Annotated in this window: 146 protein-coding genes and 8 pseudogenes; 68 read left to right on the plus strand and 86 right to left on the minus strand. The window is 71.9% G+C overall.

Annotated elements, in window-relative coordinates; genetic code table 11:
* From IE153_RS31945 to IE153_RS31955, 3 genes are all read left to right on the plus strand, one after another.
* Window positions 1–553 (plus strand): DNA-directed RNA polymerase subunit alpha C-terminal domain-containing protein (locus IE153_RS31945; protein ID WP_308432220.1); only part of this gene is annotated, 553 nt, incomplete at its 5' end.
* Between the two features lie 209 nt (window positions 554–762).
* Window positions 763–1,614 (plus strand): YihY/virulence factor BrkB family protein, encoded by an 852-nt coding sequence (locus IE153_RS31950; protein ID WP_189593229.1) that lies wholly within the window; start codon window positions 763–765, stop codon window positions 1,612–1,614.
* 629 nt (window positions 1,615–2,243) lie between these two features.
* Entirely contained in the window at window positions 2,244–3,929 is a 1,686-nt protein-coding gene (locus tag IE153_RS31955; protein ID WP_189593230.1) for a ribonuclease J, read from the plus strand.
* 297 nt (window positions 3,930–4,226) lie between these two features.
* Here IE153_RS31955 and trhA read toward each other — a convergent pair whose 3' ends face one another.
* Window positions 4,227–5,054, minus strand: a complete 828-nt coding sequence (gene trhA / locus IE153_RS31960) for a PAQR family membrane homeostasis protein TrhA (protein ID WP_189593231.1) — start codon at window positions 5,052–5,054, stop codon at window positions 4,227–4,229.
* A gap of 194 nt (window positions 5,055–5,248) precedes the next feature.
* On the minus strand, window positions 5,249–5,431 hold the full coding sequence (locus tag IE153_RS42010; RefSeq protein WP_229829275.1) for a hypothetical protein: 183 nt from the start codon (window positions 5,429–5,431) through the stop codon (window positions 5,249–5,251).
* Here IE153_RS42010 and IE153_RS31965 point away from each other — a divergent pair.
* Window positions 5,415–5,825, plus strand: coding sequence for a hypothetical protein (locus IE153_RS31965; RefSeq protein WP_229829276.1), 411 nt, complete (start codon window positions 5,415–5,417; stop codon window positions 5,823–5,825). The genes IE153_RS42010 and IE153_RS31965 overlap by 17 nt on opposite strands.
* Before the next feature lie 279 nt (window positions 5,826–6,104).
* Here IE153_RS31965 and IE153_RS31970 read toward each other — a convergent pair whose 3' ends face one another.
* Together IE153_RS31970 and IE153_RS31975 are read right to left on the minus strand one after the other, a co-directional pair.
* Complete coding sequence (locus tag IE153_RS31970) at window positions 6,105–6,308, minus strand: cold-shock protein (protein ID WP_031104458.1); 204 nt, start codon at window positions 6,306–6,308, stop codon at window positions 6,105–6,107.
* Window positions 6,309–6,552: 244 nt separating this feature from the next.
* Window positions 6,553–6,891, minus strand: coding sequence for a MerR family transcriptional regulator (locus tag IE153_RS31975; protein WP_189593232.1), 339 nt, complete (start codon window positions 6,889–6,891; stop codon window positions 6,553–6,555).
* A gap of 1,115 nt (window positions 6,892–8,006) precedes the next feature.
* Between IE153_RS31975 and IE153_RS31980 the strand changes: the two are divergent.
* Both IE153_RS31980 and IE153_RS31985 read left to right on the plus strand, forming a co-directional pair.
* A pseudogene (locus IE153_RS31980) lies at window positions 8,007–8,453 on the plus strand (ATP-binding protein); the annotation flags it as partial.
* Window positions 8,454–8,572: 119 nt separating this feature from the next.
* A pseudogene (locus IE153_RS31985) lies at window positions 8,573–8,932 on the plus strand (hypothetical protein).
* 101 nt (window positions 8,933–9,033) lie between these two features.
* Here IE153_RS31985 and IE153_RS31990 read toward each other — a convergent pair.
* The 5 genes and pseudogenes from IE153_RS31990 to IE153_RS42020 all read right to left on the minus strand — a co-directional run.
* Entirely contained in the window at window positions 9,034–9,342 is a 309-nt protein-coding gene (locus IE153_RS31990; RefSeq protein ID WP_189593233.1) for an SCO5918 family protein, read from the minus strand.
* A 50-nt stretch (window positions 9,343–9,392) separates the two neighbouring features.
* Window positions 9,393–9,797, minus strand: coding sequence for a CBS domain-containing protein (locus tag IE153_RS31995; RefSeq protein WP_189593234.1), 405 nt, complete (start codon window positions 9,795–9,797; stop codon window positions 9,393–9,395).
* A gap of 46 nt (window positions 9,798–9,843) precedes the next feature.
* On the minus strand, window positions 9,844–11,337 hold the full coding sequence (locus tag IE153_RS32000) for a DEAD/DEAH box helicase (RefSeq protein ID WP_189593235.1): 1,494 nt from the start codon (window positions 11,335–11,337) through the stop codon (window positions 9,844–9,846).
* A gap of 337 nt (window positions 11,338–11,674) precedes the next feature.
* Window positions 11,675–11,878 carry a cold-shock protein gene (locus IE153_RS32005; RefSeq protein WP_023586116.1) on the minus strand — a complete coding sequence of 68 codons (204 nt, stop codon included), beginning with the start codon at window positions 11,876–11,878 and terminating at the stop codon, window positions 11,675–11,677.
* Window positions 11,879–12,533: 655 nt separating this feature from the next.
* Window positions 12,534–12,887 (minus strand): annotated as a pseudogene (locus IE153_RS42020) (ATP-binding protein); the annotation flags it as partial.
* Window positions 12,888–13,223: 336 nt separating this feature from the next.
* Between IE153_RS42020 and IE153_RS42940 the strand changes: the two are divergent.
* Together IE153_RS42940 and IE153_RS32010 are read left to right on the plus strand one after the other, a co-directional pair.
* Window positions 13,224–13,517, plus strand: a pseudogene (locus tag IE153_RS42940) (ATP-binding protein); the annotation flags it as partial.
* A 35-nt stretch (window positions 13,518–13,552) separates the two neighbouring features.
* Window positions 13,553–14,560: an aldehyde dehydrogenase family protein gene (locus IE153_RS32010; RefSeq protein ID WP_438817964.1), complete on the plus strand. Its 1,008-nt coding sequence runs from the start codon at window positions 13,553–13,555 to the stop codon at window positions 14,558–14,560.
* Window positions 14,561–14,562: 2 nt separating this feature from the next.
* Here the strand turns inward: IE153_RS32010 and IE153_RS32015 are convergent, their stop codons facing one another.
* Window positions 14,563–14,718 (minus strand): hypothetical protein, encoded by a 156-nt coding sequence (locus IE153_RS32015; protein WP_010059700.1) that lies wholly within the window; start codon window positions 14,716–14,718, stop codon window positions 14,563–14,565.
* Window positions 14,719–15,037: 319 nt separating this feature from the next.
* Here IE153_RS32015 and IE153_RS42030 point away from each other — a divergent pair, with 319 nt between their 5' ends.
* The gene (locus IE153_RS42030; protein WP_229829283.1) at window positions 15,038–15,289 is read left to right on the plus strand and encodes a hypothetical protein; all 252 of its coding nucleotides are present in this window, start codon (window positions 15,038–15,040) and stop codon (window positions 15,287–15,289) included.
* Between the two features lie 216 nt (window positions 15,290–15,505).
* On the opposite strand, the gene IE153_RS32025 is transcribed toward IE153_RS42030, so the two are convergent.
* From IE153_RS32025 to IE153_RS32045, 5 genes are all read right to left on the minus strand, one after another.
* Window positions 15,506–17,443: an SWIM zinc finger family protein gene (locus tag IE153_RS32025; protein WP_438817965.1), complete on the minus strand. Its 1,938-nt coding sequence runs from the start codon at window positions 17,441–17,443 to the stop codon at window positions 15,506–15,508.
* A 917-nt stretch (window positions 17,444–18,360) separates the two neighbouring features.
* A complete protein-coding gene (locus tag IE153_RS32030) occupies window positions 18,361–21,219 on the minus strand; it encodes an SCO1167/SCO6262 family helicase (RefSeq protein WP_189593236.1) in 2,859 nt (952 codons plus the stop codon).
* A 124-nt stretch (window positions 21,220–21,343) separates the two neighbouring features.
* Window positions 21,344–21,925: a sugar kinase gene (locus IE153_RS32035; protein ID WP_189593237.1), complete on the minus strand. Its 582-nt coding sequence runs from the start codon at window positions 21,923–21,925 to the stop codon at window positions 21,344–21,346.
* Window positions 21,922–23,070: an ROK family glucokinase gene (locus tag IE153_RS32040; protein WP_097221728.1), complete on the minus strand. Its 1,149-nt coding sequence runs from the start codon at window positions 23,068–23,070 to the stop codon at window positions 21,922–21,924. Before IE153_RS32040 ends, IE153_RS32035 begins: the two co-directional genes overlap by 4 nt.
* 123 nt (window positions 23,071–23,193) lie before the next feature.
* Window positions 23,194–23,931: a GntR family transcriptional regulator gene (locus IE153_RS32045; protein ID WP_185011041.1), complete on the minus strand. Its 738-nt coding sequence runs from the start codon at window positions 23,929–23,931 to the stop codon at window positions 23,194–23,196.
* Window positions 23,932–24,059: 128 nt separating this feature from the next.
* Here IE153_RS32045 and IE153_RS32050 point away from each other — a divergent pair, with 128 nt between their 5' ends.
* Window positions 24,060–25,082, plus strand: a complete 1,023-nt coding sequence (locus IE153_RS32050; RefSeq protein ID WP_189593238.1) for a Gfo/Idh/MocA family protein — start codon at window positions 24,060–24,062, stop codon at window positions 25,080–25,082.
* Window positions 25,083–25,098: 16 nt separating this feature from the next.
* Here the strand turns inward: IE153_RS32050 and IE153_RS32055 are convergent, their stop codons facing one another.
* Window positions 25,099–25,776, minus strand: coding sequence for a response regulator transcription factor (locus tag IE153_RS32055; protein WP_189593239.1), 678 nt, complete (start codon window positions 25,774–25,776; stop codon window positions 25,099–25,101).
* A gap of 106 nt (window positions 25,777–25,882) precedes the next feature.
* Window positions 25,883–27,154 carry a sensor histidine kinase gene (locus IE153_RS32060; RefSeq protein WP_435811952.1) on the minus strand — a complete coding sequence of 424 codons (1,272 nt, stop codon included), beginning with the start codon at window positions 27,152–27,154 and terminating at the stop codon, window positions 25,883–25,885.
* 176 nt (window positions 27,155–27,330) lie between these two features.
* Here IE153_RS32060 and IE153_RS32065 point away from each other — a divergent pair, with 176 nt between their 5' ends.
* Window positions 27,331–27,531 (plus strand): hypothetical protein, encoded by a 201-nt coding sequence (locus IE153_RS32065; protein WP_031106532.1) that lies wholly within the window; start codon window positions 27,331–27,333, stop codon window positions 27,529–27,531.
* A gap of 38 nt (window positions 27,532–27,569) precedes the next feature.
* On the opposite strand, the gene IE153_RS32070 is transcribed toward IE153_RS32065, so the two are convergent.
* The 3 genes from IE153_RS32070 to IE153_RS32080 all read right to left on the minus strand — a co-directional run bounded on the left by IE153_RS32070 (window position 27,570) and on the right by IE153_RS32080 (window position 29,613).
* Window positions 27,570–27,965 carry a guanyl-specific ribonuclease gene (locus tag IE153_RS32070; protein ID WP_189593344.1) on the minus strand — a complete coding sequence of 132 codons (396 nt, stop codon included), beginning with the start codon at window positions 27,963–27,965 and terminating at the stop codon, window positions 27,570–27,572.
* Between the two features lie 107 nt (window positions 27,966–28,072).
* Entirely contained in the window at window positions 28,073–28,699 is a 627-nt protein-coding gene (locus tag IE153_RS32075; RefSeq protein ID WP_189593240.1) for a dihydrofolate reductase family protein, read from the minus strand.
* A gap of 89 nt (window positions 28,700–28,788) precedes the next feature.
* Entirely contained in the window at window positions 28,789–29,613 is an 825-nt protein-coding gene (locus tag IE153_RS32080) for an AIM24 family protein (RefSeq protein WP_189593241.1), read from the minus strand.
* Window positions 29,614–29,810: 197 nt separating this feature from the next.
* On the opposite strand from IE153_RS32080, the gene IE153_RS32085 reads away from it, so the two are divergent.
* Window positions 29,811–30,554 carry an SDR family oxidoreductase gene (locus tag IE153_RS32085; RefSeq protein ID WP_189593242.1) on the plus strand — a complete coding sequence of 248 codons (744 nt, stop codon included), beginning with the start codon at window positions 29,811–29,813 and terminating at the stop codon, window positions 30,552–30,554.
* A gap of 144 nt (window positions 30,555–30,698) precedes the next feature.
* Here the strand turns inward: IE153_RS32085 and alc are convergent, their stop codons facing one another.
* A complete protein-coding gene (gene alc, locus IE153_RS32090; RefSeq protein ID WP_189593243.1) occupies window positions 30,699–31,814 on the minus strand; it encodes an allantoicase in 1,116 nt (371 codons plus the stop codon).
* Window positions 31,815–31,851: 37 nt separating this feature from the next.
* Window positions 31,852–33,192, minus strand: coding sequence for an allantoinase AllB (allB, locus tag IE153_RS32095; RefSeq protein WP_189593244.1), 1,341 nt, complete (start codon window positions 33,190–33,192; stop codon window positions 31,852–31,854).
* 236 nt (window positions 33,193–33,428) lie between these two features.
* Between allB and IE153_RS32100 the strand changes: the two genes are divergently transcribed.
* Window positions 33,429–34,226, plus strand: coding sequence for an IclR family transcriptional regulator (locus tag IE153_RS32100; protein ID WP_030839524.1), 798 nt, complete (start codon window positions 33,429–33,431; stop codon window positions 34,224–34,226).
* Window positions 34,227–34,280: 54 nt separating this feature from the next.
* Here the strand turns inward: IE153_RS32100 and IE153_RS32105 are convergent, their stop codons facing one another.
* A complete protein-coding gene (locus IE153_RS32105) occupies window positions 34,281–34,610 on the minus strand; it encodes a DUF5955 family protein (protein WP_189593245.1) in 330 nt (109 codons plus the stop codon).
* A 243-nt stretch (window positions 34,611–34,853) separates the two neighbouring features.
* On the opposite strand from IE153_RS32105, the gene IE153_RS32110 reads away from it, so the two are divergent.
* Window positions 34,854–35,468 carry a nucleotidyltransferase family protein gene (locus tag IE153_RS32110; protein WP_189593246.1) on the plus strand — a complete coding sequence of 205 codons (615 nt, stop codon included), beginning with the start codon at window positions 34,854–34,856 and terminating at the stop codon, window positions 35,466–35,468.
* A 208-nt stretch (window positions 35,469–35,676) separates the two neighbouring features.
* Window positions 35,677–37,302: a malate synthase A gene (gene aceB, locus IE153_RS32115; RefSeq protein WP_189593247.1), complete on the plus strand. Its 1,626-nt coding sequence runs from the start codon at window positions 35,677–35,679 to the stop codon at window positions 37,300–37,302.
* 16 nt (window positions 37,303–37,318) lie between these two features.
* On the opposite strand, the gene IE153_RS32120 is transcribed toward aceB, so the two are convergent.
* The 12 genes from IE153_RS32120 to IE153_RS32175 form a co-directional block, all read right to left on the minus strand.
* Window positions 37,319–37,639 carry an Rdx family protein gene (locus tag IE153_RS32120; RefSeq protein WP_185010506.1) on the minus strand — a complete coding sequence of 107 codons (321 nt, stop codon included), beginning with the start codon at window positions 37,637–37,639 and terminating at the stop codon, window positions 37,319–37,321.
* Window positions 37,636–38,550, minus strand: a complete 915-nt coding sequence (locus tag IE153_RS32125; RefSeq protein WP_189593248.1) for a HipA family kinase — start codon at window positions 38,548–38,550, stop codon at window positions 37,636–37,638. Before IE153_RS32125 ends, IE153_RS32120 begins: the two co-directional genes overlap by 4 nt.
* A 73-nt stretch (window positions 38,551–38,623) precedes the next feature.
* Complete coding sequence (locus tag IE153_RS32130) at window positions 38,624–39,016, minus strand: nuclear transport factor 2 family protein (RefSeq protein WP_189593249.1); 393 nt, start codon at window positions 39,014–39,016, stop codon at window positions 38,624–38,626.
* Window positions 39,013–39,891, minus strand: a complete 879-nt coding sequence (locus tag IE153_RS32135) for an alpha/beta hydrolase (protein ID WP_189593250.1) — start codon at window positions 39,889–39,891, stop codon at window positions 39,013–39,015. Before IE153_RS32135 ends, IE153_RS32130 begins: the two co-directional genes overlap by 4 nt.
* The gene (locus IE153_RS32140; RefSeq protein WP_189593251.1) at window positions 39,888–41,099 is read right to left on the minus strand and encodes a beta-ketoacyl-[acyl-carrier-protein] synthase family protein; all 1,212 of its coding nucleotides are present in this window, start codon (window positions 41,097–41,099) and stop codon (window positions 39,888–39,890) included. The genes IE153_RS32135 and IE153_RS32140 overlap by 4 nt, the downstream gene beginning before the upstream one ends.
* The gene (locus tag IE153_RS32145) at window positions 41,096–42,157 is read right to left on the minus strand and encodes a ketoacyl-ACP synthase III family protein (protein ID WP_189593252.1); all 1,062 of its coding nucleotides are present in this window, start codon (window positions 42,155–42,157) and stop codon (window positions 41,096–41,098) included. Before IE153_RS32145 ends, IE153_RS32140 begins: the two co-directional genes overlap by 4 nt.
* 39 nt (window positions 42,158–42,196) lie before the next feature.
* Window positions 42,197–42,628, minus strand: coding sequence for a nuclear transport factor 2 family protein (locus tag IE153_RS32150; protein WP_189593253.1), 432 nt, complete (start codon window positions 42,626–42,628; stop codon window positions 42,197–42,199).
* A 12-nt stretch (window positions 42,629–42,640) separates the two neighbouring features.
* Window positions 42,641–44,071: an MFS transporter gene (locus IE153_RS32155; RefSeq protein ID WP_189593254.1), complete on the minus strand. Its 1,431-nt coding sequence runs from the start codon at window positions 44,069–44,071 to the stop codon at window positions 42,641–42,643.
* Window positions 44,072–44,120: 49 nt separating this feature from the next.
* Window positions 44,121–45,494, minus strand: a complete 1,374-nt coding sequence (locus tag IE153_RS32160; RefSeq protein ID WP_189593255.1) for an aldehyde dehydrogenase family protein — start codon at window positions 45,492–45,494, stop codon at window positions 44,121–44,123.
* Between the two features lie 2 nt (window positions 45,495–45,496).
* The gene (locus tag IE153_RS32165) at window positions 45,497–46,612 is read right to left on the minus strand and encodes an AMP-binding protein (RefSeq protein ID WP_189593256.1); all 1,116 of its coding nucleotides are present in this window, start codon (window positions 46,610–46,612) and stop codon (window positions 45,497–45,499) included.
* Window positions 46,613–46,663: 51 nt separating this feature from the next.
* The gene (locus IE153_RS32170) at window positions 46,664–47,728 is read right to left on the minus strand and encodes a 3-oxoacyl-[acyl-carrier-protein] synthase III C-terminal domain-containing protein (RefSeq protein WP_189593257.1); all 1,065 of its coding nucleotides are present in this window, start codon (window positions 47,726–47,728) and stop codon (window positions 46,664–46,666) included.
* 45 nt (window positions 47,729–47,773) lie between these two features.
* Window positions 47,774–48,262: an ester cyclase gene (locus IE153_RS32175; protein ID WP_189593258.1), complete on the minus strand. Its 489-nt coding sequence runs from the start codon at window positions 48,260–48,262 to the stop codon at window positions 47,774–47,776.
* Window positions 48,263–48,727: 465 nt separating this feature from the next.
* On the opposite strand from IE153_RS32175, the gene IE153_RS32180 reads away from it, so the two are divergent.
* The 4 genes from IE153_RS32180 (at window position 48,728) to IE153_RS32195 (ending at window position 51,131) form a co-directional block, all read left to right on the plus strand.
* Window positions 48,728–49,303 carry a TetR/AcrR family transcriptional regulator gene (locus IE153_RS32180; protein WP_189593259.1) on the plus strand — a complete coding sequence of 192 codons (576 nt, stop codon included), beginning with the start codon at window positions 48,728–48,730 and terminating at the stop codon, window positions 49,301–49,303.
* A 189-nt stretch (window positions 49,304–49,492) separates the two neighbouring features.
* Complete coding sequence (gene fabG / locus IE153_RS32185; RefSeq protein WP_189593260.1) at window positions 49,493–50,239, plus strand: 3-oxoacyl-ACP reductase FabG; 747 nt, start codon at window positions 49,493–49,495, stop codon at window positions 50,237–50,239.
* The gene (locus IE153_RS32190) at window positions 50,236–50,937 is read left to right on the plus strand and encodes a 4'-phosphopantetheinyl transferase family protein (RefSeq protein ID WP_189593261.1); all 702 of its coding nucleotides are present in this window, start codon (window positions 50,236–50,238) and stop codon (window positions 50,935–50,937) included. The genes fabG and IE153_RS32190 overlap by 4 nt, the downstream gene beginning before the upstream one ends.
* An 11-nt stretch (window positions 50,938–50,948) precedes the next feature.
* A complete protein-coding gene (locus IE153_RS32195; RefSeq protein WP_189593262.1) occupies window positions 50,949–51,131 on the plus strand; it encodes a hypothetical protein in 183 nt (60 codons plus the stop codon).
* A gap of 148 nt (window positions 51,132–51,279) precedes the next feature.
* On the opposite strand, the gene IE153_RS32200 is transcribed toward IE153_RS32195, so the two are convergent.
* From IE153_RS32200 to IE153_RS32225, 6 genes are all read right to left on the minus strand, one after another.
* Window positions 51,280–51,876, minus strand: a complete 597-nt coding sequence (locus tag IE153_RS32200) for an RNA polymerase sigma factor (RefSeq protein WP_189593263.1) — start codon at window positions 51,874–51,876, stop codon at window positions 51,280–51,282.
* Between the two features lie 100 nt (window positions 51,877–51,976).
* Entirely contained in the window at window positions 51,977–53,119 is a 1,143-nt protein-coding gene (locus IE153_RS32205; protein ID WP_189593264.1) for a beta-ketoacyl synthase N-terminal-like domain-containing protein, read from the minus strand.
* A complete protein-coding gene (locus IE153_RS32210) occupies window positions 53,116–54,339 on the minus strand; it encodes a beta-ketoacyl-[acyl-carrier-protein] synthase family protein (protein WP_189593265.1) in 1,224 nt (407 codons plus the stop codon). Before IE153_RS32210 ends, IE153_RS32205 begins: the two co-directional genes overlap by 4 nt.
* Window positions 54,332–54,607, minus strand: coding sequence for an acyl carrier protein (locus IE153_RS32215; RefSeq protein WP_189593266.1), 276 nt, complete (start codon window positions 54,605–54,607; stop codon window positions 54,332–54,334). Before IE153_RS32215 ends, IE153_RS32210 begins: the two co-directional genes overlap by 8 nt.
* 83 nt (window positions 54,608–54,690) lie before the next feature.
* Complete coding sequence (locus IE153_RS32220) at window positions 54,691–55,971, minus strand: NAD(P)/FAD-dependent oxidoreductase (RefSeq protein WP_189593267.1); 1,281 nt, start codon at window positions 55,969–55,971, stop codon at window positions 54,691–54,693.
* Window positions 55,968–56,837, minus strand: a complete 870-nt coding sequence (locus tag IE153_RS32225) for an alpha/beta fold hydrolase (protein ID WP_189593268.1) — start codon at window positions 56,835–56,837, stop codon at window positions 55,968–55,970. The genes IE153_RS32220 and IE153_RS32225 overlap by 4 nt, the downstream gene beginning before the upstream one ends.
* Window positions 56,838–57,215: 378 nt before the next feature.
* On the opposite strand from IE153_RS32225, the gene IE153_RS32230 reads away from it, so the two are divergent.
* The 5 genes and pseudogenes from IE153_RS32230 (at window position 57,216) to IE153_RS32250 (ending at window position 61,369) form a co-directional block, all read left to right on the plus strand.
* Window positions 57,216–58,016 carry an AfsR/SARP family transcriptional regulator gene (locus IE153_RS32230; protein ID WP_189593269.1) on the plus strand — a complete coding sequence of 267 codons (801 nt, stop codon included), beginning with the start codon at window positions 57,216–57,218 and terminating at the stop codon, window positions 58,014–58,016.
* Between the two features lie 214 nt (window positions 58,017–58,230).
* Window positions 58,231–58,389, plus strand: a pseudogene (locus tag IE153_RS32235) (iron-siderophore ABC transporter substrate-binding protein); the annotation flags it as partial.
* Window positions 58,390–58,396: 7 nt separating this feature from the next.
* Window positions 58,397–59,296: pseudogene (locus tag IE153_RS32240) on the plus strand (iron chelate uptake ABC transporter family permease subunit); the annotation flags it as partial.
* A 154-nt stretch (window positions 59,297–59,450) separates the two neighbouring features.
* Window positions 59,451–60,950 carry an APC family permease gene (locus IE153_RS32245; protein ID WP_189593345.1) on the plus strand — a complete coding sequence of 500 codons (1,500 nt, stop codon included), beginning with the start codon at window positions 59,451–59,453 and terminating at the stop codon, window positions 60,948–60,950.
* Window positions 60,951–60,952: 2 nt separating this feature from the next.
* On the plus strand, window positions 60,953–61,369 hold the full coding sequence (locus IE153_RS32250; protein ID WP_189593270.1) for a universal stress protein: 417 nt from the start codon (window positions 60,953–60,955) through the stop codon (window positions 61,367–61,369).
* Here IE153_RS32250 and IE153_RS32255 read toward each other — a convergent pair.
* Both IE153_RS32255 and IE153_RS32260 read right to left on the minus strand, forming a co-directional pair.
* Window positions 61,364–61,735 (minus strand): (2Fe-2S) ferredoxin domain-containing protein, encoded by a 372-nt coding sequence (locus IE153_RS32255; RefSeq protein WP_189593271.1) that lies wholly within the window; start codon window positions 61,733–61,735, stop codon window positions 61,364–61,366. The genes IE153_RS32250 and IE153_RS32255 overlap by 6 nt on opposite strands.
* A 63-nt stretch (window positions 61,736–61,798) precedes the next feature.
* Window positions 61,799–63,349, minus strand: a complete 1,551-nt coding sequence (locus IE153_RS32260) for an IucA/IucC family protein (protein ID WP_229829278.1) — start codon at window positions 63,347–63,349, stop codon at window positions 61,799–61,801.
* Between the two features lie 113 nt (window positions 63,350–63,462).
* Between IE153_RS32260 and IE153_RS32265 the strand changes: the two genes are divergently transcribed.
* The 3 genes from IE153_RS32265 to IE153_RS32275 are packed head-to-tail and all read left to right on the plus strand — an operon-like array spanning window position 63,463 to window position 67,067.
* Complete coding sequence (locus IE153_RS32265; protein WP_189593272.1) at window positions 63,463–64,956, plus strand: IucA/IucC family protein; 1,494 nt, start codon at window positions 63,463–63,465, stop codon at window positions 64,954–64,956.
* Window positions 64,957–65,001: 45 nt separating this feature from the next.
* Entirely contained in the window at window positions 65,002–66,276 is a 1,275-nt protein-coding gene (locus IE153_RS32270; RefSeq protein WP_189593273.1) for a VWA domain-containing protein, read from the plus strand.
* Window positions 66,276–67,067 (plus strand): hypothetical protein, encoded by a 792-nt coding sequence (locus tag IE153_RS32275; protein WP_189593274.1) that lies wholly within the window; start codon window positions 66,276–66,278, stop codon window positions 67,065–67,067. The genes IE153_RS32270 and IE153_RS32275 overlap by 1 nt, the downstream gene beginning before the upstream one ends.
* 69 nt (window positions 67,068–67,136) lie before the next feature.
* Here IE153_RS32275 and IE153_RS32280 read toward each other — a convergent pair whose 3' ends face one another.
* Window positions 67,137–67,763, minus strand: a complete 627-nt coding sequence (locus tag IE153_RS32280; RefSeq protein ID WP_189593275.1) for a winged helix-turn-helix transcriptional regulator — start codon at window positions 67,761–67,763, stop codon at window positions 67,137–67,139.
* Between the two features lie 85 nt (window positions 67,764–67,848).
* Here IE153_RS32280 and IE153_RS32285 point away from each other — a divergent pair, with 85 nt between their 5' ends.
* The 5 genes from IE153_RS32285 to IE153_RS32305 all read left to right on the plus strand — a co-directional run bounded on the left by IE153_RS32285 (window position 67,849) and on the right by IE153_RS32305 (window position 71,811).
* Entirely contained in the window at window positions 67,849–69,057 is a 1,209-nt protein-coding gene (locus IE153_RS32285; protein ID WP_142157981.1) for a pyridoxal phosphate-dependent aminotransferase, read from the plus strand.
* 141 nt (window positions 69,058–69,198) lie between these two features.
* Window positions 69,199–69,762, plus strand: coding sequence for a DUF2243 domain-containing protein (locus IE153_RS32290; RefSeq protein WP_189593276.1), 564 nt, complete (start codon window positions 69,199–69,201; stop codon window positions 69,760–69,762).
* Window positions 69,762–70,613, plus strand: a complete 852-nt coding sequence (locus tag IE153_RS32295) for a cytochrome c oxidase assembly protein (RefSeq protein ID WP_189593277.1) — start codon at window positions 69,762–69,764, stop codon at window positions 70,611–70,613. The genes IE153_RS32290 and IE153_RS32295 overlap by 1 nt, the downstream gene beginning before the upstream one ends.
* Before the next feature lie 60 nt (window positions 70,614–70,673).
* Window positions 70,674–71,309, plus strand: coding sequence for a hypothetical protein (locus IE153_RS32300; protein WP_189593278.1), 636 nt, complete (start codon window positions 70,674–70,676; stop codon window positions 71,307–71,309).
* Window positions 71,310–71,388: 79 nt separating this feature from the next.
* On the plus strand, window positions 71,389–71,811 hold the full coding sequence (locus IE153_RS32305; protein ID WP_189593279.1) for an acyl-CoA thioesterase: 423 nt from the start codon (window positions 71,389–71,391) through the stop codon (window positions 71,809–71,811).
* Here IE153_RS32305 and IE153_RS32310 read toward each other — a convergent pair.
* From IE153_RS32310 to IE153_RS32345, 8 genes are all read right to left on the minus strand, one after another.
* Window positions 71,808–71,978 (minus strand): hypothetical protein, encoded by a 171-nt coding sequence (locus tag IE153_RS32310; protein ID WP_189593280.1) that lies wholly within the window; start codon window positions 71,976–71,978, stop codon window positions 71,808–71,810. The genes IE153_RS32305 and IE153_RS32310 overlap by 4 nt on opposite strands.
* 83 nt (window positions 71,979–72,061) lie before the next feature.
* Entirely contained in the window at window positions 72,062–73,450 is a 1,389-nt protein-coding gene (locus tag IE153_RS32315) for a nucleobase:cation symporter-2 family protein (protein ID WP_189593281.1), read from the minus strand.
* A gap of 262 nt (window positions 73,451–73,712) precedes the next feature.
* Window positions 73,713–75,092 carry an 8-oxoguanine deaminase gene (locus tag IE153_RS32320; RefSeq protein ID WP_189593282.1) on the minus strand — a complete coding sequence of 460 codons (1,380 nt, stop codon included), beginning with the start codon at window positions 75,090–75,092 and terminating at the stop codon, window positions 73,713–73,715.
* Window positions 75,093–75,200: 108 nt separating this feature from the next.
* Window positions 75,201–76,124 carry a factor-independent urate hydroxylase gene (gene pucL, locus IE153_RS32325; protein ID WP_189593283.1) on the minus strand — a complete coding sequence of 308 codons (924 nt, stop codon included), beginning with the start codon at window positions 76,122–76,124 and terminating at the stop codon, window positions 75,201–75,203.
* A 6-nt stretch (window positions 76,125–76,130) separates the two neighbouring features.
* Window positions 76,131–76,529, minus strand: a complete 399-nt coding sequence (gene uraH, locus IE153_RS32330; RefSeq protein WP_189593284.1) for a hydroxyisourate hydrolase — start codon at window positions 76,527–76,529, stop codon at window positions 76,131–76,133.
* 15 nt (window positions 76,530–76,544) lie between these two features.
* Window positions 76,545–77,054 (minus strand): 2-oxo-4-hydroxy-4-carboxy-5-ureidoimidazoline decarboxylase, encoded by a 510-nt coding sequence (gene uraD, locus IE153_RS32335; RefSeq protein WP_189593285.1) that lies wholly within the window; start codon window positions 77,052–77,054, stop codon window positions 76,545–76,547.
* 132 nt (window positions 77,055–77,186) lie between these two features.
* Complete coding sequence (locus IE153_RS32340) at window positions 77,187–77,555, minus strand: helix-turn-helix domain-containing protein (RefSeq protein ID WP_189593286.1); 369 nt, start codon at window positions 77,553–77,555, stop codon at window positions 77,187–77,189.
* Complete coding sequence (locus IE153_RS32345; protein ID WP_097221692.1) at window positions 77,552–77,803, minus strand: thiamine-binding protein; 252 nt, start codon at window positions 77,801–77,803, stop codon at window positions 77,552–77,554. Before IE153_RS32345 ends, IE153_RS32340 begins: the two co-directional genes overlap by 4 nt.
* 163 nt (window positions 77,804–77,966) lie before the next feature.
* Here IE153_RS32345 and IE153_RS32350 point away from each other — a divergent pair, with 163 nt between their 5' ends.
* The 5 genes from IE153_RS32350 (at window position 77,967) to IE153_RS32370 (ending at window position 82,698) form a co-directional block, all read left to right on the plus strand.
* Complete coding sequence (locus IE153_RS32350) at window positions 77,967–78,788, plus strand: TIM barrel protein (RefSeq protein WP_189593287.1); 822 nt, start codon at window positions 77,967–77,969, stop codon at window positions 78,786–78,788.
* A gap of 26 nt (window positions 78,789–78,814) precedes the next feature.
* Window positions 78,815–79,708, plus strand: coding sequence for a 2-hydroxy-3-oxopropionate reductase (locus IE153_RS32355; RefSeq protein ID WP_189593288.1), 894 nt, complete (start codon window positions 78,815–78,817; stop codon window positions 79,706–79,708).
* 208 nt (window positions 79,709–79,916) lie between these two features.
* Complete coding sequence (locus IE153_RS32360; protein ID WP_189593289.1) at window positions 79,917–81,374, plus strand: catalase; 1,458 nt, start codon at window positions 79,917–79,919, stop codon at window positions 81,372–81,374.
* A 309-nt stretch (window positions 81,375–81,683) separates the two neighbouring features.
* A complete protein-coding gene (locus IE153_RS32365) occupies window positions 81,684–81,920 on the plus strand; it encodes a hypothetical protein (protein WP_167526512.1) in 237 nt (78 codons plus the stop codon).
* Window positions 81,921–82,077: 157 nt separating this feature from the next.
* Window positions 82,078–82,698, plus strand: a complete 621-nt coding sequence (locus IE153_RS32370; RefSeq protein WP_189593290.1) for a TIGR04222 domain-containing membrane protein — start codon at window positions 82,078–82,080, stop codon at window positions 82,696–82,698.
* Between the two features lie 91 nt (window positions 82,699–82,789).
* Here IE153_RS32370 and gcl read toward each other — a convergent pair whose 3' ends face one another.
* The gene (gene gcl / locus IE153_RS32375; RefSeq protein ID WP_189593291.1) at window positions 82,790–84,574 is read right to left on the minus strand and encodes a glyoxylate carboligase; all 1,785 of its coding nucleotides are present in this window, start codon (window positions 84,572–84,574) and stop codon (window positions 82,790–82,792) included.
* 209 nt (window positions 84,575–84,783) lie between these two features.
* On the opposite strand from gcl, the gene IE153_RS32380 reads away from it, so the two are divergent.
* Together IE153_RS32380 and IE153_RS32385 are read left to right on the plus strand one after the other, a co-directional pair.
* A complete protein-coding gene (locus IE153_RS32380) occupies window positions 84,784–85,770 on the plus strand; it encodes a hypothetical protein (protein WP_189593292.1) in 987 nt (328 codons plus the stop codon).
* A gap of 45 nt (window positions 85,771–85,815) precedes the next feature.
* Window positions 85,816–86,322, plus strand: coding sequence for a GNAT family N-acetyltransferase (locus IE153_RS32385; protein ID WP_189593293.1), 507 nt, complete (start codon window positions 85,816–85,818; stop codon window positions 86,320–86,322).
* 18 nt (window positions 86,323–86,340) lie between these two features.
* Here the strand turns inward: IE153_RS32385 and IE153_RS32390 are convergent, their stop codons facing one another.
* Together IE153_RS32390 and IE153_RS32395 are read right to left on the minus strand one after the other, a co-directional pair.
* Window positions 86,341–87,927, minus strand: a complete 1,587-nt coding sequence (locus tag IE153_RS32390) for an AMP-binding protein (RefSeq protein ID WP_189593294.1) — start codon at window positions 87,925–87,927, stop codon at window positions 86,341–86,343.
* Window positions 87,924–89,603, minus strand: coding sequence for an AMP-binding protein (locus IE153_RS32395; protein ID WP_189593295.1), 1,680 nt, complete (start codon window positions 89,601–89,603; stop codon window positions 87,924–87,926). Before IE153_RS32395 ends, IE153_RS32390 begins: the two co-directional genes overlap by 4 nt.
* Before the next feature lie 125 nt (window positions 89,604–89,728).
* Between IE153_RS32395 and IE153_RS32400 the strand changes: the two genes are divergently transcribed.
* The 4 genes from IE153_RS32400 to IE153_RS32415 all read left to right on the plus strand — a co-directional run bounded on the left by IE153_RS32400 (window position 89,729) and on the right by IE153_RS32415 (window position 95,434).
* Complete coding sequence (locus tag IE153_RS32400; protein WP_189593296.1) at window positions 89,729–90,550, plus strand: helix-turn-helix transcriptional regulator; 822 nt, start codon at window positions 89,729–89,731, stop codon at window positions 90,548–90,550.
* A gap of 202 nt (window positions 90,551–90,752) precedes the next feature.
* Window positions 90,753–93,605, plus strand: coding sequence for a helix-turn-helix transcriptional regulator (locus IE153_RS32405; RefSeq protein ID WP_189593297.1), 2,853 nt, complete (start codon window positions 90,753–90,755; stop codon window positions 93,603–93,605).
* A 203-nt stretch (window positions 93,606–93,808) separates the two neighbouring features.
* A complete protein-coding gene (locus IE153_RS32410) occupies window positions 93,809–94,600 on the plus strand; it encodes a S1 family peptidase (RefSeq protein ID WP_189593298.1) in 792 nt (263 codons plus the stop codon).
* Window positions 94,601–95,029: 429 nt separating this feature from the next.
* A complete protein-coding gene (locus tag IE153_RS32415; RefSeq protein ID WP_189593347.1) occupies window positions 95,030–95,434 on the plus strand; it encodes a type II toxin-antitoxin system PemK/MazF family toxin in 405 nt (134 codons plus the stop codon).
* Between the two features lie 117 nt (window positions 95,435–95,551).
* On the opposite strand, the gene IE153_RS32420 is transcribed toward IE153_RS32415, so the two are convergent.
* On the minus strand, window positions 95,552–96,667 hold the full coding sequence (locus tag IE153_RS32420) for a winged helix DNA-binding domain-containing protein (RefSeq protein ID WP_189593299.1): 1,116 nt from the start codon (window positions 96,665–96,667) through the stop codon (window positions 95,552–95,554).
* A gap of 355 nt (window positions 96,668–97,022) precedes the next feature.
* On the opposite strand from IE153_RS32420, the gene IE153_RS32425 reads away from it, so the two are divergent.
* Window positions 97,023–97,592, plus strand: a complete 570-nt coding sequence (locus IE153_RS32425) for a cysteine hydrolase family protein (protein WP_189593300.1) — start codon at window positions 97,023–97,025, stop codon at window positions 97,590–97,592.
* Window positions 97,593–97,649: 57 nt separating this feature from the next.
* Window positions 97,650–98,531, plus strand: a pseudogene (locus tag IE153_RS32430) (bifunctional helix-turn-helix transcriptional regulator/GNAT family N-acetyltransferase).
* 18 nt (window positions 98,532–98,549) lie between these two features.
* Here IE153_RS32430 and IE153_RS32435 read toward each other — a convergent pair.
* Window positions 98,550–99,968, minus strand: coding sequence for a DUF1996 domain-containing protein (locus IE153_RS32435; RefSeq protein ID WP_189593301.1), 1,419 nt, complete (start codon window positions 99,966–99,968; stop codon window positions 98,550–98,552).
* 135 nt (window positions 99,969–100,103) lie between these two features.
* Window positions 100,104–100,835, minus strand: coding sequence for a flavodoxin family protein (locus tag IE153_RS32440; protein WP_189593302.1), 732 nt, complete (start codon window positions 100,833–100,835; stop codon window positions 100,104–100,106).
* Between the two features lie 124 nt (window positions 100,836–100,959).
* Between IE153_RS32440 and IE153_RS32445 the strand changes: the two genes are divergently transcribed.
* Entirely contained in the window at window positions 100,960–101,961 is a 1,002-nt protein-coding gene (locus IE153_RS32445) for an NAD-dependent epimerase/dehydratase family protein (protein ID WP_189593303.1), read from the plus strand.
* Window positions 101,962–102,425: 464 nt separating this feature from the next.
* On the opposite strand, the gene IE153_RS32450 is transcribed toward IE153_RS32445, so the two are convergent.
* Together IE153_RS32450 and IE153_RS32455 are read right to left on the minus strand one after the other, a co-directional pair.
* The gene (locus IE153_RS32450) at window positions 102,426–103,538 is read right to left on the minus strand and encodes a sensor histidine kinase (RefSeq protein ID WP_189593304.1); all 1,113 of its coding nucleotides are present in this window, start codon (window positions 103,536–103,538) and stop codon (window positions 102,426–102,428) included.
* 2 nt (window positions 103,539–103,540) lie between these two features.
* A complete protein-coding gene (locus tag IE153_RS32455) occupies window positions 103,541–104,287 on the minus strand; it encodes a response regulator transcription factor (protein WP_189593305.1) in 747 nt (248 codons plus the stop codon).
* A gap of 122 nt (window positions 104,288–104,409) precedes the next feature.
* Between IE153_RS32455 and IE153_RS32460 the strand changes: the two genes are divergently transcribed.
* Genes IE153_RS32460 through IE153_RS32470 form a run of 3 tightly spaced genes read left to right on the plus strand, consistent with a single transcriptional unit; the run spans window position 104,410 to window position 106,504 of the window.
* The gene (locus tag IE153_RS32460; protein ID WP_189593306.1) at window positions 104,410–105,105 is read left to right on the plus strand and encodes a glycosyltransferase family 2 protein; all 696 of its coding nucleotides are present in this window, start codon (window positions 104,410–104,412) and stop codon (window positions 105,103–105,105) included.
* Window positions 105,102–105,755: a TIGR04282 family arsenosugar biosynthesis glycosyltransferase gene (locus IE153_RS32465; protein ID WP_189593307.1), complete on the plus strand. Its 654-nt coding sequence runs from the start codon at window positions 105,102–105,104 to the stop codon at window positions 105,753–105,755. Before IE153_RS32460 ends, IE153_RS32465 begins: the two co-directional genes overlap by 4 nt.
* Window positions 105,752–106,504: a class I SAM-dependent methyltransferase gene (locus tag IE153_RS32470; RefSeq protein ID WP_189593308.1), complete on the plus strand. Its 753-nt coding sequence runs from the start codon at window positions 105,752–105,754 to the stop codon at window positions 106,502–106,504. The genes IE153_RS32465 and IE153_RS32470 overlap by 4 nt, the downstream gene beginning before the upstream one ends.
* A 313-nt stretch (window positions 106,505–106,817) precedes the next feature.
* On the opposite strand, the gene IE153_RS32475 is transcribed toward IE153_RS32470, so the two are convergent.
* Complete coding sequence (locus IE153_RS32475; protein WP_189593309.1) at window positions 106,818–108,059, minus strand: molybdopterin-dependent oxidoreductase; 1,242 nt, start codon at window positions 108,057–108,059, stop codon at window positions 106,818–106,820.
* Window positions 108,060–108,175: 116 nt separating this feature from the next.
* Between IE153_RS32475 and IE153_RS32480 the strand changes: the two genes are divergently transcribed.
* A complete protein-coding gene (locus IE153_RS32480; protein ID WP_229829285.1) occupies window positions 108,176–109,549 on the plus strand; it encodes a hypothetical protein in 1,374 nt (457 codons plus the stop codon).
* A 35-nt stretch (window positions 109,550–109,584) separates the two neighbouring features.
* On the opposite strand, the gene IE153_RS32485 is transcribed toward IE153_RS32480, so the two are convergent.
* Entirely contained in the window at window positions 109,585–110,079 is a 495-nt protein-coding gene (locus IE153_RS32485) for an ATP-binding protein (RefSeq protein WP_189593310.1), read from the minus strand.
* Window positions 110,080–110,246: 167 nt separating this feature from the next.
* A complete protein-coding gene (locus IE153_RS32490; RefSeq protein ID WP_438817967.1) occupies window positions 110,247–110,612 on the minus strand; it encodes a hypothetical protein in 366 nt (121 codons plus the stop codon).
* A 320-nt stretch (window positions 110,613–110,932) separates the two neighbouring features.
* Here IE153_RS32490 and IE153_RS32495 point away from each other — a divergent pair.
* A pseudogene (locus IE153_RS32495) lies at window positions 110,933–111,835 on the plus strand (DUF5937 family protein); the annotation flags it as partial.
* Between the two features lie 8 nt (window positions 111,836–111,843).
* On the opposite strand, the gene IE153_RS32500 reads toward IE153_RS32495, so the two are convergent.
* From IE153_RS32500 to IE153_RS32530, 7 genes are all read right to left on the minus strand, one after another.
* Window positions 111,844–112,476 (minus strand): potassium-transporting ATPase subunit C, encoded by a 633-nt coding sequence (locus IE153_RS32500; protein WP_189593311.1) that lies wholly within the window; start codon window positions 112,474–112,476, stop codon window positions 111,844–111,846.
* Between the two features lie 24 nt (window positions 112,477–112,500).
* Window positions 112,501–114,606 carry a potassium-transporting ATPase subunit KdpB gene (kdpB, locus tag IE153_RS32505; protein ID WP_189593312.1) on the minus strand — a complete coding sequence of 702 codons (2,106 nt, stop codon included), beginning with the start codon at window positions 114,604–114,606 and terminating at the stop codon, window positions 112,501–112,503.
* A complete protein-coding gene (gene kdpA, locus IE153_RS32510; protein ID WP_189593313.1) occupies window positions 114,603–116,282 on the minus strand; it encodes a potassium-transporting ATPase subunit KdpA in 1,680 nt (559 codons plus the stop codon). The genes kdpB and kdpA overlap by 4 nt, the downstream gene beginning before the upstream one ends.
* A gap of 1 nt (window position 116,283) precedes the next feature.
* Window positions 116,284–116,373, minus strand: coding sequence for a K(+)-transporting ATPase subunit F (kdpF, locus tag IE153_RS32515; protein WP_009326374.1), 90 nt, complete (start codon window positions 116,371–116,373; stop codon window positions 116,284–116,286).
* Window positions 116,374–116,621: 248 nt separating this feature from the next.
* Window positions 116,622–121,127 carry a caspase family protein gene (locus tag IE153_RS32520; RefSeq protein WP_189593314.1) on the minus strand — a complete coding sequence of 1,502 codons (4,506 nt, stop codon included), beginning with the start codon at window positions 121,125–121,127 and terminating at the stop codon, window positions 116,622–116,624.
* A gap of 60 nt (window positions 121,128–121,187) precedes the next feature.
* Complete coding sequence (locus IE153_RS32525) at window positions 121,188–122,069, minus strand: hypothetical protein (protein ID WP_189593315.1); 882 nt, start codon at window positions 122,067–122,069, stop codon at window positions 121,188–121,190.
* A gap of 120 nt (window positions 122,070–122,189) precedes the next feature.
* Entirely contained in the window at window positions 122,190–123,155 is a 966-nt protein-coding gene (locus tag IE153_RS32530) for a helix-turn-helix transcriptional regulator (protein ID WP_189593316.1), read from the minus strand.
* Window positions 123,156–123,247: 92 nt separating this feature from the next.
* Between IE153_RS32530 and IE153_RS32535 the strand changes: the two genes are divergently transcribed.
* Together IE153_RS32535 and IE153_RS32540 are read left to right on the plus strand one after the other, a co-directional pair.
* Window positions 123,248–123,613, plus strand: a complete 366-nt coding sequence (locus IE153_RS32535) for a VOC family protein (protein WP_189593317.1) — start codon at window positions 123,248–123,250, stop codon at window positions 123,611–123,613.
* A gap of 72 nt (window positions 123,614–123,685) precedes the next feature.
* Complete coding sequence (locus IE153_RS32540; protein ID WP_189593318.1) at window positions 123,686–124,690, plus strand: IS481 family transposase; 1,005 nt, start codon at window positions 123,686–123,688, stop codon at window positions 124,688–124,690.
* On the opposite strand, the gene IE153_RS32545 is transcribed toward IE153_RS32540, so the two are convergent.
* Entirely contained in the window at window positions 124,687–126,042 is a 1,356-nt protein-coding gene (locus IE153_RS32545) for an HEXXH motif domain-containing protein (protein ID WP_189593319.1), read from the minus strand. The genes IE153_RS32540 and IE153_RS32545 overlap by 4 nt on opposite strands.
* A gap of 355 nt (window positions 126,043–126,397) precedes the next feature.
* On the opposite strand from IE153_RS32545, the gene IE153_RS32550 reads away from it, so the two are divergent.
* From IE153_RS32550 to IE153_RS32560, 3 genes are all read left to right on the plus strand, one after another.
* A complete protein-coding gene (locus tag IE153_RS32550) occupies window positions 126,398–126,604 on the plus strand; it encodes an FxSxx-COOH-like cyclophane-containing RiPP peptide (RefSeq protein WP_107057712.1) in 207 nt (68 codons plus the stop codon).
* A gap of 68 nt (window positions 126,605–126,672) precedes the next feature.
* Window positions 126,673–130,347, plus strand: a complete 3,675-nt coding sequence (gene fxsT / locus IE153_RS32555; RefSeq protein WP_189593320.1) for an FxSxx-COOH system tetratricopeptide repeat protein — start codon at window positions 126,673–126,675, stop codon at window positions 130,345–130,347.
* Window positions 130,348–130,400: 53 nt separating this feature from the next.
* The gene (locus IE153_RS32560) at window positions 130,401–131,375 is read left to right on the plus strand and encodes a hypothetical protein (protein WP_189593321.1); all 975 of its coding nucleotides are present in this window, start codon (window positions 130,401–130,403) and stop codon (window positions 131,373–131,375) included.
* Here the strand turns inward: IE153_RS32560 and IE153_RS32565 are convergent.
* From IE153_RS32565 to IE153_RS32575, 3 genes are all read right to left on the minus strand, one after another.
* The gene (locus tag IE153_RS32565; protein WP_229829280.1) at window positions 131,347–133,647 is read right to left on the minus strand and encodes a hypothetical protein; all 2,301 of its coding nucleotides are present in this window, start codon (window positions 133,645–133,647) and stop codon (window positions 131,347–131,349) included. The two genes, IE153_RS32560 and IE153_RS32565, sit on opposite strands and share 29 nt — an antisense overlap.
* A complete protein-coding gene (locus IE153_RS32570; protein ID WP_189593322.1) occupies window positions 133,637–134,659 on the minus strand; it encodes a P-loop NTPase family protein in 1,023 nt (340 codons plus the stop codon). Before IE153_RS32570 ends, IE153_RS32565 begins: the two co-directional genes overlap by 11 nt.
* Window positions 134,660–134,948: 289 nt before the next feature.
* Window positions 134,949–136,052, minus strand: a complete 1,104-nt coding sequence (locus tag IE153_RS32575) for a hypothetical protein (protein ID WP_189593323.1) — start codon at window positions 136,050–136,052, stop codon at window positions 134,949–134,951.
* 658 nt (window positions 136,053–136,710) lie between these two features.
* On the opposite strand from IE153_RS32575, the gene IE153_RS32580 reads away from it, so the two are divergent.
* The 4 genes from IE153_RS32580 (at window position 136,711) to argG (ending at window position 143,213) form a co-directional block, all read left to right on the plus strand.
* Window positions 136,711–138,522 (plus strand): methylmalonyl-CoA mutase family protein, encoded by a 1,812-nt coding sequence (locus IE153_RS32580; RefSeq protein WP_189593324.1) that lies wholly within the window; start codon window positions 136,711–136,713, stop codon window positions 138,520–138,522.
* Window positions 138,522–140,696 carry a methylmalonyl-CoA mutase gene (gene scpA, locus IE153_RS32585; RefSeq protein ID WP_189593325.1) on the plus strand — a complete coding sequence of 725 codons (2,175 nt, stop codon included), beginning with the start codon at window positions 138,522–138,524 and terminating at the stop codon, window positions 140,694–140,696. The genes IE153_RS32580 and scpA overlap by 1 nt, the downstream gene beginning before the upstream one ends.
* Window positions 140,693–141,685, plus strand: coding sequence for a methylmalonyl Co-A mutase-associated GTPase MeaB (meaB, locus tag IE153_RS32590; protein ID WP_189593326.1), 993 nt, complete (start codon window positions 140,693–140,695; stop codon window positions 141,683–141,685). The genes scpA and meaB overlap by 4 nt, the downstream gene beginning before the upstream one ends.
* Window positions 141,686–141,758: 73 nt before the next feature.
* Window positions 141,759–143,213: an argininosuccinate synthase gene (argG, locus tag IE153_RS32595; RefSeq protein WP_189593327.1), complete on the plus strand. Its 1,455-nt coding sequence runs from the start codon at window positions 141,759–141,761 to the stop codon at window positions 143,211–143,213.
* A gap of 98 nt (window positions 143,214–143,311) precedes the next feature.
* Here the strand turns inward: argG and IE153_RS32600 are convergent, their stop codons facing one another.
* The 3 genes from IE153_RS32600 to IE153_RS32610 all read right to left on the minus strand — a co-directional run bounded on the left by IE153_RS32600 (window position 143,312) and on the right by IE153_RS32610 (window position 147,157).
* Entirely contained in the window at window positions 143,312–144,001 is a 690-nt protein-coding gene (locus IE153_RS32600) for a neutral zinc metallopeptidase (protein WP_189593328.1), read from the minus strand.
* Between the two features lie 159 nt (window positions 144,002–144,160).
* Window positions 144,161–145,594, minus strand: coding sequence for a Re/Si-specific NAD(P)(+) transhydrogenase subunit beta (gene pntB, locus IE153_RS32605; protein ID WP_189593329.1), 1,434 nt, complete (start codon window positions 145,592–145,594; stop codon window positions 144,161–144,163).
* Window positions 145,595–145,600: 6 nt separating this feature from the next.
* Window positions 145,601–147,157, minus strand: coding sequence for a Re/Si-specific NAD(P)(+) transhydrogenase subunit alpha (locus tag IE153_RS32610; protein WP_189593330.1), 1,557 nt, complete (start codon window positions 147,155–147,157; stop codon window positions 145,601–145,603).
* 300 nt (window positions 147,158–147,457) lie between these two features.
* Between IE153_RS32610 and IE153_RS32615 the strand changes: the two genes are divergently transcribed.
* The gene (locus tag IE153_RS32615; RefSeq protein WP_189593352.1) at window positions 147,458–148,987 is read left to right on the plus strand and encodes an MFS transporter; all 1,530 of its coding nucleotides are present in this window, start codon (window positions 147,458–147,460) and stop codon (window positions 148,985–148,987) included.
* A gap of 8 nt (window positions 148,988–148,995) precedes the next feature.
* On the opposite strand, the gene IE153_RS32620 is transcribed toward IE153_RS32615, so the two are convergent.
* Entirely contained in the window at window positions 148,996–149,451 is a 456-nt protein-coding gene (locus IE153_RS32620; protein ID WP_189593331.1) for a VOC family protein, read from the minus strand.
* Window positions 149,452–149,516: 65 nt separating this feature from the next.
* Window positions 149,517–150,359, minus strand: a complete 843-nt coding sequence (locus IE153_RS42475) for a helix-turn-helix domain-containing protein (protein ID WP_189593332.1) — start codon at window positions 150,357–150,359, stop codon at window positions 149,517–149,519.
* 151 nt (window positions 150,360–150,510) lie between these two features.
* Here IE153_RS42475 and IE153_RS32630 point away from each other — a divergent pair, with 151 nt between their 5' ends.
* The 3 genes from IE153_RS32630 (at window position 150,511) to IE153_RS32640 (ending at window position 153,365) form a co-directional block, all read left to right on the plus strand.
* Window positions 150,511–151,953, plus strand: coding sequence for a family 43 glycosylhydrolase (locus IE153_RS32630; RefSeq protein WP_229829281.1), 1,443 nt, complete (start codon window positions 150,511–150,513; stop codon window positions 151,951–151,953).
* Window positions 151,954–152,014: 61 nt separating this feature from the next.
* The gene (locus IE153_RS32635) at window positions 152,015–152,941 is read left to right on the plus strand and encodes a polysaccharide pyruvyl transferase family protein (protein ID WP_189593333.1); all 927 of its coding nucleotides are present in this window, start codon (window positions 152,015–152,017) and stop codon (window positions 152,939–152,941) included.
* 103 nt (window positions 152,942–153,044) lie between these two features.
* The gene (locus IE153_RS32640; protein WP_097221656.1) at window positions 153,045–153,365 is read left to right on the plus strand and encodes a DUF3040 domain-containing protein; all 321 of its coding nucleotides are present in this window, start codon (window positions 153,045–153,047) and stop codon (window positions 153,363–153,365) included.
* 9 nt (window positions 153,366–153,374) lie between these two features.
* Here the strand turns inward: IE153_RS32640 and IE153_RS32645 are convergent, their stop codons facing one another.
* Complete coding sequence (locus IE153_RS32645; RefSeq protein WP_189593334.1) at window positions 153,375–153,959, minus strand: HAD family hydrolase; 585 nt, start codon at window positions 153,957–153,959, stop codon at window positions 153,375–153,377.
* Window positions 153,956–154,957 (minus strand): glycosyltransferase, encoded by a 1,002-nt coding sequence (locus IE153_RS32650; RefSeq protein ID WP_189593335.1) that lies wholly within the window; start codon window positions 154,955–154,957, stop codon window positions 153,956–153,958. The genes IE153_RS32645 and IE153_RS32650 overlap by 4 nt, the downstream gene beginning before the upstream one ends.
* A 144-nt stretch (window positions 154,958–155,101) precedes the next feature.
* On the opposite strand from IE153_RS32650, the gene IE153_RS32655 reads away from it, so the two are divergent.
* Window positions 155,102–155,890: a polysaccharide deacetylase family protein gene (locus IE153_RS32655; RefSeq protein ID WP_438817962.1), complete on the plus strand. Its 789-nt coding sequence runs from the start codon at window positions 155,102–155,104 to the stop codon at window positions 155,888–155,890.
* Between the two features lie 28 nt (window positions 155,891–155,918).
* On the plus strand, window positions 155,919–156,359 hold the full coding sequence (locus IE153_RS32660; RefSeq protein WP_189593336.1) for an SRPBCC family protein: 441 nt from the start codon (window positions 155,919–155,921) through the stop codon (window positions 156,357–156,359).
* 33 nt (window positions 156,360–156,392) lie between these two features.
* Here IE153_RS32660 and IE153_RS32665 read toward each other — a convergent pair whose 3' ends face one another.
* The 5 genes from IE153_RS32665 to IE153_RS32685 all read right to left on the minus strand — a co-directional run bounded on the left by IE153_RS32665 (window position 156,393) and on the right by IE153_RS32685 (window position 163,027).
* Window positions 156,393–157,544: an XdhC family protein gene (locus IE153_RS32665; RefSeq protein ID WP_189593337.1), complete on the minus strand. Its 1,152-nt coding sequence runs from the start codon at window positions 157,542–157,544 to the stop codon at window positions 156,393–156,395.
* Between the two features lie 37 nt (window positions 157,545–157,581).
* Window positions 157,582–159,039 (minus strand): NCS2 family permease, encoded by a 1,458-nt coding sequence (locus IE153_RS32670; RefSeq protein WP_189593338.1) that lies wholly within the window; start codon window positions 159,037–159,039, stop codon window positions 157,582–157,584.
* Between the two features lie 111 nt (window positions 159,040–159,150).
* Window positions 159,151–161,550: a xanthine dehydrogenase family protein molybdopterin-binding subunit gene (locus IE153_RS32675; protein WP_189593339.1), complete on the minus strand. Its 2,400-nt coding sequence runs from the start codon at window positions 161,548–161,550 to the stop codon at window positions 159,151–159,153.
* A 2-nt stretch (window positions 161,551–161,552) separates the two neighbouring features.
* Window positions 161,553–162,137, minus strand: coding sequence for a (2Fe-2S)-binding protein (locus tag IE153_RS32680; RefSeq protein WP_189593340.1), 585 nt, complete (start codon window positions 162,135–162,137; stop codon window positions 161,553–161,555).
* A complete protein-coding gene (locus IE153_RS32685) occupies window positions 162,137–163,027 on the minus strand; it encodes an FAD binding domain-containing protein (protein ID WP_031108592.1) in 891 nt (296 codons plus the stop codon). Before IE153_RS32685 ends, IE153_RS32680 begins: the two co-directional genes overlap by 1 nt.
* A gap of 378 nt (window positions 163,028–163,405) precedes the next feature.
* Here IE153_RS32685 and IE153_RS32690 point away from each other — a divergent pair, with 378 nt between their 5' ends.
* On the plus strand, window positions 163,406–165,079 hold the full coding sequence (locus IE153_RS32690) for a PucR family transcriptional regulator (protein ID WP_189593341.1): 1,674 nt from the start codon (window positions 163,406–163,408) through the stop codon (window positions 165,077–165,079).
* Between the two features lie 165 nt (window positions 165,080–165,244).
* The gene (locus IE153_RS32695) at window positions 165,245–166,012 is read left to right on the plus strand and encodes a hypothetical protein (RefSeq protein ID WP_221513064.1); all 768 of its coding nucleotides are present in this window, start codon (window positions 165,245–165,247) and stop codon (window positions 166,010–166,012) included.
* The last annotated feature ends 177 nt before the right edge of the window (window positions 166,013–166,189 follow it).

A 166,189-nucleotide genomic window follows, 5' to 3' on the forward strand; every position in this document is an offset into this window, starting at 1 on the left:
CGGTCAGGAGATCGGGCGCATCCCGGTCGACTCGATCTACTCGCCGGTTCTCAAGGTCACCTACAAGGTCGAGGCCACGCGTGTCGAGCAGCGGACCGACTTCGACAAGCTGATCGTCGACGTCGAGACCAAGCAGGCCATGCGCCCGCGTGACGCCATGGCGTCCGCCGGCAAGACCCTGGTCGAGCTGTTCGGTCTCGCCCGCGAGCTGAACATCGACGCCGAGGGCATCGACATGGGCCCGTCCCCCACGGACGCCGCCCTGGCCGCCGATCTGGCGCTGCCGATCGAGGAGCTGGAGCTCACCGTCCGGTCGTACAACTGCCTCAAGCGTGAAGGCGTCCACTCCGTCGGCGAGCTCCTCGCGCGCTCCGAGGCCGACCTCATGGACATCCGCAACTTCGGCGCGAAGTCCATCGACGAGGTCAAGGCGAAACTGGCCGGCCTGGGCCTGGGCCTCAAGGACAGCCCGCCCGGATTCAACCCGACCGCCGCCGCACTCGGTGCGGACGACGACTCGGACGGGGGTTTCGTGGAGACCGAACAATACTGAACGCTGCGCCGCGCCGGTCATAGAGACACCTCGCGCACAGGGACAGGAGAATCTCCACGCTCCGTTTGACCGCGCGGTGCCAAGGGACCGTGGCCCCGTGACCGTCCCGCCTTCCCAAGCACGTCGGGTAACCCGGCACGCGTGCCGGGTCCTGCCGCCCCCCAGTGCTGGATGGTGGCCCCAGGACGAAGAGTGAGAGCATCCGCGTCATGGATGATGCAGACGGTCACACGGCTCGGTGGTGGGTGGCGTCGCGCCGGACGCCGGTGGCCGTCTGGAACGACGACGTCACGGACTGGGCCGCTGCGCTGACCTACTATGCGGTTCTGGCCCTGTTCCCGTTGCTGCTGGTGATCCTCTCGATCCTGGGTCTGACCATGCCCACGGCCAAGCCGGAGGTCATCGACCGCATGACGCAGGCGGCCCCGGCCGAGTCCCGCGCTCTGCTGCGCAGCACCCTGCGGCAGATGGTCGCCCAGCCGACGACGGCATGGACGCTGATCTTCGTCGGAGGGGCGGGAGCCCTGTGGTCGGGATGCAGCTATCTGAGCGTCTTCCGCCGGGCGTTGTATTCCATGCATCGGATCAGCGCGGACCGGCCGGTCTGGCGTACCGCTCCGCGCATCATCGCCACAGCACTCGTCCTGAGCTCCCTGCTTCTGACGTCGACCCTGGCGTTGTTGCTCACCGGCGGCATGGCCCGGCGTCTGGGTCAGGCTCTGAGTCTGGGCACCGGGCCCCAGGCAACCTGGGACACGCTGCGGTGGCCGGTCGTGGCCGCCGTAGCCGTCACCTTGGTGCTCGTCCTGTACCGGTCAGGACCGGCGTCCTCCCGCCCTGTCCGGAGGATGGCGCCCGGCGGCACACTGGCGGTGGCGCTCCTGCTGACCGTCTCACTCGGATTCGCCGTCTACACCTCACTGGTCAGCACTTATGACCGTCTGTACGGTTCACTGGCAGGCGTCGTGGTGTTCCTGGTCTGGCTGTGGCTCTCCAACCTGTCCCTCCTGATCGGCGCTCAGTTCAACGCAGAGCTGACGAAGCCCGCGCACCGGGAATGAGCCGGTCTTCTCGCACCTGCGGCTGACCGCCCGTACCCTGAGGCCGGTTCGCTGCGGCCACGTGGGCAGGGGCGGCCTCTGGCCTCGCGCGGCGCGCCGTCCGCCGCCTGGACCGGCAGTGCACCGCAGGAGGCGAGTACCCCTCGCAGGCGGGGAAACCATCGCAGACCTGCCTGCGCTCCTGGACGCCATTGAAAGGGGTGGCCTTCAGAGCACCTGACCAGCCCTGAGGACCTCGCTGCTGCGCCGTTGCCGAAGAGGCAACCTCCGACGGGCGTTCAGACTGCGAGGCGCACGGGACGCCGTCCCGGGTGTGGGCTTGGTGCCGCGGGCAACCCGGACCGCCACGGGCGCGCTCGCGGCACTGGCCGGCGCGGACGCGCTGCGACTGGCGTACGGCGCACTGGTGGGCCGGACCACCGGGGACGGCTGACCGGGCCCGCGGAGGACCGGAGTACAACGGTGCCCACGCCAGCCGCTGCACTCCGTCTGCGAGTGCGTGCCCGGGCCGTCCGTCGGCGTGATCCGATCGTCCCGGGGCATCCACTGCGGACGCCCCGCTCCGTCGGGAAGAAGAGATCACACAGGCAATGGATCATGCCGTCCCACTCTCCGGGTACCGTCGAGGTATGAGTCATCCGCACCCCGAGCTGAAAGCCGCCCCGCCCCTTCCCGAGGGAGGGCTGCGGGTCGTCGCCCTGGGCGGCCTGGGGGAGATCGGCCGCAACATGACCGTATTCGAGTACGCCGGCAAGCTGCTCATCGTCGACTGCGGCGTGCTGTTCCCCGAGGAGACCCAGCCCGGCGTGGACGTGATCCTGCCGGACTTCACCTCGATCCGGGACCGGCTGGACGACATCGTGGCCGTGGTGCTCACCCACGGCCACGAGGACCACATCGGCGGCGTGCCCTATCTGCTGCGGGAGCGGAGGGACATCCCCCTCGTCGGCTCCAAGCTCACCCTCGCCTTCATCGAGGCCAAGCTCAAGGAACACGGCATCCGGCCGCGCACGGTGCGGGTGCGGGAGGGCGACCGGCGCGGCTTCGGCCCCTTCGACTGCGAGTTCGTGGCGGTCAACCACTCCATTCCGGACAGCCTCGCGGTCGCGATCCGCACCGGCGCCGGGATGGTGCTGCACACCGGCGACTTCAAGATGGACCAGTTCCCTCTCGACGACCGCATCACCGACCTGCGCGCCTTCGCCCGCCTCGGCGAGGAGGGTGTGGACCTGTTCCTCACCGACTCCACGAACGCCGAGGTCCCCGGCTTCACCACCTCCGAGCGTGAGCTGAACCCGGCGATCGAGCAGGTGATGCGCACCGCGCCGCGCCGGGTCATCGTCTCCAGCTTCGCCAGCCATGTGCACCGCATCCAGCAGGTCCTGGACGCCGCCCACGAGCACGGACGCAAGGTCGCCTTCGTCGGCCGGTCGATGGTCCGCAACATGGGCATCGCCCGTGACCTGGGCTATCTGAAGGTCCCCTCCGGTCTGGTCGTGAGCACCAAGGAGCTGGAGAAGCTCCCCGACCACAAAGTCACCCTGGTGTGCACCGGCTCCCAGGGCGAACCGATGGCCGCGCTGTCACGGATGGCCAACCGCGACCACATGATCCGCATCGGCAAGGGCGACACCGTCCTGCTCGCCAGCTCCCTCATCCCCGGCAACGAGAACGCCATCTACCGGGTGATCAACGGACTCACCCGGTGGGGCGCCCACGTGGTCCACAAGGGCAACGCCAAGGTGCACGTCTCCGGGCACGCCAGCGCCGGCGAACTCGTCTACTGCTACAACATCGTCAAACCCCGCAATGTCATGCCCGTGCATGGCGAATGGCGCCACCTGCGGGCCAACGGCGACCTCGCCATCCGTACCGGCGTCGCCCCCGACCGGGTCGTCATCGCCGAGGACGGCGTCGTCGTCGACCTCGTCGACGGACGCGCGTCCATCACCGGCAAGGTCCCCGCCGGCAACGTCTACGTGGACGGCATGGAAGTCGGCGGCGCCACCGAAGCGTCCCTCAAGGACCGCCTCACCCTCGCCGCCGAAGGCGTGGTCACGGTGGTGGCGATCGTCGACGCGGACACCGGCGCCCTCGCCGAGGCCCCCGACTTCCTGGCCCGTGGCTTCGTCCACGACGACGCCACCTTCGAGCCGGTCGTCCCCGTCATCGAGAAGACCCTGGCCACCGCGGCCGAGGAAGGCGTCGGGGACGCCCGCCAGCTCGAACAACTCCTCGCCCGCGCCGTGGCGAACTGGGCGTTCCGCACCCACCGCCGCAAGCCCCTCGTCATCCCCGTCATCATCGACGCCTGAACCACGGCCCGGCAGCACGGCGCCCGGTTCCGGTCGCGGCCCGCGGGCATCGAGGTCGGGCACGGGAGTCAGCAGCCACCCCAGGAGACCGGGGTGGCTGCTGACTCCACATCGTCTTCCTCCCCGCTCCCCCCTTACCTCCTACGGAGCATCACCCCCTGGAGAGCAGCCGACTTGCAGGCCGGACGGCGGACGGCTTTCATGCGCGGGGCGATTGCGTCGGCGACCGCCCGGCCGTCGCGGTCCAGCACGCGGCGACGTGGGCGATGAGCGGCGGACCGGAACACTGTCGCGGGGTCAGTAGGTGGCGAGGGAGATGGCGGTGTAGTGCGCGGTGAAGGCCAGCACGGTCAGCGCGTGGAAGACCTCGTGGAAGCCGAACCAGCGGGGTGCGGGGTCGGGCCGCTGGAGGGCGTAGACGACCGCGCCCGCGCTGTAGAGGAGACCGCCGGCCACGATGAGGACGACTACGGCTGCTCCGCCGGTGTGCAGGAAGTCGGGCAGGTAGCTGACCGGTGCCCACCCCAGGGCCAGGTAGCACGGGGTGTACAGCCAGCGCGGGGCTCCGACCCACAGGACCCGGAACGCGATGCCGGCCAGCGCTCCCGTCCAGACGATCCACAGCAGCACGGACCGCTGATCCGGCGGGAGGAGGAGCACTGCCAGGGGGGTGCAGGTGCCGGCGATGATCAGGAAGATGTTGGCGTGGTCGAGGCGTCGCAGAAGAGCCTCGCCGAGCGATCCCCAGGTGCCGCGGTGGTAGATGGCACTGGTCGCGAACAGCAGCCAGGCGGTGGCCGCATACACGGCGCAGGCCACGACCGCCTGCGGAGTAGGGGCCAGGCAGATGAGCACGATGCCTGCGATCAGTGCGGCGGGGACCATTCCGGCATGGAGCCAGCCACGCAACCTCGGCTTGATCGGCTCGGCCAGGTCAGACACCCGCTCCACCAGAGCAGCAACCGAGTGAGCTCCCTCCCCCGCATGGCCCTGTGATGGGTCGGGCAGCCCGTCTGCACGGCGCTCTCCACGCGCTGACGCGACGTGACCACATTCGACTTCAGCGGCGTCGCGGGACACAGCTTCTCGTCCTCCCCCGGGCTCCTGGGTGTCGCTGGCAATCATGCGGTCATGCTAGGAAACCTCGCCCGGACACATGACGGGAGGTCGGTCCACAGCGACGTCGCCGGGCCCGGGGTGGTTCGCCGCCGTGTGAACTCCAGTCCCCTTGACACTGCCGCCGATTGGGCTTGCCGAAGCCGAGTAGGACGGCTGGTCATGGGAACGATCAGGGCTTCCGAACGGGCATCTCCGCTCGCCTACGCGCATCGCCGATGCTTCCTGAGGTCCGCCCCCACGTATCCACTGCCCTCGCAGACCAGTTGGATCACCAACTGGACCTGGATCCGCATCTCGAAGCCGACCAGCTCGACGTGGAGCGCGTCGCCGGGATTGCGGTGGTCGCAGCCGCCCACTCCGATGGCTATGCGGCCACCGGCCATCTCCTCGGGCTGCTGGCCGCGCTGCCTGCCCCCCACCAAGGCAGGAGAACGCTTCTGGTCGGACCTGTGGAGGTCGTCGGGCACCGCGTACCTGCTGCCCGTCAACATCAAGGCTCCGGTGCTGCGTTCCCTGGCAGGAGAAGGAACCGCCCTGGCCCGGCAGATCCTCTCGGCCGTCGATGAGATGACCGCGCCCCAGCGCGTCGCGGCCGGGGAGGTGATCGGTCAAGCCCTCGTCGAGTCCGACCATCTGCCCGACCTCACGACACAGGTCATCGGAGAACTGTGGCTCCAAGATCTCGAGCTCACCGCCTGGCGCGTCCTGCACGCAGACCGCAGGTCGGACCGCCCGGCTGGACGGAAAGCCTTCCTGGACGCCTGGACGAGCGTCTGAGCGTCGACTCCGGTTCGAGCTGCACGGCAGCCGGGCAGGACATGCGGCTCCCGTGCCCGACGACGCTTGCAGCGACTGAGGTGGGGAGGTTCCGGGCCGAAGTCGCACCGGTCTGGGGCCCTTACACAGATCATGGGCCGCGCAGCCATTGCTGCGCGGCCCATGATCCTGCCGGCCCGGCACGAGAGCAGGCGCCTTCGTCCGGGTGGGTGGCAGGGCCCGCAGGGGCGGCGGCCACCTGGACGCGGCGTGCGCGACCTCTCGGGCAGGTCTGCGAGGTCAGGCCACGTTGATGTTCTCGGCCTGCGGACCCTTCTGGCCCTGGGTGACGTCGAACGTCACGGCCTGGCCCTCCTGGAGCTCACGAAAGCCGGTGGAGTTGATCGCGGAGTAGTGCGCGAAGACATCCGGGCCGCCGCCGTCCTGCGCGATGAAACCGAAGCCCTTCTCCGCGTTGAACCACTTCACAGTTCCCGTAGCCATGTCTCATGCCTTCCAGTCGATGAACGCCTCCCACTCCTTGTGGCAGACGGAGGTGATCGCCCTGGTCCCTGCGGCACAGCACAGCAAAACGCCCACACCATAGGCGTGGGCAAGAGGGAAATCCGAACCACGACAGCTGACGCAGACGCTACACGCCCACACACCGCGTCACCACAGGAAATGATCAGGCCACACACCGAGACCGTGCGCGCGGTGCCCGCCGAGGCTGACGGACACGCTCATCTCACGCTGCTGCCGTCGGGTTCGCTGATTCGGCGGCGCGGCGATATTCGGCGTTGATGCGCTGGGCTTCCTCGAGCTGGTCTTCGAGGATGACGATCCGGCAGGCGGCCTCGATGGGGGTCCCGTGGTCGACGAGTTCCCGGGCGCGGGCGGCGATGCGCAGTTGATAGCGGGAGTAGCGGCGGTGGCCGCCTGCGGAGCGGAGTGGGGTGATGAGGCGGGCTTCGCCGATGGCGCGGAGGAAGCCCTGTGTGGTGCCGAGCATCTCGGCGGCCCGGCCCATGGTGTAGGCGGGGTAATCGTCGTCGTCGAGACGGCCGAACGTGTCGTCTGCTGTCATCGCACCTCTCTGTGGAACGCGTGGAGGGGCCCTGACGCCGTACTGGCACCAGGGCCCCGAAGGAACTACTACACCATCTGCCGGCCCTGATACTGCACCGGCCCTCTGTTTCCGCAGACCCGACCGAGATGTCGGGGGCGCGTGGATCGCTGTTGCCTGACCGGAGACCACCTCACTATCGATGTCCTGCGGTACCCGGGTCCAAGACTTCCACCCGGGCGATCCTGATGGCGCTCAGCTCCTCCGTTCTTCCCTCTTGAGCAACTACTCACTAACGGAAACTGCGAACTACTGGTACCCCAAACTGCTGGTGGCCTCGAAAAACAGCGCCACCCTTCGGCAGCCAGCCCCGTCGCCCGTCCTGCGTCTGCTACGGCTTGGAACCCCACTGCCGAACCTCCCGGTGCGCGCGCCCGCAGCCGACGCCTTCACCGAGGTACTGCTCACTGACTTCACTGCTGTGTACTGCGAACCTTCTTACTGGTACTGCCACTGCGGTACTGCTCATGGCGACCCCTGATCACTGCGGGCCACCCGGCCCGGCCGTCAGTCCCGTCGCCATCCTGCAACCTGCTCTGGCTTCGGAACTCCACCACCGCACCGTCCTGCCAACTGCAACTGCGTACTACTGCTCGGCAGTTCATCTCTGCCGGGCCTTGCTCGATCTCGGCTACGAGAGAAACCATAGCCACACCGCCGACGAATGTCTACTCCGGCTGGCATAGATTTCCGCGTGCTCGAAGATGAGGTAGTCCGTCCCGACCAGTCTGACTCGACCAGTCCATGGATGGTTCAGGCAGCTTCGGGGCTCAGTCCGGCGCGCAGGGACCCTAGCCGCGTAGCACGTCGGGCTGATCGTGACGTCGCCGACTGCGCTGCGGCTACCGTCGGCGGGCACCGGCCAACACTGCGTCTCGTGGGCCACTCCACCGGCCGGGACGGAGATTCCAGCCGTGACGCCCCCGCAGGTCGGCCGCTGACGAGCGTGGCAGGAGGCCCCGCGCCGCCCTCGACGATCCCGGGGTGATCGAACAGCTCGTGGCGAACCGGCACGGCCCCTGACTCGAGCAGACCGCGGGCTGCTGAGACACGGGCTCACGGCAGCAGGTGCCGCCATGCATCGACTGCGCTCCTCCGTCCCCTTCAGGCAAGCACTGTGGCTCTGCGGGGTTGGCGGGTGGAGGGGTGGGGCACAGGGGCTGGGTAGGCACGGGCAGAGGCATGGACTGTTCAGAAACCAGGGTGACCCTGATGATCACGGTGACTGCCAGCGCCGCAGCCGTGCGTTCCACAACTGCCATTGCCGACGCACGCGACACGACACGACACGAGCCTTCCTCGAAGGTTTGCAGCAGCCGGCCGTTGCCCCCGACGTGGCGGACACCGTGGTCCTGCTCGTGTCCGAGCTCGTCACCCATGCCCTGCGCCACGGTGGGGGCCGCTGCACACTGGAACTGACTGCGCACCCCAACACCATCGAGGTTGCCGTTCACGATCCCAACCGGCATGTGCCGCGCATGCGCACCCCAGACCTGAACGGCGGCACCGGGGGCTTCGGCTGGCCCATGGTCACCCGCCTCGCCCACGCCACGGCGGTCACCCGCCGGGCCTCCGGCGGCAACCGTGAGCGCCTTCCTTGCTCGGTAGCGTCACCGCTCAAGCAGCCGGATGGCCGGCGAATATGGCCCGCCTCGCGCCGCCTGACGAATTGCTGGTTGACGTGCCGCCCTGGTGGAGTCTGGCCAGAGCAACCAGATGCGCGGCCATCGGTGGCGCTGTCATCACCGGTCGGTTGGCTGCCGAAGCGGTGTGGAGGTAGAGGGTGTCGGATGTGCTGAGGGAATCCGCCCGCTCGGGCGCGTTCGCCGCCGTCTTCGACGCCCCCGCGAAGGATGACGAGCAGCCGACGCATCTGCACTTCCATGTCGCCCGGATCCTCCAGGACACGGTGGGAACCCCGGAGACGGGCGGGATGTACCGGGTTGCGATCGAGGACGCCAGCGCCTGGACCGTGGGCGCCTTCAGCTGTTCCGACCACTGAGCGACGGCGACGGGAACCCGCTGCACGCAGTGTGGGCCCGACCGGTGTACCGGTCGGGCCCACACTGCTGGTCAGGTGTCGGCTCGTGTCTGTTTACCGGGTCAGACCGCGAGAGGGGTGCCGAGCATCGCGGAGGCGTGCTGCATCGGGCTGAGAATGCCCAGGGGCGCTGCCTCGGGGACGGCGCGGCAGGTGAAGCCGAGCTGAGCCATGGCCCGCAGGACTTCGGCGGCGCTGAAGTCACGACGGTCCTGGCGGGTGATGACCTGGCCGACCTGCTTGACGGGGTAGTGGCGGCGGCCGATGATCACCGATTCGCCGGTGACCGGTTCGGGTTTGATGCCCTTCATCGATTCCAGCACGCCGCTCTTGGTGAGCTCGAAGGGGAAGCGGGCGATGACGCAGCGCATGTGGCCTCACAGAGAGAAGGAAAGAACGGTCCGGCCAGGAGCGAGGTGTTTCAGCGGGAAAGGGCGAGGATGCCCCGGGCGCTGCCTTGCTCGTCGACCATAGGCAGGACACCGAGCCGACGGGTGCGCATCGCGTGCTCGGCTTCGGCCATCGTGGTCACGGGTGAGGCGAACGAGCCGTGGTCGCCGAGGATGTCGCGCAGGCGGACACGGTCCGTGTAGTCGGAGCTGTCTCGGACGGCGGCGAGTTCGGTCCGGGTGACCAGGCCGGTGCACTGGCCGTCCTGGTCACAGACGACGAGTCGGACCGTGCGGGCCGCGGCCATGACGGCCAGCGCCACCTCGACGCTCATGTCGTCACAGACCTGCGGTCCGGCCGCGTCCATGACCTCCACCGCCGGCCTGTGCACGGAGTCGGCGTCCGCCGGGCGGGGCTGTGTCTGAACCAGCGTCACAAGGTGCCTCCTGCAGAGATGGGTACGCTTCCTGATCACGAGAGTTCTAGGCCGCCGCGCCGAAGCCGGGCTGGCGTACGGGGGTGCGCCTGGTCGCCGAGGCGGGGCGGCGTCGGCCTCGGGAGATGGTGCTGCGCTTGGGGCGTTCGACCACCGGTGCGGTGATGACGACCGGGATGCCGGACGGGACCTGGGCGCCGGTGATCCGGCTCAGGGCCTCGTCGCCCGAGCGGATCTGGGTGGTCTGCGGCCGGATTCCGGCGTCCGACATGAGGCGGACCATGCCTCGGCGCTGGTTCGGCGTGACCAGGGTGACGACGCTGCCGGACTCGCCGGCGCGGGCGGTACGGCCGCCGCGGTGGAGGTAGTCCTTGTGGTCGGTCGGCGGATCGACGTTGACGACCAGGTCGAGGTTGTCGACGTGGATGCCGCGCGCCGCGACGTTGGTCGCCACCAGCACAGTGACGTGCCCCGTCTTGAACTGCTCCAGCGTGCGGGTGCGCTGCGGCTGCGACTTGCCACCGTGCAGCGCGGCGGCCCGTACCCCGCTGTTGAGCAGGTCCTGGGTCAGCCGGTCGACGGCGTGCTTGGTGTCCAGGAACATGATCACGCGGCCGTCGCGGGCGGCGATCTCGGTCGTGGCGGCGTGCTTGTCGGCGCCGTGGACGTGCAGGACGTGGTGCTCCATCGTCGTGACCGCACCTGCCGACGGGTCGACCGAATGCACGACGGGGTCGGTCAGATAGCGGCGCACCAGCAGGTCGACGTTACGGTCCAACGTGGCGGAGAACAGCATCCGCTGCCCCTCCGGACGCACTTGGTCGAGCAGCGCGGTGACCTGCGGCATGAAACCCATGTCGGCCATCTGGTCGGCCTCGTCCAGCACCGTGATGCCCACGTGGTTCAGCCTGCAGTCGCCACGGTCGATGAGGTCCTTGAGCCGCCCCGGGGTCGCGACGACGACCTCGGCTCCGCCGCGCAGCGCACTGGTCTGCCTGCCGATCGACATGCCGCCCACCACCGTGGCCAGCCGCAGCCGCACGGAGCGGGCGTACGGGGTCAGCGCGTCGGTCACCTGCTGCGCCAGCTCACGCGTGGGTACGAGGATCAGCCCCAGGGGCTGACGGGGCTCGGCACGCTGTCCAGCGGTGCGGGCGAGCAGGGCGAGGCCGAACGCGAGGGTCTTGCCGGAACCGGTGCGCCCGCGACCCAGCACGTCACGGCCCGCCAGGGAGTTCGGCAGCGTCGCTCCCTGGATCGGGAACGGTACGGTCACACCCTGCCGTCCGAGTTCGGCCAGGAGCTGCTCGGGCATGTCGAGATCGGCGAAGCCCTCGACGGCGGGCAGCGCGGGGGTGATCGTCCTGGGCAGCGCGAACTCACCCTGCGCTGCGGCGGGCCGACGGCCGTAACCGCCGGAGCGGACGGGGGCGCCGGTACGGCGCGGCGCCTGCGAGCCGTAGCCGCTGCCACCCCTTCCGGCGTCGGCACGGCCGTCACGGGTGCGGGCGGGGCGGTCATTCGTGTACGCGCGGTTCATGCGGAACCTTCCTCGATGTGGCACATATCAAGGAATTCCCATGAACGGCACGGAGAATTACAAGTATGGACCGGTGGCAAAAGAAAGCAGATCTGGCCGGCGAAAACATCCGTGGGCACAGGTGCTGAAATGGGTGGCGCGATCGGGGCCTTGCGATCCGGGGCCGGCTGCGGTGCAGCGCTTCAGGATGCGCCTGCGTCCTGAGGGAGGAACCGCTCACGGTGGTACTGCGGATTCCTCCGGGTCGTCCCGCGGGTGAAACCTCTGCGGGATACGCGTGCAGCTGGGGCCCGCACCCCGAAGGATGCGGGCCCCAGCTCCAGTCTGTGCGTGAGCGTCAGGCCGGAACGATGTTCTCGGCCGTCGGGCCCTTCTGGCCCTGCGCGATATCGAAGGTCACCTTCTGGCCCTCGAGCAGCTCACGGAAGCCCTGCGCGGCAATGTTCGAGTAGTGGGCGAACACGTCGGCGCCGCCACCGTCCTGCTCGATGAAGCCGAAGCCCTTTTCCGCGTTGAACCACTTCACGGTACCAGCAGCCATGTCATATCTCCTTTGGGGCAGTGCATCGGCATCCGCACCACGCGGACGCCGTGTCGCCGCAATGATTACCCCGCCCGGAAATGACCGGAAATACAAAAGCGCTCCGACCGGCAGAAGCCTGGTGGGGGCACTTGAAGCTTTGGGAACCACAACTGCAACTGAGAACGACAGTAGCACGCCGGAACGACCCTTGTGCGTTGGATAATTCCACGCCGCTCCTCGCGGCAAAAACTCCCGCCGCACGGCCCCCCAAAATCTGATCCCTCGGGAACAGATATTAATTCACCCGGAGTTCAACGTCTCAGGAAGAGTTGCCGACCGGCACGCGGCGCGACGGCTGGGGAAAAGCCGCTGCCGCCCAGGAAACGCAGCTGCGAGACTGTGGGACGACCATGCCGCAGCGGCTGCCGTTCCCAGTCCCGGATGAGCGAGCCCACCTCTTCAGTGCGGGTGAGGCGCCTGGTCATGAGGGTGATGGCCGCCCGGGTGATCAGGCTCTCGGAGTGCTTGACGAACCGTTCGCACTCCCGCGTATGCCGACGGGACATCTTCGTGTACTACTCCGACCGAGTGGCCGGGCAGTCCGACGGTGCGACGTGTGCTGGTGACCGTCGGCTGAAGCGCCCGCATCACATGAGACAACCGGGCCGACAGGTCAGGGAACTTCTTCCAACAGTTGTTCGGTCCAGATGGTTTTGCCCGCAACGTGTAGCGGCTCCCCCAGCGAGGGGTCAGCTGCGCCACCAGGACCAGACCGCGGCCGCCTTCATCCGTCCACCGGGCCCGTCGCAGATGCGGCTGCGTCTGGCTGGGATCGGAGACCTCGCAGATCAGACGTTGATCCCGAATCAGCCGCAGGCCCCACTGGGGCACCGCCGTAGCGGATGGCGTTGGTGACCAGCTCGCTGACGATCAGCTCTGTGGTGAACACCAGATGTTCCAGCTCCCAGGCGGCAGTGGCATCTTCGGGAAGTCGGCGCACCTGGGTCACCAGAAGTGCCAGATCGTCGTCCAAGGGCCTGCAGACGTTTTTCCAGAATGCGGCTACCAATTTTCGTGACGTCGGCGGGATGCCCCAAACGCGGAAGCCGGGTAGAAACGCGGTGGTCGGGAACGGCGCGGGTCAGGCGGTCAGGGCCTGGTCGACGGTGGGATGGCAGCCGGTGACCTTGTCCAGGCCGACGATCTCAAGGAGCCGTAGCACCGATTCCTGGGCGCCGGCGATACTCAGCCATCCCGGTTCTCACGGGACATGTGAGGCAGAGTGCCGGGTACGCGCAGGACGCGTGAAGGGGGAACGAGGGTGGACCCGGCAGAATCAGTCCCCAAGGGTGAGGGCACCGTGGTGCCGGACGCCCCTCAGATACAGGACACCGTCGCGCTGGACGGTGACGGGCACGTGATCGCTGAGGCACGCCACCGGGCGGTGGACTTCCTCACCCGTGTCCAGGCGGAGCACGGCCTGCCGGTGTCCGCTCGCGCAATGGACCTGACCCAACTGGTGGTCAGCGAGCTCGTCACCAACGCCCGCAGGTACGCCCCTGGCCCCGTGCTGATGGAACGGCGCGTCACCGGCGCCGGCGTGGAAGTGGTCGTGCGGGACAGCGATCCCGTCCTGCCAGTGGCGACGGCCACCGATGCGAGGGCGCCGGCCGCAAGAAGGCGGGTACACCGCTGCTCGACAAGCCGGCCACCAGCGAACTGGGCGGGGTCTCCCCCACGATCGTGCTGCCGGGCGGCTGGTCCGAGGCGGACCTGCGCTACCAGGCCGAGCACATCGCCACCCAGAAGCTGCACCACAACGGCTACAACTGCGTAGCGAGCCAGGCGGTCGTCGTCAATGCCGACTGGGTGCAGAAGGACCGCTTCCTGGCCCACCTGCGAACCGCGCTGGCCGACGCACCCGCCCGCTCCCCGCGCTACCCCGGCAGCGACGACCGGGGCCGCCCACGCCCTCGACACGTACGGCGACGACGCCGAACGGCTCGGAGCAGGCCGCGTGCTGATCACAGGTCTCGCCCCGGCGGAACCCGGACCAGCTCTGACCACGGAGCACTTCGCCCCCGTCCTCGCCGTGTTGAAACTCCCCCGGTGACCCGCGCCAGTTCCGCGCCGAGGCGGTCCGCACCACGAACAAGGAGCCGAACTCCGCTACGGCACCATTGCGTTGAACGCCTGGGCCGATGTCGGCTAGCTCACCGCAACCGTCTCCTGGGATGCTTTCCCGGGGCACACCCCCGACGCGTGCAGAGCGGCATCGGCGTCGTGCACAACACGCTCCTCCTGGACGGGCCCGAGCGCACCGTGGTCCGGAGCCCGTTCCACCCTGCGCCCCAGGCGCTCCTGCACGGGGTTCAGCTTGATCGGGTGGGCACTCTGGGCACCGATGCAGCACGCCCGTCGCTTCCTGTATTGAAGCGGCAGCATCCGCCTCACCCCGCAGCCAGGCTCTGCGCTCGACGACCGGCGGGCAGGGCCCGGCTCAGGGCAAACTCATCGCCAAGGAGACAGGGCGGAGTCGGCGCATGGCTCCGCCCACGGGGTTCCCAACTGTCTCTCTGGCCGGGCTCTCACCTCGTCCCGGCCTCGAGTGGTCCAGAAGCTCCTCACGGTGTGGACTTTCCGATGCGGAGGGAGTCATGGACACGTCGCTCGTCGCAGAGAGTTGGTGAGGCGCCCTGACTTTAGAAGAAGTGCTTGCGTCCACCGACCGCGCGACCGGTCGCACCCAGGATCCACAGGATGGCGCCAACCAGAATGAGGATGCCACCGATCGTCGTCAGCAGACCCATGCCGACAAGCAGGCCGATGATCAGCAGAATAAGCCCAAGAATGATCATTTTAAACCCCATCGTCAATTCCGGCTCAGGCGCGTGTGCGTATGAGCTTCACAAGGGCCTGAGTTCGTCCCTTGGTGGGTAGATCCCGACCAGCTCCGAATGCCAGGACCTCGGTGCAATAGCCCTTGTGCCCGGCGACACGGTGTTCACGCCCTCCTTGGAAACTTCGTTCAGTACGCCGTCTCAGCGACCGTCCTTTGCTCCGGAAGGCCATTCCACCCCGGCCGGTTGGACGTTGGTGACGGAGACCCCGGGCAGCAGCGCCTACAGGCAGGTCCTCAGGTCCAAGGGCTTCTTCACCCTCGCCAGCCGGCCCTGGGTGACGGGACTGTGGCCGCAGGCCGGTTCGGTGGCTCGCTTCGAGCCTTCCTCTGCTCGTGACACCCGCCAGCCCTTATGCGCAGGAACTCGTCTTCATCGGCCCCAGGTGGACGCGGAGCTGCTGCGCGCCGACCTGAACGGCTGCCTCATGCAGGAAGGCGTAGCTCTGCCCGCTTCCGATCTTCCCTGCCTGGCGCACCTACGGCTCCTGCGAGAGTTGCGCATGAGCACGACCCCCTCACCACGGTGACGGGGCACTCAAACTCCGGGTCCAGTCGGTGGTCGCAGCCACGGCGGAGCTTCAATGGTCACTGACACGAAACTTTTCTGGCGCCAGCCCCGCCCTGCCTCCCGCGGGGTTCCGTCGTCTCACGGATCCGCGCAGAGATCCCCGGCTCCCGGATTTCACCGGGGAACTCTCACACCGCCTTCACGCATATGCTCCGAGGTGCGCCCGGGGGCTCCGTCAGAGGTCGCCCGGCAGTCCGAGGCCGGTGAGGGCGCCGACCGGGTCCAGGTCGGGGGTGCCTCTGGGCCACCAGTCGTCGTGGCCCGGCTCGGACTCGTACGCGTACCAGAGGCCGTCGCGGCCGAGGCGGAGCTGGACGTGGCCCTGGGGGTGGGTGAGGTGGTTGCGCCGGGGCCGGAAGGCGGGCAGGTCGGCGGCGAGCAGGAGGGGGCGGGCCCGGTCGAACCGCCCGGCCGGCGGGTCCCACGGCTCCTCCAGTACGGCGAGGCCCTCCGGTCCGCCCTGGCGCCAGGCGGCGACCGCGCGGGCCAGCTCGGACGGGGTACGGCCCGCCGCGGTGGCGAGGGACGCGTACAGCGCCCGGGTGCCGGCGGTGAGTCCCGCCCCGGGCCGGGCGGCGGCCAGGCGGACCGCGTCCTGCCAGAAGGTCAGCTGTCCCACCGGGTCACGGCCGGTGACCAGCAGGGTGTGGGCGCGGGCGGCGGCGTCCGTGGCCAGCTGGTCCAGCGCGAAGGGGTCCAGGCCGCCGGGGGCCGCCGGGTAGGCCGGGGGCTGCTCGGGGTGGGCGGGCGGAGGCAGTGGAGCGGGGAGGGGCGTGAGGGCGCGCGAGGCGAGCACCTCCGCGGCCCGCACGCCGGGCAGGGGCGCCGGGCCCCTGTCCTGCGCGGCGCGCGCCGCGCGGGTGGCGTTCAGCCGCGACAGCGCGTCGAGCAGGTCCCGCTCGCCCCGGCCGCGCAGCAGGAGCAGGACGAAGGGGTCGGCGTCGAGCAGCCGGGCGGTCTGGTAGCAGAGGGCGGCCGCGTGCTTGCAGGGGTGGCCGCGGTCGGGGCAGCTGCACCGGGGCTCCAGGTCACCGGGGCCGGGCAGCAGCGGAACGCCGCACTCCGCGAGCGACTGGGGCATCTCCTTGTCGAGCAGCGCCGCGATGTGCCCCGGGCGGTCGGCGGCGGCGTCCAGGAAGCGGTCCCAGTCGGTGTCGTCGAGCGTGCGCAAGCGCACCTGGACACGGTACGGGCGGGGGCGGCTGCCCTGGACGTAGGCCAGCACGAGGCCGGGCGTCACGGTGATGGCGTCGACATGCCCCTGCCCCGCGTATCCCCGCCCGCGCTCCAGCCGCTTCACGTCCAGCGCGCCCTGCTCCAGCGCCCCGACCCAGGCGTTTCCCCACCAGCTCTCGGCGAAGCGGTCGCCGTCCCGGGGTGGGAGGGGCGGGAAGGTGCGGCGGAGTTCGCTGTCGCGGGACGGGGCGGCCATGGAGCGGGGGGACCGGGCCGACCGGGGGGCGTGGGACGCGGAGGTCGTGGGCGGGGCGGGATCGAGGGCCGGGGAGCTCGCAGGTGCGGGGTGGCGGGGTCGGCTGTGGGTGGATGTGGAGGTGGTGCGGAGTGGGGTCGCGACCGAGGCCGGGGCAGGCTTCGCCGGGGCGGTGTCGGTGGGCGGAGTGTCGGCGAGCGGGGCGTCGGTGGGTGGGGCGTCCATGGGTGGGGCGTCCATGGGTGGGGCGTCCATGGGTGGGGCGTCCATGGGCGGGGTGTCCGTCGGTGGGGCGTCCATGGGCGGGGCGTCCATGGGTGGGGCGTCCATGGGCGGGGCGTCCATGGGCGGGGCGTCCATGGGCGGGGTGTCCGTCGGTGGGGCGTCCATGGGTGGGGCGTCCATGGGCGGGGTGTCCGTGGGTGGGGCGTCCTTGCGCGGGGCGTCGTCGTGCCGGGTGAGGGCCGGATCGTGGTCGGCCCGGCCGTTGCCGTGCGGGGCGGGGGCCGGATCCCGGGTGTCCGGGTCGCTGGTCCCGGCGGTCGGGGTGTGCGGGGTCTCGGGCCGGGGCCCCGGGCGCCCTGTGCTGTCCGGCCCGTCCGGGCTCGTTGCGGCCAGGTCGTGCCCGCTGTGCGGCGTTTCCGGGCTCGGCGCGGCGGGGCCGTGCGGCAGGTCGGTCATGCGAGCGGACCGGGCCTCCTGCCCGCTCGTTCGCTCCTGGTCGTCCGCGGTCACGTCCGACAGGCTCGGCATCCGGAAGGCGTCGGACAGCAGTTGCCGTACGTCACGCGCGCCGCTGGCGGGGGTGTCCGCGCCCGCCCGCCGCACAGCCGCCGCCCTGTCGTCGACGGCGCTCTGCCGGGCCCGGCGCCTGCGGCGGGCGCCTTCCCGTTCGGTCGCCTCCCGGGTCCGCCGCGCTTCGTCCCGAGCCGCCCGCAGCGCCACGCGCGCCACGTCCGCGGCACGGGGCTCGGTGTCCGCCCGGTCGGCAGAGCGCGCGGGCGGCGCATCGGCCGGGGTGGCCTCCTCCGGGCTCGTCCGCAGGTCGCCGGATTCCCGCGGCTGCGGCTTCACGGCCGCCGATGTGTCCTCGGGTTCACCGGCAATGTGTGGCCTGCCGGTGATGTGGGGCGCGACGGCGAGGTGCGACGCACCCGCGATGTGGGACCCGCCCGCGCCCTCCGACCCGCTGTCCATACCGGTGGCAGTCGTGCCCTCCTGCCCACCGCCGCCCTCGGAAGCCCCGGCGGCATCGGGGGCACGGGTGACCGGGGGCGCACCGGCATCCCCTGGCGCATCGGCGCCTTCGAAGGAGTCGGCGGACTCGACCGCATCGGTGTCCCCCCGTCCGCTCCCCCGCTGCTCGGACACAGCCCTCCGCAGCGCCTCGCGGGCCGCGTCGGCCGGACCGGGGGCCTCCTCGGCGGCGGCTCCCCCGGTCGGGGACGGCTCCGGACGGGCAGCCGGTGCCGGGGCGGAGTCCTGGGCCACAGCGGCCCGCTCGCGGGCCTCGCGCAGCGCACGGCGGGCCTCGTCGGCCGGGCGGGCGCTCGTCGAGTCCTCCCCGGGGACGGGTGCGCGGCGGTCCTCGCCGGGTGTCATGACGACCTCCGCAGGGACACCAGGTCGGTCAGCTCGCGGTCCGTCAGTTCCGTGAGGGAGGACTCGCCGGAGCCGAGGATCGCGTCGGCGAGGGCGCGCTTGGACTGGAGCATCTCGGCGATGCGGTCCTCGATGGTGCCCTCCGTGATGAGGCGGTGCACCTGCACCGGCTGGGTCTGGCCGATGCGGTAGGCGCGGTCGGTGGCCTGCTCCTCCACGGCCGGGTTCCACCAGCGGTCGAAGTGCACGACATGGCCCGCCCGGGTGAGGTTGAGGCCGGTGCCGGCCGCCTTGAGCGACAGCACCAGGACCGGCGTCGAACCGGCCTGGAAGCGGTCCACCATGCGCTCCCGCTCGGGGACGGGCGTGCCGCCGTGGAGGAGGTCGACCGGGACGGCGCGGGTGGCCAGGTGGGAGGTGATCAGGCGGGCCATCCCGACGTACTGGGTGAAGACGAGGGCGGACCCGTCCTCGGCCAGCAGGGTGTCCAGCAGCTCGTCCAGCAGGGCGAGCTTCCCGGAGCGGGCGGCGAGCCGGTCGCCGGCGCCCGGGGTGTGCTCCTCCCTGAGGAACAGCGCGGGGTGGTTGCAGATCTGCTTCAGCGAGGTGAGGAGCTTCAGCACCAGGCCCCGGCGGGGCATGCCCTCGGCCGTCTCGATGGCGAGCATCGACTCGCGGACGACCGCCTCGTACAGCGCGGCCTGTTCGCGGGTGAGCGGCACCGGATGATCGGTCTCGGTCTTGGGCGGCAGCTCGGGCACGATGCCCGGGTCGGACTTCTTGCGGCGCAGCAGGAAGGGCCGGACCAGCCGGGCCAGGCGCTCCACCGCCTCCTCGTCCTCGCCGTTCTCCACGGCGCGCGCGTGCCGGGCGCGGAAGGACTTCAGCGGGCCGAGCAGGCCCGGGGTGGTCCAGTCGAGCAGCGCCCACAGCTCCGAGAGGTTGTTCTCGACGGGCGTGCCGGTCAGGGCCACGCGCGCGGGGGCCGGGATCGTGCGCAGCGCCTTGGCGGTGGCCGAGTAGGGGTTCTTGACGTGCTGCGCCTCGTCGGCGACGACCATGCCCCAGGTGCGGTCGGCCAGGGCGGGGGCCGCCGAGCGCATGGTGCCGTAGGTGGTGAGGACGAAGCCGCCGTCCAGGTCGTCGAGGCTGCGGTCGGGGCCGTGGAAGCGGCGGACGGGGACGCCGGGGGCGAAGCGGGTGATCTCCCGCTGCCAGTTGCCCAGCAGGGAGGCCGGGCAGACGACCAGGGTCGGTTCGCGGCGGGCCCGCTTCAGGTGCAGGGCGATCAGGGTGACGGTCTTGCCGAGGCCCATGTCGTCGGCGAGGCAGCCGCCGAGGCCGAGGGAGGTCATCAGGTCGAGCCAGGCCAGGCCCCGGAGCTGGTAGTCCCGGAGGGTGGCCCGCAGGCCCGGGGGCGGTTCGGCCGGGCGGATCCCCGCGGTCAGGCGATCGCGCAGGGCGGCCAGCGCACCGACGGGGACGGCCTCGACCGTCTCGCCGTCGACGTCGGCCGTGCCGGTGAGGGCGACGGACAGCGCGTCGACCGGGTCGAGCAGGCCCAGGTCCCGTTTGCGGGCCTTGCGGACGAGCGCCGGGTCGACCAGCACCCACTGGTCGCGCAGCCGGACGACCGGGCGGTGCGCCTCGGCAAGAGCGTCCATCTCGGTGTCGGTGAGCGGGTCGCCGCCGAGCGCCAGCTGCCAGCGGAACTGGAGGAGGTCCTCGCTCTCGAAGAAGCCGGTGCCGTCGGTCGCCGAGCCGGGGGCCGGACGGACCACCGCCGCGGCGGACAGGTCCTGGGCGAGGTCCCGCGGCCAGTGCACGGCGACCCCGGCGGCGGCGAGCCGGGTCGCCGCGACGCCGAGCAGGTCGCTCAGCTCGTCCTCGGTCAGGGCCAGCACGTCGGGCACGTCCTGGTCGGCGAGCCGGTCGAGCGGGGGCCAGACGCGGGCGGCGCGGCGCACGGCGAGGGCGGCGTCCACGCGCGCGCGGGGCCCGAAGGCGTCGGCAGCGGCGCCCGCCCACAGGGCCGCCGCGTCGGCGACGAGGGTGGGGTCGGCGAGGCTGTGCACCTGGACGATCGCGGCTCCGGCGCTGCGGGCACCGCCGGCGGCGTCGTCGAACAGGTCGTACGCCGACAGGTCCAGGCGGAGCGAGATCCGTACGCCGGCGTCCATGCCGGCGGCGACCTCGGCGGCCCAGTCGTGGGCGGTGGGCAGGTGCTGGGCCTCGCGGGCCGCGAAGGGCCTGCCGGAGGTGTGGGGCGCGGCCGGGGTGCGCGGCAGGGTGTCGGCGACCGCGTCGAGGAAGGCGCGCACCAGGGCTTCCGGTTCGGGCAGCAGGATCGGGCCGGGGCCGGGCAGCGGCACGGCGTGGCCCTCGTGGGGCAGGGCGGCGGCCACCGCGCGCAGGTGCGCGATGTCGTCCGGGTCGAGGGGGCCGGCCCGCCAGGCGTCGTGGCCCGTGGCGGTGAGGCCGGGCAGCAGCCGGCCGCGGGCGGTCAGCCGCAGGGCGTGGAGGGCGGCTGCGCCCCAGCAGGCCGTGGCGGGGTGGGCCGCGGGGTCGTGCCGGGCGCGGACGAGGAGCGGCAGGGCCGCGTCGAGCGGGAGGGTCAGCGCGCGGGTGGTGCGCCGCCGGACTCCGGCGGCGCCGTGCCGTCGTACGACGGTCAGCTCGGTGTCCCCGGCGTCCGCGGTGCCTTCCGCGTCCCCTGGGGGCAGGGGCTCGCCCTCGGGGTCCCAGAAGGCGATGCGGCCCTCGCGTGGGAGGGGCGCGGGCAGGAAGACGGCGGGGAGCCGGACCGGGACCATCGCGTCCCCCGCCCGCTCGGCCACCTGAGCCGCCTCTCGCATACGTCCTGCCACCTCCCGCCCCGCGTGTCGGATCAGTTGTCTCCGACTCTACGGGCGGGGTCTGACAATCGGCCCCGGCGGCGGGCCCGGAGGCTTCCGACGGATCTCCGCGGCGTCACGCCCCCTAGGGCACGGTCCGGCCCACGACGTACACCCAGGGGTACGCCGGGTTGGACAGGTCCACGACCACGTCGTGGGTGGGTGCCGGGTTCTTCTGCCGGTGGACGAAGCCGTACCAGGAGTCGTTCGTGGCGAACTTCCAGCCGGTGATCTTCCGGTCGCGGGCGCCGATGGTGATGTGGCCCTGCTTCAGGTCCTTGCGGGTCACGCCCAGGCCGGTCAGGTAGGCGTCCAGACCGGCCGCGTTGGTCTCGAACTGGGTGTAGAGGCGGCTGGTCTTCCAGTTGTTGGTCTCGTAGTACGCCACGTGCCAGGCCGGGTGCGGGACGGGCACCTGGTAGATCCGGCGCTGGAGCTTGGAGGGCCAGCCCTCGGTCAGGCCGGTCGCCGAGTACTTCGCCTCCTTGTCCTTGCCGCTGTCGCGGCTCTGGTTCGCGGAGATCACGAGGTAGCCGGCCGGGACGCCGATGAGCAGCACGATGATCAGCAGGGTGAGGGACCTGCGGCGGATCATGTGGCGGCGGTCCTCGGCCGGACGGTCCGGCTCGTCGGGCCAGGGGCCCTGGTGGGGCAGGGAGGCGGTCACGACGTCTCCTGGGTACTGCGCAGCGACTGCGTGTACCGCTCATACCGCTCGTAGCGCTCCACGCGGCGGCGCTTGGCGCGGCGGAAGCGGCGGGCGACCAGCCGCGCGAGGTCGGCGGCGCCGACCATGCCGGCCTCGGGGCCGAGCTGGGCCCGGACGATGCGGGCCTCGGGGCGGTAGCCGCGGCCGGTGAGGTGTCGTTTGAAGGCGTCCCGGGCGGGGCCGATCAGCAGGTCGTCGGCGGCCGAGACACCGCCGCCGATCACGAAGCAGGAGGGGTCGAGGGCGGCGGCGAGGTTGGCGATGCCGACGCCGAGCCACTGGCCGATGTCCTGGAGCAGTTCGATGCACATGGCGTCGCCGTCGCGGGCCAGCTCGGTGATCATCGGGCCGGTGATGTCGCCGATGTTGCCCTTGACGTGCTCGATGATCCCGTATGCGACCGGAGAGTCGGCGGCAGCCAGCTCGCGGGCCTCGCGGACCAGGGCGTTTCCGGAGCTGTACTGCTCCCAGCAGCCGCGGTTGCCGCACGGGCAGCGGTGGCCGCCGGGCACGACCTGCATGTGGCCGAACTCGCCGGCGACGCCGTACTTGCCGCGCTTGACCTGGCCGTCCTCCAGGATCGCGCCGCCGATTCCGGTGCCGAGGGTGATCATGACGAGATGGTCCTCGCCGCGGCCGGCGCCGAAGCGCCACTCGGCCCAGGCGGCGGTGTTGGCGTCGTTGTCCACGAGGACCGGGACGGACAGCCGGCCCGAGAGGCGGTCGCGCAGCGGTTCGTTGCGCCAGGACAGGTGGGGGGCGAACAGCACGCGGTTGCGGTCGGCGTCCACCCAGCCGGCCGCGCCGATGCCGACGGCGTGCACGTCGTGCCGGTCGGAGAGGTCCAGGACCAGCTCGGCGATGGTGTCCTCGACGACCTTGGGGCTCTTGGACTTGTCCGGGGTCTCCGTGCGGAGCATCTCCAGGATGTTGCCGTCGGCGTCGACGACACCCGCCATCACCTTCGTACCGCCGATGTCGATGCCGACCGTGGGCACGCGGGGGGCCGTCAGGTGCGAGCGGCGCTCCCGGGTGCCGACGGTGCGGAGCACGGTGGCACGGCGGGAGCCGATGGGGGCGGTGAAGTCGCGGTAGGTGCTCATCGCGCCCGATTCTGCCTCACGGTGGGGGTGTGTGCGGAGCGGGGCAGAGGCGGGGTGGTGCGGGTCATGGCCGGGTGCGGGTGGGTGGGGGTCGCCCGCGCAGTTCCCCGCGCCCCCAAGATTTCAGGTCCGTACCAGGAGCTGGAACTCGAACGAATAGCGGGTCGGGCGATAGGTATGTGTGCCGTATTCCACTGCTCGGCCCGTGTCGTCGAACGTCACCCGCTGCATGGTGAGGAGCGGGGCCCCGGTCTCCTCGGCGAGCCGCTCCGCCTCCTCCGTCGTCGCCGCCCGGGCTCCGATCGACTGGCGGGCGCTGTGCAGGGTGATGCCCGCCGACCGCATCAGGCGGTAGAGGCCGGTCGTCTCCAGCTGGTCGGTGTCGAGGTCGATGAGGCCGGGGGGCAGGAAGTTGCAGAGGTAGGCCATGGGCTCGCCGTGGGCGAGGCGGAGGCGTTCGACGCGGTGGACGTCGCTGTCCTCGGCGACGCCGAGTGCGGCGGCGACCTCGGCGGAGGCGGGGACGAGCTTGTTGACCAGGACCTTGGTGGCCGGGCGCTGGCCCGCCGCCTCCAGGTCGTCGTAGAGGCTGCTGAGCTCCAGCGGGCGTTTGACCTGGCTGTGCACGACCTGGGTGCCCACGCCGCGGCGGCGCACGAGGAGGCCCTTGTCGACGAGCGACTGGATCGCCTGGCGGACGGTCGGCCGGGACAGGCCGAGCCGGGCGGCGAGCTCGATCTCGTTGCCCAGCAGGCTGCCGGGGGTCAGCGTGCCGTGCTCGATCGCGGCCTCCAGCTGCTGGGACAGCTGGAAGTACAACGGCACGGGAGAGCTGCGGTCCACACTCAGCTCGAGCTGCACGGTCGGGTCCACTTCTGGTTTCGGCACGGGCCGAGCGTAGCTCCGTGCGTTGTTGACGGGAAGTCGTGTAGTCAGATTGTCCGGACATACAGATTGACAGCGGCGAGCTGTGCACGCACTTTGTTTCCATGCGCATCGGCGTCATCGGTACGGGCCGCATCGGCACCATCCACGCGAACACGCTCAGTCGGCATCGCGACGTCGGCTCCCTGATCCTCACGGACGCGGACGCCGCCCGGGCCCAGGACCTGGCGCACCGGCTGGGTGAGACGGCGGCGCCCGGCGTGGAGGAGATCTTCCGCTGGGGCGTCGACGCCGTGGTGATCACGACGGCGACGTCGGCCCACGCCGAACTGATCGGTCGGGCAGCACGCTCGGGTCTGCCGGTGTTCTGCGAGAAGCCCATCGCGCTGGATCTGCCGGGGTCCCTGACGGCGATCGCCGAGGTCGAGGCGGCCGGGACGGTTCTCCAGATGGGCTTCCAGCGCCGCTTCGACGCGGGCTACACGGGTGCGCGCGAGGCCGTGCGGTCCGGCCGGCTGGGGCGGCTGCACACCGTGCGGGCCCTGACCAGCGACCAGGCGCCGCCGGACGCCGCGTGGCTGCCGCTGTCCGGCGGGCTGTACCGGGACACGCTGATCCACGACTTCGACGTGCTGCGCTGGGTGACCGGCCGGGAGGTCACGGACGTCTACGCGGCCGGGTCCGACGCGGGCCCCCGGATGTTCCGCGAGGCGGGCGACGTCGACACCGCGGCCGCGCTCCTCACCCTGGACGACGGCACGCTCGCCACGCTCACCGCGACCCGGATGAACGGGGCCGGCTACGACGTGCGCATGGAGCTCGCCGGGGAGCGCGACCAGATCGTGGTGGGCCTGGACGACCGTACGCCGATCGCGTCCACCGAGCCGACGGGGCCGCCTGCCGCGGACAAGCCCTGGACGGGTTTCCTGGAGCGGTTCGGCCCTGCCTACGAGGCGGAGCTGAACGCGTTCGTCGAGGTCGTCCGGGGTGAGCGGGCCAACCCCTGCGACGGGCGCGAGGCGCTGCAGGCGCTGCGGATCGCCGAGGCGTGCGAGCTGTCGCGGCGGGAGCGCAGGCCGGTGCACCTCGCGGAGATCGCCGGCGGTTCCCCGCCCGTGGTCGCCTGACGCCGGACCCCGGCGGTCAGTGCTCTTCCTGCTCCTCCTCCAGGAGCCCCGCGTCGTAGGCGAGCAGCGCGATCTGCACCCGGTTGTTGAGGTCGAGCTTGGCCAGGATGCGCGAGACGTGCGTCTTCACGGTGGCGACGCTCATGAAGAGGCCGGTGGCGATCTCGGCGTTGGCCAGGCCCCGGCCGACTGCGACGGCGACCTCGCGCTCGCGGTCGTTGAGGACGGCGATGCGGTCCCGGGCGCGGCTGCGGCGCGTGTCGGGGCCGGTGCCGACGGCGTGCCGCATCAGCTGGCGGGTGACCGCGGGCGACAGGACCGGGTCGCCGGCCGCGACGCGGCGTACAGCCGCGATGATCTCGGCCGGCGGGGTGTCCTTGAGGACGAACCCGGCGGCACCCACCCGCAGCGCGCGCAGCACCTGCTCGTCGGCGTGGAAGGTGGTGAGCACCACCACCTGCGGGGCGTCCTCGCGGGCGCGCAGCCGCTCCGTGGCCGTGAGACCGTCCACCGCCGGCATCCGGATGTCCATGAGCACGACGTCCGGACGGGTGCGGTCGACGAGGGCCTCCACCTCGCCGCCGTCGGCGGCCTCACCGACGATCTCGATGTCGTCGGCGCCGCCCAGCATGAAGGACAGCCCGGCCCGCACCAGCGGATCGTCGTCGACGAGGAGGAGTCTGATCGCAGTCATGGGCCTTACGTAATCACGGCCGAGCCGGGCGGCGGGCCCGGACGGGCGGTGCCAACACCCGGCGCCGCGCGCGAGGTTGATGGCCGGAGGGCAGGGCGAGGGGTGCTCACTGCCACGGCAGCCACGCCCGCACCTCGAACCCGCCCCCGGGCGTGTGCCCGTGCTCCAGCCGCCCGCCCGCGAGGGTCGCCCGCTCTGTGAGGCCGATCAGGCCCTGCCCGGAGCCGGGGACGTGCGGCACCTCGCCCACGGGCGGCGGGTTGTGCACGCGGACGGTGAGGCCGGTGCCCGGCGCGCCGGTGACGGTCACCGTGACCTCCGTGCCGGGGGCGTGCTTGCGCGCGTTGGTCAGGCCTTCCTGGGCGATCCGGTAGGCGGTGCGGCCGACGGAGGACGGGACGGCGGCGGGTTCCTCGACGCGCTGGTCGAGGGCGACCTTCATGCCGGCCTCACGGGACTCCGCGACCAGCGTGTCCATCGCCGCGAGGGTCGGCTGCGGCCGGCCCGTGTCGTCGGGTTCGCCCGCGCGCAGCACACCGATGATCTCCCGCAGGTCCTGGAGTGCCTCGTGCGCGCTCTCCCGGATCACTCCCGCCGCCCGCGCCGTCTGTGCCGGGGGCGCGTCGGGCCGGAACTCCAGGGCGCCCGCGTGCACGCTGAGCAGCGTCAGCCGGTGGGCGAGCACGTCGTGCATCTCCCGGGCGATGGCTTCGCGGGCGAGCCGCTGCGCCTGTTCGGCCCGCAGCCGCGCCTCGGTCTCGGCGCGCCGGGCGCGGTCCCTGAGGCTCACCATCAGCTGCCGCTTGGCCCGTACGAACATGCCCCAGCCGACGATCGCCACGGTGAGCACCACCGCGAAGGGAACGCTCACCAGGTAGGGGATGTCCGCGTCGGGGCGCACCCAGTAGTAGAGCGGCACCAGCGCCACGTTGATGCCGCCCACCCATGCCACGTACCGGAAGGGGCGGTGCACGGCGAGGGTGAACAGGGCGATGAGGCCCGCGCCGCCCGAGGTGTCCGAGACGAGGGAGAGGGGCGTCATGGCCACGGCCAGCCCCAGCGGCCAGCGGCGCCGCAGCCAGACCGCCGCGCAGGCCAGCGCGCCGATCACCTGGTCGACGGCGGCGAGCCCGGGCGGCACGTGGGGGTTGTCGGCGAGCGCCTCCATGGCGGTCGCGCCCACGATCACGGCCAGCAGGAAGCAGGAGAAGTCGACGGCCCAGTCGCGGGCGGTGCGCCGGGGCCGCCCGGCCCGTGCGGCGTCCGGGTCGAGTTCGTGCAGGAGCGCCGACGGGAAGAACCATCTGCGCCCGGTGACGAGCGCGGGCGTCGCTCCCACCGGTACCGGGGAGGCATGCCCCACGTCGTCACCACTCACGGCGCCAAATCTACGCAGCCGAAGCCCGTACCGGCCGTCCTCGGGCGGGATCGTCGACCAAAGTCGTCACGCCGCAGACTTTCGACGCGGCCGGCGTCCCGGAGCGGGGACTTCCGTCCCGGGGTGCTCGTCCCGCGGCCGATGTGCGTGGGGGTCCGCGGGACGAGGCTGGTGGCATGAAGCAGGTACTGGAGATTCTCGGCTTCCTCGCCCTGGTCCAGGGCGTGGCGGGCCTGGTGCACGAGTTCACCGACTGGAACTGGGGCCTGGTCCAGCGCCTGGGGTTCCTCGACGGCTACGAGATCTACGCGAGCGTCGCGCTGCTCGTGCTGGGCGTGGCCCTGTTCGCGGCGGCCGGGAGCCGGAAGTCCGTCTGAGCTGCCGACGGACGTCCGGCCCACGGTCCCGTCAGGGCTCAGCAGCCGTAGTCGACCAGGTCGAAGGACTCGTAGTGGTCGGCCGTGTAGTAGTCCTCCTGGTTCTGCTCACCGGTGACGATGCGCCGCGCGCCGCGGTTGGAGGAGCCCGGGGTGATGACCGTGTACTCGTGGTAGTAGCCGGAGGACTGGCTGGGCAGGACCCCTTCCCGGTTCTGGAAGACGGTGCCGTCCTGGTCGAACGGGTAGGGGCCGCCCTGCTCGATCAGGTCGAGCGTGTCGTGGGCCTGGGACGGCAGGTCGCTGTAGCAGATGTCGCCGACGGCGGTGGGGGACGCGTCGGCCGTGGTGGCGGAGACGGTTCCGCCGACGAGGAGGGCGGACAGAAGGGCGGCTGCTGCGCCGAGCCGCGAGGCGCGTGGGGGGAAATTCATGACGCTCATGATGACGCGCGTAGACGCTGGCATGTCAATGACAAGCCAGGAGAATTTCCTGTGAAGCCCCGTGAGTTCGCGGGAAGTTCACCGGCCCGGCGGCGCCCTCACGCGCCTTCCGGCAGGCCGAACTCGCCGTACTCCGGCCGGCCCTTCAGGTCGTACGTCTGGATGGAGACACCCCCGCCGGTGACGCTCCCGCCGGTGTGCTCGAACGCGGTCGGTACGGCGCCCTCCGTGAACAGCCGGAACCCGGAGCCGAGCACGACCGGGAAGGTCAGCAGGTGCAGGGTGTCCAGGAGGTCGAGCGCCAGCAGGGACCGGACGAGGGCGCCGCTGCCGTGCACCTGGACCTCGCCGTCGGTGCGCTCCTTCACGGCGGCGACCTCCTCGGCGAGGTCGCCGGAGAGCACGGTCGTGCCCGCCCAGCCCGGGTCCGTCAGGGTCGAGGAAGGCACGTACTTCGGCAGGGAGTTGAGCGGGGCGGCGACCGGGTCCGCGGGGTCGGTCACCTTGGGCCAGTAGGTGGCGAAGATGTCGTACGTACGGCGGCCGAGCAGGAAGGCGCCCGGACGGGTGAAGACCTCGCCGATGAACCGGCCGAAGTCCTCGTCGGCGTACGGGAAGCTCCAGCCGCCGTGGGTGAAGCCCCCGCGGGTGTCCTCCTGCGGCCCGCCGGGGGCCTGGTAGACGCCGTCGAGGGTGACGAAGAGGGTGGAGACGAGCTTGCCCATGACGGGTGCCTGCTTCCTGGAGTGGGGCCTGATGCCATCACGTCAGACCCCACCGGCACCCGCAACTCATCGCCGGTCCGGACGCCCGCTCACTGGGCGTTCGTGGAGAACAGCCCGCCCGTCGGGCCCTGCTTGTCGCCGCCCTGGGCCTTCCTCAGGGCGTTCGCGAGGCTCTCGATGGTGAGGGACTGCAGGATCACGCGGCCGTTGCCCTCCAGGGTGGCCAGGGACAGGCCCTCGCCGCCGAAGACCGCGTTCATCACGCCCTGGCGGTTGAGGCCGCCGACGCGCTGGACGCCGTACTGGATGCCCTCCTCGAAGGCGACCACGCATCCCGTGTCGACCTCGACGCGGCCGCCGAAGTCGGCCGGGTTCAGGTCGATGAAGTTGCCGGCCCCGGCGATGATCACCGTGCCCCGTCCGGTGAACTTCTCCAGGACGAAGCCCTCGCCGCCGCTGCGGCCGGTACGGCCGCCCTGGAAGGCGATGCCGAAGTCGACGGTGGACTCGGCGGCCACGAAGGCGTCCTTCTCGGCGAACCACGCGCGCGTGCCGTCCAGTTCCAGCGCGCGCATCTCCCCGGGGAGCACGCCCGCGAAGCCGACGGTGCCCTCGCCGCCCTGGGTGGTGAAGTACTGGAACGCCAGCGACTCCCCCGCGAGGGCGCGCTGGCCGGCCTGCATGGCCGTGCCCATGGCCTGGCGCAGCAGCCCGCCCATGCCGCCCGAGCCGCTGCCGCCGGACTGCGACTGCTGCCCGCCCCCGCCCGAGGGACCGCCCAGGCGGGTCTCCATGGTGACGTTCGTGGTCTTGAACAGGAACTTTCCGGCCTCGCAGTACACCGTCTGACCGGGCTGCAGGCTCACGACCGCCATCTGCATGGCGTTACCGACGATCTCTTGCTGAAGGGTCACGACCGGAGAACGCGGGAGGCGGAGGGAAAGGTTCCGCATGTGCGCCGGATCGGGCGTGGGCCGGTCGGGTGTGTGCCGGATGGCGTGCGGGGCGCCATCGGGTGACTGCCGGGCCGCGGAACCTCCGCCGCGCGACCGGGAACGTCGACGTCCGTTCGCCGCCGGCGCCGGTGCCGTGCGGCCGCTGGGATGGACCCATGACTTCTCAGGGAATTCTGGACGGCAAGGTGGCTCTCGTGACCGGCGGGAGCCGGGGCATCGGCGCGGCGACGGCGGTACGGCTGGCGCGCGAGGGCGCGGACGTGGCCGTCGGCCATGTGAACGGCAAGGAGGCCGCCGAGGGCGTCGTACGGGCCGTGGAGGCTCTGGGGCGCCGGGCGGTGGCGCTGCGCGCGGACACGGGCGATGCCACGGAGGCGGCCGGGATGGTGGACGCGGCGGCAGAGGCGCTGGGCAGGCTCGACATCCTGGTCAACAACGCCGGCGTGGGAGTGCTCGGTCCGCTGGACACCCTGTCGCTCGCGGACGTGGACCGGGTCCTCGACGTCAACGTGCGGGGTGTCTTCCTGGCCTCCCAGGCGGCCGCCGCGTGGCTGCCCGAGGGCGGTCGGATCATCACGATCGGCAGTTGCATCGCCCAGCGGGTGCCGGGGCCGGGCGGGACCCTCTACGCGACGAGCAAGGCGGCCCTGGCCGGTCTGACCAAGGCACTGGCCCGGGAGCTGGGCGGGCGCGGGATCACGGCGAACCTGGTGCTTCCCGGCCCGATCGACACGGACATGAACCCGGCGGACGGGCCGTACGCGGCCGGGCAGGCGGCGATGACGGCGCTGGGCCGGTTCGGGACGGCGGAGGAGGTGGCGTCGACGGTCGCCTACCTGGCGGGGGCGACGTACGTGACCGGGGCGGAGTTCTCGGTGGACGGAGGCCACGCGGCGTGAGGCACGCGTGGGCGTGAGTCGCGCTTTGAGACGTACTCCCCGTAAGGCACGGGGGCCGTGAAGCGCGTTCCCCGTGAGCGCGCGTGCGCCGCGAGTACGTGGGGCGCACCGGTGCTGTCCGGCCGGTGCGCCCCACGGGTCGGGTCAGCCGCCGAGCTCCTGGTGGCGTGCCGCCAGCCGGCTCGTTCCCTCGGAGGTCAGGGAGCCGAACAGGCGGAGCCTGGAGATGCCGCCGTCCGGGAAGATGTCCACGCGCGCGTGCGTGCCGACGGCCGGGGCCGGCAGGACGAAGCGGTGGTTGGTGTCGGGCTGGAGGCGGGTGCGGGGCAGGATCTCCTGCCACTCGCCGTCCTCGCCGTCCCTGACGGACACCGAGGCCCAGCCGGCGCTGTTGCCCTTGAGGTAGGCGGTGTCGATCTCCAGGGCGCGGATCTGGGCCTGGGCGGCGAGCCGGTAGCGGATCCAGTCGTGGCCCTGGTCGCGCCGGCGGCGGGTCTCCCAGCCGTCGTCCATCTTGCGGGAGCGGCCCGGCTGGATGGTGTTGGAGGCGGGCGAGTAGAAGAGGTTGGAGGCGTCCTCGGCCCGGCCGCCGTTCTCCAGGGCGACGACGTCGAAGGTGCCCAGCGCCTCCAGCCACACGGGGTCGGGGACGACCTCGCCGTGGACGCGCAGGCGGGCGATGCCGCCGTCGGGGTGCTGGTTGACCCTGAGGTGGGTGAAGCACTGCTCGGCGGCGACGGCGAAACCGTTCGCCGCGTGGCCGCCGACCGCGGTGCGCGGGACGAGGGTCGTCCACTTCACGTCGTCCCCGAGGAGCTCCTCGGGCGACGGTGAGCCGGGGACGCAGGCGCCCTCGACGGACACGGCCTGCGGGTAGTTGCCGCGGAAGTGGGCGGTGTCGACGACGATCCCGCGGATCACGCCCGGGGCGCCGAGGCGGACCAGTGCCCAGTCGTGGTCCTCGGAGGTCGGCCAGGGGTGGTCGGCGGAGGCGCCCCGGCGGCGGCGGGTCTCCCAGCCGTCCATGATCTTGCCCTTGTGGCCGAAGTGCTCGGGGTCGAACTCGGCGGGCTCGGGCACCAGCAGGTTCTCGCGCTGGGCGAAGAACTCGTCGTTGGCGGCGATGACACCGGCTCCGAGGCGCCGGTCGGCGAGGTCGGCGTACGGGGTGAAGGGGAAGTCGGCGGTGCGGTAGTCCGCGTAGGGGTCGCCGCCTCCGTAGGGGTTCGCGTCGCCGGTGAAGCTGGGGATCGCCGTCACGATGATCAGGTCTGCCTTTCGAGGTCGTGGATGGGATTCAGTGGGTCCGGGTGAGGAGCCGCCCCTTCGGTTCGGTGAACTCGCCGTCCGCGACGACGCGCTGCCCGCGCAGCCAGGTGGACTTCACGACGCCGTGCAGGGTCTTGCCGGCGTACGCCGTGACGTGGTTGCGGTGCTGGAGGGCCACCGGGTCGACGGTGAAGGTCTCGTCGGGGGCGAGGACGGCGAAGTCGGCGTCGCGGCCCACCGCGATGGCGCCCTTGCGGTCGTCGAGCCCGACCAGTTCGCAGGTGCGCGCGGACATCCAGCGCACCACGTCCTCCAGGCCGTGCCCGCGCCTGCGGGCCTCCGTCCACACCGCGGCCAGGCTCAGCTGGAGTCCGGAGATGCCGCCCCATGCCGTCGCGAAGTCGTCGGTCTTCAGGTCGGCCGTGGACGGGGAGTGGTCGGTGACGACGCAGTCGATGGTGCCGTCGGCGAGGGCCTGCCAGAGCAGGTCCTGGTTGGCGGCCTCGCGGATGGGCGGGCAGCACTTGAACTCGCTGGCGCCGTCGGGGACTTCCTCGGCGGTGAGGGTCAGGTAGTGGGGGCAGGTCTCCACGGTGATGCGGACGCCCTCCGCCCGCGCCTCGGCGATCATCGGCAGGGCGTCGCTGGAGGACAGGTGGAGCACGTGCACCCGCGCATTGAGGGCCTTCGCCTCGCGGATGAGCCGGGCGATGGCGGTGTCCTCGGCGTCCCGGGGGCGGGAGGCGAGGAAGTCGGCGTACTTCGGGCCCGGCTGCTGCGGGGCGGAGGCGAGCAGGTGGGGGTCCTCGGCGTGCACGATGAGCAGGCCGTCGAAGGCGGCGATCTCTGCCATGGTGCGGGCGAGGGCGTCCCGCTCCAGGTGCGGGAACTCGTCCACGCCGGACGGCGACAGGAACGCCTTGAAGCCGAACACCCCGGCCTCGTGCAGCGGGCGGAGCTCCTTGATGTTGTCGGGCAGGGCGCCGCCCCAGAACCCGACGTCGATGTGCGCCTTGTCGGCGGCGACCTGCTGCTTGGTCCGCAGGTGCGGGACGGTCGTGGTCGGCGGGAGGGAGTTGAGGGGCATGTCGACGAGGGTCGTGATGCCACCGGCCGCCGCGGCGCGGGTGGCGGTCCAGAAGCCCTCCCACTCGGTGCGGCCGGGATCGTTGACGTGCACGTGCGTGTCGACCAGGCCGGGCAGCAGGACGTGGTCGCCCAGGTCCTCCAGGCGAGCGCCTTCGGGGACGGGCGCGTCGTGCGGGAGGACGGCCGTGATCGTGCCGTCGGTCACCGCGACGGACGCGGCCCGCGTTCCTTCGGGGGTGATGACTCGCGTCGAGCGCAGCACCAGTTCAGCGTCGGACACCCGAACCCCTTACTTCCGCGTAACGGAATTCAACTTTCTGTTGAAGAAGTCTTCACTCCCTCTTCCGCGCCGTCAAGGGCACACTTGACTGCGGCACCCTTCGGCGAAACTCCTGGACGTTTCCACAAAGCGGAATTAAACTTCCAGCACGCAGAACGTAGCTACGTACAAGCGGGGAGTCAACCGACCGCCGGGTAGGCTTCTGCCCTTCCCGCCCGCCCCGAAAGGAACGCGCCGTGCCGACGTCCAGCGCCAGCACCACCGACTCCGCCCGGTCCTCCGCCAACGGCGGCGTCCAGTCCCTGGAGCGCGCCTTCGACCTGCTCGAACGGATGGCGGACGCGGGTGGCGAGGTCGGCCTGAGCGAGCTGTCCGCGAGCAGCGGCCTGCCCCTGCCGACCATCCACCGCCTGATGCGCACGCTGGTGGCCTGCGGGTACGTACGTCAGCAGCCCAACCGGCGGTACGCGCTCGGCCCGCGCCTGATCCGCCTCGGCGAGTCGGCCTCCCGGCTGTTGGGCACCTGGGCACGGCCGTACCTGGCGCGCCTGGTCGAGGAGACCGGCGAGACGGCGAACATGGCGCTGCTGGACGGGGACGAGATCGTCTACGTGGCGCAGGTGCCGTCGAAGCACTCGATGCGCATGTTCACGGAGGTCGGGCGGCGGGTGCTGCCGCACTCCACGGGCGTGGGCAAGGCGCTGCTCGCCGGTTTCCCGCCGGAGGAGGTGCGGGCCCTGCTCTCCCGTACGGGCATGCCCGCCGCGACGGAGAAGACGATCACGACGGCCGACGGCTTCCTCGCGGCCCTGGAGGACGTGCGCCGGCAGGGCTACGCCATCGACGACAACGAGCAGGAGATCGGGGTCCGTTGCCTCGCGGTGCCGGTGCCCGACTCCCCCACCGCCGCGGCCATCTCCATCTCCGGCCCGGCCGGCCGGGTCACGGAGGCGGCGACGGACAAGATCGTGCCGGTGCTCCAGCAGGTCGCCGTGGAGCTGTCCGCGGCGCTCGCCAGCCAGAGCCCGGCGTAACGGCGGCGGGCCGCAGGGCGCCGCGCCACCGCCGGGCCCGCCCGGCCCGAGCGCCTACCCCTGACCCCGCACCGGCCCACCGAAGAGATCGACGGCCCGCCGGACCTCCGTGAGCTCCGCGGACAGGGCGCTCACGGAGCCGATCGCGCCCGCGATCAGCAGGAGGGAGCGGCGCAGGCAGGGGATCTCGGGGATGCCGTCGGCGGCCATGGCCGCCAGCGCGGCCAGTTCCTCCTCGGCGATGGCCCGGTCGGCGAACTCGCCGGGATGGGCGGCCAGTCGGCGGCGTAGCCGGGACACGGCGGAGCGCAGCTCCGTCACGCGCGGGTCCTCGTCGCCGCCGGCCACGGGCCCCTGCCGCTTCTGCTCGACGCTCCGCAACACAGTCCTCCCCCTCGCACCTCGTCGTGCACATGCCCTTCCGACGCGAAGTCCCCCACACCGGGCCGCAGTCGGGCGCCCGGCCGGTCGGTGCGGGCGACAGTAAACGACGCGGGCCACCAGGCGCCAGTCCATTGCGTCATCGACTTGTTTCGCTGAGTGACTTTCTGGCCCGAGGCGCACGCCCGTGCGACGCGCGCTCCGCGCCGTCGCACCCCCGTACGGGGCGTGCGGTATGCAGGAGCCATGACGACACGGGAGACGACGGGCGAGGCACGAGCGGTTGCGGGACTGCTGCTCGCGGCCGGCGGCGGGCGGCGGCTCGGCGGGCGGCCCAAGGCGCTGCTCCCCCATCGCGGACGGCCCCTGGTGGAGCACGCGGTGCGGGTACTGCGGGAGGGTGGATGCGCGACCGTCCACGTGGTCCTGGGCGCCCGGGCCGGCGACGTGCGCACACGGGCCTCACTGCCGGGCTGCGTCCTGGTGGACAACCCCGACTGGGAGCAGGGGATGGGGAGTTCCCTGCGCGCCGGGCTCGACTCGCTCGCCGGAACGGGGGCACGGGCAGCCCTGGTGTCGCTCGTCGACCAGCCCGGCATCGGGCCCGAGGCGGTGGCCCGGGTCCTCGCGGCGTACGAGGGCGAGGAGTCGCTCGCCTCCGCCGCGTACGACGGTGTGCGCGGGCATCCGGTGCTGTTCGGCGCCGCCCACTGGGCGGGCATCGCCGCGACTGCGACCGGGGACCGGGGGGCACGCGCCTATCTGAAGGAGCACCGGACGGCCCTCGCCCTCGTCGAGTGCGGCGACGTCGCCCGGCCTTTCGACATCGACACCGAAGCCGATCTGGCCCACCTGGAGTGAGCGGGGTGGCACGGAGCGCCACCTTGCCTCGACCCTGAGAATCTCGACATCAACAGACGATTGAACTTCCACCATGAGGAAACTAGTATCCACTGTTCAGAAGCGCCCGTCCGCTCCCCGGGCGCCGAACGCCGTATCCGGGAAGACTGGCACCCGGTGCCAAGCACGCCGGCTCGTCTTCACAGCTCGCTGAAGGAAGTGACCGTTCATGTCCGCTCCAGCGCCGTCCCCGCTGGCCATCGTCGACGCCGAGCCCCTGCCCCGGCAGGAGGAGGTCCTCACCGAAGCGGCGCTCGCCTTCGTGGCCGAGCTGCACCGGCGGTTCACGCCCCGGCGTGACGAGCTCCTCGCCCGCCGCGCCGAGCGCCGCGCCGAGATCGCCCGCACCTCCACCCTCGACTTCCTCCCGGAGACGGCCGCGATCCGCGCCGACGACTCCTGGAGGGTCGCCCCGGCCCCGGACGCCCTGAACGACCGCCGGGTCGAGATCACCGGTCCCACCGACCGCAAGATGACCATCAACGCCCTCAACTCGGGCGCCAAGGTGTGGCTCGCGGACTTCGAGGACGCCTCCGCGCCCACCTGGGAGAACGTGGTCCTCGGCCAGGTCAACCTGAGCGACGCCTACACCCGGAACATCGACTTCACCGACGCGAAGTCCGGCAAGTCGTACGCGCTGAAGGCGGACGAGGAGCTCGCCACGGTCGTCATGCGCCCGCGCGGCTGGCACCTGAACGAGCGTCACCTCGTCGACGCCGACGGCACCCCCGTGCCCGGTGCGCTCGTCGACTTCGGCCTGTACTTCTTCCACAACGCCCAGCGCCTGCTGGACCTCGGCAAGGGCCCGTACTTCTACCTCCCGAAGACGGAGTCCCACCTGGAGGCCCGCCTCTGGAACGAGGTGTTCGTCTTCGCGCAGGAGCACTGCGGCATCCCGCAGGGCACGGTCCGCGCGACCGTCCTCATCGAGACGATCACCGCCGCGTACGAGATGGAGGAGATCCTCTACGAGCTGCGCGACCACGCCTCCGGGCTGAACGCGGGCCGCTGGGACTACCTGTTCTCCATCGTCAAGAACTTCCGTGACGGCGGAGCCAAGTTCGTCCTGCCGGACCGCAACGCGGTGACGATGACGGCCCCGTTCATGCGCGCGTACACCGAACTCCTCGTCCGCACCTGCCACAAGCGCGGCGCCCACGCCATCGGCGGCATGGCGGCGTTCATCCCGTCCCGTCGGGACGCCGAGGTCAACAAGGTCGCGTTCGAGAAGGTCCGCGCCGACAAGGACCGCGAGGCCGGCGACGGCTTCGACGGCTCCTGGGTCGCCCACCCCGACCTGGTGCCGATCGCCATGGAGTCCTTCGACAAGGTCCTCGGCGACAAGCCCAACCAGAAGGACCGCCTCCGCGAGGACGTCGTCGTCGAGGCGGCCGACCTGATCGCCGTCGACTCGCTCGACGCCAAGCCGACGTACGCGGGCCTGGTCAACGCCGTGCAGGTGGGCATCCGTTACATCGAGGCGTGGCTGCGCGGCCTCGGCGCCGTCGCCATCTTCAACCTGATGGAGGACGCGGCCACCGCCGAGATCTCCCGTTCCCAGATCTGGCAGTGGATCAACGCGGAGGTCGTCCTCGACAACGGCGAGCAGGTCACCGCCGACCTGGCCCGCAAGGTCGCCGCCGAGGAACTCGCGAACATCCGGGCCGAGATCGGCGACGAGGCCTTCGCGGCCGGCAACTGGCAGCAGGCCCACGACCTGCTGCTGACGGTCTCCCTCGACGAGGACTACGCCGACTTCCTGACGCTCCCGGCGTACGAGCAGCTCAAGGGCTGACCGGCCGAGCCGGACGCTAGCGCTCCGAGTGGCCCAGGGACTTCTCCGGGGCCACTCGGTCGCGTACGGCCTTCTTCACCGCCGTCGGCTCCGGGAAGCCCTGCTCGCGCCGGTCCCAGACGACCTCGTCGCCGACGCGGACGATGAACACCCCGCCCGTGCCGGGCTTCAGGGCCAGTTCCGTCAGTTCCGCCTCGAAGGTCGTGAGCAGTTCCTGCGCCAGCCAGGCCGCGCGGGGCAGCCAGCGGCACTGGGTGCAGTATTCGATCTCGACCCGTGCCGAGGCGCCCGGGGCGTCCTCCGTCGGTTCGATCTCGATCCGCTGAACATCCGTCATCCGAGGTGCACCGACCAATCCTGCTCGGCCGCGGGCTTGCCGTGCAGGTCGGGCACCTGCTTGAGCCACGCGGGGCGTCCTTGCTGGCTCCTCGCCGCCCGGAGGGCCTCCTCGGCGGCGAGTTCCTCGCGGGTGGGGAAGCCGGTGGGCAGCCAGTCCGCGGAGGTCTCCGCGCGGGCGCGGAGGTAGGTCACGTACGCCTCGCGCACCGCGTCCGCGCCGGCGAAGCCCGGCTCGTCCGCGAGCCAGGCGTCCGGGACCTCCGCGAGGATGTGCCGCAGCAGCTCCTCGGTGACGCGGGGCGCCAGCTCGGCGTCGGCGGCCCGCACGTCGGGCCCGTAGTGGCCGAGGGCGTGGTGCCGGAAGTCGTACGCCCTGCGGGGGTCGGTGGCGTCCCAGCGGTGGTGGAAGACCAGGGCGGCGCCGTGGTCGATCAGCCACAGGCGCGGGGGTGCGACGCCGAGGGTGGGCCAGACCATCAGGTTGGAGCTGTGCACCGTACGGTCGACGTTCACGGTCAGCGCGTCGAGCCAGACGATCCTCCCGGCCTCCAGCGGATCGACGGGGAAGACCCGGGCGACCTCCGGGGTGAAGTCCCGGGCGCCCGGCAGGTGATCCATGCCGAGGTTCACGCCCGCGCTCGCCGCGTGCAGGTCCCGTACCTCCTGATGGGGTTCGTGGTCCGCGATCGCCGGGTCGAAGTGCACCAGGACGAGTTCCGGGAAGCGCAGCCCGAGGGCGCGGGCCAGTTCCCCCACGATGACCTCGGCGACGAGCGCCTTGCGGCCCTGCGCGGAGCCGGTGAACTTCACGACGTAGGTGCCGAGGTCGTCCGCCTCGACGACCCCGGGGACGGAGCCGCCGGACCGCAGGGGTTCGACGTAGCGGGTCGCGGTGACCTCTCTCAGCATGGTCCAAGGCTCCCCGGAGGGCGGAATCCGAAGGTGCAATAGTAACCGGGCCGGCGGCCGGGGCCGTGGTCGCTCAGTGCCCCGGGGCGGGCGCCTCGGTGATGCCGCGCTGGCCCGTGACCGAGTGCACCTTGCGGATGCGGCCGGCGTCGTCGAACTCGAAGACATCGATTCCGCCGACCACGCGGTCCGGGCCGACCCGCAGGTTCCACAGCGACACGGCGAAATCCGCACCGGGGTGCACGAAATTTCGCACCAGGGTGAATTCCAGATCGTTGTCCAGCGACTCCCGGAAGGCGCGGACGAAGGTCTTCAGCTGCGCGGGTCCGGTGATGTCGTCCCCGTTGTGCGTCGAGGCGTCGCGGCCGAAGTAGATCGTGAATTCCGGGGAGCAGATCTCGTCCGCGTTGGCGAACGCCCCGTTCCACATGTCGTTCCAGAGGTCGAGCTTCTTCAGTTCGATCATTTCTGCGTCCTTACCAGGAATTCTGCTTCACGAGCCTTCGCCACCCGGGCCGCCGTCGAGCGCACGGTGGTGAACGCGTGCGCCGCCCCGGCGAAGACATCCAGTTCGGTCGGTGCGTGCTCACGCCACCGCGCCTCCATCGCCAGGGTCTGCGGGAGCAGTGCGTCGCCGGTGCCGACGCAGAACCGTGCGGGCGGCACGCCGTGCAGGTCGGCGTACGCGGGCGAGGCGGCCCGGCGCTGCTCGCCTGTGGCGCCCGGCATCAGAAGCCCCAGTGCGCGGTCGAGCCCGGCCGTGAGGTCGAAGGCGCCGTAGTTGAGGGAGACCGCGGAGAAGGGCTGGCGCCCCAGGAGCGCGGGGACCGCGGTCACGGTCAGAGCGGCGAGATGCGCGCCGGCGGACTCGCCGCCGATGGCCAGGAATCCCGCTCCCGGGCGCTCGGCGACCGCGCGGGCGACCGCGAGCACGTCGTCCAGGCACGCCGGGTAGCGGTGCTCGGGCGCCATCCGGTAGCCGACGGAGAGCACCGTCAACTCGGTGCGGTCGGCGAGTCGTTGCAGGGTCTCGTCGTGCATCGTGTGACTGCCCAGACACCAGCCGCCGCCGTGCAGGTGCAGATACGTGCCGCGCGAGAGGCCCTCGGGGGTGAACGAGCGGACGGGCACGCCCCCGACGGTCAGATCGCGCGCGCTCGGCACCGGCGCGTCGTCGCCGAACCGGACCGTCTCCCGGTACTGCGCGAAGGTCAGGCCGGCGGGCACGTCGTAGAGCGTCGCCACCCTCGACCTCAGCCGCTCGCCGACGCGCACCGACTCCTGCGCGTAGGCGTGGCCGATGGTCGCCAGGTGGGTGGTCCCGTCGGGCGGTGCGGTCATCGCGCCGCCTCCAGGGCCACCACCGAGGACTGGCTGCCCAGCGCGAACGCGAACGACAGCGCGGCCCGCAGGTCGGCGTCGCGGGCGCCACCGAAGACGGAGTCGAGTCCGCACTCGGCGTCGGCCTGTGTGCTGTTGGCCGTCGGCGCGATCGTCTGCGCGTCGAGCATGGAGGCCGTCGCAGCGATGTTGACCAGCGCGGAAGCACCGAACAGGTGCCCGAAGACGGGCTTCACCGACGTCAGGGGCACGTCGGTGTCCTCGCCGAAGACGCGGCGGACCGCCCTGCTCTCGGCGATGTCGTTGGTCCGGGTCCCCGTGCCGTGACCGCACACGTACCCGATGTCGCCGACCGAGAGGTTCGACTTCTTGATGACCCGCTCGGCGAGTGCCGCGGTCTTCTCGCCCGACAGTTCCATGGTGGTCGGGTGGGCCGCCTCGTTGGCGACGCCGGTCGCCAGCACGAACGCGTAGATGTGCGCGCCGCGGGCCACCGCGTCGGCCTCCCGTTCGAGGACCAGGGCGACGGCTCCCTCGCCGAGAGCCGTGCCGTCCCGGTTGACGTCGTAGGGACGGATCGAGTCCGCCGCCGTGGTTCCGAGACTCAGCACGCGCGACTTCGGATCGGTGTACACCCGCAGCAGGTTGGGGGTCAGCGGGAACTCGTGCCCCACGACGATCATGATGTCGGCTTCGTCGGAGCGTAGCTCCGCCGCCGCGGACCGCAGCGCGTGGGTGCCGCCGACACAGGCCGACGACACGGTGGAGACGTAGCCCTGGACGCCGGTGCGGATGGCCGCGATGCTCGCGGGCGCGCCCGGCAGACCGCCGAGGACCCGCCCGATCCCGGACGCGGAGGCGAAGTCGCGCTCCCACCAGTGCAGCGGGCCTCGTGACGACGACGCGATGACGCCGACGCGGTGCGGATCGAAGTCACCGACCCCGGCGTCGCCGAGCGCCTCGTCGATGCCGGCGAGGGCCGCGAGGATCTCGCGCGAGTACTTGCTCGCGTGGGCGGGATCGAGCCCTTCGACCACCGGGTCGTGGGTGAGCTGTCCCGCCATCACGGTCGGCACGCCGCGATCGTGGTAGGCCGACTGGGGCGTGAGCGCCGACGCGCCGGCCCGCACGCGCCCCCAGAAGTCGTCCGCGGTGCGCACGCCGCCCGGCAGGGTGAACCCCATCCCGGTGATCGCCAGGCGCGTCATGCCGCACGCTCCAGCGGCACCTGCAGCACGGCGCACGTGTAGGAGTAGCCGCCGCCGGCCCCGAGGACGAGGACGATGTCGCCCGGTGCGAGATCCCCCGCCGTCTCGGCCTCGGCGATGTTGGCGAGGAAGTCGCCCGCGCCGAGGTGGCCCGAGGCGCTGTAGTGGCAGACGACCCGGTCGCTGTACTTCTCCTCGATCGGCCCGATCATCAGCTCGCGCACCTTGTCGCTGAGCCGCGGCGCGAGCACCCGGGCGATCCGCGGGTCGCCGGGCGACAGCCGGGCGCGGTCGAGGGCGGTGTCCACCGCCTCGGTGATGCACTCATGGGACACCGCGCGCAGTCGGGGCCGTCCGCCCTCGTCGGAGAACTTCTCGGTCGGCATCGCGTTGATGTACGGCGGTGCCAGCGCCGGTTGCGGGCCGAAGCCGTCGTAGTCGTCGCGGGTGCGCCACAACTCCGGTGCGGCGACGTGCTCGACGGCCAGGAGATGGAAGGCGTCGCCGGGTTCGGGCCGTCCGACGACGGCGGCCGAGGCGCCGTCGCCGTAGGCGAGCATGATGTGGCTGCGCCAGTGATCGACGGCGGGCGCGCCGAAGCGGTCCGCCGCGACGATCAGCGCGTGGGAGTGCTCGTCCATCCGCAGCTGGCCGGCGGCCAGGGAGAAGGCCATCGCCGCACCGTTGCAGGCCTGTTGGATGCCGACCGGCGCACACGAGCGCGGGAGGCCGAGACCCTCGGCGACGCAGTGCCCGGCGGTGAAGAAGGGGTTGCCCTGGTAGTTCGTCCACGCGTAGGCCAGCAGTCCGACGCCGTCGGCGGGCACGCCCGACGCCGACAGCGCGGCATGGCCGGCGGCCACGGCCATCGCGGGCGCGGACTCGGTCTCCCACGAGCGGGCGATGTGCAGGGTGACGTCACCGTGCCGGGCCGCCTGCTCGGGGGTCAGGTTGCCGATCCGCACCTCGTCCGCGGGTCTGCGCGTCTTCTCCGGGAACCAGCAGCGCGCTGCCCGGATACCGAGGATCGGCTCGGCCGTTGCTGAATGCAGTGCCATGGGTTGCTCCTCGTGGGTCTGGGATGGCTGCGCGTGGGCTCAGGTCGTCCTGGTGACGGCGCCCTGGGACCAGCACTCGGTGATCTGCAGCGCCTCGTCGACCTGGAAGATGTCGACCCCGACGAAGAGGGCCTCCCGGCCCGGGATGTCGTGCGGCCAGCCCGTGGCACCGGTCCATCTGCCGGTGCCGATCCAGCGGTAGGCGAAACGGCGCTCGTTCCCGTCGACGAACGGCCCGAAGTCCGTCGTGTACCGGAGACCTTCGAATTTCCCGGTGAATCCGGCGACCCATTTCGACATTTCCGCCGGGCCCGAGATCGTGGACGGGTCGATGGTGGCCGTGGCATCGGGCAGGTGCAGCACGTATCCGGCCGGGGAGATGATGTCGTGGGCGATGTCGGAATCCTCGTTCCACATCCGCAGCCAGTTCTCCCATATCTTGTCCGCGACGGACGTGTCCAACGTGAGCATGTGTCGGTCCTTCTAGTCGGTGGGTGTGGTGGCCGTCCGGCGCGAGCCGGCCAGGGCGATCCCGGCCGCGACGACGGTGAGCACGGCGGCGACGATCCACGCTTCGCGCAGGGCCGGAATCGGCGACGTCCCGCCGCGGGTGGCGCTGTCGTGGATGACGAGGAGCAGGGCGACGCCGATCGCGATGCCCATCTGCTTGGCCATGGTGTGCACGGCGGAGCCCGAGGCGTAGAAGGACTCCGGGATGGTGGTGGACACGCGGCCGGCGAACGCCGCCATCGCCACGATGGTGCCGATGGAGGTGAGCATGGAGCCGGGCATGATCGCCAGCACGTACGGCAGGTCTGTCGGGGCGGTGACCGTCCACCAGACCATGCCGAGACCGAGGACGACGCAGCCCAGCGCCGCGGTGCCGGCCAGACCGATGCTCCGGGCCATCCGCCCGGTGAGCATGGCGAAGACCGGCATCAGCACGGTTCCCGGCGCGATGGCCAGACCGGTCTCGATCGCGGAGTAGCCGCGCACGTTCTGCGTCCACAGCACGACCGAGAGCAGCATCACCGCGAAGGCGGCGCTGTAGACGAACGCCGCGATGTTCGTGCGGACGTAGACCGGCAGTGCGAGCAGTTCGCGCGGGACGACCGGCGAGGCGTGCCGAAGGTTCCGGACCACGGCGACGGCGAGCATCAGGGCCGAGCCGGCGAAGGCCGACAGGGTGGTCGCCGAGCCCCATCCGGCGTCCGGTGCCTCGACGAGCGCGAAGACGAGGGCGCCGACGAAGAGCGCGACGGCCAGGGCGCCGATCAGGTCGGGGGCCGGTGCCGAGGAGCGCCGTTCCGAGGAGGGCAGCACGCGCACTCCGACGCCGACGGCCAGGGCGCCGATCGGGACGTTGATGAGGAAGATCAGTCGCCAGTCGTACTGGACGAGCAGGCCTCCGACGACCGGTGCCATGGCCGCCGCGATCCCGCCGGCCGCGGTCCAGCTGCGGATCGCGCGCTGCTGCAGCTCCGGCGGGTTCACCTGCAGCAACAGGCCCATCGAGGTCGGGGTGAGGGCGGCGGCACCGAGCGCTTGGAGGGCCCGTGCCGCGATCAGGACCGGCAGGGTGGGGGCGAACGCGCACAGTCCGCTGGCCAGGGTGAAGAGCACCAGCCCGCCGAGGAACGTCTGCTTGCGGCCCAGGTGATCGGCCAGCCGGCCGGCGGGGATCAGCGCGGCGGCGTAGAGGATCGTGTACGCGTTCAGCGTCCAGCTCATGACGGCGTTGCTGTAGCCGGGGAACTCGTGCTCGATCGCCGGGAAGGCGACGTTCACGATCATCATGTCGAGACTGGTCAGCACGAATCCGCAGCACAGGACGGCGAAGACGATCCCCCGGCGGCGGTCGGCCGTCTTGTCCACCGGGGCGGCGGGGGCGGTGGTGGGCGTGTCGGCGCTCATGACAGGTTCTTTCGGTCGCGTTCGGGTGGGGGGTTCCAGAGCGGCGAGGTCAGCGGATGACGCCCTTGGTCCTCATCAGGTGTTCGGACAGGTAGCCGTCGTGCGGCACCCCGGGTTTCATCCATGTCGTGGTGTGGGAGCCGATGTAGACGTTGGCGATGCCCGGCTCGTCGAGCAGCCGGCGCGCGAACTCCATGTCCTCGGTGATCGCCGCGACGACCAGCGAGGAGGTGAGCGGCGCGATCCCGTCGGCCCGGCGGTACGGTGCCACCCAGACACAGGGGAAGGGCAGTTCCACGCCCAGCACGGGAGCCTTGGCGTCGGGGGCGACCCGGACGACCGGGTGCAGGACCGCCGCCCCCGGACGGACCGTCTCGACGATGTCGTCCCGGCCGTAGGCCGTGGTGCCCGTCCCGGCCTGTTCGACGTAGTCGGCGAGTTGACGGGCCGTCTCCTCGGGCAGTTCGATGCGGAGCTTGCCGGCCTCGACCTCGGCGAGCCGGCCGGCGAGGGCGGCGGCGAAGGCGTGCGCCGTCGCCGTGTCGCCCTCGACGAGGACCGCGGTGGTGCAGGTGCAGGCGGCGCCGCCGAGGCCCGCGACCGAGGCCGCGATCGTGTCCAGGTGCTCGTGCCAGTCGACGTCGTCGGTGACGACCGTCTTCGAGCGCCCGGGCCCCTGGGTGAGCACGGCCGGGTTCGCGGCGTACTTGTCCACGACGGACTGCCCGCCGTAGACCAGCGCGCGGTCGGCCTGCTCAATGAGGACGTCGGCGACGTCGTGGTCGGTGGGCAGCAGGGCCACGTGCGAGGTGAAGCCCGCTTCCCGGAAAGCGCGCACGAGACGCTGCGGGGTGAACGGCTCGCGGCTCGACGGCCGGACCGCCACCGCGTAGCCGAGGGCCAGGGCGCTGGGCCACAGGCTGTGCACGCCCGGGGTGTTGCCGGAGGCGTGGACCGCGAGTGTCCTGCCCTGGCGCGCCCAGTACGCCGCGCCCTCCCGCAGCCGGGGGTCGTCGAGGTCGGTGACGGCGCCCCGCGGGATCTCCTGCGCGAGTGTGTCCGGCAGGGCCCGCAGCGTCCGGGCGATGGCGGCGACCGAAGCGTGCGCGATCGCGCGCGGCACTCCGGCGCACAGGCTCACCAGGTCGAGGTAGTCGTCGGCCGACTGCCCCTCGAGCATGGCGTTCTCGAACAGGTCGGCCGCCTTGGCGAGCATCTCCAGCCGGGTCGCGTAGGGCAGCACGGGAGCCTGGGCCAGCCGGGCGAAGGCGCGGGTGACGTAGAGCCGGGGGACCTCGCTGACGGCGCCGATCTCGCGGCCGTCGGGCAGACGGAGCGGTTTGCTCGCCCGGGCCCGGTACTCGCCCGCGTCGGTGATCGCGTCGACGTGGGTGAACACGGGCGCGGCTTGGGGGGCGGTCATCGTCAGTAGACCCCCTCGGTGACGCGGGTGCCCTCGAACGTCTGCACTGGCGCGACGTCGGCGACCGCGTCTCCGATGTGGCCGTCCTCGGCCGCCACCCGGATCGCGGTGTCGCGTTCCAGGTTGTTGGGGACGAGCGCGAACTTGGAGATGTGGTTCATCACGATCTGCCCGCGCTCGCCGTAGGGGACGGGCCGGCCCGTGTCGGGGTCGACGACCCGGAAGAACACGTACGGGGAGAACGGGTCGAAGGTCGCGAGGCCCGAGGGCTGTTCCTCCTTGCGTTCCACGGCGACGCTGAGGATCGTCGTACTGCCGTAGCCGCCGACGATCGGGATGCCGGGGAACACCTCTTCGCGCAGGATGGCGCGGGTGTCCGGGTCCATGTGCGCCCCGCCCCAGGCGATGCGCTTGACCTTGGAGCGGACGAGCTCGACGAGTTCGGGACGTTCGGCGATCTTCGTCAGCAGGATCGGGATGGTCTGGATCATCCCGATGTCCTGGGTCGCGAGGATGTCGGCGGTCTGGTCGACGAGATGGTCGACGTAGGCGCGCAGCTCGTCGGTCTGGCCGCGCTCGATGAGCTTCTTGACCCAGCGCGGGTCGATGTCGATGCTGAACCGCTTGCCGCCCAGGGCGTGCGACTGCCGGACGGTGACCTCGCCGATCATGTGCGGGCCGGACGGTGTCGTGGCGAGCAGGTTGATGCCCGAACCGCCGAGACCCGAAGCGGCTTTGCGGCCCGCCCAGGCCAGGTAGCGGGTGAACCAGTCCTCGAACATGACGAACCGCTTGGGCCGGCCCGTCGTGCCGCCGCTCTCGAAGATGGCCGCGATCTTCGGCGACTCGCCGAGGCCGCGCGGGACGAGGTCCTCCGCGGCGATGTCGCGGAACTCGTCGACGACGTTGGGGAACAGGGCGAGATCCTCGACGGACTTCACGTCGGTGAGGGGGTCGAAGCCCAGGGTGGCCTTGCGCTTCAGCCAGAACGGCGACCCCGTCCGCGGCCCGAAATGCCACTGCATGAGGGTGCGCACGTATGCGTCGGCATCGGTGACGGTCTGCTGCAGCGGGTCGACATCCAGGATCGACCAGTCGTGGGCGCCGGGGTCAGACATCGTGGGTCCTTTCGGGGGGGGTGCATGCGGGGCGGAGAGGGGTGTGGGGGGTCAGGGGCGCGGGACCGAGGGGCCGAGCTTCTGCACGAGCGCGGCCGACCAGGTGAAACCGCCGCCGCCGCCGACGACGAGCGCGTACTGCCCGTCGGCGATGAGGCCGGTGCGCCGCAGATGGTCCAGGTTCGCGAGGAAGTCGCCGGCGCCCAGATGTCCTGTCGTGTCGCGCTCGCAGTGCAGCGTCGGCGCGAGCCGCGGATCGATCGCCTCGGAGTACATGAGGTCGAGCACCTTGGGGCTGAGCCGGGGAAGCATCGTCGCGGCCACGTCGCCGATGCCGACACCGGCTCTGTCGATGACTCCGGCGACGAGTTCGCCGATGGTCTTGACCGCGACGTCGCGGAACTCGGCGGTGCCGCCGGAGCGTTGGAAGAAGGCGCGCTTGGTGGCCTTGACGTCGACGGCAGCCCGCAGGGCGTGGGGGGTGGTACCGAAGGCGTCGCCCTCGCGGTACATGGCCTCGAACTGCGGCCGGGCGCGCGAGTCCAGGGCGAGGACGCGCAGGGCGGGCCCGGTCCTGCGATCGGCGTGCGGGGAGAGGACCACGCAGGTGGCGCCGTCGCCGTACACGGTGTCGTAGTCGCTGCCCCACCGGTCGAAGCCGTCGCCGCCGAAGGTGTCCGCCGTGGTCACCACGCTCAGGGCCGGCGCTCCGGGGGCCGCGGAGCGGACCCGCTCGACGGCGATGCCGAGCGCCGCGGCTCCGCCGTTGCACATCTGCCCGACGGACAGGGGGACGCAGCTGTCGAACCCGGCCTCGTGCGCGACGAAGTGCGCGGGGGACCAGAAGTCGTGCCCCTGGTAGTAGGTGTGGGCGTGCAGCAGGTGCCCGACCTGGTCGGGTGCGGCACCCGCCCTGGTGGCGGCGGCGCGTGCCGCGGCCGCGGCGAGTAACGGCGCCGGCTCGTCGGCGACGTGCACCCGCGTCACGCCCAGCCGGTCGCGCTCCGACTCGGTGATGCGCCCCGACCGTACGGCCTCCTCGGCGGACTCCGTCGCCGGTGGCAGCACCACGGCACTGCCGATCACGAAGGCGCCCGGCTCAGTCGGCGGCCGCATGGGACGGCTCCTGTCGTGCTCCGGTGGGGAAGATCGTGCCGTTCATCAGGCTCGGGCTCCCGCCGGGATCGTCGCGCCGAGCTGGCCGTACAGGTCGAGCTGGTCGTCGCTGAGCCAGTACTCGGCGATGCGCCGGTTCTCGAGCCGCAGGATGTCGACGCCGCAGATGGAGACCTCGGTGCCGGGCGGCGCGGTGGCCGTGGCGGGGACGCCGCCCTGCCACGTCCCGGTGAAGCGCCAGCGCGCCACGACGTACTCGTCACCGACGAGCCAGGGCCCGAGCTCGGCGGCGAATCGTGCGCCCGGGCGGTAACAGCTCCGGAAGCCCTCGATCCAGCGCGTGACGTCGTCGCGGGTGGTCAGCGACGCCGAGGGGGGCATCCCGAAGAGCGGCAGGTGCACGGTCACGTCGTCGGTGATGAACTCGGCCGGGTCGGACCCGCCGGTGCCGTTCCACAATCCGGTCCAGAATTCCCAGATCGTCTGCCCGAGGTCGGCGCATGGATTACCTGCCGAGATTGGCGTGGGTCGCATCGTCTTTCTCCCCCTGCGAATTGCACGAACGGGTTGACGGCCGCGGAATCATCGATGGCACCCTGCGCGTCTCGCGATGGGAAGACGCTTCTCCGGGTGAAATTCTGGGGTATTTCACATAAGCGGGCTCGTCGGCCATTTCCATCCCCCAGCTCACGCCTCCCGGGAACGCCCTGCCGCGGCCGTGTGACCCCGGCGGGCGGCTGCGGCCTGCCCCCGGCAGCACTGACCATAGCCCAGCCCGATCCCCTCCGCAACCCCTAAGTAAGTAGGTGCATACAACTGACTAGCCGCCCAGAGCAGGGACTTGACCCGAGACTCATCAGGTTAGTTAGCACTAGCAGCCAAGCTGATGCCGCAACCGCCGACACCGACGGGCCGGGTGGGGAGCCGGCGTCGAGGTGTGACACAAGTCGAGGAGCCCGACGCGCGGATGTGACACAATGAACTATGCAAAAAATCCGCATGTCAGCAGCGCAGCGACGAGCCCAGATTCTCGATATCGCCATGCTGGAGTTCTCCCGGACGGGACTCTTCGGCACCCCTGTCGATGTGATCGCCAAGGCGGCGGGTGTGACGCAGCCGTACGTTTTCCGGCTATTCGGCAGCAAGACGAAATTGTTCACCGAATGTGTTCGCATTTCGTTTACGCAGTCGACGACCCGCATGCTCGACGCGGCTGAAGGACTGTCCGGTGTGAACGCGCTGGTGGCGATGGGCAACCAGTACCGGTCGAACCTGGAGAACAATCCCGATGTGCTGATCCAGGTGCAGGCCTTCGCCGCGTGCGCCAACGACGAGGTGCGCGAGGCCGTGCGGGAGTGTTACGGCGACCAGTGGCAGCAGCTGGCCAAGCGGGCCGGCGTGGATCCGGTGCAGATGAAGATCTACATGGCGCTGGGACTGCTCCTGAACGATCTGACGATGATCGGCGCCAAGCCGGGCGCGGGCATGGACGAGCAGTGGGTGGAGGACGCCTACACCGTCATCGACGCCTCGGTCTTCGCCGCGTTGGGGACACTGCCCGACCCGGACGCGTGACCGCGCACCCTCACACGGGCTCTCGCCGGATTTCCGCCCGCGCGGTGTATCCACGGCAGCCTCCGCGGCCTCTGTACGGGGGCCGGCGGGACGACACCCGGACAGGACGTCCCCCGGTGACCGGACCGTAGGGGGCCGTGAGCGGCCCCGTCCCCGTCGAGGGGACCGTTTGTGGAGGGAACCGTCGTCATGCCGGACAGTCAGCGCCGTGTCGTCATCGTCTCGGGGGGATCGCGCAGCATCGGGCGCGCCGTCGCCGTCCAGCTCGCCGCCGAAGGGCACGACATCGCCTTCTGCGGCCGCAGTCGTTCCGCCGCCGCGGAGGAGACGGCCGAACTCGTCCGCGCACAGGGAGCGGCCTGCTTCCACGCGCCGTGCGACGTCGCCGACCACGTGGCCGTGGAGACGTTCGTCAAGCAGGCGGAGCATGAACTCGGGCCCGTGTACGGCCTGGTGAACTCCGCGGGCATCGTCCGGGACAGCCACCTGGTGATGATGCCGGTCGAGGACTGGGGAGCGGTCATCGACACCAATCTGACGGGCACCTTCAACTTCTGCCGCACGGTCGGCTTCGGCATGCTCAAGCGGCGAGCCGGCGTCATCGTCAACATCTCGTCCGTGGCCGGCGTCTACGGCCACGCCACCCAGGCCAACTACTCGGCGTCCAAGGGCGGAGTGAACAGCCTCACCCGGACCCTCGCCAAGGAGCTGGCCCGGCAGGGTGTCCGGGTCAACGCCGTGGCACCGGGGTTCATCGACACCGACATGACCGACGAGATGAGCGACAAGGCACGCAAGGAGGCCGTCGCCGCGGTTCCGCTGCGCCGCTTCGGCACCGCGCAGGAGGTCGCCGACCTCACCGCGTTCCTGATGTCGGACAAGGCCGGCTACATCACCGGGCAGATCCTCCAGGTCGACGGCGGCGTGGCCCTGTGACCCCACCGCGCGCCCGCCCCCGGCCCGGCGAGCTGCACGTGTGGTGGCTGCCGGTGCCGTCGGGCGCGTCCCCGGGGCAGGCCCACTCGGTGCTCGACGCCGCCGAGATCGCGCGCGCCGAACGGCTGCGCGAGCCGGAGAGCAGGAACCGCTTCGTGCTGGCCCACGCCGGTCTGCGGATGCTGTGCGCCCGGTACCTGGGCACCGGGCCGGGCGGGGTGGCCTTCGAGCGGGCGCCGTGTCCGCGCTGCGGGGCCTCCGGCCACGGCCGTCCCCGGCTGCGTGGTGGGGTCGGCCCGGAGTTCTCCATGACGCATTCCGGAACCGCGGTCCTGTACGCGTTCGCGGCCGCCCCCGTGGGAGTCGACCTGGAGGCGGCGCCGACCCGGCCCGGACTCGAGCGGACCGTCGGCGGGTGGCTGCACTCCGGCGAACGGCGGGCGCTCGACGCGCTCCCCGAGGACGAACGCCCGAGCGCGTTTCTGCGGACGTGGGTGCGCAAGGAGGCCTATCTGAAGGGCGTCGGCACGGGCATCGCCCACGGCGTGGACGGCCGGCCCGGCTCGGACGACCCCGCGTGGACGCTGCTGGACCTCGACGCGCCCTGCGGCTTCGTCGCCGCCGCGGCCGTCCGCGACGGCGCACCGGCCACGCTGGTCAGCGGCACTCTGCCGGTGTCGGCGGTGGCGACGCTGTGAGGAGGCATGCCATGTGGCGCGGCGGCGAGCAGGATCCCTCCGGGGACGAGGAGTGGCTGACGGCGATGGTGCGGGAGGCGGTCGGGGAGGTCCCGCGGCGGCTGCGGGCCGAGGTGGCGAGCTGGCCGGCCCCGTGCGGCGCACCGCTGCACGAACCCTGTGGGTGCCCGGAGCCGGACTCGGCGGATCCCTGACAACGTCACACCTCGCCGGCAACCAACACGCCCCGGGCCCGAAGCCCCTCGGCGAGCCGACGCAGAACGCGGGCGCGCAGCGGGCCGACAGAGCCGCGGGCCATTCCCAACCGGCAGCTCACCTCGTCCCAGCCGAGAACCGACGGCGTCACACCTCGCCGGCAACCAACACGCCCCGGGCCCGAAGCCCCTCGGCGAGCCGACGTAGAGCGCGGGCGCGCAGCGGGCCGACAGAGCCGCGGGCGATGCCCAGCCGGCGGCTCACCTCGTCGTAGCCGGGCGCGGGGTCCGCGCTGAGCAAGGACAGCAGGGCGCGGTCCCGGGCGGGCAGGCCGGACAGCGCGACGAGGACCTCGGAGCGGCGCTCCCGCGAGAGCAGCGCGCCCTCGGGGCCGTGTTCCGCGGCGGGGCGGTCGAGGACCGAGCCATCGCCGACGGGCACGTACCGGGCCGCCCTCTGATACTGCCTGAGGCTCTCCCGCCGGGCGCAGGTCGTGATCCAGGCGGGGAAGCGGTGCGGGGAGTGCAGCCGGGCCAGGCTCTGGTACACCCGCAGCCAGGTGAGCTGGTACACCTCCTCGCAGTCGGCGGGATCCAGGCGGTGTGAGCGGGCCACCGTCCACACCAGCGGTGAGTACTGCTCGACGAGCGCGGCCCACGCCCGCTGGCTTCCCGCCAGGCAGTCGGCGACGAGTTCGGCGGGGGAAGTGGGGGCGGTGCGCGGGGCGTCACAGGAGCGCGGCACGGGAGCGGTGTTTCCTTCCAGCCGTCGGGCAACGAGGGCCGCCTTGGCCGGGGCGGCGGGGTGCCGTGCCGCGGCACGGCACCCGTCGGGGCATCTGGCGTCAGGCGAGTGCGCCGGCCTCCAGGACCGCGCAGCCGACGTTGCCGTCCCGGGCCACCGCGGTGACCAGGGCGAGTTCGCCGGCGGGGGCGGCGGTGTACCGCCACGCGCCGAGCAGTCCGGCGATCTGCAGCACCCCGTCGGCGCCGAAGCACTCGCCGACCGACTCCTTCACGCGGACGTCGCGGCCGGGTGACCGCCCGCCCAGGGCCGCACGCACCGCGCGGTCCTCGATGCGCTCCAGGCCCGTGAGGCCCGTCGCGCCGTACGACACCGCGCCGACCTCCTCGGGCCGCCGGCCGCAGCGCTCCAGGGCCGCGGTGACGACCGAGGCCAGCGCGTCGGCGAGCCGGCCCGGGGGGCCGTATCCCGTCTCGCAGGCGAGGATCCGGGCGAGCACCGGTCGGCCGGCGTCGGAGGCCGTCGGCTCCTGCTCGACCATCAGCATGGCGGCGCCCTCGCCCACGGGCACGTCGACGCCGAGCGCGCCGGAGAGGTGCCAGCCCCAGGCGCTCTGCGCGCAGAACTCCTCCACGCCGCCGACCAGGATGCGGTCGGCGTGTCCCTGACGCAGGGCGTTGCGCGCGTACTTGAGGGACTGGACGCCGGAGAGATGCCCGCCGGCGATCGTGGCGTTCACGCCGTGCAGCCCGTGCCGGATGGCGATCTGGCCGGCCGCGCAGTTCATCACCGTGTTCGGGAAGAGGCTGGGGTTGACCAGATACGGTCGCTCCTGGCGGAGGGTCTCCATGGAGAACTCGCTGGAGCTGCGGATGCTGCCGGTGCTGGTGCCCAGCACGACTCCCGAGCGCTCTCCGGCCCGGCCGGGGTAGGTGTCGAGCGTCAATCGGCAGGCGATCAGGGCCAGTTTGGTCGTGCGGTCCAGGTGGCGGGTGCCCTTGCGGCCGATCAGTTCGGCCACCGGGAGATCGGGGACGACCCGCACCGGCCGGGGCGGCAGGCTCTCCTCGCTCAGTCCCGCGGGGTCGGCGTGCCCGGCGATGCCCTCGGCGACCGCGCGGCCGAGGGCCTCCAGTCCGATGCCCGCGGCGCTCACCGCACCGACCGCGGTGACGGCGAGGGGCGTGGCCGGCGGCAACGGGCCGGCGGCCACGGGGGCCGAAAGGGCTGCGGCCGAGGTCATGCGACCCTCCCGAGGATCGTGATGGCGTTGTTGCCGCCGAAGGCGAAGCCGTGGTTCTCGACGATCCGCGGCCGTGCCGTGCGCGCCCGGCCGGGGATCGGATCGACGCCCGGACCGAGATCGGGGTCGGTGCGCTCGACACCCGCGGTGGGGGGCAGGAAGCCGTCGTACAGCGCCCGGCAGCAGATGAGCGCTCCGAAGCCGCTGGCCGCTCCCATGGTGTGGCCGATCATGGACTTGATGGAGCTGATCGGCGGGAGGCGGTCGCCGAACACCTCGCGTACGGCGGCGACTTCGGTGGCGTCGTTGGTGCGGGTGCCGGTGCCGTGTGCGCAGATGTAGTCGATCTGCGAGGGCTCGACCCCGGCGCTGCGATGGGCCGCGCGGATGCAGGCCGCGATGCTCGTCGGGTCCGGGTGCACCATGTGCTCGGCGTCGCAGTTGACGCTGTAGCCCAGCACCTCGGCGTAGATGCGGGCGCCGCGCGCGACGGCCCGCTCGTACGGTTCGAGGAGCAGTGCGACCCCGCCCTCGGCGGTGAGGATGCCGCTGCGGTCGGCGTCGAAGGGCCGGCAGACCTCCTCGGCGAGGGCGCCGAGCCGGTAGAACCCGGCGTGCGCCCAGCGGTTGAGCGAGTCCGCGCCGCCCGCCAGCATGTACTCGGCGTCGCCGTCGGCGACCATGTCGAACGCGTAGCCCAGGGCGTAGTTGCTCGCCGAGCAGGCGGTGGCCAGGGTCAGCGCCTCCCCGGTCAGGCCGAGTTCGCTGTTGACGGCGGCGGCGATCCGGCCCGCCGGTACCGAGCCGACCACGTCCGGCGGCAGGGCCTTGAGGCCGTCGGCGGCCCAGGCGCCGACGAGTTCCTCGATGACGGCGGACTCGCCGCTCGTGGTGCCCATCACCGAGCCGGCCCGGGTACGGGCCAGGTCCTCGGCGGCCAGTCCCGCGTCCTGGACCGCGAGCCGGGCGGCCGAGGCCGCGAACTGGCCGCTGCGGCCCCAGTGCGCGGGGTCGATGCGCTCCAGCCACCGGCGGGGCTCGAAGTCGTGGACCTCACCGGCGTGGACGTGCGGGAACCCGCTGGGGTCGAAGGACCGTACGGGGGAGGTGGTGCGTCGCCCGGCCCGGATGGACGCGGTGAACTCGTCCGCGCCGATGCCCGCACTGCTCACCGCGCCGAGGCCGGTGACGACCACCCGGCGTGCGCCGCGCTCAGACATCGCGGGCCTCCTTCAGGCTTCGGGACACCACGGCGCGCACCCCGTCGAGATTGGTCATCTCGGTCAGGTCGTCCTGCGGGATGGTGACACCGAGGTCCTTCTCGATGCGGGCCAGGATCTCGATGGCGAGCAGCGAGTCGGCGTCGTGGTCGTCGATGAAGCTGCTGGTGTCGGTGAGTTCCTCGGGCTCCAGCTCCAGGACCTCGATGACGATCGCGCGGAGGACTCCGTCCTGCTCGGCGGTGAGGACGGAAGCGGTGCTGGCCATGGTGGCTGCCTTTCGTGAGGGGAGCGTGGTGGGGTGCGTGCGGAACGCTTCGTGGCGGGACCGGCCCAGGCAGGCGGCGGATGTCAGCGCAGCGGGCCCGCGTCGGCCACCGCGGGTCGGGTGGACGCGCCGCGGTGACGGAGGTTGACCGCCGAGGCCCGGGCCAGGGCCACCGGGTTGAGGAACCGCAGGGGGCCGATGAGGCGGGAGGCGAACATGTGCATGTGCCGGGCCATGGCGTCGTCGCGGGCCGCGGCCGAGAACATCAGCCTCTCGAAGGGGTTGAACGGACGGGACGTGGCGTAGTCGGCCGCGAGGTGCTGGTGCCCGGCCAGGGCCTTGCGGTGCCGGCGCCGGTAGGCGTCGAGGGCGGCGGAGAGGTCCCCGCGTCCGGTCACCGCGTCGCCCACCGTCTCGGCGAGCCACTGCCCGGACTGCAGGGCCCAGCCGCAGCCGACGCCCCACAGCGGGTCGCCGCACAGGGCGGCGTCGCCGACGAGGGCGACACCGGGGGCGGTCGGACGCCTGCTGTGCAGGGGGTAGTTGACGGTTCCGGTGATCTTGGTGATGCGCTGGGCGAGGTCGATCGGCGGTGCCTGCGGCAGGTCCCGGACGAACTGCAGGAAGCTGCCCTCCAGATCGTCCCGGAAGGCGGGCAGGCGCTTCTTGTCGGGGATCACCGCGACCACGGTGACGCCGTCGTCGTTCGGCATGGCGTAGGCCATGTCCGGCTCGAGGAACCAGGAGTGGGTGATGCCGTCCTTCAGTGGCAGGTCCCGGAAGTGCGCGAAGTAGCTGAACCGGCCATTGGCGTGGGTGCGGCCGGGCACGCCGGCGAGCCGGGCGACGGCCGAGTCCTTGCCGTCCGCGCCGACGACGAGCCGGGCGCGGATCTCGCTCTCGCCCTCGTCCCGGTGGGCGACGCGCACACCCACCGCACGGCCGCCCTCCTTCACCAGCCCGGTCACGGCGTGCCCGAGCAGCAGGTCGACGCCCGGGGTCTCGGCCGCGCGGCCGCGCATCATCGGGTCGAGGGTGCTGCGCCGCACGTTGTAGGCGTACGGCAGCTCCGGACCACCGGGGGACGCCTTGGGTTCGATCCAGCCCCAACGCGTGTACCAGCGGGCCTCGTTGCGCACCGCACCGGCCTTCTCCAGTTCCTCGATCAGGTCGAGTTCGGCGAGCACCGGGTAGGCGCACGGCTGGAGGTAGTGGGTGCACAGCACCTTGTGGGCGGCGGGGTCGGAGCGGCGCTCCAGCAGGGCGACCCGGGCTCCGCGCCGGGCCAGCAGCATGGCGGCGGTCGTGCCGGCGATGCTGGCTCCGCTGATGACGACGTCGTACGAACGGTTCTGCAGGGTCATGCGCTGACTGCCTCCGTGTCGGGCTCGTACAGGCCGAGCCGGCCGAGGAATTCGACGATGTGCGCCGCGACCGCGTCCGGCGCCTGGACCTGGCAGAAGTGCCCGAAGGACGGATCCTGCCGGGCCTCGGCGGCGGGGATGCGCCGCAGGAGTTCGCGCACCGCCTCCGGCGGCGCGGACGGGTCGTGCTGACCGCTGACCAGGCGCACCGGGGAGTTGATCCGGTGCAGCGGGAGCTCCGCCGCGCGGGCGAGCGTGGCGTAGAACTGCAGGAAGCCGTGCGGTTCCACGCGCTCCCTGACCTTGCCGGTCATCGCCTCGACGATGTCCGCGGGCACGGTCGCGGCGCGCCGTCCGAGCCGGCCGCGCAGTCCCTCGCCGAGCACGCCGCGGAAGCGCCGTACGGCCTCCGCATAGAACTCCGGGTCCAGGGGCCGGTCGTGCGGCCGGTAGACGGGGGCGACGAGGACGGCCGGCGGCTGGTGGACGGCGCTCCTGCGGGCGAGCAGGTCCAGCAGGGTCGTGGCACCGAACGAGTGGGCGACGATGACGTCGGGCCGGTCCGGCACCATGGCAAGGGCCCTTTCCAGCCAGAGAGCCGATCCGCCTTCGTCCGCCCAGCGGTGGGACGATCCGGAGGACCAGGGCAGTTGGAGGGCGTACAGGCGCAGGTGTGCGGGGAGCCGCCGGGCCAGGGGTGACCAGGTGTCGGGGCCGTCCTCGAAACCGTGCACCAGCACGAGCGCCGCAGCGCCGGGAGAGGCCGTCGGCCGCTCCAGCACGCGCAACGACTCGCCGCCCACCACACGCTCGGTGACCAGCCGCCATGCCTCACCCTGCGGTGAGCCGCGGTCTGCCAACAACACTCGCATCACTCCTAGAGCGGGCCCCGGGAGGCGTCCCGGCGGGATCGGACGCCGCCAAAACTACGAAGTCCTGCCACCCGGGCGGGAGTTGCGTAGCGTGATCGTGGAGCCACGCTTTAGAACGGCTTTGGAACGCCTTGCGGAAGAAGTAGCTCCATTTAGAAGGTGTGCCAGATGGGCGCGGTGTTCCGGGAGTTCACCCGACTGCGCCAAGAAGGAGTCAAGGACGGGGAAACCGATCCGGGAAGGAAGCGGGCAATGCCCTGGTGCGGCCAAGGTCAAGACTTGGCCACTCGTCCGATCGTCGTTGACAGCCAAGAAGCGGATTTCTAGGCTCGACTAAGTGGTAAGTAACCACTAACCAAAACGGGGGATAGCATGGACATTTGCATACTCGGACCTTTCGATGCGCGCATATCGGGCATAAGACTCACACCCACCGCGGCCAAACCCGCCAAGCTGCTCGCCCTGCTGGCCGTCGAGAAGGGACGCACGGTCGCCTTGGACGATTGCATCCGCGAGTTGTGGCCCGGCCGCGTGCCCCGCACAGCCAACGCCGCGATCCACACCTACGTCAGCAAGCTCCGCGAGACACTCACCGCCGCCGCACCCGGCACGGATCCCAAGTCGGTACTCCGGACCAGGCCGGGCGGGTACACCCTGACCCCGCACGCGTGGAGCAGCGACCAGGAGGAATTCGGACGGCTGGCCGAGCGCGGCCACCGGGCCGCAGCGGCCGGTGACGACGCGGCGGCCTCCGCCCAGTTCCGGCGCGCGCTCGCACTCTGGAAGGGCACGGCGCTGTCCAATGTCGAGGCCGGCCCTCTGCTGGAGCTGCGCCGCACCGAGCTGGAGGAGCGCCGCAAGTCCGCGTACGAGCGCTGCGTCGCCGCGGAGTTGCGCCTGGGCAGGCACTACGAACTGCTGGGCGAGCTGGTCGCCCAGACCGCGGTCGACCGGACGAACGAACAGCTGCACGCCCACCTGATGCTCGCCCTGTACCGCGTCGGCCGGCGCGTCCAGGCCCTGCAGGTGTACCGCAATCTGCGCCACCAGCTGGTGAAGGAACTCGGCCTGGAACCCTCCCCCGGCATCCAGGCCCTCCAGCGCGCGATCCTCTCCGCGGACCGCTCCCTCCACCACGCCTGGACTCCCGAACAGGACCGCAGGACGGCGTAGGCCCACGGCAGACAGCACCCGGACCCGGCCGGGCAAGCGGCCGGGTCCACCGTCCTGCGCCTCGACGCCGCCGATCCCCGCCCGCGGTCTTGGCCGCGGGTGTATCCGGCGGCGGGTGCGCATGCTCTGTGTCATGGGAGCGCGGCGTGCCGGGCCGTTCGGAGCACCGTTCCGGACGGCCCGGTCCGCCCGTCCGACGGCGATCACTCACCTCCCGTTCTCCGGGCAGCTGAAGAAGAACGCCGTGTGGACCTCCCTGCCGTTCGTGAAGGCGGACAAGGTGCACCGGCTGCCCGACGGCATCTGGATGTTCGGCGGTCCCGGGTCGATGGAGGCGTACATCGACGCCCTCGTCGGCGCGCTGACGAAGTAGCGGAGTCATGGCCGTCACCGAAGCGCCCCCTGCCACCCGTCCGCCCGCGGCCGCGTCCCGGACCGGTGCGGCCGCGGTGACGGCCGCTCTCGTCCTCCTGGTCGCCGCCCTGGCCGTCGTCGACATCACCCAGGGCACCGCCGCCGTCGGACCGGGACAGGTCCTCAAGGCCCTCACCGGGCAGGCCGATCCGGGCGACGCCTCCGTGGTCGTCGCCTCCCGGCTGCCGCGGATGACCGCCGGCATCCTGGTCGGCGTCGTCCTCGGCATCGCCGGGGCCGTCCTGCAGGCCGTCAGCCGCAACGTGCTCGCCTCGCCCGACACCCTCGCAGTGAACGCCGGTTCGTACCTGGCCCTCGGGCTGGTCGGCGCGAGCGGCGTCTCCCTGCCGCTGCTCGCCTCCTCCGGAGTGGCCTTCGCCGGCGGACTGGCGGCCGCGGCCGTCGTGCTCGCCCTGTCCGGCCTCGGCACGGGCACCGTACGGCTGGTCCTCGCCGGCACCGCGCTCGCGCTCGGCCTGAACTCCGTGACGGAAGGGCTGCTGCTGTTGTTCCCGCAGCAGACCGAGGGCCTCTACCAGTGGAACCAGGGCAGCATCGGCCAGAACGGCTTCGACGGTGTCCTGCAGATGCTGCCCGTCGCCCTGATCGGGCTCGTCGGGCTGCTGCTGGTCGCCCGCCGGGTCGACGCGCTCGCCCTCGGGGACGACGCGGCACGCGGTCTGGGCGTCCCGGTGCGGGCCACCCGCGTCACGGTGGTGGTCCTGGCGGCACTGCTGTCCGCGGCGGCGGTCACGCTCGCCGGGCCCATCGGCTACGTCGGACTGTGCGCCCCCGCGCTGGTCCGTCCGCTCGCCCGCCGGTTCCGGGGCTTCGTGCGCGCCCGGGCGGTCCTGCCCGTGGCCGGGCCGGCCTGATGACCGCGGTGATCGGCACGCCGTACTTCCTGCACCTGCTGGTCCGCAGTCGGAGGGCGACATGAAGCCCTGAATGGCCATCAATGGGCTAATCACCCCGAAGGTCCCTGTTGTATGGATGCACACACAACGGGAGCGAGGGAGCATGGCCAAGGACATCACGGACGCGGGCCCGCCCCCGGAGGCGAGCCTGAAGCCCAACGCGATCGGGTTCGTCGACGCGCTGGTCATCGGGCTCAACGCGACCTCCCCCGCGTACTCCGTGGCAGCGGTCATCGGCCCGATCGTGGCGCTGGTGGGCATCTACGCCCCGGGGGTGATGCTCGCGTCGTTCGTGCCCATGCTGCTGATCGCGTCGGCGTTCTACTACCTCAACAAGGTCGACCAGGACTGCGGCACGACGTTCTCCTGGGTCACCCGCGCCATGGGACCGTGGGCGGGCTGGCTCGGCGGCTGGGCCATCACGATGACGGGCGTCCTGGTGGTCGGGTCGCTCGCGGACGTCGCCGTGACGTTCTTCCTGCTCGCCGTCGGCCTGGACAGCTGGGCCGACAACGACGTGGTGCGCCAGGTGCTGACGGTGCTTCTCATCCTGGTGATGACGGCCGTCTGCGTGATCGGCACCGAGATCTCGGCCAAGGTGCAGAACGTCCTCATCCTGGCCCAGGTCGTCTGCCTGCTCGCCTTCGCCGTGGTGGCGCTCTACCGCGTCTACGCCGACACCGGCACCCTCGACTCCATCGACCCGAAGTTCAACTGGCTCTCCCCGTTCGGAGCCGGCGGGGCGTCACTGACCGCGTCCCTGCTGCTGGGCGTGTTCATCTACTGGGGGTGGGAGTCCGCGGTCAACCTCACCGAGGAGGTCGAGGACTCGGCCACCGCCCCCGGCAAGGCGGCCGTCTGGTCGACGGTGCTGCTGCTGGTGACCTACATCGCGGTCGCCTACGCGGTCGTGGCCTACGCGGGGACGGACTACCTCGCCGAGAACGCGGCGGAGGAGGAGTTCATCTTCGCCCTGCTCGCCGAGGAGGCCATGGGCGGCTGGGACTGGGTCGTGCTGCTGGCGGTCTCGACGTCCGCCCTCGCCTCGACCCAGACGACGATCATCCCCGCGTCCCGCACGGGCCTGTCCATGGCACGCCGGCATGCCCTGCCCGCGCACTTCGGCCGCATCCACCCGCGGTTCCGCACCCCCGACGTGAGCACCTGGTGGGTCGCCGGCATCGCCATCGCCTGGTACCTCGTCCTCTTCCACATCAGCGAGAACGCCCTCTTCGACTCCCTCACCGCCCTGTCCCTGCTGATCGCCTTCTACTACGCGCTCACGGGCCTGGCCTGCGCGGTCTACTACCGCCGTCAACTGACCCGCAGCGCCCGCAACTTCTTCCTGATCGGCCTCGGCCCGCTGATCGGCGCGGGGCTGCTGGCGTGGCTGCTGGTGGAATCCGTGACGGACATGTCCGACCCCGAGAACTCCTACAGCGGTGTCTCGTGGTTCGGGCTCGGTCCGCCGCTCGTCATCGGCATCGGCATCGCCGTGGCGGGCGTGGTTCTGATGGTCGTGTGGCGTCTGATGGCGCCCGCCTTCTGGTCGGAACACCCGAGCGTGGTCGACCCGGCCCTCGTCGACGGCAAGGAGTCCTGAAGATGTCGGTGGTCCTCGGATACGACGAGTCCCCGGGCGCCCTGCAGGCCCTGCGCGTGGCCATCGAGGTGGCGACCGCCTACGACGAACCCCTGGTGATCGTCTACGGCGTCGCCGCCCCCGGCGTCACGGGCGAGGAGTACGGCGCTCACCACGAGGCCGTCCGCGAGGCAGGCAACACCGCGCTGAGCCATGCGGTCCGGGTGGCCGAGGAGGCCGGTGTCCGGACGTCGGTGGAGCTCATCGACGAGAAGCCCGCGCAGGCGCTGATCGAGGCGGCGGCCCGCCATGGCGCCCGGGTCATCGTGGTGGGCACCTGGGGTGAGAGCCCGGTGCGCGGGGCGCTGCTGGGCTCGACTCCGCACAAGCTGCTGCACCTGTCGAGCGTGCCGGTGCTGTGCGTGCCCGCCGTGTCATGAGCCCTCGGAGCGGCGCCGCGCGAGCGGGGTGAAGACGTACAGGTCGAGGATGTCGGGCAGGGGCGCGACGCCGGGACCGCCCTCCCGGACCCAGGAGACGACGTCCTCGGTCGCCGCCGGGTCGTTGACCAGGCCCAGCCACACCGGCCGGCCCCCGGCGGCCCGGCCCTCGGCGGAGGGCTGGACGACGATGACGTTGGCCTGGTCGCAGACGTCGAGGCAGTCGGAGACGCGCACCGGTGCCGCTTCGCGCAGGCGCTCGGTCTGGGCGGCGTGATCGACGCCGGTGACCTTGGGACTGCCGCAGCAGCAGTCCCGGCAGACGACGACGCGGCAGGGGACCCCTGCGTCCGGCTTCGCGGACATGCCGCACCCTCCCTCTCCAGCCGTTGTGATCATCATTTCACGCGGAGGTCCGGCCCCGAGGGGTCAGGTCCCGTCCGCGAGCGGGTTGGGCAGCGGCCGGTAGCGGGCGTCGGCGCCGTCCGCGCCGGTCCAGCGCAGCAGCAGGTTGGTCTTGGCGGGCAGGGTCGGTGAGGTGAGCAGGGCGGGGATCTCGGGGAGGTCGTGGCGGGCGAACGCGCGGCGGGCGGCGGGCCAGGGGCCGAAACCGGGGTGTCGTTCGGTGAGGGCGCCGGCGATCTCGACGAGGTGGTTGACGACGAGGCAGTACACGAGCCGCTCCCAGCCGGCCTGCCGCGTCACGTCCGGCAGCAGTTTCACGCCCTCGGCGTCCCGGTACAGCGCCTGCACCGGCAGGCCGTCGGCGTCGACGGCGACCAGGGTGTTCTGCAGGTGGGCCTCGATGACGACGCCGTGCTCGGCGAACGCCGTCAGCGCCGGGGGCACGACCTGGGCCAGATAGGCCTCCCACCAGGCAGCGGGGTCGGGGGTCCGGTCGAGCGGGCTGCCGTCGAAGCCCTCGACGAGTCCGGCGGCGAGCAGCGGGGTCGCGCCGGGCAGGAGGTGATCGCCGAAGCCGTCGCGGACGAGGACGGCGAGGGCCTCGAAGGCGAAGTCGGCGGTGCGGTACCCGCGGTCGCCGAGCCAGGCCGGGGGCCCGTCGAACGCCGCGAAGGCGGCGCAGACCGCCCCGTCCGTCCGGCGCAGGGCGAGCAGGTCGTGGCGCCACAGCCGGCGGATGTCGTTGGTGATGCGCACGTCGAGGCTGAACTTGAGGAAGAGGTCGTGCCCGGGCGTGTAGAGCGTGCGGATCGCGGCCGTGGGCCAGGTGTCGAAGGCGGTCGTGCCGAGCCGGATCAGTCTGCCGTCCGCGAAGGCGGCGGCGAGTTCGGGGGCGGCCAGGTCGAGCTGCCAGGGGTGGGCCGGGAGCAGGCGGTAGCCGGGCGGGGCCGTGCCGAGGGCGTCGAGGGCGGAGGTGTCGCCCTCCTCGACGACGGTGTCCTCACGGAGCCCGAGCAGGGCCATCGGGAAGCGGGCGTACGCCTCGGGCGCGTACGGCAGCCAGGCGGCGGCCGGCCCGCCGCCGCGCGCCTTGGGGGCCGGGTGGTGGGTGTGGCCGGTGAGGAGGGACTGCTCGGAGCGCCGGTAGAGGTCCTCGGGCGGGGTGGCCCGGGTGCGGGCGGCGAGCAGGGCGGCCACGGCCTCCCGGCTGTCGAGCATCTCGGCGGGCAGTTCATGGTTGGACGACCCGGTGTGCCGGCGCAGTTCCTCGGCGACGAGTTTGACCAGCTCGGTGTGGCCGACGCGGTGCCAGGCGCCCGCCCGGTGGATTTCCGGTTCGGCGGGCCGCCGGGTGCCGCGCACCCGCAGCAGGCGGTCCCCGCCGGGCAGCCGGTAGACGTGGTGTTCGCCCTCCTGACGCACCGGCCGGGCCACCTCCCGCAGCAGGCAGTTCAGCAGGGGCACGGCGGCGTACGCGTCGGCGAGCGCGCCGACAGACGGGCCGTCGCCGAGGCCGGAGTCGCCGTGGGCCGAGTCGTCGTCGGCGGGCGGGGGCATGAGGTCCACGCGTTCCACTCGTCCCTACGGTCCTTCCAGCGTTCCGGGCGGAGATGATCAGTATGTCGGTCGTCGCCACTGCGCTGTGACATCCCTGTTCGTACCCGCATTCGTACCCGAGGAGCCCGCCCGTGCACCGTCCCCCCACCGCCGAGACCGAGGTCGCCGACGAGCTGTCCGTCGCGCGGCCCGGTCTGCCGGCGCGGTACGAGGCCGAACTGCCCGGCGCCCGGGCGGCCGTGCTGTCCCGGCTGTGGCGCGGTCTCGCCCACGATCCACTGCCCTGGGTCGCCAGCCGCGAGCAGGGCGGGGACGGGCTGACGCTGTCCCTGCCGGACGGGCGCCGGCTGCACGGCCCCCGGCCGGATCCGTACGCGACCGGCGCGTACGTCACCGTCGTACGGCTGGACGAGAAGGCCTACGAGGATCCGGCGCGGCTGATGACGGACCTCGCCGTACCGCACTCCGCCTCCTTCGCCGCCGAACTCGGGCACAGCGTCGCCTCGTTGGCGCTGTCGCGAGCGGGGCAGGAGGGCGCTCGGGGCGACTGGCCGGAGCACGACTGGGAGTGGGAGCAGCGGATCGTCGACGGGCATCCGTTCCATCCGACGTGCCGGTCCCGGCCGGGCTTCTCGGTGGCCGAGCAGCTCGCCTACGGGCCCGAGCACCGGCCGGTCGTGGAGCTGGGACTGGTGCCGGTGCGGGCGGAGGAGTGCCTGGTGACGGGCGTGTGGCCGGGCGAGCTGCGGGACGGGGGGCGGGTGGTGCTGCCGGTGCACCCGTGGCAGGCGGCGCATGTGCTGAAGCGGACGTGCGAGGAGCGGAGTCCCGCGCATCCGCTGATGTCCCTGAGGACGCTGGCGCTGCCCGGCGGGCCGCATGTGAAGACCTCGCTGAGCGCCCGGCTGACGTCCTCGGTGCGGGACATCTCCCTGCCCTCGGTCGCCGCGTCGGCGACGCTGTCGGACTTCGCGGGGGTGCCCGCGGCGCGCACGGACGGCCTGCTGCACGTCACGCGCACCCTGGGCGCGGCGGCGGCCGGTTCCCCGGACTTCGCGGCCGTCCTGCGGGAGTCCCCGCAGACGTACGCGGGCAGCGGTGAGCGGGTCCTGCCGGTGGCGGCGCTCGCCACCACGGACCTGCCCGGCTCTCCCGCCTGGATGGCCGGTTTCACCCGGCTCGCCCTCACCGTCGGGCTGCGGCTGCTGGAGCTGGGCGTGGCGCTGGAGGCACACGGCCAGAACCTCCTGGTGGTCCTCTCCGCGACGGGCGAGCCGCTGCGGCTGGTCTACCGCGACCTGGCCGACATCCGCGTCAGCCCGGCCCGCCTCGCCCGGCACGGCATCACGGTGCCCGAGCTGCCCGCCCGTATGGTCACCGACGACGAACGCGCGCTGCGCCGCAAGCTCTTCGGCTCGCTCGTGGCGGGCGCGCTGGCCGGCACAGCCGGCTCGGGCCCGGCACTCGCGGCGGCGCTGGAGACGGCCGTACGGGACCTGCCGCGCACCCCCGACCTCGCGGCGCTGTGCGCCGATCCGCTGCCCACGAAGGCGCTGACGCTGATGCGGCTCTCGCCGCAGACGCCCGGGGACCAGTGGGCGCACCTGCCCAATCCGCTGCGGTGAACCGGCGTTTTGGAGCCGGAGCGGGGTGATCACTAGGATCCGGCGATGATCATAAGAACACGGCTGGCGGCAGGGGTCTGTACCCTGCTCGCCGCGCTGACGGCCGGGCTCGCCTTCCCGGCCGGGGCGGCCGCCGGTGAACCCACGGGCCAGGACGCCCCCAAGGTCGATCTCGTCCTCGATGTGAGCGGCTCGATGCGGGCGCGGGACATCGACGGCCAGTCGCGCATGGCCGCCGCCAAGCAGGCGTTCAACGAGGTGCTCGACGCGACGCCGGAGGAGGTCGAGCTCGGCATCCGCACCCTCGGCGCCGACTACCCGGGGGACGACCGGAAGACGGGCTGCAAGGACACCGCGCAGCTCTACCCGGTCGGCCCGCTCGACCGCACCGAGGCCAAGACGGCCGTCGCCACGCTCACCCCGACGGGCTGGACGCCGATCGGCCCGGCCCTGCTGAAGGCGGCCGGCGACCTGGACGGCGGTGACGGCTCCAAGCGCATCGTGCTGATCAGCGACGGCGAGGACACCTGCGCTCCGCTCGACCCGTGCGAGGTGGCCCGCGAGATCGCGGCCAAGGGCATCGGCCTGACCATCGACACCCTGGGCCTGGTCCCGACCGCCAAGCTGAGCCGGCAGTTGAGCTGCATCGCCGAGGCCACCGGCGGCACCTACACCTCGGTCGAGCACCAGGACGAACTCACCGACCGGGTGAACCAGTTGGTGGACCGGGCGGCGGATCCGGTGGTGACGCCGGTGGCGACCGAGGGGACGGACCGGTGCGCCGGGGCGCCGACGCTGAAGTCGGGCCTGTACACCGACCGCGAGGAGTTCGGGCAGCAGCGCTGGTACCGCGTGGAGGTCCTGCCGGGGCAGGAGCTGCGCGCCTCGGTGAGCGTCGCGGCGGACCGGGCCGTGAGCCCCGGCTACGGCGTGCTGATGCGGGCCGTGACGTCCAAGGGCCGCGAGATCGTGCGCGGCGAGGCGGCGGGCAACGGCCGCACGGACGTGATCTCGACCGGGCTGAGGTACCCCGAGCCCGAGCGTGACGACGCCGACGGCGACAAGCCGGCCCCGGAGACCGTGTGCCTGGCCGTCACCCACTCCTTCTCGGCGGCCTCCGGCGTGAAGGCCACGCCCGGTCTGCCGCTGGAGCTGACCGTGGACATCGTGGACGCCCCGAGCCAGGCGGGCGACGTGGCCGCCTTCGGTCTCGGCCGCGGCTGGTGGCTGCTCGGCGTGCTGATCCTCACCGGCTTCCTGGCCGGTCTCGTCTGGGGCTGGCTGTCGCGCTGGCGGGTCGCGGTCTGGAGGACCAACTGATGCGAGTGGCACGAGCGTTGAGCGCGGGGTTGCTGACCCTCGGTCTGGCGGCCGCCCCGGCCGCGGCCGACGCCTCACCGAGTCCGTCGCCGGACGACACCTCGGCCCCCACACAGGCCGGCACGTCGTTCCGTACGGCCACGGAGATCGAGCAGGGGCAGCAGGCCACGGCGAGCGGCTCCACGGGCGACTACCTGTACTGGTCGTTCCCCGCCGACACCGGGCAGCGCCCCACGGTCGAGGCGACGGTGAAGCTGCCGGAGACCCATGCCTCGCAGACCTGGCAGATCGACGTGTACGACGGTCTGCGCCGCCGCCAGGCGTGCCAGTACGGGGCGCAGACGCGCACCGCGGGGGCGGGCACGTCCTCCGTCGAACTGGCCTGCGTGCTGCGCACGGTCCGCGCCTGGTCGGAGCCGTGGGCCAACGACCCACTGCCGGGCACCTATTACGTCCGGCTGACCGCCACCGGCGTCGCCACCGCCGACCTGGGTCTCCCGGTCGGCAGCGAGGTGCGGGTGGACTCCAAGGACATCGGCGGATCCGCGGCGGTGGACGGCTCACTGGCCGAGCCGCTGGTGCCGGGCGTCGCCACGAAGCCCGAGGAGGAGCAGGAGAACGCTGCGGTGCTGGCCGGCCTCGAACCCGAGGACGGCTGGGCGTCCGGCTGGTGGTCGGACCGGTGGGTGTGGACCGCGCTCGGCGGAATCCTGGCCGCCCTCGCGGGAGTCGGCGGGTACGCCCTGACGCGCGGGACGGGACGGCCGTCCCGGGTGCCGCCGGGAGCCTGACCGGCCCTCACCAGGCCGGTTTGACCACCTGATCACCCCTCAGAAGGCCCGCCGACCGCGGGCCTTCTGTCATGTCTCGCGCAGCGCCTTGGCCAGCGTGCCCTCGCCGCTCACCTCGACCCGGCCCTCCCCCACGGCCCGGGCCAGAGTCAGCTCCCCCCGGCCGAGGGCCGTGCACGTGGCGGTGTCCAGGACCAGCCGGGCGTCCGGCTCCCCCGGAGCGGGCCCGTCGCCGTACACGGGCCCGTCCTCGGCACCGGCGTACAGATGGAACAGGCCTTCCTCCAGACGGACTTCGACGAGCCCCTCGCCGTCCAGCAGGCGCAGCAGCGGCAGGGCGAACCAGTGGGCCCGGACCGCGTCCGTCGGCCGGCGTTCCCCGAGTTCGGCCTGCCCCCACTCCCCCAGCGCCTGCAGCACGGGCAGCAACTCGCGTCCGCGAGGCGTGACTTCGTACACGTACGCCGCACCGGGGGGCGGCAGCCGGCGCCGGGTCGCGAGGCCGTCGCGCTCCATGTCCTTCAGCCGCGAGGCGAGGACGTCGGTGCTGACGCCGGGCAGGTCCGCGTGCAGGTCGGTGTAGCGCCGGGGACCGGCGAGGAGCTCCCGGACGATCAGCAGGGTCCAGCGGTCACCGACGACGTCGAGCGCGCGGGCGGCGGAGCAGTACTGGTCGTAGCTTCGGCGAGGTGGCATGCGACGCAGTCTAGACAAGTTGTTGGACTTTCCAAGCGCGTACTTGGTAAAACCAAGCAACACGATCGGCAGAGGAGAGCGGCGCATGGAGTTCCGGCAGTCGAGCAAGCTCAGCGAGGTCTGCTACGAGATCCGCGGCCCGGTGATCGAGCACGCCAACGCGCTGGAGGAGGCGGGCCACAGCGTGCTGCGCCTGAACACCGGCAATCCCGCGCTCTTCGGGTTCGAGGCGCCGGAGGAGATCCTCCAGGACATGATCCGGATGCTGCCCCAGGCGCACGGCTACACCGATTCGCGCGGCATCCTCTCCGCCCGCCGGGCCGTGGCGCAGCGGTATCAGACCCTCGGCCTGGAGGTCGGCGTCGACGACGTCTTCCTCGGCAACGGCGTCTCGGAGCTGGTGTCGATGGCCGTGCAGGCGCTCATCGAGGACGGCGACGAGATCCTCATTCCCGCGCCGGACTTCCCCCTGTGGACGGCGGTGACGACCCTGGCGGGCGGCAAGGCGGTCCACTACCTGTGCGACGAACAGGCCGACTGGTACCCCGACCTCGACGACATGGCGTCGAAGATCACCGACCGTACGAAGGCGGTCGTGATCATCAATCCGAACAACCCCACCGGCGCGGTCTACCCCAAGGAGATCGTCGAGGGCATCCTCGACCTCGCCCGGCGGCACGGTCTCATGGTCTTCGCCGACGAGATCTACGACCAGATCCTCTACGACGACGCCGTCCACCACTCGGCCGCGGCCCTCGCCCCCGACCTGGTGGTCCTCACCTTCTGCGGCCTGTCCAAGACGTATCGCGTGGCGGGCTTCCGCTCCGGCTGGCTGGTCGTCACCGGGCCGCGGCAGCACGCCAAGGACTACCTGGAGGGCCTCACCATGCTGGCCTCCATGCGGCTGTGCGCCAACGCGCCCGCGCAGTACGCCATCCAGGCCGCTCTGGGCGGCCGGCAGTCCATCCGCGAGCTGACCGCGCCCGGCGGCCGGCTGCACGAACAGCGCACCGTGGCCTGGGAGAAGCTCAACGAGATCCCCGGTGTGACGTGTGTGAAACCGAAGGGTTCGCTCTACGCCTTCCCGCGCCTCGACCCCAAGGTCCACAAGATCCACGACGACGAGAAGTTCGTCCTGGACCTGCTGCTGCGGGAGAAGATCCAGGTCGTCCAGGGCACGGGCTTCAACTGGCCGACGCCGGATCACTTCCGCATCCTGACGCTGCCCCACGCGGAGGACCTGGAGGCGGCGATCGGCCGGATCGGGCGATTCCTCGGCGGATACCGGCAGTAGGCGCCGAACGATTCCCGGACATCCGCGGGGACGGCCGGAAAGGGCCTTTGAGCCGGATGGAGGCCCTGAGCAGGGCGTGAGCGCCGCGCAGCGGGGAACGTCGTCCTCGGTCCTTCCCCCAGGCAGGAGCGGAGACGAGTGATGGCCACCACGCAAGGTGAAGCCCGGGTCGGCACCCCACGGCCGGCGGACCTCCGGTTGCCGGGCATCGTGCTCGGGGTCGGGATGGGCGGGTTCGCCGACGGCATCCTGCTGCACCAGTTGCTGCAGTGGCACCACATGCTCTCCAGCACCAACCAGGACCGCATCGGGGTGAAGTACTACAACCCCCACACCGTCTCAGGCCTGGAGATGAACACCCTGTGGGACGGCGTCTTCCACACCGTGTGCTGGCTCGCGGTCCTGCTCGGGCTGGCCGTGCTGTACGCGCGGGTCACCCACGACCGGCGGCGGGTGTGGACCTCCCGGGTGCTGTGGGGCTGGATGCTCGTCGGCTGGGGCCTGTTCAACCTCGTGGAGGGCGTGCTGGACCACCACGTGCTCGGCATCCACCACGTCTACGCCGGGGAGGGCCAGGTGTGGTGGGACATCGGCTTCCTCGTCCTGGGCGCCCTGCTGGTCACCGGCGGCCACCTGCTCCAGCGCAGCGGCCGGCCCTTCGACCCGGGTGCGGCCACCGGCCGGCATGAGGGCCTGCACGGCTGATGGGCCACCACCTGCACGGGCACGGGCACGAAGCGGGCGGCGGCGTCCCGCACTGGCTGCCGCCGGCGCTCCTGCTGCTCGCCGCCTCCGGTGCCTACCTGCTGCTCGTCCACCGGGCGCGCCGGCGCAATCCGGTCCTCGGCTGGAGCCGGTGGCGGACGGGCTTCTTCCTGGGTGGGATCCTCCTGCTCGGCGTCGCGCTGCTGCCGCCCGTGGCCCCCTTCGCCCACGGGGACTTCCGCGGGCACATGGGCCAGCACCTCCTCATCGGCATGTACGCGCCGCTCGCGCTGGTCCTGGCCGCCCCCGTCACGCTCCTGCTGCGCACCCTGCCCCCGTCGCGGGGCCGGCGCCTGACCGCGGTGCTGCACAGCTCCCCCGCCCGCGTGATCGCCCACCCGGCGGTCGGGCTGGCGCTCTCCACGGGCGGCCTCGCGGTGCTCTACTTCACCCCCCTGTACACCGCGATCACGGCCGACCCGGCGGCGCACTGGCTGCTGCACGCGCACTTCCTGCTCTCCGGATGCCTGTTCGCCTACGCCATCGCCGGCCCCGACCCGGCCCCCGCCCGGCCGGGTGTCAGGGCCCGGCTGGTCTACCTGGGCGTCGCGATCGCGGCGCACGCCGTGATCTCCCAGTTGATGTACGGCGGTGTCTGGGTCGACATCCACGCGCCGATCGACGAGGTGCGGGGCGGCGCCGAGATCATGTACTACGGCGGCGACCTGGCCGAGTTGCTGCTGGCCGCGGCGTTGGTGGCCACTTGGCGGCCCGAGCCCCGGCGCGCGGCGGGCCGGAGTGCGGCGGGGCGGGGAGCTGTCCCGGCCCGGAATGTCAGTGGCGGGCCGTAGCCTTCGAGCAGGTGGGGCGTCGAGCCCCGGGCCCCGTCGCCGGCCGGAGAGGAGCACGCCGTGACCCGACCGCCGACCGCCGCGCAGCGGCGTGTCATCGACGCCGCCGACCCCGTCACCGGACGGCTCCGGGGCACGGAGTCGCAGCTCACGGCGCTGGTGAAGCGGGGTCTTGCCTTCCGTCACCCCCGGCCGCCGCATGATCACTTCCTGACGCCGGAGGGGCACCGGGTACGGCAGGGCATCACGCAGGCGCCCGAACCGGACGGGCCCGGGGAGGCACCCGCCTCGACCGGGGTGTTCGCCGCCCGCGTCGGCGGCGAGGAGGCCGCCGCGGATGCCAGTCCTGCCCGGCACCGAGAGGTGCACAGCGCCTGGCAGGGGCTGCTGGAGCTGCGCCGGATGACCAACCCGGGCGGGGACGTGGACCGGCCGTGCGGCTGGGAGCGGGCGCATCTGGTGCGGGCCGCCGCGCTGGCGCTGGAGGCGGCGGGGCACGGTCCGGCGGGGCGGGAGGGCCCGGGGTATCGCGTGCGGGAGACCCCACAGCCGGAGGCCGTCGCCGTCCACGAGCCGGACGGCGAGGCGCTGCGGGCCTGCGCGGCCACCCTGGAAGGGGCAGGCTGGCAGGTGAGCGAGCACCGCGAGCCGCGCGGCGGCACCCGGTATCTGCTGGCTTCGCCGCGCCGGGCGTGATGAGCATGCCAAGATCGGTGGATCGTTGCGCAGTGCACGAGAGTCCGGCGAGAGAGACCCGGCGCGAGAAGGGAAAGCCGTGAGCAAGCCGTTTTCCGTCCCTGTGACCGTCCGTGGATACGAGACCGACGTCCAGGGGCACCTCAACCAGGCGGTGTACCTGAACTACGCGGAGCACGCCCGCTGGTCGCTGCTCCACGCCGCCGGGATCAGCCAGTCCGCGCTCGTCGGCAGCGGCGTGGGTCCGGTCGCCCTGGAGACGACCATCCGCTACAAACGCGAGCTGCTCGCGGGCGACGAGGTCGAGGTGACCTGCGCCTTCGAGTGGGACGGCGGCAAGACGTTCCGGATCGAGCAGAGCGTCCTGAAGGCCGACGGCACGGTCGCCGCCGAGATCACGGCGCTCGGCGGCATCCTGGACCTGGAGCAGCGCAGGCTGGTCGCCGATCCCGCCGAGGTCTTCAGGAAACTGGCGGCGGACCCGGGCATGTTCGGGCTCTAGGCGGCGTCGCGCCAGACCGTCATGTCCATCGTGAGGGCAGCGAGTTCCGGCAGCGCGGTCGACTTCGTCGTGAGCACGAGCAGGGCTATGTCCCCGTGGGAGTGCTTGACGCAGAACTGAGTGCCGACCGGCGCCGCGGCCAGCGACACCTCGGTCGCGTGGTTCATCGGCCCGTCTCCCCCTCGTCCCCTGCCCCCCCCCGGTCAACAAGGAGTTGACCGGGGCAGAAGCCCAAGCGGAGTCCGGTGGGTCAGGACGCGGCCGGGGCCTTGGGGGCGTTCGTGAGCTCCTCGCCCGCCTCCATCGGGTGGGTCACGTCGTGGGCGTCGCGGCCGCCCCGGCCCAGGTGGTTGAAGACCAGATTCAGCAGGACCGCGGCCACACAGCCCGTCGAGATGCCGGAGTCCAGGACGATCCTCGCCGTCTCCGGGAAGGCGTGGTAGAACTCCGGCGCCGTGATGGGGATGATGCCGACGGCCAGCGAGACGGCCACGATCAGGACGTTGTTGTCCTTGTCCAGGGCGGCCCGGACGAGGGTCTGGATGCCGCTGGCGGCGACCGAGCCGAACAGGACCACGCCCGCCCCGCCGAGTACCGGGCGCGGTACGACGGCGATCAGCGAGGCCGCCATCGGGCACAGGCCCATCAGCACCAGGAAACCGCCGCCCGCGGCGACGACGTACCGGCTGCGGATCTTCGTCATGGCGACCAGGCCGATGTTCTGTGCGAAGGCGCTGCACATGAAGCCGTTGAAGAGGGGGCTGACCGCCGAGCCGAGGGTGTCGGCGCGCAGGCCGGCCGCGATGGTCTTCTCGTCCACCGGGCGCTCGACGATCTCGCCCAACGCCAGCATGTCGGCGGTCGATTCGGTCATCGACACCACCATCACCACGCACATCGAGATGATCGCGGCGAGCTGGAACTGGGGAGCGCCGAAATGGAACGGCGTGGGGAAGCCGATGACGGCCGCGTCCGCGACGGGGCCGAAGTCCGTGACGCCGAACGGGATCGCGATGAGCGTGCCGATCACCAGGCCGAGCAGCACGGCGATCTGCTTGACGAAGCCCGTGGTGAAGCGGCGTAGCAGCAGCACGATCAGCAGGGTGACGGCGGCCAGTCCGAGGTTGGTGGCGGAGCCGTAGTCGTGCGCCGCCGGATCGGGGCCCTGCGCCCAGCCGAAGGCGACCGGGAGCAGCGATATGCCGATCAGGGTGATGACCGTGCCCGTGACCACGGGCGGGAAGAAGCGGATCGCCTTGCAGAAGACGGGGGCGGCCAGGAAGCCCAGGAGTCCGGCGACGATGACCGCGCCGAAGATGATGGGCAGGGCGTCGGACTTGTCCTCGGTGGAGGCGACGATCGCGGTCATCGGGGCGACACCGGCGAAGGTGACGCCGTTGACGAACGGCAGCCGGGCGCCGATCTTCCAGATGCCGAGGGTCTGCAGGAAGGTGGCGAGGCCCGCGGTGAACAGGCAGGCGCCGGTGAGGAAGGTCAGGTCGGTGGCGGTGAGGCCGATGGCCGCGCCGACGATCAGGGGCGGGGCGACGACGCCCGCGTACATGGCGGCCACGTGCTGCAGGCCGGTCGTCGCCATCTTGAGCGCGGGGAGTTTTTCGTCAACGGGGTGGTCGGCCACGGCGGCGTCCCTCCGGTCGGTTACACGGCCGCGCCGATGCGGCCGTGGGTGTCAGGGAGGTGGTGCGGGTGGGCTGGGGGTACCTCCCTGCTCGAGCGAAGCCGAGAGCTTGGGGGAGGGACCGGACATGCGGCGGACGGTGGTGGCCGTTCCGGGGTGCGCGCGTCCACGCGCGCACCCCGGAGACGACCGCCGTGGTCCCCGCTCGGGTCCACGGCCACCGGCCGGGAGCCGTCCCTCCCGGCCGGAGTCATCCGGGTGTTCAGGCCTCGGCGGCGATCTTCGCCAGGCGCTGGGCCTCGTCCCGCGTGGCGCGGGCGATGGCGTCCTCGTCGGCCGTGAGCAGCCGCCCGTCCTCGACGATCTGCCGGCCGTTCACGAAGGACGCGGTGACCGGGGCGGCCGCGCCGAAGACCAGGGCGGTCACCGGGTCGGCGATGGAGGCGTGGGCGAGGGTGTCCAGCTTCCAGAGCACGAGGTCGGCGAGCTTGCCGGGCTCCAGGGAGCCGGTCTCCGCGGCCCGGCCGAGGACCTGGGCGCCGCCGTACGTGCCGAGGCGCAGGGCCTGACGGGCGTTCAGGGCGGCTTCCCGGTGGGCGCCGAGGCGGTTGATGAGGAGGGCGTTGCGCAGCTCGGTGTGGAGTTCGCCGGACTCGTTGGAGGCGGTGCCGTCGACGCCGAGGCCGACGGGGACACCGGCCGCGAGCATGTCGGGGACGCGGGCGATCCCGGCGGCGAGGCGGGCGTTGGAGGACGGGCAGTGCGCGACGCCGGTGCGGGACCGGGCGAAGGCGGCGATGTCGGAGTCGTTCATGTGGACGCAGTGCGCCATCCACACGTCCTCGCCGAGCCAGCCGGTGGACTCGAAGTAGTCGGTCGGGCCCATGCCGAACAGTTCGTGGCAGAACTTCTCCTCCTCCACGGTCTCCGAGCCGTGGGTGTGCAGCCGGACGCCGAGGCGGCGGGCCAACTGGGCGCCGTCGCGCAGCAGTTCGGTGGAGACGGAGAAGGGAGAGCAGGGCGCGACGGCGATCTGGGTCATGGCGTCGAAGGAGGAGTCGTGGTGCTGCCGGACGGTCTCCTCCGTCGCGGCCAGCGCCCCGTCCAGGGTCTCGACGGCGAAGTCCGGGGGCAGGCCGCCGTCCTTCTCGCTGCGGTCCATGGAGCCGCGGGCGAGGGTGAAGCGGACGCCCGTGTCGCGGGCGGCGCCGATGATCGCGCCGGAGAGGTCGCCGGAGCCCTGCGGGAAGACGTAGTGGTGGTCCATGGCGGTGGTGACGCCGCCGCGGGCCATCATCGCGAGCGAGCCCTGGGCCGCCGCGCGGACCATCGGCTCGTCGATGCGCGCCCAGACCGGGTAGAGCGCGACGAGCCAGTTGAAGAGGTTGTGGTCCGTGGCCAGGCCCCGGGTGATCCACTGGTAGAAGTGGTGGTGGGTGTTGATCAGGCCGGGGGTCACGAGGTGGCCGGAGGCGTCGATGCGGCGTGCGACGTTCTCCAGGCCGTCGGGGGCCCTGCCCGCGCCGAGCGACTCGATGCGGTTGCCGGCGAGGACGACGTGCCCTGAGGCGTACTCGGTGTCGTGTCCGTCGACGGTCGCGATCGCACAGTTCTCGATGACGATGCGCCGGTCTGCTGCCATGGTTCGTCCTTTGCGCTGTGGTGGAGAGGGCACGGCAGGACCCCGGAAGTTTTGAGTGCCGTGGCCGGGAGAAGGGTTCCCCGGCCACGGGTGCCGAATGAGGGAACCTCAGAGGTTGGTGAGGTCCACGGGGATCTTCGCCTCGCAGCCGTCCCTGAGGACCGTCGCCTCGATCAGGCCGTAGGGGCGGTCGGCGGCGAAGTAGACCTCATTGTCGTTCTTCAGCCCGAACGGCTCCAGGTCCACCAGGAAGTGGTGCTTGTTCGGGAGGGAGAAGCGGACCTCGTCGATCTCGCTGCGGTTGTTGATGATCCGCGAACCCATTTGGTACAGGGTCTGCTGGAGCGAGAGCGAGTAGGTCTCGGCGAAGGCCTGGAGCATGTGCTTCTTCACCTGCTCGTAGGACTTCTCCCAGTTGGGCATGCGCTGCTCGTCGTCGGTCCAGTTGAACCGCCAGCGGCCGGAGACCTCGGTGGCCAGGATGCGGTCGTAGGCCTCCTTCAGGGTCGTGTACTTGTCCTTGACGTAGCCCCAGAACTCGGAGTTGGTCGAGTTCATCACGACGAGGTCCTTCAGCCCGGAGACGACCTCCCAGCGCTCACCGTCGTAGGTGATCTGGGTGAGCCGTGTCTCCTGGCCCTTGCGGACGAAGGAGTGCTTGACCTCGTCGGCGCCGATGAACTGCGAGTTGGCGTCGGAGGCGTCGATCCGCTCCCAGGCGTACTCCTCGATGCGGATCCGGGCCGTCTTGATCGGCTCCTGCGAGGTCACGAAGTGCCGGGCGAGGTGGATGCCGAACTGCTCGGCGGACTCGATGCCGTGCTCCTTGGCGAACGCGTACACCGTGTTCTTGGTGGTATCGGTCGGCAGGACGTGGGCGTTCGAGCCGGAGTAGTGGACCTCGTCCATGTCGCCGGAGAGCGCGACCGAGACGTTGAGGTCCTTGATGTGGTGGGTGGCGCCGTCCCGCGTGATCTTTACGACTCGGTTCTCGGCCTTGCCGTACTGGTTCTGTCCCAGGATCGTGGGCATCTCTAGCTAGCTCCCTCGGTATACGGAGTAGCCGAACGGGTTGAGCAGCAGCGGTACGTGGTAGTGCTCACCGGGCTCTACGGCGAAGGTGATCGCTACCTCTGGAAAGAACGCACCGCTGTCCCGATTCGCGGGGGCGTCCTGCTGCGCATCGGCTTGCTGGTTCGCAGATTTCTCGAAGTACGGCTCGACGGCGAAGTCGAGCCGTACGTGGGTGGTGCCCTCCGGCAGCGCCGGGAGGTCCTTGCACCGGCCGTCCGCGTCGGTGGCGGAGCCGCCGAGCGCCTGCCAGTCCGCCGTGCGCCCGGAGCGGGCGGAGAGCTGGACGGCGACGCCGCCGGCGGGGCGGCCGACGCTGGTGTCCAGGATGTGCGTGGACACGGATGCGGTGGTGCTGGTGCTCATGGTCGGGCGTCCTCTTCAGTCGTCTTCGACGAGGCCGGCGAGCCGGATACGGTTGATCTTCCCCAGTTCGGTGCGGACGATCTCCCGCTCCCGCTCCGGTGTGTTGCCGATCCGCTCCCTGACCGCGTCGCGCATCTGCTCGCCGGTCCGGCCGGTGGCGCAGATCAGGAAGACATGGCCGAACCTCTCCTGGTAGGCGAGGTTCAGCTCCAGCATCTCCGCCTTGAGTGCGTCGGAGGCGCCGGCCATGCCGCGCTGCTCCCGGGCCGAGGTGGGGTCACCGGGCTTGGGGCGGCCGATGGGCGGGTGGCCGGCCATCGCCTCGTCGAGGTCCGCCGCCGTCAGCTCCGCCATGGCGGCGTCGCTCGCGGCGTACAGGTCCTCGGCGGTGGCGTAGGGGCGGGTGGCCAGCAGGCGTTTCGCCCACGCCATGGAGGCGCACGCCTCGTGGAGCGCGGCGTGGGCCGCGTGCTCCTCGAGGGTGTTGAACCGGGCCAGGCCCGGCGGCGTGGAAGTGGAAGTCACGGGAGCCTCCGTGGCCGGATTCGGCCTTCGTGCTGAACGGGCGTGCCGATAGCTAACGCCCTTCCGCGACAGCACGTCAACAGTTTGTTGAAAATTCGGTGGCGCGAAACCGGACCGTGCGGCGCGGTGCGGTCAGGCCCCCTTCTCGCGGTTGAGGTAGTTGTAGACGGTGAAGCGGCTGACGCCGAGGGCGCTCGCCACGGTCTCCACCCCGTGTCGTACGGAGAAGGCGCCCCGCGCCTCGAGTATCCGTACGACCTCCTGCTTGGCCCTGCGATCCAGATCGGCCAGCGGCATGCCCTTGCGGCGCTCCATGGCGGCCAGGATGTGATCGAGGGAGTCGGCGAGCTGGGGCAGCCGTACGGCGACGGCGTCCCTGCCCTCCCAGGCCAGGACGACGTCGTCGGGGCCGGCCTCGTCGGGCGGGATCATCTCGCCGCCCATGGCGTCGACCAGGGGCTTGACGGCCGCGATGAACGGCTCGTCCCCCGCGCCGCTCACGCCTCGCCCTCCTCGACCACGTTGACCTGGAGCGAGACCCGGGTGGCACCGGCCTCCAGGGCCTTGCGGAGCAGGGCGTCCACGGCGGTGAGCACCGCGTCGGCACCGCCCTCGGCGGTGTTGCCGAACGGGCCCACGTCCACGGCGTCCAGCTCGGCGGCCTCCACGACCTCGCGGGCCACCACCGCGTGCGCGGGCGCCTCGTCCAGGTCGAACGGCTCGGTCGTGAACTCCACTCTCAGTCGCACGCGCTCAACCTAACGCGCGGGACGGACTTTCCGGCAGCCCCTCTTGACAGCCCTCCCACCCCGCAGGCAATCTTCCGTTAAGCAGAAACATGATTCCACAATACGGAATAACAGGCTGCTGAAGGCAAGCACCACCGAAGACAAGGAAGGGAGCGCCGCCCCGATGGGATTCGCAGACCAGCGCTTCAACGTCAACCTGTCGATCCTCTTCACGGAGCTCCCCCTCCTGGAGCGCCCCGCGGCCGCCGCCGCGGCGGGCTTCAGCGCGGTCGAGCTGTGGTGGCCCTGGGTCGACTCGCCGGTCCCCGAGCAGTCCGAGCTGGACGCCCTCAAGCGCGCGATCGAGGAGGCCGGCGTCCAGCTCACCGGCCTGAACTTCTACGCCGGACAGCTCCCGGGCCCGGACCGCGGCGCCTTGTCGATCCCCGGTGAGGAGTCGGAGCGGTTCCGCGCCAACATCGACGTGGCCGCCGACTTCGCCGCCTCCCTGGGCTGCACGGCGCTCAACGCGCTGTACGGCAACCGCGTCGAGGGCGTGGACCCGGCCGAGCAGGACGCGCTCGCCCTGGAGAACCTGGCCCTCGCGGCCCGGGCCGCCGACCGGATCGGCGCGATCCTGCTGATCGAGGCGCTGAACCGGCCCGAGTCCCCGCAGTACCCGCTGGTGTCGGCCCCGGCGGCCGTGACCGTCGTCGACCGGGTCAACGAGGCGACGGGGCTGGGCAACGCCCGCTTCCTCATGGACCTCTACCACCTGTCCATGAACGGCGAGGACCTCCCCGCGGTGATCGAGCGCTTCGCCTCGATGACCGGGCACGTGCAGATCGCCGACAACCCGGGCCGCGGTGCGCCGGGGACCGGCTCGCTGCCCCTCGAAGACCTCCTCGACCAGCTGAAGAAGGCGGGCTACGACGGCTGGGTCGGCCTCGAGTACAAGCCGGGCGACCGCCCGAGCGCCGAGGCCTTCGACTGGCTGGCCCGCTGACCCCCGTACCGAAAGGCACCCCCATCATGAGCAACGCACTTCCCAAGGTCGCCTGGATCGGCCTCGGCATCATGGGTTCCCCCATGTCCGAGAACCTGATCAAGGCGGGCTACCAGGTCACCGGCTTCACGCTGGAGCAGGACAAGCTGGACCGGCTGGCCGCCGCCGGCGGCACGGCTGCCTCCTCGATCGCCGAGGCCGTGAAGGACGCCGACGTCGTCATCACGATGGTCCCGGCCTCCCCGCAGGTCGAGGCCATCGCCTACGGCCCGGACGGCATCCTGGAGAACGCGCGGTCCGGCGCGCTGCTGATCGACATGTCCTCGATCACCCCGCAGACCTCGGTCGACCTGGCGAAGGCGGCGAAGGACAAGGGCATCCGCGTCCTGGACGCCCCGGTGTCCGGCGGTGAGGCCGGTGCCATCGAGGCCGTGCTGTCCATCATGGTCGGCGGCGAGCAGGCCGACTTCGACACCGCGAAGCCGATCCTCGAGGCGCTCGGCAAGACCATCGTGCTGTGCGGTCCGCACGGCTCCGGCCAGACCGTGAAGGCCGCCAACCAGCTGATCGTCGCCGTGAACATCCAGGCGTGCGCCGAGGCCGTGGTGTTCCTGGAGAAGTCCGGCGTGGACCTGAAGGCGGCCCTGGACGTCCTGGGCGGCGGGCTCGCCGGCTCGACCGTGCTGACCCGCAAGAAGGACAACTTCCTCGGCCGGGACTTCAAGCCGGGCTTCCGGATCGACCTGCACCACAAGGACATGGGCATCGTCACCGACGCCGCCCGCAACGTCGGCGCGGCCCTGCCCGTCGGCGCCGTGGTCGCCCAGCTGGTCGCGTCCCTGCGTGCGCAGGGCGACGGCGGCCTCGACCACTCGGCGCTGCTGCGGGCCGTGGAGCGGCTCTCCGGCGCCCAGGTCTGACCCTCCCCCGACCCTCGTGACCCCGAGGGTCCCCGATCCCCGGGCGGCGTCGCCGCTGACACCTGTCCTGTCGCGCCCAAAGGGGCGGCGCCGCCCGGAACCAGCCATGCCCACTGCTTCAACAAACTGTTGACGCTCCGCTCGCCCCGACCCTAGGCTCCACAAAGCGGAAACATATTTCCGCTGCCCTCTCGTACGGAAGGTCACGATGTCGCAGCGCGTGCTCACCACCGAGTCCGGCGCCCCCGTCGCCGACAACCAGAACTCCGCCACCGCCGGCGTCGGCGGCCCGCTCCTGCTCCAGGACCAGCATCTGCTGGAGAAGCTGGCGCGGTTCAACCGCGAGCGCATCCCGGAGCGCGTGGTGCACGCCCGCGGCTCGGGTGCGTACGGCCACTTCGAAGTGACCGACGACGTCACGGACTTCACCCACGCCGACTTCCTCGGTGCGGTCGGCAAGCGCACCGAGGTGTTCCTGCGCTTCTCCACCGTGGCCGACTCGCTCGGCGGCGCGGACGCGGTGCGCGACCCACGCGGTTTCGCGGTGAAGTTCTACACCGAGGAGGGCAATTACGACCTCGTCGGGAACAACACCCCGGTGTTCTTCATCAAGGACCCGATCAAGTTCCCGGACTTCATCCACTCGCAGAAGCGCGACCCGTTCACGGGTCGTCAGGAGCCGGACAACGTCTGGGACTTCTGGGCGCACTCCCCCGAGGCCACGCACCAGGTGACCTGGCTGATGGGCGACCGCGGCATCCCGGCCTCGTACCGGCACATGAACGGCTACGGCTCGCACACCTACCAGTGGACGAACAGCCGGGGCGAGGCCTTCTTCGTCAAGTACCACTTCAAGACCAACCAGGGCATCCGGTCCCTGAGCAGCGAGCAGGCCGCCGAGATCGCCGGCAGGGACCCCAACTCGCACCAGACGGACCTGCTCCAGGCCATCGAGCGCGGTGTGCACCCGTCCTGGACGCTCCACGTCCAGCTGATGCCGGCGGCCGAGGCGGCGGACTACCGCTTCAACCCGTTCGACCTGACCAAGGTGTGGCCGCACCAGGACTACCCGCTGAGGCGGGTGGGCCGGCTGGTGCTGGACCGCAACCCGGACAACGTCTTCGCCGAGGTCGAGCAGGCCGCGTTCTCCCCGAACAACTTCGTGCCCGGCATCGGCCCCTCCCCGGACAAGATGCTCCAGGGCCGCCTGTTCGCCTACGCGGACGCCCACCGCTACCGCCTGGGCGTCAACCACACCCTGCTGGCCGTCAACGCGCCCCGCGCCACGACCGCGCAGAACTACGGCCGGGACGGCCTCATGGCATCCAACCCGCAGGGCCGGTACGCCAAGAACTACGAGCCGAACTCCTACGACGGCCCGGTCGAGACCGGCCGCCCGCTCGCGGCGCCGCTGGCGGTGAACGGCCACACGGGCACCCACGAGGCGCCCGCGCACACCAAGGACGACGACTTCTTCCAGGCCGGCGAGCTGTTCCGGCTGATGTCCGCCGAGGAGAAGTCCCGCCTGGTCGCGAACATCGCCGGGGGCCTGTCCCAGGTCTCCCGCGACGACGTGATCGAGAAGAACCTCGCACACTTCCACGCCGCCGACCCCGAGTACGGGCGGCGCGTGGAGGAGGCGGTCCGCGCCCTGCGCGAGGACTGAACTCCCTGACCGTGTCCGACCGCCCGGGGCGACCCGGATGAGGGGTGGTCCCCCGGGCACGGACACGGTCAGGGCGCGGACCGCGGCGGCTGCGAGCCAGTGCGGTGGTGAAGGGCCCGGACCGGCTTCTCGACCTGAGGGAAACCGGCCCCGGAGCCCGTCGCACCCGCCGCGGTCCCAGCACCACCCACCCCTCTCCCCCAGACCCCGTCCGGCGGCGCGAACGTCCTGTCGCGCCCAGCCTCGCGCCGCCGGACGGCCAGCCGTTCCCAGGGTGCGGATCGGTCCCGTTCGCAGCAGCCTGAAGGCATGGCACCTCCCACCGAGCAACCGCATGTCGTGGTCCACGCCCCCGCCCTGGACGGCTCCCGCCGGGTCACCCTGGGCGAGGAGCCGCTGGGCGTCGCCACCCACACCGACGACGTCGCCGAGATCCTGCGGCTGGCCGACCTGTACGTCACGGACGTCGCGGAGAGCGACCTCGTGGAGTGGCAGGGCGGCGGGCCGGACGACTGGCCGGGGCTGTCGGAGCACCACGAGGCGTGAGCGCGCCTACGGCACCGGTCGTACAGCCCGTACGGAACCCTCAAATCAACCTCTGAACCCGGCCCCGGGGGCTTCAACAGCCCCCGGGGCCGGGCACATTCTCGTTCACGGGGCCCGTCGGCACGGGGGCGGCGGGCCCCGGTACGGGGGTGAAGCCATGAGCGACGGTACGGCGGTCCGGCTGGAGCCGCACGAGATCGCACTGCTGGGGGAAGGCCCGCGGGCCGCCGTCACCGTCGCCGTGGTGGACCTGCATCTGCGGGGCCTGGTGGAGGCGGACCTCCCCGGGACGCTCCGGGCCCGTGTCGCGGACGCCGTGGAAACGGTGGAGGCCGTGCGGCAGCCCTCTCCCCTCGCTACCGCGGTGCACGGCTGTCTGCGCGCGCCCGCGGAGCCCAAGGCCCTGGTGAAGGATCCCGACATCCGCCTCGCGGTGGCCGTCATGCGCATCCCGCTCGCGGAGGCGGGCCTGCTGCGCCACCCCCTGCTCGGAGCGACCCGCGCCGCCCGCCGCCACGTCCGGGAGCTGCGGCACGAGCATCCCCTGCCGGCGCGCCGGCACGGCCTGACCGACCACGAGCGGCTGCTGCTGGTCGCCCTGCACGGTGAGGCCGCCCTGCGGCTGCTGGTGCCGCGGTTCGCCCTGCGGGCGGGTCTGGTCCGCCGGGCCGAGGTGGGCCGCGCGGCCCCCCTCAAGGACTCGCGGCGCGGTACGAACGGCGGTGGCGGCGCCTTCCTCTCCTGCGGCGGGGGCGGTGGAGGCGGAGGCGGCGAGTGAGGTGGCCGGCGCCGTTCGAGGGGGCCGGGCCGGGAACACGTGAGGGGCGGCCCGTCCTCCCGGACGGGCCGCCCCTCCTGCCGCGTGGGTCTCAGACCTTCAGCGGTGTGATCGACGTCGGGGCATGGCCCGGCTCTGTGGCGATCTCCTCGAACTCCACGACGTTGCCGATGTCGTTGGTGGTCGACATGGAGATGTTGGTGACGCGCTCCAGGATCGCCTCGACGACGACAGGGACCCGGTGCTCCGCGGCCAGCTTCTTGGCCTGCTCGAAGGCGTCGCCCAGCTCGGCGGGGTCGGTGACGCGGATCGCCTTGCAGCCGAGGCCCTCGGCGACCTTCACGTGGTCGACGCCGTAGACGCCGAGCTCCGGGGAGTTGAGGTTCTCGAACTCCAGGTTGACCTGGAAGTCGATCTCGAACGCCCGCTGCGCCTGCCGGATCAGGCCCAGGTAGGAGTTGTTCACCAGGACGTGGACGTACGGGATCCGGTGCTGCGCGCCGACGGCGAGTTCCTCCAGCATGAACTGGAAGTCGTAGTCGCCGGAGAGCGCGACGACGGACGCCTCCGGGTCGGCCTTGGCGACGCCGAGCGCGGCCGGGATGGTCCAGCCGAGCGGGCCGGCCTGGCCGCAGTTGATCCAGTGCCGGGGCCGGTAGACGTGCAGCATCTGGGCGCCGGCGATCTGCGAGAGGCCGATGGTGGAGACGTACCGGGTCTCCGGGCCGAAGGCCTTGTTCATCTCCTCGTAGACGCGCTGCGGCTTGATCGGGATGTCGTCGAAGTGCGTACGGCGCTGGAGGGTCGCCTTGCGCTCCTGCGCGGCCTCGGCCCACTCGGAACGGTCGGGCAGCCTGCCGTCCGCCTTCAGCTCGCGGGCGACCTCGACGAACAGCTCCAGGGCGGCCTTGGCGTCGGAGGCGATGCCGTAGTCCGGGGCGAAGATCTTGCCGATCTGGGTGGGCTCGATGTCGACGTGCACGAACGTCCGCCCGGCCGTGTAGACGTCGAGCTTGCCGGTGTGGCGGTTGGCCCAGCGGTTGCCGATGCCGAGGACGAAGTCGGACTCCAGGAAGGTCGCGTTGCCGTAGCGGTGCGAGGTCTGCAGGCCCACCATGCCGGCGTTCAGCCCGTGGTCGTCGGGCAGCAGGCCCCAGCCCATCAGGGTCGGGACGACCGGAGTGCCGGTCAGTTCGGCGAACTCGACGAGGAGTTCGGCCGCGTCGGCGTTGATGATGCCGCCGCCCGCGACGATCAGCGGCCGCTCGGATGCGTTCAGCATCCCGATGGCCTTCTCGATCTGGGCGCGGGACGCGGCGGGCTTGTAGACCGGGAGCGGCTCGTACGTCTCCGGGTCGAACTCGATCTCCGTCAGCTGGACGTCGATCGGCAGGTCGATGAGGACCGGGCCGGGGCGGCCGGAGCGCATCAGGTGGAAGGCCTGCTGGAAGACGCCCGGGACCTGCGCGGCCTCCAGCACCGTGACGGCCATCTTCGTGACCGGCTTGGCGATGGAGGCGATGTCGACGGCCTGGAAGTCCTCCTTGTGGATCACGGCGGTCGGGGCCTGGCCCGTGATGCACAGGATCGGGATGGAGTCACCGATCGCGGAGTACAGGCCCGTGATCATGTCGGTGCCGGCCGGGCCCGAGGTGCCGATGCAGACACCGATGTTGCCCGGGTGGGTGCGGGTGTAGCCCTCGGCCATGTGCGAGGCGCCCTCGACGTGCCGGGCGAGGGTGTGGGCGATGCCGCCGGAGGCTTTGAGCGCCGCGTAGAACGGGTTGATCGCCGCGCCGGGGACACCGAACGCGTCGGCGACGCCCTCACGCTTGAGGATCTCAACTGCCGCGCGGGCAGCGGTCATTCGAGCCATCGAGTACTCCTGCTTCGGCTGTCGGATTCGCACTCCCGTCGCGCCCCGCGGTGAGCTCTTCCGTATTGCGGAAATTGTTTTCTACGATCTGGAATGAATGTATGTGGGGCGGGCGAAGGGCGTCAAGAGACGGCAAGCGCCGGACAGGGCGGGGCCGGAGGGAGCACGATGGGCTCCTTGCCCCGATGCGACACGGTTCTGGAGTGGCCATGGCCGAGACCGTTCCGGTGCGCTGCCCGGCCTGCCGCCGCGAGCACCGCTACACGGCACCGGCGTACCCCTGCGTGTGCGGCGCGCCGGTCGCCCCGCGCCTGGACCGCGACGGCTCGGCGACGCCCGTATCGCACCGGGTCTGGCAGGACGACTGGGTGACGGTGCGGTGCGGCTCCTGCGGGCGCCGCGGGGAGTGGCCGCGCCCGGAGATGGGGTGCGCGTGCGGGGCGGTGCTGCGGGTGGCGGTGGTGGCGGAACGGGGTTCGACGGGGCGGGCCGCTGCGGGTGACGGGAGCAGAACGGCAGCCGCCCAGGGCCCAGAGCCCGACCAGGACGGCACGGCAGCCGCCCAGGGTCCAGAGCCCGACCAGGACTGCACGGCGCGCACAACGGCAGCCGCCCAGGACCCGGGCAACGGCCGAAGCGGTACGGCCGGCCGACAGGGCCCGCCCGGCCAGGAGGGCGCAGCCGACCTTCCCGACCAGCAGGGCGCAGCCCACCAGCCCGACCGGAAGCGCGCAGCCGACCAGCACGGCACGCCCGGGACGCCCCCCGGCCTGCGAGATGCCGCGGCGGTCGCCGCAGACGCCCGTTCCGCCCGGCCCCCCTTCCTCTCCGTCACGATCCGTACCGCGCGCGATGCCGTCACGGCCACCGCCCTGTATCTGCGCTGGCTCGGCTACCGGGGCGTTCGCAGGGCGGACCAGCGTCCGCCCTGCGGCATCGGTCTCGCCGCCCGCGGTGTCGTCGCCCAGGTGGATCCGGCGGTGCGCCCGGCGAGCCTGCGGGACGTGGAGTGCCTGTGGCTGACGGCCATGACGGAGTCCGCGGACTGCCTCTACTTCTCCCTCGCCGGGTACGCCGACGACGCCCGGGCCCGCGCCGACGCCCTCGGCGTCCCGCTGTTCGTGCTGGACCTCACCGGCACCCCGAGGCCGGTGAACGCCCCGGCCGAGACGCTGGCCGCCACCGGCGCCGGGTAGCGGAGCACCCTGACCCCGCACTCCACGGCCCCGCATACTCACGGCATGCGTATCCGCCTCGCCACCCGAGCCGAACTCCCGGCCCTCCAGGACATCGAACGGGCCGCCGGAGCCCCCTTCCGCGACCTCGGCATGCCGGAGATCGCGGACGACGAACCGCCCGCGCTCGACACCCTGGAGCGCTACCGCCGGGCGGGCCGCTGCTGGGTCGCGGTGGACGAGAGGGACCTGCCGGCCGCCTATCTCCTCGCCGAACCCGTGGACGGCGCCCTGCACATCGAGCAGGTCTCGGTCCACCCGCGCGCCGCACGCCGGGGCGTGGGCCGCGCCCTCCTGGCCCACGCCGCCGGCCGCGCCCGCGAGGAGGGCCTGACGGCCCTGACGCTGACCACCTTCACGGACGTCCCGTGGAACGCCCCCTATTACGCCCGCCTCGGCTTCCGGCCCCTCCCCGAGGCGGACCTCACGCCCGGCCTCCGCGCGATCCGCGCGACGGAGGCGGCGCACGGCCTGGACCGCTGGCCGCGGGTGTGCATGCGCGCACCGCTGTGACCGGCGTGGCCGCTCCCCTCAGCCGTCCGCGAACCTCTCCCGCAGCTCCACCTTGCGCACCTTCCCCGACACCGTCATCGGGAAGGAGTCGAGGATCCGCACCCCGCTCGGGACCTTGTAGTGCGCCAACTGCCCCTCACAGAAGGCCCGCACCTCCTCCAGCGTCGGCGGGTCGGCCGGGTCGCGGGCGATGACGCAGGCCAGGACCTCCTCGCCGTAGCGCTCGTGCGGGACGCCGACGACCTGGACGTCCTGGATCTTGGGGTGGCCGTAGAGGAACTCCTCGATCTCGCGGGGGTAGATGTTCTCCCCACCCCGGATGATCATGTCCTTGATGCGGCCGACGATCTCGACGTAGCCGTCCTCGCGCATCACGGCGAGGTCGCCCGTGTGCATCCAGCGGCCGGCGTCGACGGACTCGGCGGTCTTCTCCGGCTCGTTCCAGTAGCCGAGCATCACGCTGTAGCCGCGGGTGCACAACTCGCCCGCCGTGCCGCGGGGTCGGGTGACTCCCGTCGCCGGGTCGACGATCTTGACCTCGATGTGCGGCAGGACCCGGCCGACCGTGCCGGTGCGGTGCTCCAGGTCGTCGTCCCTGCGGGTCTGCAGCGACACCGGGGACGTCTCGGTCATGCCGTAGCAGATGGAGACCTCCGCCATGTGCATCTCGGCGACCACCCGCTTCATCACCTCCACCGGGCAGGGCGAGCCCGCCATGATGCCGGTGCGCAGGGAGGAGAGGTCGTAGGAGGCGAAGTCGGGGAGGTTCAACTCCGCGATGAACATGGTCGGGACGCCGTAGAGCGAGGTGCAGCGCTCCTGCTGGACGGCGTCCAGGGTCGCCTTCGGGTCGAAGGACGGGGCGGGGATGACCATGCAGGCGCCGTGCGAGGTGGCGGCCAGATTCCCCATGACCATGCCGAAACAGTGATAGAACGGGACGGGAATGCAGATTCTGTCCTGCTCGCTGTAGGCGATCGACTCACCCACGAAATAGCCGTTGTTGAGGATGTTGTGGTGGGAGAGGGTCGCGCCCTTAGGGAAGCCCGTGGTGCCCGACGTGTACTGGATGTTGATCGGGTCGTCGCAGGAGAGTTCGTCGTACGTCGCGTCGGGGGTCGCCCTTCCGAGCAGCGCCTCCCAGCCCGGGTCGCCGAAGTAGACCACCTCCCGCAACTCCGGGACGCCGCCGCGCACTTGCTCGACCATCGCCCGGTAGTCGCTCGTCTTGTGGCTGAGGGAGGCGAACAGCAGGGACACGCCCGCCTGCTTCAGGACGTACTCCACCTCGTGGGTGCGGTACGCCGGGTTGATGTTCACCATGATCGCGCCGATGCGGGCGGTGGCGTACTGGACGAGCACCCACTCGGGGCAGTTGACGGCCCAGATGCCCACCCGGTCGCCCTTGGCGACACCGGAGGCGTGCAGGGCGGAGGCGAGTTCGTCGACCGCCGCGCCGAACTCGGCGTACGTCCAGCGCCGTCCGGAGGGCACGTCGATGAGGGCCTCGCGGTCCGGCCAGGCCGCCACGGCCCGGTCCAGATTGGCCCCGATGGTGTCGCCGAGCAGCGCCGTCGCGCCGGTGCCGTGGCTGTAGGAGTTCACCGGAAGTCCTCCTCGCGGTACTCGGCGTCCGACCCGGCCGCCGTGGCCTCACGCAGCTCGATCCGGCGGATCTTGCCGGAGACGGTCTTGGGCAGGTCGCCGAACTCCAGGCGGCGGATGCGCTTGTAGGGGGCCAGGGCCTCGCGGGAGTGCTCGAACAGGACCTTGGCGGTGTCGGGGCCGGGCTCCCAGCCCTCGGCCAGCACGACGTACGCCTTGGGGACGGCGAGCCGGAGTTCGTCCGGGGCGGGCACGACCGCCGCCTCGGCGACCGCTTCGTGCTCCAGCAGCGCGCTCTCCAGCTCGAACGGGCTGATCTTGTAGTCGGAGGCCTTGAAGACGTCGTCGCTGCGCCCGATGTACGTCAGGTAGCCCTCGTCGTCCCGGGAGGCGACGTCGCCCGTGCGGTAGTGGCCGCCGGCCATCGCCTCCGCCGTGCGGTCCGCGTCGCCGTGGTAGCCGGTCATCAGGCCGACGGGGCGATCCGACAGGTCGAGTGCGATCTCGCCCTCCGTGGCCCCCGGTGCGCCGGAGACGGGGTCGAGGAGTTCGACGCGGTAGCCGGGGCTCGGCCGGCCCATCGAACCGGTCTTGAGCGGTTGGCCGGGGCTGTTGGCGACCTGGACGGCCGTCTCGGTCTGGCCGAAGCCGTCCCGGATGGTGAGGTGCCAGGCGCGGCGGACCTGCTCGATGACCTCGGGATTGAGCGGCTCACCGGCCGCGACGACCTCGCGGGGCGGGGTGCGCAGCTGCGTCAGGTCGGCCTGGATGAGCATGCGCCACACGGTCGGCGGGGCGCAGAAGGTGGTGACGCCCGCCCGGTCCATCTCCGTCATGAGACGGACGGCGTCGAAACGCGTGTAGTTGTGCAGGAAGACCGTCGCCTCGGCGTTCCACGGGGCGAAGAGATTGGACCAGGCGTGCTTGGCCCAGCCGGGTGAGGAGATGTTCAGATGCACGTCGCCGGGTTTCAGGCCGATCCAGTACATGGTCGACAGATGGCCGATCGGGTACGACGTGTGGGTGTGCTCGACGAGCTTGGGCCGGGCGGTGGTGCCCGAGGTGAAGTAGAGCATCAGCGGGTCGTCGGCCCGGGTCGGGCCGTCGGGGGTGAAGTCGGCGGAGGCCTCGTAGGCGTCGTCCAGCGGCAGCCAGCCGTCCGGCACCGCGCCCGCGGCGGCCGCGGCGATGCGCGTGTAGTCGCCGGGGACCCCGGCGAACTTGCCGGTGTCCTCGGGGCGCGCGATGACGTGCCGGACCCGGCCGCGCTCGACGCGGTCGCGCAGGTCGGCCGGGCCGAGCAGCGGGGTGGCCGGGATGACCACCGCGCGCAGTTTCATCGCGGCGAGGGCGGTGATCCACAGTTCCGCCTGGTTGCCGAGCATGACGAGGATCCGGTCCTCGGCGCGCACGCCCCGGTCGCGCAGCCAGGTGGCGAACTGCGCCGACCGTACGGACATCTCCCCGAAGGACAGCCGGGTCTCGCGGCCGTCCTCCTCGACCAGGTGCAGGGCGGTGCGGGCGTTGCCGTCGGCGATCACGTCGAACCAGTCGAGCGCCCAGTTGAAGTACTCGGGGCGGGGCCAGCGGAAGCCCGCGTAGGCGGTGGGGTAGTCGTCGCGGTGTTCCAGCAGGAAATCCCGCGCGTTGCGGAACAGCTCCGTCGCCGATGTCATCTGTCCTCCTGGGTACCGGACCATTGCCGGGCGGCTCTGAGCCATCGTGTAATCCGTGATGCAGGTCTCACTACCCCCGAACGGGGGGTGCGCCCGCACAGGAGCCGTAGTGAAGGGGCGATCAGGTGACGACGGACGCGTCCGACGCGGTCGAGATACGGAACGCGCTGCTGCGTCTGCGGCGGGGCACCGGCCTTCCGATCGCGTTCGGCGGCCTGATGGAGGCCGGGCAGCAGATGCGCATCAGCGAACTGAGCGGCACGGCGACGCACGCCCTGCGTTCGCTGGCGGTGACGTCCGGCACCGGTCTCGGCGGCAAGACGGTGGCGCTGTCCCGGCCGTGCGTGGTGACGGACTACTCGGCGTCGCGGCAGATCAGCCACGAGTACGACGCCCCGGTGGCCGCGGAGGGGCTGCGCTCGGTGCTGGCCGTGCCGGTGGTGGTGCGCCACCGGGTGCGCGGGGTGCTGTACGGGGCGCTGCGCACGGCCCTGCCGCTGGGCGGGCGGATGCTGGACGTGGCCGTGGAGGCGGCGCGGGACCTGGAGCGGGCGCTGGTGGTCCGGGACGAGGCCCGCACGCTCGCCGCCGAGGCCGGTGCCGGTGACGGGACGGGCCCGGGGTGGGAGCAGGTGCGGGAGGCGCACACGGCCCTGCGGGCACTGGCGCCGCGGATCGCGGACCCGGAGCTGCGCGCGGAGCTGCTCGGCGCGTGTGCGCTGCTGACGGCCGAGTCCGCCGGGTCGCCCCGGGTCCGGCTCGCGCCGCGCGAGGTGGACGTGCTGGCGTGTGTGGCGGCGGGGGCGACGAACGCGGTCGCCGCGGAGCGCCTGGGGGTGACGCCGGAGACCATCAAGGGGTACCTGCGGTCGGCCATGCGGAAGCTGCGGGCCCGCACCCGCGGCGAGGCCGTGGTCGCCGCGCGCCGGGCGGGGTGGTTGCCGTAGTTTTGTGGTGTTTTCCGTTGCGCCCGCTCGTTCGATCCGCCGAGGTTCCCGACGGGGTGCCGGCCTGGTGTTCCGCCGCATTCGGGAGTCCGATGAATTCGTCCGCCGGTACGCGTTGTTATTTCCCTCACGACCCCGTCCCTCCGAAATTCAAAGAACTGTTGCCTAATATTGGCCAGGACACGACACAGGGAGGGGAGCGGTGACCGTTCGACGGGACTTCCAGGAGCCTCCCAGGAGCCGCCCCGACCTGGTCATCGGCCGGGAGGACCTGTTCACGTCGGCGCGTGAGCAGCTCGGCCGAGGGGGCAGTGTGCTGCTCCACGGCCCCGCCGGAATTGGAAAGTCGACGGTGCTGCGGGCGCTGGCCGCGGATTACGGGGGCGCGGACCGGACGGTGTTGCGCTGCTCGGCGACCGAGTCCGAATCGCACCTGCCCTTCCTGGCGCTGGCCGACCTGTTCGGTCTGGTCCTGGACGACGTGTCCGGTGCGCTGCCCGGCGCCCAGCGCACCGCCCTGGAGTCGGCGCTCACCGGCCGCGGCGAGTCCACCCTCCAGCGCGACGGGCTCGCGCTGCGCCTGGCGGTGCTGTCGGCGCTGCGCGTCCTCGCGGCGAAGGGGCCGGTGCTGGTGGTCGCCGACGACCTCCAGTGGCTGGACGCCGCCAGTGCGGAACTGCTCGGTTTCGCGGCCCGCCGACTGGGTGACACGCCCGTGCAGATGCTGTGCGCGGTGCGGACCGAGGGCCAGGAGTACGACCGGCACCTGCCCGCGTCCCCGCCCGACACGCTCGCCGTCCGGCTGGGCCCGCTGACCCGTACGCAGGTCTCCGCGCTGCTCGACCACCGCGGCTACACGCCCCTGTCCCGCTCCACGGTCCGCGACATCCACCGCACCAGCGGCGGCAACCCGCTCTTCGCGCTGGAGCTGGGCCGGGCCCTGGCCGAGAGCCCGGCCCGGCCCCGGCCGGGCGAGCCGCTGCCCGTGCCCACCTCGCTGCGGGCCCTGGTGCTGAGCCGGCTGGAGATGCTGTCCGACGAGGCGCGCCGCACCCTCCTCGTCGCCAGTGCCGGTGCTCGCCCCACGCTGGCCCTGCTGCACGCGGCCGGGCGGGAGCACGCCGAGGCCGAGACGGCCCAGGCGGCGGCGCTGGGCCTGCTGGCCACGGACCCCGAGGCGCCGGCCCTGCGGTTCGCGCACCCGCTGATCTCGGCGGCCCTGTACGCGGAGGCCCCGGCACAGGAGCGGCGGGCCGTGCACGCCGCGCTGTCCACAGCGGCCTCCGACCCGATCGAGCGGGCCCGGCACCTGGCCCTGGCCACCACCGGCACCGACCCGGACGTGGCGGCCCGGCTCGCCGAGGCCGGTGCGCTGGCCCGGGACCGCGGGGCACCCTCCGTGGCCGCCTCCCTCGGGCTGCTCGCCGCCCGGCACACCCCGGCGGACAGCACCCCGGGCCCCGACGAGCGCCGTCTGCAGGCCGCGGAGGACGCGATCACCGCCGGCGAGGCCGATCTCGCCCGGGACATCGCACGTGACGTCCTGACGCGTGCCACCGTGCCCACCGAGCGGGTCCGGGCCTGGATGGTGGTCATCGAGGCGGCCGGCCAGGCCCTCGGCGACGTCGACGCCGTCTTCCCTCAGGTCCTGGCCGACGCGGGCGACGACCCGCGCCTTCTCGCCCAGGTCCACTACCAGCTGGCCTGGCGCGGCCTGGTCGTCGAGGGCGACTTCGCCGAGGCCCGCCAGGAGGCCGCGCACGCGGCGGAGCTGGCCGCCCGGGGCGGGGACCGGCGCACCGAGCTGATGGCACTGTCCTTCCAGGCCTCGACCGAGACCCTAATGGGCCACCCGGACGCCCCCGCGACCGTCAAGCGGGCGCTGAAGGAACCCCAGGACCCCTACGTGGCCTGCCACCACAACGGCGCCGGGTCGGCCCGGTTCCGCTGGCTGATCATGAGCGACCAGCTGCCCGAGGCGCGGGCGACGATCACCGCGCTGCTGCGTGAGGTGCGCCGGCGCGGCATGGTCGAGAGCGAGGTGCACTTCCTGCGCTTCCTCGCCGACACGGAACTGCGCTCCGGGCACTGCGGCCGGGCCCTGGACCTGGCCCGCGAGAGCCTGCGGCTGGCCCGGGACTCCGGGATCGGCGAGGGCGCCTCGGCCATGCTCGCCTCCCTCGCGGAGGCCTCCGCCGGGGACGTCGACCGGGCCCTGGCCCTCGCCCGCGAGGCGGCCGACCACGCCGAGGTCGACGGCGACCAGATGTACCTCTCCCGGGCCCTCGCGGCACTGGGCTACGCCCAGTTGGTGGCCGGCGACCCGGCCGCCACCGTCCGTTCGCTGCGCCGGGTGCGGGAGCTGGAGCAGGGCCTCGGCATCAACGACCCCGGGCGCGGCCGCTGGCACGGCGACCTCGCCGAGGCCCTGGTCCGCATCGGCGAACCGGGCGAGGCGCAGGACGTCATCGACACGACCCGGGCGCACGCGCTGCGGCTGGGCCGGCAGAGCGTGCTGGCCGTCCTCGACCGGGCCGAGGCACTGGTGCGGGCGGCACGCGGCGAACACGAGGCCGCCGTCGTCCGGTTGACGTCCGTGCAGGACCGGCTCGGCCGGCTCGGGTACGGCCTGGAGGAGGCCCGGGCCGCCTTCGCGCTGGCCCGGCTGCGCGCCCAGGCCGCCGCCGCCCCGCGTGCCGGTGCCAGGCCCCTGCCGGGACCGGCGTCGTACGACGAGGCCGCCCGGCTCTTCCGGCGCTGCCGCGCACTGCCCTGGCTGCGGCAGGTCGACGCGGCCGCCACGGCGGGTCCCGCGGCGGTGGAACCGGCCGCCGCCACGCCGGCGGTCGCCCTCGACGCGCTGGAGGGCCTCGCCGCGATGGAGCGTCAGGTCGCCTCGCTGGTGATGGAGGGCGCGACCAACCGGGAGATCGCGGCGCGCCTGTTCATCAGCGTCAAGACCGTCGAGGCGACCCTCACCCGGGTCTACCGCAAGCTCGGCATCCGCTCCCGGGTGGACATCGTCCGGCTGGCGGCGGGCCGCCGAACGACCTGACCCCACCTGGGTTTATTCGACCGGACCGAGGGTTATCCCTGCCCAACTCCCTTAGGGGGTTCCCTCATTGGGCGCCCCCTCGTCCGGGCTCTAGCTTTGGGGCGTGCCGCTCGCCGGGCACACGGAGATCCGAACAACGGCGTCAGGGTCCCCGTGCACCACCACCCGCGCGACCCCCCACCGGCAACTCCCCAAGGAGACCCATGTTCGGGCTCAGCATTGCCAAGAAGGCCGCCGCCGTCGCCGCGGCGACCGCCGCAGCCGCCACGACCGCGCTGCTCGCCGCCCCCACGGCCGTCGCCGCGCCCCAGCCGATCGTCGGCGGCACCACGACCACGACGTCCGCGTACCCGTTCGTCATGCAGATCACGGACGCCTCGCAGAACCAGTTCTGCGGCGGCACCCTGGTCTCGCCCACGAAGGTCGTCACCGCCGCGCACTGCATGGTCGGCGAGACCACCAGCAGTGTGCGCGTCGTCGGTGGCCGCACCTACCTCAACGGCACCAACGGCACGGTCGCCAGAGTCAGCAGGATATGGATCCACCCGAGCTACACCGACGCCACCAACGGCGACGACGTGGCCGTGCTGACGCTGTCGACGTCGATGCCGTACACCCCGGCGAAGTACGTCTCCTCCTCCCAGACCTCGGTGTACGCGGCCGGCGCCACGGCCCGCATCCTCGGCTGGGGCACCACCTCCTCGGGCGGCAGCAGCTCCAACCAGCTGCGCACCGCGACCGTACCCACCGTGTCCGACTCCAGTTGTGCGAGCTCCTACGGCTCCGACTTCGTGCAGAGCGACATGGTGTGCGCCGGAAAGGCCTCCGGCGGCGTGGACACCTGCCAGGGCGACAGCGGCGGCCCCCTGCTCATCGGGGGCGTCCTGGCAGGCATCACTTCCTGGGGCGAAGGCTGCGCCCAGGCCGGTTACCCGGGTGTCTACACCCGGCTGACCACCTTCTCCAGCCTGGTCACCACGCAGGTCAACTCGTGACCGGGTACTAGCTCCTGAGTAACCCTCAGGTGAAAGACCAGGGGGCGTTGCGGGCCTCCACGAGCGGCCCGCAACGCCCCCTCTCCATGCCGTGGAGCGGCCTTCCAGTACTACAGCCGTAGATCGTGATCTGCTTGCTTGAGCGGCTTGACGCCGGTAGTGGCCGGTCCGGGATCGGGCCTGGCGGCGGCGTCGCCAGACGGACCAGCGAAGTCGGTGGACAGACGATGACGGCCCGGTCGTAGAAGCGGGGGCCCTTGGCTCCGGCCCCTCGAACGCTTCCTGCCAGCGGGCAGGGTCTACGCTGTGACCTGCGGACACCGCATGATCGTTTGTCTTCACACACCGATGATCGACGGTGGCAGCGCCCGTCTCCACACCGCGTCAGGTCGCGCGGCGTCTGCCTGCCGTCCTGTATTGGGAGGACTTGTGCAACGTGGCGAAGTCTGGTGGGTCCAGTTCGACGAACGAAGGTTGGTCGTACTGCTGTCAGGAGACGACGCGTCCGGGTTCCAGGTGATGCAGGTCGTCGCTCCGGCGGGCCTCGACATCAGCGGTCTGGGCATCGAAGTGACGGTCGGCGCCGGTGAAGGGCTGCCGCTCGAAGGCGTGCTGCGGCTCGCGTTCCCCCGTCCAGGCTTCACCCCGTGCACGTGGCTGACCACCGTGTCCCGGGACGACCTGATAGAGCGGGCGGCCGTCCTGTCCTCCAGGAAGCTCAGCGAGATCGACGATGCCCTCCGACTCGCTGAACAAGCACAGGAGCGGACCCCGGCAACGACCGCGAAGCTCAGCGAGACAAGGGACGCTTTCCGTCGCGGTGAACTCGGGTAGACGGAGAAGGAGCCGACGCCCCCGACGGCATGGGCGATCTCGGGCGAGATGATCCACGCTGGACACCTGCCGCCTCGACGCCCCTCACCATCGAGATCATGATCTACGACTGGAGTACTAGGTCCGTACCGCACCGAACCGGATGTCGTACGACGACCGCGGGTGCATGACACGCAGCATCCGCTCCCCCTCGGCGGCGACGTCGTCCCGCCGGCTCCGGGTGAGGCGGTCGAAGGGTTCGATCACGAGCGCGTCCACCTCCAGTCGCCACAGCCCCGCGAGGAAGCCGTCGACGAGGAGCGTGCAATAGGCCATGTTCCCCTTCCAGGAGCGGCCGCGGTGCTCGGGCGGGACAACCCGGGTGCGGTCGGCGTGCGAGAGCAGCAGGTTGTCGAACTCGGGGAGGAAGCGCGGCGGTGCCGGGGTGTCCGGGTCGGGGCGGGGAGCGTCGGGGAGGTCGAAGAGTTCGACGCCGGCTTCGTCCCGGAAGGTCAGGAGCTGCGGCCGGAGGCGCTCGAAGGCGTCGCGCAGGCGGGTCATGCCCGCCCAGGCCTGCATGTCCTTCACGGAGGCCGGACCGAAGGCGGCGAGGTAGCGCAGGACGACGGCGTCGGGCGTGGGGGCAGGTTCCGCGGGACGGCCGAGCCAGTGCTCGGCGGTGGTGAGACTGACCTGCCCGCTCCGCCCCCACAGGCCGCGCGGCGTCACCTGCACGAGCGGGAGGCGGCAGCGAGCCGCGACGGCCAGGGCCTGCGGATCGGCGTCGGGCCACTCCTGGAGCAGGGCCTCGCGCAGTTGCTTCATGGTGCGGGGCTCGGCCTCGACGAGGTCACGGGCGAGCCCGGCGAGACGGTCCAGGTCGACACCGGCGAGTCCGGCGCGGAAGGTGACCAGCTCCCGGTCCCGGGCGGGCTGCACCAGCGGCCGCAGGGTGAGGCAATCGTCCGCGGTGTGGGTGTGGATGGTGGAGCGCATCGTGACGATCCGAACGACCTCGCGGTCCGCCATCGGTTGCGACAGCGCCTCGGGGGTGAACCCATCGAGCCGGGCCGCGAGCGCGTAGTACGGAGGCTTGACGTTCTGCGCCTGGAGGCCGAGCAGGTGCTCGACGGCTGCCGCGACGGAGAGCCGGGCGGGGCGCAGGAGCAGCTGCCGGTCGAGGGTCGCGCGGTTGAGGGCGCGCGTGCCGAGCAGGGGTGCCGTGCCGGTGACGCTCCGCTTGGTGTTCGTCATGGGAGGCACGGTAGCGGGGCTTGCGGACAGGTTCTGGCCGCGACTTGACGGGGGTCCGGTGCCGGGTTCGGGTGGGGACGGTCGGGCTTCCCGCCCCGGCCGTCCCGCCGACGGCCTGGCCGGGAGCCCTCACCGAAAGCGGCGAGCAGACTGGCTTCCTCACCCCGCCCTGCGGCGAGGACGGACGACATTCGCGCAGGTTGTTACGCCCGCCGCGCCGCCGGGTACTCAGCTGTACGTTCCCGGAACCCGCACCACACGCACCACACGGGAGATCCGATGCTCCGACTTCCTCCGCGACCAGAACGCCCCCGCACCCCCTGAACGACAGCACCGGACGGAAGGACGGGAGGGCATGGAACGAGGCGCAGACCCGAGGCGGTCGGCTCTGATCGTGATCGACATGATCAACACGTACGACCACGAGGACGCAGAGCTCCTCGTGCCGTCCGTGGAGCAGATCGTGCCGGTCCTGACGGAGCTGCTCGGCCGGGCCCGGGAAGCGGACGTTCCCGTGATCTACGTGAACGACAACTTCGGGTTGTGGCGTTCGCACCACGGAGAGCTGCTGGACGCGGCCCTGTCCCAGCGGCACGCCCACCTGATCGAGCCGATCCAGCCCGACGACCGGTCGCTCTTCGTCATGAAGGCCCGCCACTCGGTGTTCTTCGAGACGCCCCTGTCCTACCTCCTGTGGAGCCTGGGCGTCGGACACGTCGTGATGACCGGCCAGGTCACCGAGCAGTGCGTCCTCTACTCCGCCCTGGACGCGCACATCCGCCACCTGGAGGTGACGGTGCCGAGGGACGCCGTCGCCTCCATCCATCCCCACCTGGCGTCCGCGGCCCTGGAGATGATGGAGCGCAACATGGGCGCCCGGATCATCACGGCGAAGGAGACCGAGTTCGCGCCTGCCGAGGCCTGACCTGCCTTCACCGCTGCACCATTACCTGACTGAGGTCAGAGACGGACGAAGGAGCAGGTGAAGCAGGTACGGCGCTTCAACCGGACGGTCGCCGAGCGGGTGGGGGTGCTGCACGACCACTGTCTGGGCGGTGCGCGTCCCTACGGCCAGGCGCGGCTGCTCTGGCAGATCGGTGACGGCGGCACGCACGACGTCCGCGGCGTACGGGAGCGGCTCGGTCTCGACTCGGGCTCGACTCGGGCTATGTGAGCCGGCTGCTGCGGGCGCTCGAGCGGGACGGCCTCGTCACCGTCGAACCCCACCCCGAGCACCGGCGGGTCCGCACCGTGCGGCTGACCGAGGCCGGGCGGCGGGAGCGTGCGCTGCTCGACGACCGTAGCGACGCACTCGCCGCCTCCCTCCTCGACCCGCTCGACGCCCGGCAGCGGGAGCGGCTGACCTCCGCCATGGCGGAGGTCGAGCGACTGCTGACCGCCTCGATGGTCCACCCGGAGGAACTCGACCCCGATCACCCGGACGCCGCGCACTGCCTGCGGCCCTCCGCCGGCGAACTGCGGGACCTCTTCGACAGTGGCTTCGACCCCGCGAACAGCCTGCTGCCCGACCCGGGCGAACTGCGGGCACCGCGCGGGCTGTTCCTCGTCGCCCGGCTGCACGGCGAGCCGGTGGGCTGCGCCGGCCTCAAGCTCCCGGCCTGGGCCCCGGCGGAGATCAAGCGGCCGTGGATCTCCCCGCCGTCCAGGGGGCTCGGCCTGGCCCGGCGGCTGCTCGCCGAACTCGAGGCCCGCGCCGCCCGGCACGGCAGCGACCGGGTGCGGCTCGACACCGGCAAGGCGCTGACGGCGGCCACTCGTCTCTACCGCGACAGCGGGTACACCGAGGTCCCCGCCTTCAAACGACGGGCCGTACGCCCACCACTGGTTCGAGAAGCGGCTGTGACGGCGGGCGCTCGCCTGCTCAGCCGCAGCGGCGGCCGGAGTTGATGCATGTGACCGCCTTCTTCATCAGTCGCTCGGGTATCGCGTTGATGAAGTCGCCGTGGTCGGTGACGGGCTTGTGCAGCGACTCGGGGAAGCTGTCCACGGCGAAGGCGGTGCTGCCGGCCAGGCCGCTGTAGGTGAGGCGCTGCACGAGTTGCGGGACCGCCTTGAAGCCTGCCGGGCAGTTGCCGCGGGCGTCGGCGAAGGCGACATGGCTGCGATGGTTGGCGCTGTCGGTGTTCCGTCCGTCCCAGCAGCTCTGGAACCGCTCGGTGCGGACCACCTCGCTGCCGGCCGGGCAGATCGGGTACTTGTCCTTGAGCTGGACGCGGTTCTCGAAGCCGGTGCAGGACCAGGCCGCGTTGGCGTTGGCGCCGCCGTTCGCGTTGGCCTTCGCGTCACCGGTGATGATGCGCAGGAAGCGCGGCATGGCCACCACCTTGCCGCGGGGGCTGCCGACGAAGGTGAGGCTCGCGGACGTGGGGGTGAGGATCTTGCCCACGTTGCCCTCGGCTCCGCCGCCGGGCTTGCCCGCGTCCGCCTCCTCGACTCCCGCGCGGTCGCGCAGCACCGGCCAGTAGTACGTCGACCGGTCGCCGTTGCTGCACGTCGTGTCCGCCGCGGCCAGGGTGTCGTCGGTGGTGAAGGCGTCGACGCCTATGGCGCCGACGTAGTCGTGGGTGTGGTGAGCCCCGTTGCCCACTCCGGGGGCGACGATCACGTTGTCTGAGTTGTGCCGGCCTTCCGCGTTGACACCGCAGCGGGTCTTGAAGGCGCCCTTGGAGGCGTTGCGGCCGTCGCGGGGCCGGGCGGGCACGTTGCGGGCGACCTTGGTGATGTCCACGAAGTCCTCGGGCACCGGGCCGTTGCCGGCGGTCGGGGACGGGCTCGCACCCTGCTGCCCCCGACCCTGTTGCCCCTGCCGACCTTGCTGCCCCTGGCCCTTCTGCCCCTGGCCGGCGCCTGCCGACGTGCACGCGGCCAGGCCGTTCAGGCCCTGCGGCCGGGGTGCGCCCGTGCGGCTGATCGCGATGGCGATGCGGTCGACGGTGGCGGCCCGCTTGTCCTTCAGGGGGCCGAGGATGGCGTTCCGCACGAAGTCCGGACCGCCCTGGCCGCGCGTGGCGGCCAGCCGGTTGCCCGCCTCGGTGATCTGGGTCTGCAGCAGTCGCAGATTGCGGTCGACCTCCGCACGCGCCTGCCGGGGCACGTCCGGCAGGCGGTCCGCCACCGAGGGGCAGGACAGGGGTGAGGCCGCGCGGGTGGTGGCGCGGGGGGCGTCGGTCGCGTCGGCCTGCATGGTGACCAGCGCGAGTCCGACCCCGCCCGCGGCCAGCCCGGCGACCAGGACGATCGCGTTGCGCCGCTTCCGATTGCGACGGTGTCCCTGGTTCATGGTGATCCTTCCGTTCCTGCGTCAGGTGGGAACACCGTGGCCGCTGGGACAAGGGGCAGACCACTGGTTCCGGCCTCGCGTCACCATCGCGTAAGAAGTCGCATGAGGACCTGCGCCCCCGCGCCGCCCCGCCGGTCAGCGGTGCTCGGGGTTGTCCGCACCGGGGCGGCAGCCGGCGTCCCACTGCGAGCGCTGGTTGCCGTGGGCAGGGACCCCTCCGGCGCGCTTCAGCAGGGCAGCGATGTGCATGAGGTTCCAGGTCATGAAGCTGGTGTTGCGGTTGGTGAAGTCGTTCTCCGGGCCGCCGGAGTCGGGGTCCAGGTACGACGGCCCGGGGCCGGCCGCGCCGATCCAGCCGGCGTCCGCCTGCGGCGGGATCGTGTAGCCGAGGTGCTGGAGGCTGTAGAGGACGTTCATCGCGCAGTGCTTGATGCCGTCCTCGTTGCCGGTGATGAGGCAGCCGCCGACGCGGCCGTAGTAGGCGTACTGGCCCTGGGAGTTGAGCAGCGAGGAGCAGGCGTAGAGGCGCTCGATGACCTGTTTGGTGACGGAGCTGTTGTCGCCCAGCCAGATGGGGCCGGCCAGGACCAGGATGTCCGCCGCCATGACCTTCTCGTACAGCGCCGGCCAGGTGTCCGTGGCGAAGCCGTGCTGCGTCATGTCCGGGTAGACGCCGGTTGCGATGTCGTGGTCGACGGCGCGGATCAGGTCCGTGGTCACTCCGGCGTTCTCCATGACAGCCCGGCTCTTGTCGATCAGGCCCTGGGTGTGGCTGCGCTGCGGGGACGGTTTGAGGGTGCAGTTGATGTAGAGGGCGGTCAGGTCGTCGAAGCGGGGGGCCGCATCGGGTGCGGAGGGGGCTGTCATGGGTGCAGGGTCTCGCGGCGGGCCCGGTTTGTTGCGGTTCGGCGCACCCGCGCCCGCCTTACGGAGTCATGACGCACGGCCGCGTTCCCGTGAGGCGGCGGCCGTGCGCGCCTAGCGTGCCCGTATGCGCGTACTGGTCACCGGCGGTGCCGGGTTCATCGGGTCTCACGTGGTCGCCACCCTGCGGGAGCGGGGGCACGAGGCGGTCGTGTTCGACGTGCGGGAGGATTCGGCGTCCGACGTGCGGGAGGCCACGGCTCTGCGCCGTGCCCTGGCCGGTGTGGACGCCGTGTGCCACCAGGCCGCGAAGGTCGGGCTCGGCGACGGGGTCGCGGACGCGGCGGACTACGTCTCGCACAACGACCTGGGGACGGCCGTGCTGCTCGCGGCCATGGCGGAGGCGGGTGTGGGGACCCTTGTGCTCGCCGGGTCGATGGTCGTCTACGGCGAGGGGCGGTACGTGTGTGCGCGGCACGGGGTGGTGAGGCCCGGGCCGCGGGCGGTGGCCGATCTCGACGCGGGCCGGTTCGAGCCCGCGTGCCCGGAGTGCGGGGAGGACCTCGCCCCCGGGCTGGTCCGCGAGGACGCCCCGGCCGATCCGCGGAACGTGTACGCGACGACCAAGCTCGCGCAGGAGCATCTGGCCGCCTCCTGGGCCCGCTGTACCGGCGGGTCGGCGGTGTCGCTGCGCTACCACAACGTGTACGGGCCCGGCATGCCCCGGGACACCCCCTACGCCGGTGTCGCCTCCTTCTTCCGCTCGGCGCTCGCCCGGGGCGAGGCTCCGCGGGTGTTCGAGGACGGGCGGCAGCGCAGGGACTTCGTGCACGTCCGGGACGTGGCGGCGGCGAACGCCGTGGCGCTGGAGGCTCGGGCCGCGCCGGGTGCGCTCACCGCGTACAACACCGGCAGCGGCGACCCTCACACCGTCGGTGAGATGGCGCGGGCACTGGCCGCCGCGTACGGCGGGCCCGAGCCGGTCGTCACGGGTGAGTACCGGCTCGGGGACGTACGGCACATCACCGCGGACTCGTCGCGGCTGCGGGCGGAGCTGGGGTGGAAGCCGGAGTCCGGCTTCGAGGAGGGCATGACGGAGTTCGCACGAGCGGGGATGCGGGGCGCGTAGCCGGCCGGACGGCGGCGGCCGCCGCGAAACCGCAGCGCTCACAGGCAGAGCACCCAGGCGCAGGCACGCGGCGGATGTTCCACCGCGAAGCCGTAGCCCCCGCACGCAGCAGCGGTCGCGCACGAAACCGAAAGGCTCCAGGCGCCCGCGCGTTCCGGCACGAGGCCGAAGTGCCGGCGCGGGGACGAAGTGCCGGCGGGCGTCAGCACGCAGCAGCGGGCCCGCCGCGAAACCGGAGCGCTCCCGTGCGCCGGCACGCGATGGACATTCCACCGCGAAGCCGAAGCACCCGCACGCAGCAGCGGTCGCGCACGAAACCGAAAGGCTCCAGGCGCCCGCGTCCGCCGCGAGGCCGAAGTGCCGGCGGGCGTCAGCGCGTGGCAGCGGGCCCGCCGCGAAGCCGGAGCGCTGGGCTCGCCGGCGCACGCACGCCGCAACGGATGAGGCGCGAACTCAGCTCGTCCTCACGACGCCGCCGCCGGCAGTACCACCTCGAAGCGGCAGCCCCCGGGGATGTTGCGTACGCCGGTCCGGCCCTGGTGGGCCTCCACGATGCCGCGGACGATGGCGAGGCCCAGGCCCGCGCCCGCCGGGGGCGTCCGGGCGTGCGTGCCGCGCCAGCCGGTGTCGAAGACGCGTGGGAGGTCCTCCTCCGGGATGCCACCGCAGCCGTCCGTCACCGACAGCACGACGCCCTCGGGAGAACGCTCGGCGGCGATCGCGACCGTGCCGTCGGCCGGGGTCCGGCGGATCGCGTTGACCAGCAGGTTGCCCAGCACCCGGCTCATCTCCTTGCCGTCCACCTCCACCGGCACCGGCTCGATGCGACCGCCCACCAGCCGCACCCCCTGCTCGCGGGCGAGCGGGTCGGCCCCGGCGAGCGCGTCGCCGACCAGGTCGTACAGGGAGATCCGGGTGGGCGTCAGGGCCAGGGTCCCGGCGTGGATGCGGGAGAGTTCGAAGAGGTCGCCGACCATGCCGTTGAGGCGTTCGACCTCGGTCCGCATCTGCCGGAGATAGCGGTTCGGGTCGGCGGCGACGCCGTCCTCCAGGGCCTCCGACATGGCGCGCAGACCGGCCAGCGGGGTCCGCAGGTCGTGGGAGATCCAGGCGACGAGTTCACGACGGGAGGTCTCCAGGGCGCGTTCCCGTTCCCGGGACTCGGCGAGCCTGGCGCTGGTGGCGGCCAGCTCGCGGCTCACCGCGGCGAGTTCGGCCGTGGCGGGACCGCCGGGCGCGGCGAAGTTCCCGCCGTCGCCGAAGGAGCGTGCGGCCGCGGCGAGTTCACGGCTGCGGGCCACGACCCAGCGGCCCAGCAACAGCGCGGTGGCCAGGGAGACGACGGCCGCCATGGCGACGACGGTCGTGACGACCGTCAGGTCGTGCGGCGACAGGAACATCGCCCAGGCGACGATGAGTGTGCCCGCGAGCATCGCGACGACGCCCACCGCCGCCACCACCGCGAGCGAGACGGTCAGCGAGCGGCGGCGGATCAGGCGCAGTGCACCCGCTCCGGCCAGTCCCGTCGCGGCGGCACCGGCGAAGGCGTACAGGGCGATGAGGAGGTTGTCGCGCACGGTCAGTCGGCCCCTTCACCGGGATCACCGGGTCCACCGGGTTCGAAGCGGTAGCCCACGCCCCAGACGGTCTGGATCAGGCGGGGCCGGCCGGGGTCGTCCTCGACCTTGCCGCGCAGGCGGCGGACGTGGACCGTGACGGTCGACAGGTCGCCGAAGTCCCATCCCCAGACCTCGCGCATCAGGTCCTCGCGCCCGAAGGCCCGCCCCGGGTGCCGCAGGAAGAAGGAGAGCAGGTCGAACTCCCGGAGGGTGAGGGCGAGTTCGACGCCGTTCTTGGTGGCCCTGCGGGCCGCCGGTTCGACCGTCAGACCGGCCGCCCCCAAGCGGTTCCCCGTGACGGCGGGGCGGCTGCGGCGCAGCACCGACTCGACGCGCAGGACGAGCTCGCGGGGGCTGAAGGGCTTGGTGACGTAGTCGTCGGCGCCGACCTCCAGGCCCAGGATGCGGTCGTCCTCGTCGCCTCGGGCGGTCAGCATGATGATGGGCACGGGGCCTCGGCCGCGGATCCTCCGGCACACCTCCAGACCGTCCATGCCGGGCAGCATCAGATCGAGCACGACCAGGTCCGGCCGGTGCGCGGCGGCGCGGGCGAGGGCGGTCGGGCCGTCGTCGGCGCGGTCCACGGCGTAACCGGCGCGATCCAGATATCCGGCGACGACCTCGGCGACGGTCGGATCGTCGTCGACGACCAGGATCCTGCGGCACCCGTCCGCGGTCCCGGGGAGTTCGTACGGCTGTTGGTGCATGCCTCCAGCCTGGCACCGCGCCGCCACCGCCGGGGGGTGCGGGCACCGCTGCGGCCTCGACGTCCGCGTTTCGTAAGGAGCGGTGGTCCGGTTTGCCCGGTTCGCGTTCGTAGGGTGAAACCGTGACGACGACACCCTCCGACGTCGACGTGGTGCTGCCCTGTCTGAACGAGGCCGAGGCCCTTCCCTGGGTGCTCGAACGGATTCCGCCGGGCTGGCGCGCACTCGTCGTCGACAACGGTTCCACTGATGGTTCGGCCGGGGTCGCCCGCGCGTGGGGCGCGACCGTGGTGCACGAGCCGCGGCGGGGCTTCGGCGCGGCCTGCCATGCCGGGCTGACGGCCGCCACCGCCGAGGTGGTGTGTTTCTGCGACTGCGACGCCTCCCTCGACCCGGGGCTCCTGGCCCCCTTCGTGCGCGAGGTGCGCGCGGGCGCGGCCGACCTGGTGCTCGGGCGGCGGCGTCCGCAGGGGCGGGGCGCGTGGCCGCCGCATGCCCGGGCCGGGAACCTCGCACTCGCGAGGATGCTGCGCCGCCGCACCGGGCTGCGTCTGCACGATCTCGGTCCCCTGCGCGCCGCCCGCCGGGAGCCGCTGCTCGGCCTCGGCCTGAGCGACCGGCGCAGCGGCTATCCGCTCCAGATGGTCGTCCGCGCGGCCGACGCGGGCTGGCGGATCGCCGAGCACGACGTGCCGTATCTGCCGCGCACCGGGGCCTCGAAGGTGACGGGCACCTGGCGCGGTACCTGGCAGGCCGTTCGGGACATGAGCCGTGTGCTGGCCGAAACGCCCGAGCCCGAAGGGGGAACCGTCCGTTGACCACGCTCCTCGTCATCGCCAAGGAGCCGCGGCCGGGACGGGTGAAGACGCGGCTCACGCCACCCTTCACGCCCGGACAGGCGGCCGAACTGGCGGAAGCGGCCCTCGCGGACACGCTGCACGCCGTGGCGGCCACCCCCGCCACCCGGCGCGTCCTCGTGCTCGACGGTGCCCCCGGCCCCTGGCTGCCGCCCGGCTTCGACGTCGTGGCCCAGTGCGCGGGCGGTCTGGACGAGCGGCTGGCGCACGCGTTCGCGCGCTGCGCCGGTCCGGCCCTGCTCATCGGCATGGACACCCCGCAGGTGACCCCCGGACTGCTCACCGTCGACTTCGCCGACTGCGACGCCTGGTTCGGCCCGGCGGAGGACGGCGGCTTCTGGGCCCTCGGCCTGGCCTGCCCGGACCCCGCCCTGCTGCGGGGTGTGCCCATGTCGACGCCGGTGACGGGCGCCGTGCAGCGGGAGCGGCTGGTCGCCGCGGGGCTGCGCGTGCGCGACCTGCCGACGCTGCGGGACGTCGACACCGCCCCCGACGCCCACGCGGTCGCCGCGCTCGCCCCGCGAGGTCGCTTCGCGGCCCGGCTGGCCCGCTGTTCCCCGGCTGCGGAGCCGGTCGCCGAGCCGGTGTCGCCTCCGGTCGGCCCTCGATGAGCGCCCCGCCCGCCACCGCCCTGGCCTGGGCCGCCGCCGACCCCTACGACGCCGCTCTGCGCGCCGGCCGCGGCCCCCTGTTCCTGCGGCGCACCGACGGCTGGCTGCTGCCGCTGGAGGTGGAGCGCTGGTGCGCCCGGGCCGACCCCGTCGACCGGGACGTGCTGGACCGGTGCGAGGGGGCCGTGCTGGACGTGGGGTGCGGGCCCGGGCGGCTCGTGGCCGAACTGGCCGTCCGGGGGCGGGCCGCCCTCGGCATCGACGTCAGCGAGGCCGCGGTGGAGCACACCGTCCGGCTCGGGGGCCAGGCGCTGCGGCGGTCGGTGTTCGAGCGACTGCCCGGCGAGGGCCGCTGGGACACCGTTCTGCTCATGGACGGCAACATCGGCATCGGGGGCGACCCGAGCGCCCTGCTGGAACGGGTCGCCGGGCTCCTGCGCCCCGGCGGTCTGCTGATCGCCGAGACCACCCCCGCGGACGTCGACGAACGGGTGCGCGTCCACATCACCGACGCCCACGCCACCTCGGGCGCCCCTTTCCCCTGGGCCCGGCTCGGCACCCGCGCGCTGCTCCGGTACGCGCGGAACCACTGGGAGCGGGACGGTCAGTGGACGGCCGGCGGACGGCGCTTCGCCGCGCTGCGCAGCCGCAGCGTCAGCAGCAGCGCCGAGCCTGCGAAGAGGACCGCGGTGATCAGCAGCCAGCGCGTGAGGAACACCTCCGGCGGCAGGCCGGTCCCGGAGCGGTAGCGCTCCTCCACCCTTCCGCTGATCAGCGGGAACCACACGAGGAGGAGCAGCCCGGAGAGGGCCGCCGGCACCCGCACGTACATCGTCCACTCCCGGCGGCGGACCCGGCCGAGCCCCCCTACGACCGCCCGGTCCGCCGCCGCGTACAGCGGCAGCAGCACCAGGTCGTGCAGCAGCGCGGCGCCCACGACCCACAGCGCCACGCCGAGCCAGTCGCCGGCGAGCAGGCGCACCCCCGCGTAGACCGCGAGGGCGAACGAGCAGGACAGCAGCAGGATGTGCAGGGGGCTGCCGACGGCGAGGCGTCCTCGCATCACAGGTCTCCGAACGTCATCCGGGCCACCCATTTGGTGTTCAGCACACCGGGGGCCGCGGGCACGATGATCCGGGCCGGGTGGCCGTGGTCGGGGGACAGTTCCTCGCCGTTGACGGACAGGGCGAGCAGGGAGCGCGGGTCGGCCACCTGGTTGGCGCGCAGGGCGGCCTTCCGGAAGGCGCCGTGGCGCTGGAGGGACTCGACGAACACGTCCGGCGGGTCGTCCTCGTACCCGACGAGGGCCGCGAGGTCGCGCAGCCGCACCCCGCGCCACCACTGGTCCGGGGTGGACCAGCCCTCCACGCAGGCGATGGGCAACGCCGAGCTGTACAAGGGCAGTTCGGCGAGCTGGGCGCGGCTGAGACGGACCGTGCCCGTACGCCCCGTCACGACGAGCCGCCAGGCGTCCTCGGCTGTTTCCGCCGTGCCGATCCCGGCGTACGCGGCGGTCTTGTTGATCTGGAAGCCGTTCGGGCCGCTGCCGGGATCCCCGCCGCCGTGCGGGGCGAGGAGGGCGGTGCGCCGCAGCGGGCCGCCGAGGTTCTGCCCCACGGTCGTGGCGAACAGCAGCAGCGAGCCGCCCCCGACGAACCACAGGGCGCCCCGCCGGGAGACGGTCGGCTCGGCGGGGCGTGGGGAGACCAGGTCGTCCTTCTCCTCGCGCAGCCGCCGCAGATTGCGCAGTGCCGTGGGCGTCTTCAGCAGCGCGTGGGCCACGAAGGCCGCGAAGAACACCCAGGCGCCGTAGAAGTGCAGGGGGTAGAACGAGCCGGGGAAGACGTAGTCGAGCTGGACGTTGAGGACGCCGGTGACGAACTCGAACAGTCCGCCGCCGACCAGCAGCAGCAGTGAGACCCGCTCCAGGGCGTGCGCGAGCGAGCGGGCCGGCGGCAGGGTGAACAGCCTCGGCACGACGGACCACAGCTTGGCGAGCAGGACGGGGATCAGGGTGATGCCGAGGGTGACGTGGACGCCCTGGTTCAGCCGGTACAGCCAGTGCGGGTCGGTCGGCCAGGCGAAGAGGTAGAAGCCGAGGATCCCCTTGTCCGGAGTCTTGTCGTTGACCGGCGAGAGGTTCGGGTTGTAGGCGGCGTACGAGAGAAGTCCCGTGACGAACAGCACCGTGATGCCGGCCAGGAGGACGAGGCCCAGCACCGAGGTGAACCAGGGGCCGCGCAGCGGGCTGCGCCAGAAGCCGGGGGACGTGGGAAGCCGCGGATCGCGTGGATCGTCTCGCATGAGCCGACGGTAGGCCGCGAGAGCCCCGCGAAAGGGTGCGCGACCCATGACGAAACGCGGACATCGGGCCCGGTCGGCGGCTCGTGACCGGCCGTGCGGCCTAGCGTGCCGGTGTGATCCGCACCCTGCCCTCCCCTGCTCGGACCCGCGGGTCCGAGCCTCCCGGCCGTCTGCGCCGTGACCTGTACGCCGCCGGGGCCGCCGCGGTGCTCGTGACGGTGGCCGTGGTGGTCGGCCGCCACATCGAGGACACCCGCGGGACGCTGTTCGTCGACTGGCCCCCGCTGCTCGCCTCCTGGGGGCCCCACGTGGGCCCCGGCACCCCGGCGGCCGTGCTCGTGGCGGTCGCCGGGGTGGCCTACGGCCCCGCCCTCGCGGCCCGCCTGCCCTGGCGGGCCCTGCTGCCGGTGACCTGGGGTGCCTCGACGGCGTGGATCCTCTCCCTCGCGCTGATCGACGGCTGGGACCGGGGCATCGCGCGCAGGCTCACCACCCGCTACGAGTACCTCCAGGTCATCGACCGCTTCCACGACATCCCGGCGGCGCTGCGGGACTTCACGGGGCACATCCTGCTGGACTCGCCCGACAACTGGCCCGCCCACATCGCCGGGCATCCGTCCGCCGCCCCCCTCACCTTCGTGCTGCTCGACCGGATCGGGCTGCGGGGCGGGGGCTGGGCCGGGATGTGGTGCGTCACCGTCGGCGCGACGGCCTGTATGGCCGTGCTGATCACGATCCGCGCCCTGTCCGACGAGGCACTGGCCCGCCGGGCGGCCCCCTTCCTGGTCCTGGCCCCGGCGGCCGTGTGGTTGGGCACCTCGGCGGACGCGTACTTCGCGGCGGTGGCGGCGTGGGCGGTGGCGCTGCTCGCCCTGGCGGTCACCCGGAGATCCCCGGGGTGGGCGGGCGCGTCCGGGCTGCTGTTCGGCCTGACCTGCTACCTGTCGTACGGCCTGACCCTCGTCGCACTGATCGCGGCGGCGGTCCTGGTGCTCGGCCGTCACGGGGTCCGGGAGCGCCCGGCCCTGCTGGTGCCGCTGCTCGCCGGACTGGCCGTGGTCCCCGCGGTGTTCACCCTCGCGGGCTTCGACTGGTGGGAGGCCTACCGTCTGCTGGTCACGCGCTACGCCCAGGGCGCGGGCGGCATCCGCCCCTACGGTTACTGGGTGTGGGCCAACCTGGCCTGCACGGTGCTCATCATGGGACTGGCGACGGCGGCGGGGCTGCGGCGGACAGGGGCCGTACTGGTCCGACGCCGCACCGCGCCCCGGGCGGGCGTCCGCCTCGCGTTCCTCGTGTCCACCGCGCTCCTGGCCCTGCTGGTCGCCGACCTGTCCGGCATGAGCAAGGCGGAGACGGAACGCATCTGGCTCCCCTTCGTGGTGTGGCTGCTCCCGGCCTGCGCGTTCCTCACCCGGCCCCGCTCCTGGCTCATCGCCCAGGCGGTGCTCGCGCTGCTCCTCAACCATCTGCTGCTCACCGGGTGGTGACCCGGGCCGGGAGGGGGGCGCGTCGGGGGGGGGCGTCAGGCGGCCGGGCCGACCGCGTGTTCGGCGCCGGGGCCGCCGTCCGGGGTGGGGCGAAGGCAGGCGGTGATCTGCTTGCCGCGGCCGAGGGGCGTGACGGTGACCTCGCTGCTGACCGTGTGCACGACGTGCATGCCATGGCCGCCGAAGCGCTGCCCGTCGCGCTTCCTGACCACCGGCTGCTCGGTGGAGGTGTCCCACACCGTGATGGCGAGTTCGTCTCCGGTGAGCCGCAGGACCATCCCACAGGGGCCGGGAGCGTGCCGGATCGCGTTGGTGACCAGTTCACTGACGACCAGTTCGGCGTCGATCGCCTGCGGGGCCGGCACGGGCGTGCGGCCGGTACACGGTGCGTGCGCCAGGAACGCGTGCAGCGCCCGGCGCGCCTCGACGGCGCACGCTGCGCCGTCGTCCCAGACCGCGCCGCAGTGCAGCGGGACCTGCTCGTCCGTGCCCGGCTCATCTGCCGCCTGCTTCATAAGCGGGATGACCATATGGGGCTCTTTCGGTGTTGTTCGTGTTGCTCAGTGGCCTTTCGGACGTCGTTTACCCCGCCGCGGAGCGCGCATACTGCCGACGGCCCGCCGTTGTGATGTGCTCTGCGCCGCATGGCCCGCAGCCGAGGGGGTGAACGGCGGGGGCGGGCCGTGCGACGCGTCCGTCAGACCCTGTTGATGCGGGCGGCGATTCCGTGTCCGAGCAGCAGATAGATTCCCGCGGGAAGTCCGTAATTGAGGACGACCCGCAATCCTTCTGTGTCCATGGTGAAAATGTCCTGCGCCCATCCGGAGAGCCAGTCGGCTGTTCCGTGCACGAACCCGACGAACGGATTCCCCTGATTGGCGTCGAGGAGATAAAGCACGATCCACAGCCCCAGAAGACCGGCCGCGATGTCGGCGATCGTGCAGAGCGTCAGGGCCGTCCGCCGTGCGGTGGCCTGGTTGCGGGCCGTGCGGTCGGGCGGCGGGGGCTGGCCGTAGGGCTGGTACGCGGAGGCCGGATCTGTGCCGTTCACGTGACATCCCATCTGACGTATTGATGACGTGTTGATGCGCCGGCCGGCCGCCCACACGAGTGACACCGGGAGTGGGGATTCCATTTCCGCCGGCCTTTTCTGCCCCCTACAGCGTCCTGCGAGTGCCGTCGCGTTACACCCCGCCACCGGGAAGCGAAAATATCGCGGCCTGTTCGGTCACGTACGCAAAAGGCCACCCCTCAAGGGACATATCAGGCGGCCGGAGCGGTGGCGACCGCCGAGGCGGACAGGAGCGTCGCGGTGGCGAGGCTGCCCCAGAGGGCCGTCGGGCCGTGGGGGGCGAGGGCGGTGATGACCGTCGGGGAGACGGCGAGGCAGAGTTCCTCTGGCGGTCCTCGCAGGCCGACTTCCTGATCCCCGCCCGGCCCCGGCCGACCCTCGCCGAGGAACTGGACGCCGTGGACCGGATCGACGACGACCGGTATGTGACGGCCGCCCTCGTCACGACCTGCGGCAGCGGCCGGATCCCCCGCGCCGCGCCGTCACCGCTCACGGACGCGGCCGCGCGGGAGCGGGCCCTGGACCTGGCGCAGGCCCGCGGCCCGCGGCAGGAGGCCTTCGCGGAACGGCTGCTCGCCGACCCGGCGGCCGTGCGGGCGCGTGTGCGCGACACCCTCGAACAGTGCGCCGAGGCCTTCTTCGACGCCGCGTGGGCAGGTGTCGTGGTGCAGATCGCCACCGATCTGCGTCTGAAGAACGACCTGCTGAGGCGTCAGGGGATCGGGGCGGCCCTCGCCTCGGTGTCCGGGGCGGTCACCCTGGCGCCGGACGGTGACGTCATCGTCGTGGACAAGCTGCAGGACAAGGCGACCACCGCCGACGGCGCCGGGGTCACCTTCATCCCCAGTGTCTTCGGCCGTCCCCACCTGGTGGCGGTCCACGCGCCCGGCTGGCAGCCGGTGGTGCAGTACCCGGTGGCCGAGCCGGGTCCGCCGGAGCCGGTGCCGCTGGAGACGGTGACGCTGCGGCTGGAGGCGCTCGCCCATCCGGTACGGCTGCGGCTGCTGCGCACCCTGGCGCGCGGTCCCCACACCACCGGCGAGCTGGCCCACGCCTGGGAGCTCACACCTCCGGAGGTCTCCCGCCATCTCGCCGTGCTGCGCCGCGCGGGCCTGCTCACGCCCCGGCGGCACGGCCGGTACGTCCGCAACACCCTCGACCTGCCCGCGCTGTCGGCCCTGGGCACCGACCTGCTGACGGCCGTGCTGCGCTGAGCTGCTGCTCAGTGCTTTGCCACGAGCTCCCGGAGCGCGATGTTGAGCGCGAGGACGTTCACGCGGGGGTCGCCCATGAAGCCCAGGGTGCGGCCCTCGGTGTGGCGGTCGACGAGCCGCCGGACCTCGGTGACGGAGAGGTGGTTGCGTGCGGCGACCCGGTGGACCTGGAGGGCGGCGTACCGCGGGGAGATGTCGGGGTCGAGGCCGGAGCCGGAGGAGGTGACGGCGTCGGCGGGGACGTCGTCGGGCTTCACCCGGTAGCCGGCGGTGGAGTTCTCCCTCACCACCTCGGCCTTGGCCGCCCGCACCGACTCGACCAGCTTCCGGTTGTCGGCGGAGAGGTTGGTGGCGCCGGAGAGGATCAGCTTGTACTGCGTGTTGGCGGTGTTCTCGCCCAGGCCGTTCGCGGGGCGGGGCTGGAAGTAGTCCAGGCTGTACCCCTGTTGGCCGATCAGGGACGAGCCGACGACCTGGCCGTCCGCCCGCACCTCGGAGCCGTTCGCCTTGCCGGGGAACAGTCCCTGGGCGATGCCGGTGACGGCCAGGGGATAGAGGACACCGGTCACCAGGGTCAGCACGAGGAGGGCGCGCAGGCCCGCCCCGAGCAATCGGGCGGTGTTCGTGACGGAGTTGTTCATGACGGTCAGCACGCTTTCGGAGAATTACAGCCCGGGGATGAGGGAGACGATCAGGTCGATGAGCTTGATGCCGAGGAAGGGTGCGATCAGCCCGCCGAGGCCGTAGACCGTGAGGTTGCGGCGGAGCAGCTTGTCGGCGCTCAGCGGCCGGTAGCGCACGCCCTTCAGGGACAGCGGAACCAGCGCGACGATGATCAGCGCGTTGAAGACGACCGCCGACAGGATCGCGGAGGCGGGCGAGGACAGCCCCATGATGTTGAGCTTGTCCAGGCCGGGGTAGACCGCGGCGAACAGGGCCGGGATGATCGCGAAGTACTTGGCGACGTCGTTGGCGATGGAGAACGTCGTCAACGCGCCCCGGGTGATGAGGAGTTGCTTGCCGATCTCGACGATCTCGATGAGCTTGGTCGGGTCGGAGTCGAGGTCGACCATGTTGCCGGCCTCCTTGGCGGCCGACGTGCCGGTGTTCATGGCCACGCCGACGTCCGCCTGGGCCAGCGCCGGGGCGTCGTTGGTGCCGTCGCCGGTCATCGCGACGAGCTTGCCGCCCGCCTGCTCCCGCTTGATGAGGGCCATCTTGTCCTCGGGGGTGGCCTCGGCGAGGAAGTCGTCGACACCGGCCTCCTCGGCGATGGCCCTGGCCGTCAGCGGGTTGTCGCCGGTGATCATGACGGTTCTGATGCCCATGCGGCGCAGTTCCGCGAACCGCTCCCGCATGCCGTCCTTCACCACGTCCTTGAGGTGGACGACACCGAGGACCCGGGCGCCGTCCGCGTCCTCGACGGCGACCAGCAGCGGGGTGCCGCCGGCCTCGGAGATCCGGGCGGCAAGGGCTTCGGCGTCCTCGGCCACGGCGCCGCCCCGCCCCTCGACCCAGGCGGCCACCGACGCCGTGGCCCCCTTGCGGACCTTGCGGCCGTCGGCGTCGACACCGGACATCCGGGTCTGCGCGGTGAAGGCGATCCACTCGGCGCCGGCGAGCTCCCTCCCGCGCAGACCGTGCTTCTCCTTGGCCAGGACGACGACGGAACGGCCCTCGGGCGTCTTGTCGGCCAGCGACGACAGCTGGGCCGCGTCGGCGAGTTCCGCCTCGGTGACCCCGTTCACCGGCACGAACGCGGCGGCCTGCCGATTGCCGAGGGTGATGGTGCCCGTCTTGTCCAGCAGCAGTGTGGAGACGTCACCGGCGGCCTCGACCGCGCGGCCGGACATCGCCAGGACGTTGCGCTGGACCAGGCGGTCCATGCCGGCGATGCCGATCGCGGAGAGCAACGCGCCGATGGTCGTGGGTATCAGGCACACCAGGAGCGCCACCAGCACGACCGTCGTCAGCCGGGTGCCGGCGTGGTCCGCCAGGGGCGGCAGGGTGGCGCAGGCGAGCAGGAAGACGATCGTCAGCGAGGCGAGCAGGATGTTCAGCGCGATCTCGTTGGGCGTCTTCTGCCGTGCGGCGCCCTCGACGAGGCCGATCATCCGGTCGATGAAGGTCTCGCCCGGCTTGGTGGTGATGCGGATGACGATCCGGTCGGACAGCACCTTCGTACCGCCGGTGACGGCCGAACGGTCGCCTCCGGACTCCCTGATGACCGGGGCGGACTCGCCGGTGATGGCCGACTCGTCGACGGAGGCCACGCCCTCGACGACGTCCCCGTCGCCCGGGATGACGTCGCCCGCCTCGCAGACGACCAGGTCGCCGATCCGCAGTTGGGTGCCGGGGACGAGCGTGCCGTCGGTCCGGCGGGCCACGCTGTCCGTCTTGGCCTTGCGCAGGGTGTCGGCCTGCGCCTTGCCCCGGCCCTCGGCGACCGCCTCCGCCAGATTGGCGAAGACGACGGTCAGCCACAGCCAGGCGCTGATCGTCCAGCCGAACCAGTCGCCCGGGTCCGTGAAGGAGAACACGGTCGTCAGGACCGAGCCGGTCCACACCACGAACATGACGGGTGACTTGACCATGATCCGCGGGTCGAGCTTGCGGAACGCGTCCGGCAGCGACCGGAGCAGCTGCCGGGGGTCGAACAGGCCCGTTCCGGCACGGCCCTCGGAGGTCTTGTGGCCCGTCGGCGCGTCCGGGTGGGGCGCCAGGGTGGGAGTGGACATGGAGTCCTCACGGGGTTCGGTGCGGGTGGTCATGACGCCAGCCCCTCGGCGAGCGGGCCGAGCGCGAGGGCCGGGAAGTACGTCAGTCCGGTGATGATCAGTACGGCGCCGACCAGCAGGCCGGTGAAGAGCGGCTTCTCGGTGCGCAGGGTGCCCGCGGTGACGGGGACCGGCCGCTGCCCGGCGAGCGAGCCGGCCAGGGCCAGGACGAAGACCATGGGCAGGAAGCGGCCGAGCAGCATCGCGAGTGCGGTCGTCGTGTTGAACCAGTCGGTGTTCGCGTTCAGTCCGGCGAAGGCGGAGCCGTTGTTGTTGGCGGCGGAGGTGAAGGCGTAGAGGATCTCGGAGAAGCCGTGCGCGCCCGGGTTGAGCGTCGAGTGGGGCGGGGTGGGCAGGGCCACGGAGGCCGCGGTGAGGACCAGCACCAGGGCCGGGGTGATCAGGATGTAGCAGGCGGCGAGCTTCATCTCCCGCGCGCCGATCTTCTTGCCCAGGTACTCGGGGGTCCGGCCGACCATCAGACCGGCGACGAACACCGCGATGACCGCGAGGATCAGCATGCCGTAGAGGCCGGATCCGGTGCCGCCCGGGGCGATCTCGCCCAGCATCATCGAGAGCAGGGTGAGGCCGCCGCCGAGGCCGGTGAAGGAGGAGTGGAAGGAGTCGACCGCGCCGGTCGAGGTGAGGGTCGTCGACACCGCGAAGACGGAGGACGAGCCGACGCCGAAGCGGACCTCCTTGCCTTCCATCGCGCCGCCCGCGGCCTGCAGGGCCGGGCCGTGGTGGGCGAACTCCGTCCACATCATCAGGGCCACGAAGCCCAGCCAGATGGTGAACATCGTGGCGAGGATCGCGTGGCCCTGCCGCACGTTGCCGACGAGCACGCCGAAGGTGCGGGTGAGGGAGAAGGGGATGAGAAGGATCAGGAAGATCTCGAAGAGGTTGCTGAAGGGCGTCGGGTTCTCGAAGGGGTGGGCGGAGTTGGCGTTGAAGTAGCCGCCGCCGTTGGTGCCCAGCTCCTTGATGGCCTCCTGCGAGGCGACCGCGCCGCCGTTCCACTGCTGCGGGCCGCCCGTGCTGTGCCCGTTGAAAAACTGGCCGACCTCGTGGATCCCGGAGAAGTTCTGGATCACGCCGCAGGCGACCAGGACGACGGCGGCGATCGCCGCGGCCGGCACCAGGATCCGCACGGTGCCGCGCACCAGGTCGGCCCAGAAGTTGCCGAGGTCGCCGGTTCGCGCGCGGGCGAAGCCCCGGACGAGGGCCACGGCGACAGCCATGCCGACGGCAGCGGAGAGGAAGTTCTGCACGGCGAGACCGGCGGTCTGCACGACGTGCCCCATGGTCTGCTCGCCGTAGTACGACTGCCAGTTGGTGTTGGTCACGAACGACACGGCCGTGTTGAACGACTGCGCCGGGTCGACCGACGCGAAGCCGAGCGAGCCGGGCAGGACGCCCTGGAGCCGCATGAGCAGGTAGAGGAACAGCACGCCGACGGCCGAGAAGGCGAGGACGCCGCGCAGGTACGCGGTCCAGGTCATCTCCGTGTCGGGGTCGGCGCCGATGGCCCGGTAGGCCCACCTCTCCACCCGCAGGTGCCGCTTCGAGGAGTACACCCGGGCCATGTAGGTGCCGGCGGGGACGTACGCCAGTGCCAGCGCCGCCACGAGGGCGAGCAGCTGGAGGACGCCGGCGAGGACGGGACCCATCTCAGAACCTCTCCGGGAAGATCAGGGCGAGGACGAGATAGCCCAGCAGGGCGACGGCCACGACCAGGCCCACGACGTTCTCGGCGGTCACAGCTTCGTCACCCCCTTGGCGACGAGGGCCACCAGCGCGAAACCCGCGAGCACGGCGACGACGAAGGCCACATCGGCCATCGCGAACTCCTGAAGTGAGGTGCGGAGAAACGGACGCTTCGAGGAAAGCGCCCCGATGGCCGGATCGGATCGTCCGTTGACGGGTCCCTTACGGCGGGGGCCACGCCTTTGACGACCCCTTGACGCCCTTGATCCTTTCGACGCCCGTGATCCTTCGGGACGGCCTCGTCACCCGGGCAACGGCGCGAGGAGTTCCGCGCACCAGGTGAAGCTCGCCGTCCCCGCCTCGTGCGCGACGACGAATCCCGTGGCGCAGGCGGCGATCGAGGAGACGGCGGCGGGCAGGTGGTAGGGGGCGGCCGGCTCCTGCCGGTTCACGAGGTCCCAGATCACGACCCGCCGGTCCTCGCCGCCGCCCACGGCGAGGACCCGGCCTCCCGGCAGCCGGGCCGTGGCCAGCGCGGTCACCCGGCCCCGCAGCCCGGTGAGGGATTCGGCCGCCTGCGGACGGTCGAGGTCCCACAGGCGGACCTCGCCCCCGTCCCCACCGGCCAGGACCACCGTCCGTTCCCCGGGCAGTACCGCGGTGGCCACCGACGCGATCCGTCCGCCGCGGCGGGGCGGTGCGGCCACTTCACGCCCGGTCGACACGTCCCACACCAGCAGGTTGCCCCGGCGGTCGCCGCTGATCGCGACACCGGGGGCAGGACCGCCGTCGGTCAGGGCCAGCGCCAGCACCCAGTCGCCGTGCCCGGTGAAGGTCCGCAGCCGTGCCCCCGTCGCCAGGTCCCACACCGTCACGACGCCGGTGTCCCCACCGGTGAGCAGGACCTGGCGGCCGTCCGTGGCACGGCCCACCGCCACCGTCCTGATGCGTTCCGCGCGGTGGGGGAACTCGTGGACCAGACTGCCGCGGGTCAGGTCCCACATCCGCAGGGAGCCGTCCCGGCCGCCCGCCACGACGACCGGCCCCACGTCCGGCAGTTCGGCCGTCGCCAGCGCCCGCACCAGCAACCGTCGGCCCGAGTCCTCCAGGGCGTGCCTGTGGTCGCCCGTCATCAGGTCCCGCACCTCCGCGCCCCGCTCGCCGCCCCCGGCGACACACAGGGCCGGCCCCTCCTCCGGCTCGGCGACGGCCACCGCCTCCATGACCTCCTCGTGGCCGGTCTCCGGGGCGTCCGGGCGGGCGTCCGTGACGTCCCAGACGACGGCGTGCCCGTCGGCGCCGCCGCTCACCGCCACCAGACGGCCGTCGAGCAGCGCGACGTCGACGCCGTGCACGCCGCCGGGGTGCGCGGCGAAGACGTGGGTGGGCCGGCCGGTGCCCGTTTCCCACACGGCGACGCGTCCGTCGGCGCAGCCCGTGACGACCCGCCCGCGCTCGCCGTCCCCGCCCAGCGCGAGGCAGGTGATCACCCCGTGGCCCGCGGAGGCCAGTTCGTGCAGCCTCCGGCCCTCGGCGAGGTCCCACACCAGGACGCGTCCCGCACGGTCGCCGCTCACGGCGACGCGCCGGTCTCCGGCCGTGCCCGTGGCCACCCGGGTCACCCGGTCCTCGTGCCCCGTCAGCGTGTGCAGCTTGCTCCCGTCGGCCGCGTTCCACACCTGCACCCGGCCGTCGTAGCAGCCGGTGACCGCCACGACGGTGCCGTCGCCCAGCGTCGCCGTGGCCACCGCGCGGACGAAGTCCGGGTGCGGGCCGAGGGTGCGCAGCCACTGTCCCGTCCGCACGTCCCAGACGCGGGCGCCCCGGTCCTCCCCCACCGCGACGGCGACCGGGGTGCCGTCCGGCAGTCGCGCGGTGGTGAGCCCGGAGAGCAGCACCATCGAGCTGTCCAGCCGGGTCGGCGTTCCGCCGTCCGGGTTCCACAGGACCACCTGGTGGCCGTGTCCGGCGGCCACCGCGCGGGTGCCCCCCTCGGGCAGCGAGACCGTGACGAGCATCCGGATCGGCCCGACACCGGCCGCCTGCCGGCGGACCAGGTCGCCGGTGCGCGGGTCGTGGACGTACAGCCGGCCGTCCTCCCCTCCGGAGACCAGAACGTGGCGTCCGTCGGCGAGTTGTGCCGGCGCGACCGTCCGGGCCGGGCCCGACAGGCCGCCGAGGGTGCGCAGGATCCCACCGCCGAGCGGGTCCGACAGCCGCGTGCGGTGGGTGTCCCCGGTGCTGAGGACCACGCACTCCCCCTGGCCCCGCGTCTCCCCCGCCGCGTCAGGGTCCGGCGTCCGGGCGAGCAGCACCTCGAAGACGGGCCCGGCGTGCGGGCCGAGGGTCTGCAGCCGTGCCGTGGTCGCGGTCCGGCTCACGGCCCAGACCGGCCGGGCCGAGACCGGGGGCGGGCCCGCCCGGGAGGCCAGCCCGTCGGACAGGGCGGTGTCCCGCCATACGGCCGCGTCGAGGCCGAGCAGATCCCGCCGTACGGCCGCCAGGTGCCGGAGCGGATGGTGTGCCGTGGTCTGACGGTAGATGTCGGCGTGCGTCCGGGCCCGGCGCCCGTGCGCCCGGTGCAGATGCCGTACGAGCCGCTCCGGGTCGGCGTGCAGCAGGTACGACACGTCCTCGAGCAGCGCGTCCAGCTGCTCCGGGCCGACGTCGGCCGCATGGTCGGCCGCGTGCCGCCGCAGGTAGCGGTCCGCCCGGGACCAGTCACGGACGCCGTGCTCGGCCGGAACGGCCGACAGCAGGGCGTCCAGCACGGCACGGCCGTCCGTGCGCCCTGCCAGGTGTTCGGCCGGCGCCCGGTGGAAGAAGCTGTAGAGCTTGCCGTCGTCCACGGCCGGGTCGGCACCGGGGTCGTAGGTGGTGCGGAGATAGAACCGGGCCACGGTGAGGGCCTCCGCGGTGTCCCGCAGCCGTGGCGGCAGCGCCCCGTCACGCACCTCGGGCCGCAGCGCGAGAGCCACCTCGTGCAGGAGGCCGGACGGCATGCCCTGCCCGGCCGCCCGGGCGAGCGCCGCCAGCACCGCGTCGGTCCAGGGCAGTTCGGCCGTGAGGGTGCGCAGGTCCAGGTCGAGCATCCCCGGCAGATCGCACGGCAGTTCCCGGGCGATCTCGGCCCCGGAGAGGATCGTGCCCGCCCGGGAGAGTCTGCGCAGGTGCGCGCCGTACACGGCCGCGGTCAGGAACGCCCCGTGCTCGGCGGAGCCCGACAGGCGGTACGCGATCATCTCGGTCACGTCGGTGGAGTAGTCGGTGTCCAACAGGCGGCCCAGATAGGTGCCGAGGTGCGCTGCCAGCGACGTGGGCTGTTCCGCGTCGAGGTCGAGGTGTCGTTCCGGGTGGCCGGCCAGGGCCGCGTGCAGGTCGGGCAGGCTGTCCGGCCACAGCCGGGTGCCGATCAGAACCCGGCACCCCGGCGCCGGATCACCGCCCTCGCCCGTCAGCGGCAGCAGCACCTGCCGCAGCAGCCCATCGGGGTCGTCGGCCTCGTCGAGCGCGTCGAGGACGACGGTGACGTCACCCGCCGCGCCCAGTGCGGCGGTCAGTTCGGCGAAGGTCGCCTTCGCCGCCCCGGTCCGTGCGGGCGGGCGGCCGCGCTGCTGGCGGGGCAGGCGCAGTACCCGGGCCTGCCGGTACAGCGAGTCCACGACGTCCTGGGTGGACAGCCGGTGCGCGTGCACGGCCAGCAGCAGCGGGTCGGGCGGCGGACGGAAGTCCCTCAGGTCGAGGCGGTCGCGCAGGGGACGCAGTTGGGGATGGACGGTGCACACCGTCACCCCGAGGAGTGCCGACTTCCCCGCACCGGGTCTGCCGGTGACGGCCAGCAGGCGGTGCTGCCGGGCCCGGGGCTCGCCGAGCCACTCCTCGATGCGCTTGAGCTCGCCGCGGCGCCCGCTGAAGAAGAACGCCTCCGCGTCCGGGGTGCCGGCGGCCCGGGCGGCGAAGTGGTGCAGATCCAGCCGGGGATCCAGTCGCTCGGCGTAGCGCCGCAGGGAGGCGACCGCTTCGGCCCGGAACTGCTCCGCGGCGTCGACGGCGTAGTGCGGGTTGCGCAGGAAGGGCGCCGGTGACAGGGACGCCTCGTCGTGCTTGGTGCACACCACGTCCTGCTTCGGCATGCCCGCGGCGGTGTCGACGCGGTCCAGCTCCGCGTCCATCTCCTCCGCCAGCAGGGTCACGGGGACGTGCTCCAGGTCCGGGGGGATGTCCAGGGTGCGGCGTGCGATGCGGTCGATCACCGTCGCGGCCGCCTTGCTGAAACGCGCTCCGTAGGTGATGTCCCCGGCTGCGCAGGCCGCGATCACCCAGGCGTTGCGGCTCTCCACCCCGAGCAGGCGCTGGGCGAGCTGTGAGGTGAGGGCCGTACCGCCGCCGCACACGTCGAGCAGGAACAGGACCGGCCCGCCGTCCTCGTGTTCGACGTCCCGGAGCAGATCGTCGACGTCCACGCTGGTCGTGCGGATGCGCTTGGGGAGGGTGGTGGTGTTCCTCATCGCCAGGTACAGCACCGGCCCGACGGTCTGCGCGTGGCCGCTGAAGTGCACCACGAGGGGGTCCTGTCCGGCCCGGTCCCGCGCCGTCCGCCACGCCAGGCGGAACTCGGCGGGGGTCGGGTCGAGCAGTGGCCCGGTCACCTCGAGCCCGGCCCGGTGGAGCGCGCGGGCGACGTTGTCCACGGCGTCGGCCACGCTCGGCAGAGGTTCGAGCGGAAGGACCCCCGCGGCCTCTTCCTCCTCGCTCGGGACGCGCGCGGGGAAGCCTCCCGCGCCCACCACGAGTGCGTGCACTGTCACGGCCGTGCTTCCCCTCCGTACGGCATGAGTCCTCGGGCGTGCGCGCCCGCTGTGCCGGGATCAGTCCGCGAAGTGCGGCGCGAGCGCGGCCGCCGTCAGTCCTGCCGCGAGATAGCCGCCGAGGGTGTGGGGGTCGAGGAAGCCGATGTCCGTCGTCTCGTGCACGTCGACGGGGAAGGCTCCGCCCAGTTCCCGCGGCACCGCCAGCAGGTCGCCCACATCGGCGATGTTCACCCAGTGCCGCACGCCGGGGGGTCGCGCCCCGCGGCCGTCGACGGGTTCGGGGTCCAGCTTGCGCATGATCGCCGGGAGGCCGAGCGGCGAGCCGAGGGTGAGCAACAGGTCGATGTCCAGATCCTGGTGGGCGTGCAGGGTCTCGTACGCGACCACACTGCCCAGGGAGTGGGCGACGACGACCCGTGCGCCGTGCTCGCGGACCGCATGGGCCACCGTCGCCCGAACGGCCTTCCGGCGGGCCGGACGTGAGGTGTAGGCGTCGGTGTCCTGGAGCGTGGCCACCACCAGGCGCGACAGCAGTTCCGCCAGCCGCTGCCGGGCCGCCGGCGGCGCGTCGCCTGCACGCTGTTCCACGAGCCGGTTCACGGCCCACCGCAGCGGCGAGAGCATCCCGGCCTGGCCTTCCCGGGGCGGCGTCACGCCGCCCGCCTCCAGCCACTCCCACGCCTCGGCCTCCTGGGCGGACGTCAGGTCCTCCAGGACGCCCGCGCCCGCGGACTGTCGCTCGGGGCGGTAGTCGTCGGCGAGTTGGTGCGCGTAGTACGCCATGACCAGTTCGGGCAGCGGCACGTGCGACAACCCTGCCGCGCTCAGCCCTTTACGTAGCCGGTCCGCCGCGGCGACGGCCTTGAGCTCGGCGGCCTGCTCCGGGGACGCGCCCCGCACGAGGTTCCCGATGCCGTGCACGAGCACCACGGTTCCCATCCCCCACCACCCCCATGGCCCGGCTTACGACCTGATGCGAAGAGATTCGTACCCCGTGCGCGGCCCCGCCCAACACCGGTCGCTTCGGGGAAGGGGACGGCAACGCCTAGTTGTTGCGGGTCAGGACGTTGGTGACGGCGCATAGTGGTGGGCAAGGTTGGTGGCGAGGTTGCTGAGGTGAGCCCTGGCTTCGGTGGGGCCGTGCACGGTGATGGCGCTTCCGAACGGCAGTAGTGCTCGCACGTCCTCCAGATGCAGGAAGCGGATCGTTACCTTGTGGCCGGTGGCGGATTCTTCATAGTCGTCCTGGGCGAGTCGTTGGCCAAAGATCCGTTGCGCTCGCTCGATCTGGGTCTGGTCGATGGTGGCGCTGACCTCTATCGCGTGGTTGTGTTCCCACTGATCAACGAGCGCTGCAGCGACGGTGGCCAGGGTCTGGCTCTCGCGGATCCGTCGTGGCTGGTCGACTGCTGTCCAGGCCGTGATCCGTTCGAGTCGGTACATCCGTGGCGCTCGGGCACAGTCGGCGACGAGATACCAGATGCCGGCCTTGGCGAACAGCCCGTAGGGATCCACGACCAGGTCGCGTGGGCATGACTCGCGTGGGCTGTCGTACTCGATCCGTAGCCGGCGACCTCGCCGCACTGAGCCGATCAGCGAAGCCGGAGTCGTGCCGGAAGCGCGTGTCTGGAGCCAGGGGCGGCTGTCCACGTGCACTACGTCGGTGAGCGGCAAGAGCTCATGAACTCGACGTGGCTGTGTAGCGCCGATCTTGGAGAGCGCGCGCTGGCTTTCGACCGATGCGTTGAGCTCCGCACGTTGCTTCTCATCCAGCCCAGTGAGCGAAAGATGATCCCACTCGCCCGGCGTGAGCCGCGTGAGATCGAGCCCGGCCCCGGGCAGCATGGTCACGCCTCCGAGGCGGCCCCGTTGTGCGGTCACCGGCAGACCGGCGTCGCGGAGCCAGTTCAGGTCCCGGGTGATGGTTCGAAGGGACACCCCGAGCGCCGAGGCAAGTTCCTGTGTGGTCACTGCATCCCTTGATTCGAGGAGCAGCATCAGGGTGAAAAAGCGGTCTGGCGTCACACCCCAAGTTTTTCAGGAATTACGACACGATGCGGCGCATATCCCGATCAGGCTGGTGGATGCGTACCTACGACCTGTGAGAAGGAACAATCATGACCACATCCGTCGTGTCCATCGTCTATGTGAACGACGCTCCCGCCGCAGCTTGTTTCTACGGCGACCTCCTCGGCATGAGCCCCTCGTTCGAGACTCCGGGATACATCACCTTCGACCTCGGGCCAGGCGCTGACCTCGCTCTGTGGTCTGGCCAGTTCGAGGATCTGTCAGCGGACGTCCCGCGTACCAGTGAGGTGTGTCTGGCCAGCAACGATGGGCCCGACGAGATCAATGCGATCTTCAAGCAGTGGCAGTCCAAGGGTGTCACGATCCTGCAGGAGCCACATGATGCGGGGTTCGGGCTGACCTTCCTCGCAGCCGATCCTGACGGGAACCGTATCCGTGTCGCACCGCGGGGCTGAAAGGCCACGATGCGGCAGGCGCGACACCTGTCGTGCGCGCCTGCCGTTGTCTGACCTCGAGAGGAACGACGAGTGCTCCACGCGAATGCGCGCCTGAGCGTCGAGGGCCGTAGGCGGCTCGTGAAGCGGTGCCAGACACGTCCCATCGCCCACGTCGCCGATGAGATGGGCATCTCCCGCGCATGCGCCAGCAAGTGGGTAAATCGCTGGCGGCTACACGGTGATGCGGGATTGCAAGACCGGCCGTCGAGCCCGCACCGGAGTCCGAACGCGACTCCAGCATGGGTCATCGAGCAGATCGAGTCCTGGCGCCGCGAGCACAAGTGGTCCGCGCAACGGATCACCGACGAACTTGTGAGTATCGGGTTCGTGATCAACCGGCGAACCGTCAGCCGACACCTGACCCGGCTCGGCCTGGGCAAACGCCGCTTCATCGACCCAGGCGGCGAGAACAACCGGAAGCCGGGGAAGATCACCGCCCGCTGGCCCGGACACATGGTGCACCTGGATGTGAAGAAGGTCGGCCGGATCCCTGATGGCGGCGGGTGGCGGATCCACGGCCGGGACAGCGATCAGGCCAAGGTCGTCGGTCGGGCGAAGTCGACCGGGGCGAAGCGTGGGTACGTCTACCTGCACTCCGTCGTCGACGGTTTCTCACGGCTCGCCTACACAGAACCGCTGGGTGATGAGAAGGGCGCTACGGCTGCTGCCTTCCTTGCCCGAGCGAAGGTCTGGTTCGCCGCCCACGGCATCAGCCACATCCACCGGGTCGTCACCGACAACGGCGCTTGCTACCGCTCCGGCGACTTCGCCCGCATCGTCGGGCAAGGCCCCCGGCATCAGAGAACCAAGCCATACACACCTCGGCACAACGGGAAAGTGGAGCGCTACCAGCGCATCATGGCCGAGGAAGTCCTTTACGCCCGCGAGTTCACCAGCGAGGACGCCCGGTCAGCCGCGATCGCAGTGTGGAACATCGACTACAACTACCACCGGCCGCATAGTGCTATCGCCGGAAAGCCGCCAGCAGCACGCCTCCGCGAGAGCGTCACCAACGTCCAGCCCTCATACACCTAGTCGCCCGTCCGCCCGGCCCGGTTGCGTTCCGACCAGCGCGCACGGTGGAGGTCCGCCTGCTGCCGTGCCTCCCGCACGGCGGACTCCGGCAGCGGTACGGTGCGCAGCTCCGCCAGGGCCTTGCCCATGGTGGCGACGAAACGGCGGCCGGTGCCGGTCAGTCCGCTCCGGTCGGCCAGCATCGCCTCCCTCGTCTCGGACGCCGCCTCACGCCACCGGGCACACCGCACCTGCGCCCGGTGCCGCTCCGCCGGGTCGGACACGAAGGCCGCCTCCCGGGACCAGAAACGGGCCACGGACAGAAAGGCGTACGTGCCGTGCAGCAGGCCGTACAAGGGCCTCGGATCGTCCCGCCAGGGTGCGTAGTACCGCGCACGCGGCTCCCCCGCACCCGGCTCGGCGAGCAGGTCGACGAGGTGCATCACGGCCGCCAGTTTGCTGTGCTGCATCTCGTGGACCAGCGTCTCGGCGAGATCGCGGGCGTGCAGGGGGCGGGACAGCGTCACTCCGCCGAACATCTCGGCCGTGCTCCCGCTGCGCCCCGCCGGCGAACCCTCGGCGAAGGGCAGCGGAGTCAGCGTGCGCAGGCCTTCGTCCAGCTCCGCGGCGTAGTCGGTGTGCCGGGCCCGCAGCAGCCTCATCGCGCCCGCCGCCGTGGACCGCCAGACGCGCAGTTCGTCCTCGGGAAGCCGGTACGGCCGCTCCGCGTCCGTCGCCACGACCTGGTCGACGTCGTCGACCAGGAACGGCGCCCGAGGCCCCGGGGTCGCGCCCCGCAGCGGCCACCAGCCGGCCCGCTCGGCACCGAGCGCCGTCACGGGCGGAAGGTGCACCCGCGGGCCCGTCCCGGTTTCGAGGACACCGCCCGTGGGACTGCCGCGCAGCAGCAGGGCGGTACCGGGGGTGGTGTCCGGGAGACGGACCGCCCCCAGCCCGGGCAGCACGACTCCCGGGGGGACGGCGGTCAGAGAGATCGAGACGTCCAGGCCGGTGGCGGTGGCGGCCGCGGCCGCCACCGAGGCCAACGGCAGGGGGCCGACGGCGGCGGGCCCGCTTTCGTCGAGCGTCCGCCAGGTCGTCACCAGCCGTGGCCCCACCGAAGGGTGGCCGAGGATGCGCCGGGTCACGTCCGGCGCCGCACGCCAGGCGTCGGTGAGCACGCCGAACAGCCGGTTCATACCGCGCCAGGTGTCCCCGCCATGCTCCCCGGCCCGGTCCAGCAGGGCCCTGAGCAGCAACAGCCGCCGGCTGTACTCGCTCTCCCGCAGCATCCGGACGGATTCCGCGCCCCCGCCGCCCCGGGCGAGTGCGGTGAGCAGCCGGCTGTCCAGACGGTATGCGGACGGTGTCACCGTCGCGTGGTCCGGACTCAGGTCCGCTCCCGGAGACGCGCGAGATGCTTTGCAGTTCCGGGGGAAAGGGTCACGACACCTTTCGCGGGAGCGTCGTGCGCCACGTCCGGCTCACTCGTTTCGGTACCCATGGAGCTCCCGTGTGCGAACGAATTTGCGCTCCGAACCAGAAGGTTTCCCGCGGCGTACGAGACGATCCGAGGATCGCCCGAAGCGCCGCACTTGTCGGTAGACTCGTTCGAGTCTGACAGCAAGTCATCAGTTTGGCAGCCGAGTTGAGAGGCCACACCACAACTGTCCGGCAGTCCTCCACTCGTGGCGGATTCTCGACTCAATCGGGACGGCGGGGCTCCGTATGGATGATCAGACCGAAACGCGGGAGGTGCTGGATTCTCCCCTGGTTGATCTTTCGAATTTACCCTTCGACGCAATCCGGTCACTGCCCGAATCCGTGATAGTGAGTGCCTTGCGGCGTGTGCGACGGGAAGCGTCACGCCCCGAGGCCATGTTCACCACGAATCACGAGAAGGACCCCGGCGGCGGTGAAGCGCAGAAGGAGTGACCGCCCGAGCCCGCGCACCGCCCGTCCCCCGCGTCCGATCACCCCCGACGAAGCGAAGCGGAGCCGAGATGTCTGAGGCGGACGGCCGGATCTCCCGCCCCCGTGTGGCCGCGTTCTGTTCCACGGCGGAGGACATCGGCCAGACGACGACCCTGCTCAACACGGCCGTACTGCTGGCCCGCGCGGGCCGCAGGGTGCTCGTGCTCGACGGCCGCAACGCCGATGTGCGCACCCGGCACTACGTCCGCTCGGTCGCCCCGGCCACCGCGCTGCTGCCGGGCGAGGAGGGCGGCCCCTCCGTGGAGGAGTGGACCCCCGCCGGTGCGGCCCGTCCCATCGGACTGGCGACCCTGAAGGGCCCGGACCCGCTGGCCGCGGTCTCCGGGGCGGGTCCGGATCATCCCGCCTTCCAGGGCTACGACGACGTCCTCATCGACGCACCGCTGCCCCGTACCGAGGAACAGACCGCACAGCTGGCGCGGTTGCCGGATCTGCTCGTGGTCTGTTTCACCGCCGACTCCTCGTTCATCGAGGACGCCGCCGCCCTGGCCTGGGGCATCCTCCGGCACACCGAACGACCCCTCGACGTCATCGCACTGGCCCTGCAGACCGACTGGTCGCATGAGGACCAACTGCGCATCGCCCGCGACCGGGTCGGACCGAGCTTCGCACGGCTCTACGGCCGCCCGGTGCGCTACCTGGAGATCCCCTACCACGCGATGTCCGCCCGCAGCACCCGGCTCGGCACGGAGCTGGACAACGGCAACGGCTTCGACGAACGGGTCCTGCCGTCTCTCGAACGCCTCGTCTCCGCCCTGGACCGGCCGCACCCGGTCGCGCCCACGCACGTGACCCTCGTCCACACCTCGCGTCACACGGTCTGGGCCGACTGGATCGAGGCCCAGCTGCGCGCCCTCGGCGTCGGCGTCGTACGGCGCCCCTACAGCGGCTGGCGGCCCGAGCGCCCGGCCGACGACGGCGCCGTGCTGCTGCTGCAGCCGACCACGGTGCGCCCGGACGAACAGCGGGCGCTGCGGGCCCTGTCCGATCCGGGGATCCGGATGGTGCTGATCGACGGCGAGACGCTGCCGCCCGGGTTCGCCCACCACCAGCAGATCGACCTGCGCCGCCACGACGAGCAACGGGCCACCGAACTGCTGCTGCGCGGACTGTCGCTGCCCGTGCCGCGCCGGCTGCCCTGCTCCCCCCACCGCTTCCCCAGCGTCCCCAACCGCACCAACATCGCCGCCCGCAGCGTCACCTTCGTGGGCCGCGAGGACCTGCTCGACGACATCCGCGAGGCGCTGCGCGGCCTCGCCGGCCAGGGCCGGCCCTGTCTCCTCCGCGGCGCGCCCGGCGTGGGCAAGTCCGAAGCCCTGCTGGAGTTCTGCCACCGGTTCGGCGGCTCCTACGACGTCGTCTGGTGGGTGCGGGCCGACGCCTCCGAGAACGTCCGGGCCTCGCTCGCCGCGCTCGGCGACGCCCTGGGCGAACCCACCGCCCAGGAACTCAGCGGCCACATCCGGGCGCTGCGGGCGAGGGCCGACGAGACCGGCGAGCGGTGGCTGCTGGTCTGCGACGAACTCGACGACGTGGCACTGTTGGGCGAGGTGACGGACCTGCTGCCGACGCCGTCCGGCGACTGCCACATCCTGTTCGCCGCGCGGGGCGGGCAGGAAACCGCACCGGCCGGTGCCGTGCAGGTCGCGCCCTTCTCGCGGGGCGAGAGCGAGGCGCTGCTCCTGACGCTGCTGCCCGGCCTCAGACCGTCCCACGCACGAGACGTGGTCCACCGGGTCGGCCCGCTGCCGCTCGCCCTGCGCCTGGCCGCCTGCTGGATCGGGGCCGAGGCCACCCGGGTCGGTGAGAGGGACAACCTGAGCGGGTCCCAGGCCCGGCAGGCCGCCGTCGAGGCGTTCCTCGACGCCTTCACCGACCAGCAGCAGTCCTTCGGCCCGGGCGCGCTGGCCGGGACACAGATCCTGCTGCGCATGGCCCGCTCCTCCGTCCGCTCCAGCGCGGCGGCCGAGGCGTGGTCCCACGAACCGGCGGGTGTCGCGGCGCTGAACTGGCTGATCGACGCCTGTGCGCTGATCACCGGCGCGGGGGTCGACCTGCGGATGCTGCGCTCCCGGCCCATGAGAGCGGCGCTGGCCCAGGCGGGACCGGACCACACCGCGGACGGCAAGCCGGTGCGCCCGGCGGACGTCCTCCTCGTCGACGCCGCGTTGTGGGTGCTGCACCAGCACGGTCTGGTCGAGTTCGACTTCGCCCGCCCCGCACAGCCCGTCCGCCAGCACCGGGTGCTGCGGGACCTCATCGTGGCCCAGCTGGGCGACGCGCCGCGCATCGAGACCCAGCTGCGCGCGGTGCTCGGCGCCGACCTGCTCGGCATGGCCGACGGCCCCGCCCCGCCCGATGCCGAGACCATCACCCGGCGCGGCAGACAGATCGAGGCGCTGCGGCTCTGGGAGGACACCCGCCCCGCGGTGCAGCAGTCGCTGCTGAGCCACCTGGCCGACCTCGTCCGCACCCAGGAGGAGGAGGCGCTCAAGGAGTGTCTGCGCGTGGGCCGGCTCGCCCTGCGGAGCTGGACGGAGCAGGACTGCCTCGAACACCGGCGCCTGCGCGCTCTGTTGTCCGACGCGCAGCACCTGCGCGGCGAGTACGCGGAATCCGGTGCGCTCGCCCTCGGTGTGCTGCGGGAGTACCGGGGGAACCTCGGCCTCACCCACCCCCGCTCCCTGCAGATGGCCGACAGCTACGCGGCGAACCTGGGTTCGGCGGGCCATGTCGCCGACGCCCTCGACGAGGCCGTGCACGTCGCCCGCGGCATGGCGCGGCTGCTGGGCCCGCGGCACGGCAGCACCGAACGGGTCCACCGCAACCTGGCCTGGTGCTACGCCGCCGCCGGCGACTACCCCGCGGGCATGCGGCTGTACCGCCAGGTCTACGAACAGCGCCGGGCCATCGGCGGCGACGACGACCCCGCCGTGCGGGACATGGTCCCCTGGCTGGCGGAGATGCACCGGCTGCTCGGCCAGGACGCGGAGTCGTACCAGTTGCTCAAGCACGGCTGGACGCCGCGCAGCACGGCGCGGCCCGCGATCACCCGGGTGCCGATCACGATCGTGGCGGAGAACGGGCTCGCCGTGAGCGAGCGCCGGCTCGGTGATGCCGACCGGGCCTGGGAACGCGACACGCGAGCCCTGGACATGGCCGTCAGTGTGCTGGGAGAGCAGCACATGATCACTCAGCGGTGCCGGTTCTCCCTCGCCGTCGACCACCATCTGCTGGGCGAGCCCGAACCGGCGGTGGAGTACGCCGAGCGCTGTCTGCACACGCTGGCGGGCCGGTTCGGCCCCGAGCATCCGTCGACCCACCTGTGCCGTATGCGCCTCGGCGTCCATCTGCGCGGCGCGGGCCGGACGGAGGAGGCCCGCGAGGCCGGCCGGACCGCGAGACGCGGCCTGGAGACGGTTCTCGGCGCCCGTCACCCCTGGACCCTGGCGTCCTCCATCGCCCTGGCGGGAACCCTGGTGGCGTGCGGAGCCGAGGAGGAGGCGGTGGGACTGGAGGAGAGCGCCCAGCGCGGCTACGACCACCTCGGCCTGAACCGGCACCCGGCCAGGGCGATCGCCGCCGGCAACCTCGCCATGACCCGTGCCGGGCAGCGGGGCGCGGCGGGCAGCGGCGAACTGCCCCGGGTGCGCCGGGACATCGACGTGGAACTGTTCGTATGAACCGAAGGCGCGGTGTCCCGCGTACGTCGTCGGCCACAAGGAGTTGCACCTAGATGAATCCGGACGCCTCGGCGGCGGTGAGCGAGCCCCGGCTCCTGAGCGTGCCGCAAGTCAGCCAGAGCTACGGGCACCTGAGCAAGGAGTGCCGTGCCGCGGTCGCGGCCTGCCCGGAGATCCGGTCCATGACCCACGTCGTGCGCAACACCGTCGTCTTCGCCGTCCGCGAGGCGGAGGCCGAGCCGTTCCCCGGAGGGCTGTCCTGGGAGGACGAGGCGGACACCGAGGGCCGGCCGGGGCGTCGGCTGGTCCGCTGGGTGCTGGAGACGGAGGAGGCCATGCGACGGCTCGACGTCGGCGATCTGATGCGGACCCTCGTCGTCACCCCGGAGGGCGGTATGCAGTGCTCACGCCTGCACGCCGGCCAGTACCTGGTGGGCATCAGCGCGTCCGAGTCCGGCTGCGATGCCATGGACGACGCGACGAACCGGCTGGTCACCAAGATCAGGACCGAGCGTCAGATGGTCGACGAACTGCCCGGCGGCCGCCCCAGGGAGGTGAAGGAGCCGTTCGTCCAGGGGACTTCGCTGTTCATGCACGTCCTCACCCGCGACATGCAGGAGGCCCAGCGGCTGCGGGGCGCGTGGCACCGCCATCTCAACCCGGGCGACCTGCACTACGCGGCCTACTACCGTGACTGGTCGCTGGTCTGTTCCGGCGACGCCTTCGAGCACCAGGAGCTGGAGGACTCCTTCGCGGTCGTCTCGGTCGCGGCCCGCCGGGCGATATACCGCGACCTCGTCACCCGCCTGCGTGAGGAGCTGACGGATCTGGCGGGCATCCTCGCGCCCGTCACCCGTGCCCCGATCCGACGCCTCGTCCTCGACGTCGTGGACGGGGCTTTCTACATGCACTGGCTGGGCGACGCGGAGGGCGACTTCGTCGTCGGAGTCACCTTCCGCCAGCCCAAGGTGGCCGTGGCGGAGGAGCGTCTGCGTGATCTCATAACCGAGGTGCGGATCCGCCGCTGAACGCATCGCCCAGCTCGCGCAGCACCCGGTCGGCGAGGTGGACGAGCCGGTCCTGCGCCCTCTCACCGGGGTTCGTCGCGGGGGCCGGCGTGCCGCTCAGCGGGTCGGCGCCGCCCCGGTCCAACCGGGGCAGCGACTCCAGGGAGATCTCGAAGCCCCGGCAGATGGCGAACAGTTCTCCCTGGTCGCGTCCGGCGGGTTCGGTGCCGCCGGCGGGCACGTCGGCGGCCTCCCACCAGCCGACGACCGCCTCGCGGAACGCCCCCAGCAGCCTGCGGGCCAGTACGACCGCTCCCATGCAGCGCAGGGCGGAGTCGTCGACGAGCAGCCGGCGCGGCCGTGGCGGCCGGCCGGCGGCGGTCCGGGCGACGGGCACGAGGCTGAGCCGTGGCCCCTCCCCCTCGTCCAGCAGCCGGTCCAGTGCTTCCTGGGCATCCCGGAAAAGCGCCCGCACCGGCTCCGGCAGCCGCTCGTCCAGGGAATCGGCCGTCGGAGCCGGGGAGACGACACGCGGGTTGTCGAGGCTGTGGTCGATGCTGTCGACGCGTTCCAGGAGGGTCTGCTGCTGACCCTGGATCACGTCCAGCCGGTGGGACAACTTCTCCAGCACCGTGTTGTCCTGGCTCGCCCGCAGCCGTTCGGCGAGGCTCTGGACACCGCTGCGCAGTGCGATGTCGAAGCGGGGGTCGTCGAGCACCAGGGGCATGGTCCCGGTGGCGTCGGCGACCTGGCGGCGCATCTGCCTGCACGCGTGGCCGTTGACCACGACCAGCATCTCGATGCTCGCCGCCGCGATGTCGCGCGCGTGGCCGAGGAAACCCGCGATGTCGGCGACGCCGGAGCGGGTCAGCAGCGAGCGCACCGGCAGCACGACGATCCACGCCGTGCGGGTGACCTCGATCCAGCGGGGTTCGCCGGAGCCCGGTGGTCCCGGAAGGTCCCCCAGGTCACGGGGCGGCGCGTTGTGCCACCACTGGTCGCCGGCGAGTACGCGTTCCAGCCGGCGCGCCGCCTCGCTCATCGGCCGCTTCTCGTGGGTGGTCCGGATCGCCTCGTGCACGGCCTCGATGTCGATCTTCGGGCTGCCGCCCAGCGCGGCATGGTCCCAGGCTCCTTCGCAGATCCGCAGAATCTGCCGGGGAACCCCGTCGGAGAGGGTCACGACCTGTCCCACGGCGGGGTCGGAGAACGGCGCGCAGGACTTGTCCTGCGGCACCCGGCCCGAACCGAGCAGGTGCTGCTTGATCAGGTCCTCGGTCGCGGGGCGCTCCCAGCTGTCGAGCCACAGCGGCAGCACCCGCTCGTGCAGAGACGCGGGCAGGGAGCTCCAGAGGTCGGGCCGGACACAGAAGACCAGCAGACCGCCCTGGTTGATGTACCGGTTGACCAGCATCTCGAAGGCGTTCAGGAACAACGCCCGGTCCTGCGTGGTCCATTCGACGATCTTGTCCACCTCGTCCAGCACCAGCGCGTACGGCCGATCGCTCTGGCCGTAGACGAGGCTGAACACCGCGAAGGCTTCGAGGACGCCCTGGATGCCCTGGATCGGCTGGGTGACGCCCCGCTGTTGCAGGGGAGCCGAGGGGGCCTCTCCGGACAGCCAGCGGAAGATGTCCGTCTGGTACGTCTGGTTGGGGAGCAGGGCGAGCGCGGTGGCGAAGGCCCGGTGGTCGGTGACGCCCCGCAGATGCCGGCGGAGGTGGCTGTGGATGAGCTCCTCGTCGAGGTCGAAGGCCCGCGCGATCTTGTGCGGATCCAGCCTCCGGTCCCTCAAGCCGCTGAGGAACTCGTCGCGCGCGCCCCCCAGCCGGCCGGTCTCGTCCTGTTCCAGCAGCTCCGCCGTGACGTCCGCGTAGTAGTCGGTGATGGCCTGCATGAAGTCGGCCATGGCTTCGAGATCGTCACGGGGGCTCATGACGCGGTGCTGGAAGACGGACCGCATGTCCACCGAGGGCTGACCGATCACCCACAGCGCGGGCGTCGGGGTGCTCTGCCTGAGGGCGTCCGTGATCTGGGCGGCGAGATGACTCTTGCCGAGGCCGAACTCGCCGACGAGGGCGAGGACACGGCCCCTGGTCGAGGAGTCCCCGGTGTGGTCGAGGTAGCGGTGCACCTGTTCCATGAGCTGTTCGTTGATCCGCCTGCGCACATGGACGGGTGGGCGCGGGGGGCCGGTTCCGACCTGGGTGGTGTCGCCGAATCCCTCCAACTGCACGCTCGTACTGCCTCGGAAGGGGTTCTCCTCCGCGACCGGGAAGGCGTCAGGGCTCATCTCGTCGGTCCTCTTCGTCGTCAGGAAGCTCATTCGGTTCACGACCGGCCGTCCCGGATGGTTCCTCCTCGGGGTCGTCCGGTTCGGACGGGCCCCCTCTGAGGAAGTCGTCCGGATTCGGTTCCTCCTTGGCGAACCGGAGAACTATGCGACTTCGCCGCAAGTAGGCCTCGTCGGCCTGCAGTGCTTCGTCCGCCGCCTCACGCAGAAAGGTCTGGAGCTTCGCAATGCTGACGAAGACCCAGGGCGCCGGTTCGCACTCGAGCAGATCCTCGTGAATGTCGACCTTCGGGCTCGGAATATCCGGAAGCTCCATCCACAGCCGTAGATATCTGCCCCAGTCCTCCCGGGCGAGCCTTCCGGTCTGGAGGTGCGTGACGCCCCGAAGCTGGGTTTCGTCGAAAATCAGGCCGATCTCTTTCTCGAGAGCGGTGTATTCCGTCTCGACGAAGAAGACGACCCCGCGGTCGGCCTTCTGGTGGCAGAACCGGAGAAAGGCCCATCGGGAGTCCTGGTCCTCCCACTTGATGTGCGGAATGATCACCGCGAGTCTTCGGCCCAAGTGCGCCAGCGCGTCGGTGAGGGCGTGCCAGGAGTCGAAGTGGTCGGTCGAGTCGATCTCCGGACCGCAGACCTCCGCGAATCCGGGTGTCTTCCTCAGTGCCTTGACCACGGTGCGGAAGATGCGGTCGATCACCGTGCTGAGCTCCGGTGCTTCCGTGTGCCCACTGGGCGACGATTCCAGGTCGCGCCCGTTGTTGCGCACACCGGTGACGGGAACGACCGAGACCGCACCGGACGGCTCACGTCGGCACCACGGCTTCGAACTCTCGTCCCGCGGCTGGGCGTCGGGCCGGTCGTCGTCACCGCCCTTGGGGTCTTCCAGTCCCGAGACGAACTCATGGACGCACCGGTGGAGGAGGCTGCTCTTTCCCGTGCCGGGCAGTCCGCTCACCACGACCAGGTGACCGCGTCCGTCCCGGTCCGGGGTGATGTTGCGCGCGACCTGCACGAGCTGGTCCCGGAAGGTGTGCACCGCCACGGGCACGTGCTTGAGCTCCACCCACAGGTCCTCGTGACCTTCGATGCACCACGGAACCAGCGGCTCGTACGGGAGCCACGGCGGTTCGCCCCCCGCGGGAGGCGTTCCGAACATGTTGCAGTGGATGTACGGCATGGTGTGTTCCCCCGAGGTTGTGCTCCGGGCGTCCCGTCCCCTTGGATCGCCCGGTGTCGTACGTGGTGTGCAGTGCGGCCGGGATGCCGGCGAGGCGCGTGACGGGCCCATGCCTCCCCCTGACTCATCCAAGTTCCGGTTTGAGTTCCTGACGTTTGGCTGTGGCGGCGTGCTGAGGCTCCGGTGCGGTGGAGAAGTCCCGCCGCCACCTGTCGACGCGGGCCCACTGGAAGGTGTGGTGCAGGAGGTTGACCGTCACGATCGCGGGTCCGACGACACCCACCGTGCCGGGAAACCTCGGTTCCAGAGCGAGGGCGAGGAGGATCGCGGTGATGCCGTTCTGCTGACCGAATCCGAGGTGGGCGAGATCCGGCCAGGTCAGCCGGGGGCGCACCAGCAGCCGGCTGATGAGCAGGGTGACGAGCAGCTGCGCGGCGAACGCGCTCGCGCCGAGTACGAGCCCTTCCCGGAGGAAGACCTCGCCGGACGCGAGGACCACTCCGAGGACGGCCGAGGCGGTGAGGAAGGCCAGGGCGACCGCCGACTCGAGGCCCGCGCCGAAGCGGCCCAGGCGGACGAACAGTCCGGTCAGGGCCACGGCGAGGACCATCATGTCCTGCGCGGCGAACAGGATCAGCGCGACGACCAGCGCCAGCGCCACGACGTCGGCGGCCGGCCGGGCACCGGGCCCGCGCGCCGGCCCGTGGCTCCCGAGCCAGGCGGAGGCCGCCCACCAGAGGGCCGCCACCAGGGCGAACAGTCCCAGATTGAGGAGCAGGTCGACGAACACCGCGGCGGTGTCCGTGACGACCGACCCGTCACCGGCCGCCCCGGCGCCGTACCGGACGGCGAGGGCGGAGAAGTAGAGCGTGAGCAGGACCGTCATGGGGTCGTCGAACGCGGCCCAGACCGACAGGATCGTCTTGGCCCGCGGCGACACCCGGTCGCTCTTCTGCGTGGCGGCCACCGACAGAGGGTCGATCTGCGCCACGGCGATGCCCAGGACGAGGTATTCCGGCCGGTCGAAGGCCAGCACCATGACGGTGGCGATGAGGGAGGCCTTGACGAGGACGCCCACGGTGACGGCGACCAGGACGACCTTGAGGGAGCGTCTGACTTCGGCGAAGTCGATGTCGTGTGTGCTGCCGTAGAGACCGATCGCGAGAAGCAGTCCTGCGGCGTACTGGTATCCGGCCGCGTGCGAAAGGTTCTGCGGGTGTGTCAGCAATCCGAGGACCGCCCCGCCGATCAGAGCGATACACGCGCCGACGACGACGCGCGGCAGGCCGGCACTGGTTCTGCCTCGTAACCGACTCAGTCCCAATGCCATTGCTCCGTCCGCCCTGATATCGGGTTCCGTCGCGCGGCGTGGGTCTGGGAACCAAGAGGTTCGTCATGGGCGTGGCAGCGCGAGTGGTTCATCATGCACCACACGCGTACCACCGCAGTCAAAGATCGGCTGACAAGCAACGCTTTCTCACCCCCCGTAGCTGCCCGCTCGACAAGGCGCACCCAATTCAGCGTATCGGGATAGTCGCCTGTCGGGCAGGGGATCGACGCCTCTCTTGTTGCTCATGCGGACCATGGGGCCCAGGGATGCCGATCAGGCACGCACCGTACGCGGTCGGGGGACGCCTGGGGGTTGACACCCGACACCCGTTCACTTTTCATCTGATCGTCATCCCGGAATGACAGAGAAATGCGCCGGTTCGCTCGAAAGCCGTCCCAGGACGGCGGACAGCCGGCCGCCGCCCCCGCCGCTCCAGTGCCTGACCAGCTCCGGCCTCAAGAGCGGCAGAGGGAGATCGGGGCCACATTCCCGGAGAGGGCAAGGTCACAGCCGTTCCCTCTGCTGCTCGTTCGTTAACGTGGCCTAACATCCGAGCATGACGGTCCTGCCTGACGACGGGCTTGAGCTGGCCGGCGAGTTCCCTGACGTGCCCCATGAGCAGTGGCAGCGCCTTGTGGCGGGTGTCCTGCGCAAATCGGGCAAGGACGTCGAGGGGGCCGCGGCCGAGGAAGCCCTGTCCACCGCGCTGGAGGACGGGTTGCGCACCCGCCCCCTCTACACCGCCCACGACTCCGCGCCCGAGCCGGGCCTGCCCGGGTTCGCCCCCTTTGTGCGCGGCGCCCGCGCCGAGGGGAACACGGTCGGCGGCTGGGACGTACGGCAACGGCACACGGTGGCCGACCGTGACGCGGTGCTCGGGGACCTGGAGAACGGCGTCACCTCCCTCTGGCTGACGGTCGGGGAGGGCGGCATCGCGGTGCCCGACCTCGGCCGGGTCCTCGACGGCGTGTACCTCGACCTGGCGCCCGTGGTCCTCGACGCGGGGCGCGACGCCGAGCCCGCCGCGCGGGAGTTGCTGCGGGTGTACGAGGAGCGGGGTGTCGCCCGGGACGCGGCGCGCGGCAACCTGGGCGCGGATCCGCTCGGGCACGAGGCCCGTACCGGTCAGCGGTGCGACACCGCTCCGGCGGCGGAGCTCGCGCGGCTGTGCGCCGGGGAGTACCCGGGGCTGCGGGCGCTGACCGTGGACGCGCTGCCGTACCACGAGGCCGGTGGTTCGGCCGCCCAGGAGCTGGGCTGCTCGCTGGCCACCGGCGTGGCGTACCTGCGGGAGCTGTCCGGGGCCGGCCTGGACGTCGAACAGGCCTGTGCGCAGCTGGAGTTTCGGTACGCGGCGACCGTCGACCAGTTCCTGACGATCGCCAAGCTGCGGGCCGCGCGCCGACTGTGGGCCCGGGTGGCCGAGGTCTGCGGAGCGCCCCGGGCGGGGGCGCAGCTCCAGCACGTCGTGACGTCGCCGGTGATGATGACGCGCCGCGACCCGTGGGTGAACATGCTGCGCGCCACGATCGCCACGCTGGCCGCCGGCGCGGGCGGGGCCGACGCGGTCACCGTGCTGCCCTTCGACCACGCCCTCGGCCTGCCGGACGCGTTCGCGCGCCGCATCGCCCGCAACACCTCCACGATCCTCATCGAGGAGTCGCACCTGGCCCGGGTGATCGACCCGGCGGGCGGCTCCTGGTACGTGGAGCGGCTCACCGACGAACTCGCCCACGCGGGATGGGAGTTCTTCCAGCGGATCGAGAGCCTCGGCGGCATGCCGGCCGCCCTGCGCTCGGGCGACCTGGAGCGGGATCTCGCCGAGACCTGGCAGGCCCGCGCGGGCCTGCTGGCCAAGCGGCGCGAACCCATCACCGGTGTCAGCGAGTTCCCGTTCCTCGCGGAGAAGCCGGTGGTCCGCGCGAGTGCTCCCGAGCCGCGTTCCGGCGGCCTGCCGCGCGTACGGCGTGACGAGGCGTACGAGGCGCTGCGTGCCCGCTCCGACGCCCACCTCGCGGCGACCGGCTCCCGGCCGCGGGTCTTCCTCGCCGCGCTGGGCCCGGCCGCGGCTCACACCGCACGTCTCACCTTCGCCTCGAACCTCTTCCAGGCCGGCGGCATCGAGCCGGTCACGGAAGGCACCTTCGAGGAGAGCGGTGCGACGGAGGCCGTGCTGTGCTCCAGCGACGCGCTGTACGCGGAGCAGGCCGAGGCCGTCGTCCGGGACCTGAAGGCCGCCGGTGCCCGGCATGTGTTCCTCGCGGGCCGTCCCGGGGAGTACCCCGGTGTCGACGCGTACGTGTTCGCGGGCTGTGACGCCGTCGCCGTGCTGTCCGCCACCCTCGACCGCATGGGAGTTGTGTCCTGATGGGAATCCCCGACTTCTCCGGGATCGAGCTGGGCACGCCGGCCCCCGACGGCGGCGCCGACGAGTGGCGTACGGCGGTCAAGAACGCGTCCGGCGGGGACGACCTGCTCTGGGAGACCCCGGAGGGCATCGCCGTCAAGCCGCTCTACACGGGACGTGACCTGGAGGGCCTGGACTTCCTCGACACGCGGCCGGGAGCGGCGCCGTTCCTGCGCGGCCCGTACCCGACGATGTACGTCAACCAGCCCTGGACGATCCGCCAGTACGCCGGCTTCTCGACGGCCGAGGAGTCCAACGCCTTCTACCGGCGCAATCTCGCGGCCGGCCAGAAGGGCCTGTCGGTCGCCTTCGACCTGCCGACGCACCGCGGCTACGACAGTGACCACCCGCGCGTGACGGGCGACGTCGGCATGGCGGGCGTGGCCATCGACTCCATCTACGACATGCGGCAGCTGTTCGACGGGATCCCGCTGGACAAGATGACGGTGTCGATGACGATGAACGGTGCCGTGCTGCCGGTGCTGGCGCTGTACATCGTGGCGGCGGAGGAGCAGGGCGTACCGCCCGAGAAGCTGGCCGGAACCATTCAGAACGACATTCTGAAGGAGTTCATGGTCCGCAACACCTACATCTATCCGCCGAAGCCGTCGATGCGGATCATCTCCGACATCTTCGCCTACACCTCGCAGCGGATGCCGCGCTACAACTCCATCTCCATCTCCGGCTACCACATCCAGGAGGCGGGTGCGACGGCCGACCTGGAGCTGGCGTACACGCTCGCGGACGGGGTCGAGTACATCCGCGCGGGGCGTGAAGCGGGCCTGGACGTGGACGCGTTCGCGCCGCGGCTGTCGTTCTTCTGGGCCATCGGCATGAACTTCTTCATGGAGGTCGCCAAGCTGCGGGCGGCGCGCCTGCTGTGGGCGAAGCTGGTGAGGCAGTTCGACCCGCAGAACGCCAAGTCCCTTTCCCTGCGCACCCATTCGCAGACCTCGGGCTGGTCGCTGACCGCGCAGGACGTCTTCAACAACGTGACGCGCACGTGTGTCGAGGCCATGGCGGCGACGCAGGGCCACACGCAGTCGCTGCACACCAACGCCCTCGACGAGGCGCTCGCGCTGCCCACCGACTTCTCGGCGCGCATCGCCCGCAACACGCAGCTGCTGCTCCAGCAGGAGTCCGGCACGACCCGGGTGATCGACCCCTGGGGCGGCAGCGCGTACGTGGAGAAGCTGACGTACGACCTGGCCCGGCGGGCCTGGCAGCACATCGAGGAGGTCGAGGCCGCGGGCGGCATGGCCAAGGCCATCGACGCGGGCATCCCGAAGCTGCGCATCGAGGAGGCCGCGGCCCGCACACAGGCCCGGATCGACTCGGGCCGTCAGCCGGTCATCGGCGTCAACAAGTACCGGGTGGAGACCGACGAGCAGATCGACGTCCTGAAGGTCGACAACTCCTCCGTGCGGGCGCAGCAGATCGAGAAGCTGCGGCGGCTGCGCGCGGAGCGGGACGAGCGGGCCTGCCAGGACGCGCTGGACGCGCTGACCCGGGCCGCCGGCGGCGAGGGCAACCTGCTGGAGCTGGCGGTGCACGCGGCCCGTGCGAAGGCCACGGTCGGGGAGATCTCCGACGCCCTGGAGAAGGTGTACGGCCGGCACGCGGGGCAGATCCGTACGATCTCCGGCGTGTACCGCAACGAAACCGGAGAGTCCCCGAGCGTGGACCGCACCCGCACCCTGGTGTCCGCCTTCGAGGAGGCCGAGGGCCGCCGCCCGCGCATCCTGGTCGCGAAGATGGGCCAGGACGGTCACGACCGCGGCCAGAAGGTGATCGCCACGGCCTTCGCCGACCTCGGTTTCGACGTGGACGTCGGCCCGCTGTTCCAGACGCCCGCCGAGGTCGCGCGGCAGGCCGTCGAGGCGGACGTGCACATCGTCGGCGTCTCCTCGCTGGCGGCCGGTCACCTCACCCTCGTCCCGGCGCTGCGCGAGGCGCTGGCCGAGGAGGGCCGCGAGGACATCATGATCGTGGTCGGCGGGGTGATCCCGCCGCAGGACGTGCCGACGCTGCTGGAGATGGGCGCGGCGGCCGTCTTCCCGCCCGGGACGGTGATCCCGGACGCGGCCCACGACCTGGTGCGGCGGCTGTCGGACGGCCTCGGGCACGCCCTGTGATCGATGTCGACGCGTATGTGAAGGGCGTACTCGACGGGAAGCGGGCGATCATCGCCCGCGCCATCACACTCGTCGAGTCGACCCGGCCGCAGCACCGGGCGCTGGCCCAGGAACTGCTGACCGCGCTGCTGCCGCTCAGCGGCCGGGCCCGGCGGATCGGCGTCAGCGGGGTGCCGGGCGTGGGCAAGTCGACGTTCATCGACGCGTTCGGCACACTGCTGACCTCGCTCGGACACCGGGTGGCGGTCCTGGCCGTGGATCCCTCCTCCAGCCGTACGGGCGGTTCCATCCTGGGTGACAAGACCCGGATGGAGCGCCTGGCCGTGGACCCGGCGGCGTTCGTGCGCCCGTCCCCCACGGCGGGCACGCTGGGCGGGGTCGCGAAGGCCACCCGCGAATCGATCGTGGTGATGGAGGCGGCCGGCTACGACGTGGTCCTGGTGGAGACGGTCGGTGTCGGCCAGTCCGAGACCGCCGTCGCGAACATGGTCGACACCTTCCTGCTGCTCACCCTCGCGCGCACGGGCGACCAGCTCCAGGGCATCAAGAAGGGCGTGCTGGAGCTCGCCGACGTGATCGCCGTCAACAAGGCGGACGGGCCGCACGAGCGCGACGCCCGTGCCGCCGCGCGGGAACTGGCGGGCGCGCTGCGCCTGATGCACGGCAAGGACGCGTTCTGGACCCCGCCGGTGCTGCACTGCAGTGCCCGCGAGTCGACCGGCCTGGACACGGTGTGGGAGCGCCTGGAGCAGCACCGCACCCTGCTGGACTCCACCGGCCGCCTCACCGCGAAGCGGCGCGACCAGCAGGTCGACTGGACCTGGACCATGGTCCGCGACGAACTCCTCGGCCGCCTCCAGGCCGACCCGGCGGTACGGGCGCTGGCGCCGGTGCTGGAACAGCGGGTCCGGGAGGGCGAGCTCACCCCGACGCTGGCCGCGGAGCGGATCCTCGGTGCGCTCGGGGGTTCCGGGACAGCGGGTCCCTGAGCCCTGAGCAGCCGGGACGGCGATTTCGCATACCCGGCTTGCATGACTATGCAAAGTGATACATACTCTTTCTATGTCCAAGGTCCTCACCTCCCTGCCCGCCGGCGAACGCGTCGGCATCGCCTTCTCGGGCGGTCTCGACACCTCCGTCGCGGTCGCGTGGATGCGCGACAAGGGCGCCGTCCCGTGCACCTACACCGCCGACATCGGCCAGTACGACGAGCCCGACATCGCCTCGGTGCCCGGCCGCGCCAAGACCTACGGGGCCGAGATCGCGCGTCTGGTCGACTGCCGTGCCGCGCTCGTCGAGGAGGGCCTGGCCGCACTGACCTGCGGCGCGTTCCACATCCGCTCGGGCGGGCGGGCGTACTTCAACACCACCCCGCTCGGCCGCGCCGTCACCGGCACGCTCCTGGTCAGGGCGATGCTCGAGGACAACGTCCAGATCTGGGGCGACGGCTCGACCTTCAAGGGCAACGACATCGAGCGGTTCTACCGCTACGGCCTGCTCGCCAACCCCCACCTGCGCATCTACAAGCCCTGGCTGGACGCGAACTTCGTGACGGAGCTCGGCGGCCGCAAGGAAATGTCGGAGTGGCTGCTGGCCCACGGCCTGCCCTACCGGGACAGCACGGAGAAGGCGTACTCCACGGACGCCAACATCTGGGGCGCCACCCACGAGGCCAAGACGCTGGAGCACCTGGACACCGGCGTCGAGACCGTCGAGCCGATCATGGGCGTCCGGTTCTGGGACCCGTCGGTCGAGATCGCCGCCGAGGACGTGACGATCGGCTTCGCCGAGGGCCGCCCGGTGACGATCAACGGCAAGGAGTTCGCCTCCCCCGTCGACCTGGTCATGGAGGCCAACGCCATCGGCGGCCGGCACGGCCTGGGCATGTCGGACCAGATCGAGAACCGGATCATCGAGGCCAAGAGCCGCGGCATCTACGAGGCCCCGGGCATGGCCCTGCTGCACGCCGCCTACGAGCGCCTCGTCAACGCGATCCACAACGAGGACACCCTCGCCCAGTACCACGCCGAGGGCCGGCGCCTCGGCCGGCTGATGTACGAGGGCCGCTGGCTGGACCCGCAGGCGCTGATGATCCGCGAGTCGCTCCAGCGCTGGGTCGGCGCCGCCGTCACCGGCGAGGTGACGCTGCGGCTGCGGCGCGGTGAGGACTACTCGATCCTCGACACCATGGGCCCGGCGTTCAGCTACCACCCGGACAAGCTGTCCATGGAGCGCACCGAGGACTCCGCGTTCGGCCCGGTGGACCGGATCGGCCAGCTCACCATGCGCAACCTCGACATCGCAGACTCCCGCGCCAAGCTGGAGCAGTACGCGGGCATCGGCCTGATCGGCACCGGCAGCCCCACCATCGGCGCCTCCCAGGCCGCCGCGACCGGACTGATCGGCACCATGCCGGAGCTGCCGCAGGGCGGCGCCGAGGCCATCGCCTCCCGGGGTGAGGTCTCGGAGGAGGACGCGTGGCTGGACCGGGCCGCGATGGAGTCCGGCACGGACTGACCCCACAGCACCGCCGGGAGGCCGGCCCGACATCGCGTCGGGCCGGCCTCGACGCGCGATGCACGCACGGCGAACACGCCTGTTCTGTGGGGTCCTTGCTACCGGCCCAGTGCCGACGCGCCTTCGGTGGACGCCTCTTCGGGCAAGCACCCGTCGACCCCTGCCTCCTGCCCCATGGCGAAGGCGTCGACCCGCTCGGAGGCGCTTCCGTGGTCCCCTTCCTTCGTCCAGGGGGTCTGGTCGGCGTCCCGTACGAGGGCCGTGTGCAGCTCGTCGACGTCCCCCGAGTCGAAGACGACCGTTCCGTCCTGCGCGGCACCCTCGAGTTCAGCGCCGGCCAGGCAGTCCGCCTGCAACTCACCGTCGACCGTCTGCAGTTCGGCGTCCAGGCGGTTCTGTATCGCATGGCCCCATTCGTGCGCGACGACCAGGTAGACGAACGCGTCTCCGTACCGGTAGCCGAACTCCATGAGGTCGGTGTCCCAGGCGACGTAGTCCTCGACCGTGCTGCAGTAGAAGGCGTTGTCGTCCTCCAGCGGTTCCCCGTCGCAGGTGGGGACATCCGCGGAAGCGCCGTCGTACTCGCCCAGGACAGTGGGCGGGACGTAGGTCTCCGTGAAGAACTCGGACCAGTGGGCGTCCCAATACGCGTCGACGGCCTGCACGGCTGTTTCGATGTCCTCGCCCATGTCGTCACGCGCGGGGGCCCCGTACGCATAACCACCTGAAACGGCCAGCACCGCAGTGGCCAGCAGTGCGCACACGCGTATCCGAAGCTGATGGGTCATGACCGACTCCGCACCATGCCGGTGTCGCAACGCGGCTGCGCCCTCGGCGCGTGCCCGGCGTTGCCGTGATGCCTCTCCACACCAGTCAACGCCGATACCGTGCCGACCGCACCCCCGGCCGGCCGGTGCCCCGCCGGCCGTACCGGCGGGGCACCGGGCTCAGCGCGAGGTGCCGGCCATCTCCCGGACCGGTGCATCCAGGGAGTCCAGGCCGCGCAGGATGTCCTCCACGCGCTGCCGGGCGTCACCGAACAGCATCTGGGTGTTCTCGCGGAAGAACAGCGGGTTCTGCACGCCCGCGTAGCCGGCGGCCATGGAGCGCTTGAAGACGATCACGTTGGACGCCTCCCAGACGTGCAGGACCGGCATCCCGGCGATGGGGCTGGAGGGGTTGTCGGTCGCGGCCGGGTTGACCGTGTCGTTGGCGCCGATGACCAGGACGACCGAGGTGGCGGCGAAGTCGTCGTTGATCTCGTCCATCTCCAGGACGATGTCGTAGGGCACGTTGGCCTCGGCGAGCAGCACGTTCATGTGCCCGGGCAGCCGCCCTGCGACGGGGTGGATGCCGAAGCGCACCTCGACGCCCCGGTCGCGCAGCTTGCGCGCCAACTCGGCGACCGGGTACTGGGCCTGGGCGACGGCCATGCCGTAACCCGGCGTGATGATGACCGAGGTGGCGTCGCGGAGCAGTTCGGCGGTCTCCTCGGCGTTGATCTCCCGGTGCTCGCCGTGCTCGTCGTCGTCGGCGGCGGCCGCCGGGGTCCCGAAGCCGCCCGCGATCACCGAGATGAAGGAGCGGTTCATCGCCTTGCACATGATGTACGACAGGTAGGCACCGGAGGAGCCGACCAGCGCGCCGGTGACGATGAGCAGGTTGTTGGCGAGCAGGAAGCCCGAAGCGGCCGCGGCCCAGCCGGAGTAGCTGTTGAGCATGGAGACGACCACCGGCATGTCACCGCCGCCGATGGAGGCGACCAGGTGGGCGCCGAGGGCGAGCGCGATCACGGTGACCGCGATGAGCAGGCCCATGCCGGGGCGTACGACGAACGCCACCGTGAGCCCGACGAACGCGACGAGCGCGCCGATGTTGAGGACGTGCTTGCCGGGCAGCGTGAGCGGACGGGAGTTGATGCGCGCCGAGAGCTTCAGGTAGGCGACGACGGAGCCCGTGAAGGTGACGGCGCCGATGAACACCCCGATGAACACCTCGGCGTGATGGATGCCCAGCAGCGAGCCCGAGAGTTCGGCGTCGACGTCGAGGTAGCCGTTCCAGCCGACGAACGCGGCGGCCAGGCCCACGAGGCTGTGCATGATGGCGATCAGCTCCGGCATGCCGGTCATCTCCACCACCCGGGCCCGCCACAGGCCGATGCCCGCGCCGAGGGCCGTGGCGACGACGATCAGCACGAGCCCGCTCGCGGTGATGCTGCGGGAGGCGAGCCCGACCGTGGCGGCCAGGGCGACGACCATGCCCGCGATGCCCCAGACGACTCCCGAACGGGACGTCTTGTGCTGGGAGAGTCCGGCGAGGCTGAGGATGAACAGCAGCGCCGCGACGACGTAGGCGGCCTGGGCGGCCGTGTCTGTGGTCATCCCTGATCAGCCCTTCGAGAACATGCCGAGCATGCGGCGGGTCACGGCGAATCCGCCGAAGATGTTGATGCTCGCCAGCAGGATCGCGGCGAACGACAGCACGGTGACGGCCGTGTCCCCGTGCCCGATCTGCAGCAGCGCGCCGACCACGACGATGCCGGAGATGGCGTTGGTGACCGACATCAGCGGGGTGTGCAGCGCGTGGTGCACATTGCCGATGACGTAGAAGCCGATCACGATCGCCAGGACGAACACCGTGAAGTGGCCGAGGAGTTCGCTCGGCGAGAGGGCCGTCACCAGGAACAGCGCGAGTGCTCCCACGCCGACCAGGGCGTAGGAGGACCAGGCCGGACGGGCGGACTTCGCCGGTGTCTCGGCAGGCGCGGGTTCCGGCTCCTTCGCCGCGACGGGGGCGGGGGCGGCGGACACCTGGACGGGGGGCGGGGGCCAGGTCTTCTCGCCCTCGCGGACCACGGTGATCGAGCGCTGCACCACGTCGTCGAAGTCGAGGACGAGCCGGCCGTCCTTGCCGGGCGTGAGCAGCTTCAGCAGGTTGACGATGTTCGTGCCGTACAACTGCGAGGCCTGGGCGGGGAGCCGGCCGGGCAGGTCGGTGTAGCCGATGATCGTCACGTCGTTGTCGGTGACGACGGCCTTCCCGGCGACCGTGCCCTCGACGTTGCCGCCCTGGGAGGCCGCCATGTCGACGATCACGCTGCCGGGCTTCATGCGCGCCACGTCCTCGGCGGTGATCAGCCTCGGCGCCGGGCGGCCCGGGATGAGCGCGGTGGTGATGATGATGTCGACGTCGGCGGCCTGCTCGGCGTACAACTGCGCGGCGAGCCGGTTGTAGTCGTCCGAGGTGGCCTTGGCGTAGCCGTCGGCGCTCACCTCCTGCTCGGCGGTCACCGTCAGGAACTCGCCGCCCAGGGACCGCACCTGCTCGGCCACTTCGGGCCGCGGGTCGGTGGCGCGGACGACGGCGCCGAGGCTGCGGGCCGCGCCGACCGCCGCGAGTCCGGCCACCCCGGCCCCGGCCACCAGCACCTTGGCGGGCGGCACCTTGCCGGCGGCGGTGACCTGGCCGGTGAAGAAGCGTCCGAAGGCGTGCGCGGCCTCGACCACGGCACGGTACCCGGCGATGTTCGCCATCGAGCTGAGGACGTCCAGGGACTGCGCGCGCGAGATCCGCGGCACGGCGTCCATGGCGAGCACGGTGATCGGACGGCGTGCCAGTTCCTCGACCAGTTCGGGGTTGAGGGCCGGGCTGATCAGCGCGATCAGCGTCGCCCCGTCGCGCAGCCGGCCGATCTCCTCGCTCGAGGGGGCGTTGACCTTCAGCAGGATGTCCGCCTGCCACGGGTCGCCGAGCCGGGCTCCGGCCTCCTCGTAGGCCGCGTCGGAGAAGCGGGACGAGGCTCCCGCTCCCGGTTCGACCGTCACGTCGTACCCGAGCGCGACGAGTCTCCCCACGGTGGCCGGCGTCGCCGCCACCCTGGTCTCGCCCGCAGTGGATTCGGCCGGTATGCCGATCCCCTGGGGTTGCGGTTCCGCTGGGACCATCGTCTGCCTCTCCCGTCGTTCGACTGCCTGTCCTCCTTGGTGCCCGCATCCTGCACGTTCGACGCGGCATCCGTGGCGGGCCGTGGTCACATGGCCGAGGAGGTCGTCCTCACACCGCCGAGGGGTTGCCGAACGGCGTGTTCGGGGGTATCAGTGTGCCGCGCGGGGCGGAAAGAGTCCTGTGATGCGACGCGACACGGCCGGGCGCAGACTGTTGTCGTGACTAGCACGCGCCCGGGGCGCGGCGAGGCCGCGACCCCTTCCCCATCCGCACCGCATCAAAGTGTCGCGCTGGCGGCGATGATGTTCGCCGTCGCCATGACCTTCATCGACCAGACCATCGTGTCGATCGCGGCTCCGGACATCGTCCGCGAACTGGGTCTGTCGTCCTCCGGCATGCAGTGGGTGGTCAACGCCTATCTGCTGGCCCTCGCCGCGTTCTTCGCCCTGGGCGGCCGTCTCGCGGACCTCTACGGGCCGCGCCGGGTCGTCGTCATCGGCACGCTGGTGTTCGTCGTGTCGTCGGTGCTGTGCGGTTGCGTCCCCGAGGGCGGCGCGGCGCAGGCCTGGCTGATCATCTTCCGTGGCACCCAGGGATTCGGGGCGGCACTGCTGTTCCCGGCGGCCCTGGCGGTGGTGGTGGCGGTGTTCCCGGTCGAGCGGCGGGGGCGTGCCCTCGCCCTCTTCTTCGGGGTCACCGGCGCGCTGACCGCCATCGGCCCGCTGCTGGGCGGCTGGCTGACGAACTGGACCTGGCGGGCCGTGTTCTGGGTCAACGTGCCCGTGGCGATCGTGGCGCTGGTCCTCACGGCGATGGCGCACATCTCCGACCGGCGGCGGTCCGGCACCCTGGACGTCCCGGGCGCGGTCCTGATCGCGGCCGGCATGGGGCTGAGCGTGCTCGGCTTCCAGCAGGCCTGGTCCTGGGGCTGGGACAGCTGGGCGACCTGGGTGTGCATCGCGGGCGGCCTGGCGGTGCTGGCCGGGTTCGTGCGCTTCGAGCGTGGGGTGGAGCATCCGCTGATCGATCTGCGGGTCTTCCGCGACAGAGCGTTCAGCGTCGACGCGCTGGTGTTGTTCTTCGCGATGCTCGCGTTCGTCCCGCTGTTCTTCTTCGCCTCCGTCTACGCCCAGGTGTCGCTGAGCGCCTCGCCGAACCAGGCGGCGCTGTTCCTGCTGTACATCTTCGTGGGCTTCGCGATCGCCTCCCAGTGGGGCGGCCGGATCCTCGACAAGAAGGGCGCCAGGCCCGCGCTGAAAATGGGCGGGGTGGTGGGCGCCGTCGGGTTCGCGCTCTGGGCGGGCGAACTCACCAACCTGACCATGCACGACCAGTGGCTCTACGCGGCGCTCGCCGGGGCCGGTATCGGTTTCATCCTGGCGCCGGCGTCGACGGACGCCGTGAACCGGGCCATCGGCACCTCCTACGGCGAGGTCACCGGCATCACCCAGACGGTGCGCAACTTCGCGGCCAGCGTGGGCATGGCGATCTACGGCACGATCCTGACGCACGTCACGACCGACAACGTCACGGGCACCCTGGAGTCCCGCGGCGTGCCCGCCGGGACGGCGCAGAGCACGGCGCGCGACGTCACCGAATCGATCACGGGCAACGGCGACGCCCGGCCGCCCACCGGCACCGGCCCCGCGGCCGAGGCGACCCGGGACGCGATGTCCGCGATCCGCATGGACTTCGCCGAAGCGAACCAGTGGGTGTTCTACGGCATGGCCATCGCCCTGGGCATCGCCTTCCTGTGCGCCCTGCGGCACCCGGGCGACAAGGTGGACGCGAACGCGAAGCTGGAGGAGCCGACCACCCAGGCCCGCTGACGCGCCCGTCAGGAGGCGAACGACTCGTCCGTGCGCTCCTGGATCTGCTGCGGCGTCAGGTCCTCGATGGTCTGCGAGATCATCCAGAGGTGGCCGAACGGGTCGGCGATGCGGCCCCCGCGCTGCCCGTAGTGCTGGTCGGCGACGGGGTACACCACCGTCGCCCCGCCCCGCAGCATTGCCTCGGCCACGGCGTCGGCGTCGGGCACGTCGAGCGCCATGATCACGGGGCTGCCGCCGAGGGACGTCGGCGCCGGGTCGGCGGTGTCGGCGTCCTTGACCGCGATCGTGGTGCCGCCCAGTCGCAGCATCGCGTGCACGATCGTGCCGTCGGGGCCGGTGTACCTCTCGATCTCCTCGGCGCCGAGGGTGTCCCGGTAGAAGTCGATCGCCCGGGCTCCGTCGGAGACCACGAGGCGGGCGTGGAGGCGGGTGACGGCCGGTGTGCCGTTTGCATGCGTCATGCCTTCAGGATCGCGGGTTTCCGGCGGCGTGGATTGTAGAAAACCGCCGGCCCGGACGGGGTCCGTCAGCCGCCGAGCGGAACGTGGTTGCGTTCGTGCGGCGAGCGCGGTGCGTACGCGGTCGGGGTGATGCCGGCGAACGCGCGGAACTCGTGGATCAGATGCGCCTGGTCGTGGTAGCCGCAGTTCGCCGCGAGGAGCGCCCAGTCCGGTGGCCCGTGCCCGGCGTTCACGTGCCCCAGCAGCCGTTGGAAGCGCCGGATGCGCGCGTACCGCTTGGGCGGGAATCCCAGGTGCTCGGTGCAGCCGCGGGCCAGCCGTCTCGCGGTCCAGCCGAGCCGGTCGGCGACCTCGCCCACGGGGGTGCCCTTGTCGAGCAGCGCCGCGGCGAGCCGTACCGCCGGGTCCGGCTCCAGCGGGCGCCGCGCCCGGTCCGTCAGGGCCGTCTCCAGTACCCGGAGTCCGGCCCGGGGGCCACCGGCTGCCACGGCTTCGAGCAGTCGCTCGCGCAGCACCGCGCCGTCCGTGCCCCACAGGTCGTCGAGGCCGACGAGCTGGTCGCGGACCTCGGAGACGGGGGCGTCGAGGAAGGGGTGGACACCCGCGGGCCGGAACGCCACCCACAGGACGGCTTGTTGCTGCGCCGGGTCGATCACGGCCGGCTCCGAGTACGGCCCGTGCAGGGCGGCGCCCCCGGTACGCCGATGGGCGCCCTTCAACGGCGACGAGGACAGGGCGTCCCCGTCCAGGTTCACCAGCAGCTGCGCCCCGCCGGTGGGCAGGGCCAGCTCGGCGGAGTGCGCGAACCGCCCCTCGACATAGCCCATCGCACCGATCGCCGCCCCGAGCGCGGGCACCGAGGGCCGCATCGTCAGGGCGACGGGCGACTCCCCCGCCGTACGAGCCATACGGCCAGCCTACGACCGCGCACCGCAGCGGCAGCCACATCGCTCCTCCGGCCTGTACGAACCGTTGACGACGGTAGGAGCCCCCCTTATCTTCTGACCCACTCACGATCGAATCCACGAACCACGTTCGAAATAACGGACAGGAATTCCCTTGAGACGTATGGCCGTACGGCTGCTCCTGGCCGTCCTCGTGACCCTCGCGACCTGTCTGGCGGGCGCGCCCGCGCAGGCCGCCGCGCCCGACTCCCCCGCCGTCACCCACACCAACCCGATCGCGGAGAAGCGGGCCGACCCGCACATCGTCAAACACACCGACGGCTACTACTACTTCACCGCGACCGTCCCCGAGTACGACCGCATCGTGCTGCGCCGGGCGACCACCATCCAGGGGCTGAAGTCGGCCCCCGAGACGACCATCTGGACCAAGCACGCCAGCGGTGCGATGGGCGCCCACATCTGGGCGCCGGAGATCCACTTCATCGACGGCAAGTGGTACGTGTACTTCGCGGCCGGCGCCACCGACGACGTGTGGGCGATCCGGATGTACGTCCTGGAGGGCACGGGCGCCAACCCGCTCACCGCCGCCTGGACCGAGAAGGGGCAGATCAGGACCCAGTGGGAGAGCTTCTCCCTGGACGCCACGACGTTCGTCGTGAACGGCGTGCGCTATCTGGCCTGGGCGCAGCGCGACCCGTCGGTGAACAACAACACCGACGTCTACCTCGCGAAGATGGCCAACCCCTGGACCATCACCGGCACTCCGGTGATGCTGTCGCGGCCCACCCACTCCTGGGAGACCGTGGGCTACAAGGTCAACGAGGGCCCGGCCGTCATCCAGCACGGCGGCAAGGTGTTCCTGACGTACTCCGCGAGCGCCACCGACGCCAACTACTGCCTGGGCATGCTCACCGCCTCCGCGAGCGCGAACCTGCTCAGCCAGGCGTCGTGGAGCAAGAGCGCCACCCCGGTCTTCACGAGCAGCGCTGCGACCAGCCAGTACGGTCCGGGGCACAACTCCTTCACCGTCTCCGAGGACGGAAAGAGCGACATCCTCGTCTACCACGACCGCGGCTACAAGGACATCAGCGGCGACCCGCTCGACGACCCCAACCGCCGCACCCGCGTGCAGAAGGTCTACTGGAACGCCGACGGCACCCCGAACTTCGGGATCCCCGTGGCGGACGGGGTCACCCCGCAGCGCTTCTCCTCGTACAACTTCCCGGACCGCTTCGTGCGCCACTACGACTACCGGGCACGGATCGAGGCCGGCGTCACCAAGCTCGCCGACTCGCAGTTCCGCGTAGTGCCGGGCCTCGCCGGCAGCGGGACCGTCTCCCTGGAGTCGGCCAACTTCCCCGGCTACTACCTGCGGCACAAGAACTTCGAGGTGTGGCTGGAGAAGAACGACGGCAGCACGCGGTTCGCGTCCGACGCGACCTTCCGGCAGCGCGCCGGACTCGCGGACCCGGCCGGTGTGTCGTACGAGTCCTCCAACTACCCGGGGCGATACGTCCGCCACTGGGAGTACCTGCTGGACGTGCAGGCGGTGAGCACCGCGACCGACCGGGCGGACGCCACCTTCCACGCCCAGTGACGGCACGGTAAATGCGCGTAATGCCCTGAATGTCTTGCCGAGGGACGGGCACTCAGGGCATGTGCACACACAAGAGGGCAAGCGACCGCGCAGGGTGCTGCTCACCGGCTGGTTCAGCTTCCGGGACAGGGAGGCGACCGCCGGTGACGTGCTGGCCCTGCGCCGGGTGGAGGACGTCATGCGGGGGACGGGCATCCCCTACGACGTCGCCTGGAGTCCCCGTTTCCGTCCGGAGGCGCTGCATCTGGACCGGCTCTGGCCCGAGGACTACACCCACCTGGTGTTCGTGTGCGGCCCGCTGCACGGGCCGCAGGTGGAGGAGCTGCACCGGCGGTTCGCGCACTGCGTGCGGATCGCCGTCGGCACCTCCGTGATCGACCCCGGCAGCTCGGCGGTGACCGGCTTCCACCGGGTGCTGCCCCGGGACGGGCCGGACAGCGAGCCGGTGGAGGACCTCGCGGCCCGCGCCCCGGACGTACCGGCGCGGCCCGTCGTCGGGGTGATCCTCGCGCACGGGCAGCACGAGTACGGGCAGCTGCGTCGGCACGGGCAGGTCGCCGAGGAGGTGACGCGCTGGCTGGCCGCGAAGGACTGCGGCCGCCTGGAGCTGGAGACCCGGCTGGACACGCACGACTGGCACCTGAGCGCGACGCCCGCACAGCTGCAGTCCGTGCTGGCCCGGCTGGACCTCGTCGTCACCGACCGGCTGCACGGGCTGGTGATCGCGCTGCGGGTCGGCACACCCGTGCTGGCCGTCGACCCGGTCGCGGGCGGTGCCAAGCTGACCGCGCAGGCCCGTGCCTGCGGCTGGCCGGCGCTGGTGCCCGCCGAGCGGCTGGACGTGCGCCAGTTGGACCGCTGGTGGGACTGGTGCCTGACCGGCGGACGGGTGGCCGCGCGGCAGATCCGCGACGGGTTCCGCGAGGGCACCGTGCCGGACAGCGCGGACCGGCTCGTCGAGGCGCTGGCACGGCCCGTGCCCGGTTAGCGCGGGGGCCCCACGGGGCACCCGCTTGTACGTCCCCGCCGTACTTCCCCCGCCGCACGTCCCCCTGAAGGAGAGACGGTCCGGCTGCCCGGAAGGAGAGAGCGTGTCCATCGGCAGACTTCCCGAGAACGAGCAGCGCATCCTCGACGAGATGGAACGCGCGCTGCGCCGCGACCGCCGCCTCGACCGCAAGCTGCGCACCCACCGGGTGAGCCGCCGCCCCGACCCCGCCCGCGTCCTGGCCCGTCTGGCCGCCTACCGACCCCGCGTCTGGACCGTGGCGGTCCTGGTCGCGGTGTCGGCCGGGCTGATGGTGGCCGGGATCGTCACGTCCGAGCCGGGGGTGATCTGGGCGTTCGCCGCGATATGGCCCCTGACGATGTTCGCCTCCTTCCGGCTGATGTGCCGGTGGTGCGGAAGCTGAGCCACCCCTTCACTCCGGGTCGGCCGTGAACGCCTCCCGGATGGGGCGTTCGTCGGCGAGGACACGGCCCTTCGGCGGTCCGTCCAGCACCGCGCGGACGGCGGTGAGCAGGTCCGGGGCGACGTGGTCGGCCCGGGCGGTCTCCGCGGGGCGGGTGTGCCCGTTCGGGACGAGGATGCCGTGGGCGCCCGCACGGCGCGCGGCCTCGGCGCCGGCGGCGGTGGAGCCGACCACGACGAGTTCGGCGGGCCCGGTGCAGATCCGCCCGCCCGCCCAGAGCAGCATGCCGGGCTGCGGCCGGCGGCAGTGGCACCCGTCGTCGGGGCCGTGCGGGCAGACGGCGAACACGTCGAAGGGGCCGAGGAGTTCGTCGACGCGGTGGTTGACACGGCGGACGTCGGCGTCGGTGAGCAGTCCGCCCGCGACGCCGGGCTGTTCGGTGACGACGCCGGTGCGGATGCCGCGCCCGCGCAGCAGGCCGAGCGCCTCGCGGGCCCCCTCGACGGGACGTACGCGGCCGGGGTCGGCGTTGTTCGGGACGTTCTCGACGAGCGTGCCGTCGCGGTCGAACAGCACGGTCTTCACCGGGCTCACGGGGTTGCCTCCTCCTGCCAGGCGGGGGTGTGACGGTGGCGCCAGGCACCCGCCAGCCGGTGCCAGGTCGCGGTGGGCGGGATGAGCACGCTGGTCGCGAGCATCGTCGTCACCTCATGGCGGGTGCGCGGGCCGGGGGCGATGCGGGCGCGGGCGAACTCCGCCGTGCCGGCCGCCCAGCCGAGCGCGCAGGCCGTCGCGGCCCGGCCGTGACCGGTGGCGGCGAGGGCGCAGGCGGCGACCCCGGCGGTCGTGATGGCCGCGTGGGAGCGGATCCGTCCGCGGGGCGCGACGGCCTTGTCCCACCAGTCGGGGCCGTGCAGATGCCGCATGAGGGCGTCGTCGGCGTTGCCGCGCTGCTGGCGCACGGACGCCCAGCGGGAGGCTGAGCGCACGGGGTGGCGGGTGGTGCGGCGGCCCTGCCGGATGCGCCAGCCCGAGTCGAGGACGCGCAGCGCGAGGTCGGCGTCCTCCCGGAAGGGGCGCCGGAAGCGTTCGTCGAAGCCGCCGACCTGCTTGAGGACCTCCGTGCGGTAGGCCATGTCGGCGGTGACCCAGTGGCCGCGGACGAGTCCGGCGGTGCCGCGTTCCCAGTCGGTGGGCCGGCGTTCACCGGGCAGCGGCACGGCGAGGACGCCCTGGACACCGGCGGTGTCGTGGGACGCCTCGGCGAGGTCCTCGGCCAGCTGCTCGCACCAGCGGGCGCCCACCTGGACGTCGTCGTCGAGGAACACGGTCCACGGCGTGTGCACGGCGCGCAGCCCGGTGTTGCGGGCAGCGGCGGGCCCACGACCGCCGCCGCCCAGCACGGTGGTCCGCTCCCGCAGGTCACCGAGGACGCTCAACGGATGCCGCAACGGGCCGGGTTCGCGCTCGGCCCGGTCGTCGACGAGGACGATCTCCTCGGGGCGCGGTCCGGTCGCGGCGGCGAGCGCGGCGAGACAGTCGGCGAGGGTGTCCGAGGCGAGGGTGGGGATCACTACGGCGTACGGGGTCATACGGGCGGCCCTCCCTCCGGCGGCACAGGCGAAATACCGTGCTGGCGAGTGCCGCGGCAGGGCTCCCTCAAACACCGGGCCAGGCCGTCAGGGAACACCTCGTGACTATAAACCGCGCGTATACACGCGATGTATAGTCCCGGCATGCCTTCTCTGACCCAGAAGATGAAGAAAACGGGGACCGCGTTCCGAACGGCCGGAACGCTCGCGGCGACCGCCGCCCTCACCCTCGCCCTGAGCGGCTGCACGGGGGCCGACACCACGGCCCCCAGCACCGTACGGGCCCGCCCGGCCACGGACATCGAGACGGTCCGCTTCGGCGCCGCCGACTGCCGCGAGGTCAAGTGCATCGCGCTCACCTTCGACGCAGGGCCGAGCGAGCACTCCGCGCGGCTGCTGGACATCCTGAAGGAGAAACAGGTCCCGGCGACCTTCTTCCTGCTCGGCAAGCGGCACATCGAGAAGTACCCGGAGCTGGTGCGGCGGATGGCCGACGAGGGCCACGAAGTGGCCAGCCACACCTGGGACCACAAGATCCTGACCCGGCTCGAGCCCGAGGAGATACGCGAGGAGCTGGAACGCCCCAACGTGGAGATAGAGCGCCTCACCGGCCGGCGCCCGACCCTGATGCGCCCGCCGCAGGGCCGCACCGACGACACCGTGCACGCCATCAGCCGCGAACTGGGCCTCTCCGAGGTGCTGTGGAGCGTGACGGCCAAGGACTACCGGACGACCGACTCCGATCTCATCACCCGCCGGGTCCTCGCCCAGTCCTCCCGGGACGGGATCATCCTCCTCCACGACCTCTACGACGGAACGGTGCCTGCGGTGCCGGGGATCATCGACGCGCTGAAGGAACGCGGCTACGTCTTCGTCACGGTGCCCCAGCTGCTCGCGCCGGGGAAGGCGGAGCCGGGCGAGGTGTACCGATAACTCCCCGCCGGTTCCCTACGATCGGGGGGTGGCGAACTTCCTGCTCGAACGCACCGTCCCGCTCCCTCTCGACGAGGCGTGGCGGCGGATCACACGGTGGCCGGGGCACGGCGAGGCGGTCCCGTTGACGGTGGTCAGGGTGGAGCCGCCCGGCCCGACGCGTGAGGGGTCGCGCGTCGTGGCCCGCTCGGGCGCCGGGCCGCTGGTCTTCGACGACCCGATGGAGGTCACGGTGTGGCAGCCGCCGGAGGACGGGACCGCGGGGGTGTGCCGACTGGAGAAGCGGGGCCGTGTGGTGCTCGGGTGGGCCGAACTCGAAGTACGGCCGGGGCCGGGGGGCCGTACGCGGGTGATCTGGCGGGAGGAGATCCGGATCCGGTTCCTGCCGTCGCTCTTCGACGGCGTGGTGCGGCGCTCGTCGCGGTACGTGTTCGGCCGGGCCCTGAACCGCCTGCTCAGACAGCCCTGACGAGCCGCCGCCGCTGGGTCGGTTCCCGGGAGCTCAGGCCACCGACCCGATCCGTCCGACCGCCTTCGACTCCGGCTCGTGGTGGATCGGCGTGTGCGCCCCGGTCAGCGAGACCCCGCTGCCGCCGCGCTTCCCGGCGACGATCTCCGACGCGATCGACAGGGCCGTCTCCTCGGGCGTCCGGGCCCCGAGGTCCAGGCCGATCGGCGAGCGCAGTCGACTCAACTCCAGTTCGGTGACGCCCACTTCACGCAGGCGGGCGTTGCGGTCCAGGTGGGTGCGCCGGGAGCCCATGGCACCGACGTACGCCACCGGCAGGCGCAGCGCCAGCCGCAGCAGGGGCACGTCGAACTTGGCGTCGTGGGTGAGGACACACAGCACCGTACGGGTGTCGACGTCCGTGCTCTCCAGGTAGCGGTGGGGCCACTCGACGACGATCTCGTCGGCGTCCGGGAAGCGTGTCCGGGTCGCGAAGACGGGCCGGGCGTCGCACACGGTGACGTGGTAGCCGAGGAACTTGCCCATGCGGACCAGGGCGGAGGCGAAGTCGATCGCCCCGAAGACGATCATCCGGGGTGCCGGTACCGAGGATTCGACCAGGATCGTGAGGGGCGTCCCGCAGCGAGAGCCCTGCTCGCCGATCTCCAGGGTGCCGGTGCGCCCGGCGTCCAGGAAGGCGCCGGCCTCGGCGGCGACCGTGCGGTCCAGTTCCGGGTGGGCGCCGAAGCCGCCTTCGCGGGAGCCGTCGGGGCGGACCACGAGGGCCCGGCCCGTCAGTTCGCGCGGGCCCGACACGATCCGCGCCACCGCCGCCGCCTCCCCTAGTGCGGCGGCGGTGAGCGCGGTCCTGACCACCGGGCGGACCGGATCGGCGGCCCGTACCGGCGTGACCAGGATGTCGATGACGCCGCCGCAGGTCAGGCCCACGGCAAAAGCGTCGTCGTCGCTGTACCCGAAGCGCTCCAGGACAGTTTCGCCGTCCCGCAGCGCCTGTTCGCACAGTTCGTAGACCGCGCCCTCGACGCAGCCGCCGGAGACCGAGCCGATCGCCGTGCCCTCGGTGTCCACCGCGAGCGCGGCGCCGGGTTGGCGGGGCGCGCTGCCGCCGACGGCCACCACGGTGGCCACGGCGAAGTCACGGCCCTGCTCGACCCACCGGTTCAGCTCCTCGGCGATGTCCAGCATCTGTCTCGGTCTCCTTGGGGTTGCGGCGGACGGGGCGTCAGTGGACGCCCAGCCAGCTCTCGATCGGGTTGAGGGCGAAGTAGACGACGAACACCGCCGTGAGGATCCACATGAAGGCGCCGATCTCGCGCCACTTGCCCTGGGCGGTCTTGATGGCGACGTAGGAGATGACGCCCGCGGCGACACCGGTGGTGATGGTGTACGTGAACGGCATCAGCACGACCGTCAAAAACACCGGGATGGCGGTGGCCCGGTCGGCCCAGTCCACGTGCCGGGCGTTCATCAGCATCATGGCGCCGATGACGACCAGGGCGGCGGCCGCGACCTCCGACGGCACGATCGCCGTGAGCGGGGTGAAGAACAGGCAGGCCGCGAAGAACAGGCCCGTGACCACGGAGGCGAGGCCCGTGCGGGCGCCCTCGCCGACCCCGGTGGCCGACTCGATGAACACCGTCTGGCCGGAACCGCCGGACACGCCTCCGATCGCGCCGCCGGCCCCGTCGATGAACAGCGCCTTGGACAGGCCCGGCATGCGGCCCTTGCCGTCGGCGAGCTCGGCCTCGGTGCCGACGCCGATGATGGTGGCCATCGCGTCGAAGAACCCGGCGAGCACCAGCGTGAAGACGATCATCCCGACCGTCATCGCGCCGACCTCGCCCCAGCCGCCGAACCGCACGTCCCCGAAGAGCGAGAAGTCGGGCATGGACACCGCGCTGCCGTGCAGTTCGGGTGCGCCACCCGACCACTGCCTGGGATCGATGACGCCCGCCGCGTTCAGGATCGCCGCGACGACCGTGCCGCCGACGATGCCGATGAGGATGGCGCCCGGGACGTTCCGGGCCTGGAGCATGAAGATCAGCAGCAGGGTTCCGGCGAACAGCAGCACGGGCCAGCCGGCCAGTTCGCCCGCCGGGCCGAGTGCGAGGGGCGTGGCCTTGCCCTGGTGCACGAAGCCCGACTTGTAGAAACCGATGAGGGCGATGAACAGGCCGATGCCCATGGTGATGCCGTGCTTGAGCGCGAGCGGGATCGCGTTCATGATCATCTCGCGCAGGCCGGTGACGACCAGCAGCATGATGATCACGCCGTACATCACGCACATGCCCATCGCCTGCGGCCAGGTCATCTCGGGCGCGACCTGGGAGGCGAGGACCCCGGAGACCGAGAGGCCGGCGGCGAGGGCCAGGGGCACCTTGCCGACGAAGCCCATCAGCAGGGTGGTGAAGGCCGCCGCGAACGCGGTCGCGGTGATCAGGGCCGGCTGGGCGAGGGTGGCCCCGGCCGCGTCCTTGCCGGACAGGATCAGGGGGTTGAGCAGGAGGATGTACGCCATCGCCATGAAGGTCGTGATGCCGCCGCGCACTTCACGGGCGACCGTGGACCCTCTGTGGGATATGTGGAAGTACCGGTCGAGCCAGGACCGTCCGGCCGGGACGCGGGTGCCTTCACCCGCGTCGTCGGCCGTGGCCCTCGGCTCCAGTGATTGCTGGGTCATGGGGTGCCGTCTCCCAAGTTTCAAAGGGGGTTGGGATGTTCACGACCCGGGGGACGGCCCGAGACGAACAAGGGACCCTGGGGGACGAAGCCCCCAGGGGGACGTGACTGCTCAGCCCTCGGAGAGCTGTGTGCCCGTCAGGTGCTCGGGCCTCACCGGAGTCCGGTTCAGCTCGAGCCCGGTCGCGTTCCGGATCGCCGCGAGGACGGCCGGGGTCGACGACAGGGTCGGTGCCTCGCCGATGCCGCGCAGCCCGTACGGGGCGTGCTCGTCGGCGAGTTCGAGGACGTCGACCGGGATGGTCGGCGTGTCGAGGATGGTCGGGATCAGGTAGTCGGTGAAGGAGGGGTTCTTGACCTTCGCCGTCTTCGGGTCGACGACGATCTCCTCCATGACGGCCACGCCCAGACCCTGTGTGGTGCCGCCCTGGATCTGGCCGAGCACCGACAGCGGGTTGAGGGCCTTGCCGACGTCCTGGGCGCAGGCCAGCTCGATGACCTTGACCAGGCCGAGCTCGGTGTCGACCTCGACGACGGCGCGGTGCGCGGCGAAGGAGTACTGCACGTGCCCGTTGCCCTGGCCGGTGCGCAGGTCGAAGGGCTCGGTCGGCCGGTGCCGCCACTCCGCCTCGACCTCGACGGCCTCGCCCTCCAGCACGTCGGCCAGGTCGGAGAGGACCTCGCCGCCGTCGGTGACGACCTTGCCGCCCTCCAGGAGCAGTTCGGCCGTCGCCCAGGCCGGGTGGTAGGAGCCGAACTTGCGGCGCCCGATCTCCAGGACCTTCTCGCGGACCAGCTCGCAGGAGTTCTTCACCGCGCCGCCGGTGACGTAGGTCTGCCGGGAGGCCGACGTCGAACCGGCGCTGCCCACCTGGGTGTCGGCCGGGTGGATGGTCACCTGCGTGACGCCCAGCTCGGTGCGGGCGATCTGCGCGTGGACGGTGACACCGCCCTGGCCGACCTCCGCCATGGCCGTGTGGACCGTGGCCACCGGTTCCCCGTTGAGGACCTCCATACGGACCTTGGCGGTGGAGTAGTCGTCGAACCCCTCGGAGAAGCCGACGTTCTTGATGCCGACCGCGTAGCCGACCCCGCGTACGACGCCCTCGCCGTGCGTGGTGTTGGACAGACCCCCCGGCAGCTGCCGTACGTCGGCGCCCTCGCTGGACTCCCACTGGCGCTCCGGCGGCATCGGCATCGCCTTGACGCGGCGCAGCAGTTCGGCGACGGGGGCCGGGGAGTCGACGGGCTGCCCGGTCGGCAGGAGCGTGCCCTGCTCCATGGCGTTGAGCCGGCGGAACTCCACCGGGTCCATGCCGAGCTTCACGGCGAGTTTGTCCATCTGCGCCTCGTAGGCGAAGCACGCCTGGACCGCGCCGAAGCCGCGCATCGCGCCGCAGGGCGGGTTGTTGGTGTAGAGGGCGATGGCCTCGATGTCCACGTCCTCGACCACGTACGGGCCGACGGACAGGGAGGAGGCGTTGCCGACGACCGCCGGGGAGGCGGAGGCGTAGGCGCCGCCGTCCAGGACGATCCGGGCCTTCAGGTGGGTGAGCTTGCCGTCCTTGGTGGCCCCGTGCTCGTAGTACAGCTTCGCGGGGTGGCGGTGAACGTGCCCGAAGAACGACTCGAACCGGTTGTAGACGATCTTGACGGGCTTGCCCGTCCGCAGGGCCAGCAGGCAGGCGTGGATCTGCATCGACAGGTCCTCGCGGCCGCCGAACGCGCCGCCGACGCCGGAGAGCGTCATCCGCACCTTGTCCTCGGGCAGGCCGAGCACGGGCGCGATCTGGCGCAGGTCGCTGTGCAGCCACTGGGTGGCGATGTAGAGGTGGACGCCGCCGTCCTCCTCCGGCACGGCGAGACCGGACTCGGGGCCGAGGAAGGCCTGGTCCTGCATGCCGAAGGTGTACTCGCCCTCGACGATGACGTCCGCCCGCTCCCGGGCGGCCGTGACGTCGCCGCGGACGATCGGCTGGCGGTGCACGATGTTGGGGTGCGGGACGTGACCGGCGTGGTGGTCGTCGCGGTTCTCGTGGACGAGAAGCGCGTCCGGGGCGGTCGCGGAGGCCTCGTCGGTGATGACGGGCAGTTCGCGGTAGTCGACCTTGATCTTCGCGGCGGCCCGGCGCGCGGTCTCCGGGTGGTCGGCGGCGACGAGGGCGACCGGCTCGCCGTGGTGACGGACCTTGCCGTGGGCGAGGACCGGGGTGTCCTGGATCTCCAGCCCGTAGTTCTTCACGTCGGTGGGCAGGTCGTCGTACGTGAGCACGGCGTAGACGCCCGGCATGGCCAGGGCCTCGCCCGTGTCGATGGACACGATCTCGGCGTGCGCGACGGTCGAGCGGAGGATCTGCCCCCACAGCATGTCCTCGTGCCACATGTCGGACGAGTACGCGAACTCGCCGGTGACCTTGAGGGTGCCGTCGGGGCGGAGCGTGGACTCGCCGATGCCGCCCTTGGTCTGGGAGCCCTGGGTGATCTTCGTGGGGGTTCCACTGGGGGAAGCCATGATCAGACCGCCTCTGACTGCCGGGCGGCCGCGAGGCGGACCGCGTCCATGATCTTCTCGTAGCCGGTGCAGCGGCACAGGTTGCCCGACAGCGCCTCGCGGATGTCCGCGTCGCTCGGCGTCGGGTTGCGCTCCAGCATCTCGTCGGCCGCGACCAGCAGGCCGGGGGTGCAGAAGCCGCACTGGACGGCGCCGGCGTCGATGAACGCCTGCTGGATCGTGGACAGCTCGGTGCCCTCGCCGGTGTGCGAGTCGGTGCCCTTGGCCTCCCACTGCTGGGCGTTCTGCAGCGTGGTGCCGCAGGCCCCGGACGCACAGCCGCCGCCCTCGGCGCGCTGCTTGGCGAAGTCGGCGAGCCCCTCGACGGTGACGACCTCGCGGCCCTCCACCTGCCCGGCGGCGACCAGGCACGAGCACACCGGCACACCGTCCAGCCGGACCGTGCACGAGCCGCACTCGCCCTGCTCGCAGGCGTTCTTCGACCCGGGAAGGCCCATGCGCTCCCTCAGCACGTACAGCAGGGACTCGCCCTCCCACACGTCGTCGGCTTCCTGCGGACGGCCGTTGACCGTGAAGTTGACACGCATCACGCAGCTCCCTCGGTGAGGCGGCGGGTGCCGCGGTAGGACTCCCAGGTCCAGGTCAGCGTGCGGCGGGCCATGACGCCGACCGCGTGGCGGCGGTAGCTCGCGGTGCCCCGGACGTCGTCGATCGGGTTGCAGGCGGCGGAGCACAGGTCCGCGAACTGCTTGGCGACCGACGGGGTGATGATCTGCCCGTTGTCCCAGAAGCCGCCCTCCTCCAGCGCGGCGTTCAGGAACTCCTCGGCGGCCTTGGCCCGAACGGGCGTAGGAGCGGCCGAACCGATGCCGGTCCGCACGGTCCGCGTCTCGGGGTGCAGCGCGAGCCCGAAGGCACACACGGCGATGACCATCGCGTTCCTGGTGCCCACCTTGGAGAACTGCTGCGGCCCGTCCGCCTTCTTCACGTGCACCGCGCGGATCAGCTCGTCGGCCGCCAGCGCGTTGCGCTTCACGCCGGTGTAGAACGCGTCGATCGGGATGCGGCGCGAGCCGCGCACCGACTCGACCTCCACCTCGGCGCCCGCGGCGAGCAGGGCGGGGTGGGCGTCACCGGCCGGGGAGGCGGTGCCGAGGTTGCCGCCGACACCACCGCGGTTGCGGATCTGCGGGGAGGCGACCGTGTGCGAGGCGAGGGCGAGACCCGGCAGCTCGCCGCGCAGGTTCTCCATGATCTTCGTGTACGGCACGGAGGCACCCAGCCGCACGCTGTCCTCGCCGACCTCCCACTCGGAGAGGTCGCCGATGCGGTTCAGGTCCAAGAGGTACTCGGGCCGACGGTGGTCGAAGTTGATCTCGACCATCACGTCGGTGCCACCCGCAATCGGCACAGCTGTGGGGTGCTCGGCTTTCGCGGCGAGCGCCTCCTCCCAGCTGGCGGGGCGAAGGAAGTCCATGACCGGCTCTCTTCTTCGTCTTCTCGTGGGGCGTTCAGATTGAGCCAATCCGTGTGCGGCGGTCCCGGCTCGTTCATGTGCTGTTAACGCGTAGTGACCTCAGTACACAGCGCACTGCGCCAAGCGAGTCAGTCACGGAAACCATGAAGGAGTTGGCTGGCCAGGACAGGCATCTTGTAGATTCGTATGAACGGAGGTCCTCAGAAACCTCCTCGTTCTCCTGTGGAAACGCGCGACACAGCCGCGTGACCTGGGACACAGCCGGGACACCGTCCGGAGGCCGGCGAGCATCGCTCACCAGGCCACCGAACAGGCGTTCCCCGCATATCCCTCCAAGATCCACCATTGAATTCGAGACAAAGAACGGCGGCGACGAGAATGCGGCTGCGCGCACTGCTGGACACCGACGCGCTGGGCCTCAAGCTGCTCGGCGGCGAGGACGAGCTGGACCGCACCGTGCGGGGTGTGATGACCACCGACCTGCGCGACCCCAGCCGCTACCTCGCGGGCGGTGAACTGGTGCTCACGGGCCTGGCCTGGCGCCGGGACGCCGACGACTCGGAGCCGTTCGTCCGGATCCTGGTGCAGGCGGGCGTGACGGCCCTCGCCGCGGGCGAGGCCGAGCTCGGGGACGTCCCCGAGGACCTGGTCGTGGCCTGCGCCCGGCATCGCCTGCCGCTCTTCGCGGTGCACGAGTCGGTGGCGTTCGCGACCATCACCGAGCACGTCGTACGGCAGGTGTCCGGCGAGCGCGCCGGCGATCTCGCGGCGGTCGTCGACCGCCACCGCCGGATGATGACCTCGGGGCCCGCGGGCGGCGGCCCCGACGTGGTCCTGGACCTGCTGGGCACGGACCTGGACCTGCGGGCCTGGGTCCTCTCCCCCACCGGCCGCCCGATCGCCGGCTCGAAGGCGGCGGGACCCGCCCTGCCGGCCGAGGCGTGCGCCCGGCTCGCCGGGGAGCACCTGGCCGCCACCCGCACGGGCCGCCGCGGCCCCCACCGCGTCGCCCTGGGCACCACGACGTACTCCCTGTTCCCGGTCCGCTCCACGGGCCGCTCCCCGCAGCCGGCCCGGGACGTCCGCGAGACCATCCTGTCGGACTGGCTGCTGGCAGTGGAGGCGGACGCCGGGGACTGGCCCGAGGAGCGCCTGGACCTGCTCTACGGCGTCACCCAACTGATCGCGGTCGAGCGGGACCGCCGCGACGCGGCCCGCACGGTCCGCCGCCGCCTGGCCCAGGAGGTCCTGGAACTGGTGCAGACGGGCGCGGCACCCGCCGAGATCGCCGCCCGGCTGCGCGTGGCCGCGCCGGTACTGCTGCCCGGCCTGGGCGCCGCGCCGCACTGGCAGGTCGTGGTGGCCCGCGTCGACTGGGACGGCGAGGAGATCGAGGGCGGCCCGGTGGCGCAGGCCCTGCTGGAGGAGGTCCTCGTCGACCCCGCGGTCGCCGGGCCGGAGCACTCCGACCGCATCGCCGTGGCCCACACGGGCGGCGAGGCCATCGCCCTGGTCCCCCTCCCGGCCGTCTCCGCCGAGCACGACGGCTCGGAGACGGGCGTCCTCGCGGACGCGCTCCTGGCGTCGGTACGGGAGCCCCTCACGGCCGGCCTGAACGACGACGGCCGCCTCACCCTCGGCGTCAGCGCGGCCGTCCACTCGGCGGAGGGCCTGCGGGGCGCGCTGGAGGAGGCCCGCCACGCCCGGCGCGTCGCCGCGGCCCGCCCCGGCCGGGTCTGCGCGGCCGGCCACCAGGAACTGGCCTCGCACGTCCTGCTGCTGCCCTTCGTCCCGGACGACGTCCGCCGGGCCTTCACGGCCCGGCTCCTGGACCCCCTGCGCGACTACGACCGCCGCCACCGCGCCGAGCTGATCCCCACCCTGGAGGCCTTCCTCGACTGCGACGGCTCCTGGACCCGCTGCGCCACCCGTCTGCACCTGCACGTCAACACGCTGCGCTACCGGGTCGGCCGGATCGAGCAGTTGACGAGTCGTGATCTGTCGCGGCTCGAGGACAAGCTGGATTTCTTCCTGGCACTGCGGATGAGCTGATACGTGGGGTGTCCCGGCGGCAAACCCGGGGCACCCCCGAGTCCCACGACTTTGTGAAATCCTTCACCCACCCCCTTGGCCCGGCCCGCCGATTCGTGCTGAGATGCCGCCACCACTCAACAGCTCGATGGCGTGCTCGGGGAGGGCAACGTGGCGCATACCGCCATGTCTGGTAACGGAACGACCGCCGGTGACGATCCCCTCCAGACCGCGGTATGGCGGCTGCGCTCCCGCGGGTGCTGGGCCGATGCGGCCGCCCTGCTGCTGCCGGCCACACCGGCGGCGGCGCTCCAACGCGCGTCGCTGCTGGTGGAACGGTGTCTGTACACCGAGCAGGGCTGGGAAGAGGCCGAGGACGCGCTGCGCACGGCCGAGGCGATGGCCCACAGCGACGACGAACGCGGCGCGGCCGCTTGTGAACGCGGGTACTTGGCCTACGCGGCGACGCTGCTCGCGGTGCGGGACCGGGCCGACGAGGCGCGGGCCGCGCTCGGGCGGGCGGCGGCGCTGGTCCCTCCGGGGGCTCCGGCGCGGGCTCTGCTGGACTTCCGTCGCGGGCTCCTGGCGGAGAACCTGACGAGCGCGCCGCAGGCCGCGCGGGCCGCGTACCGCCGGGCCCACGCGGGCGCGACGGCGCACTCCGACCCGCTGCTGCTGTCCTTCACGTGGCGTCACCTCGCGGGACTCGCCCTGCGGGAGGGGGAGTTGGCGGAGGCGCGGCACGGTTTCGCGGAGTCGCTGCGGATCCGGGAGGAGCTGGGCTATCTGGTGGGCACGGCCCCCGCGTTGGTGTCCCTGGCCGACACCGAGACGGAGCCGGAGGCGTCCCGGCTGCGGGAGGAGGCCCGCCGCTTGTTCCGCCTGCTCGGGGGCGTACCGACGTGGCTGTCCCGCCAGTTGGCTCCGCCGGTCCCGCCGGCTGCGACGGCTTGACACTCGGCGCCGGGGCTGGGGGCGGGTGGGTCCGCAGCCCGGCGTAGCGGGGTGCCGCTGCGCCCACCCTCCCCCAAGCTCTCGGCTCCGCTCGAGCAGGGGGGACCCCCATCGCCCCTAGCTGTATTGACCTGAAGCGTTGTTCACACGGCTGATCGGTGGGTGGCCGCCGAGTGC

It is taken from the genome of Streptomyces massasporeus (genome assembly GCF_014648995.1).
GTDB lineage: Bacteria > Actinomycetota > Actinomycetes > Streptomycetales > Streptomycetaceae > Streptomyces > Streptomyces massasporeus.

Bases quoted from the DNA above. Each gene is read 5' to 3' on its own strand.
- IE153_RS31950 (WP_189593229.1), top strand. From the start codon at position 763: ATGGATGATGCAGACGGTCACACGGCTCGGTGGTGGGTGGCGTCGCGC.
- IE153_RS31955 (WP_189593230.1), top strand. From the start codon at position 2,244: ATGAGTCATCCGCACCCCGAGCTGAAAGCCGCCCCGCCCCTTCCCGAG.
- trhA (WP_189593231.1), bottom strand. From the start codon at position 5,054: ATGATTGCCAGCGACACCCAGGAGCCCGGGGGAGGACGAGAAGCTGTG.
- IE153_RS31965 (WP_229829276.1), top strand. From the start codon at position 5,415: ATGCGGCCACCGGCCATCTCCTCGGGCTGCTGGCCGCGCTGCCTGCCC.
- IE153_RS42010 (WP_229829275.1), bottom strand. From the start codon at position 5,431: ATGGCCGGTGGCCGCATAGCCATCGGAGTGGGCGGCTGCGACCACCGC.
- IE153_RS31970 (WP_031104458.1), bottom strand. From the start codon at position 6,308: ATGGCTACGGGAACTGTGAAGTGGTTCAACGCGGAGAAGGGCTTCGGT.
- IE153_RS31975 (WP_189593232.1), bottom strand. From the start codon at position 6,891: ATGACAGCAGACGACACGTTCGGCCGTCTCGACGACGACGATTACCCC.
- IE153_RS31990 (WP_189593233.1), bottom strand. From the start codon at position 9,342: ATGCGCTGCGTCATCGCCCGCTTCCCCTTCGAGCTCACCAAGAGCGGC.
- IE153_RS32000 (WP_189593235.1), bottom strand. From the start codon at position 11,337: ATGAACCGCGCGTACACGAATGACCGCCCCGCCCGCACCCGTGACGGC.
- IE153_RS32005 (WP_023586116.1), bottom strand. From the start codon at position 11,878: ATGGCTGCTGGTACCGTGAAGTGGTTCAACGCGGAAAAGGGCTTCGGC.
- IE153_RS32015 (WP_010059700.1), bottom strand. From the start codon at position 14,718: ATGATCATTCTTGGGCTTATTCTGCTGATCATCGGCCTGCTTGTCGGC.
- IE153_RS32025 (WP_438817965.1), bottom strand. From the start codon at position 17,443: ATGACCGACCTGCCGCACGGCCCCGCCGCGCCGAGCCCGGAAACGCCG.
- IE153_RS32030 (WP_189593236.1), bottom strand. From the start codon at position 21,219: ATGCGAGAGGCGGCTCAGGTGGCCGAGCGGGCGGGGGACGCGATGGTC.
- IE153_RS32040 (WP_097221728.1), bottom strand. From the start codon at position 23,070: ATGAGCACCTACCGCGACTTCACCGCCCCCATCGGCTCCCGCCGTGCC.
- IE153_RS32050 (WP_189593238.1), top strand. From the start codon at position 24,060: ATGCGCATCGGCGTCATCGGTACGGGCCGCATCGGCACCATCCACGCG.
- IE153_RS32055 (WP_189593239.1), bottom strand. From the start codon at position 25,776: ATGACTGCGATCAGACTCCTCCTCGTCGACGACGATCCGCTGGTGCGG.
- IE153_RS32065 (WP_031106532.1), top strand. From the start codon at position 27,331: ATGAAGCAGGTACTGGAGATTCTCGGCTTCCTCGCCCTGGTCCAGGGC.
- IE153_RS32070 (WP_189593344.1), bottom strand. From the start codon at position 27,965: ATGAATTTCCCCCCACGCGCCTCGCGGCTCGGCGCAGCAGCCGCCCTT.
- IE153_RS32075 (WP_189593240.1), bottom strand. From the start codon at position 28,699: ATGGGCAAGCTCGTCTCCACCCTCTTCGTCACCCTCGACGGCGTCTAC.
- IE153_RS32085 (WP_189593242.1), top strand. From the start codon at position 29,811: ATGACTTCTCAGGGAATTCTGGACGGCAAGGTGGCTCTCGTGACCGGC.
- IE153_RS32110 (WP_189593246.1), top strand. From the start codon at position 34,854: ATGACGACACGGGAGACGACGGGCGAGGCACGAGCGGTTGCGGGACTG.
- aceB (WP_189593247.1), top strand. From the start codon at position 35,677: ATGTCCGCTCCAGCGCCGTCCCCGCTGGCCATCGTCGACGCCGAGCCC.
- IE153_RS32120 (WP_185010506.1), bottom strand. From the start codon at position 37,639: ATGACGGATGTTCAGCGGATCGAGATCGAACCGACGGAGGACGCCCCG.
- IE153_RS32125 (WP_189593248.1), bottom strand. From the start codon at position 38,550: ATGCTGAGAGAGGTCACCGCGACCCGCTACGTCGAACCCCTGCGGTCC.
- IE153_RS32130 (WP_189593249.1), bottom strand. From the start codon at position 39,016: ATGATCGAACTGAAGAAGCTCGACCTCTGGAACGACATGTGGAACGGG.
- IE153_RS32135 (WP_189593250.1), bottom strand. From the start codon at position 39,891: ATGACCGCACCGCCCGACGGGACCACCCACCTGGCGACCATCGGCCAC.
- IE153_RS32140 (WP_189593251.1), bottom strand. From the start codon at position 41,099: ATGACGCGCCTGGCGATCACCGGGATGGGGTTCACCCTGCCGGGCGGC.
- IE153_RS32145 (WP_189593252.1), bottom strand. From the start codon at position 42,157: ATGGCACTGCATTCAGCAACGGCCGAGCCGATCCTCGGTATCCGGGCA.
- IE153_RS32150 (WP_189593253.1), bottom strand. From the start codon at position 42,628: ATGCTCACGTTGGACACGTCCGTCGCGGACAAGATATGGGAGAACTGG.
- IE153_RS32155 (WP_189593254.1), bottom strand. From the start codon at position 44,071: ATGAGCGCCGACACGCCCACCACCGCCCCCGCCGCCCCGGTGGACAAG.
- IE153_RS32160 (WP_189593255.1), bottom strand. From the start codon at position 45,494: ATGACCGCCCCCCAAGCCGCGCCCGTGTTCACCCACGTCGACGCGATC.
- IE153_RS32165 (WP_189593256.1), bottom strand. From the start codon at position 46,612: ATGTCTGACCCCGGCGCCCACGACTGGTCGATCCTGGATGTCGACCCG.
- IE153_RS32170 (WP_189593257.1), bottom strand. From the start codon at position 47,728: ATGCGGCCGCCGACTGAGCCGGGCGCCTTCGTGATCGGCAGTGCCGTG.
- IE153_RS32175 (WP_189593258.1), bottom strand. From the start codon at position 48,262: ATGCGACCCACGCCAATCTCGGCAGGTAATCCATGCGCCGACCTCGGG.
- IE153_RS32180 (WP_189593259.1), top strand. From the start codon at position 48,728: ATGTCAGCAGCGCAGCGACGAGCCCAGATTCTCGATATCGCCATGCTG.
- fabG (WP_189593260.1), top strand. From the start codon at position 49,493: ATGCCGGACAGTCAGCGCCGTGTCGTCATCGTCTCGGGGGGATCGCGC.
- IE153_RS32195 (WP_189593262.1), top strand. From the start codon at position 50,949: ATGTGGCGCGGCGGCGAGCAGGATCCCTCCGGGGACGAGGAGTGGCTG.
- IE153_RS32205 (WP_189593264.1), bottom strand. From the start codon at position 53,119: ATGACCTCGGCCGCAGCCCTTTCGGCCCCCGTGGCCGCCGGCCCGTTG.
- IE153_RS32210 (WP_189593265.1), bottom strand. From the start codon at position 54,339: ATGTCTGAGCGCGGCGCACGCCGGGTGGTCGTCACCGGCCTCGGCGCG.
- IE153_RS32215 (WP_189593266.1), bottom strand. From the start codon at position 54,607: ATGGCCAGCACCGCTTCCGTCCTCACCGCCGAGCAGGACGGAGTCCTC.
- IE153_RS32220 (WP_189593267.1), bottom strand. From the start codon at position 55,971: ATGACCCTGCAGAACCGTTCGTACGACGTCGTCATCAGCGGAGCCAGC.
- IE153_RS32230 (WP_189593269.1), top strand. From the start codon at position 57,216: ATGGACATTTGCATACTCGGACCTTTCGATGCGCGCATATCGGGCATA.
- IE153_RS32245 (WP_189593345.1), top strand. From the start codon at position 59,451: ATGGCCAAGGACATCACGGACGCGGGCCCGCCCCCGGAGGCGAGCCTG.
- IE153_RS32250 (WP_189593270.1), top strand. From the start codon at position 60,953: ATGTCGGTGGTCCTCGGATACGACGAGTCCCCGGGCGCCCTGCAGGCC.
- IE153_RS32255 (WP_189593271.1), bottom strand. From the start codon at position 61,735: ATGTCCGCGAAGCCGGACGCAGGGGTCCCCTGCCGCGTCGTCGTCTGC.
- IE153_RS32270 (WP_189593273.1), top strand. From the start codon at position 65,002: ATGATCATAAGAACACGGCTGGCGGCAGGGGTCTGTACCCTGCTCGCC.
- IE153_RS32275 (WP_189593274.1), top strand. From the start codon at position 66,276: ATGCGAGTGGCACGAGCGTTGAGCGCGGGGTTGCTGACCCTCGGTCTG.
- IE153_RS32280 (WP_189593275.1), bottom strand. From the start codon at position 67,763: ATGCCACCTCGCCGAAGCTACGACCAGTACTGCTCCGCCGCCCGCGCG.
- IE153_RS32285 (WP_142157981.1), top strand. From the start codon at position 67,849: ATGGAGTTCCGGCAGTCGAGCAAGCTCAGCGAGGTCTGCTACGAGATC.
- IE153_RS32290 (WP_189593276.1), top strand. From the start codon at position 69,199: ATGGCCACCACGCAAGGTGAAGCCCGGGTCGGCACCCCACGGCCGGCG.
- IE153_RS32295 (WP_189593277.1), top strand. From the start codon at position 69,762: ATGGGCCACCACCTGCACGGGCACGGGCACGAAGCGGGCGGCGGCGTC.
- IE153_RS32310 (WP_189593280.1), bottom strand. From the start codon at position 71,978: ATGAACCACGCGACCGAGGTGTCGCTGGCCGCGGCGCCGGTCGGCACT.
- IE153_RS32320 (WP_189593282.1), bottom strand. From the start codon at position 75,092: ATGGCAGCAGACCGGCGCATCGTCATCGAGAACTGTGCGATCGCGACC.
- pucL (WP_189593283.1), bottom strand. From the start codon at position 76,124: ATGCCCACGATCCTGGGACAGAACCAGTACGGCAAGGCCGAGAACCGA.
- uraH (WP_189593284.1), bottom strand. From the start codon at position 76,529: ATGAGCACCAGCACCACCGCATCCGTGTCCACGCACATCCTGGACACC.
- IE153_RS32350 (WP_189593287.1), top strand. From the start codon at position 77,967: ATGGGATTCGCAGACCAGCGCTTCAACGTCAACCTGTCGATCCTCTTC.
- IE153_RS32355 (WP_189593288.1), top strand. From the start codon at position 78,815: ATGAGCAACGCACTTCCCAAGGTCGCCTGGATCGGCCTCGGCATCATG.
- IE153_RS32360 (WP_189593289.1), top strand. From the start codon at position 79,917: ATGTCGCAGCGCGTGCTCACCACCGAGTCCGGCGCCCCCGTCGCCGAC.
- IE153_RS32365 (WP_167526512.1), top strand. From the start codon at position 81,684: ATGGCACCTCCCACCGAGCAACCGCATGTCGTGGTCCACGCCCCCGCC.
- IE153_RS32370 (WP_189593290.1), top strand. From the start codon at position 82,078: ATGAGCGACGGTACGGCGGTCCGGCTGGAGCCGCACGAGATCGCACTG.
- gcl (WP_189593291.1), bottom strand. From the start codon at position 84,574: ATGGCTCGAATGACCGCTGCCCGCGCGGCAGTTGAGATCCTCAAGCGT.
- IE153_RS32380 (WP_189593292.1), top strand. From the start codon at position 84,784: ATGGCCGAGACCGTTCCGGTGCGCTGCCCGGCCTGCCGCCGCGAGCAC.
- IE153_RS32385 (WP_189593293.1), top strand. From the start codon at position 85,816: ATGCGTATCCGCCTCGCCACCCGAGCCGAACTCCCGGCCCTCCAGGAC.
- IE153_RS32395 (WP_189593295.1), bottom strand. From the start codon at position 89,603: ATGACATCGGCGACGGAGCTGTTCCGCAACGCGCGGGATTTCCTGCTG.
- IE153_RS32410 (WP_189593298.1), top strand. From the start codon at position 93,809: ATGTTCGGGCTCAGCATTGCCAAGAAGGCCGCCGCCGTCGCCGCGGCG.
- IE153_RS32420 (WP_189593299.1), bottom strand. From the start codon at position 96,667: ATGACGAACACCAAGCGGAGCGTCACCGGCACGGCACCCCTGCTCGGC.
- IE153_RS32425 (WP_189593300.1), top strand. From the start codon at position 97,023: ATGGAACGAGGCGCAGACCCGAGGCGGTCGGCTCTGATCGTGATCGAC.
- IE153_RS32435 (WP_189593301.1), bottom strand. From the start codon at position 99,968: ATGAACCAGGGACACCGTCGCAATCGGAAGCGGCGCAACGCGATCGTC.
- IE153_RS32440 (WP_189593302.1), bottom strand. From the start codon at position 100,835: ATGACAGCCCCCTCCGCACCCGATGCGGCCCCCCGCTTCGACGACCTG.
- IE153_RS32445 (WP_189593303.1), top strand. From the start codon at position 100,960: ATGCGCGTACTGGTCACCGGCGGTGCCGGGTTCATCGGGTCTCACGTG.
- IE153_RS32455 (WP_189593305.1), bottom strand. From the start codon at position 104,287: ATGCACCAACAGCCGTACGAACTCCCCGGGACCGCGGACGGGTGCCGC.
- IE153_RS32470 (WP_189593308.1), top strand. From the start codon at position 105,752: ATGAGCGCCCCGCCCGCCACCGCCCTGGCCTGGGCCGCCGCCGACCCC.
- IE153_RS32475 (WP_189593309.1), bottom strand. From the start codon at position 108,059: ATGCGAGACGATCCACGCGATCCGCGGCTTCCCACGTCCCCCGGCTTC.
- IE153_RS32485 (WP_189593310.1), bottom strand. From the start codon at position 110,079: ATGGTCATCCCGCTTATGAAGCAGGCGGCAGATGAGCCGGGCACGGAC.
- IE153_RS32490 (WP_438817967.1), bottom strand. From the start codon at position 110,612: ATGGGATGTCACGTGAACGGCACAGATCCGGCCTCCGCGTACCAGCCC.
- IE153_RS32500 (WP_189593311.1), bottom strand. From the start codon at position 112,476: ATGAACAACTCCGTCACGAACACCGCCCGATTGCTCGGGGCGGGCCTG.
- kdpB (WP_189593312.1), bottom strand. From the start codon at position 114,606: ATGACCACCCGCACCGAACCCCGTGAGGACTCCATGTCCACTCCCACC.
- kdpA (WP_189593313.1), bottom strand. From the start codon at position 116,282: ATGGGTCCCGTCCTCGCCGGCGTCCTCCAGCTGCTCGCCCTCGTGGCG.
- IE153_RS32525 (WP_189593315.1), bottom strand. From the start codon at position 122,069: ATGGGAACCGTGGTGCTCGTGCACGGCATCGGGAACCTCGTGCGGGGC.
- IE153_RS32535 (WP_189593317.1), top strand. From the start codon at position 123,248: ATGACCACATCCGTCGTGTCCATCGTCTATGTGAACGACGCTCCCGCC.
- IE153_RS32550 (WP_107057712.1), top strand. From the start codon at position 126,398: ATGGATGATCAGACCGAAACGCGGGAGGTGCTGGATTCTCCCCTGGTT.
- fxsT (WP_189593320.1), top strand. From the start codon at position 126,673: ATGTCTGAGGCGGACGGCCGGATCTCCCGCCCCCGTGTGGCCGCGTTC.
- IE153_RS32560 (WP_189593321.1), top strand. From the start codon at position 130,401: ATGAATCCGGACGCCTCGGCGGCGGTGAGCGAGCCCCGGCTCCTGAGC.
- IE153_RS32565 (WP_229829280.1), bottom strand. From the start codon at position 133,647: ATGAGCCCTGACGCCTTCCCGGTCGCGGAGGAGAACCCCTTCCGAGGC.
- IE153_RS32580 (WP_189593324.1), top strand. From the start codon at position 136,711: ATGACGGTCCTGCCTGACGACGGGCTTGAGCTGGCCGGCGAGTTCCCT.
- scpA (WP_189593325.1), top strand. From the start codon at position 138,522: ATGGGAATCCCCGACTTCTCCGGGATCGAGCTGGGCACGCCGGCCCCC.
- argG (WP_189593327.1), top strand. From the start codon at position 141,759: ATGTCCAAGGTCCTCACCTCCCTGCCCGCCGGCGAACGCGTCGGCATC.
- IE153_RS32600 (WP_189593328.1), bottom strand. From the start codon at position 144,001: ATGACCCATCAGCTTCGGATACGCGTGTGCGCACTGCTGGCCACTGCG.
- pntB (WP_189593329.1), bottom strand. From the start codon at position 145,594: ATGACCACAGACACGGCCGCCCAGGCCGCCTACGTCGTCGCGGCGCTG.
- IE153_RS32610 (WP_189593330.1), bottom strand. From the start codon at position 147,157: ATGGTCCCAGCGGAACCGCAACCCCAGGGGATCGGCATACCGGCCGAA.
- IE153_RS32615 (WP_189593352.1), top strand. From the start codon at position 147,458: ATGATGTTCGCCGTCGCCATGACCTTCATCGACCAGACCATCGTGTCG.
- IE153_RS32620 (WP_189593331.1), bottom strand. From the start codon at position 149,451: ATGACGCATGCAAACGGCACACCGGCCGTCACCCGCCTCCACGCCCGC.
- IE153_RS42475 (WP_189593332.1), bottom strand. From the start codon at position 150,359: ATGGCTCGTACGGCGGGGGAGTCGCCCGTCGCCCTGACGATGCGGCCC.
- IE153_RS32650 (WP_189593335.1), bottom strand. From the start codon at position 154,957: ATGACCCCGTACGCCGTAGTGATCCCCACCCTCGCCTCGGACACCCTC.
- IE153_RS32655 (WP_438817962.1), top strand. From the start codon at position 155,102: ATGCCTTCTCTGACCCAGAAGATGAAGAAAACGGGGACCGCGTTCCGA.
- IE153_RS32665 (WP_189593337.1), bottom strand. From the start codon at position 157,544: ATGCTGGACATCGCCGAGGAGCTGAACCGGTGGGTCGAGCAGGGCCGT.
- IE153_RS32670 (WP_189593338.1), bottom strand. From the start codon at position 159,039: ATGACCCAGCAATCACTGGAGCCGAGGGCCACGGCCGACGACGCGGGT.
- IE153_RS32675 (WP_189593339.1), bottom strand. From the start codon at position 161,550: ATGGCTTCCCCCAGTGGAACCCCCACGAAGATCACCCAGGGCTCCCAG.
- IE153_RS32680 (WP_189593340.1), bottom strand. From the start codon at position 162,137: ATGCGTGTCAACTTCACGGTCAACGGCCGTCCGCAGGAAGCCGACGAC.
- IE153_RS32685 (WP_031108592.1), bottom strand. From the start codon at position 163,027: ATGGACTTCCTTCGCCCCGCCAGCTGGGAGGAGGCGCTCGCCGCGAAA.
- IE153_RS32690 (WP_189593341.1), top strand. From the start codon at position 163,406: ATGCGGCTGCGCGCACTGCTGGACACCGACGCGCTGGGCCTCAAGCTG.
- IE153_RS32695 (WP_221513064.1), top strand. From the start codon at position 165,245: ATGTCTGGTAACGGAACGACCGCCGGTGACGATCCCCTCCAGACCGCG.